This is a genomic window from Comamonas testosteroni (genome assembly GCF_030505195.1).
GTDB lineage: Bacteria > Pseudomonadota > Gammaproteobacteria > Burkholderiales > Burkholderiaceae_C > Comamonas > Comamonas testosteroni_G.
In genome coordinates this window covers 286,558-515,108 of record NZ_CP129672.1, presented here as the reverse complement: position 1 = coordinate 515,108, position 228,551 = coordinate 286,558, and the positions used below count along the sequence as shown (strand labels likewise).

The window sequence follows — 228,551 nt, the reverse complement described above, 5'->3', positions numbered from 1 at the left end:
GGCATGTTCATCGCCTTTGTCATCAGCACGCTGGGCACTTTTGATCCCTCCGGTCCCTTCGGTCAGGAAGTCTTCTTCGACTCGCTGACCATGTTTGTCTTCTTCCTGCTCACAGGGCGCTGGCTGGAGCTGCGCCTGCGCGACCGCACGGCCGGTGCATTGGAAGCCGTGATGAACCGGCTGCCGGATTCGGTGCTGCGTCAGCAGCCTGACACAGGCGAGTTCGAGCGCGTGGCCACACGCCGGTTGCGCGTGGGCGATGTGGTGCGCGTGCTCACGGGCGAGGCTTTTCCCGCAGACGGCCGGATTCTGCGCGGTACCACCCATGCCGATGAGGCACTTCTGACAGGCGAATCCACGCCTGTTTTGCGTGCGCAGGGCGATGCAGTCACCGCCGGCAGCTACAACCTGGACAGTGTTGTCGATGTGAGAGTGGACAGCGTGGGTGAGGGCACCCGCTTTGCGCAGATCGTGAATCTGATGGAAAGCGCTTCGCTGCAAAAGCCAACACTGGCCCAGCTGGCCGACAGGGTGGCCCGTCCTTTCCTTGTCGTGGTGCTGCTGGCGGCGCTGGCTGCGGCCATCTGGTGGTGGCCTGCCGATCCGGGCAAAGCCATGATGGTGGCCGTGGCCGTGCTCATCGTCACCTGCCCCTGTGCGCTTTCTCTGGCAACGCCCGTGGCCATGCTGACGGCGGCCGGCACCCTGGCGCGCAGCGGCGTGCTGGTGCGCAATCTGCAGGGGCTGGAGGCGCTGGCTGCGGTGGATACGTTGGTGTTCGACAAGACCGGGACGCTGACGCGCGACGGCCTGGTGCTGCGCGCGCTGACACCTGCCGAAGGTCAAAACACTGATGACCTGCTGGCGCTGGCCGCCTTGCTGGCGCGTCAGTCCATGCATCCCGCTTCCAGGTCCCTGGCGCAGGCGGCCGAGGTGGCCGAGGTGCCTGCCAGCGGGTGGCTGCTGGACTCTGTTCAGGAAGTTGCCGGCAGCGGCCTCGATGTCTGGGTGCAGGCGCGCAGCAATACCGCTTTGCGCCGTCATCTTCGTCTGGGCTCGGCCGCGCATTGCGGCGTGCCCGAGTTGGCACCGGATGAGCCAGGGCAGAGCGTGATGCTGGCCGAACAATTGCAAAGTGGCTGGCTGCCCCTGGCGCAGTTCCATCTGAGCGAGGACGTGCGTCCCGAAGCGGCCCGGGTCATTGCCGACCTCAGGCAGCAAGGTGTGGCGGTGCAACTGCTCTCGGGAGACCGTTCTGCGGCAGTGCGTACGGTCGCCGCCAGACTGGGCATAGAGCGGGCGCAGGGTGATTGCAAACCGCAGGACAAGCTGGCAGCCATGCAGGCGGCACAGGCTGCAGGGCATAAGGTGGCCATGGTGGGCGACGGCCTGAATGACGGCCCAGTTTTAGCCGGAGCGCATGTCTCTTTTGCTTTTGGTAAAGCAGTGCCGCTGGCACAATCGCGAGCAGACTTCGTGGTACTGGGAGACAGCCTGGAGTTAGTGTTGCAAAGCCTGTTGCTGGCCCGACGGACCCTGTCCGTGGTGCGTCAGAACCTGGGCTGGGCAGCAGCCTATAACGCGATCTCTATTCCTCTGGCCCTTGTGGGCTGGATGCCTGCCTGGCTGGCAGGGCTCGGCATGGCGCTGAGCTCCTTGCTGGTCGTCGCCAACGCAGCCCGTCTTGCACGTGCGTTGCCGCTGCAGGCTGCAGATAGCAACGCGTCCGCCCCCGCGCACCTTGCGCCGCGGGGCACCGTCATGCCACTGACTCAAGGAGGCCATTGATGGACATTTTGTATGTATTGATTCCGCTGTCGGTTGTTCTGGTCATGGCCATTGTGGCTGCCCTGTGGTGGGCCGTGTACCGGGGCCAGTTCGAGAGCGTGGAACAAGAAGGCGAGCGCATTCTTCGCGACGATTGATGTGGCTCAACGAGCCCGACCAGAAACCAATGAACACTTTGCAAGATATCTAAGAGGTGCCCGATGGAAGCAACAAATAACAATGCTGTCTATTACGACGACACCGTCGTAAGACAGTTCTCTATCATGGCCGTGGTATGGGGGGTGGTAGGTATGGCGGTGGGCGTGTTTATCGCGTCCCAGCTGGCCTGGCCGGAACTCAACTTCGGCATTCCCTGGCTGAGCTACGGACGTCTGCGTCCGCTGCATACCAATGCCGTGATCTTCGCTTTTGGTGGCTCGGCGCTGTTCGCGACCAGCTACTACGTGGTGCAACGCACCTGCCAGACCAAGCTGTTCATGCCCAAGCTGGCCAGCCTGACCTTCTGGGCCTGGCAACTGGTTATCGTCGGCGCTGCCATCAGCCTGCCTCTGGGTTACACCCAGGGCAAGGAATACGCTGAGCTGGAATGGCCCCTTGACTTGCTGATCGCCGTGACATGGGTGTCCTACGCCATTGTGTTCTTCGGCACTATCGGCATCCGCAAGGTCAAGCACATCTATGTGGCCAACTGGTTCTTCGGCGCCTTTATCCTGGCCGTGGCCCTGCTGCATATCGTCAACAATATTTCCATCCCTGCGGGCTGGATGAAGAGCTACTCGGCTTACGCTGGCGTGCAGGATGCAATGGTTCAGTGGTGGTACGGGCACAACGCCGTGGGCTTCTTCCTGACCGCCGGCTTCCTGGGCATGATGTATTACTTCATCCCCAAGCAGGCGGGTCGTCCCGTGTACTCGTATCGCCTGTCGATCGTGCACTTCTGGGCGCTGATCTTCACGTACATGTGGGCGGGTCCTCACCACCTGCACTACACCGCTTTGCCTGACTGGGCCCAGTCCGTGGGCATGGTGTTCTCGCTGATCCTGCTGGCTCCCAGCTGGGGCGGCATGATCAACGGCATCATGACGCTGTCGGGTGCCTGGCACAAGCTGCGCGACGACCCTATCTTGCGTTTCCTGATCGTGTCCCTGTCGTTCTACGGCATGTCCACCTTCGAAGGCCCGATGATGGCCATCAAGACCGTGAACGCGCTGAGCCACTACACCGACTGGACCGTGGGCCACGTGCACTCCGGCGCTCTGGGCTGGGTGGGTCTGATCACCATGGGCTCTCTGTACTACCTGATCCCCCGTCTGTTCGGTCGCGAGAAGATGCACTCCCTGGCCGCGATCGAGCTGCACTTCTGGATGGCGACCATCGGCATCGTGCTGTACATCGCCGCAATGTGGATTGCCGGTGTGATGCAGGGCCTGATGTGGCGCGCTGTCAACCCCGACGGCACGCTGACCTACACCTTCGTGGAAAGCGTGAAGGCGACCTATCCCTTCTATGTGATTCGCGTGACTGGCGGTCTGCTGTACCTGGGCGGCATGCTGGTGATGGCATGGAACACATGGAAGACCGCAATGGCCGGCCGTTCCGTCAAGGTGGCAGTGCCTGCCGTGGTGGCTCACGCTTGAGCATTGAGGAGCAAAAGCAATGTCTGATCAAAATAACGCAGCTCCCAAGAGCTTTTCGCACGAGAAGATCGAGACCAGCAACTTTTTGCTGATCGCGCTGACGCTGTTCGTGCTGACCATTGGTGGCCTGGTGGAAATCGTGCCGCTGTTCTTCCAGAAGTCCACGACCGAAGCAGTGGCGGGTCTCAAGCCCTACACCCCGTTGCAGCTGATGGGGCGCGACGTCTATCTGCGCGAGGGTTGCTACAACTGTCACTCGCAGATGATCCGCCCCTTCCGCGCCGAGACCATGCGCTATGGCCACTACTCGGTGGCTGGCGAGTTCGTGTACGACCACCCCTTCCAGTGGGGCTCCAAGCGTACCGGCCCCGACCTGCATCGTGTGGGCGGCAAGTACAGCGACGAATGGCATCGCATCCACCTGAACAACCCGCGTGACGTGGTGCCCGAGTCCAATATGCCTGCTTACTCCTGGCTGGAAGCCAACAAGGTGGATGACACGGCCGTGGCAACGCGCATGAGCGCGCTGCGCAAGGTGGGCGTGCCGTACACCGATGCGGAAATCGCCGGTGCTCAGGCCGAGGTCAAGGACAAGACAGAGATGGAGGCAGTGATTGCCTATCTGCAGGTCCTTGGTCGCGCCGTCAAGTAAGAGAGAAGGGGCTGGAAATGGATATCACCATCATGCGTATCGTGGCCACGCTGGCATCGCTGGCGTGTTTCGTGGGCATCTGGTGGTGGGCGTATGCCCGCCGCAACCAGGCCCGTTTTGACGAGGCAGCTCAGGTTCCATTCCTGGAAGACTGAGTCTGATCACCACAACGAGAACATCCCATGAGCGATTTCATTAACAATTTCTGGTCAGTGTATGTCGCGGCGATTACGCTGATTGGCATCTTTGGCTGCTTGCTGCTGCTGATTCTGGTGGCCAGCAAGAAGGTCGTTCCCTCGAGCGACAACACCACAGGCCATGTCTGGGACGAAGACCTGCGTGAACTCAACAACCCCATGCCCAAGTGGTGGATGGGTCTGTTCGTGATCACCGTGGTTTTCAGCTTGGGCTATCTTGTGGTCTACCCAGGTCTGGGCGGCTTCGGCGGCAAGCTGGACTGGAGCCAGACCGGCGCCTACGACAAGGAAATGGCCAAGGCCAAGGCGGACCTGGAGCCTCTGTACGCCAAGTTCACCAGCATGCCTACCGAAGAAATGGCCAAGGACCCTCAGGCCATGGCCATTGGCGAGCGTCTGTTCATGAACAACTGTGCGCAATGCCATGGCTCTGACGCTCGCGGCAGCAAGTCCTTCCCGAATCTGGCGGACGGCGACTGGTTGCATGGTGGATCTCCCGAGAAGATCAGGGAGACCATCACCAACGGCCGTATCGGCATCATGCCGCCCATGGCGGCAGCCGTGGGCTCGGCGGAAGATGTGCGCAATGTGGCGCACTATGTGCTGAGCCTGTCGGGCAGTCCTCACGATGCCGTCAAGGCTTCGCAAGGCAAGTCCAAGTTCGTGGCCTGTGCGGCTTGTCACGGCATGGACGGCAAGGGCAACCCTGCGCTGGGAGCGCCTAACCTGACCGATGACATCTGGCTGCATGGCTGGGGTGAGGCGGCAATCGTCAACATCGTCAACAACGGCAAGCACAATGAAATGCCTGCCCAGAAAGAGAAGTTGACGGAGGCGCAAATTGCCGTGTTGGCTTCCTATGTCTGGAGTCTTTCGAATACGCAAAACCAGAAGTAATGCGTTGTTAAGAGGCGGTGCCCTGGCACCGCCTTTTTCGCATTTCAATTTTCAGTAATTACAAAAACATTAAGGAACTGCGATGCCGTGCGATCAGGGGAAGCCCCGAAAAGTCATACCGATCACGCCTGAGCCTCATGCGGGCGGGCCTGAGTTGGTGCCTATGTTCGCTTCCGAGCAAAAAGTGTACTCACGCTCTATTAGTGGCGTGTTCTCACGGTGGCGCTGGGCCATGGTGTTTCTGACCCAGCTCGTCTTCTACGGCCTGCCCTGGCTGCAGTGGGGCGAGCGCCAGATGGTGCTGTTCGATTTGGAAGCCCGACGCTTCTATCTGTTCGGACTGGTGCTGTATCCGCAGGACTTCATCTATCTGACGGGGCTGCTGATCATCAGCGCGCTGGGGCTGTTTCTGTTTACCGCCGTGGCCGGGCGCCTGTGGTGTGGCTTCTCCTGTCCGCAGACGGTCTACACCGAGATCTTCATGTGGATCGAAAGCAAGGTCGAAGGCGATCGCAGTGCCCGCATGCGTATCGACAAGAACGGCTGGACGTTGGAGAAGATCTGGAAAAAGTCGTTCAAGCAGTTTCTCTGGATCGTTCTGTCTCTTTGGACAGGCTTCACCTTTGTCGGCTACTTCGTGCCCATCCGTGAGCTGGGTGTGCAGTTGATGGCCTTCCAGGGCAACTGGCAGATTTTCTGGGTGGCGTTCTACGGGTTCGCCACCTACGGCAACGCCGGCTACATGCGCGAGCAGGTCTGCAAGTACATGTGTCCCTATGCACGCTTTCAGAGTGCCATGTTCGACAAGGACACCATGATCGTCAGCTATGACGCTGAACGTGGTGAAGCTCGTGGCCCGCGCAAGAAAGACGTTGACTACAAGGCACAGGGCCTGGGGGACTGCATAGATTGCAAGCTTTGCGTTCAGGTCTGCCCCGTGGGCATCGATATCCGCAAGGGGCTGCAGTACGAGTGCATTGGCTGCGGTCTGTGCATCGATGCCTGCAACTCCGTGATGGACAAGATGGAGTATCCGCGCGGCCTGATCCGGCTGACCACTCAGAATGCCGTGTCCAAGGCCTGGAAGCAGGTACAGGTGATCCGCCGTATTTTCCGCCCCCGTGTGTTGATCTACGCGGCCGTGCTGGTGGCCCTCAGCGCCGCCATGATCGCCAGTCTGGTGCTGCGCGAGCCGCTCAAGGTCGACGTGATTCGAGACCGTGCTGCGCTTTCGCGCATCGTAGCGGGCGGCAAGCTGGAGAACGTCTACCGTCTGCAGATCATGAACGCCACGGAGTCCGAGCAGCGCTACCGTATCAGCGCCGTGGGCCTGGAGAATCTGGAAGTTGCATCCGAGCAGGAAGTGACCGTTGGCCCTGCCGAGACGCGCGGCATTGCCGTGCGGCTGCAAATTCCGTATGGCTCAGCAGCTCCCGGCTCGCACCCCGTACACTTCAATGTGGATGCAGTGACTGCCGGAGCAGGGCGTATTTCCGAGAAGACGGTGTTCCTGGTGCCGCGTTAATGCCATGTATTGCCGGTCTTCGTGAGCCATCACGGAGGCTGGACAAGGACACCGCCAATCGGCAACAATCCATGCCACCTTGCCCTATGTGCCTGGGTGGCCAGAATTTTGGAAAGAGGTTTCATCATGTCGGCAGCACAAGCCAAGGTCTCGCAAACGGCCAGGATCACCCACCCCGAGGACGGCAAGTCCTGGTGGAAGTTTGCCCATGTCTGGCTCATCATCGCCGGCCCGGTGATCGTGGTGATTGCCGGCTTTGTCACCGCATACATCGCACTGAGCAGGCCCGATCCCGTGATTGACCCTGACTACTACCGTCATGGCATTGAAATCAACCAACGCCTGAGCGAAAGTGAAAAAAGCATGGCCCCTGCAGTCACCGGTCGCAATCATGCGGCCACTCCAGTCAAGGACCATCCTCTGGATCGCTGAGCGCTCCGGTGCTTGCTCCGCCAAGGTCGCTTTTGCGGCCTTTTTTGTTGCCAATATCAAAATCAGAGCATGTTGCGCATGCTCCGTCTAAAGTTGATGCAGAAGTAAATGGTTTTTCATTATCCGGATGGCGCAAGGTGCTACTGAAAAGAGAGTGATTCAGGGTTTCCCGCCATGGTGCATGCCCGCAGTCCTGCGTGAGCGGTCATCACCTTTGTGCAAAATATGGTCAAGCCCACAGCCCAAGGAGAATCAGGATGGATGCTCGACGCTGGATGTGGATTGTCTGGCCGGCCTTTCTGGCGGCGGCAATCATGGAGATGGTGGTTTTTGCCTTTGTGGACCCGCTGGATCTGCACTGGCTTGGCTCCCCCCTGGGCTGGTCGCGCCAGGCCATCTATACGGTCGCCTTTTTTGCTTTCTGGGTCGTGACCCTGATGGGAGGAGCGATGACGGTGATGCTGGGGCGCTCCGTCAGCGATCTCAATGGAGGCATCGTTTCCGAGCCTCTGCCCGAGTAATTCGCCCAGATAAAAAAGCCCGCTGTCCGCGGGCTTTGTCTTGAGAGCGTCTGCTGACTCGGCTCAGCTCTGGCATTGCTGGCTGTTGACGATGCGTTTGAGCGCCTCGGTATCCAGAATGCGCAGGTGGCGCTGCCTGACTTCCACAATGCCTTCCTCTGCAAATTTGGAGAAAGTGCGGCTCACGGTCTCGAGCTTGAGGCCCAGATAACTGCCGATTTCTTCGCGCGTCATGCGCAGCACCAGCTCCGACTTGGAAAAGCCGCGTGCCGACAGACGCTGGACCAGATTCAACACAAAAGCCGCCAGGCGCTCTTCGGCACGCATGCTGCCCAGCAGCAGCATCACGCCATGCTCGCGCACGATTTCGCGGCTCATGACCTTGTGCACATGGTTCTGCAGCGCCGTGACCTCGCGCGAGAGCTGCTCCAGTTTGTCAAACGGCATGACACAGACCTCGGCGTCTTCCAGGGCCACGGCATCACAAGTGTGGTGGTCGTTGACGATACCGTCCAGACCAATGATTTCGCCCGCCATCTGAAAGCCTGTGACCTGATCGCGACCGTCTTCGGTCGCCACGCTGGTCTTGAAGAAGCCGGTTCGAATGGCATACAGAGAGGTGAACTCTTCGCCATTGCGAAACAGCAGCCCGCCGCGCTTGATCTTGCGGCGCGTGGCCACAACCTCTTCAATGCGCTCCATTTGTTCATCGTCCAGGCCCATGGGCATGCACAGTTCACGCAGATTGCAGTTGGAGCAGGATGCTTTGATGGTCTGAAGATTCATGGGCTTTTGCTACCGCGCAGACAGACACACAGTGGAGAGTCGCGCTGGTCATTGACCTCGTGGTTGAAGATGAGATGGATCAAATTGTCGCAGCACTTGCCTTGAGGTCTCTTGATTTTCATCAAGGACAGGATGATTGCCTTGGGGCACATTGCCAGTATTCGTTCCAAAACATGCGCTTTTGCCTATTTGGGGCATGATTTTCAGGATCTGATTTCCATTGAAATATGCTCTATACAGAGTGTGGGCGCACCCTAACTCCCAGTTATGACCGCAGTCACGCCTGAGTTGCTGAGCCGCTTTGATATCCCCGGCCCACGCTACACATCGTTCCCAACAGCCGACCGTTTTGTTGAGGCTTTTGGTGCAGACGACTACATACTGGCACTCAAGCAGCGCAGGACGCATTCTGGCTCGCGCGCTTTGCCCCTGTCCGTTTATGTGCATGTGCCTTTCTGTGAGTCGCTTTGCTATTACTGCGCCTGCAACAAGATCGTGACCAAGCATCATGAAAAGGCTGCCGAGTATCTGGACTACTTGGGCCGCGAGCTGGCCATGCATACCGAGCACTGCGGCAAAGGCCAGCTCGTAAGCCAGCTGCATCTGGGCGGAGGTACACCGACCTTCTTCAGCGATGCCGAGTTGCAGCAGCTGATGGTCTTGATGCGTGAGCATTTCAAACTGGATCCAGCGGGCGAGTACTCCATCGAGGTCGATCCGCGCACCGTCAGCAACGAGCGGCTCAGAGCTCTCAAAAACATGGGGTTCAATCGTCTGAGCTTTGGCGTGCAGGACTTTGACCCCGCGGTACAGAAAGCGGTGCACCGCGAGCAGCCCGCCGAGCAAGTCTTTGCGTTGGTGGTTGAGGCGCGCCGTCTGGGATTTGTCTCCATCAATGTGGACCTGATCTACGGGCTGCCCAGGCAGACGCCAGAGTCTTTTGCGCGCACGCTGGCACAGGTCAATGAGCTGCGCCCTGATCGCATTGCACTGTATGCCTATGCGCATTTGCCCGAGCGCTTCAAGCCGCAAAGGCGTATCGAATCGGCGGACCTGCCCATGGGACAGGACAAGCTGAACATGCTCTCCGGCGCCATCGATGCGTTCATGAATGGCGGCTATGTCTATGTGGGCATGGACCACTTTGCACTGCCTGACGACTCTCTGGCCATTGCCAAGCGCCAGGGGCGCTTGCATCGAAACTTTCAGGGCTATAGCACCCAGCCTGATTGCGATCTGATTGCACTGGGTGTATCGGCTATCGGCAAGGTGGGCGCGACCTACAGTCAGAACGTCAAGACTCTTGAAGAGTATTACGATGCCGTCGATGGCGGCATACTGCCCGTGCAGCGTGGACTGGCGCTTTCGCGTGACGATCTGGTGCGCAGAGCCGTCATCATGTCCATCATGTGTCAGGGCTCCGTCCTGTATGAGCCGATGGACCAGGCCTGGCTGATCAATTTCCGCGAGTACTTTGCTTCGGAGCTCGCCGCACTGGCGGAAATGCAGCGCAATGGCCTGGTTCAGCTATCCGACGAGGGCTTCAAGGTCACGGGCCTGGGCTGGTTTTTTGTGCGCGGAGTAGCCATGCTGTTTGATCGATATTTGCAGGCCGACCGAAACCGCGCGCGCTTTTCGCGCATCATCTAGCGCATGCTGTTTTCGCTGGTCTGGACCGCTTTGATCATGGGGCTCGTGGGTGGGCCCCATTGTCTTGTAATGTGCGCTGCTCCCTGCAGTGTGGTCACTGCAGCGAAGCCTGTCGGTGGCGGGCAGCCCGTTGCCGTGCACGGCCTGCAAAAACGCCAATGGCTGCGCACCAGCCTGTTTCATCTGGGTCGCATCGCTGCCTATGCCCTGCTGGGAGGGATCGCGGCCATGGCCATGGAAAGTCTGGCCTGGGTGACCAGTCAGACAACGGCATTGCAGAGACTTTGGATGCTGATGCATGTAGCGGTGATGGCCTGGGGGCTGGCCATGGTGGTGCAGGCGCGGCAACCAGCCTGGCTGGAGCGGGCGGGGCGTTCCGTCTGGGCCAGGGTTCAGCCCTGGGTCACAGCGCCGGGCGGCAGTCTGGCAGCTGGCTTTGCCTGGGCACTGATGCCTTGTGGTTTGCTGTATTCGGCGGTGTTGGTGGCGGCCTTGAGTGGCGGCGCTTGGCAAGGTGCTTTGTCCATGGCAGCCTTTGCCGTTGGTGGTGCACTGTGGCTGCTGGCGGGACCTTGGCTGTGGCAATTGGGACAGTCGCATGTCAATGCATTGCGGGCCAGGTGGGGCACCAGAGTCGCAGGTCTGATGCTGATAGGTGTTGCAAGTTGGGCTTTGTGGATGGATCTGGTCTACAAACCTGGCCTTTGGTGCCGATAAGTCACACAAGAGGGGATTGTTGACGCAGTTTGCATCCCAACAGACCCTAGTCATGGTTGAGCAGTCATGGAACTGCGGAATAATGTCTTATCTTGTGTGTAGCGCTCAAAGTGAATCGTTTCGTTGCTATTGATATCGGACAACTGTGTATTGGCATGTATGTCCATCTGGAGACTGGCTGGCTGCGCCATCCGTTTCCCGTCAGCAGCTTCAAGATTGTCAATGACGAGCAGTTGCAGACACTCAGGACCCTGAAGCTCAAGGCAGTTCAGGTCGATCTATCGAGAAGCGATCTGGAAGAGGCTGCAGCGTCTGCGGCTGCAGACCCTCAACTCGCTCCTGCCCCTCCCGAGAATGATGCGCATGCATGGCGTAACAGTATTTTGGGCGTGCAATCCAGGTTTCTGGGCGCAGTTTCCGTATTTGATGACGTGCAGGCCTTGTTGCCAGTCAACCCCGAGAAGGCGCGGACAACGACGGATATGCTGGTTGCGCAGCAAGTCGTCAAACTGGCGCAGGCTCGTGATCTGAGTTTGCATCTGCTCGCGGATACGGGGGGAGCCACCTTTGGCGTTCATGGTGTCAATGTCTCCGTACTGAGCCTGTTGTTGGGCAAGACGCTGGGCCTGTGCAATGACGTATTGCAGGATCTGGGCACGGCGGCCCTGTTGCATGACATCGGCAAGCCGGGGCTGGAGATTTCCGCATCGGCCAATGCACTGAATCAAGGCTCGGGCCGCACGCCTGTGCGAGAGACCGTGTATGCACGCCATGTCGGAGAGTCGGTGGCGTTGGCTCTGTCCATGGGCTATCCTCCTGCCGTCACGACGGCCATCGCCCAGCATCACGAATGGGCCGATGGGTCAGGCTTTCCACTGGGCTTGCTGGCCGCAGATATGGATATTGCCGGACAGATCCTGGCGCTGGTCAATAATTTTGAGCGCTTGTGCAATCTGCCACTGCAAGGCAACGAAATGACGCCTCATGAAGCCATGGCTGCACTGTATGGGCAGTATCGCCAGCGATATGCGCCCGATGTGCTCAAGGCATTCGTGCAGACCTTGGGGGTCTATCCGCCGGGCTCTTTGGTGGAGCTAAGCGATGGGCGGATGGGAGTGGTGGTGTCCGTCAACACCAGCCAGTCGCTCAAGCCGCAGGTGCTGACCTATGACATGCAGGCACCGCAGAAACTGCGGCTCGTAGATTTGCGTGAATATGTGGGTTTGGGTATTCGCCGAGGTTTGACGCGAAATCAGCTTTCTCGAAATGCGTTAGAAGCTTTACAGCCGCAGAGGCGTCTTTGCTACTTTTTTGACAGTTCTGCAGCACCTGCTGCCGAGAAAGATCTCGCGTGACGTTGCAGCAGAGTTTTCTGATCGACCCTCTGCTTGCCTCCATGCTCGATGGCTTGCAGGAGGCGGTCTGGCTGCTGGATGCGCAGACATTGCGTGTCGTGCATGCCAATGCAGCTAGCATGCAGCTCACGGGCTACACGCCCGAGCAGGCGCAGGAGCAGTATGTCGATGTGCTGTGTGCCTCCCTGGTGCAAAAAGCGTTCTGGCAGGATGCCTCAAACTGGGTGGGCGGGGCGAAATTTCTCACAGAAATTTGTACCGCCAATGGTTCACTGACGGCTGTGGAGATGGGGGTGGGCTCTATCGCCCTGAACCCGCGCTGGTTGATGCTCACGATGCTCGATCGCAGCGAGCAGTTGCGGCACGAGAGCGAACTGGACATGCTGCTTGCAGAGTTGCGGGCGACGCTTGAGTCCGCTGCAGATGGCATGCTGGTCTGTGATCTACGCGGCGGCATTCGTGCATTCAACCACCGTTTCGCGGAGCTGTGGCAACTACCCGAACCACTGCTCGTGCAGCGAGATGATGGGGCCATCTTTACCCACCTGGATGCACAGACCATCAGCAGCGAGAGTCAGTTCACTCTTTTGCAGGATGCGCAGGACCTGTCGGCTCCTGAAACCTCGGAGGTGCTGCAACTGCTCAGCGGCAGGGTTTTGGAGCGCCGCTCCGTGCCTCAGCTCAGTCGCGGTGTGGCGATAGGACGTATCTACTCCTATCGGGACATTACGGTGGAGTCCAGCTCGGCGACCGAACTGCGTCTGGCTGCAAGAGTGTTCGAGTCCAGCCTGGATGGCATCTTCATTGCAGATGCAAATGGAGTCATCGTTCAGGTCAACCCGGCTGGCGTGCAGTTGCTGCATGGCAAGGCGGTGCTGGGGCTCGCCGCCTGGACTTTGTTCGAGTCTGAGGGGGGGGCTGTGTCCGACCTGATGGAGCTGGCCGCTGCGCGCTGGGATGTGGGCAGCTTCTGGGAGGGCAATCTTTGGCTCAAGCAAAGTGAAGGTCAGCGCTGCGCGGTCTGGCTGTCCTGGGTGGCATTGCGTGACGGCTATGGGCGTCTGGTACAAAGCATTGGCTTTATGCGCGACATGACCATGCAGCGCAGTGCGCAAAAGCAGATTGAGCAGCTGGCTTACAGTGATGCGTTGACAGGGCTTCCCAATCGCCTGAGTTTGAGTCGTCACGTGCAAGCGGCCATCACTGCTGCGCGCTTCACACAGCAGCCGTTCAGCATTCTGTTTCTTGATCTGGACCGTTTCAAGATCATCAACGATTCACTGGGCCATGACTTCGGCGACCGGGTGCTCAAGCTGGTTGCTCAGCGGCTGAGCGGACTGCTGCGCCCTGCCGATGTGTTGTGCCGTCAGGGCGGGGACGAATTTGTTCTCTATCTGCATGATTGCACGGGGGAAGGGGCTTCGGCCGTGGCTGCCCGTATTCTGGACGAAATGCGCCAGCCCTTCATGCTTGACGGTCTGGGCTTTTCCGTTCAGTGCAGCATTGGGGCTGCGCAATTTCCGGCAGATGGTTTGACGCTGGACGAGCTGATTCGTCAGGCCGATATCGCCATGTATCGCGTCAAGGAGCGCGGACGCGGCAATTTCAGCTTCTATCAGCCGCAAATGAGTGCGGGTCTGCTCTCGCGCATGAAGCTGGAACATGCCATGCGCCAGGCCCTGGACAAAGGGCATATGGCCGTGCACTTTCAGCCACAGGTACATATCCGTTCGGGTCGCATCGTGGCGGCAGAGGCTTTGCTTCGATGGACGGACCCCGAACTGGGGGTGATCTCTCCTGCAGCCTTCATTCCCTTGGCGGAGGAGTCCGGCTATGTGGTTGCTCTGGATGCCTGGGTGCTGGAGCAATCAGTACAGGAGGCTGCGCGCTGGCTGGCTATGGACATGCCCGTCAAGGTATCGGTGAATGTCTCCGCGCTGGAGTTCAGGCAGCCGGACTTTGTGGATCGCCTCAAATATGTGCTGGACGCCAGCGGCTTGCCGGCACAGTGGCTGGAGCTGGAGCTGACCGAGAGCATTTTGCTGCAGGAGGCGCAGGAAATGGCTTTGCGCGTCCACCAGATCGCAGAGCTGGGTGTGGGTCTGGTCATTGACGATTTCGGTACCGGCTATTCGAGCTTGGCTTATTTGAAAAAACTGCCGATCTCCAAGATCAAGATCGACCAGAGTTTTGTGCGCGGCCTGCCGCATGATGCGGGAGACAAGGCCATTGTGGGCGCCATCATCAGCATGGGGCAGGCATTGGGCGTGGAACTTGTGGCGGAAGGTGTGGAAACGCAGGAACAATGCCAGGCAATTGAGCAGTTACAAGGCGACTACTTTCAGGGCTATCTGTGCTCGCCAGCCCTGCCTGCGGAGCAATTCCGCAAGCGTCTGGAGCAGAGCGCATCCGAGCAGGAGCCGAGAGTTCAGCCGTATTCGCCGGATGACGATGTCAGCGGTATTCATATTGCAGGTCTGCAATAGTCTGAGGGCATGCTTTTTTGCTAGGTTTCCTATCGTCTGATTTGACGATGCGCAGTTTCTGAGGACTCAGCAAAATCAAGGCATTTCTTGGGCCGACTTCCGGGTGCGTGCATGAATGAAGAACGCGCGCAGAGTTGAGTATCTGTGCGGTATTTGATGGGCCGGATTTTTTGAGACAGCAAATGCCCAAAGGCGATTACGCAACTTTTGATTTCTACAACTATCGCTCGGATGCTCTTGAGGCCGTCGCCAGCTTCCCCGTTCCGTATGCTGTGGAGCCTGAGGCAGCTTCTTCGCTACAGCCGGCATCGGTCATCAGTACTGAAGCCTTGAGTCAACTGATTACTGTGCTGTACGAGTCAGCCATGGACCCGCAGAACTGGAAGGTATTTCTGGAGCTGCTGCGCTCAAGCGCCAATGGCAACTACGCCTCGCTCGTGGTGCGGGACCCTCATGGTGAGAATGTGGGCTGGGTAATTTCAGCAACGGGCGGTCGCTCCGAAGTCATTCCTTACGACCCTTATGCGCAATGGAGTCCGTTTCTCGGTATCGTCAAGGACAAGGTGCTCACCCTGTTGGATGTGATGACAGAGGCCGAATGGCATTCCTGCCGCTACTACACCGACTGGTGCAAGGGGGTGGACATCGAACACATTCTGGCCGTGGATGTCATGACCGATAACGGCTGCTCCTATGGTTGGCGCATCACGCGGCCAGCGGCGGCGGGAGTATTCGAGTCAACACATCAGGACGTGGTGCGCATGTTGGTGCCGCACCTCAAGCGGGTGTTGAACATGCAGCTGAATCTGCATCGTGACCGGCAGGTCATATCGCTATACGGGCGTGCCACCGCGCAGCTGATGATGGGCGTGGTCATTCTCGATCAGACGGGGAAAATGATAGAGGCCAACCCAGCAGCCACTACCATTTTGAATGTGGGTGATGGAATACGGGTCAACAACGGTGCGCTCGAGGCCGTCTATGCCAATGACAATCGCCGGCTGCAGCGTCTGATCCGCGATGCCTTGCTTTCTCCCACGCTGGAGAGCGTCGCCATGACCGAGGGCATGTCCATCACTCGCCAGTCCGGTCAACTCAACTGGGGAGTGGTGGTGCAAAGCATCTCTCCCGACGAATGGACCGAAGGCAAGCAGCGTCCCAGCGTAGCGGTTTTTCTGCGCGATACGACGGGCAAGGCAGAGCCGCCCGTCAAGCTCACACAACAGCTTTTCCATCTGACTCCTGCGGAGACAGCAGTAGCCACACATCTGAGCAACGGCATGTCTTTGGAGGAGGCGGCTGAGGCGCTGGGTATCAAACCCAATACTGCCCGCGCCCATTTGCGCTCCATCTTCTCCAAGACCGGGGTCCGTCGTCAGACCGAACTGGTAAGACTCTTTCTCAACAGCGTGGCCTGGTTGGGCAATCATTGATTCTAGCCTGGGAAACAGGCAAAAAAGCCCGCCTTGCGGGCTGTTTCTTGTGCCTGGTTGGAAGCTGTTGCAAGCATTGTGCTTGCAGCTGTCGTGGCCTCGTGGTTATTGGGGTCGCAGTCATGACGTTTGAAGTGCCCATTCACTGACTAGGCTCATGCATTAAAGGTCGGCACTATCACTGCGGAGACGCAGTCTGCAAGGTTGAAACCCGCTTTGAATGCGAAGGCAAGCGCGCCACCGGCGCCTGGAGCTGTCGACTGTTGATCGCAGTCTTTCAGTTGGTCGCTTAGTACGCTTGCTGCAGAGGCGAGAGCATCGAGCACTGTCGGCCCAGTTGCCTGCGAAGGCTACATGCAGGGGAACAGGGGGCAGTTGTTTGCAATGCATTGCGGCATGGTCAAGGGCCTTGCTTTCCATTTCGGCTCCTTGCATGAAACAAGCGCCCGACGGGCCGGGGTACTTGTGGACAGTGGCTTCAGGGCGGGACTCGTCTCTGGTCTTCTGGAAAGCTGGAAGGGATGGATGCATGGCAGCTGCTGCGGCGCCTGCCAGATTGAGTGGTGATCACAGGGCTCCAGAAAGCAAAAGGAAAATAGCGGATGGCTATTGGTAAACTGTCACTGATTAATCCAGTGAGGCATGTATGGATCGAATGGATGCCAGTGCAACGTATGAAATGAGCCCACGCAGGGTTGTGTTTGAGTACAGGACCAACGGTGAGGCTCGATCGGCTGCTATCAGTGGCGATGCGCTTGAGCGCCTGACGAGAGCCAAGGAACTTGCTGGAGCGGGACAGAACCTGGCGGCGTACAGAACCCATTGGCAAGCAATTCATGGGCTGGCTGCGACAAAGCATGATCAAGGCCAGGGCCCTGTCGTCATTCGCGTCGGTGATATTCAAGCTCGATAGAGTGATGTGGGTCCTGTGCCAGGCTCCCTGTGCTCGTGATGGAGCCGGACGGCGACCTTTCTGATTTCCTGAATCTGAACGTCAAGCCATTCGGCCTTGGCGGCCCGCTCTGTACGTTACGAAGGGGCTGTAAAGGGTATGGGGTTTGCTCAATGGTGCAGTGCGCATGGCGTTCTTGGAAGCCAAAAGCTCGCTCGATGGCGAGCCTGTTTGTTGCTTGAAGTGGCTTGTCAGAGCCCACTCTGGTGGCTCACGGCTGCAGTGCAGTTAATTCATGTTGGGCGTCGTGGCGTTGGCAGGTGGCCGCCGTCGACGTAGATGTGCTGACCGGTGATCCATTCGCCTTGGTCGCTGCACAGGAATGCGACCAAGTGGGCGATATCTTCGCCGGTACCTGCTCGACCCAGGGAGATGTAGCCGGCGATCATGTCGTCCCACACTTTGCCGCGAGGCACATCATCCAGGCGACTTGTTTCCACAATGCCTGGAGCCACGACATTCACGCGAATCTTCTTGGGGCCAAGCTCTCGCGCCATGATGGTGCTCAGGCCATTGATGGCCACCTTGGTGGTGGCATAGGCGCCAGTGTCCGGTGCCAGCAGCTGCGCTGCCAGCGATGAAATATTGATGATGGCGCCGCCTTCTCCCTGTGCCCCCATTTGTTTTGCGAACGCGCGAGACATATAGAAGGTTCCGTTCAGGTTGACATTCATCACCCTATGCCATGTATCGATGGGTAGCTCCGTCACCGGGGTGCGGTCGTCGCCGCGGGTTGCCCCCGCGTTGTTGATCAGAAAATCCACGCGCCCCAATTTTGCAATCGTGCGTGCAAGCAGTGCGTCGATGGACTCTGGGTTGCTGACGTCGGAAACTACAGGCAGTGCGCGGCGCCCGAGCTGGCGGATTTCATCTGCCACCGATTCGATATCGCGCCAATGCGCCTCGCGCTCATCTTCCGGATAGGTTTTGGGGGCGCGGCCTGTGCCCGTCAAGACAACATCACAACCCGCCTGCGCCAATGCCAGTGCAATGGGCCGACCGATGCTGCGCATCCGGCCAGCACCGGTGACCACGGCCACTTTGCCTTCAAAACCAGTCAACGTATACGACATGCCACTTCCTTAAGATAGGTTCCCGGAACATTCAGACGCATCAAGATTCTTCGGTCTGACTTGAGGCTCATGCACTCCAATCTGTGCATCTAGGACGATGCAGCCGTTGAAGATCGAACAACTCATTAGCCGAATTCTTGGAGTGGCGCCGCTGAGGAAAATCGTCTGATGAGACTAGGGATACGCGCCCATTGAAGGGTTCCTGCTTGCTTGTCAGTCAGCGGACTTTTGGCGTGCTGGGTGCAATTGGATGATCCCGATACGCCTTTTGTGTCAGAGCAGTGGCAGCACAGACGCAGGGTGGATCGACTGCCAGCATGGGCTGGAGCAGCGCTCTCCAGAAAGAAAAAAACCCGCTCAGTGCGGGTTTGGATCGGAGCCAGTCAAGCGCGGCGAAGTGCTCAGATGCCTTGAAATTTGAAAGGCGGCGACACTTTGAATTGTTGGGTTGCATCTCCTGAGTAAGTGTGATTTTGGTCCGGTCCCAGGTCGATCTTCATTACCTTGCCTTTTTCCTTGCTGAAGTCCAGTGCCTTCAGATCCACCCAGAATGTGTTGGGCGTCAGCGCCGACTCAAAGAAATACAGCTTGCGCTCGTGGTCAAACACGGTGCGCCAGCGGGTGGAGGAGATATTGGGCTCTTCCGGGGTATTAAGGCCGTATGGCACGGAGGCATTGCGGATCACGCTGAAGACGCTGGCCAGTGCCTTGTTCGGGCTTTGATCCTTGGGTATGGCGTTGACGTAGAACGAAGCGCGGGCGAAGCGGTCTGCAGCACGGTTGGTACCGGGCAGCATGGTGGTGCCCCCAATCTGCTTCCAGTAGGTATTGAGCGCCAGTTGCTGGTCGTAGGTCGGCGAGTTTGTCATGACCTGATATTGGCGACCATGATGAATGACTTGCTTGCCACCGATGTACTCCACAATCGCGCTATCACCGCTGGCATCGGAGATGGAGAGGTGCACGGTGGTCAGCCGATTCTCGCCAGGCATGGCGTCGGATACCAGGGTGAATGGTTCTTTGCTCAGGGCAGCCACAGCTTGCTGCACAGTCGCAAAGTTGTCCAGCACATATTGGGCCCAGGCAGCGATCGACAGACCCGGCTTGCTATCGGCACCAAATGCAGGATATTGCGACTCGACGAGCCACAGAAGGTTGGCATTCAGGCCGGCTTCGTTGACGCCGTCGGTGGTGGAAATGTCATAGCCCGAGGTGATGACGCTGCCGTACTTTGACGTCCAGCGCACGGTGTTGGGGCCGGTTTCGCCGGTGCGCTGCATGCCTCGCGGCAGGACCCAGAGGTTGCTGACGATGTCACTCTTCCAGTCCATGGATCGTGCAGTGATCACGTGGCCGTTGGCGCCTTGAAATACCAGCCGTGTGCATGCCCAGGAACTGGACACCGCAGCAAGACCTGAAACTCCCAGCACAAAAGCAGCCACATGAGGGCGGATACATGGCATGTTCATCTTCATTAGTGCCTCCACGGTTAAAAAATGTGAATGGCGCCAAGCATGCCACATGCATCGGTAGTGAGATATTGATCAAGCTCCAGCGGCATGGATGCTAGGCTATAAACATTCAAACTGCCTCAGTACCCGCTCTTGCAAGAAATCAGACGCGGAAGCTTGCCTTTGGCAATGGCACCACCGGTATGAAGCTGCGATCGTCCAGGCTCTCCGCGTCCATGGCCGTGTCGACAAGCCCAATGTTCTTGATCGCAGTCGGTAGATGGCGGGAATGACCATCCCCAAGGACGTGATCTGACGGTTCAGCCCCTTGGCTAGCTAAAAATTTGAACTAGGCGAGAACTACGCGATTGCGTCCAGCGGCCTTGCCTTGATACATGGCAGCATCAGCGCGCGAGATGAGGGCTTCTGCGGTTTCTCCCTGTCGATACTGAGTCGCACCCAGCGTACATGTCACTCGCAGATCTTTGTGCACTAACTGTGCCCACGGGAGTGCTTCTGTGCTTTCGCGAATTCTTTCGAGCAGCACTCCTGCCTGGGACAGTTGCGTGTCACAGAGCACCAGAAGAAATTCTTCTCCACCGTAACGACTAGCGCAATCGGTTGCACGAATCTCCGAAGACAGAAGTTGTCCAAAGGCCCGAAGCACTTGATCTCCTCCTTCGTGACCGTAACGGTCATTGACCTGTTTGAAGAAGTCAATGTCAAGCATTGCGATGCAAAACGGGGTGTCTCTGCGTTGAGCTGCATGAATACATTGCTGCAGTCGATCCATGACCCCTCGGCGGTTTGCCAGTCCCGTCAAGTCATCGTTGCGCACCAAGTTTTCAATCTGCTTCAGCGCGACGGCCAGCTTTTCATTACTCGCACTGAGTCGATATTGCATGCTGCGAAAGTAGGTGACCAGGACGCTGCATCGGACGACCGCTCCGAGCATGACACCGACAGTGAGGAACTGCCCGATGAGGGTATCGGTGGTCATGCGCATCTGTGGCCCTACCCAATAAATGGCCAGCGCAATTGCAATGAGCGTGCAACTCCAGGTCATCCAAAAACTTGTACGCCGCGGCGCAAGAAAGCCGTCGGTACTGAAGACCAGAAGCATAACCAGTGCCTGGAACGCAACCTGAGGAGCAGCGACAAGCAGGCCCAGTACCCCTGTAACCGCGACCAGTTGGTGCCAGAAGAACAAGCCGGGGTCACTCTGAGTCTGACTCCAGCCGCTGGCGTAGGCCCAGGTGATGAAGGCCATACCTGCGCCTATCCAGAGTCCATATAGCAGCACTGCATGCAACGGCACGTAGCCTGCCCAGTGGTGGCCGAGGAATAGCAGGAAGGCATATAGATGGCTCAATAGGACCGAAGCGTGCAACTGCCATGTGCGCTTACGCCAGCGTTCGAAATGCCGAGTTTCATCGGCAAGAGGCGATGAAGACTTTGGGCCCCACAAAGGTGGTCCGCGTGTTTTTTCAGGGGAGTAAGCCATTGCGGGTTAATGGTCGCTAAAGTGCAAAGTGCGATCGGTTGTTGCAAATAACAGTTTGCCCGAATTCTGGCTCTGGAAGATTACGGCGAGTGAGCTGACAAAGCTCGGATTGAACTGACAGCTATCGGGGTATCAGGCAATGCGACTCAGAGCCATTGGAAGGCTATATCGGTAGAAGTGTTTCCTGGCGCTTTTAACCCGATATGACGACCTACGACACTGCGGTAAATGTTAATTCTCTTGAACATTGCGCTCCAGAAACAAAAAAAGCCTGGTTGATCCGGGCTGGTGTACTAATTGGGTAGGCAAAACGGAAGTTCAACAAGAACTTATATGAGGCACGCGCGGAAAAACTAGCCTGCAAGGCTCCACATTCTTAAGGAGTTACTATGAAGGCGCTACTTTTGATCGCGGCACTTGCCGGTACCCTGGCAGGATGCATCAATGATGCCGGGACGTAGTTGCGGGCCTATGCCTGCCGAGGGTTTCAGTCAGACAATGGGTGGCATGAATATGAGCGGAGACCGGGATCGCTGGATGTATGACGACAATGGACGTACTTGGACCTGAAGTGATGGTGCCTTCTATGGCGCTCAGAACAGGTAGGTGAATAGCTGGTTCAAGGTTTTGCTTTGAGGCACTGCACGGTCCTTTCGTCCAGCCGCTCGGCTTACATGTCTGGGCACACGAATTTGTCGCGCAGTGCCTTCACTGGAACAAAGGACTCATCAGTCTGCGCAAAAGAGCCGATCAGCCTCGACATCTGGTAGGCCGCCAAGTTTTATGGCTTCAAAGCTCCAAAAAACAGAGCGCATGGATACTGACTGTTGTACGAATTAGGTAAGCAAAGTAGCCGTTCAACAAGAATTTACAGCGGGCATCCTCCTCAGGAATAGTCTTGAAGACTCCTTCTTCTCTAGGAGTTGTCATGAAAGCGCTACTTTTAATTGCAGCAGTAGCCAGTACGCTGGCGGGTTGCTCAATGATGCCGGGCCGTGATGCCGGACGTATGCAAGAGCAAGGTGCCCAACGGACGATGGGAAGCAGTGATATGCGCTATGAATGGGGGCGTGGAGCGTATCAAGGTCCAGGCAGCGTGCCACTGTGGGCAGGCGGCGATGACACTTCTGGAGGCCTTGGCTGGCGCCGTGATTAAGCAGGAAGAACCATATCTTGCGCGAATGCCTCTATTTCTTACCTGGCACCCCAAGGATCTTCCTTTAGACACTGCACGGTTTTGTCGCCCTGCCACTCAAGGAGGTTCCGATCACCTGGTATTGACTGGGCAAGTCCAGTTGGAGCAATCCAGACAGAGCACACCTGTCGCTCGTACCGATCTGTCTTGGTGCACCGCAACTCAGCCTCTTTTTGAAATGTCAGCTCGGCTAGTGCTTACCGAACACCTTGTCCAAATGGCTGCTTGCGTTCTGGGGGGGCCTGACTTTGACTTGCTCATAAGCGCCAGGTTAGCCGCAGGGAACTGTCAGAGTGCATCGTCCGAGATGCTGGCAATGAGGCAAAGGAGGGCAGCTGCCGAGCATGACTTCAGTCTATTAGGTAAGAAAAAAGCCCGCAATGCGGGCTAATCATCAATTCAAAATAGATGCGCAAGTTGCTGATTTCAATTGCGTGCAACTGGTTGGTTTTGTTTGACTTTCTAGGTCAGTCTTATGAAAAACCAATTAAATCAACGGCTTGTGGCGTGTAAAGGTGTCTGCAAATGCCACCGGTTCGTCATCCTGAACCGGGGGTTCAGGTGGGCAAGAGCAACCTATCGTTGGGTTCATCTGACGCGAGACGATCACGCTCAATAGGTAATTTATCAAGCCCATGCTCGTTGAGCATTGGTTCAAGGAAATATAAAAACCGGCAGATTTGCAGACGGTTTTATTCTAACGGGTATTGGCAGTTGCGCGGAGGTCATGACTGCTTTGCTGCTGAGGTTACCTGATCAGAGCAGCCTGGAGTCAGCATCCAGTGCCTGATCGAGCTTGAGCACCAGTTTCTCGGCAAGCTCCTGCTGGCGCTGCAGCTCAGCCTGGGCGGCCTCATTGACCTCGGGGGGAGCGAGCTGCTCCTGAGCAAGTGCCTGCATTTCTGCCTGGGCGTTGGCCATAAGGGTTTGCTGGGCATCGCGGTCAAGCACGTCGAAAGCCATATTGAGGGCTGCCAGCACCGCCACACGCTCGCGCGAGCGGACCTTGCCGCTGTCGCGGATGCGGGTCATGGCGTCGTCCACGCGGCGAACGGCTTCCTGCACACGTTCTTCTTGACCATCGGGGCAGGTCAGCACATAGCTTTGCTGCATGATTTGCACATCAATCTGCTTCATGGGCGTCAGTGGCGGGTCTGGTGATGGAGGGTGACGGCTGTCACTCTCCCTGGTTGGCGGGCAGGCGTTCGATCAATGCATCGACGCGCGCACGTGCAGCCTGCAGGCGCAGACGCAGCAAATCGCGCTCTTGCGTCAGAGCGATGACCTGATCGGTGAGCAGGGTGTTGGTGCGCTGCAGTTCCTCGTGGCGCACCAGCAGACGCTCTACGCGCTCGGCAATGAGATCAAGAGAGGGCTGGGTGGTCATAGACTCTGCCATTGTAGGTCTTGCAGTCCGTGGGTGAGTATAAATGTGCAGGCAAATTCGCAGTTTGCGCCAGAGCACAGTCTGCTTGACTGCCGCAGTCGGGAGACTGGAATATTTCTCTCAAAATCGTAGCGTGCTGCGCAAGTTCTGTGTGCCTCAAACGCATGTTTAAGGTAAAAAATCGTCACCTGATCCACGCAAGGCTACTTCTAATGAGGGATTTGCGCCGCGTAGTGCTCATTACAATGGGTGCCTGTTGGTGCTCGAGGCTGCTTTTCTGTGGCCTCAGTTCAACGGGAAGCAGGGAGGTGCTGGCCAGATGCACTGGCACTCCGAACCTGCGCTGCCCCCGCAACGGTCGGCGAATAGAATGCTGCGGCATTCCGCCTTTTTCCCCATGGTCACTGGCGCTGCGCGCTGGGAAGGCCGGCAAGAGGATGATTCGCCTAGCCCGGATACCGGCCAACATGGGTTGCCTGCATTTTGTGCAGGTATGTTTGCTCAATGTCGGCGGGTAGGCTGGCGTGGGCGTATTCAAGTGTGCTTTCCATGAGTTCGCAATCTTCGTCCCTGCACTTGGTGCAGGTGGCTTCGCGCGCACGCGCCTCTTTTGCTCTCCGTCCCACTTTGCTGGCATCTGCACTGGCCGTGGCGTTTGCCGCACAGGCTCAGTCAGCTGCACAGGCCGATGCGGTGCCAATGAAAGAAACTGTGGTCACCGCCAATCGCATCGAGCAGCCTTTGTCCGATCTGGTGGTCGATATGTCGGTGGTGGGCCGTGAAACGATTGAAGCTGCGGGTGCCGTGGGCGTGGCCGATGTGCTCTCGCGTCTGCCGGGTGTGCAAATAGTGCGCAACGGCGGCGCCGGCTCCAACACCAGCGTTTATTTGCGCGGTGCCGACACGCGTTTCACTGCCGTTTATATCGATGGCGTGCGAGTGGACTCGCAGTCCACGGGTGGTGCCTCCTGGCAGGACATCCCGCTAGAAGCGGTCGACCGCATTGAAGTGTTGCGTGGTCCAGCGGCGGCTGTTTACGGCTCTGACGCCATTGGCGGCGTGGTGCAGATCTTCACCAAAAAGGGTGAGGGCAAAGCCAAGCCCTATGTGGGCCTGGGCTGGGGCAGTCGTGGCACGGTGAAGGCTCTGGCGGGCGTCAGCGGCGGTGCCGGCGGCTGGGATTACAGCCTGGGTGTTTCGCATGCCAGCAGCAACGGCTTCAATGCCAAGACCTCTGCGGGCTTCAATCCCGATGCCGATGGTTATCGCAACAATGCCTTTAACGGACGTGTGGGCTACCAGATCAACAGCAATCAACGTGTTGAAGCCACGGCTCTGACTAGCTACATGAATGCGGGTTATGACGCCACTGTCTCCAAGATCAGCCCCATGGCGGACGACCGCAGCATCTACAAGATGAATGCGGTAGGCTTGAACTGGCTGGCCAAATGGAGCGATGTCTACAGCACGCGCCTTCAGTACACGCAGTCACGCGATTTCTACCAGACCAAGCCCAGCGTCTATGAAACCGACACACGTTTGCACAGTTATCTGTTTCAGAACGAGTGGCGGCTGGGAGCGCAGACCGTGACGGCCGCGCTGGAGCGCCGTGAGGACAAGCTGGTCAACAACGGCCTGGATATCGGCAGCCGCAATCGCTCCCAGAACGCACTGGCACTGGGTTATGGCCTGTATGCTGGCAAGCACACGTTGCAGCTCAACGCCCGTCATGACCGCGACAGCGAGTTCGGCGGCCACACCACGGGCAGTGCTGCGTATGGTTATGAGTTCATGCCCAACTGGCGCGCAACCGCATCGGCCGGCACTGCCTTTCGCGCACCTACGCTCTATCAGCGCTTCAGCCAATATGGCGATGCCAGCCTGTCGCCCGAAAAAGGCCGCAATGTGGAACTGGGCCTGAAATGGGGCAAGGGCAGCGACAGCTTCTCGGCCACGCTTTATCGCAACAATGTCTCCAATCTCATCAACTATGTGGGTGGTACGGGCACCTGTACGGGCAATACCGGCCTTTACGGCGGCTGCTATGCCAACGTGGCCAAGGCCCGTTACGAAGGCCTCACCCTGGCCGCCACCACCCGCTTGGGCATGGTGAATCTGCAAGGTTCGGTGGACTTCCAGGATCCGCGCGACACCGATAAGGATCTGCAACTGGCTCGCCGCTCCAAGCGTTACGCCAATCTGTCTGCCGACACCACACTGGCCGGCTGGAGGCTGGGCGCCGAAATGCAGGCCGCCGGAAAGCGCTTTGACGATGCTGCCAACAAGACCGTGCTGGGCGGCTACACGCTCTGGAATCTGAGTGCACAAAAGCAGCTGACACGTGAATGGAGCCTGGTGGCGCGCATCAACAATCTGGCTGACAAGCGCTATGAGCTGGCCCGTACCTATGCCACCGAAGGCCGCAGCGGCTATATCGGTGTGAAGTGGGAAGCTAACTGAACAGGGTCGCCATGACATCCATCGCAATGCCGGAAAAAACTACTCGCTGCCCCGCGCTACTGATCAGTGCCCCGGCCTCCGGTCAGGGCAAGACCACCGTGACGGCGGCGCTGGCGCGGCTGCACGCGCGCCAGGGGCGCAAGGTGCGCGTATTCAAGTGCGGGCCGGATTTTCTGGACCCCTACTGGCACGAGCTGGCCAGTGGTTCGCCCGTGCATTCGGTGGATTTGTGGATGACGGGCGAGGCCGATGTGCGCCAGCGCCTGCATGAGGCGGCCCAGGAGGCCGATCTGATTCTTGTTGAAGGCGTGATGGGCCTGTTCGACGGCAACTTCAGCGCAGGCGATCTGGCGCAGCTGCTGGGTCTGCCTGTGCTGGCCGTGGTCGATGCCTCGGCCATGGCGGGCACTTTCGGGGCGCTGGCCTACGGCTTGCAGCATTACCAGGCCGGCCTGCGCTGGGCCGGCATGCTGGCCAACCGGGTGGCCACGGCGCACCATGCGGATCTGCTCAGGCAAGGCCTGCGCGACCAGGCGCTGTGGCTTGGTGCCATGCCCGGAGTGCAACTGGGCGATGCGGCAGTCAAGGCCAGGTCTGCGGCGCTGCTGCCGGAGCGTCACCTGGGCCTGATCGCCGCCCACGAACTCGACGATGCCCTGCAGCGTCTGGATGCCGCGGCCGATGCCCTGGCCCAGACGCCGCTGGGGCAAAGGGCCTGGGTTTCGGACGACGGTCAGCCCAACTGGCAGGATTGGTGTGTGGACTTTGCCGCACCGGACATTGGCGCAGCTCAGCCTCGCTTGGAGCCGTGGCTCAGCGGCCGCCGCATTGCCATTGCGCGCGATGCAGCGTTTTCCTTTATTTATCCCGCCAATCTGGACTGTCTGCTTGCCATGGGGGCAGAGCTGTGCTTTTTCTCTCCACTGGCTGGTGATGCGCTGCCGCCCTGCGATGCGATCTGGCTGCCCGGCGGCTATCCGGAGCTGCATGCTCGGGCCCTGCATGAGAACCGGCAGTTGCGCGACGGCATTGCCCAGCATATGGCGCAGGGCAAGCCTGTCTGGGCCGAGTGCGGCGGCATGCTGGCGCTGTGTGATGGTGTGACCGCCCTGGACGGCAGCACCCAGTCCATGTGGGGGCTGTTGCCCGGTCAGGTCGTCATGCAGAGTCGGCTCGGCGGTCTGGGCATGCAGCAGCTGGCACTCGATGCGGGCCTGTTGCGCGGTCATACCTTTCACTACACACGGCTGGAGACAGCCATGCCGGTGCTCACGCGCAGCAGCCGCCCCGGCGCGGCCGTTCAGGCCGATCGTGGCGAGGCGCTCTATCAGCATGGCAGTGTACGGGCCAGTTACTTTCATGCCTGGTTTCCGTCCTGTCCATCGGCTGTGGCGGCGCTTTTTGGCGCAACAATCGAAGGCTGAGCCTTTAGTCCATCACCATGAGCCCTGCAAGCACAGTCTCCTTCGTCATGCCGCGTACCCAGCTCATATTGGGCGGGCAGAAAAGCGGCAAATCCCGTCGCGCTGAGTTGCTGGCGCGCCAGTGGCTGCAGGCGGATGCCGGGCATCAGGCTGCGCTGGTGGCAACCGGCCAGGCTTGGGATGCGGAAATGAGCGAGCGCATTGCGCGCCACCAGCGCGACCGCGCCGAGCGCGTGCCCGGCATGTTGACCATAGAGGAGCCTCGCGAGCTGGCCCAGGTGCTGGCCCGGCACAGCAGCCCGCAGAGGCTGCTAGTGATTGATTGCCTGACCTTGTGGCTGACGAACTGGCTGATGCCGGTGCAGGCTGAGGATTTGGAGGGAAATCAGTCTCTCTCTCATGACTGGCAAGCTCAGCTGGCGTTCTTTCTGAAAGCGCTTGATGAGGCGGCCGGCCCGGTAATTCTGGTTGGCAACGAAATCGGTCTGGGCGTAATTCCCCTGGGGCGCGAAGTGCGCGCCTTTGTCGATGCCCTGGGTTTGCTCAATCAGCAGGCCGCAGCGCATTGCGAAAGCGTCACGCTGATGTGCGCCGGCTTGCCGCTGGCGCTGAAAGGGCCGCAGGCATGAGGGCCACCGTAAAACATTTTGCCGCTGCTGCGCTGCTTGTTTGCGGCCTGGCTGGGGCTTTGTCGGTGGCGGCGCAGTCCGTGCAGATCACCGATGCACGTGGCGCACAGGTGCAATTGGCCACGCCGCCGCAGCGCATCGTCAGCCTGCTGCCTTCGCTGACCGAGAGCCTGTGCGCGCTGGGCGGTTGCGAGCGCCTGGTGGGGGTGGATCGCTATTCCAACTGGCCCGCCCATGTGAAGACCTTGCCCGTGGTGGGCGGCGGGCTGGATCCGAATATCGAGAGCATTGTGGCGCTAAAGCCCGATCTGGTGCTGGTCTCCATGGCTTCACGCGCCATTGCGCGAATGAAGGCGCTGGGCCTCAAGGTGGTGGCGCTGGAGCCGCGCACCCACGAGGAAGCGCGCACCGTGATGCAGAAGCTGGGCCAGCTACTGGCCTTGCCGCCAGCCCAGGGCGCAGACCGCGTCTGGGCCGGAATCGAAGGCGACCTGAACAAGGCCGCAGCCAGCGTGCCCGATGCCATGCGCGGTCAGCGTGTGTACTTTGAAGCCAGCCGTGGCCCCTATGCCGCGGGCGAAAGATCCTTTATCGGCCAGACCCTGACGCGGCTGCATCTGCGCAATGTGGTCGATGCGGGGCAAGGGCCGTTTCCGCGCCTGAACCCCGAATATGTGGTCAAGCTGGACCCGGACATTCTGATGGCCGGCGAGCGGTCCTGGAAAACCGGTGTGCCCGAATACCCGGGCTGGGCCCAGATGCGGGCGGTGAAGCAGGGAGCGATCTGTGCCTTCACGCCCGAGCAATCCGACATTCTGGTGCGCCCCGGCCCGCGCATGGCGGAGGGGGCGCAGATCATCGTCCAGTGTCTGCAGCGTCTGGCGGCGAGGCAGGGCAAGAGCCGATGAAGGCCTGCATCTCCAGTCATCACCGCAGGGGGCAGCGCGGGCTTGCAACTGCCTGGCTGCTGCTGTGGCTGACGCTGGCTGCTACTTTGCTGGCGCTGTTGGGCGCGGGTATTGGCAGCACCGGGTTCGAGAGCGTGCTGCATGCCCGCCATGACCCGCTGGCCTGGCAGATCGTGATGGACATTCGCCTGCCGCGCACGGCGGCGGCCTTGCTGGCCGGAGGGTTGCTCGGGCTGGCCGGGGCGGTGGCGCAGGGCGTGTTTCGCAACCCGCTGGCCGATCCTTACTTGCTGGGCAGTGCCTCGGGGGCATCGCTGGGGGTGGCGCTGGCCATGGCCGCCCTGGGTGTCTCGCCCTTCGCTCTGGCCGGTCTGGCCCGCTGGGGCGTGACGGGCGCGGCTTTTGCCGGTGCGGTGCTGGCCGTGGTGCTGACCCTGGTGCTGGCCAAGGGCGTGCAGAACACCATGCGCCTGCTGCTGGCCGGTGTGGTGGTGGGCGTGGTGCTAGGCGCCGCCGCATCGCTGGTGCTGTTGATGAACCCCGACATCATGCAGGCCATGCAATCCTTCATGCTGGGCAGCACGGCCTTTGCGGGCTGGAATGCCTGCGCGCTCATGCTGTGGGTGCTGCTGCCAGCACTGGTGCTGGCCTGCTGCCTGAGCCGCGTACTCGACGGGCTGGCACTCGGCGAGGCCACGGCCCATAGCCTCGGTCTGCCGCTGGCGCCGCTGCGCCTGTTGCTGATCGTGCTGCTGGCTCTGGCCACGGGCACGGCTGTGGCGCAGACCGGTCTGATCGCTTTTGTAGGCCTGGCTGCACCTCATCTGGTGCGTTCCATGGTGCGTGCGCTGTACCGCTGGCTGCTGGTGCTCAGCAGCCTGATGGGGGCGGTGCTGCTGCTGGCCGCCGATCTGTTGGCGCGCTGGCTGATCGCACCTCAGGAGCTGCCTGTGGGGGTGCTCACCGCCGTGCTGGGCGGCAGCTATCTGCTCTGGTTGATGCACAAGCGTGGCGCCATGCCATCTGGAGAGGGTGCATGAGCAGCCATATCCAGACCGGTATTGCTTTGGCGACCGAGGCCCTGAGCGTGCAGCTGGGCGAGCGCGAGGTGCTGCGTCAGCTCAGTCTGCAGATCCCCAAAGGCCGCTGGACGGCCATCGTCGGCCCCAATGGCGCGGGCAAATCCACGCTGCTGCGCGCCATGGCAGGCATGCGTGCCGCCCACCAGCGGCAAAGCGGTGCCGTGTTTTTGCAGGGCCGCGAGCTGAGCGACTGGAATGGCCGAGAGCGTGCCAAGGCACTGGCCTGGCTGGGCCAGAATCAGCCGGTTGCGGCCGATATGGCCGTATATGACCTGGTCATGCTGGGGCGCTTGCCCCACCAGGGCTGGCTGGCTCCGGCCTCAAGCGCCGACCGCCAGGCCGTGGAGCAGGCGCTGCGCCAGACCCATGCCTGGGACTGGCGCCATCGCAGCATAGGCCAGCTATCGGGCGGTGAACGCCAGCGCGTGTTGCTGGCGCGGGCCCTGGCAGTGCAGGCCCGGACCCTGCTGATGGATGAGCCACTGGCCAATCTTGACCCGCCGCACCAGACCGACTGGATGCTGACGGCCCGCAGTCTGGTGCGGCAAGGCGTAACCCTGGTCAGCGTGCTGCACGAGCTGTCCTTTGCCCTGCTGGCCGATGAAATGGTCGTCATGCAGGCCGGTCGTATCACCCACCAGGGCGCTTGCGGCGATCCCGCTACCCACGCCGCGCTGGAGGCCGTGTTTGACCGGCGCATACAGGTACGCGAACTCGATGGCCTGTGGCTGGCCCTGCCGCGCTTGAGTTGAGCTCGGCCGAAATTCTTGATTTTTTTGCCATTTGGCCCTTGATAGACAAGCGAGAGTAGCTATGAATATTGAAACTCCTCCCACCGAAAAGCCTTACGAAAAGCCCGAGGGCGAGCGCCGCGGCCTGATCATCGTCAACACCGGCAATGGCAAGGGCAAGAGCACGGCCGCCTTTGGTCTGGCCTTTCGCGCCACGGGCCGGGGCAAGGCCGTCAAGGTCTATCAGTTCATGAAAGTGCCAACGGCCCGCTTTGGCGAGCACCGCCTGGCCGAGCAGGTCGGTCTGCCCATCGAAGGGCTGGGCGATGGCTTCAGCTGGAAGAGCAAGGATCTCGATCACTCAGCCCAGCTGGCGCGTGACGGCTGGGAAAAGGCCAAGGCCGATATTCTCTCGGGTGAGCTGTTTCTGGTCGTGCTCGACGAGATCACCTATCCCCTGATCTATGGCTGGCTGCCGCTGCAGGAGGTGCTGGACACGCTCAAGGCGCGCCCCAGGGATGTGCATGTCTGCCTGACAGGCCGCCGCTGCCCGCAGGAGATCATTGACATTGCCGACACCGTGACCGAGATGACGCTGATCAAACATGCTTTCCAGGCGGGTATTCCCGCTCAAAGAGGCATCGAAGACTGATGGCTTTTGCCACGTCTGTGGCGCGACAATAGTTCCATGACCGAATCCAAGACCAGCTCCTTCGCGACGATTGCCGCAACGCCTTTCACCGAGGCCGAGCGGGCTGCCGTCTACCGTGCCATCTATGAGCGCCGCGATATGCGCCATTTTGCAGGCGGGAAGGTGGCCGACGAGGTCTTGCTGCGCCTGCTGCGTGCTGCGCACCACGCGCCCAGCGTGGGGTTCATGCAGCCCTGGCGCTTTATTAGGGTCAGGAGCGCCGAGCTGCGCCGGCAGATCCACGGCCTGATCGAGGAGGAGCGTGTGCGCACCGCCCATGCCCTGGGCGAACGTGAGGAAGACTTCATGAAGCTCAAGGTTCAGGGCGTGCTCGATGCGGCCGAGGTGCTGGTCGTGGCCATGCCGCCGGGACGCGAGGCGCATATCTTCGGCCGTCGCACCCTGCCTGAGATGGATATCGCCAGCAGCGCCTGCGCCATCCAGAACCTCTGGCTGGCCGCGCGTGCCGAAGGTCTGGGCATGGGCTGGGTCTCGATTTTCGATCCGCTGGCGCTGGCAAGATTGCTGCAGATGCCTGAGGGTGCTCACCCGCTGGGCGTGCTCTGCCTGGGCCCTGTTGATGCCTACTATGCCGAGCCCATGCTGCAGCAGGAAAAGTGGGCCTGCCGGGCGCCTCTGGAAGACATGCTGATGGACGATGTCTGGGACGACTCGCGTGTGGTGGCTGCGGCCACCAAGGGCAAGCCGGGCAGCGGGCCATGCGCCGCGAAGGGCAAGCCAGACGCATGACGAGTTTTGGCTGGACTGAGCTGATCGGTCTTTCTCTCAGTCCACTGGCATGGCTCTACCAGACATTCACCGCCAGTGATCTGGCGGCGCTCAACTGGGCTGCCAATGCACAGGCCGGCCTGCTGGCCGTGTTGGTGGCCCTGTTGCTGGACCGGCTTTGGGGCGAGCCGCCGGTGTGGCTGCACCCGGTGGTGCTGATGGGCAAATTGCTGGGCTGGTCGGGGCAGGCGCTTGCGCCGCGTGCCGAAGTGCGGAGTGACTATCTGCGTTTTTGCCTGGCAGCGCTTGTCTGGTGCGCACTGGCAGCTCTGTTTTTCATGGTTTATGGACTGGCTCAGTTCATGCTGGGTTTTGCCCCCTGGTGGTTCTGGGGGCTGGCGATGGGGGTGTTGCTCAAGCCGCTGCTGTCCTGGCGCATGCTCAGGGATGAGGTGCTGGCGGTGGAGGCCGCACTGCAGCAATCGCTGCCCGCCGGGCGGGAGCGTCTGAGCTGGCTGGTGAGCCGCGACACGACACAGCTGGACGCGGCCACCGTGCGAGAAAGCGCCATCGAGACTCTGGCCGAGAACCTCAGTGACTCCGTGATTGCTCCGCTGTTCTGGTTTGCCGTGGCCGGCTTGCCCGGGGCGGCCGTCTATCGTCTTGCCAATACGGCCGATGCCATGTGGGGCTATCCGGGCTGGCGCGGCCAGGGCGACCGCCGCCGTCACTGGCAATGGGCGGGCAAATGGGCGGCACGCGCCGACGATGTGCTCAACTGGATTCCGGCACGCATCACCGCAATGTGGCTGGCGCTGCTGGCCGGCGGGCTGTCCTGGACCAGTTTGAGGCGCGATGCAGCAGTGACACCATCGCCCAATGGTGGCTGGCCCATGGGAGCCATGGCGCAGGCATTGGGGGTTCAGCTTTCCAAGCCTGGCGTCTATCGACTCAACCCGCAGGGGAGGGCACCGCAGGCGGCCGATCTGGAGATGTCTGTAAAATTTGCATCAAAAGTGATCGTATCGAATGTCCTGCTTGTGTTGGTAGCTATGATTTTGATTGTTCTGTGGAGAGGAAGGCTGCTTGCCAATGTTTGATGTGAATGCGGCAGCCGTGCATGGCGGTAGCGATGCGCTGGGCGTTCCGGCGCATGATTTCTCGACCAATCGCAATGCCTGCGGGCCTTGTCCCATGGCCGTGAAGGCGCTGCAGGCCGCCCATGTCGCGCAATACCCTGATCCGCAATACAGGGCATTGCGCGCACAGCTGGCGGCTTTTCATGGTGTGGCGGTAGAACGCATCCTGATCGGTGGCAGCAGCAGCGAGCTGATTCATCGCCTCACGCTGCACGCGGTGCGCAGCGGTGCCAAAAGCGTGCAGTTTCCCCAGCATCACTATGGAGACTATCTGCAGGCCGCGCGGGTTTGGCGGCTGGCGCTGTGCCGCCGCACAGAAGCGGCCGTGGCACCGTTGCTCAGTTGGGCTTGCGAGCCATCAAGCCCGCTGGGGGTGATGGAAGACATATGGCCTGCCTGGCAGCAGCCGCCGGCGCAGAAGGAATGGCGCGTGCTGGACTGCGCCTACCTTCCGCTATTGCTGGAGGGCGAATCGCCGGAGCGCAATCTTGATGCTGTCTGGCAGCTGTGGACGCCGAACAAGGCTCTGGGCATGACGGGTGTGCGCGCTGCCTATGCTATTGCCCCCCTGCATGCCACAGCTACAGAGCTGCAGGCGCTGAACGCGCTGGCGCCATCCTGGGTGGTGGGCTCGCATGGCGTGGCCATGCTGCAGGCCTGGGTGACGGACGAGGTGCAGCAATGGCTGGCCCACAGCCTTATGACCTTGCGCCGCTGGAAGGCGCAGCAGTTGGCGCTGTGCGAGAGACTGGGCTGGCAGGTCGTTCCCGGTCATCGGGCCAATTACTTTGTCGCAGGTCTGCCGCAGACGGAGCTTGCCGAGCCTCTGGCCGGCCTGCGTGCCCAGGGTATCAAGCTTCGCGACTGTGCAAGCTTTGGCCTGAGCGGCCATGCGCGGCTGGGTGTGCTGCCGCCTGTGTCACAGGCCGCGCTGGAGCAGTCCTGGAAAAGCATCCAATGACCTTGCCGATCAGACCCGATGGTCGCAAGGCGCTACCATTTCCCATGGACACTGAAACCTTGAAGCTGCGCTCGGTGCTGGTGGAGCGCTATGTCACGCCGTTGCGAGAAGGCGGCTCCATGCCGGCAATTGTCGAGACCGACGATCTGGGCACCTATGTGCTCAAGTTCAGGGGCGCCGGGCAGGGCGTGCGCGCGTTGATGGCCGAGATCATCTCGGGCGGCATGGCGCGTGCGCTGGGCCTGCCGGTGCCCGAAATTGTGCTGCTGCACTTGAACGGCGATCTGTCCCGCACTGAGTCCGACCCCGAGATTCAGGACCTGATTCGCGCCAGCGACGGGCTGAATGTAGGGCTGGACTATCTGCCGGGCTCCATCAACTTTGATCCGGCAGTGGACACGGTGGACGACGACTTTGCCTCGCGCCTGGTGTGGTTCGACACCCTGGTCAGCAATGTGGACCGCACGGCGCGCAACACCAATATGCTGATGTACCAGAGGCAGCCCTGGCTGATCGATCATGGCGCGAGTCTGACGTTTCACCATGCCTGGAACGGAATGGTTGCCGATCCGGCCAGGCCTTTTGCGCCCAGTGCCGAACATGTGCTGCTGCCGCAGGCCAGCCAGTTGGCGCAGCTGGATGCGCAGCTGGCTGCCAAGCTTGGGCCCGAGGTGCTGAAGAGCATTCTGGACGAGGTGCCCGACTGCTTTCTGGAGCAGGCCGCCGCCGACAAAGAGGGCGATGTGCTCAAGAATGTGCAGGCCCATCGTGCGGCCTACGTGAATTATTTCGTGGCCCGACTTGCCGAGCGTGGCCGCTGGTTGCAAGGAGTTATCGATGCACGCGCATGAGGTCTACGACTACGCCATCGTGCGGGTAGTGCCGCGCGTGGAGCGTGAAGAATTTGTGAATGCGGGTGTCATCCTCTCCTGCCAGCGCACCGGCCACCTGCAGGCGGCCGTGGCCCTTGACGAACAGCGTCTGCTGGCGCTGGACCCGAATGTGGATCTGGAGGCCGTGCACCGTCATCTGGGCTCCATCGTGGCCATCTGCGAAGGGCGGGCCGATGGCGGGCCGATTGCGCAGTTGCCCATGCGCGCGCGCTATCACTGGCTCACCGCCAAGCGCAGCAGCATCATCCAAACCTCTCCCTCGCATATGGGCATGTGCACCCATCCCGGCGAGGCGCTGGCCCGAATCCTGCAGCGTGTGGTGCTGCCGATCCCAACCGAGATTTAAGCTATGACAGCACGTTGCATCATGGTGCTGGGCACCAGCAGTGGCGCGGGAAAAAGCTGGGTGGCCACGGCGCTGTGCGCCTACTACCGCAGCCAGGGCCTGAAGGTCGCACCGTTCAAGGCACAGAACATGAGCAACAACGCGCGCGTTGTTGCCACGCCCGAGGGCCGCTGGGGCGAGATCGGCACGGCACAGTATCTCCAGGCCCTGGCTGCGGGGGCCGTGCCCGATGTGCGCATGAATCCGCTGCTGCTCAAGCCCGAGGCCGACACGCGCAGCCAGGTCGTGCTGTTCGGCCAAGTCAATGACGAGCTGAGCGCCATGCCCTGGCGAGGTCGCAGCCTCAAGGTCTGGCCGCAGATCGCGCAGGCGCTGGACGAACTGCGTGCCGAAAATGATGTGGTGGTGATCGAAGGCGCAGGCTCGCCGGCCGAAATCAATCTGCATGCCAGCGATGTGGTCAATATGCGCGTAGCCAAACATTGCAACGCACATTGCCTGCTGGTCTCGGACATAGACCGCGGCGGCGCCTTTGCCCATCTCTACGGCACCTGGGCATTGCTGCCCGAGGATGAGCAAATGCTCATCAAGGGCTTTGTGCTCAACAAGTTCCGGGGCGATGCGGCACTGCTGGCGCCGGCGCCCCAGATGCTGGAACAGAAGACGGGTGTGCCCACGGTGGCCTGCATTCCCATGCAGTTCCAGCACGGTCTTCCCGAAGAGGATGGCGTGTTTGATGATCGCGGCAGCACGGGAGCCGGGTTGGCCGTTCACACCACGATTGCCATCATCGCCTATCCGCGCATCAGCAATCTCGATGAATTTCAGCCCCTGCTGCAAGTGCCGGGCGTGCGCGTGGTCTGGGCGCGCTCTCCCGCGCAACTCGCCGAGTCGGACTGGGTCATTCTGCCGGGCAGCAAGGCCACGGCTGCTGACCTGGCCTGGATGCGTGCGCAAGGGCTGGATGCAGCCGTCGTCGCTCATGCCGAACTTGGCAAGCGCGTGCTGGGCATTTGCGGCGGTTTGCAGATGCTGGGCGAGGCGCTGATTGACCTGCATGGCGTGGACGGCAATGCTGCAGGCCTGGGCTTGCTGCCGTTGGCGACATTGTTTGCGCAGGACAAGACCGTGCAGCCAACGACTCTGCAACTGCCTGATCTGCAGGCCCCATGGAGTGCTCTGAGTAACGTGACGGCACGTGGCTACGAGATCCACCACGGTCAGACCCAGCTGCGTGCCGACATGCAGATGGCCAGCGTGCGACCGGCTCAGGAGCTGTTGCCCGGCATGCTATGGCAGGGAGGCAACAGCGCTGTCATCGGTACCTATCTGCACGGCCTGTTTGAAAACGCCGAGGTAATTCATGCGCTGTTCGGCCATGATGCACCCAGTCTGGAGCAGGTGTTTGCGCGGCTGGCGCAGGGCGTGGGGCAATGGTTTGAGCCGGGCGCGCTCTGAGCGCCTGCAGCAGTTGTAGGACTGATCCTGCGGGCTCATCGCCGCTGAACCGATAAGCCCTGCCTGAGAGTGCGTGCAAGCTGACAGAGCTATTCACTTTTTGGAATGGAGTTGCGTATGGCTTTTTTCAAGGTTCAGACTCTTCAACTTGCTTTGGGTGCAGCGGTTCTGTCGCTGGCAGGCATGGCCAGCGCTCAGGTGGATGCAGCCAAGCCAGCGGCTGAGGTAGCTGCAATGGATGCGGCCAAGCCTGCGATGAAAAAGCACCACCACCGCCATCATCACAAGGGCCAGCGTCCCATGCGTGAGAGCAACTCGTCCTCTCGCGAGGCGATGGCGGCCAGTGCCGAAGCCAAGAAGGGCAAGCTCGATGACGGCCAGGGCCTCAGCCAGTACGAGCGCAATGCCTACGCCCGCTGCGGCGTGTTCAAGACCGAAATCGACCAGCAGGCCTGTATGGCGCGTGTCAAGGATGGCGCTGTCAGCGGCTCGGTCAAGGATGGCGGCATCCTGCGCGAAATTACGGTTGAGGAAATCATTCGCTGATGCTTTTGCAGCGTCTTCAGTCAAGGCCCTTCGGGGCCTTTTTCATGCAGGCCTTGCGCAATCGGCGAACTTGGCGTTTCGGTGGCGATGAAAGCGCGATACTTGCTAGGTCGCAAAAGCGTGCCTTCTGCATCCCGGTGGTGGATGGCACTCAGACCTGTTGCACCGGGAATGACTGCACGCATGAGTTCCGCTTCTTTTTCCGAAATCCTACCGTCCACCATCTGGTCCTGCCCGCAGGTGCAGGACATCCATGACGCGGCGCTGCAAGCCCGTGTGCAGCATCGCCTGGATTTCAAGACCAAGCCGCAGGGATCGCTGGGCGTGCTGGAGCAACTGGCCTTTCGCATTGCAGGCATCGTGGGTTGCGAGACTCCCAATCTGTATGCCCCGCAGATGGTGGTGTTTGCTGCGGACCACGGACTGGCCGCTCAGAGTGTGTCGGCCTATCCGGTCGACGTGACCTGGCAGATGGTGGAGAACTTCCTCGCTGGCGGCGCCGCCGTGAGCGTGCTGTCTCTGCAGAACGGGATTGATCTGAATGTGGTTGACTGCGGCGTGGCCCGCGACTTTGAGGTGCGCGAGCAGGATCCTGCGCACAAGCTTCCCAAGGTCCATGAGCCACGCCTGTGGCGGCGCAAGGTGGCTTATGGTACGGCGGACTGCAGCCAGGGCCCGGCCATGAGCGAAGCCCAATGCGCGATGGCGCTGCGCAATGGCTCAGAACTGGTCAAGAAACTGCCGGGCAATGCACTGTTGCTCGGCGAGATGGGCATAGGCAATACATCCAGCGCTTCATTGCTGCTGGCGCGTCTGTGCGGCGAGCCGGTCGAGGAAGTGACCGGAGTGGGCACGGGCCTGAGCAGCGAAGGCCTGGCACGCAAGATCGCCGTGCTCAGGCGGGTGCTGGATTTTCATGCCAGCGTGCAAGAGCCACTGGCCGTGCTGGCTGCCATGGGCGGTCTGGAGATCGCCACCATGACGGGAGCTGTGCTGCAGGCTGCGGCCGAACGCCGCCTGATCGTTGTGGACGGCTTTATCACCACGGCCGCCGTGCTGGTGGCCAGCCGCCTGCAGCCCCATGTGCTGCAGCGCTGCGTGTATGCGCACCGATCGGGTGAGCCGGGTCATGCTCGCCTGCTGACCCACCTCCAGGCCCAGCCCATGCTGGACTGGCAGTTGCGCCTGGGCGAGGGTTCTGGCGCGGCACTGGTCTGGCCGCTGCTGCGCTCGGCCTGCACCATGCTCAACGAGATGGCCAGCTTTGAATCGGCCGGCGTCAGCACCAAGAGCTGAGGAACTAGCAAAAATATAGCTGCAAGCGCTTGGTGGGTATGCGTTTGAGACGGTTTTAGCTCTTTTTCCCTGATACCGGTGCCGGAGTTTTGGGCGTGAAATCGCAGTACTGCGAGACCGCGCATTCCCAGCAGCGCGGCTTGCGCGCCTGGCAGACATAGCGGCCCAGCAGGATTAGCCAGTGATGGGAGTCCACTGCGTATTCGCCGGGTACGCGCTTGAGCAGCTGCTTCTCGACTTCCAGCGGATTCTTGCCGGGTGCCAGCCCCGTGCGGTTGCCGACGCGGAAGATGTGCGTGTCCACGGCCATGGTGGGCTGACCGAAAGCCACGTTGAGTACCACATTGGCGGTTTTGCGGCCCACACCGGGAAGGGCTTTCAGCTCTTCGCGGGTTCTGGGGACGTTGCCGCCATGCAACTGCACCAGCATGCGGCAGGTTTCCATCAGATGCTTGGCCTTGCTGCGGTACAGGCCTATGGTCTTGATATAGCTCTCCAGCCCCTCAAGCCCGAGATCCAGAATGGCCTGTGGTGTGTTGGCGACTGGAAAAAGCCTGCGCGTGGCCTTGTTCACTCCCACGTCGGTGGCCTGGGCAGACAGCAGAACAGCGGTCAGCAGCTCGAACACCGTGGTGTATTCCAGTTCGGTTTGTGGCGTGGGGTTGGCGGCCTTGAGCGCAGCAAAAAACGGCGCGATATCGTTTTTCTTCATGGGCGATATTGTGGCTTGTGGTTCAGGGGGTGCAACAAAGAAAAAGCCGCTGCGGCATGCAGCGGCTCGGGGGCGGAGCGGCGGGGGATCAGGGATCCAGGTTGTAGCTCAACACAAGGCTGTAGCGCAGTTCCCGATCGGGATTGTTGACAGAGCGATCGCCCAGGGGTTTGCTCATGGCAAGGTCCAGGGCGTAGTGACGGCTGTCGGACAGGCGTAGCCCCAGGCTGGCAGAGCGCAGTGTATTGCCGCTGACGCCGCTGGTTTGCTGATGCGTGCGTGCCCATTCGTAGAGCAGATAGGGCTCGGCCGACTTGATCCAGGTCTGGTTGATGAGGAACTGGTAGTTGAGCTCGGCACTGGCGCCCATGCCGGAATCGCCAGAAAACTCGCCAGCCTGATAGCCACGGCCGAAGCGGGTGGAGCCAAAGGAGATTTTCTCCGGGACGGGAAGAATGTCGGCACTGTATTGCCCGCCCACGGCAAAAGCGGCGCCCATCTTGTTGACGAAGCGATGGCGCTGTGCATAGTCGGCGGTGATGCGCGTGAAGTCCAGCTTGGCCGGGTTTTCAAACTTTTGCAGCAAGCCCTGCCGATAGTAGAGGTCCAGGTTTTTGTAGGCCCCCAGGCTGTCCAGGCCGTGGGCCAGCAGGACCGAAGCCGAGCGGGTGGTGGTCTTGCCAAAGGACGCCCAGGCCATTTGCGCATAGAGCGTGCGAACCTTTTCCTCACGCAGCAGGGAGGCCTGGCTATCGGCCAGCTCACGGCTGTAGTTGATGGCATACAGGCCTGCCGTGGTGCTGAGCTGGGTGGTATTGCTCAAGATCCATGGGTGGCTGATATTGAAGTCCAGCTTGCGCTGCTGTGTCAGGTCATCAATGCCTGGAATGCGCGTTGCCGGCGGGTTGAAGCTGCGGTAGTCGGAATAGCTGACACGTGCTTGCGTGCCTTCGGGCGTCAGCTGTTGCGTGAAGCCGATGCTGCCGAAACGCTCCTTGTCGGGGTTCTGCAACATCGCCGAAGCCTGAAGCTGGCTGCCTGCCCACAAGGGGTCGTTCAGGGTGAGGGACGCAATGATGCGCGGCGTGGGCTTGCGTGCTTCGCCCCCCACGGTGACGGCAATGGGTTTGTGCTTGGATTTGATGACCAGGGGCACCGCACCATCGGTGGTGGTCGGCAGATTGGCAGACGCCGTGATCTGCACTCCGGGAAGGCGTGCCATGAGCTGGGTCTGGTGCTGAAAAGTCTTGGTGGTCAAAGGCCTTTCGTTGAGCAGTGGCTGGGCAATCTCGCGTATCTGGTCTTCGGAGCGGCCAAAATTGCCCTCGAGACTCAAGCTCTGTACATAGCCCTCGACCACGATGACCTGCACGGCGCCATTGGCAAAGTCTTGCGGCGGAAGGTAGGCAAAAGAAAGGGTTCATCGAGGAATTTCGTGGAGATAAGCCCGTTCGTTTTGTAATCTGATGGCAACGACACTGACATCGGAGAACAAATCAAATGCTGGACTCGAAGTTATTGCAGGCTCTTGGCGGCTGGGAGGGCTACGTGGTTGAACGTGTGCAGTGGCCCCAGGGCGATAGCCGCACCGTGTCGATTTATCTGAAGCCGCAGGCCAGCGTCATGCATTGCGAGCGCTGCGGTGCGCAGTGCAGCCAAGTCCATGAGACCACGACACGGCGCGTGCGCGATCTGGCATTGTTCGAGTACAGAGTGGTGCTACATGTGCCGCGTCGGCGTCTGTGGTGCGATAGCTGTGGTGGCCCGCACCTGGAGAAACTCAGCTGGCTCGGTCGCTACCAGCGCGTCACAGACCGTCTGGCGCAGGCGTGCAGCCAGTTGCTTCGCAGCAGCAGCATCAAGGCGGTAGCGGCCTTCTTCGATCTGGGCTGGCACACCGTCAAGTCCATCGACAAAGCCTTGCTGCTGGCCAACACTGCGCAGCCGCAATGGGATCAGATCGAGTACCTGGCGATGGACGAGTTTGCGCTGCACAAGGGCCATCGCTACGCCACAGTCGTCGTCGACCCCATCAGCCGGCAGGTGCTGTGGGTGGGGCAAGGGCGCTCACGCGAGACGGCCCGCCAGTTCTTCGAGCAGTTGCCCGCTGGCGTTGCCCAGCGCATTCGCGCAGTTGCTATCGACATGACTACGGCTTACGAGCTGGAGATTAAGGCCCACTGCCCTAACGCCGAGATCGTCTATGACCTGTTCCATGTCGTGGCCAAGTACGGCCGGGAGGTCATCGACCGAGTGCGTGTCGATCAGGCCAACTTGCTGCGCCAACAGCCCTCAGCACGTAAGGTGCTCAAATCCAGCCGCTGGTTGCTGCTGCGCAATCGCAACAAGCTGCAGCCTCAACAAGCAGTGCAACTCAAGGAACTGCTGGCGGCCAATCAACCATTGATGACGGTATACGTCTTGCGCGACGAGCTCAAACAGTTGTGGTTCTACCGTCGTGCGACTTGGGCGCATCGCGCCTGGCGGCACTGGTGTGATCAAGCCCATCAAAGCGGCATTGCCGCACTGAGCACCTTCGCTCAGCGCTTGCAAAGCTACCTGCACGGGATCATCGCCCGATGCAGGCATCCGTTGAACACAAGTGTTGTGGAGGGCATCAACAACACCATCAAGGTCATCAAGCGCCGGGCCTATGGCTACCGCGATCAGGACTACTTCTTTCTGAAGATTCGGGCAGCATTCCCCGGTAATGCGCGATGAACCAAAGAAAGGGCGTAGCCATGGCGTTGATACAGCTCGCTGACCTTCTGGGTCGCAGCGTTGAGCTCGCCCACCGTATGCGTGCCGTTGATAAATGGCGTGAAAAGCGCGCTGACCTCTTCGAAAGGAATCGCCGTGCTCCCCTGCACGTTGACGCCACGTACTGCGACCCGGAGGTTGATGAGATCCTGAACACTTGGTTGAGGCTTGTCTATCTGCACCGGTACCTGCTTGGGCTGCTGCTGCAGATTCCTTGCAGATTCGGGAGTCTGGGGCAGGCTGTTGAGCGGGTTGCCTGCCTGCTGTGACCAGGCCAGCGGAGCCCAGGCCGCAAGTGCCAAGGCCTGAATCCTGGAGCCGATGCGGCCTTGTGGTTTTGCTTTTGACTGCAAAAGTCCCTCCTGTTCTATTTTTATGACTCTCATTGTTCCTTACATCCCCAGAACTGGGTATGGGGCTGTCGTAAAAAAGCCCGCCTGAAGGCGGGCCAGGCTCAAGCGGTGCACGCAGGCCACCGCCGTTTCCCTTATTTGCTGGTGGCTACCGCTCCACCGCCCAGGCCGAGCGCCAGATTGCCGCCCAGCAGTCCACCCAGCAGGCCGCCCGAGGTGCTTGCACCACCTGCTGCTCCTGCGCCCGCAGCGACATTGGTCACGCCGCCAAGTACACCGCCCACGAGGCCTGTGACTGCGCCAACGGTGTTGCCGACCAGGCCCGTCACCGCAGTGCCTGCACTGCCGGTGCCTCCTGCTGGAGCGCCTGCCGATCCCGTGACACCACCGACAAGCCCTGTGACGCCGCCCAGCACGCCTCCGACCAGATTGCCTGCTCCTGCGACAGGGCCACCGGCATTGCCGCCACCGCTTGCTCCACCGGTCACGCCACCGACCAGGCCCGTGACGCCACCCAGCACGCCGCCGACAATATTGCCTGCTCCACCAGCGGAGCCGCCTGCACCGCCCGTGACATTGCCAAGTACGCCACCTAGCAGGCCGCCGCTAGGTGTGCCGGGACCAGTCGCCACACCACCCAGGCCGGCCACGGTCTGGCCGACACCCGAGACCACGCCGCCCAGCGGAGCCACAACCGGAACTCCGGTGCTGGTGACGGAAGCCCCCACATGATTGACTACGCCGCCCACGGTGCCCAGCAAGCTGTTAACCGGCTGGCCCAGGCCCGTGGTCTGAACCAGATTCTGGGTGTTGCCCAGGACGGTGCTCAACACCGGCGTGGCGACCTGGCTGACCTGAGTCGTCAGACCCGAGGCCAGCGGGTTGTTGGTCAGCTTTGCCACAGTGCCTTCGACGCCGGAAACGGTGGTGCCAAGGATTTGCACCGTGCCGCCTGCCAAGCCTGCCACATCACCGACCACGCCAAGCTGAGGTGTGTCCAGCGCACTGACCGTCTTGCCTGCCGAAGTGACTGCAGCGCCCAGATAGCCGACGGCGGGTGCCACGCCTTGCAAGGTGGTGCCGATGGGGTCGGCCGTCTTACCGATCTGGCCCAGACCTGCACTGACGCCGCTACCCACGCTGTTGACGGCATTGTTCACATTGCCAAGAATGCCGCCGGCCGGCTGGGCCACACCGCTCAGAGGCGTGCCGCTGGTAGCCGTGCCCAGGGTGGAGGTCACGATGTTGTTGACGTCGCTGATGACGCCGCTTGTTCCGGAAAGCGTTCCAGTGACATCCGCCACGGTGTCGCGCACCGGAGTGAGCGGAGTGCTTGCCACAGGCGGATTGCCCGTGCCGCCATCACCGCCGCCGGTGTTGCCACCACCGGTACCGCCGCCTGTGCCACCGCCAGTTCCGCCACCAGTGCCACCAGTGCCACCAGTGCCACCAGTGCCACCAGTGCCACCGCCGGCAACAACATCTCCGCCGCCGGTGCCGTCGGGTCCGAGGTCGCTGCGCAGAGAACCGCTCGAGCCACAGGCAGCCAGACTGGCAACCAAGGCTACGGCACATAGGCTGCGCAGGCTCAACGGGGTCTTGCCGTCAATGGCAACAGACAGGGCCTTGCCGGTAAAAGTAGTAGTACGCATAAATCCTCCATCCCAAAAACAAGTGAAAAAATCCGTCAAATACGCGGTCCGTTGATCGGTAGGCGTATGTTCTTGTCAGAGGCTTGGCGCTGTCCAATTCAAAGTTTGAGACACGAAGTTATGCGCAATTAACAATTGCTATCAACTTTTATATTTCGGTAGGAGTTTGATTACTTGCGGCATGGAATAGCGCCTACATAAAAGCCACTTCCTGCCTCTGGGGCGATTCGCGCGCCACAATGGGAATCTGCCGCTCAAGCAGCGACGAGATTCCGTAGCGCTTTAACCAAGAAAACGTATGCAATTTGCCAAACGACTCGATAACGTAGAAACCTCTGCGATCCGCGAACTCTTCAAGCTGCTGGGCAAGCCAGGCATCATCAGCTTTGCGGGCGGCTTTCCAGACAGCGCAATGTTTGACGTAACCGGCATCAGTGCTGCCTCTGCGGCGGCCCTGCAGCAGGAGGCTGGAGCTGCATTGCAGTATGGTGCTACAGAGGGCTACCAGCCGCTGCGCGAGCAACTGTCGTCCTTTATGGCCGGCAAGGGCGTGCCCGATGTGGCGCCTGATCAACTCATCGTCACCACCGGCAGCCAGCAGGCACTGGACCTGCTGGGCAAGACCATGGTGGGCGAGGGTGACAAGGTCATTGTCGAAGGCCCGACTTTCCTGGCCACGATTCAGTGTTTCCGTCTCTATGGCGCAGAGGTGATTTCCGCCCCTGTGGATGAGCATGGTGTGAAGACCGACGAACTGGAAAAGCTGATTGCCGAGCACAAGCCCAAGCTGGTATATCTGATCCCGACCTTTGGCAACCCCAGTGGTGCCATGCTGAGTCTGGAGCGCCGCAAAAAGGTGCTGGAGCTGGCTGTCAAGTACCAGACTCTGTTGGTGGAAGACGACCCCTACGGCGATCTGTACTTCAATGAAGCGCCTCCTGCCAGCCTGCTGTCGCTGACACGCGAAGTTCCCGGCAGCCGCGAGTGGCTGGCTCACTGCGGCTCCTTGTCCAAGGTGCTCAGCCCCGGTCTGCGTATCGGCTGGCTGATTGCTCATCCCGAATTGCTTGCTCGCGCCGTGATGTGCAAGCAGTTCAGCGATGCCCATACCAGCACCTTTGCCCAGGCCACTGCAGCCCAGTATCTGAAGTCCGGCGCTATGCCCAAGACCCTGGCCCATGTGCGCGAGGTCTATGCCAAGCGCGCCGAGACCATGGGCGATGCGCTGCGCGAGCAACTGGGCGATACCGTCGAGTTTGTACAGCCTGCCGGCGGCCTGTTCATGTGGGTGCGCCTGACAGGCGCGCGTGGTCAATTGGCGGATGCGGCGGTGCTGGCCAAGAAGGCCATTGAAGAGGGCGTGGCCTTTGTGCCGGGCGCTCCGTTCTATGCACAGAACCCGGATACGGCGACCTTCCGCCTCTCGTTTGCCACGGCTGACGAGGACAAGATTCGCGCAGGCATTGCTCGTCTTGCCAAGGCGCTGAAGTCATGAGCGACAGTCACGAAGCGCTGCAAGAGCGAATCATGGAGCTGGAGATCAAGGCCAGCTACACCGAGGATTTGCTCGAGCAACTCAATATGACGATCTACCGCCAACAGCAGCAGATCGATCTGTTGATCAACGAGGTAAGGGAACTCAAGCGCCAAGCGCCAGAAGGCGGGGGCGCGGTGGTGCGCAATCTGCGCGACGAATTGCCGCCGCATTACTGACTGCGGCTGCGCCTGGAATTTCCGCTTGAGCTGAGGCAGATTCAAGATGCCTGCGGAGGCTCGAGCCAGCGATTGCCGGCCCGGCAAGGGCGGCACAGCCTTATTTCAGCGCCGCAAACTCTTTTCGGAGCGCCTGGTTTTTTGCGCTAGTCGGCGCGTGGTGGCAGGCCGCACCAGCGCTTGAAGGCGCGGGCAAAGACGCGCTCCGATTCGTAGCCGCAATTCTCGGCGACCTGTACCAGGGGCAGGCCCGATTCCAGCAGCTTGTCCAGTAAGGCTGAATGGGTTAGCCAAATGCTCGCACCAAGCATGGAATGCCAAGCCCGGTATAGCGGCAGGCATCGAACGTCCACACAAGGGTGGCGATGACGATACCGCCTAGAACAGGGTGCAGGGGAACGGAAGTGACGTGGCGCTGATTCCAGTCACAAGCAGGATGCTTCGATGCAGCGTTCAAGGCTGGAATCTCTTTTGATTACGTGTGCACTCAACCTGCGCTGTAAAGCGTCTTTGCTGAAACTCCACAGAGGCTGCAGGAGGCCGTTTCGTTCCTGTGAACTGTTGAATGTGTCAGTGAAATGGCTTCACTATTGCTTTGTCATGAAATTGCCATATAGCTTGCGTAACATTTACTCACAATGATTCCTATGGCGATGCTGCATGCCTGAAATCCCCGAGTATTTGAGCGACTTCCGGCCACGCTTTCGCCCACCGAGTGCTGCCGATCTCTGCACCGAGGCTCCGTGCATGACGACTGATGACACGAATGAGAAAGTCATGGAGGTTTTCAACCGCTACCGTGACCTTGTCAGCCTGCCTGTCGTTGAGGGAAAACAGCCCATCGGACTCATCAATCGCAACATCTTCCTGTCGCAGATGAGCAAGCAGTTCCGCATGGAGCTTTATGGTCGCAAGAGCTGTATCGCGTTCATGGACAAAGAACCGCTGATCGTGGATGCAGCTTTGGACATCGAGGCGCTGACTTTCAAAACAGTGGAGTACGGCGAAAAAGCGCTGTCCGACGGCTTTATCGTTACCCGAGATGGTGTGTTTGCCGGAACAGGCAACGGGCTCCAGCTCATGCGGGTAGTGGCGGATATGCAGGCTTCGCGCAATCGCCAAATCATGCACAGCATCGAATATGCCAGCGTGATTCAGCAGTCGACACTTCGCAGCTCCCTGGATGCGCTCGCAAGAGCCTGTCCCGAAGCACATCTGGTGTGGGAGCCACGTGACATTGTCGGTGGCGATTTCTACCAGTTCAGCACCGACACCGATGGCTGGTTTGCGACCGTGGCTGATTGCACGGGGCATGGCGTGCCAGGTGCTTTCATGACCTTGATTGCGTCGACCAGCCTCAACCAGGCGATAGAGCAGAACGGGTCCCGCGATCCGGCCAGTCTGCTGGGTCATGTCAATCGCAGCATCAAGCAGATGCTGGGTCAAGTCGACGGTCAGGACGCAACACCGGGCTCGGACGACGGCATGGATGCGGCCTGCTTCTGGTTTGAGCCCGTGAACGGGCGCTTGACTTTCGCGGGCGCACGGCTGTCCATGTTCCTGCTGCGCCCTGATGCGGACACTGTTGAGATGCTGGAGGGACAGCGCAAGGGAGTCGGCTATGTCGACAGCGAGATCGATTTTGCCTGGCTCAACCAGGAGGTAAGTCTTCCCCGCGGCACGCTTGTCTTTGTGAGCACCGATGGACTGATTGACCAGATCGGCGGGCCACGCGGTATCGCTCTTGGCAAGCGCCGGGTGCGGGAATCACTGCTTGAGCATCGACAGAAGTCTCCTTCAGAGATCAATATGGCCTTGCTCGAATCTCTGCGCGTCTGGCAAGGTGAACACCACCGCCGCGACGATCTGACTTTTTTCTGTTTTCGTACCTAGTCTCCAGGCCCATATATGCCTTCCCCCATGATTGCCGAGAAGTACGGATCCTTCTTCAATTTGGCGCGTCAGCACCAAGTCATTTTCTACTACGTCGGGTATTTCTCGCAGCACATCGTTGCGGCCATGGCCGATGCAGTGAAGTTGCAGCTTGAAGTTGCCGGGGTTGCCGCTCCAACCCGACGCAAGCTGTTTTCCTCGTTCGTGGAGATGGCGCAGAACATCATTCACTACTCAGCTGATTCGCTGACTCCCTCCAGTCTGAACAACGGGGAGCTACGTCATGGCTCGGTCTGCATTCGTCGAGAGGAGGACGGCAGCTTTTTGCTGCTTTGCGCCAATCCTATCGAGCCACTGATGGCCGAAGCGCTGCGGGTGAAACTGAATGCACTGCGGAGCATGACGCTTGAAGAGATCAAGCAAGCATATCGACAGACACTTCGCGAGGAGACGCCTGAGGGAAGCAAGGGTGCGGGCATGGGGTTCTTGACCGTTGCCCGGGATGCCAGGGAGCCGTTGGAGTTCGACTTCGACGCGGAGTCTGGCGACTCGCCTGTCTTCTACCTGAAGGCAGCCATATAGGCACAGCGAGACCGTCAACGAATAAAGAAAACTGATGGAAAACCTCTACATTGCCCCAACCCCCAGCTCTCCCGAGGTGGATTTCATTTTTGATACGCATACCTTGAGCATGCGCGGCGAGTCCTATCCGGAAAATGCTGCAGCTTTCTACAGCGACATCATTTCTCGGCTCAAGGACTACCTGTCCGCACAGATAGAGACAAAGATCGAAGTGAATATTGCGCTGGCGTATTTCAACAGCTCCAGCACCAAAATGCTCTTCAATTTGATAGAGGCTTTGAGCAACTGCGCAGAGGCCGGTAATCACGTGGTGCTCAACTGGTATCACGATGAAGAAGACGACACGATTCTTGAGTTCGGGCAGGAGCTGAGCGAGGATTTTCCCGCTCTCGAGTTTGTCGCCCATCCAGTTGGAGCAACCTGAATGGACAGCCCTGGCACTTCAGCGGCGCCAGATCTGTTTGAAGCAGAGAACCAGGCGCTGTTGACTGCGCGAGCGGCACATACCGGCTGCGCCTGCACAGCGCCATCTCAATGCAGACAGGCTTTGAGTGACCTGCTTCTTGCATACGAACGGCTGTTGCGAGAAACACGCCGACTGGTGCGCCGCAGCGATCGCGCGGAACTGGAGATGAATCAGTTGAATTCCCGGCTTCAGGATCTGGCGGCAGAGCTTGAACATCGGGCTACTCACGACACGCTGACGGGTGTCCTGAACCGGGCTGCCGTCATTGAACTGGTGAACCGGTACTTTGTGCATGATGATCTTTCACTGATCGTGCTGGATATCGATCACTTCAAGAGAATCAACGACAGTTTTGGTCATCCGACGGGTGACAAGGTCATCCTCGGCGTTGTTGCCTGTCTTCAGGCAGTGGTGCCTTCCTCAGCGCAGATCGGCCGGGTCGGTGGTGAGGAGTTCACTGTTGTGCTACCTCGTCAGAGTGCGGACGTTTCCGAAAGACTTGCACAGGATCTCCGGCGTGCGATTGAGATCTGCGATTTCGATCTGCCCGATGGAAGTGCTGTCACTGCCAGCTTTGGCGTGAGTTGGGCACCCCCGGGCGGCGATTTCGACAGCGCGTATGGCTTCGCTGACGAAGCGCTTTATGTCGCAAAGCGTGGCGGACGCAACCAGGTCTGCCTCTCGTCGTGTTTTTTGCAGTCTCTCGAGCATGAGACCTGAGCCAGCTCCAAGGGGGGATCAGTCGCGCCTGGTCTCCGCCGATGCAATGCCAAGCGCAGACTCGGCCTTTGGACCAAGGTGGCGCATCCTCATTGTGAGCGCAGATCCAGAGGTTCACGCGGCAAGCTGTTCCTCTTTGGATGCGCAGATGCTGTTCGAGCGCCCGCTGCTGTTTTTGAATGCGTTTTCTGGCGACGAGGCAAGACAGCTGCTTCTGAGCGAAACCGACCTGGCCGTGGTCATACTCGACCTTGCGATGGAGCGGGCGGGCGTGAGAATCGATCTGGTGCATTCCATACGCCATGCTGCGGCCCTGCACAATACCCGCATCATTCTTCTGTCCGGCCAACCGGGGCAGGAGCCCGGGCTCGATGCACTGATTGAAAATGACATCAGTGATTACAGAACTAGAGCGGAACTGACTGCGGATCGGTTGCACGTCATCGTTGCCACGGCAGTTCGCTCCTATAAACAGCTGTGCGCGGCGGACACAAGCCGAGGCGGCCTGGAGCATGTTCTGCGATCCAGTGCATCTCTGCTGGAGATCAAGGATTGCTACGAATTCGCATCCGGCGTACTGACACAGCTGGCAACTTTGCTGAAGGTTGCGCAAGTAGGTGTGGTGTGTGCTCAGGAGGTGGCCAATCCCGACGGCTGCTACTTCGTGCAGGCGGCAACGGGCCGATTCTCCGAGCTGATTGGGCGTCCTCTGGAGTTGTTGCCGCAGACATCGGAACTAGGCTTGCTAAGAAAGGCCGTTGAAGGCAGCTGCAATGTCTACGGCGAGACTGGCGGGCTGGCACTGCATATCGGCCACGATGATGGACAGAACTTCGTGGTGTTTATCGATGTGCCCAGGCACCATGCCGTGCTGCATCCGCAACTGCTGGATGTCTTCTGTGCCAACCTGAGCACATTGCTGCATAACCGCGGTTTGCTCGGGCGCCTGAAAGAGAGTGCCTATCATGATCCTCTGGTGAATCTTCCCAATCGCGCCCATTTCGTCGAGGCAGTCGATGAATGTGCAAGACAGGGCTTGCACGACTACATTCTGGCGCTGATCGACATTGACGATTTCAGTGCCACGAACGACCTGATGGGGCATCTGTTCGGGGACCGTCTTCTGAAGCGCGTTGCTCGCTGTCTTGAAGATGTGCTGCCAGGCGATGTGCTGTTGGCCAGGCTGGGTGCGGACACCTTCGGGGTATTGGGGGATATTGGACAGGTGCAGCCCAGGCGTCTGCTGGAGTGCGTGCGCCAACCGCTGAGTATTGATGGGGCTCCTTACAAGGTCTCGCTCACCTGTGGCTATGTGCTTTTGCCTCAAGAGTTTCGAGCAGGGGCGGACTTGGTCAAGGATGCCACGATTGCACTCAAGCGTGCGAAGCGAGATCACCGCGGTCAGGTGCTGCGGTACTCCGATCAGATGGGAGTCGAGGCGCGATCCAGGGCATTGTTGCTGTCCGAACTCAGAGAGGCGATCGAGAACCGGGAACTGTTTCTGGTATATCAGCCTCAGCTCAACCTGGTGACGCGTAGCGTCGTTGGAATTGAGGCGCTTCTGCGATGGCGTACGGAGGATGGCCGATTCGTGCCTCCGGACAAGTTCATCCCTGTTGCCGAGCATTCGGGTCTGATTGTGGCCCTTGGCCAATGGGTGCTCATGGCCGCATGTGCAGCGATGCGCGAATTGCTGGATGCAGGAGTCGCGCCTCAGCGCATCGCCGTCAATGTCTCGACGGTGCAGCTTCAGGACCCTGGATTCCTTGAGATCGTCTGCGCAGCGCTCGCCAGCAGTGGTTTGCGAGGGGATCTCCTTGAGCTGGAGATCACCGAATCAGTGGCGGCGCTTCCCACGGATTTGCTGAAATCAACGCTGTCGGCGCTGAGGGCAGAGGGCGTCTCCATCGCCATCGATGATTTCGGTACCGGGTACTCTTCGCTGAGCTATCTGGAGCAGCTTCCTCTGGATCGGATCAAGATTGACCGTTCCTTTGTGTGTCAGCTTAGCGAACCGGACGGCGCACGGATAGCGGAAATGGTCGTTCAACTGGGTCGCAAGCTCGGGCTGAGCGTGCTCGCCGAAGGAATCGAGGACGCCACTGTGTGCCAGGCATTGCTCGCCATGGATTGTTATGAAGGACAGGGCTATCACATAGCGAGGCCCATGAACAAGAGCGCTCTCCTGGAATGGCTTCAGGCGCATTGCCTCGATACAGACGCAGAAAGTCGCACCCAGTTGATGGCGCCATCGGTCGAACTCTCTTTTGATTCACGGGGTGCTGCCGCGTTCGGTGCGGAACAATCAGTAGCGGCTGTCCTCCCTGCAGTAAGCAGCTCCTCAAGACATGGTGTGCGAGACAGGGACCGGCATACATGCGCTTGACCTTGGCGCTTTCTTCCTGCTTGTGCCCTGGCGTACAGGTATTCCTGGCTGTCGGTCTCTATGTGGCCAACGTGGTGTTTGCCGCTGGCAAGGCGGATTGTGGCGCTGAACCCGAAGTGTTGGGGTGGACCTGTGGCGCGCGCTTCACTGCAGCTGGATTTTCTTCGGCAAGTAAATGCCCCGAGCACTCTTGGTCGACTCTTGCTTCCTGACGTTTAAAGATTCAAGAATGCCTTGAAACACAATAGTCAAGTCTTCGACATCTATCCGCAGAAAATCCTGGCAAGAAAAAAGCCCCTGCAAGAGGGGCTGAGAGAGCTTGCACTGACTCATTCGTCCTGGATATATAAATTGCCGGGGAGTAGCGAACTCATCGGCTTTTTGCGTTCAATCCAAGTTATCCCGCCAGCAACTCACGGCAGTACCTACGCAGCATGCAGCGAAGCTCGGGACTATTCGAGCGGGGTGTTTGCAACGTTCTTCATCTTGCCAAGGAAGAGGCGGGTAAAGAAAGCGGCCATGACGATGATCAGCAAAATCACGGCCAGGCTCATCAGTCCGTAGTCGGTGGAAAAGAGATCGATCATCAGCTTCATGGTTCCTCCCTGTTTAGTTTCCGCAGTCTTGCGGTATGTCTCACTATGGCCGCTGGGCCTGGCTGGAGGCTTGTGCTGCATCAAGCTTTGACTGCTGTCGCTTTGAGGCAGAGCAAGCTGGCGCGCATTGCGAACCCTTAATCGTGGCGGGCGTTTTCAGGGACTTTTACTTTGAAGTTGCCGAAATTCCTTTTAGCGGAGGGAGCCGTTGCCAACTTACTTTCGCAAAAAGGGCAGTGCTACCTCTGCAGGAATGGGGCATACATAGGGCTTGCCCTCGCGGCGTTGCAGTAGTTCTTCCTTGGCTCGTTCCAGCAACTCGGGCTGGGCGAACAACTCCACGGCGGTGGCAGTCAGAATTTTTGCGGCGTGCACCATGCCGGTGTGAGCCAGGCCGGACTGCCCTTGCGACACCATCTGCCAGGAGTGCAGCGGCGTGCCGAAAGCATAGCAGGCCACCCAGGCCTGAACCGTGGGCGTAATCCAGCTCACATCGGCCACGTCGGTGGAGCCGAACATGATGTCTCTGGCGTTCGGGTCGTAGGGCGTCAAACCTTCAAAAATGGCCGGCACCTTGCCGCGCAGCACGCTCGCCAAAGGGCGGCTGACGGCATCGACATCGTTTTGGTCCAGCGTGGCCTGGAACTGGCCGGCAACAGCATGCGCCTGTGCATCGGCTTGCAACTGTCCCAGTGCCTGCATCTGCGCATGCATCACGCTGTTCAGAGTGCTGTTTTGCAGCAGATTGGAGCAGGCCTTGTCGAAGATGATTTCGAGTTTGCAGTCCGTCATCAGCGCGGCGCCACGCGCCACGTTCTGAACGCGTTCATAGAGTTCGGTGGCTTCGTGGTTGCGTGCTGCCCGCACCAGATACAGCACTTCGGCGCGCGCCTGCACGACATTGGGCGACAGACCACCGCTATCGGTGATGGCGTAGTGCACGCGGGCGTCCGAGGGCATGTGCTCGCGCAAATAGTTCACCCCTACGTTCATCAGCTCCACTGCATCCAAGGCGCTGCGGCCCAGGTGGGGAGAGTGCGCGGCATGCGATGCCTTGCCATGGAAGACAAACTTCGCCTGAATATTGGCCAGCGTGCTCTGGCTGAACAGGCCGGTGTAGCTGGCTGGGTGCCAGGTCAGTGCTGCATCCACATCATCGAACACACCGGCGCGAGCCATGAATGTCTTGCCGGAGCCGCCTTCCTCGGCCGGACAGCCGTAATAGCGCACGCGTCCATTCGTTCCGGTGCTTTTCAGGTGCTGTTGCAGAGCAGTAGCGGCAAAGTGCGCCGAAGTGCCCAGCAGATGATGGCCGCAGCCGTGGCCGGCCAGACCAGGGCTGTCGGTGGACGGGGTGCACACCAGTGCACCGCTTTGCTGGTTCAGGCCTGATAGGGCGTCGTATTCACCCAGCAAGGCAATGACCGGGCCGGTATCACCCCATTCGGCCATGAAGGCGGTGGGGATGCCAGCCACATCGCGCGTGATGCGGAATCCAGCCTGCTGCAGTGCATTAATGTGGAGCTGGACCGAAGCGTTCTCGGCATAGCGCAGCTCGGCCAGAGACCAGATCTGGTCGGCCAGTGCCGTCATGCGCGGTGTCTCACGTTGAAAGAAATTCTGCAGGGCGCTCATCGCTTGCATGGCAAAAGGGTCCTTGAGCTGTGGTGAAGAAGATAGGGCATGAGGAAGCAACCGGCCGATTACAGCGAGCGCAGGTTGCAGGGCAGGCTCTTATTCGGGCTTGACGCCGGCCTTGTCGAGCAGGGCCTTGTTGCGCTTGAGTTCGGCGGCGATCTGGGCCGGGAACTGGGAGGGCGCCGTCTCGGTCGCCGTAGCACCCAGATTCTTCAGATGCTTTTGCACCTCGGGCAGATGGACGGCTTTGACCGCTGCATCCTGCAACTGCTTCACGATGGGGGCCGGTGTGTTGCTGGGGACGACCAGACCGAACCAACTGATGCCCAGTTCGTTGAGTTCGTCGTAGCCCAGCTCCTTGAATGTCGGCACATTGGGCAGCTCGGGCGAGCGGCCATGTGAGGCGATCACCAAAGGCAGCAGCTTGCCACCCTTGATCTGTGGCATTGCCGAGGGCAACTGGTCGGTCATGATCTGGACCATGCCGGCAAGGGCGTCATTGAGTGCAGGGCCGTTACCGCGATAGGGCACGATCTGGATCTGGGTCTTCATGGTTTCGTTGAACGAGGCAACCATCAGATGTCCCAGCGTTCCCAGTCCCGGTACTCCGGCACTGTAGGTGCCGGGCTGTGCCTTGATCTTGGCGAGGAAGTCGTTGAAGTTGTTCACGCCCATCTTGGGGTGGGCCATATAGACCGAAGGCATGGTCACCAGATTGGCCACCGGCAGCAGCTTGCCTTCAATCTTGCTGGCGCGTTTGTAGAGCAAGGGGTTGATGGTGGCCGTGCTCACGGTAGCCATGCCAATGCTGTAGCCGTCTGGAGTTGCATGGGCGATGGCCTCGCTGCCGATCAGCCCCCCAGCGCCGCCCTTGTTGTCCACGATCACCGGTTGCCCCAGTGTGGTGCGCATGCCTTCGGCAATCACGCGCGCCACGATGTCGGTGGAGCCACCGGCGGCAAAAGGCACGATGAGCTTGACAGGTTTGCTTGGATAGACGCCAGCGGCCAGCGCCTGCGACGCGGCCAGGGTCCACAAGGAGCTGGCAACCGCCAGCGAGAGCAGGCCGACGTGGCTAGTGAGGCCATTTTTGCAGCCGCGAGTGCGTGAAGATATGGGCATGGAGGGCTCCTGAAAGATATCGGCCAATGCGTGCCTACACCATCAGTGCTGTTCACGAATTTCTGCCGTCATGAAAATGAAATATAGAAATTTCGTAGCCTTGGCAGTACATGGTATTTGCGGTTAGCTATAAGCTTTATCGATACCTCTGGTGCACCTCTCTCTATGGAGAGTGATGTTGTGTTTTTCTCATTAAGGTTCGTCGCACATCGCAAAGTTCGTCGAAGCTTTTTCAAAGTAAAGTTCGTCGTGAGAGTTAATTCTTGTTTTCGCTCTGTTGCGTTGTGTGAGTAAATCCGTTCGAGTCGGTATGACCTGCTCCCTTCTAGCCATACCAACGTAAAGTTAGTGAAGTCCATCAACCAGGAGAATGATGGATATGAAGAAGAGCAGATTCACCGAAGAGCAGATCATTGGCTTCCTCAAGCAAGCAGAGGCGGGGATGCCTATCAAGGAACTGTGCCGCCAAGGCGGTTTCAGCGATGCAACGTTCTACAAGTGGCGCGCCAAGTTCGGTGGCATGCAGGCCACGGATGCCAAGAAGCTGCGGGAACTTGAATCCGAGAACTCCAAGCTCAAGCGCTTGCTGGCCGAGGCCCACCTTGACATTCACGCGCTCAAGGACATCTTCGGCGTAAAGCCTTAGCCCCGCAGGCCAAACGCGCAGCAGCCGCCAAGATGATTTCTGAGCATCATCTGTCCGAACGCCGCGCATGTCTCCTGGTGGGGCTCTCCAGAGATTGCTACCGCAATCCGCCCTTGGTGGATGAGCGTACACAGTTGCTCAGCTCCAAGATCGTTGAGATCGCGCAGGTGCGTCGTCGTTTCGGCTATCGCCGCATCCACGACCTGCTGCGCCCGGAGTTCCCAGGCGTCAATCACAAGCGGGTGTATCGGCTGTACAACCAAGCACAACTGGCGGTTCGCAAGCGCAAGAAGGTATGGCGCGCTTCCAGCGAACGCGTGCCCCTCACGGTGGCAACACATGTCAATGAAGTCTGGAGCATGGACTTCGTCTCCGACAGCTTGGCCAACGGGCGGCGCATCAAGTGTTTGACGGTGGCCGATGACTTCTCGCATGAATGCGTGGATATCTCGGTGGACTACGGACTCTCAGGGCAATACGTCACTAGGCTGCTCGAGCGTGCGGCCACCTTCAGAGGTTACCCAACTGCAGTGAGAACCGACAACGTACTAAATGCAATAGGTCTTTTGCCAAACGGCAACAGCATCGTGCACCGGTCTGGTGGCGCAGATCGGGAAACCTTAAAGAACGGTGAGCAAAGTCGGCGACGCGCTTCCGCCGCACAAGGGTGCCTCGGTTAACCATAGTGGAAACAAGATTCACGGCGTCGTCATCGTCGTGATCTTTACCGTACCTAAAACAGCATAGGCAGCCCAGCGGAAGGTCCGAGCATTATCTAGGGGGTCACCAACCTAGGTTGGCGCCCCGACGGCCCTATTGAGAGGGATCGATCCGCTGGGCAAACTCTGCTCGAAGAACCGCCGATAGGGCTGGTTCTTCTTGATCATTCCGTACGCTACGCGTGCCATCTTGGCCGCCACGGCCGTCAGCGCCTTGCGCTTGAGGTCCGGATCCTTGGGGTTGCTGCTGACGTATCGGTCGTACTTCTCTCGAAATGAGTTCTCACGTGCTCGAACGGCCACAACAGCGGCCAGCCAAAATGCCAGCCGCAGACGGGCATTGCCTCGCTTGGACAACTGTTCTCGACCGCGATGGACGCCGGATTGACTCTTGGCCAGATCAAAGCCGCAAAACTTCAGGAACTGACGGTGATGCCCAAATCGACGCAAATTCCCTGCCTCGGCAAGGATGGTCAGTGCATTGATGGGCCCAACGCCTGGCAAGGACATCAGATGGTTGTAGTCGGCCTCGTTCGCGAGAAGGTCCTGCACCTGTTGTTCGAGCTGACGGCGTAGCGCATTGAGCTGCTGGTAGTGACGCAGCGTGAATCGGAACATCTGTACGGCAACGCTTTGTGGATCATGCGGTAGTGCTCCCGAGTCTGCACATGCCTCCCAGATCTCAGTGAGCTTAGCCACGCGATGCACGCGGCGCCCCACCAAGGCAGAGGCCAGCTCGATGAATTCCTGGCACGTGTGCTGCCGCACATGCACTGGAGTGGGGAACTCGATCATGAACTTCACCCACCACTCGTTGCGGGTGCTGCTCCAGTATTTATGCATCTCAGGGAAGTACAGAGGAACGTGGTGATTGATGATTGCGTGCTGTACCTTGGTTCTAGCGCGGCTGATCTGGTAGTAGGTCTTCGATAGCTCCTGGATGTTGTGATGACCGGCCAGCATGGGGTCGACATACTGCTGAACCCGTCCCTGCTTGAGCATCTCCAGAATGACGGCGGCATCCTTCGGATCATTCTTGTCCCAGGAGTTGAACATGGCTTCGCGGAACCGGGACTGGGCCACGGAAGAGATCGAGACAACGTCGAAGCCCGCTGTGAGCAACCGATGTGCGATCGGGCGGTGATAGTCCCCCGTGGGCTCCAGGGCCACGCGACAGCGACCGCCAAGGCTATGCAGGAAGTCAACCAGGCGCTGCATGTCTGCGGCACTGTTGGTCATGCGAAAACGGTACCGCTGAGCCGATGAAGTCTCGATAAGAACGGCATTGCAGTAGCGGGCTACATCGATTGCAACCCAGTGCATTGGGGAGATAAGTAGGTTCGTGTCAGCCATGGCATGGGGCTCCTTCGGCAGTTAGCAGTCCAAAGGATGCTTGCTGCCGAAAGTGGCTGACAACTACTATGCATTTACTACGGCAAGGAGTTCACCAGCCGGGCCTTCATCGCCTGGACGCAATCACATGGCGTGCGCCACCTACTGATCCAGCCAGGACGGCCCATGCAAAACGGCTACATCGAGAGTTTCAATGGCAAGTTCCGTGACGAGTGCTTGAACGAGCACTGGTTTGAGACGCTGGTACAGGCGCGATCAACGATTGCAAGCTGGCGTCAGGACTACAACCAGGTGCGACCGCACAGCAGTCTCGGGCGAATACCGCCGGCCGAGTTTGCTCAACGGCATCGCATCATCAATCAGAGACCGCCGGCTTCCAGCAAAGAGATCAAGTAAGCTTTAACCCGGACTTCCGAATGATTGGTATGACGGAAGGGGGCAGGTCAGTTCTTCGCCGCTCAAAGGCCGCTATCACGGCTTGCGAACTGGCGGAGCCGACCCGTTGCTGTCGTTCGTGCTTCGTCAGCAGGTGTCTGTTGTGCAGCGATAGTCGCCATTGACTGGAAATGCCTCAAATCACGCTATCAGGCATATAGCAGTCGTTCAACTTGAGCACCAACTGGGCGACTGCTGTTAGCTTGACCAGATGTCGCGGAATTACGATTCCAGCGGAAATCTAAATCGATTCAGGAGTTTGCCCTCTGTGACCTGCTTGAAGAAAACGCAATCCAGTCGGCCAAGGCCATCACCAGTAACGACAGCCCAACGAGCGGAAATAGAACTCCTCCTAGAAAGAGCATAGCCAGAACGCCACGCAGGACACGGCGATCACTGGGTAAAGGTGGTGCCCCCAAGCCGGCGCTCGGCCTACGCTTCCACCACATAACTGCGGCACTTACACACAACAAGATGATGCCCAGGCAAGCTACGGTTAGAAGCGCCTGGTTTAAAACACCGAACTCTTGTCCGAGGTGCACATTGATTCCCCATTCGAGAGATTTGCCGACCGGTCCATAGTCTGCAAACGACATGTCTAGCAATGGGCGCCCGCTGTATTGGTCGAGGTGAATCACTCTCTGCTGGCTTATGTCCTCAGGGTATACCGAGGCTGTATAGACGCCTTGGCTGCCTTTGGGCCACTGAACGGCGTAACCGGCTGAGATTGCCGAATTTTTGAAAATTGCAATAGCTTGATCAAGCGTCAATGCAGGCGGCAAACCTGTAGCGAGGGGTTCAGCTATTGTTGAAGACTGATCCTGCCCTTCATGCCCTTCATGCCCTTCATGGCCGGATCGAGGAACCTTGGCCTGAAGCAGTGACCAAGCCGCGTTGCCTCCTTCGGACAGCTTGACCTCGGACATTGGGATCTGCACTCGAACACCCGATGGGTATCCGTAGTTCTGTCCGTTCGCCCATTGATTGACCTTTGCTCCCCAGAATACCGACCATGGCATCCCTGTGACGGCAAGAAATAGCAATATGCCACCTACGAACAGACCGGTCACTGCATGCAAATCACGCCAGAAGATCCGCTTGACGGGTTTGCCACGCACAGATATGACACCGCCACTGCGGCCCCGTGGCCACCATAGATAGATTCCAGTGAGGACCAACAAGATGGACCATCCCGCGGCGATTTCAATCACACCGCGAGCGACGGAGCCAAAGTATTTCAGGCTATGAAGTTTTCGCACCGTCCACGCGACGCTGCCTCCGTCAGGTAAGGCACCCAAGACACGAGCGCTGTAGGGGTCGATAAATACCGAGAGTCGTTCGCCAGTATTGGTAGCAATGAGAGCTTCTGCACTGCGCGTTGAGCTTGGGGGCGGCGTGTACCTCACCAGGGTGCCAGGATGTGCCGCCAGCGCGGCAGCTGCTAGCTGACCGTCTGGAAGCGCCTGATTCGATGCTTGTGTGACTGACTTTAGCTCATGATGAAAAAAATCATCAACCTGGTTCTTGAAGACATAGATTCCTCCGGTAATGGCGAGCCAGATGAGGAATGGCAGCACCAGCAATCCGGCATAGAAATGCCACCGCCATACGGCTCTGTAAAGATCGGTCGCAAGGCGCTGCTCACTTGGCTTTTGCTCGACATTGAGATGGACGCTAGACACTTAGAACCTCACATTCAAACTAGCGTAAATCCCGCGGCCATCAGCAGGTGAGTAGCCTGATGAACCACTGTCATACCACGCATAGACATACTTGCGGTTGGTGACGTTTTTGAGCTGTAACCCAAGATCTGTCTTGTCATCCAAGCGGTACGAAGCGCCTAGATTCAGTACCGCAAATTTTCCCGCTCGGCCTTGAGTATTGGTGCGCTCGAGATAGTAATCCCCTTGCGCATTTCCCCAGGCGGACAGTTTCACGCGATCTGTCGCTTGCCAGTCAACACCAGCTGAGAGTAAGTAGTGCGGCACATTTTCGATTTCTTTGCCCAAAGTGTTGGGTGCACTAGGGTCAGGCGCAGTGATACGTGCCGATTGATGCGAGTAGGCAACCCAGGCCATGGTTCGCGCACTCGGCTTCATGTTGAACTGGACGTCAAACCCCTTGCGCAGGGTCTTACCCACGTTCCCTAGACCTCCTGGGTCGGGCAGCCCATCGACACCCAGCACTCGTGCCACTTCGCCGGAAGCACGTTGCTCCCAGTAAGCCACTCGGCCGTTGAGCCAGGGTAGGGGCGAAAACTTCACTCCTGTCTCCCAACCGTCATTGATCGACGGTTTGAGGTTGCGCTGCTGCGTACGATAAGCGTCGATTCCAGAGCCGATCTGGAAAGTGCGCCCCCAGTTGGCATAGACACTCGCTTGGGAGCTGAGCGTGTAGGCCACGCTGATTTTTGGCTGCTTGATCAGTCCATAGTTATGAACTGGATAGCGAGCCCCTGTGAGGCGATCGGTGAAGTTTCCGTCGACGTTATCTACTCGCAGTGCCGGAATGATCTTTAGCGCCTCAATCGGGCGAATCACCGCTTGAGCATACGCACCCTGGGTATTCAGGTCGAAGTCCCAGTCGCGAAACTGTGATGTTCTGATGCGTTCTGTTGTGCGAAAGCGCTGGCCAACATTGCTTTGCCATTGCGCGTCGAGTCCACCTTCGAGTGTGAACTCATGCGCCCATTGGACTTTAGGGCGCCAGGTCAAGGTGGTTATCGCCCCTTGCTGTTGCTCGTCGTTGTAGCGCTCTTGCTGTGAGCCAGCGGTAGAAAAGCGAACCCAGCGTTGGTTCTGGTACTGATTCACATAGACCTTGGCAGCCAGTGAGAGCTCTGGCGTCAGCTCTCCATCCAGATGTGCGCTCAGTTGACCCGTTTCGCGCTCTCCGCGGTCTGCCGCTGCATAGGCTGGCGAGCTGCGCGGTGCCTTCATGGCTTCGTCATAGCTGAGGTAGCCAGACTCCAGCGCTTTGTTGCGGTAGTAGCGTGCAATAACGCCAGTTCTCCAGCGTCCATCGTCAGAGGTATAGAACCACTTGCCGGACATCGAGATCTTTCGGGCATCGGCATGGTCTCTGTAGCCGTCGGAGTCGCGCCAAGCCAGAAAATAGTTCTGGCTCCAGTTGCCACTTTCAATGCCCTTGGAAAGCTGAAACTCCTTGGTCCCGAAGCTGCCAACGGTCATGCTGGCTCGTCCTTCATTGCCGCCGGTACGTGTGATCACGTTGGCGTTTCCGGCAATATTGTTCAAGCCGTACCGGGCGTCGTTGGTTCCGCGAACAATTTCTATGGACTCGATGTCCAGAGGAAAGACAGCATCCAAAAACGGCATACCCCCGGCGTTGTCGTTGCTCGGGATGCCATCAATGAGGAGCTTCACGGCATTGACACGGCCTTCGCCGTTAAAGCCTCGAAAGGAAAAGCGGCCCGCGTCGGTGCCTTGTTTGAACTGCGTGACCTGGACGCCTGGAGCTTTGGACATCAGCTCCCAGCTGTAGTCGACATGCTCATTGGCCAATACATCCGCGCCCAGGATGTCCACTGAGCTAAATACATTGCGCGCGGACAGAGGGCCTGAGGCGCTGGCACTGACGTTGACTGTGCCAAGGGTTAAAGAGGAATCACCTGTCGTTCCTGGGATCAGCCCCTGGGCGCCAGCAGCGGAAGTGAGAGATATCGCAACGGCAAAAGCAATTGGATGACGTTGAAAAAGTGGGAATCGAGCGAGAGTCACGTTAAGCCAAACATGGTGAGGGAAGCTGCAAATACCAATGGATGAGGCAGTTGGTCAGTTGCAGCTCCAGTTCATTTCAATGAGAGTTGCCAGTCGAGTGCGCAGGGTGAGCACCATGCGGGTCCATCTGTACCATCCCATCAAAAGAGGAGAACAGCGCACGTTGCTTGGGTGTCATGGCAGCCTCGGCTTGTGCCACGTTCCACGCCAGCTGGCTTGCGGAAGTTGCTGACAAGCCAGCCATCTCAAGCATCTTGGGGTCTTTGAGACCGTCGCCTCCGCACACGGCAACCGTCCACTGGCCATGAGCGTTGCGCTTGAGCAAAGCACGTCCACCACGGCTGCCCTGGATCCATCCTGCAACAGCATGCGACCCTAAGATGGAGACTGGGGCCACTTCAAGTCTCGAATCAGGCTTGTCCCAGATATCCTTCATCGCACGTTGAATCGCTGTTGACTCGGTGGACGACGCAACTGGCGTCACGGCAAACGCCTGAGTTGCTACCAACCCTGAAGTGGTGGCGAAGCAAAGGGCCAAGGCCAAGCCCTGCCATCTGAATCTATTCATGAGTTTGTTCCTTAGCAATGGGTCGGAATCAGAAGCTGGCAGCAAGGCCGATTTGGGCAGCCCGGCCCGGCATGGGATAGCCTGGGCGGTATGCGTACTTTCGATCGAACAGGTTTTCTAATGCCATGAAGACTTCACCCTTTGAGCCAAGCGCCGGCAAGGGATAAGCCATGCGCAAATTCGCCACGGCAAAAGAGCCTACTTTCTCGGTGTTGAGAGCATCCGCTGCGCGTGCGCGGCTGAGTGCCCAAACCTGGGATTGGTGCTGCGCGTCAAAGGCGATACGTATCGGACCCGCTTTGCCGTTCACGCCAATCGTCAGTGCACGACGAGGGCTGTAAGGCAAGTTGTCGATACTGGGATCCAGCAGCGTTACTGCGGCAAAGCCAGACCAGTTTTTGCCCAGCGCCTGTCGCATTGACAATTCCATGCCACGCATCCGATAGCTACCAAGATTGATGAACTGGGGAGGCGGCGGCAGGCTGGGTGGGAAACCGAAGACATACCGATTCTTCACCTTGTCCTGGAACACACTGGCATCGAATTGCGTGGAATCCGACGCAGTCCATTTGAATCCCACTTCGGCATGATCCATTTCTTCGGCCGATAGCTGCTTCCAGGTGGAGCCGAGTGCCGGGATGAGAGATGCCAGAAGTGGCGTTTCCAGGCCCGGGTAGTTGATGCCACGCGAGACATTGGCATAGATCGTGAGCCTCTCCGAGGCGAGAGACAAACCGGCATGTGGTGCGGTCTTGTTGCCGAACTGACTATGCTCGTAAAGTCTCAACCCGGCAGAAGGCACAAGGCTCCACGTACTTGACAGCGGAATGTCTTGACTGAGCCCGATATATGGCGAGGTGATCCTGAATGTCGGCGCATCGAAGTAGCCGCTGGGAGCAGGGGATATGCGCCTGAACGTGGCATCGCCCGAGATCTGGTCGTGGTCGATGCCGGCAATGACGCTCCCGCCTTTCCATGGGGAAAACTGCTCCTTCCAGCGCAGGCCACTCATCCGGAATTTGTTGATGCTGTCGCCGTCCGGTGCAGGCTGGTTGAGCCAATCGCCCCGTCCCTGGCTGCTGTAGAACTTGAGCTCGCCGCGCCAATCACCATGTTCATGGGAAACCGAAGTGCTTAGCATGCTGGCCTTGGTGTTGTACTGAGGCGCTACAGCCGGAGCGGCAAGACGCGCATCACCAGGGTCTCGGGCTTTGTTGTCCACCTGTAGGAAGCTGGCTGCAATGGACCAGTTGCTATCCAAGCGATAGCCGATGCGTCCCATGAGGTTGCTCAGCTGGCCGTCTGCATTCGTGCGGTGGCCATCAGAACGCGCAAATCCTTGGGCCAGACTCCAATCCAGGTTCCCGCTCTTGCCCAGCAGCGTCGCCTGCTCGGTGACAGTGCCATAGGAGCCGGCGGAAACTCGTGCATCACCATGCACCCCATCTTCTGTGGCGCGGCGAGTCTCCAGATTGATGGAGGAAAAGTTGTTGCCGTTAATCTGAGGCTGAGGACTCTTGTAAACGGTGATGGACTGCATGCCATTGACTGGCAGCAAATCCAGCAACGGATGGCTCCACAGCCCCATATAGAAAGGCACGCCATCGATATAGGTCTTGATTTCACTGCCTGGGCGGCTGACGCCCATGCCTCGAATGTAGACCGCGCCACCTTGGTCGCCGCCGAAAGCGCCGACCGGGTTGTAACGCGAGATCTGAACGCCGGGCGTGCGCCGCAGCGCAGAGGCCAAGTCCACGGCATTTTGATCGCGCAGTTGCTCTTGGCTGATGACTGCGGAGCTGGCGGAGAACGGGTCGAGGTCCAATTCCTCAACCACGGGGCGTGCATTCACGGTCACAGTGGGGAGCTGGGCCTGTGATGACTCATCACTACCGGTAGCAATTGAATTGGCTTGCTTCGAAGACGGTGTACTTGCAGGCTGTGCATCAGCAATAGGCGCAGAGCAAGCAAAAACGCAAGCGATGCCCAACGGAAGGGGCGAAGAAAGAGAAGAATCCATAGTGATTTCTGTTGAGGCTCCTTGGGGAGCACACGAAAAGCGGCGCCGGCACAAGCAAGCTTGAGTCGGTTGGTCTAAGCAGAAATCGTGGGTGGAGGTCCGCGCGGCAATGCGGGTTGCCAGGGCGGATCGGGAAGCTCAATCGTCGCTACGGGTGCCAGTGCAAGCACATGGGTAGGACGCAAAACCTCCGGCATCTGGACGACAACCGGTAGTAGCGCGAGGCTGGCGTGCAAACGGCAATAAGGACATTCAGCGGACGGTGAGGCAGAGGGGGCGGGTTTGCCGTCCTCTGAAGCTAGACTGCCATCGTCGTGATCAAGCTGTACAAACCGAGTGCCGAGACTGGTGCATACCTGGACCCAGCTTCCCCCGGAGGAGCCCATGGCCTGAGCAAGCGGTGCCGCGAGCCATCCCCAAATCAGCGCGAGCATGACCAGCCTGACGCACCGAGTGCGCCAGGAAGCATGGCTGATAAGCGGAAGTGGCAAGAGCACGGCTATTGAGTTACCGATAAGGGACGGCGTGGGATGAAACCCCTAGCACTTGGCAGAGGCCAGCCTCAATCAGTGTGTATGGCCGCCGTGTCCGGCAGGAGCTGCGTTGCTATTGAGCGGCCGCACGGGGGCCTGAACTTCGACTGTCTCGCGCTTTCCATCCTTGCTTTCAAAGCTCAAAGTGAGGGAGACGGTGTCCCCCACGCTGACAGGCTTTTGCAGGTTCATCAACATGACGTGATAGCTACCAGGCTTGAGCTCTACAACCTTGCCCGCAGGCAGCTCGATTGCAGGCACTTGGCGCATCTTCATCACGTTGTCCTGCATTGCCATCTCATGCACCTCAACGTTGGGCGTGAGGGGTGAGCTCGCAGAGACCAGCTTGGTATCTTTCGTTGATTGCAGTTGCATAAAGGCACCGGTAGCCTTTTGCTGAGGAACCGTGGCCCTTACCCAGGCGTCTTTGACAGTGACTTGGGCCTGGGCAGCGGCTGCTGCGATCAGCGTGGCTGCGGCGACAAGAGAGCGAATTGCGAGTTTCATAGTGATCTCCTTGGAGGGGGTTAAGAGGAATGGATCTCAGACTGGATGAAGAAGCTGGCGTATGTCCTCAGCAAACTCCTGAGCAGTCTGCTGATGGCGCATAGCAAGACGTAGCTTTCCAGCCGGGTCGTAGATGTAGGTCAGTGCCGAGTGGTCCATGGTGTAGGACGATCCGGTGGGCACTTTTTTGTAGAAGACTTGGAAGTCTTTGGCTGTAGCGGCAGTGCGTTCCAAGTCCCCATACAGGCCGAGGAAGCTGGGGTCGAAAGCCGCTGTGTATTCCTTCAAGACTTGCGGTGTGTCGCGCTCGGGATCGATCGTGACAAAAATCACCTGAAGATGGTCCGCGTCCTGGCCGAGAAGCTGCTTGACTTCTATCGCCCGCGACAGGGCAGTAGGGCAAACGTCAGGACACTGTGTGAAGCCAAAAAAGATCATCACCGCCTGACCCTTGAAGTCAGCAAGCGTGCGTTCTCGTCCCTCTGGGTCCTTCAAGCGGAAGTCTTGTCCGTAAGTCGACCCGGTGACATTGAGGCCGTGGAAACTCGTCACTTTTTGATCAGAGCAACCGGCGAGCGCCGCAGTAACAGACAGAGCTCCCCATACGAGGACGCTGCGCCGACGACAGGCGTTTTTATGCATAACAGACTCTTTTTGAATCAGCTACCTCATCGCTCGCTGCATGGCACATGCATAAAAAGCGTCGCGTAGAGGTAGCGGTACTCGCAAAAATGCAAGCACCGAAGCTATGGGAACTGAATATGGAGACTAAGTGCGCTCACTCATGCAAGCACAAAAGGCGTGCGGAGAGTCGATGCGATGGCACTGCACGATAGGCAGGCGCAGGCCAGTACCAAGCGCGTAGCTTGGTTGTTTGCGGATTCACGCCAACGTCGGAGATGGCGGGCCTCGTGGAGGAAGTGGTGCGCCTACTCGGGCTGCAAGACTGGCAGCGGCCAAGAACAGAGGTTCATGTGCTGGTAACAGGTTAGTACCAGGCAACGCATGCGCAATGGGCAATGGCAGGGCTGCCGGAAGGCAAAGCGAGCACTCTAGAGTGTGCTGTCCGGCTTGCAATGGCCGACCATCGTCATCAACAGCAACCATCGTGATGTTGCCTCCCGCAGAGCACACCAACTGCATGGAGACTGGATGGACAAGAGGCGATGCCACCGCGACACCCAATACCACAACAAACCACGCCAGAACGAGGCGTAGAAGTAGTGGAGAGGTGCGCAGCAGATGCATGGGCGCATTATGTATGTAATTCCAGAAATCTCTGAACTGAACGGATAGGCATTCCTTGCAGGCTTACCGTCCTGAGCGTTACTCGATCGGTTCGCCTGTGTCGGGAATGTCGTCAGTTGTGCTTTGTCAAAACTGGTACTGAACACCAGCACTCAATGTGCGCGGTGCACCGGGAGCATAAAGACGCGTGCCGCCAATTACGGAGGCGGTGGTCGCATAGGCCTTGTCTGCCAGATTGGCCACCTGGACATAGACACGGTAGTTCTGGCTGCCTCTTGCTGTATAGCTCAGGCCCAGATCCCAGGTGTTGTAGCCGCCATAGGTCACGGTATTGGCGGCATCAACGGCATAGCTGCCAACCTTGCGATAGGTCACCGTGGCAGCCCATTGCGCCAGAGGTTTCCAGGTCGCACTGACTGTGCTGGTGTATTTGGGTACGCCTGCAACGCGATTGCCGACAAGGCTGGCGGTACCGTTCTCTGTGACTTTGGAGTTCGCGCTTCCATAGGTCATCGCCAGATCCAGAGTCCGGTGCACGGACCAGAGTGCACTGGCCTCAATGCCTGTACGCCTTGTGGCTCCGTAGTTCTCGTACACGCCTGGGGCAACAGCGCGGATCTCGTCACTGGAATTGAGTCGGTAGGCTGCGACGTCCAGAGAGACGCCTTGCCAAGGGGTCAGCTGGGCACCGATTTCTGTCTGCTTGAAAACGTTGGGGCTCACCGCAGACGCGCCCAGGGCATATTTGGCAAAGGTGCTCGGCAATGCAAACCCCTCAGCCCAACTGGCGCGCAGTTGCAAAATGCCCGGCAGTACCTCTGACTTCACCCCGACCTTTGGGCTGGCGTGACTCATCTTGGCCAACGGGCCGCAAGGATCAGAGCCGGTTTCCGGGCCCAGCAGCTTGCAGCCGCCACTAAAGCGATCCCAGCGCATGCCCAGGGTTGGGGTGAACAGTCGGTGCAGTGGCACCTCTAGCTCGCCAAAGGCAGATAGGCTGTTGAGTTTGCTCTGTCTGTCGTTGATGGCGGGGCTTGTGCGAATTCGGTTATTGGTGCCGTCGTAATACTCGTAATCGGTGCTTTCACGGAAGGTCTCAAGCCCCAGAACCCAGTTGACATGCTGGCCGGCCACATCGCTGTGCCCGTTCAAGCTGGTGCCAGCTCCAAATACCGTCCGATCATAGGATTCCTCACGTTGCTTCCAGCCGCCGCTGGTGGGTCTTGTGAACCAGCGTGTGAAATCTTGGCGCGTTAAATACGCAAAGCTCAGCAGCTTGACTTGCGGCGAGAGCGTGTAGTTCACATCGGCGCGAAGCGTCCCGAAATTCTTCTTGGAGCCATCGTTCTGAGTTCTGAGGTCGATCCCATAGGGATCGGACTTCAGCTGCGGCTCGGTGATGTAGCTTGCCGAGTTGCCGTTGGCGTGGTGCAGCCGTCCTGACAGGACCACCTCCAGATCATTGGTGATGCTATGGCGCCAGCGACCGGACACCGTGCTGCGCTCGGCATCCGACTGCGGGCGGAAACCATTGCCGCGTGCATGCTGTGCAGCAAAATTGATGTCATCGCCATTGTCCAGTTGTCGTCCCAATGCCCATTGCCCGTCAAAGGTAGAGTGGGAGCCGAGCCGCAGGTCCAGGTCGTTGTACACCCCGCCTTTGCGCGTGTTGATGGCAACCAGTCCTGCGCGGTTGAAGTTGCCGTACAACGGCGATACAGGGCCTTTGTAGACCGTGAGTCGGTCAATTTCCAGCGGAATGACAACGTTGAAATCAACATAGCCATCCGCATGAGACATGGCCTCATTGAGAGGAATGCCATCCAGCACGGCACCAATGTCTCCACCATGGCCACCGCCACCAAAGCCGCGCATCACTATGCCATCTGCGACACCAGGCAACTGATAGTTCTGGACATTCATCCCCGGAACATGGCGAAACAGCTCCTTGGTTTCGCTGATATGCAGGTCCTTGATCTGGGCGTTTTCAATGGTGGTCGTGGAGTATGCCGCTGACGCATCCTCCATCGCCTGGCCTTTGACCTCGATCGTGGCCAGCTCGGGATGCTCCGTACCTTGTGCTGTTGATTCGTGGGGAACGGATTGGGTCCATCCGAGAGCGGGGAATGCGGCGACTAGTGCAAGTGCCAGTACGCTGCGGGGCTTTTGAAGCATTGTTTGCATGATCCTTCCTCTATGTAAGAAGAATCTAGCAATCTTCATACCAGCCCTTATGAGTAGCCACAGCCGGCACTAAGCTTGGACGACAGCCCTAACTTAGGTCAGTGTGGGTGATGATGTGCACTGTGATGGTGCGATTGCTCGGGGAGTGCCACGATGTTGATGCTGCCATGGTGCACGCCACGCTCGGCCATGATGCTTTCCGCGAAACGGCGTACTGCTTGAGCAGAGCCTTTTAAAAGCACGGTCTCTAGACAGTTGTCGTGATCGAGATGGGCGTGGGTGGTGGAGATCGTCAACTCGTGGTGCTGATGTTGAACCCGCGCCAGCCGGTCCGAGAGATCTCGCTCGTGATGGTTGTATACATAGGACAGGCAGGCAATGCAGGGCCCCTCCACATTTTGGGTTTCACGCGCATTTGCGAGATGCACGTGAAGGATGTCCCGGACAGCCTCAGAGCGGTTGCCATAGCCTTTTGCGGCAATGTGCTCGTCGAATTCTTGGGCTAGCCGATCATCAAGGGAGATAGTGAAACGTTCCATACATCAAATGGCGGATTACAGACTTGTGTAGCAGTGCAAGTGTAGGTTGCAAGGCTTGATCCAGCAGAACAGCTTGCTTGAAAACAGTATCTGGCACTGCTTGATGCATTCTGAAAAACTGCTGTGGATCGGAATGAGCTCGTCGCGGGGTAGACCGTTTGCCGACGTCCCCCAGAAATTGAGTAGCAGGCGAGCTTTGAGTCCAATCCCGTGCAACAGGAGATTGGACTTGAAGTAAAGATTTACGGGAGAACAGATCATTGGCTTCCTGCGGGAAGCCCAATCGGGCTTGTCGGTGGCTGAACTGTGCCGAGGGCACGGTTTCTCCGAAGCCAGCTATTACCTTTGGCGCAGCAAGTTTGGCTGTATGTGCTCGTCCGATGCCAAACGTCTGAAGGAGCTGGAAACCGAAAACGGATGACTCAAACGGCTACTGGCCGACGCCCTGCTTGAGCATCACCAGAAAGACGGCGGCATCCTTCGGATCAATCTTGTCCCAGGAGTTGAACATGGCTTCGCGGAACCGGGACTGGGCTACGGAAGAGATCGAGACAACGTCAAAGCCCGCTGTGAGCAACCGATGGGCGATCGAGCGGTGATAGTCCCCGATGGGCTCTAAGGCCACACGACAGCGACCGCCGAGGCTATACAGGAAGTCAATCAGGCGCTGCATGTCTGCTGCACTGTTGGACATGCGAAAGCGCTACCGCTGAGCCGATGAAGTCTCGATAAGAACGGCATTGCAGTAGCGGGCTACATCGATTGAAACCCAGTGCAGCGGGAAGATTAGTAGGTTCGTATCAGGCATGGCATGGGTCTCTTTCTGCAGTTAGCAATCCAAAGGATGCTTGCTGCCGAAAGTGGCTGACAACTACTATGCATTTACTACGGCAAGGAGTTCTGCGGTCGAGCCATGCTTAACTGGGCCCATGCCAGGGGTGTTCAGTTGTTCCTTATCGAGCCTGGCAAGCCCAACCAGGACGCCTACATCGAATCGTTCAACGGCCGCTTCAGAGAGGAATGCCTGAACGAACATTGGTTCACCAGCCTGACACATGCCCGTGTGATCGTCGAGGCTTGGCGCCGGGAGTACAACGAGGAGCGGACGAAGAAGGCACTCGGCGGACTGAGTCCGGCGGCTTATGCCCAAAGGCTTATGCAAAACAAGTTAACCCGTTAAATTAATCCCAAGACTCCAAAGCCCAGTGCTACTGGAAACGGGGGGGCGTCGGAGATACCGCTCAACATCGCTGGATCTACTAGCGGGGGGCGTGTGTACTTGTTCATGCTGCGACGGCAGTGGAGGTTTCGACCTCTCAAGTTGATGACTTGAAACCTGCCGTCGGGGTGCTCCTAGCAGGTTGCCTTGGCGGTGTGATCGAGCGGCGGCAATATTGCCTTGTCTGCGGCCGGCGCTGCTTGGCCGGCTTGGGCGCCAGAAATCGCACCAAGCTTGAGTTCAGACTGTTCGCTAGTTGCCACAGCCGGACGCCGGCCGGGGCAGACTCTCGAATGAGTGCTAGGCAAGGCCTGTTGGCGGCGTCGTGCCGTGTTGGGGCACAAGGGCTGTATTGTGTGCACAATGGTGGCTACGCTCGGACGAGCGGCTCGCGCATTCCAAATGCTGCTTTATATTGATTCGCGTCGCAGACCATCCAAGAAGACCGCATGTCGATCAAATCCATTCTGAAATCCACCGTGGTGGCACTGACGATCGCGACCGGTGGGTCGCTTTTCGCACAGGGCACTCCCATCAATGCAGCGGCCTATGACGCGCTGGTTGCGCAGGGGCCTGTGGCCGATGCGGCGACCATCGCATCGAGCACCTGGGCCAGCAAGATCAAACAGGCTGGCACGCTGCGCCTCGGCAGCACGCAAACTTCGAATCTTTTCTCGCTGCTCAATGAGAAAGACGGCAAGATCCGCGGCTTTGACCTGGGCCTGGCCCAGCTCATCACTCGCTACATTCTGGGCGATGCCGCCAAGTACCAGTTCACGCAGGTGACCTCGTCCACGCGTGAGCAGGTGCTTATCAATAATCAGGTGGACATGGTCTTCGCCACCTACTCCATCACTCCTGCTCGCGCCGAAAAGATCTCGTTTGCTGGCCCTTACTACGCATCGCAGTCCGGCGTGCTGGTCAAGTCGAACAACAAGACGGTTCAGTCTTACAACGACCTGGGCGGCAAGAAGGTGGCCACGCAAGCGGGCTCCACGGGGCCTGCGATATTGGCCCAATATGCCCCCAAGGCTGTCGTGCAAGAGTTTCAGACACATCAGGAAGCCCTCGATGCGCTGCGTCAGGGGCGCGTAGATGCCTACGTGACCGATTACACGCTGCTGCTCAACGCCCTGAGCCTTGGCACCAGCAACGCGCGGCTGGCGGGTGCGCCATTCGGCGCGCAGGACCCCTATGGAGTTGGACTGCCCAAGGGCTCGGACGGCGTAGCATTCATCAATGCCTTCCTGAAGAAGCTGGAGGCCGACGGTACCTGGGCCAAACTTTGGACTATCTCCATAGGGCAGCGTACCGGTAGCACGACTGTTCCGACGCCGCCCGCCCTGCCTTGAACGATGGGTGATGTTTCCAGGCTCCTGGCCGACTATGGGCCTGCCTTCTGGCAGGCCCTCTTGCTGACATGGAAGCTCACGGTGGTGTCCTTTGTGCCCGGGGTCATGCTGGGCACGGTCGTCGCGGTGCTTAGGCTTATGCCATTGCCGCCGCTGCGCTTGGCGCTGACCGTCTACGTTGAGATCTTCCGCAATATTCCCAGCGTAGCGCTGCTGATCTTCATCGTTTTCGCGCTACCCGATCTCAACATCGTGATCGACTATGAGCCCAGCGTGATCCTGACGCTGACGCTGGTCTGCTCTGCATTCACGGCGGACTACCTGCGCTCGGGTATCAACACCATTCCCGGTAGCCAGATCGAGGCTGCGCTCAGCCTGGGCATGCGGCCGCTGCAGATTGTTTCTGCCGTGGTCTTGCCGCAGGCGCTGCGTTCGGTGGTGCAGCCGATGACTTCGCTGCTAATTGCATTGATGCTGTCGACCTCTCTGGCCTCGCAGTTGCCGTTTCCAGGCCGAGAGCTCACCGCGCTCGTATCCAAGATCGCCAACGACTCGGCGCTGGGCATTGCTGCGTTCGCCGTGGCTGCCACGATGTATGTTGCGACAGGCCTGCTCATCGCCTGGGCCGGCGCGGCTCTGGAAAAGAAAGTGCGGATACTGCGATGAGCCGTTCTCTGGAGGACATTCTGTTTGCTGCGCCAGGCCGCCAGGCCCGGGCCGTCACCAATGCGGTGAGCGCGATCGCCGCAGCCGTGCTGCTTTTGCTGGCGGTGGCAATCGTGTTCCGCTTTCATTCGGCAGGGCAGCTCGATGCCCCGTATTGGGAATTCTTTGCCTGGCCGACGACCTGGAGCTTTCTTGCCAAAGGTCTGCTCGGCACGTTGGCATCGTCGGCGATGGCCGCCGTCATTGCTCTGGGCCTCGGGTTGGTGCTGCTGCTGGGGCGGCTGTCGCGGCTGAGGCTGATGCGTTGGCCCAGCATTGCTGTCATCGAGTTCCTGCGCGGCACGCCGACGCTGCTGCTCATCTATGTTTGCTTTCTGGTGCTGCCATCGGTCGGGATCAAGCTGAGCACCTACTGGATGCTGACCTTGCCTATAGGCCTGAGTACCGCAGCCGTGGTTGCCGAGGTCTACCGTGCGGGCGTGCTCGCCGTTTCGCGCGGCCAGACCGATGCCGCGCGAAGTCTGGGGTTGACCGAAATCCAGGTCTTTTTCTTCGTCGTCTTTCCTCAGGCCCTTCGCTACATTGTTCCTGCATTGGTTGCGCAACTGGTTATCGTGGTCAAGGACACCACCTTCGGCTATGTCGTCACCTATGGTGAACTCATGCAGAACGCCAAGGTGCTCATAGCGAACTACCACTCGCTGGTGCCGGTGTACCTGGTTGTAGCGGCGCTTTACTGCCTTGTGAACTATGCGATTTCAAAGGCGAGCCAGCGACTAGGTAGGCCCATGCATTGATTGCTCTCAGGAGGTTCGCGGGCGGCTACTACGGCGCTCTGTCATCAGCAGAGGGGGCAATTGCCACGACAATGCGGTGCTGCGGCGTTTCTTGCGAACGTTCAAGCGGGTGTGAATGCATAGTCGGATGCGTGCACATTATCCGAATCACGGTCACTTCGATGCTCGATGCGAGCGGCTCGCTCTCGAACACCGGCTGTGTTCGGTGTCGGCGAGAGGCTGCAACGAACTTTGTGGAAGCGATCGACACCCGTTGAAATCATGGCTGCTGACTCTTCTTTTTCTCAGATACAGGCTGGAGCAAGGGCTGCAAGCCCCGAGGGGCGCTTGCTCTTTTCCCGTATGGTCAGGCAGGTACGGCTGCGTCAGTTGCAGCTTTTGCTGGCTTTACAGCAATGTGGCTCGGTCATGCAGGCGGCAGTGGAGCTGAGCATGAGCCAGTCAGCGGCTACCCAGGCCCTGGCCGAGCTGGAGCGGGTGCTGGACATCAAGTTGTTCGAGCGCCATGCGCGCGGCATGCGGCCCACAGTGGCAGGCCAGGCTTTGATCGATGCGGCACGCAGCATGCTGGTAGGGTTGCAGGAAGTGTCCGAATCGCTGGCCTCCATCCGTCGCGGGGCTTCGGCAGCGTTACGTCTCGGGGCCATTCCGGCAGCAGCGCTTTCGGTGCTGTCCCAGTTGCTGCCACGCTTTTACGAAGCACACCCGCAGGTCTATGTGGATGTGCATGAGGACGCCAGCGCCCCTTTGCTGTCGCAGCTCATGGCCTCGGGCCTCGATGTGGTGTTCTGTCGCCAACCCCAGCTTTTGCCGGTGGATTTTTCCTTTGAGCCGCTGTTGCTGGATGCGGCCGTGGTGATTGCGGATGCTGATCATCCGCTGGTCGGGCGGCGCGATGTGCCGCTGCCTGCCTTGAGGGGCGCGCGCTGGGTGCTGCCAAGCTTTGGCATCGCGGTGCGCAATATCGTAGAGACCGAGGTGCTGCCCGTACTGGAGGATGCCTCCTGGTTTCCTGCCTCCACTGTGTCCCTGCCAGTGCTTGAGGGCCTGCTCACCCAGCCTGGGGCCGTATCGCTGGTACCCCGCAGCATTCTTCCGGGGCTGCGTTCCCAGGGGCGTGTGCGTGCGCTGGATGTGCGTATCGAGGGTGGCTTGCCGCCGCTGGGTGCGGTGTATCGTACAGACCATGCACCAGCGCTGCTGCAGGAGATGCTCAGGCTCTGGCATCGGCTCGAGCTGCCTCATGCGGCGATACCGGCGTCCGCTTAGATGGACACTGGCAAGCAAGCTGAACGCCCGGGCGATCAGGTCCTGGATGAGGTGAAGCACGCCGTACGGTGATCGGGTGGGCCTGCCAGGCGACGGATGCGCCTTGGCAACCCAGGGTCAGGGTGCCGCGACCCTGCGCAGCAGGTAGATATCCATGATCCAGCCATTTTGCTCGCGGGCCTGGGCGCGTGTGCTGGTGATGTCTGGCGCGATGTTGCAAAGCCGGCCATGCATGAGCAATTGCTGGGGCATCCCCAGATAGGCACCCCAGTAGATGTCGATATCGGTGTCTTTCAGCTGTTCATAGCTGCGTTGGCCATCCAGCATCACGATCAGGGTGTTCACCCCGGATGGCCAGCCGTTTTCGCGCAGTTGGCGGCCAGTGGTGATCAGAAAGGGCTCGCCGATTTCATTGAGGGCAATGCCGTGGGCACTGCACAGCACCTGCATGGATGTGATGCCAGGCACGACGCGTACCTGCTCGTGGGCCAGGCCCAGACGCGAGGCAATGCGCAGCGTGCTGTCGTAGAGGGCAGGGTCGCCCCAGACTAGCAGGGCCACGCGCCCCGAGCGGGAAGGTAGATGGCCCTGAAGACTGGCTTGCCAGCGCCGGGCAATGGCGTCATGCCACTCATCCACCTGCTGGTCGTAGTCCGATCCCTGCTGGCGGCGTTGCGGCATGTCGAAGTGAGCAATTCGGCTTTCGTCCACGGCCAGGCTTTGCAGCAGCGACAGGCGAATCTGGGCCAGCTCGGCCTTGCTGTCCTCCTTGTGCGGCAGCAGAACCAGGTCGGCGCTGCGAATCGCTTTCTCGGCTTCCCGGGTGAGGTGATCGGGGTTGCCGGTGCCGATGCCGATCAGGAACAGCTCCAACATCAGGCGCCCTCGGTTCCGCAAGGAAAACGCGGTTCTTCACCGCGCGGCCGGTAGCGACGGTCGTAGTCATTGGCGTAGAGCCGGCTGCTGCCGAAATCCTGCTGGCTCAGCGTGGCCCCGACCAGAATCAGTGCGCTGCGCTGCAGCGGATTGGATTGGGCTGTGCTGGCGATATCTCCCACGCGGGTGCGCAGCAGTTGCTCGTCCGGCCATGAGGCGCGCCAGACAATGGCTGCAGGGCAATCCGGGCCGTAATGGCTGGTGAGTTCCTGCTGCACCTGCTCGGCCACATGGACCGACAGATGAATGGCCAGTACGGCGCCGGTCGCCGCGAAGGCGGCCAGGGTTTCGCCGTCGGGCATGCTCGATGCACGGCCCGAGGTACGTGTCAGCACCACCGATTGGCAGGAGCCAGGCAAAGTCAGCTCGGCCTCCAGAGCGGCGGCGGCGGCACTGAAAGCGGGGACGCCGGGTGTGACGGTGTAGGGGATGTCCAGTTCGCGCAGGGCGCGCAGCTGCTCACCCATGGCAGACCAGATGCTCAGGTCACCGGAATGCAGACGGGCAACATCCAGCCCTTGCTCATGTGCGCTCTGGATTTCTGCCACGATGTCTTGCAGCGACATGGGGGCGGTGTTGACGAGACGGGCACCTGCAGGGCAGTGCGCCAGCAACTCGCTGGGTACCAGCGAGCCTGCGTACAGACACACAGGCGAGGCAGCCAGCAGATCACGCCCGCGAACGGTGATGAGGTCGGCCGCACCGGGGCCGGCTCCGATGAAATGAACGGTCAAGGCAAAACTCCAGGGATAAAGGGTGTGGGCAGCGGCAAGCCGGCAATCGCCAGCGTCGCACGTCGGTCTGCCGAAACGGTGCGCAGCACCAGCAGCCGGCTATGGGTCAGACCGGCACCGGCTTGCAAGGCGAGAGCTTCTGAAACGCTGCCCGTGGCAAAGCGCTGCTGCAATCTTGCGGAATGGGATGGTGTGGCGATATGCGCAATCGCGCTTTCGGCACAGGTCTTCCAGTCGATATGACCCGGAATCCGGCTTGCCCAATCCTGTAAGGCGCGCGCCGCTGAGGTCTGGCTTCTGGTGCTCAGCAGGGCAAAGGTCCAGTGACAGGGCGTGGAATCCCCGCTCTCGAGTCTCTGGCAGGCCTGGGTCCAGCAGCTTTCAAATGATTGAGGCAAGGCACCGGCTTGAAAGCCCCAGCCTGCGAACAAATATCTCATTGGCTGCTCCAAACCCACTGCACCAGAGGGCGGGCCGGGGACCAGGAATGCATGCTGCCCAGGCTCTGTGCTTCGCTCCATTGCAGCTGATACAGCTGGCCGCCATGCGTGCGGTGCAACTCCAGCAGCAGTGCCTGGGTGTGCAGCGCCACAGCATTCACCACCAGCCGCCAAGGCTCGGAAAGACGCATGCGCAGGGCATTGAACAGCTCGGCGCTAAAGCCGCCGCCGACAAAGACGGCCTGCGGCTCTGGCTGCAGACGGGGCAGGGCTGCCAGGGCGTGGTCATGAACCACTTCAAGCGCTGCCGCATAGTGCTGTGCGTTCTGCGCAATATTGGCCGCACGCGCGGCGTGCTGCTCCACGCAGATGGCCTGGCCGCCAGCCAGACACCACTCGACGGCGACCGAGCCCGAGCCCGCACCCAGGTCCCAGAGCCACTCGCCTTGGCGCGGTGCCAGCGCGGCCAGCGTCATGGCCCGCACCGGGCTTTTGGTGATCTGCCCGTCATGTGCAAACTCACTGACGGGCCTGCCTGGTACCCTGGACAAACCTTTTTCGCCGCGCGCTTCGAAAGCCGCAGTCACAGGGGCCTTGGCCGGCTGGGTTGCCAACAGGGCGGCCAGCTCGCGCGCCGTGCCGCTGCGTACGTTCTGCTGGTTGCTGCCTGCCTGCTCCACCAGCCACAGCGGGCTGTCGCCCCAGCCCTGTTGCTGCAGCCATTGAGCCAGAGTGTGAGCGGCCGGGCCATCACGCAACAGGCAGATAAAGCGCTCTTGAGGCGCCAGCAGAGGCGTCAGGCTGCTCAGGCTGCGGGCATGCAGGCCCAGGCAATGGGTACGCTCCTGTGACCAGCCCAGCTCGCCTGCAACCCAGGAAAATGTCGAGGGTTGAGGGTAATTGCGCCATTCGCCCGGCTCCAGGTGCCTGGCCAGCGATGCACCGGCACCGAAGTGAAACGGATCGCCGGACACCAGCACGGCCACGCCTTGCTGTCCGCGCAGTTGCAGCACGGGCTCGACGCTGAAGGGGATCGGCCAGGCTCTGCCACGCGCTCCTGCTTGCGCCAGCGCCAGATGACGCGGACTGCCGAACACAACACTGGCATCATCTAGGGCTCGTCGCGCTGCGGGGCTCAGGCCTTCCAGCCCTGACGGATGGATTCCGATAATTGAAAGCCACGGATTGGCCATGACCCAAGTTCTCCTGTTAGGCGGCACTTTCGATGCCTATATGTTGTCCACGCTGCTGCATGAGGCCGGGGTGCAAGCCATCTATTCCTATGCCGGTGCCACCCAGACGCGCCGTACTCCGGCCTTGCCGATGCGTGTGGGCGGCTTTGGCGGCGTGCAGGGGCTGGTCGATTACCTGAGTGCGCATCACATTACCCATGTCATCGACGCCACCCACCCGTTCGCGGCACAGATGAGTGCCAATGCCATCGCGGCCTGCGCCCGACTGGATCTGCCCTTGCTGTCCATGGAGCGGCCAGCGTGGCAGTCCCGGCCCGGCGATCAATGGCAGCATGTGCCGGATATGGCGGCGGCCGCCAAGCTCCTCAGTCCTATGCTCAAGCGAGTGTTTCTGGCCATTGGACGCAAGCAACTGGCGGCGTTCGCGGGCCTTGCCGACGAGCACCAGTTTGTGCTGCGCGTCGTCGACCAGGACGGCGGCGCCTTGCCCCTGCCGGCATACAGCTATGAGCTGATCGTTGCGCGCGGTCCGTTTCAACTTGCCGATGAACTGGCGCTGCTGCGGCAGTACCGTATCGACTGCATCGTCAGCAAGAACGCCGGTGGCGCGGATACCTATGCCAAGATCGAGGCCGCGCGCCAACTGGGCATCGCCGTCATCATGGTCGACAGACCGGTGCTGACGCAGCGTGTCCAGTGCCAGAGCCCTCAGCAGGCTATGGAGTGGCTGCGACAGCAGTGCCGTTGAACGCTTGGTCCCGGCAAGGCCTTGCGCGCGCTCAGGCATGGTCTGTCATAGCGGAGGGTGCGCTGCTGCAGGCCTCATAGCTGCGCGGGGTATAGACATGCCTGCCCACCTGCCGGGTCTGGCTGTTGCCCACAATCACCACTGTGCGCATATCGGCCATGTCGGCGCGTGCTTCCAGCAGCCGCACGACCAGCAGCGTCTCGTCGGGCCGGCTGACGTTGCGGGCAAAGCAGATCAGGCGCTCGGGCTCGCATTCCTGCTGAAGCACTTGCAGTGCTCGGGAAAAGCCATGCGGGCGTGATCGGGAGCAGGGGTTGTAGAACGCCATGGCGAAATCGGCCTGGGCGGCCAGACGGATGCGGCGCTCGATGATGCTGGCGGGTTTGAGGTTGTCGGACAGATTGATGGTGCAGAAGTCATGCCCCAAGGGGGCGCCCAGGCGGGCTGCCGCTGCCAGCATGGCGGTGATACCCGGCTGCACCTGCACGTCCACACCCTGCCAGCGGGCTTGCTCCTCGGGGCTGGCCTGCTCCAGCGTCTCGAACACGGCACTGGCCATGGCGAACACGCCTGGGTCGCCCGACGAGAGCATCAGCACCTTGCGGCCTTGGGCTGCAAGATTCAAGGCGGTGCGTGCGCGATCGAGTTCCTCGCGGTTGTCGCTGGCGTGCAGCTGCAGATGCCCCAGGCCTTGCAGCCGCGCCACATAGGGAAAGTAGCCGAATGCATCGCTGGCGCTGGCAATGCTGTCGCGCACCTGCTGGGTCAGCAAGGCATCATCGCCCGGGCCCAGACCCAGCACCAAAAGTTGTGGAGGCATTGTGGTCGTGCTCATGGCAGCGCATTCACATGTCGTTTGCCGGGCGGCGACCTTGGCCGTGCACGACGATGATGGCGAAATAGGGGCAGCGCTCGGGCGCTTCGCTCAGCGGCATGACCTGCTGGTCGCTCATGGTGCCGTTGATGACGAGCCAGGCACGGTCCAGCTTTCCTTGCTCGATCAGCAGCGCACGGATGCGGCCCAGATGCCGTCCCACCTTCATGATGACCAGCGCGTCCGAGCGCGCCATATGCTCACGCAGCGGCGTATCGGGCAGGGTTGCGGGCAGCACGCTCATCACATCGTCACCCCAGGTCATGGGAATGCCGGTGGCATGCCAGCAGCCCACCATGCCGGGTATGCCGGGCAGCACCTCCACCGTCACCTGTCCCGCCTGGCGCAGACGCACATAGAGGTGCATGAAGGAGCCGTAGAAGAATGGATCGCCTTCGCAGAGCACGATCACATCCTCGCTGCGCGTGAGCTGCGTCAACCGGGCCTGCCAGTCCTGATAGAAACTGGACAGTTGGGCGATGTAGCGCGGATCGTCGTGCGGAATTTCCGTGGTCAGCGGGTACTCCATCGGGTACTCCGTGACCTCGGCATGCAGCAGGCCGTTGACCAGTTGCCGTGCCTTGCCCGGGTGACCGCGCTTGCGGAAGTAGGCTACATGACGGGCGTTTCTCAGCAGGCGGTCGGCCTTCACGCTCATCATGTCGGGATCGCCGGGACCCAGTCCCACGCAGAAGATTTTTCCGTGATTCATGGTGACTCTTCCTACTCCACCGTGGTTGCCAGCGCGTTGATGGCGGCAACCGTGATGGCGGAGCCGCCGAGGCGACCTTGCACGATGGCAAACGGAATCTGTCCCCATTCGCGCAGTGCGTCCTTGGACTCCGCTGCTCCCACAAAGCCGACCGGGCAGCCGACGATGGCGGCCGGGCGCGGACAGCCCGGATCCTGCAGCATATGGAGCAGATGAAACAGGGCCGTCGGCGCATTGCCGATGGCGACCACGGCGCCGTCCAGATGCTCGCGCCACAGCTCCAGTGCTGCGGCGCTGCGGGTGTTGCCCATGTCGGCGGCCAGCGCCGGTACACGAGGGTCCTGCAGGGTGCAGATGATGGGGTTCTGAGCCGACAGGCGCTTGCGCGTGATGCCCTCGCTGACCATGCGTGCATCGCAGAGCACGGGTGCTCCGCGCTGCAGCGCGGCTTCCGCTGCTTCGGCAAAGGTCGGGGAAAAATGGATATGTGAGGCCAGCTCCACCATGCCGGCTGCGTGAATCATGCGGCAGGCGACCCGCTCTTCCACGGGGTTGAAGCGCTTGAGATCGGCCTCACGGCGGATGATGCTGAACGATTGCCGGTAAATCTCTTCACCGCACTTTTCATAGTTGTAGGTCATTGAGTTGTTGCTGTATCTCGTGAGGATCGGAGTTCAGAGGCCGATAGGGAATGGATGCCCGGACCGACGGTTGCGCCTCCGCGGGGCTGGCGTGCAGCCATATCTGGCCCGCTGTGTCCTGGCTGGCAAACACCACATTTGTTGCACCGGCAGGCAGGGCACAGAGCTTGGCGCAGCCGCTGATGTGAAGATGCCGGTCCGCCGCCTGTGAGCTGGCGAATTGCAAGGCCATGGGCTGGGCCGGGATATGGGCCTGAGGGCAGTTGGGAGCGCCGGTGCAGGCCGAGACCCGCAGGCGCACATCTGTGGGCTGGCTGATCCAGTCCTTGGCATCCAGCCGGGCAGGCAGTGAATCCAGGTGCTTTTTCGGCAGAAGCAAAGATTTCCAGGGCGTGACCCGGATCTCCGCCTGTTCGGGTATGAGAGCCGCCAGCTTCTGTATGGCCCATGCGTCCAGGCGCCCCAGCGGGGCACCCAGCAGCAGGCCGTGAGGGTTGAGTGCCCCGGGCCGCAACGGCCTGGAAGCGGTATTGTCCGGAGCGCGGGGCTCAAGGTGGTGACTGGCCCTGGCGAGCCCGCATGCCTGAAGGTCGATCGACGTTGCAAGGGCGCGCAATCGGCCTGCCGCCTGCGCGCTGCGCTCTCGGGCAAACCACAGGGCAATCCGTATGGCGGCCTGGACAGCCGCCGGTGCGCTCTCAAAACCGTACCAGTCTGCTGACTGGCCTAGCGCAAGCCCATAGCGGCCATCGACGCAGGCCCAGAGCTGAAGGTCGGAGCTCAGGCTTTGGAGGTGGCACTGCGGATCGTCGACCAGCATGTCGAATTTTCCGGGCAGGGCCGGCATGTCCTGCTGCTGCAGGGTCAGGGGACTCAGGTCACGCGCCGCTGCCAGGGAAAGCGCCAGAGCCAGCGCATGGGTGCGATCTCCTCTGGCGTAGAAAGGCGTGCAATGCACGGCAGGAGCCAGATCTGTCTGTTTGTCGGCAGGGGCCAGTCTGGATGCAACGAGCGCTGCGCGCAGGGCAGGCAGGGCCGATTCGCGCACGCCGCGCAATTGCAGATTGCCAAGGCGGGTCAGCTCGATCTGCCCCGAGGCATGAGCGCGTGAGAGCTCGGCCAGTACCAGCCACTGAGCGGCGCTGAGAGACGCGCAGCGAGGGCGCACGCGAACGATCCAGCCGTCCTGCGCCTGCATGGGCTTCCAGGTGCTGGGGCACCAGCCGCGAATCTGGATGGGCTCAGGGCTGTACAAGCGCTGCTCCAGGCGACGAGGCCAGGGTACGGCCGGCCCGCTGAGACAAATCTGACTGGCAAATTCCATGCAACATAGGTCATCCACGGTCGGTTTGGCCGATACCCGGGCCAGACAAACGAAATGTGCAGAGGGAAATGAAGAGGTGATGAGCCGCACGCAGGTGCCGGCATATCACAAGCCACATGCAATCCCGCTGCGCCTTGTACACATCAGGCCGGTCTCCGGACTTACAGAGCCCACCTGAGGGTGGCATGTCGATGCGCCTTCCCGCTTTCGCAGTGGCAGCCATGGCCGTGGGCCAGAGCATGCATCGCCATATCTCTGATTACCGTTGCGGGTGCAGTGCAGGATTGATGGGGATTCCATCCACCTGCTTCTCGTTTCACCTCCGCGCGCAGAGCACGCCATGAGGCACCTGTGGTGGCGCGATCTTACGCGATAACCTGGTGCACTCGGCTCAATTCATCGGCCTGGCAGCTGCATTCCTACCGCCTGTGCCGCGACCGGATATCGATTAGGTGGACCTGCGAGCCGGCGTGATGCCCTGTCAGGTGACTATCAAAATAGATAGCTATTAACGCTTTCCTGTTAAGTGATGGAGGTCCTCTATTAGGGAAATTTCAGCGGCAGTCGAATAGTATCCGGCCAGGCCTTTGCCAGCCGCTCGGCACCGCCAAACAGACGTTTGTTCTGGCCCGCAGCGGTTTCACAGTCCACCAGAATCTGTGCCACCGTAGGAATGGGGCCGCGCTCCAGCTGCAGCACATCGGGGCTGCGGACGTCGCTGAGCAGCCACAGGCAGGATGGTTGCCGGGAGTATCTGGCTGCCATCTGCCAGCCTGACTCCAGGGCTAGGGCCAGCGGCGTGCTGCCACCACCGCGCAGCGGCTCGATCAGATTGGCATTCCAGCGTGGTGCCCGCGTGGGCTCCAGCAGCCAGTGCAGCCGGCCTGCGCCGAAGCACAGCAGGGCCACGGATTCGCGCTGCAGATAGGCCTGGCGCAGCCACTGAAGCAACAGGCCCTTTGCCTGGGCGAACGCGCCGCTCTCCACCATCGAGGCCGAGCAGTCCAGCAGGAACAGGTGTTGCCTGCGCACCGCTCCCTCGGGCTGGCGCCAGCGCAGATGTGCGGGGGCCAGCGGCAGCCCCTGGCGCTGGCGAAGGGTGGCAGCCCAGTCAATGCTCGCCCCTGGCATTCTGTGGATGCTGGGTGCAGCATGGCTGGCCAGGGCGAGGCCATGGTTTTCGGAGCCGACTTGCCCCCGGCCAGCGCTCAGCGCAGCGGACCGGAGGCTCGGGCTTTTTTTGCGGCCAGGGCCTCCAGGGCTGCCTGTGCCATGGCGTCGGCCTGTTGAGCCTCAAATGCGACGCTGTTCACGGCTTGAGCTTGACCCCAGCCGGCAGGCGGCTGCTCGAGGCCCGTGGCAGCATCTTGAGGCAAAGATCTCGTGGCAGCGGGCTCGCGGGTGGCCGGTGAATGAGAGGCTGGCGCCTGGGTATCAGGCTCTGTGCGGCCTGCGCTGCCCGTCCCCGACGGTGTGGCAGGCGTTGCTGGCGGCTGGGCGGAAGGCGTGGCTGGGGGAGGCTGTCGCAGCTGGCTGGCGCTGTCCGGGTGTGACTGGCTGGTGCGATGCTGCAGCACCAGTGGCGCGACTTCGGCCACATGGGCTGGCGTGATGCTGTGACTGCCTTGCCAGGCTGCCAGGGCGCGTGCAGCACGCAGCATGACCAGGTCGGCGCGCAGCCCGTCGACCTGGGCGGCAATGCACTGCAGGGCCACGGCCTCGTGGACGGCATCGCTCCATGCCAGCTCCGAGGGATTGCGGCAACGGCTGCGGGCCTGCGCCAGTTGTTGATGAATCTCCTGCTGTAGGGCCGCATGGGACTGCACAAAGCCCTGGGGGTCCAGGTCAAAGCGCAGTCTGGCCTTGACGATGCTGCTGCGCAGCTGCGGGTCCTGGGCATTGTCCAATTGCACACACAGGCCCAGACGGTCCAGCAACTGCGGGCGCAGCATGCCTTCCTCGGGGTTCATGGTGCCGACCAGCACAAAGCGTGCGGCATGGCTGTGCGATATACCGTCGCGCTCTATGCGATTGATGCCGGACGCAGCCACATCAAGCAGCACATCGACGATGGCATCGGGCAGCAGATTGATCTCATCGACATAGAGAACCCCTTTGTGTGCCTTGGCGATCAGGCCTGGCGCGAAAGCCACTTCATGGCCCGCCAGAGCTTTGGACAGGTCCAGGCTGCCGGTCACATGCTCGATGGCTGCGCCCAGCGGCAGGGTGACGAAGGGCGCAGGCGCCAGCAGGTCCGCGAGCGCGCGTGCGGCCGTGGACTTGGCGGTGCCGCGCGGCCCCCGGATCAGCACGCCGCCCAGTTGCGGCTCGATCGCGGCCAGCAGCAGGGCCTGTATGAGAGCGGGCTGTCCCTGTATGGCCGAGAGCGGAAATACCGGGGGCGTGTCGTGCTTGGGGCTCATTGGGAAACCTGTCCTTCCATGAATTCTTCGTGCTCCAGCATCTGGGCTAGCAGGCTCTGGTGATGTTCGCCAGGCTGCTCCCACATGCCGCGGTCTATGGCTTCCAGCAGGCGCGAGACGATATCGCCCAGCGCTTGTGGATTGTGCTGGCGCAGAAACTGGCGCACGTTCTCGTCTTCGACATAGGCCTGGGTGACCATGGCGTAATGCTGGTCCGAGACCAACGCGGTGGTGGCATCGAAGCCGAACAGATAGTCCACCGTGGCCGCCATCTCGAATGCGCCCTTGTAGCCGTGGCGCATGGCGCCCGCAATCCACTTGGGGTTGGTGACACGGGCGCGCACCACGCGGCCGATCTCCTCGGCCAGGGAGCGAATCTTGGCAGACTGAGGATTGCCATGGTCGCCATGATAGATGGCAGGCTCACCGCCGCCCAGATGGCGCACGGCCGCCACCATGCCGCCCTGATGCTGGTAGTACTCGCTGGAGTCCAGCAGGTCATGCTCTCGGCTGTCCTGGTTCTGCAGCACCACATCGAGTGCCTGCAGACGCCGCTCCAGCGCGGCGCGGGCCGGCACACCATTGGCCTGCTGGCCGTAGGCATAGGCACCCCAGTGCAGATAGTGGCGTGCAAAGTCGCCCGCATCGGTCCACTGGCCGGTGCGCAGCATCTCATGCATGCTGGCGCCGTAGCTGCCGGTCGGCGCGCCGAAAACGCGCCACAGCGCCTGTTCGCGGGCCGCGTCAGCGCTCAGGCCCTGATCCATGGCAGCCTGTGTATCACGCAGCACGCGGGCGCGGATGGGGTTGTCCTCGGCGTCCTCATCGAGCTCGGCTACTGCACGCACTGCGGCATCGAACATCTGCACGACATTGGGGAAGGCATCGCGGAAAAAGCCGCTGATGCGCAGCGTCACGTCGACGCGCGGGCGACGCAGCCCCACGGCGGGAATGACTTCAAAGTCGGTCACGCGCTGGCTGCCGGCCGCCCATTTGGGCCGAACTCCTATCAGGGCAAAGGCCTGGGCGATATCGTCACCGCCGGTACGCATGGTGGCCGTTCCCCAGACGGAAAGACCGATGGCCTGCGGATATTCGCCATGCTCCTGCAGATAGCGCTCCAGAAGGCGCTGCGCGGACTGCTGCCCCAGCGCCCAGGCGGTCTGGGTGGGGATGGCGCGGGTGTCCACGGTATAGAAGTTGCGCCCCGTAGGCAGGGTGTCGCAGCGCCCGCGCGAGGGCGAGCCGCTGGGCCCGGGTGGTACGAAGCGTCCTTGCAGCGCGCGCGAGAACTGCAGCAGCTCCTGGGGGCCGCAGGCATCCAGTGACGGAGCAATCTGCTGCTCTATGCGCGTCAGCACTCGTAGTGTGTGCGGCCAGTCGCGGGCCAGATCGGGCCGGGCAATGACCTGCAGGCCCAGCAGCTCTAGTCGCTCGCGCGTGTCGCCGCCATGGCGCCAGGCACCGGCATCCTGCTGCTGCAGCGCGGCCGGGCGTGGGCCGTTCCAGGGGGCGGCGGCATCCATATCCAGCGGGTTCCAGTCCATCTCCGGCAGCAGGTCGGCGGTCAGCGCGTTGAGCAGGCCCTGCTCGTCGTCGCCACTGCCCGGATAGCGCGCCAGCGAGAGCAGGGTGGACTCGCGCAGTTGGCCCTGTGGCGAGCGGCCGAAGATATGCAGACCGTCGCGGATCTGGGTTTCCTTGAGTTCGCACAGATAGGCATCGATGCGTTCCAGCAACTGCTCGTCGGCATCGGGTTGCGCGCCCGCAGCTTCAAGGCCTAGCTCGCGCAGCAGATCCTGCTGTCTGGCGCAGTCCAGAATCTGTTTGCGCAGCAGGCTTGAGCGGCGCAGGTCGACCAGCAGGGCTTCGTAGTATTCGTCCACCAGGCGTTCCAGCTCCTGCATGGGGCCGTGGTTTTCGGCGCGCGTGAGCGGCGGCATCAGATGGTCGATGATGACGGCCTGGCTGCGGCGCTTTGCCTGCGCCCCTTCGCCGGGGTCGTTGACGATGAAGGGATAGACATGCGGCAGCGGGCCGAGAATGGCATCGGGCCAGCATTGCTGCGACAGCGCAAGGCTCTTGCCTGGCAGCCATTCCAGATTGCCATGCTTGCCCACATGGACCATGGCGTCCACGCCGAACACATCGCGCAGCCAGAAGTAGAACGCCAGATAGTGATGGGGCGGCACCAGCTCGGCGTCGTGATAGCTCGCGTAGTCATTGCGCCCGTCGAGCGCGCGCGCGGGCTGTATGCCCACGAAGACATGGCCCAGCTGCAGGCCGGCAATCATGAACCAGCCATCGCGCAGCATGGGGTCTTGCTCGGGCGCACCCCAGCGCTCGGCTATGGTCTGGGCCATATCGCTGGGCAACTGTGCCAAGCGCTGTTGATAGGCCTGCAGCGAATAGCCCTGGCTTGCAGGGCGCAGCGGCCATTTTTTTGGGTCATTGGCAATGCCTTGCTGCAGCCGTTCCATCAGTGCCAGGCCGCAGTCGGGCCGCGCGGCAGCGTCCCCCAACTGCCAGCCGTCACGTGCCAACTGATCCAGCAGGGCGATGACGGATTCCGGCGTATCTAGGCCCACGCCGCTGCCCATGCGTGCCTCGCTGCCCGGGTAGTTGGCCAGTATCAGCGCGGCTTTCTTCTGAGCCGCAGGCTTGCTGCGTAGCCGGCACCAGCGCCAGGCCAGCTCGGCAATCCAGGCGACGCGGTCGGGCTCGGCCTGGTAGCTGATCACATCGGTCTGCGTCAGCTCGCAGCGATGGGCCAGGCCCTTGAAGCTCATGGCGCGCGTCATGATGCGGCCGTCCATCTCGGGCAGTACCACCTGCATGGCAATGTCGCGTGGGCGCAGGCCCTGGCTGTCGGCCAGCCAGTCTTCGCGGTTGCTGCCGCTGGCAATCACCTGCAACACCGGGATGTCGCCCGCCAGCGCATCTGCCGCCTCGCCGGTGCGCGCATGTTCTCCGAGGGCCGCAAACGCCGTGGTGTTGAGAATGATCTGCACTTGGTGGGTGATGCACAGGGAGCGCAGCGTCTGCAGGCACAGCCCGTCCTTGAGCGACTCCAGGGCCAGCGGCAGCGGGTTCAGGCCGCGCGCGAGCAGGGCCTCGGCCATGGCATCGAAGGCCTCGGTATTGGCCGCCAGCAGGTGCGAGCGGTAGAACACCAGCATGGCCACGGGTGCTCCGGGGGTCCAGCGTGCCTGCAGGTCGTCGAGGCCCGCAAGATGCCCAGCATTGTCAGCCAGCCAGCTTTGAGGCACATGCACTGCCACGGGAGGGAGCACCCGCACTGGCGCTCCCTCGCTGCCCTGGTTGAGGCCCCAGGCAGCAGCCATGCGCAGGAACTCGCGGGCATTGCCCAGGCCGCCGGCGCGCAGATATTGCCACAGCGCCCGGCTTTGCTCGGGTGCCAGCGTTCCTTTGGCCAGCAGCTCCAGGTCTTCCTGGTTGTCGCCCGAGAACATGACCAGTTTCTGGCCCTTGCGGCGCGCCAGCTTTTGCAGCTGCTCGATGCCATAGGGCCAGGTGGATTCTGCCCCCAGATGGTCGACGATGACCAGCCTGGCATGCTGCAGCACCTCGTCGATATACAGATCGAGCGAGGCGCTCTGGCGCAGATGCAGCAGGTTGGCCAGCCGCAGCGTGGGCACGGGACCAGTGGTCTGGGGCTCGGACTGCAGCCACATCCGGTAGGCATCGGCCAGCAGCGACAGCGTGGTGTCGGCAGAGCTGAGCACCACCATGTCGGCAGGCGTCTGGTCCAGACGGGTGATGATGCTGTCGTCTTCGACAAAGCCGCCAGGGCGGGTGCTGAGCAGGTGCATGATTCAAAAAGATAGCTTTATCCGCTTGCCAGTAAAGCGATTGGGGCTGATTTTGCTTGTTCTTTATGCCTGTGCGCCCAGCAAGGCCTGACGCAGCACGGCGGCGTCCAGTTGCTTGCCGATGAACACCAGGCGCGTGGCCGCAGCTTCGCCGTCGGCCCAGGCACGGTCGAAATAGGCATCAAAACGGCGGCCCACGCCCTGCACCAGCAGACGCATCTTCTTGCCCGGCAGAGCGGCAAAGCCCTTGACGCGCAGCACGCCATGTTGCTCCACGATGGACTGCAAGGCCTGCATCAGGCGCTCGCGGTCCACGGCACCCAGGTCGAGGTGCAGTGAGTCGAAGGCATCGTGGTCATGGTCTTCGTCATGGTCGTGGTGGCTGTGCTTGTCGTCGATCGACTGCTCCGCGGCGCGATGCTGGCCCAGCAGCACGTTCAGGGGCACCTGGCCCTGAACGGCTTCGATCATCTTCACACTGGCAGGTATTTCTTCTGCCACCAGGGCACGCACCTGGCCGAGTTGTTCGGCCGTGACCAGATCGGCCTTGGACAGCACCACCAGATCGGCGGCCGAGAGCTGATCCTCGAACAGCTCATGCAGGCTGGCGTCGTGGTCCAGATTGGGGTCGGCCTGACGCTGTTCATCGACTGCATGCGGGTCGTGGGCGAACTGGCCGGCGGCCGCAGCGGGCGTGTCGACCACGGTGACTACGGAATCGACGGTGAAGACATTGGCAATATCGGGCCACTGGAAGGCCTGGACCAGGGGCTTGGGCAAGGCCAGGCCACTGGTTTCGATCAGCAGCACATCGATGTCGGCGCGGCGCTCGGCCAGGGCCTTCATGACGGGGAAGAACTCTTCCTGCACGGTGCAGCACATGCAGCCGTTGGCCAGCTCGTAGATCTGGCCCGACTGCGCATCCGCGCCGCCTTCTTCCTTGCAACCTATGGCACAGGTCTTGAGGATTTCGCCGTCAATGCCCAGTTCGCCGAACTCGTTGACGATGACCGCCACTCGCAGACCCTTGGCCTGCTCGAGGATATGGCGCATCAGCGTGGTCTTGCCGCTGCCGAGAAAGCCGGTGACGATGGTGGCGGGGATCTTGGTGGTTTGCATGGATCTATCTCCGGTAGATGAAAGCAAGAGAAATCAGGGGCGCTTCAAGGTGACTGGTCCGTGGACATGGCGCTCCGCGTTGACGCGGTCATGCAGCACATGGCCCTTGAGGGTGGTCACTATGCTGTCGGCATCCATGGGGCCGTACCAGACGCCGTCGGGGTAGACGATCATCAACGGGCCATGGTTGCAGGGGTACTGGCAGCCGGTCTGCAGCGGCTGCAGCCGGTTTTTCAGCCCCGGGGTTTCACGTATCGTTCGCGTCAGCGTGGGCCATAGCTGCAGCGCTCCCTTGGCCGCGCAGCGCGGGCCCACGCACCACAGCACATGCTGGCGGTGCTCTGGCACCAGCGACCAGCCCTTGGGATCATGCTCCCATGGATCGTCGCCCAGCACCTCGGGCACATCGGGCTGGCGCAGTGCATCTTCCACGGACCGGGCCAGCAACTCGGTCAGTCCGGGTAGCTGCAGCAGCGGTTGACCAAATACCAGACGCGGAGAGGGCTGTGAGGAATCACGTGCTGCACGCCAGCGCATGATGAGCTTGTGCAGCCAGCGGCGCAGCGAGGCTTCGTCAGGCACCATCACGGGCAGGATCAGAATGCTGCGGGCCTCGGCACACAGGTCCAGTGCCTCGCTCAGCGTGGGCTGGGCGCGGTCCACATAGGCCGTGGTCACCTGCTGCACAGGCTGGCCTGAGGCCCTCATGGCTGCCGCCAGCCGCGCGGCCAGATCGCTGAGCTCCGTCAGGCCTGCGGTATAGGCGCCGCCCCGGCTGAGCAGGATGATGGCCAGCGAAGGCGCTGCGGCCTGCTTTAGATCGGCCGCTTGGGAGGTGGGGAGATGCTTGTTCACGGCAGCTCTCCTGCAGAGAACTCCACGCGTTGGACGCTGATCTTGCGCTCGGGGTGCAAGGCGGCTGCCAGGCGCTGTGCGGCTTCGATATTTCGCGGGCCGGGTGTGGCTTCGGCATAGCTCATCACGAAGAACCGGCGGTTGCGAATGGCGGAAACCACCTCAAGTTCCTTTTTTTGCAGCAAAAAGTCGATCTTGCCCTGAGCATCGGGCTGGCCGTAGTCAATGATCACGATCCACTCGGGGTCGCGCTCGATCACGTCTTCCCAGTTGCCGCGTTGCCAGTTCTGGCTCAGGTCTGCAAAGATGTTGCTGGCACCGGCTTCGTCCAGCATGGCCTGCGGCATGCCGAAGTGACCAACGGTGACGGGAATCTCCTGGCCGCTGTCGTATACAAAGACGCGCGGCAGTGTGCGATTGCCTTGCATCTGCTGGCGCAGCTGTGCCTGGGAGGCCCGCAGTTTGTCTATGCGTGGCAGGGTCTGCGGGAGGACGCCAAAGATGCGGCTGATGTTCTCCATGTCCAGCAATGCATCGTCCAGTGCGATGCGCTCGCGCTTTTGCACGCGAATGCAGGATTCGGACAGCACATAGGAGGCGATCCCGTGGCTGGCCAGGCGCTCCGGGGTCACGCCACCTTGGCGAAAGCCATAGCTCCAGCCGCCAAAGACAAAGTCGGCTTCGGCGCCCAGCAATACCTCCAGGTTCATGCCCTGGGATGAAAGATCGGGCAGGCGCTGCAGCCAGGGCTTGAGCTGGGGGCTGATCTCCTTGCTGGAGGGAATGCCCGAGTAGCCGACCAGGCGCGGGCCCAGACCCAGATAGAGAAAGCTCTCGGTGATGTTGACGTCATGGGTGACGGCGCGCTGGGGAACCTTGTCGTAGCGCACGGTCTGCCCGCACACCGGCAACTCCAGCGCTGGCTGATGCTGGCGCATCGGTACCGCAACCGCCTGCGGCTCGGGTGCTTTGCCGCAACCGGCCAGCAGCAGCGATGCCACCAGCAGCGCCGAGGCGCGGGGTCGATTCAAGCCAAGAGCTTGCATGGCAGCAGGCCTGGGCAGCATCAGAAACGCATCAGCGCGGACAGTTCCACGCTGCGCCCGCGTCCCAGCAGCCACTGGTTGCCGCTGTAGGCATAGGTGGCATAGAGACGGTTGGTCAGGTTGCGGCCCACCAGGCGCAGCGTTGTGTGCGGGTTCATATCCCAGCTCAGCACGGCGTCGGTCACCACATAGGAAGGCATGCGAACGGTGTTGGCGTTGTCACCAAAGCGGTCGCCCACATAGCGCATGCCCAGCGATGCCTGCCACGGGCCGGTGCGGTAGTGGCCCCAGAGGTTGGCTGTCACGCGCGGCACGTTGCTGGGACGGTTGCCTGCACGGTCCACGCCCTTGTTGCCTTCGAGCAAACGGTCGAACTTTGCATCCACATAGGCAATATTGCCTTCGAAGCGCAGCGCCTTGCTGGCATGGATGAGGCCGGTCAGTTCAATCCCCTTGGACGACTGCTTGCCGCCCTGGACCGACAGTGCCGGACGATCGGGGTCGCGGGTGATGATGTCGTCCTTGACGATGCGATAGGCCGCCACGGTCCATTCGCCACGTCCATCGGCCAGTTGCTGCTTGTAGCCGACTTCGACCTGGCGGCCCTGGCTGAGGCTGAAGCCGGTTTGCGACTGCGCAATCGCCAGAAGGCTGGTGACGGGGTCATGGCCGGTGCTGGTCTGCACATAGGCGCTGCTGAGCGCATCGAACTTGTGAGTCAGGCCCAGGCGCCAGGAGGTGCCGTTCAGGGGCTTGTCAAAGCCCGATCCGTCCTGAATATTGGTGCGCGAGAAGGCATACCAGTCGCGGCGCATGCCGGCCATCAACAGCCATTGCTCGCTGATCTTCCAGGCATCTTCAAGATACAGCGCATTTTGGCGGAGACTGGAGTTCGTGCGCGGCAGATAGGCAGCGGGGCTGTCCCAATAGCCATGCTGCGGGTTGAAGGCCGAAACCGTGGACTGACCGGTGTAGGGAGAGTTGCTGGTGCTGGTGAACTGGGCGTTGGAGAGGTCCCAGCCCATGGCGATTTGGTGGTTGGCGGCCTTGAGGTCCAGCCCCATGCGATTGCCCGTCTGCTGCACATCGTGGCCGATTTCCAGATAGTCGGATCGCCCCACCTGGCCGGTGGCAGGCTGGTAGTCGTAGGCCTCGATATTCTTCCAGTGGCGATCGGACTTGAAGTGATAGAGCTCGTTGCGCACCGTCAGCGCGTCGCTGGCACGCCACTGGGCCTTGGCACGGAAGCGCTGATCCTTGAACTGGTCGATGGCATCGAGCACGTTGTAGTTCTTGTTGCGCAGCTCCTTGACGATCTGTCCGCCGATCACGGGCGAACCGAAATAGCGCTCGGGCTTTTGCTGGCTGATGTCGGCGCTCAGGTCCACGGTCAGATCGCTGCGTGGAGTCCAGCGCAGTGCGCTCATCAGCTTGCCGCTGCTGGCCTTGCCCAGCTCGCGCTCGCCGTCGGTGCGGTCGCCATAGGCATCGAGTCGGTAACTCAGGGTCTCGCCCAGTGCGCCACTGGCGCCGATGCCGGCATAGGCCTTGCCGTGGCTGCCTGCTCCCAGCAGCACTTCGGTGGAGCGCTCGCGGCTGGGCTGCTTGCGGATGGCATTCATGGTGGCACCTGTGGTGCCGCTGCCATACATCAGCGATGCGGGGCCGCGCAGCACTTCGATGCGCTCATAGCCCCAGCTGTCGCCCGGATAGTTGACGGTGCCCGAGGCCACGCCCAGCATGATGCCGTCCTCGGCAATGCCGATGGAGTTCACGCCATTGAAACCGCGGCTTGAAAAAGACAGTCCGCCATTGCCGGGGGTGCCCGAGGTGCTCAGGCCCACGGTGCGCGTGACTGCGTCGGAGACCCGATAGTCCGCACGCTCGTCGATCTGCAGCGAAGACACGCCGCTGACGCTGGCCGGAAGATCCAGCACGGGGACGTTCACATGGGAGGCCGTGACTGACGGCTGGCTGGTCTGCAGCTCATGCAAGGGCAGGCGGTTTTCCCGCACTGTGACTTCGGGCAGCGACTGCTGGGCCATGCCGACGGCGGGGCAGAGCAAGAGCAGCTTGAGTGCAGTGCTACCTAGATGGCGCAGCGGAGGCTTGGAGTTGAGGACGGAATGAAGAGCAGCAGAGGTTTGTGGATGAGAGCACATATCACGAGGCCGAAACTGCCTGAAGGGATAGCTGTGCCGCAGACAGGTCCGCCTTTCCCAGGCATGACGCAATCCACTTTCTGGCCGCTATCCGCACCCCGCAGACAGTTTTCGTAAATACCGCCCCGAGGGGCGGAGTTGAGTCATCGGCGGGCCGGTCTCCGGGCTCACAGGCAATTCATTGCTGAATTCACGACTCGCCTTCCCGAAGGATGCGGACCGTCGCGATGCGAGGGGCCGGATCATGTCCAGTGGCTGCAAGCGCTGATGCGCTCGCATGAGTGTGTTGACCTGCTTACCGTTGCGGGGGCAGCCAAGGCTTCCTGAGCTTGCGATCAGACCTTGTTCCCGTTTCACTCGCAGTCAAGCGAGCACCTTCCGAAACGAAGCGCCATCAAGGCGCCGCGAGAGTTTATCAGTCCCCGGGCGAATCGCAGAGGGATTTAGAGCAACTCGTCCGGCATGAACTCGATCAGCGGTCTGCCGCTGCGCTCGCTCAGGCGTACCTGGGCACGCACGCCGTAGACTTCGGCAATGGTCTGCGCGGTCAGCACCTGGGCCGGTGTGCCCTGTGCCACCAGCTCTCCTGCCTTGAGCAGGTACAGGCGGTCGCAGTAGTGGGCAGCCAGTGGCAGCTCGTGCAGCGCGGCCAGCGTGGTCAGGCCCAGGCTGCGGATCAGGTTCATCAGCTCGAACTGGTGGCGTACGTCCAGATGGTTGGTGGGCTCGTCCAGCACCAGCAGCCTGGTCTGCTGGGCCAGTGCCCTGGCCATGAGCACGCGCTGCTTCTCGCCCCCTGACAGGGTTGAGAACATGCGCTGTGCCAGCGACTGGGCCCGGACCTGAGCCAGGGACTGGGCGACGATGCGGAAGTCCTGCTCGCTGTCCCGGGCGAAAGAGCTTTGGTGCGGCGTGCGGCCCATGAGCACCACATCGCAGACGCGCAGATCGAACTCGCTGGCGTTCTCCTGGGTCAGCACCGCCATGGCGCGGGCATTGTCCCGGGCGCTGCGCAGCCAGACGTCGTGTCCGTCTATGCAGACCGCGCCGCTGGCAGGCCTGAGCATGCGGTAGATCATGCGCAGCAGCGTGGACTTGCCGCTGCCATTGGGGCCGAGCAAGCCGACCAGTTCGCCATGCCGGATATGCAGGCTGATGTCCTTGACTATGGCCGTGGCCGCCGTCTGCCAATGCAGGCGGCTGGCTTCCAGCAGGCAGGAAGAGCTGGGTGCGGAACTCACGGATTGCCCTTTTCCCGCACGCTCTTGCGGCATAGCATCCAGACAAAGAAGGGGCCGCCCAGCAGCGAGGTGATGACACCCACAGGTACTTCGGCGGGGGCAAAGCTGATGCGCGAGAACACATCGACCCAGATCAGAAAAATGGCGCCTGTGAGCGCGGCCACAGGCAGCACGCGCCGGTGCTCGGAGCCGACCAGCATGCGGGCGACATGGGGCACGATGAGGCCGACAAAGCCGATCGGACCCGTCAGCGCCACCAGCACGCCCGTCACCATCGAGACCAGAACGAATAGCCAGCGCCTGGTGCGAGTGGTGTCCACCCCCAGCGTGGCGGCGGTCTCTTCGCCTGCCAGCAGCGCATTGAGCGAGCGGGCCTGTGCCAGCAGCAGGGCCACGCCCGCCGCCAGCAGGGCGGCCGGCAGGCCCAGCTCCTGCCAGCGGGTTCCGGCCAGGCTGCCCAGGGTCCAGGTGAGCACGGAATTGGCCAGCTCGCGCTGATCGGCCGTCAGCACAATCAGACTGGTGACGCCGCCCAGGCAGTAGGCAATGGCCACGCCGCCCAGAATGAGCCGCGATGCCTGCAGTCGTCCATTGGCATGAGCCAGTAAGTACACGGCCGCACAGGCCAGCAGCGCACCGCTGAAAGCTCCCAGCGGCAAGGCCAGCTCGCCGGCAAATGCCAGTGCGCCGAAGGCCAGCACGCTCACGGCCCCGACCGACGCACCGGATGAAACGCCCAGCAGATAGGGGTCGGCCAGCGGATTGCGCACCATGGCCTGCATGGCCACGCCCACCAGCGCAAGGCCTGCGCCGGTCAGGGCAGCCAGCAATACGCGCGGCAGGCGCACGCGCCAGACAATCTGGTATTGGGCGCTGCTCCAATTGCCGGAAGGCCAGTCCAGACCCAGGCGCTGACCCAGCTCATAAGCCGTGATCTGCCAGGCTTGCCCAGGAGCGATCCTGACCGGCCCCAAGGTGATGGCCAGAGTCAGAGAGAGCAGCAGCACTGCCGTCAACATGGCCAGCCATAGCTTCAGCTGATGGCGTTGCTGGACGAACATCTGTGTTAACGGCTGGGTCATGGCTGCAGCCGGGTGTGGCTCCAGGCGGGGCGGGGCAGGGTGCCGTCGGAATCGGCAAAAGATCTGGTGCCAGCAGGCCCAAGGCGCAAGGCGCAAGCCTGTGCAAGGTGTCTCATTGTCATCAGCCAAGGCAGACGGTCTGCATGCTGGTGACGAGATCGGGCGGAGGGCGAGCCTCGCAGCCTGTTGCCGTCACGCTGCTCCCCGCAGACGCTCGTTGCACATGCCGACCGCCGGAGCTGGGCCCGGGCGGTCAGCGCTCAACAGGCCGGTATCCGGGCTGGCAGATTGCGCAAGGCATGTCACTTCGCCTTCCCGGCGTTGTCGCGCGCCTCGTCGAAGAGGCCACGTAGAACACCAGTGACGGACTCCTGCAAGCGCAAAAGCCATGAAGTGGTTTGATCTGCTTACCGTTGCGGGGGCAGCCAAGGTTTTGAACCTTGTTCCCGTTTAACCCAATGAAGCACCGGGCACCTGTCGCATGGAGAAAAAGCCTGCGGCACCGCAGTGCCGAGACTTGTTTCAGCGAAAAATTATATAGCAGCGCATCCAGACATCGTTTCGGTGATCTGGGCGATTCCTTTGAGGCGGCGAGGCGCAAAGACGGGGCGGCCGTCGCGTTCGGCGCGGTGCCGGTGCTGCAAGGCGCGAAGTTCATGCCCTGTGTCGACACTGTCTGCTATCGATATCCGATGCTCAAACAGGCCGTAGCGGCCTGAAAACTCGGCGTCGGCTGTTTTTTGAGTGGCCGCAGTCAAAACTGAGCTGACATTTGTGCATAAAAATAGAGGCTGAGACAGCCCTTGATTTTGAGGTCACTATGAGCATCTGGTCCATCGACGCACAGACCGTCACCCACAGCATTCAGCTCGCTGTTGCGCCGGTTTTTTTTCTGACTGCCGTGGCCGGCATGATTGGCTCCGTAGCGGGGCGGCTGGCCCGCATCATTGACCGCGCTCGCAAGCTGGAGGAAAGCCTGCGCACCCTGGATGATCACGATCTGATCGCCCGCCATCTCAAGGAGCTGCATTTTCTGCGCGAGCGCGGGCGGCTGGCAAACGTCTCCATCGCGCTGCTGACGCTGTGCGGCATGTGCATAGGGCTGACCATCGTGCTGCTGTTCGTGGGCCAGGCCTACGGCGTCAGCGGCCACGGCTATGCCGTTTTCAGCTTCCTGCTGGGGGTGCTGGCCTTTGTGCTGGCGCTGTGCTGCTTCCTCTGGGAGACCATCATGGCGACACGCATTCTGGATTTTCATATGCTCACCCAGGCCAGGGCGGCCGTGCGCCATATGGAATCCGAGCATCGCCCCTGATTGCGCTGCGAGACATGTTTGTCCTGCCTCTGATCCTGGTGCCCATCGTCTTCCTGATGGCACTCGCTCGCCTCTATCAGATTCCCGCGCAGCTGTGTTCGGGCCGGTTGCAGCTGGTCGGTCGTGGCAGGGCGGGCTTGTGCATGGCCACCTTGCTGGCCTATGCCGGCCTGCTGGCAGGTAGCGGGGCATTGCTTGCGGCCTTGGTGTATGCGAGCTTTTTCGCGGCCGACCGGTGGTCGGCCTATCTGCACCTGGCCCCTTATCTGGCGCTTTATCCCTTGCTGTACCTGGCAGCCGCATGGGTGTTCTATTACGGCCTGAAAAAGCCCGCTGCAGACTGAGCTAGTCCTGCATGGGCTCCAGCCAGGCAGTTGCGGCATGAATGATGCAGTCGGTCAGTCGCTGCAGGCTGGTCTGGGCATTGCGGGTGTGGGCCCAGTACATGGGGATGTGGAGATCTCTGCCCGGAAGCAGTTCCATCAGATCGCCGCTGTCCAGCTGTGGGGTTATCAGCTGGGCCGGGTGCATGCCCCAGCCCATGCCCAGTTCCACCGCACGGGTGTAGCCCTGGTTGGAGGGCAGAAAGTGACGTGCATTGTTACGCCGTCCGTCCAGCCCCAGGCCGTGCAGCCATTGGTCCTGCAGGCTGTCCTTGCGGCCGTAGTACATCATGGGCGCTTTGGCCAGCATCTGGGCCAGCTCCCGGTCTGACTCGGCTTGGGCCAGGTGACGCTGCACAAACTCCGGGCTGGCCACGGCGATATAGCGCATGCGGCCCAGCGGCCATGTGTTGCAGCCTGCAATTGCCGAACCCGTGGCCGTGACGGCGGCCATGACTTCGCCTTCCTTGATGCGTTTGGCCGTGTGGTCCTGGTCGTCAATGCTGATGTCCAGCAACTCGTTGCCGTCCTGCGTGAAGGCCGCCATGGCATCCATGAACCAGGTCGACAGGGAGTCGGCATTGACTGCCAGCTTCAGCGTGGACAAGGCGCTCTGCCCTTCGGGGACCAGCTCGGGGTTCTTGCGGCGCAGATCGTTTTCCAGCAGCGCAACCTGCTCCACATGCAGGCACAGGCGTCGACCAGCGTCCGTGCCGGTGCAAGGCGTGCCGCGTAGCACCAGCACCTGCCCCACACGTTCCTCGAGCAGCTTGATGCGCTGGGAGATGGCGGAGGGGGTGACATGCAGTTTGCGCGCCGCGCGCTCGAAGCTTCCCTCGCGCAATACGGCTGCAAGCGCTTCCAGCCCTGCGTAGTCAAGCATTAGAAATTCTTCATTGAGTTGAGTAAATGTAATTTTACTTAATCCCTGTGCAGGGCAAGAATCCGGGCCGGTTTGGAGGAGTCAGCGGCTCATGGACATGACAACTAATTTTTATTCCGCCTGGATTGCAGGCTTTACAGTGTGCGCTTCGCTCATCGTTTCCATAGGTGCCCAGAACCTGTATGTGCTGCGTCAGGCAGTGCAGGGCGAACATGTGAAGGCCTGCGTGGCTCTGTGTGTGCTCAGCGACGGGCTGCTGGTGGCGCTGGGGGTGGCCGGCATGGCGCAGATGCTGGCCAGCTATCCGGCTTTGGCCCAGTATCTGACGCTGGGCGGAGCCGCATTCTTGCTGGCCTATGGCCTTTTTGCCTTGCGACGCATGTGGCTGGCCCCGGATGCGGCCATGGAAGCCGGCGAGCGTAGGGCGGCACCACGCAAAATGATGAGCGTGCTGGCCGCGCTGGCAGCCATCACTTTGCTCAATCCCCATGTGTACCTGGATACGGTGTTGCTGATGGGCTCGATTGGCGCCCAGCAGGAGGGTGCCGGCCGCTGGTCCTACGTGATGGGAGCGGTTTCGGCCAGCTGCCTCTGGTTTGTGCTGCTGGCGATGGCGGGGCACCGTCTCAAGCACTTGTTTGCCAACCCCGGAGCCTGGCGCGTCATGGACGGCATCACCGGTGTGATGATGCTGTGTCTGGCATGGTGGGTGGCGAACAGCGCTTTGGGAATGGAAATTTGAGTCTCAAGTCGCGTCAGCGCCATTCATTGCACACTCCCGCATTGGGTTTCAAGCCTCTGCGGCTTGTTCCCACAGGCCTACGGCTTCGATGAGGTTCCAGCTATTGCATTCAATGCGGTAGTGGCCTGTGGCTCCGGTCTTCTGGCTCTGGCCCTCGATCACCACAATATGCTTGCCGTGACGCTGGGCTTCGGAGAGCGGGCGGATCTTGTCGTAGTTGTGCCTCTCGGCAATATCGCCACGAAAGGCAATCGTCACCTGCTCTCGTCGGGGGAAGTAGTCCTTGGCATATTTGTCCAGAGTGCGATCGGCAACCAGCGTGGCCATATCGGGCGAGGTAGCGGAAGAAGTGTTCATCGTGTTTCCTCAAGAGTGGACTCTTGTTTGTGTGCAGAATCTGAGTCGGTTTATGACGTAATTGTTGCATTTTGTTTCCGGTGGCGCCAGTGCCAGTCTCCATGGCAGATGGCTGCCCTCGTGCGGGATCAGCTCCAGCCGTACAGCCGGACTGCCTTATGGCACTGACAGCGGCAGTTGCAGACCCGTCTTGATGCGCTCCAACGCGATCGAGGTGCTGTAGCGGCGAATGTTCTCGTCACCTTCAAACAGGCGTCTGCAGATGGCCTGGTAATCATTCATGTCGGTTGCTGTGACGACCAGGATGTAGTCGGTTTCTCCCGTCACATAGAAGCACTGCTGCACAGCCGCTTCGTCGGCTATCCGTGCTCTGAAGCCGCGCGACAGATCCGGTCTGTCGTTGACCAGTTGCACGGTGATGACCGCCGTCAGCGTGCGGCCCACTTTGATGGGCTCCAGCACGGCCACATTGGAGGCAATCACCCCGGTTTCCTGCAATCGTTTGATGCGCCGCTGCACGGCTGGGGCCGAGAGGCTGATGTGTTCCGCAATCAGACGCTGCGGCATGAGGTTGTCACGCTGGAGCAGGGCAAGAATCGCGTGGTCAAAGGAGTCCAGGTCGGCAGCAGGCATGGTTTTGAATGTGTTGAGAGCGAAACTTGCAGATTCAGGGCTGAAAACGAGCAAATTTCGCGGATGGCATGCAATATCGTACCCACCTATGTCAAAAAACAGCTGGAATCATTGGTGGCCCGTGTTGGCCGTATTGGGCTCGGTCACTGCACTCGGGCTGGGGACTTCGCTGGCCAAGCAACTGTTTCCTTTGATTGGTGCCCAGGGTACATCGGCACTGCGAGTGGGCTTTGCCGCGTTGATTCTGGTGTGCGTCTGGCGGCCCTGGCGCTGGTCGCTCAACCGTCAGCAGGCACTGGCTCTGCTGGTTTTCGGTATGGCACTAGGCAGTATGAATCTGATGTTCTACATGGCGCTGCGCGATATTCCGTTTGGCCTGGCCGTGGCCATCGAGTTTTCAGGACCACTGGCCGTGGCCATCTACTACTCACGCCGCGCGCTGGACTTTATCTGGCTGGCGCTGGCGGTTGTCGGCCTGGCCTTGATTCTTCCGCTGGGCGGCAGTGCTTCGGGCCTTAACCTGTCACCGGTGGGTATTGCCTGCGCGCTCGGAGCCGCCATCTGCTGGGCCTCCTACATCGTGTTGGGGCGCAGGCTGGGCCATATCCCCAGCGGTCAGGCCGTCTCTCTGGGCTTGCTGTGCGCGGCGTTGGTGGTGGTGCCGTTTGGTGTGGCCGAGGCTGGAGTCAAGTTGCTGACGCCATCGATTCTGCTGTTCGGGCTGATGGTGGCGGCCATCTCCAGTGCCTTGCCTTACTCACTGGAAATGCTGGCTCTGCGCCGTCTGCCGCCTGCCACCTTCGGCATCGCGCTGGCGACCGAGCCGGCCATTGCAGCACTGATGGGCATGTTGCTGCTCAGCGAGAACCTGACGGCCACGCAGTGGACCGCCATTGCCTGCATCATGGCTGCGGCCATGGGCAGTGCCGTGACGCGCCCAGGTACCAAATCGCCTGCGGCGGATGCTTCGGCAGCCACTTCCGGATGAATACCCATGCTATGAAAACAGATGCTGCTAGCGCTTACTTATCAATGCTTTGCTGAAATATTTCTAGTGAATAACCCTTGAAATTTAAGCAGCAAGCTCTGTTTTCTGTAGCTGCAATAGTTCGAAACGCTGTTTGTTCAGCGTTTTTTGTGGTCAACCAGACTGCCTGTAAAGCGACGCTCCGATCCGTTTTCCGAGTCGACGAAATCTTGAATGATGGCAGATAGATAGGGGACTTTATTGCTTCTATGAGGACAGACTTCTATGCTCATTTCGAGTCATATTTTTTGACCGATTTTTGCGCTATCCGGTTTGCGGTTTTGGCTGTCGTGGCTACTGCGTATTTGTAGGAATCTCGGTCTATTCAAATTAGGAGCGAGGTGCTACAACGGACGCACACGGTAACGAATGCCTTGCAACTTAGCGGCACTGATTCGAGCCCTGGTGCCGCCACGGGAGGTCATATGGATGTCATCAGCAATTCTGCAGCACGCTACGTTCGTCTGCGTGAAGAAGAAATGTCGCTGGACGAGTACCTTAGCCTTTGCCAGCGTGATCCCATGGCCTACGCCGGAGCCTCGCAGCGCATGCTGTCCGTCATCGGTGAACCCGAAATGGTGGATACCCGCAACGATCCTGTGCTGTCGCGCCTGTTTGCCAACAAGGTCATCCGCCGCTACCCCGCGTTTTCTGAGTTCTACGGCATGGAAGATGCCATCGAGCAGGTGGTGAGCTTCTTTCGCCATGCGGCCCAGGGTCTGGAGGAGCGCAAACAGATTCTCTATTTGCTGGGACCTGTTGGCGGCGGTAAAAGCTCGATTGCAGAGCGTCTCAAATACCTGATGCAAAAGGCCCCGTTCTACGCGCTCAAGGGATCGCCGGTGAACGAGTCGCCACTAGGTTTGTTCGACCCTGTGGAAGACGGTCCGGTGCTGGAAGATGAGTTCGGCATTCCGCGTCGCAGTCTGCAGCATGTACTCTCGCCCTGGGCCGTGAAGCGGCTGGAGGAGTTCGGCGGAGACATTCGCCAGTTCCGAGTGGTCAAACGCTACCCCAGCATTCTCAAGCAGATAGGCATTGCCAAGACCGAGCCCGGCGATGAGAACAACCAGGATATTTCCAGCCTGGTGGGCAAGGTTGATATTCGCAAGCTGGAAAACTTTTCGCAAGACGACACCGACGCTTACAGCTACTCCGGTGGCCTGTGCCTGGCCAATCAGGGCCTGCTGGAGTTCGTGGAAATGTTCAAGGCTCCGATCAAGGTGCTGCACCCCTTGCTGACGGCTACGCAGGAAGGCAATTACAAGGGTACGGAAGGCTTTGGCGCGATTCCGTTTGACGGCGTGGTGCTGGCACACAGCAATGAAAGCGAATGGAAGGCCTTCCGCAACAACCGCAACAACGAGGCGTTTCTCGATCGTATCAACATTGTCAAGGTGCCTTACTGCCTGCGCGTGAGCGAGGAAGTCCGCATCTACGAGAAGCTGATCCGGGAGTCTTCGCTGGCCAATGCCATCTGCGCGCCTGGCACGCTCAAGATGATGGCGCAGTTCTCCGTGCTCACGCGCCTCAAGGAGCCAGAGAACTCCAGCATCTTCAGCAAGATGCAGGTCTATGACGGCGAAAGCCTCAAGGACACTGATCCGCGTGCCAAGAGCTATCAGGAATACCGTGACTACGCGGGCGTGGACGAGGGCATGGAGGGCATCTCCACCCGCTTTGCCTTCAAAATACTGGCCAAGGTCTTCAATTACGACAGCACCGAAGTGGCGGCCAACCCCGTGCACCTGATGTATGTGCTGGAGCGGCAGATCGAGCGCGAGCAATTTCCCGCCGAGCTGGAGACCAAGTACATAGGTTTCATCAAGGAATATCTGTCCCAGCGTTATGCCGAGTTCATCGGCAAGGAAATCCAGACTGCCTATCTGGAGAGCTACAGCGAGTACGGCCAGAACATCTTTGACCGATACGTCACCTACGCTGATTACTGGATTCAGGACAGCGAATACCGCGACACCGATACCGGCGAGGTGTTTGATCGCAATGCGCTCAATGCCGAGTTGGAGAAGGTTGAAAAGCCGGCCGGCATTGCGAACCCCAAGGACTTCCGCAACGAGATCGTCAACTTTGTGCTGCGGGCCAGGGCCAACAACCAGGGCAAGAACCCTAGCTGGACCAGTTACGAGAAGCTGCGCGTGGTGATCGAGAAGAAGATGTTCTCCAACACCGAGGAGTTGCTGCCGGTCATCAGCTTCAACGCCAAGGCCAGTGCCGAAGATGCGCGCAAGCACGAGGACTTCGTCACTCGCATGGAAGCCAAGGGCTATACGCCCAAGCAGGTGCGTCTGCTTTGCGAGTGGTATCTGCGCGTGCGCAAGAGCAGCTGACCGACGGACCGGTGGTCGTCCTGGGCGGCCACCGGCGCGATGATTGAGAACAGTCCCTGGAGATGGGAGCACAGATGGCACTGCATATCATCGACCGCAGGCTCGCAGGCAAGAATAAATCGGTGGGCAACCGCGAGCGGTTTGTGCGGCGTTTCAAAGAGCAGATCGCGGAGGCGGTGCGCAAAGCCGTGTCTGCGCGCGACATCCGCCACATCGATCAGGCGGAAAGCATCACCATTCCGAAAAAAGACATTCAGGAGCCGGTCTTCAGGCATGGTCAGGGTGGTATCCGCGATATGGTGCTGCCCGGCAATCGTGAGCATGTGCGTGGTGATCGCATTGCCCGGCCGCCTGGTGGCGGCGGCGGTTCGGGGTCACAGGCCAGCGATAGCGGCGAGGGGCAGGATGACTTCACTTTCACCTTGACCAAGGAAGAGTTCATGGAGCTTTTCTTTGAAGATCTGGCCCTGCCGCGCCTGCTGCGCAATCACATCGGCAATACCTTGCAATACAAGACAAGGCGCGCCGGCTACAGCCATGACGGCACGCCCAGCAATCTGGCGCTGGTGCGTACCATGCGCGGCGCCCTGGGGCGGCGCATTGCACTGACCAAAGCTCCGCACCGTGAGCTCAAGGTACTGGAAGAACAGCTTGAAACTCTGCTGGCGCAGGATGACGGCACCAGTGAGTCCATAGCAGAGTTGCAACGCCGTATCGATACCTTGCGTGAGCGTATCGGCGCAGTGCCGTTCCTGGAGCAACTGGATCTGCGCTTTCGCAATCGCAGCAAGGTGCCTGTGCCCAGCAGCCAGGCCGTGATGTTCTGCGTGATGGACGTGTCCGGTTCCATGGATCAGGAGCGCAAGGAGCTGGCCAAGCGCTTTTTCATCCTGCTGTATCTGTTTCTCACAAGGCATTACGACAAGATCGAGATTGTTTTCATCCGCCACCACACCCAGGCCGCAGAGGTCAGCGAAGACGAGTTCTTTCACTCCACGGAAAGCGGCGGCACGGTAGTCAGCAGCGCGCTGGTCCTGCTCGAACAGATCATCAGGGCCCGCTACCCGGTCAACGACTGGAATATCTATGTCGCCCAGGCCAGCGATGGCGACAACTTCAGCGACGACGGCGGCAAATGCCACAGCCTTCTGGCCGAAAGGATATTGCCACTGGTGCGCTATTACGCTTACCTGCAAGTGGTGCTCGAGGAGCAGAGTCTCTGGGAAGAGTACAGCCGCCTGCTGCCGCTGTTCCCCCATTTCGCCATGCGCAAGGTATCGGCAGCCAACGAGATCTATCCGGTGTTCCGCGATCTCTTCAAGAAGGATGGGGTATCGATATGAACCTCAATCTCTATCCCGTGCTGGATCTCAGCGCCAGCAGAAAGGCCGGAAATTCGCATGTCCAGGGGGAGCCGCGCTTTCGCGATGTGCCGCAGGCACCTTTGATGGCGTCCCAGCGACCGGCGTCTCCTTTGCCCGATCCCAGCGACTGGACTTTCGAACTGATCGAACAGTATCACGCGGCGATTGCGGCCACGGCTGAACGCTACGGCCTGGATACCTATCCGAATCAGCTGGAGATCATCACTGCTGAGCAGATGATGGATGCCTATTCCAGCGTGGGCATGCCGGTCAATTACCGGCACTGGAGCTATGGCAAGGAGTTTCTGGCCACGGAGCGCCGCTACCGACGAGGTCACATGGGACTGGCCTATGAGATCGTCATCAATGCCAACCCTTGCATCAGCTATCTGATGGAGGAGAACAGCACGGCCATGCAGGCCCTGGTGATTGCTCACGCGGCCTATGGGCACAACAGCTTTTTCAAGAACAACTATCTGTTTCGCATGTGGTCTGACGCGGGCAGCATCATCGACTATCTCGTCTATGCGCGCGACTATGTGGCGCAATGCGAAGAACGCTATGGCTTCGACACCGTGGAGCAGTTGCTGGACTCCTGCCATGCGTTGTCGAACTTTGGTGTGGACCGCTATTGCCGTCCCTCGCATAAAAGTCTGTCGCGCGAGCGCGCCGAGAGAGAGGCGCGTGAAACCTATGTGCAGCAACAGGTCAATGTGCTGTGGCGCACCCTTCCAGCACGAAGGGACAAAGACAAGGACAGTACGACGCAAGGCAGCGAGCGCTTTCCCCGAGAGCCCGAAGAGAACATCCTCTATTTCATCGAGAAGAACGCTCCGTTGCTCGAACCCTGGCAACGAGAGATCGTGCGCATCGTGCGCAAGATCGCGCAGTATTTCTATCCGCAGCGCCAGACTCAGGTGATGAATGAGGGCTGGGCCACCTTCTGGCATTACACATTGCTCAACACGCTGTATGACGAGGGCTGGCTGACCGATGGCGTGATGCTGGAGTGGCTGTCATCGCATACCAATGTGATCTACCAGCCTCCCGCTGGTCACCGGGCCTTCAGCGGCATCAATCCTTATGCGCTGGGCTTTGCCATGTACCGCGATATTCGGCGGATCTGCGAAAAGCCGACCGAGGAAGATCGCCGCTGGTTTCCCGACATGGCAGGTACGCCCTGGCTGCCGGCGCTGCACCATGCCATGCGCAATTACAAGGACGAGAGCTTTGTCGGCCAGTTTCTGAGCCCGCACCTGATGCGCGACATGCGTTTGTTCTCTTTGCACGATGACCCTGACGAACGTGATGTTCTGGTCAGCGCCATTCATGACGAAGATGGCTACCGCACGCTGCGCCAGTTGCTGTCTCAGCAATATGATCTTGGGACGCGCGAGCCCAATATTCAGGCCTGGAGCGTGAATCTGCGCGGCGACCGCAGTCTTACTCTGCGGCATACCCAGTACAAGGGTAGGCCGCTGGCAGACGATGCACAGGAGGTTCTCAAGCATGTGGCTCGCCTGTGGGGATTTGGCGTGCATCTGGAAAGCGTCAACGGCGATGGCGAGACACCGGTTTTGCTGCACTCGGTGCCTGCACCCTCACATTGAAAAATCTCCAGTGAAAATTGCGTTAAACCATTGCCTGTAAAGCGCTAAAAGCTATCAAATAAAAAGAAAAAGCGCTGCAGAAGCAGCGCTTTTTTCTGGGTCAGGTCGTCAAGTGTAGTCGGCGGCCGGTTCTGTCCGGCCCCGGGACCACAGCAGGAGCCTGTGCCCGTCTCATCCTTCGCAGCGCGGTCGTCACCCCCTGTCGAGGAGGGGTGCGCCAACGCTTATAAGGCTTTTGCGAATCAGAACGCAGGAACCACGGCGCCCTTGTACTTTTCCTGGATGAACTTCTTGGTGTCTGCAGAGTGCAGAGCGCTCATCAGCTTGGCAATGTCGGCGCCGTTGGCGCGATCCTTGCGAGCCACCACGATATTGGTGTAGGGCGAATCGGCACCTTCGATGAACAGGGCATCTTTAGTGGGGTTGAGCTTGGCTTCGATTGCGTAGTTGGTGTTGATCAGAGCCAGGTCGACATCAGCCAAGGCGCGGGGCAGCAAAGGCGCTTCCAGTTCCTTGAACTTCAGCTTCTTGGGGTTCTTGACGATGTCCAGAGCAGTAGGGGTCAGGCTCTTGGGATCCTTGAGCTCGATCAGGCCATGCTTGACCAGCAGAATCAGTGCTCGGCCGCCGTTGGAGGGGTCGTTGGGAATGGCCACGGTAGCGCCATTCTTCAGATCCTTGATGTTCTTGATCTTGCTGGAGTAGGCACCGAAGGGCTCCACATGAACCTTGCCGTTGGGGACGGCCACCAGCGAGGTCTTGCGGTCCTTGTTGTAGCTGTCCAGATAGGGCTGGTGCTGGAAGAAGTTGGCATCCAGTTGCTTGTCTTCCACGGCGGCGTTGGGCTGCACGTAGTCGCTGAACTCCTTGATTTCCAGATCAATGCCCTGAGCCTTCAGTGCTGGCTTGATGTGATTGAGGATTTCGGCGTGAGGAACGGCCGTGGCACCTACCTTGAGCACGTCAGCAGCTTGGGCCGACAGCGCCAGAGTGGCAATAGCGATAGCAGAGAGAGCTTTCTTCAACATTGGTTCTGACCTTCTTCAGCAAGTTGCAATAAATTCCGGGCCTCGTCTGGACCGCAGTGAACTAAGGTGCATAGTCTAGTGCGGTGTACCAACGTCTGCAGGACATTTTTCTTATTTGGTTATAAGAGCGTCGTTTTTTATACAAAATTTCCTTCCGATTGACTGCCATGAATCCCGAAATGCTGGAGCGCCTGGTGCGCGTGCCTATGCCTTATGGCAAGTACAAAGGCCGTTTGATTGCCGATCTGCCCGGTAACTACCTCAACTGGTTTGCCCGCGAGGGCTTTCCCAAAGGCGAGATCGGTCAGTTGCTGGCTTTGATGCAGGAGCTTGATCACAACGGACTCAGCGGTTTGCTGGAGCCCATTCGCAAGGCTGCAGGGCTGCCGCCAAGAGCACAGGAATAGGCCGCAGAGAGGCGGCTCGATGAATATGCGGAAGGCGGGCCTGCACAAGCCCTGGCCGTTCGCCCTGGGTCGGACGCAGGTAGCTGGCCTTTGGGCTCGGCTGACTGCGGCCGGGCCGTGGGTCTCCAAAATGCCCTGCTTTGGCTCCTAAGGCGTTGTCAATTCCCGGCTCTGGACATATATGGATGGAGCTGGTCGCGGGGGGCGCTCTCACGCCTCGGAGTCTTGCGACAGGTCCGAATGCTGAACAATGCGTCCCTTGCCTGCATGCTTGGCTGAGTACATGGCTTCGTCCGCGCTCTGCATCAGGTTGGCCGAGGAACTACCTGCGGTGCTGATGGAGATACCGATGCTGCTGCCGACTTGCACCATCACTCCACCATTTAGCGCAATGGGCTGACGCACGGCTTCCATGCAGCGCTTCATGACAGACATGGCCTCACCGGAAGTTCGCAAGCCGGATAGCAGCACCACGAATTCATCGCCGCCCAGGCGGGCAACGCAGTCGCCGGCACGAGCCTGGGCCGTCAGTCGTGCAGCTACCACACGTAAGACCTCGTCGCCTGCGTCGTGACCCTGGGTGTCGTTGACCTGTTTGAAACCATCCAGATCCATGAAGCACACGGCAAGCATCTGGCCATCGGCCAGCTCCTGGTTCAGCGTTTCCTCAAGTGCGCGGCGGTTCGCCAGACCCGTCAGAGCGTCGTGGTTGGCAAGGTGGTTGGCGGCTTGTTCACCTCGCTTGAGGGCGTCGATGTCCACCAGAATCCATAGCGACTCTTCGGCATTCAGCAGTGTGCCGGATGCATCCACCCACAAGAGCTTGCCCTCGGCATTTTGCACCTGGAACTGCGCGTGAAATTTGCCCCGAGCCAGCAAGGAGGCATAGGCTTTTTCGCCGATACGCCTGTAGGAGGCTTCGTCCGGGTAAAGCATGCGCGTGGATGCGCCCTGCAGTGCAGCTGCTGGCTGCTTGAGCAGACGGCGCATGGCGGGGTTGGTCCAGACGATCTTGCGCTCACGCAGGCGAGCCATGCCGATCAGGTCATTGTCGATGACCAGCTCCTGCTCTTTGCGGATGCGGCGCTCACGCTGCTGCAGCCGGTACAGTGCCACCGAACCCAGAGCGATCAGGGCGATGCACAAGCCGGCGAGACCCCATGCACGCCAAGCTGAGGCACGCCACATGGCCATATAGGCTTCCGTACCCAGCCCGGTAAACACCGTCAGAGGATATCCAGGCAACCGATGGTAGGCCGTGATGCGCTCCACGCCATCGATCAGGGTCGGTGTGATGTACCAGCCTTCCTCGCTGTTGCGGGTGATGGCCTGGTGATATTCAGACGAGACGGCGGCCTTGCCGATACCTGCGTCGGCGTCCTGGCTTGCAGCCGGATAGCGCGCTACCAGCAGTGCCTGATCGGTGCGCAATGCCATGGCGCTGCTCGTGCCGAACGACTGGCGCTGGAATAGCTGGTGAAAATGCTCGGCCGCGACAATGGCATAGATGATGCCCTGGAATTGGCCGCCCTCGGCCTGAAGCCGCCTTGCCAGCACGATAGACCATTTTCCGAAGGAGTGGCTGATCAACGGCTCAGACACCACCATTCGGTCTGTTTCGCGGGCTTGAGCGAAATAGGCGCGTTCCGCCACTGAAAACGGCACATCAATTTCGCTGGGAGTGATGAGTACCTCGCCTGCACTGTCTGTGATGCGCAGGGCGGTGACAAAAGGAATCAGGGCACGCTGCTCCTGGAGCATTTCGTACAAGGCAAAGTCGGCAGCGGCAAGGCCGTCAAGGCTGCGCGCGCGGTAACGACTGGCAATCGATGACAGAGCGTTGTCAACGAGTCGCACCTCAGCAGCCAGTTCCAAACTCAGGCTGCGCGCCTGATGCCTGGTGACGGCTACTCCCAGGTCCATGTCCGCGCGGTAATTGGCATGCACGCCCAGCCACGTGGCAAAGCACAGCAAGGCCGCTACCAGCAGGTTGCCAAGCACGATGCGATGCAAAAGCTTGTGAGAGCGAAAGCTTGTCATCTTGATTCTTGAGGTCCTTGAATACCAACCTGGATCGGAAACGGCTCGGCTCTGGACATTTATATCAATTACCTGCTGAGTAGAGCATCGCAGAGCTCAACAGCGCAATAGTCTTGCAATCATCCAACAGGTGTTGGGCGGTTGCTGCGAGCAGGCGCCCGAGAGGGCATGCCGCGTGCGCGAATGGTCAGAAGTGGAGCTCCAGGCATGGACGTATTGCTTGTGAGTGATTGTGCAGGGCCGAGCCCTTCCTCCACGCTTGTCGCAGGCGCAAGGTGATGCGGCCCGGCAGAGGATGGAGCTGAAACATATACGGAAATAGTGACGGCATTGAACAAAACTGAAATGAGAATTGATATCATTTGATGTCTGTTTGAGATTTATTCCCCGTTGCACCATGCCCGTTGTCGAAACAGCCTCCCATCGTGAAGTCGCCGCGCTTTACACAGATCATCACGGCTGGTTGCAGGGCTGGTTGCGCCGAAAGGTCGGCAATGCCTTTGATGCAGCAGATCTGACGCAAGACACTTTTGTCCGTATCCTGGGCGTGCGTGAGCCGCCGCGCATAGAGTCGCCGCGCGCTTATCTGACCACGGTGGCCAAAGGAGTACTGGTCAACTGGTGCCGGCGGCAGGCGCTGGAGCGTGCCTATCTGGAGGCTCTGGCCCTGTTGCCCGAACTTGAAGCGCCGTCGCCTGAGCACCGGGCCCTGGTGCTGGAGGCTCTGCATGAGATAGATGCCATGCTTGATGCCTTGCCGCAGCTGGTACGGCGCACTTTTTTGCTTTCACAGCTGGAGGACATGAAGTACGACGATATCGCCTTGCAGCTGGGCGTGTCGCTGACCAGCGTCAAGCGCTACATGGCCCAGGCTTTCAGGCAGTGTCTGGCGCTGATGGAATGACTGCAATGGATGCACGTTTGCTGGACGAAGCTGCGGACTGGCTGGTCCGTCTGAACGATGAAGGCCTGACGGCTGCCGAACGAGTCGCCCTAGAGCGTTGGCGCCAGGCCAGTCCCGCCCATGAAGGCGCCTGGATGCGGGCCGAGCGGCTGATGGACAAGCTGGGAGGGTTGCCGCCGGCGCTGGCCATGCCGGCGCTGGGCCGATCGCAGCGCCGCAGCCGACGGGCCGCAGTGGCCAAGTTGGCTGTTTTGCTGGCCGCCGTGCCCGGTGGCTGGATGAGCTGGCGTGTGGCACAGCAGCAGGGATGGGCAGCCGATCTGCGTACTGTCACGGGCGAGCAGCGCCTCGTGACATTGGCCGATGGCAGCCGTTTGCTGCTGGATACAGGAACGGCCGTCGACATCCGGTTTGATGCTCATCAGCGCCTGATACATCTGCACCGGGGCTCGATCCTGCTGGAAACTGCCGCCGATCCCAGTGGCGTGGACCGGCCGTTGCTGGTGGCGACGGCCATGGGGCGTCTGAGGGCGCTGGGCACACGCTTTTCGGTGCAGCAGAACAACGAAGGAAAATTCGTGGATCTGGCCGTGACCCAGGGCGCGGTCGAAGTCACATTGAGCGTAGCCTCCCGGCCCGCGCTGGTGGTGCCCGCGGGCAAATGGGCGAGGTTGACTGCACTGGGAGCAGGGGGGCTGCAGACGGCAGGGCCGCAGCAACTGGCCTGGGTGCACGGCATGTTGGTGGCGGATGCCATGCCCATGGCAGAAGTCTGCGCCCAGTTGTCGCGTTACCGGCCTGGTCTGCTGCAGTGTGCCCCGGAGGCGGTGTCCATCAAAGTGTCGGGCGCGTATCCCTTGGCCGATACCGATCGTGCCTTGGCCATGCTGGTCGAAACCTATGCCGTGACGGTGCATCGGCGCTGGCAGGGTTACTGGGTCACGGTGGCGGCCCGCTGAGCTCACTAACAAGGCATCCTCTAAAAATTGCACGAAGGTGAGACTTTCTGGAAAGTTGTTTGGCAAGCAAGGTGAACCACTCATTTTTGCTTCCAAAGGACTGTCTTTCATGCCTGCTTTCATGGCCTCCCGTTCCCTATCGAATCCTGTATTCAGCCCCGTTGCGCGCGCCGCGCAGCTTGCCTTGCTGGGCTGGGCGCTGGCGGCGACCTCCGTGCAGGCTGCCGAGCCGCCTGCAGCCGGGAAAGCTCAGGCCTACCGGATAGAAGCAGGCCCGCTGGGCCGGGTGCTGTCCGAGGTTGCGGCTACGGCCGGCATGGCACTGTCGTTCGATCCTGCGCTCACACAAGGTCGGCAAAGCCCGGTGCTTTCCGGCAGCTATACGCCGCGCGAGGCACTGCAGCGCCTGCTGGCTGGCAGCGGGCTGGAGCTGGTGTCACGCTCCGGCGGCAGCTATACCCTGCAAAGGCAGGCCGTGGCGCCCGTCTCGAGTGAAGAGGGCAGCACACTGTCTGAGGTGCGTGTCACGGCCCAGGCCGAGCGCAGCGGCACCACGGAAGGCACGGGCAGCTATACCCAGACGGGACCCAGCCGCACAGCCACGGGCCTGGGCCTGACTCTACGCGAGACGCCGCAGTCGGTGAGCGTGATGACACGCCAGCGCATGGATGACTTCAAGCTGGAGACGCTGGTCGATGTGCTGGAGCAGACACCGGGCATTGCCGTCTATCGGCAGAACAACGCGACGGACTTCCAGGCCCGCGGCTCGGAGGTGAATTTGCAGGTCGACGGCATGTCCCAGCTCAGCAATGGCTGGTACTTTGTCACCAGCACCATGTATGCGTTGGACGATATGGCGGAGATGGACCGTGTCGAAGTGCTCAAAGGCTCGTCGGGACTGGTTGTCGGCAAGGGCGGCTATGGCGCCACCGTCAATCTGATCCGCAAGCGTCCCATGCGCGAGTTCCAGGCCAGCGTGCGAGCCAATGCCGGCAGCTGGGATACCTACCGTGCGCAGGCCGATATAAGCGGCTCGCTCAACGAGGCGGGGACGCTGCGTGGCCGCGTGGTGGCTTCCATGACGGATGCTGGCAGCTTTCGCGACAACGAAAAGAGCAACAGCAAAATGCTGTTCGGCACGCTGGAGGCCGACCTCACCCCCGATACCTTGCTGAACCTGGGCATCACGCTGCGTCAGCGCGAGGCACGTGGCTTCGGCACGACCCGACCCATCCAGCGCTACACCGCAGCGGGTGCCGAAGTGGGGCTGATGCCGCGCTCGTTCAACAACGGTGCGCCCTGGTCGGGCTATGAACAGGAAAGCACCGAGCTGTTCGGCAGCGTGGAGCAGCGTCTGGCCCATGACTGGACGGCAAGCCTGAAGTTCTTCCATCAGAGGGTGAAGATGGACGACATGACACTGGGCTATCTCTGGAACAGCACCACCGCTGCCTATCTGCCGTGGCAGGACGTGGAAAACCGCAACTGGTCGGTCAATCTCGATGTCAAAGGCCCTTTCACACTGCTGGGCCGCACGCACGAGTTGTTGGCCGGCGTGGGCATGTCGCGCTACCACAGTGGCCTGCTCTACGGCAGCTCGAAGAGTGCTTCCCTGGCCAATTTGGGCCTGAGCTATGCCCAGGGCGGTAGCGCGCTGGCGCAGCCCGATTTCCGCAACTGGAACTATGACCGCCATGTTTTCAACCAGCGCCAGCGCTATGCCTACACTGCAGGGCGCTTTCGCCTGGCAGATCCGCTGCAGCTGATAGCCGGCATGCGTGTGACGCAGTACCGCCAGAATGATGTGACGCCCACCTGGTGGAATTACGATATGCGCGAAACCGTCACCACGCCCTATGCCGGCCTGGTCTACGAGGTGCATCCCCAGGTCTCCCTGTACGGTAGCTACGCCACCATCTTCAAGCCGCAAAGCGCCCAGGATGAGCAGGGACGTACCCTGGATCCCGAGCAAGGCAAGACCTTTGAAGTCGGTGCCAAGGGCGAGTTCCTGGACAAGCGGCTCAACGCCAGCATCGCTCACTTCTGGATGAAGACCGACAACTCGGCCCAGGAATCCGGTGGTTTCACCCCCGGCGGCGATATGGCCTACCGTGCCGTCAGCGGCGCCACGCGGCGCGGCTGGGAGCTGGAGCTGTCGGGTGAGCTGGCGCGCGGCTGGCAGGTGCAGGGCAGTCTGGTGCAGCAAAACAGCTCGCTGACCAGCTCCAGCCTGTATCCCAGGTACCAGCTCAAGCTCGGCAGCACGTACCGCTTCGAGGGTGGATCGCTGCGAGGCCTGACATTGGGAGCGGCCACTCGCTGGCAAAGCAAGACCTCGACCAGCGACAGCCACAACACCCTGGCGCAGCAGTCCTATGCCGTGCTGGATCTGATGGCCCGCTATCAAGTCGACAAGCATCTGTCGCTGAGCCTGAATGTGAACAATCTGCTGGACAAGAAATACTTTGCCGGTGTCAGCAACCTGGGTGGCCTGTACTACACCTGGGGGGCGCCGCGCAGCGTGAACGTGGGCATGCGCTACGACTTCTGAGTGCAGGCAGCACACCTGCCCTGGAGGCCACCGGTGCAGTCGGCCTGAGTGCAGCGGCGCTCCAGGCTGGCGATCTCTGCTGGCACTGCCATGGTTCAGCCAAGGCTCTGTGCTGGCCTGGCGCCGGCAAGCCTGCGCCGCTGCAGGCCCTGCCGCTGGAGCCGGCCTGTGCCATGGCGCAGGGCGGATGACTCTTTTTGGGTTTTCGTTTGTCATACATAGGGGCAGGGCCGTGCGGCCTCCTTCGCCCCGGGTTGTCCAGGGCATCTATCTCTCTGTCCTTATGTCATGACCCCCTTCTTTCTGAGCTTCGCGGGCAGCAGCGTCCTATCCCGGCTGCTGGCCGCTGTTCTGGGCGGCTATCTGCTGGCCAGCGCCCTGGCCGTATTCCTGGCGACGGTCCTGTTCGCACCGCGTGCCGAGTCGGTGCTGGCGGGCATGCTGTGGAGTTTCGCCGTGTATGTGCTGGCCGTGATCTGGGCCTTCTCGCCGGTGTCGCCCAGCCGCGTCTGGCTGGGTCTGCTGCTGCCCACCGTCATGCTGGCGGGCGCCTCGGCCTGGCTGGCTGGAGGAGCTTGAGCATGGCCGAGCGTAAAAATGCGGGCGGAGCAGGCCAGGGCGGTGATGGGCAGTCTGCACCAGGTGGAGTTCGGCGGGCAGCCGCTCAAGTGGCTGTATTTCCTCTGCGGGCTGGCCGGCAGCGCCATGATGGCAACCGGGGCCATCCTGTTCATGGTCAAGCGTCGCGGCAAGCATCTGGGCAGGCAGGCTGGCGAGCTCGGTAGCGCCACGGCGCGCGTGTACCGGCTCGTCGAAGGACTCAATGTCGCGGCCATCGTCGGTCTGAGCCTGGGCTGCATCGGCTATCTGTGGGCCAACCGCCTGGTTCCCGTCGGGCTGTCCCATAGAGCGAGTTGGGAGCTGACGGTGTTCTTCGGGCTTTGGAGCCTGGCGCTGCTGCATGCCCTGGTGCGTGCGCCCGTCGTTGCATGGCAGGAGCAACTGGGCCTGCTGGCCGTTCTGTGCCTGCTGCTGCCGCTGCTGAACTGGATCACGGTCGGTGACAGCCTGCCGGTCCAGATCGCTCGCGGCGATTGGGAGCGCGCGGGAGTGGAGCTGTGCGCCATGGCGCTGGGATTGCCTGCCGCCTGGGCCTGGCGCTACCTGAGGTGCCGCGGCTGCGATGCAGCACGGCGTGCTCCTGCAGTCAAGATGGAGATGGGAGCATGAATGCCCTGCAAGCTTCAATGCTGGCTTTTGCGCCGGCCTTTGCCGACATGGTGACACTGGCTTTTGCCATGGAGCGTCATCATGAACAGCTGACGGGAGCCATGGAGATTTCCCGGGCTCGATCGCGGCTGTTGCGCTGCGCGGGAGCATTGCTGTTGGCGGTGGCCATCATGCCCTGTCTGCGTGCCTGGGGCTTGTCCGTGGGAGTCGTGGCCTGGCTGGGCTGGCTGTCGATAGGAGCGCTACTCGCCGTCGCCCTGATCAGTGCCGCAGCCCGTTGGGCCGCGGCCGCTTGCTGCATTCTTGCTGCGACGGCTCTGGCCTGGGTCTGGAGCGTGTGACAAGGATCTGGCGGCGCATCATTGCCAGGTGCCAAGCGGTTGGCGCTTGATGCGTGCTTGTCTTTCGGTGTCTTGTTGAGCTTCGCGTAATCGGCAGGGGTCGCGGCTCCAGCCTCATTGGTTCACAGGCCTGGGCATGTCTTATATGGTTTGCGTTCGGACATTGTCTGTTGCCAGGAATGTGCCGGACCAGGCAACCGGCGGTGGCTGGAAACACCCGAAGGAATGCACAAATGGGTGAAAAAAAGGGATGCGAATCGCATCCCTTTTTTGAAGCAGCCGGAAGATCTGAATTCCTGCACAGCCTGTTTTGACGCCCGGTTACGGGCCGATGATTACTTGGCAGCTGCGCGTGCGGCTTCCGCCTTGGCCTTGGCTTCGTCCAGCTTCTTTTGCAGAGCGGCGGCTTCCGCTTCAGCCTTCTTGGCCTCTTCTTCCTTGGCCTTCTTGGCTTCGGCTTCCTTGTCGCCGCCACCCATGGCGCCGGCAATGGCGCTGCCAGCCATGGTGCCGGCCACGGCGCCGACAGCTGCGCCGGCCATGGTGCCCATCATGCCGGAGCCACGAGCGGCAGGAGCCGCTGCAGCTGCGGGAGCGGCCGCAGGAGCTGCCGCAGTGGCGGGGGCTGCGGGTGTGGCAGGTGCCGCAGCCTTGGGCGCGGCGGCGGCAGGAGCCACGGGTGCGGGCTGAGCGGGCGCCTTGCTGCCGATGCTGGCAGGGCGAACGGACTTGCTGCTGCCCATGCGCTTGGCCTGAGCCAGGGAAGGCACAGTCAGCGATGCGATGGCGATAGCGATCACGGAGGCAGCAGCACGGTACGAAGTCTTCACGAAATGGTTTCCAGTCATGGTTGTCATAGATGGCCGCCTGCTTTTCAAGGGTGCAGACAACCAGCATGCCTTGTGACGCTTGTCGCATCAGGCTTGCTTGCTATGGTATTTAAAGTCAATGGGTGGATTTTCAAGGTGCTGAGCTGAAACTGTCCGTAAAAGAACAGGGCTCAGACCCTGAGCGGCCGGATGTTGTGTGATGTATGAGGCCGCACGCTATTGTAGGAACAGTCTGCATGCGCAAAAGTTCCACTAGTCTTCAATGCAGGGAAATAGCACTTGAAGTGCCCTGCAGCGCTTGGAGCGTGAGCGGGGCATGCTATCGAGCCAGAGGAAGATTGGTTTAGCGCTTCTGGTGCAGTTGCACCCAGTCGAGAAAGCGTGTCATGTACTTGACGAGGAAGTCATGGCTGCCCTGGCCGATCTTGCCGTCGGCGTCCAGCAGCGTGTCGGACCAGCGCACAAAGCCTTCGGGCTGGGGCAGGGTGGGCATGTCCAGCGACACCAGCACATTGCGCAGGTGCTGCTGGGCCATGGCCGTGGCGGCCGCGCCAGGCTAGCTGCCGATCACGGCGGCCGGCAGTCCTGCCCAGACGGATTGGCCATAGGGACGGCTCAGGCCATCGAGCACGTTCTTGAGCGATGCGGGGATGGAGCGGTTGTATTCGGGCGTCACGAACAGAACGCCGTTGCAGCCGCGAATCAGGGGCTTGAGGTCGTCGAAGGGCTTGAAATCGGGGGTGTTGTCGAAGTCGCGGTTGTAGACCGGCAGGCGGCTGATATCGATGAATTCGAAATCGGCCTTGTCCTGCATGAGTGCGGCCAGGCCCTGGCCGAGCTGGCGGTTGATGGACTGCTTGCTGAGGCTGCCCACGATGACGGCGATTCTGAGTTGGCTCATGCGCTGACCTTTCGACTGGGTTGAGGGAGATGCATGGCATCTGTAGCAAAGCTGCCGGGATTTGCCGCGCCGCAACGGGCACAAAAAAGCCGCTGACCCTGGATGACAGGGCCGCGGCTGATGGGGCGGGTGCTTGTCGCCGCCTATTTGAGCACTTCCAGCAGGCGATCCAGGCCGCCTTCGTTGATGGCGACCTTGGCCTCGTTGCGCACGCGCGGCTTGGCGTGGAAGGCCACAGACAGACCGGCCGCCTGCATCATGGGAATGTCGTTGCTGCCATCGCCCACGGCAATGCACTGGCTGGCATCGATGCCGATCAGCGAAGCCACTTCCAGCAAGGTGCGGCGCTTTTCCGCGCCGTCGCAGATATCGCCCCAGGCCTGCTCGACCAGACCGCCGGTTAGTGCACCGTCCTTGATCTCCAGCACATTGGCACGCACAAAGTCGATATTCAACAGGCCGCGCACATGCTCGGCAAAGTAGGTAAAGCCGCCGGAGACCAGCAGCACCTTCAGGCCGGCGGCCTTGGCGGCCTTGACCAGGGTTTCAGCGCCCGGCGAGAGTTTCAGGCGTTCGGCCAGAACGCGGGCCATGTCGGCCTCGGTCACTCCGACCAGCTTGCCTACGCGCTGGCGCAGGCTGTCTTTGAAGTCGGTGATCTCGCCGCGCATGGTGGCTTCGGTGATCGCCGCCACTTCGGCTTTCTTACCCGTGGCGTCGGCGATCTCGTCGATGCACTCGATGGTGATCAGCGTCGAGTCCATATCAAAGGCGATGAGCTTGTAGTCCGCCAGCTTCTGGGGGGCGGTAAAGCCGCGGATCATCAGGCCGGGAGCAAATTCGGTGGCGTCGGTCATTGCGAGTCGTGCGAATGAGGGGGTAGCAGAAAGGGGAATGGCGGAGATCGGGCCCGCGCCATTCCTCAAGGTGGCCGCCATTATCCGCTGTTGTGGCGGGCTTCGGCTGGCCATTCACCCGGGAGTCTGCATCCCTGGTGCTGCACGAGGCGGCACCTACTGCGGCTGAATGCCTGCTGCCTTGACCAGTTCTGCATGCAGCCTGATGTCCTGGGCCACTGTCTGCCTGAGCTGCTCTGGCGTCGATGGCGCGACTTCCATGCCGTTTTCACCCAGTTTGGTCTTGATCTCGCTGTCCAGTGCAACGCGCACGGCGCGGTTGAGCTTGTCGATCACGGGCTGCGGCGTCTTGGCAGGGGCGAACAGGCCGACCCAGGCCGAGAGGTTGAGGTCGGCAAAACCGCCTTCGGCCATGGTCGGGGTGTTGGGCAGCATGGCTGCGCGCCTGGGCGCCATCAGAGCCAGGGCATGCAGCTTGCCGGCCTGGATATGGGGCAGGGCTTCGGGCAGCACGGCAAACAGCATGTCCACATTGCCAGCCAGCGTATCGTTGACGGCTGGCGCGCCGCCTTTGTAGGGCACGTGCAGCATCTTGGCCTGGGTGCGCGTCTCAAACATCAGCGCTGCCAGATGCTGTGGGCTGCCGTCGCCGGATGAGGCAAAGGTCAGCTTGCCTGGGGCGGCCTTGGCAGCCGCCACCACGGCAGCCACGCTGGGGAATTTCTGTCTGTCCTTGACCACCAGCACCATGGGCTGGTTCACCAGCTTGCTGATCGGCGCGAAGTCGGCTTCGGGGTCATAGGGCAGGGATTTGAAGATGCTCTTGTTGGTGGTCAGGAATGAGGCCGGCGAGACCATCAGCGTATAGCCGTCCGGGGCGGAACGTGCCACGGCCGGCGTGCCGATCTGGCCCGAGGCACCGGCGCGGTTGTCCACCACAAAAGGCTGCTTGAGTTCACCAGCCAGCTTTTGACCCACGACTCGGGCAATCATGTCGGCGCTGCCTCCTGCGGGCAGTGCGACTATGACCTTGACCGCGCGCTCGGGATAGACGTCCTGTGCCTGGGCCGTGACGGCAAAGCCAGCTGCCAGCGCGCAGGCCAGGCCTGTGCGGGCAGTGGTATGTACGGCTTGGCGAATATTGAAGCCAATGCTGGCGCGAACGGGGTGGAACAGCATGCGATCCCTCTCTTTCTCAAGATATGCACCAGCTTGGTGATTGCTTCGGTGCGATAGTCCGATGATGAGCAAGCCTTGTGCCAAATGCCTTGGCGTTTTGCCGGATGGGAAAGATGCGGTTTGCGCAGTGGCCGGGAAAGTGGCAGAGCTGATGCGCCACGACGGCATCAGCTTTCAGGATTGCCAGGGGGCTGCAGGTATAGGGCATCGGACCAGGTGGCCACCCAGTGCGGGCGAAACACCACGAATACCGCAGTCAGCATGCCGGTGGTCACGCCATCGCTCCAGGCCATGAGCCAGCGCGCCATGTGCGAGAGCTCGTCGTTGACATTGGGCAGCACATGCCCGGCCCATTGGCCGAGCAGGGACGCGATGAACACGCACACAACCGTGCCCAGGAAACCGCGCAAGAAAATAAAGACAAAGATGTTGTGCCAGCACCAGCGGCGCACCGCTGCCCCCCAGAGCATGGCCAGCGTGGCCGGCACCAGCCCCTGCCAGACCGCCATGCCCAGAGCGTCCTGCAGTCCGAGTGCGGGAGCCAGTGCAAAGGCAATAGCGCTTGTCGCAATCAGTACCGGCACTGCAAGCGGCCAGCCGATCAGAAGCAGCACCAGCGGTGCACCAGACCAGTGCAGTTGCATCGGCATTTTGTGCAGCTCAGGCAGCGCCCAGACCCAGGGCAGCAGCACCAGAATGGCCAGCAGCGGTGTGATCAACGGTGACGGCACCGGGTCAAGCATGCCGCCGGGGCCGGCCCGGCTACCCAGCATGCGCCAGGGGCGGCAGAGCAGGGCCAGCAACAAGGCCAGCAGGGCAATGGCAGCTTCAAGAAACATGGCGGCTCGGAAAATCAGGGTCCGCCGCCATCTTGCACCGTCTGCATCGGGCTGGGCTCAATAGCCCTGCTGGCTTTGTCAGCAGTCTTTTCAGGCACGAACAGCTGTTTCGCTCTGGAGCGGCTGGCCCAGGCTGCGCAGCACATCGCGCACCATCTGGGCACGGTCCTTGGGGTTCTCCAGCTCTTTTTCGATGCGCAGCTTCTCGTTGCCCGCCAGCTTGATGTGCTTGTTCTTCTGGATCAGGTGAATGATGTTCATGGGATCGATTGGCGGCTGAGGCTTGAAGCTGATGTTGATCACGCCGGGGGCGGCATCGACCTTCACAACGCCGTAGGGCTGGCTCAGCACGCGCAGACGGTGCACGTCGATCAGGGTCTGCGCCTGGGGCGGCAGCTTGCCGAAGCGGTCCACGATTTCCTCGAGCAGGGTATCGATCTGATCGGCGGTCTTGGCTGTGGCCAGCTTCTTGTAGAACGACAGGCGCAGATGCACATCGCCGCAGTAGTCATTGGGCAACAGGGCCGGGGCGTGCAGATTGATATCGGTGGAGGCCGACAGCGGCGAGAGCAGATCGGGCTCCTTGCCGGCCTTGAGGCTGCGCACGGCTTCGGACAGCATTTCGTTATAGAGCTGAAAGCCCACTTCCATCATATTGCCGCTCTGGTTTTCGCCCAGCACCTCGCCGGCGCCACGGATTTCCAGGTCATGCATGGCCAGATAGAAGCCCGAGCCCAGCTCCTCCATCTGCTGGATGGCCTCCAGCCGCTGCTGGGCCTGCCTGGTCAGGCCGTCCAGGTCCGGCACCATCAGATAGGCATAGGCCTGATGGTGGCTGCGTCCCACGCGACCGCGCAGCTGGTGCAACTGCGCCAGACCGAACTTGTCGGCGCGGCTGATGAGAATGGTGTTGGCTGATGGCACGTCGATACCGGTCTCGATGATGGTCGAGCACAGCAATATGTTGTAGCGCTGGGCCACGAAATCGCGCATCACACGCTCGAGCTCGCGCTCGGGCATCTGGCCGTGGGCCACGGCAATGCGTGCCTCGGGCAGGATTTCCTCCAGCTTTTGCTTGCGGTTCTCTATGGTCTCGACCTCGTTGTGCAGGAAGTAGATCTGTCCGCCGCGCTTGAGCTCGCGCAGCACCGCTTCGCGAATCACGCCCGTGCCCTCGTTGCGCACAAAGGTCTTGATGGCCAGGCGCCGCTGCGGCGCCGTGGCAATCACCGACAGATCGCGCAGCCCCTCCAGCGCCATGCCCATGGTGCGCGGAATCGGGGTGGCCGTCAGCGTCAACACATCAACCTCGGCACGCATGGCCTTCATGGCCTCCTTGTGGCGCACGCCAAAGCGGTGTTCCTCGTCGATGATGAGCAGGCCCAGATTCTTGAACTGGGTGGACTCGGAGAGCAGCTTGTGCGTGCCGACCACGATGTCGACCGTGCCGTCCGAGATGCCCTTGATGGCAGCGGTGATCTCCTTGCCCGAGCGGAAACGCGACACCTCGGCCACCTTGATCGGCCATTTGGAGAAGCGGTCCACCAGGGTCTGGTAATGCTGCTCGGCCAGCAGCGTGGTGGGGGCCAGAAAGGCGACCTGCTTGCCGCCCATGGCCGCCACAAAGGCCGCGCGCAGCGCGACCTCGGTCTTGCCGAAGCCGACATCGCCACAGACCAGGCGGTCCATGGGCTGGGGGCTGATCATGTCTTGCACCACCGCGTGGATGGCCGCGCGCTGGTCGGCCGTTTCCTCGAAGCCGAAGTCGGCCACAAACTGCTCGTAGTCGGCTGCTGGGAAGCGGAAGGCATGGCCCTGGCGCGCGGCGCGGCGGGCATAGATATTGAGCAGCTCGGCGGCCGAGTCGCGCACCTGTTCGGCTGCCTTGCGCTTGGCTTTTTCCCATTGCGTGCCACCCAGCTTGTGCAGCGGCGCATCGTCGGGCGAGACGCCGGTGTAGCGGCTGATCAGGTGCAACTGGCTGACGGGCACATAGAGCACGGCGTCGGCCGCATATTCCAGGTGCAGAAATTCCTGCAGTGCGGGCGTGCCGTCCGGGTTCTTCTGGCCCATGTCCATATTGATGAGCCCGCGATAGCGGCCAATGCCGTGGTCGGAATGGACGATGGGGTCTCCCACCTTGAGCTCGGACAGGTCCTTGATCAGGGCCTCCACATCGCTGACCTGCTCCTGGCGGCGGCGACGGCGGCCCGTGGGGCTGCTGGCAAACAGCTCGGTTTCGGTGACAAAGTCCAGGCCTTCCTCGACCCAGGCAAAGCCCGTCATCAGGCTGGAGGTGGCGATACCGACCTTTTCCGTGGCATCGGCCTGGAACTCGGCCAGAGAGTCGAACACGGGCGGGTTGACGCCCGAGGCGCGGAAAAAGTCGAGCAGACTCTCGCGCCTGCCATCGGATTCGGCCAGAAGCAAGACCCGACTTGCTCCAGCTGCTATATGTTTTTGCAGCTTGGCCAGCGGGTCATCGGCCCCGCGCAGCACGGAAAGGTCTTCGAGCTTCTGGAAGATGGCGCTGTCGGCCACATCTTCGGTGCCCGGGCGCAAGGCCAGCTGGGCGTGTTCCTTGCTGCGGGCATAGAACTGGTCGGCGCTGAGAAACAGCGTCTCGGGCGGCAGCGCCGGGTGGTCGGGGTCGCCCTGCACCAGGCGGTAGCGGTCCTTGGTGTCCTGCCAGAAGCGCTGGAAGGCCGGCTCCAGATCGCCATGCAACACCACGGTGGCCTCATCGCCCAGATAGTCAAAGACCGTGGCAGTCTCGTCGAAGAACAGCGGCAGGTAGTACTCGATGCCGGCCGTGGCAATGCCGGCACCCATGTCCTTGTAGATGCGGCTGCGCGTGGGGTCGCCCTCAAGCAGCTCGCGCCAGCGGCTGCGGAACTTGGCGCGCGCCTCCTCATCCATCGGGAATTCGCGGCCTGGCAGCAGGCGTACCTCGGGCACGGGATAGAGGCTGCGTTGCGTGTCGGGGTCGAAGGTGCGGATGGAGTCGATCTCGTCGTCGAACAGGTCCACACGGTAGGGCTGGAGCGAGCCCATGGGGAACAGATCGATCAGGCCGCCGCGCACCGCATATTCGCCATGGCTCACCACCTGGGACACGTGCTGGTAGCCCGCCAGCGTGAGCTGGGCCTTGAGCTTGGCCTCGTCCAGCTTCTGGCCCTGCTTGAATTCAAAGGTATAGCCGGCCAGAAACGAGGGCGGGGCCAGGCGATAAAGGGCCGTGGTGGCGGGCACGATGACCACATCGGCGCCATGCTGCTTGTCGCGCTGGTTGATGCGCCACAGCGTGGCCAGGCGCTCGCTGATCAGATCCTGGTGCGGCGAGAAGCTGTCGTAGGGCAGGGTTTCCCAGTCGGGGAACAATGCGCAGCGCAGCTCGGGGGCGAAGAAGGCCATCTCCTCAATGAGGCGGTGGGCATCGGCGGCATCGGCCGTGACGATGGCAGTGACCCGGCCGTCGTGCTTTTCACGCTCGCCCAGCCTGGCCAGCAGCAGCGCGTCGGCGCTGCCGACAGGGCGGGGCAGGTGAAAGCGTTTACCAGGGGTGAGCTTGGGCAGTTGCATGGTTTTTCACAGACAAGCGCAGGCAGCGGCGCACAGGTGCGGGCTGGATGCAAAAAAACGGGGACAGATTGAATGCGGGCAAGCCCCGCCATCTAAGGCAGGGCTCACAGCCCAATCAGCGCGGAGCTGACGGTTGGCGGCGCATTCACTCAAAATGGGGACACCTCAAGGCGATGCAAGTCGAAAGCAGGTCTTCGATGGATCTCAGGGGCTTTCGGACGAAATGGTGATTTTAAAATACTGTGCATGACAGATCGGTTTTTCTCGCCTGAGTCCATCGCGGACGACAAGGCAAACGCTGCGGCGTCGTCGTCGCCGGCATCTGCGCCCCGGTGCTGGGGGCTGATTCCCTGTGCGGGCGTCGGTCTGCGCGCCATTGCTGCAGATTCCCCGGCCCCCGAGCTACCCAAGCAATACCAGAGCGTTGCGGGCCAGCCCATGGTCATGCACACGCTGGCCGCCATGTTGGCGGTGCAGCGCATGCACCGGGTGCTGCTGGTGGTCTCTGCTTCCGATGGCTTCTGGCAGGGGCGCGCCACGGACGCCCGGCTCGGCATTGCTGCCTGTGGCGGAGCCACCCGTGCCGAGACCGTGAGCAACGGCCTGCAGGAGTTGCTGCGCATGGGGGCCAGCGGCGAGGACTGGGTGCTGGTGCATGACGCGGCGCGCTGTCTGGTCACGTCGACGCAGGTCAATGCCTTGATCGATGCCTGCCTGCCGGATGCGGTGGGGGGGCTGCTGGCGCTGAAACTGCCCGACACTCTCAAGCAGCAGGCCACCGGCGCGGGCCCGGCACGTGTGGCGCAGACGGTGGAGCGTGGCGACAAATGGCTGGCTCAGACCCCGCAGATGTTCCGTATCGCAGCCTTGCTGTCTGCGCTGCAGGCGGCTGGCGCTGCCGTGACCGACGAAGCCAGCGCCATGGAACTGGCAGGTCACTCACCCAGACTGGTGCCGGGCGGTGCGCAGAACTTCAAGGTGACTTACCCCGACGACTTCGCGCTGGCCGAGGCCGTGCTGCTGCAGCGAAAGGCGCGTGGCTAGAGGGATTTGGCATCGACAGGGCTTGACGCACGCAAGAGCGCACAGTGGGCATTGCCATCGGCAGAATGCCGTGCCCGACCCGGGTCGGCGCAGATAGTATTTGATTTGATAGCTGCTTGCGCTTTATGGGCAACGGTTTGACAAGGATTTTTATGAATTTTCGTATTGGTGAAGGCTGGGATGTACATGCCCTGGTTCCTGGGCGCAAGCTGATTCTCGGCGGTGTCGAAGTGCCTCACAGCCTGGGCTTGCTCGGGCATTCGGATGCCGACGTGCTGCTGCATGCAATCACCGATGCCTTGTTCGGTGCTGCGGCCCTGGGCGATATCGGCCGCCATTTCTCGGATACCGACGCGCAGTTCAAGGGGGCGGACTCCGCCGTGCTGCTGGCCGAGGCTGCCAGGCGCGTGCGCGCCAAGGGCTTCGAGATCGGCAATATCGACAGCACCATCGTGGCCCAGGCACCCAAGCTGGCACCCCATATCGAGAAGATGCGTGAGCGCATTGCCCAGGTGCTGGAGCTGGATGTTGAGCAGGTCAACGTCAAGGCCAAGACGGCCGAGAAGCTGGGGCCTGTGGGTCAGCAGCAGGCCATGGAGGCCCGTGCCGTGGCCTTGCTGGTGCGGACTGCTTAGCTTCGTTCGGCGCAATGGCTGCGGCGAAAGCCGGTCACGAATCGCCGTAGAGGGCTTGCACTTCCGCCCCGGTCAGGGCCGGGGTGTCATTGGCCAGCGCGTAATAGTCGGGCTTCTCGTCGATATAGATCTGCTGCGCCAGTGTCAGTCCCTGGGCATCCTGAAACAGCCCGGCAGACAGAAAATGCTCATTGTTTGCCAGCAGACGGTAGAAGAGGTGGGTGCCGCAGCTGCTGCAGAAGGCGCGCTCCGCCCATGGCGAGGAGGCAAAGCGCGTGACGGGGCCGCTGGTCTGCACCGCTGTGCCGCCATGCAGCGTGAAGGCGGGCCCCTCTCCCCAGCGCCGGCACATGCTGCAGTGGCAGACATGAACTTCGTGGGTATCGGGGGCGGTGACGAGAACGGCTTTGCACAGGCATCGGGCTTGCATGGTGAACTCTCCGGCAGATGGCTGAAAGGCGATGCCGATTGTGCAATGAGGTTGAGGTGGGCAGATTCAGTCTTGCCCGACCTCATCGTCTTTCCTGTCGCGCGGCAGATTGCGCTTGACCTGGGGGCGCTGCAGGCGCTGCTCGGGCGCTGCACCGGCTGTCACACCCATGGCGCGCTGCAGCTGCAGATGGGCGACCAGGCCGCCCGTCGATGAATTGGACAGGGCAAACATGCCACCCATGCGCTGAACCGTCTTGTCCACGATGGACAGACCCAGGCCTGCGCCAGCAGCTGCCGTGCGTGCAGTGTCGCCGCGGAAGAAGGGCTGGGTCAGATTGGCCAGCTGCTCGGCCGGCACGCCCTTGCCATGGTCGCGGATGCGGATGACCACCCATTTCTCGCTCTCCTTGGCGACCACATCCACCTCGGTCGTGTCGGTCGACGGGGTCTTTCCATAGCGGCGTGCATTCTCGAAGAGGTTGGAGATCACGCGCGCCAGCTCCACCTCATCGGCCATGACGTAGAGGTCTTCGGGCACGTTCATGGTGATTTGCAGCTCACGGTGGTCCTGCACGGCATAGACGCAGGAGGCAACCACGGCGTGCAGATCCACGGGGCTGAGCATGACGCGATGATCGGGGCGGGCGTAATCCAGGAATTTGTCGATGGTGGCGTCCAGTTGAACGATGTCGGCCACCATATGCTCGCGCGCCACATCGTCATAGACGCTCATCTCGGTCTCCAGGCGCAGCCGCGCCAGCGGAGTACGCAGGTCGTGGGAAATGCCGGCCAGCATCACGGCGCGGTCCTGCTCCAGTTTGGCCAGCTTCTGCGCCATGCGGTTGAAGCCGATATTGACTTCGCGGATTTCGCTGGTCACGGCCTCCTCGTCAAGCTGGCTGGCGTCGAAGTCGCCCTCCCGCACTCGATTGGCCGCGTAAGACAGCTGTTTGAGCGGCCGGTTGATCAGGCGGGCGATGGCGGCCGCGCCGATGAGCGACAGCAGCGCGGCCGTGATCAGCCAGATCAGCCAGGTCTGGCCGCTGGCAGGAGTGAAGCGCGACTGATCCATCAGCATCCAGTTGCGGTCGCCGTTGATGGTGAAGCCCACCCACAGGCCGGGCTCTCCGTTGACGCTGCGTGCCACCACGGTACCGTAGCCCAGGCGAGTGGTCAGCTCCTCGGTCAGCTTCTGACCAAGGGCGTTTTGCTCCAGAAGCTCGAAGGAGTCGCCGGGCTCGCGGGGCAGAATGCGCACGCCTTCCTGGTCGGCCATGGTCTTGATCAGGGAGACGCGGTTGATTGCGTCCGAATGCTCGAGGGCAGCGCGGCTCAGGTTGACCAAAGAGGCCACTTGCTTGGCTGTTTGCAGCGTGCGCGGCTCGAAATCCAGTGCCCGCAGTGTCTGCAGCCAGGCCAGAATGCTGCCCACCAGCAGCAGGGCCAGCAGGCAGAAGGTACGCCAGAACAGGTTCAGCCCCACAGGGGAGCGAGCTGTGCTGCGCCGCTCGTACTCCAGAGGTACGGGGCTGGTGGCGTCGGGCGGCGGATGGTGAAAAGCGCTCATGAACAGCAATGCGGAAATAACTGGACCCGAGGGTACGCCCAATATGGGCGACACGGGTTACGGTTTGTCCAAAAAGTGTCTATCTACTGGTGGTTGTTGAAAGAGCTTGACTTATGGGTCTTATGGGCCCGCACCCAAGCGCAACAAGCCGCGCAGCGGGCGGCTTGTTGCAATAGAGGCGGGCAGAATCAGTTCATGCCATCGGGCACGAACACATAGCCTACGCCCCAGACGGTCTGGATATAGCGTGGTGCGGCAGCGTCTTCCTCGATCAGCTTGCGCAGGCGGGAAACCTGCACGTCCAGGCTGCGGTCGAACGGCTCGAATTCGCGGCCACGGGCCAGCAGGGCCAGCTTTTCGCGCGACAGAGGCTGGCGAGGGTGGCGCACCAAGGCCTTGAGCATGGCGAATTCGCCGGTGGTGAGTGGCAACTCCTCGCCATTCTTTTGCAGCACACGGGTGCCCAGGTCGAAGGTGAAGGGGCCAAAGGTCACCACCTCGTTGTCGCCCGAAGGAGCACCCGGTGCTTCCTGAGGAGGGCGGCGGCGCAGCACGGCGTGAATGCGTGCCAGCAGCTCGCGGGGGTTGAAGGGCTTGCCCAGATAGTCGTCGGCGCCCACTTCCAGGCCCACGATGCGGTCCACATCCTCGCCCTTGGCGGTCAGCATGATGATGGGGGTGCGGTCGTTGGCAGAGCGCAGGCGGCGGCAGATGGACAGACCATCCTCGCCGGGCATCATCAGATCCAGCACGATCAAGTCGACAGTCTCGCGAAGCAGAATGCGGTTGAGCGCCTTGCCGTCCTCGGCAATCATGATTTCGAAGCCTTCCTGCGTCAGATAGCGGCGCAGCAGGTCGCGGATGCGTGCATCGTCATCCACCACGAGGATCTTGTCAGTACGGTTGTTCGTCGTTGCCATGATCGTCCTTATCGATTTATTTGTAACTGGCCCATTGTTATCGCTTGATCAAAAAAATCCAGCAAAACAAGGTCAAGTCTTGCCACTTGTTACGATTGTTGCGTTTATTAATGGAACAATAAATGTTTCACAAGGAACTTTGCAGCGGTATTTTGCACTATTGTTTCAGTGTTTGTTCTGTTGGTGTGTCGAATGTGGAGTATTCGTACATAAAGTCACACTCTGGGCTGACATGCTGCGCTGCAGCGACTTTGCGCAATGGTGAAATGCATGTGTATCTGCATGGCCTGATTTACTTACAAGGGTGAACCGCATGAATCAATTTTCCAAGTCTTCCTCTTCCTCTCGCACCGCGGCTGCCGCACTTGCGCTGGCGGCGGCCTGCGCTGGCGGCAATGTATGGGCCCAGGGCGCCGCGCGTGACATGCAAAGACCTGCCAATGTGGTGCAGCTGTCGGCTCAGGGAACCGTGGAGGTCAAGCAGGACTGGATGACGGCAACCCTGTCTGCCAGCAAGGATGGTCGCGATGCTGCGTCCGTTCAGTCCCAGTTGCAAAAGATCGTGGAGTCCGCCATGACCACGCTGCGTAACGATGCACAAGGTCGGCAGATGGAGTTGAGCACAGGTAATTTCTCCATCTCGCCGCGTTATGGCAACAACGGCAAGATCGAAGGCTGGCAGGGCCAGGCCGAGATCGTGCTGCAGGGGCGCGACTTTGCGCGCATCACCCAGGCAGCGGCCAAGGTGCAGGAGATGACATTGGGCAGCATGAGCTTCGGCCTCTCGCGCGAAGCACGGGAAAAGGTGGAGGGCGAAGCCCAGGCCAAGGCCATCGAGAACTTCCGTCAGCGTGCTGCGGCCATCTCCAAGAGCTTCGGTTTTGCGGGCTACAGCCTGCGCGAGGTCAATGTGAACAGCAGCGGCGGTGGTGGGCATCCCATGCCGCGCCCGCGCATGATGAGCATGGCCAAGGCCAGCTATGCCGATGCCGCGCCTGTGCCGGTGGAGGCGGATCGAGCCGAGGTGACGGTCAGCGTCGCTGGCTCGATTCAGATGCAGTGATAGGAACAGCGCTGCGTATATAAAAAAGGAGCAGCTTGCGCTGCTCCTTGTTGGTTTTCATCATGATTTGATGCTGAATATGGCTACTGGCAAGCGCTAAATGCTATCTAATTGATAGATGCATTTGCGCAAGCCCTGCGGCGTCTACTGTGCCGCCCAGCCGCCGTCCATATTCCATGCCACGCCGCGCACATTATTGGCCGCGGTCGAGCAGAAGAAGACTGCCAGCTCTCCGAGCTCTTCGGGCGTGGTGAACTGCATTGAAGGCTCTTTTTCTCCCAGCAACTGTCTGGTGGCGTCTTCATTGCTGATGCCTTGGGCGGCAGCCTTCGCATCCACCTGCTTTTGTACCAGCGGCGTCAGCACCCAGCCGGGGCAGATGGCGTTGCAGGTCACGCCGGTGGTGGCGTTTTCCAGTGCCGTCACCTTGGTCAGGCCGACGATGCCGTGCTTGGCGGCGACATAGGCCGATTTTTCGGCCGAGCCGACCAGCCCGTGTACCGAGGCCACATTGATGATGCGGCCCCAGTTGGCCTGCTGCATGGCGGGCAGGGCCAGGCGCGTGGTGTGGAAGGCGCTGCTCAGGTTGATGGCGAGGATGGCATCCCATTTCTCCACGGGGAAGTCCTGCACCTTGGCCACATGCTGAATGCCGGCGTTGTTGACCAGGATGTCGACGCGGCCGAACTCGGCAGCGGCGTATTTCATCATGGCCTCGATGTCGGCGGTCTTGCTCATATCCGCACCGTGGTAGCCGACCTGGATGCCGGCTGCCTTGCCGGCATCCAGTACCTGGGCGCGTGGTGCTTCGACATCGCCAAAGCCGTTGAGCACGATATTGGCACCCTGGCGTGCCAGAGCGATTGCGATACCTAGGCCGATTCCGCTGGTCGATCCCGTCACGAGAGCGGTTTTGCCTTTCAACATGGACATACAAGGTCTCCGAATGAATTACGATGCGACACAGCCATTATCGGCTCCGGTCCTGAAAACGCGTTCTCCATGAATCAACCTACGCTGAATTACGTATCGTGTCCCGGAGCCTCTGCCATGGCTCCGAGCTGGGCCAGTTCCCAGCGTCGCCAGCAGGTCGAGGTTCAGCCCGAGGGCACGCACCGCATGGCGTACTGGGAATGGAACCGTACCGGAAATCCAAGACATCCTCATGTCATCGTCTGCGTGCATGGCCTCTCGCGCCAGGGGCGAGACTTTGATGTGCTGGCCACCGAGCTCAGCCGCTTTGCCCGCGTGATCTGTCCCGATGTGGTCGGGCGCGGCGAAAGCGACTGGCTGGTCGAGCCCATGGGCTACCAGGTGCCGCTGTATGCGGCAGATATGCTTGCGCTGCTGGCCCAGTTGCATGCGCAGGCACCGATTGAAACCCTGGACTGGGTGGGCACCAGCATGGGCGGCCTGATCGGTATGGCGGTGCTGGGCCAACCCGGCCTGCCGCTGCCGGTGCCGGCGCGGCGGCTGGTGCTCAACGATGTCGGCCCGGCCATTGAGTGGGAGTCGCTGGAGCGCATCGGCTCCTATGTCGGCAAAAGCTTGCAGTTTCCCAACTTTGAGAGCGCTGCCGCCGCCATGCGCTTGATTTCCGAGGGATTCGGCCCACATACCGATGAGCAGTGGTGCCGGCTCTCGCAAGCCATGATCAAGCCAGATCCCCAAGGGGGGGTGGTGCTGCATTACGACCCCCGTATTGCGGCGCCGATGGCCCAGATGACGCGCGAGACCGCCCAGGCTGGTGAGGCCTTGCTCTGGCAGCTTTACGACCAGATCAAGGCACAGGTCTTGCTTATCAGAGGGGCCGAGTCCGATCTGCTTTCCAGCCCTACCGCCAAGGCCATGACCGAGCGTGGCCCCAGAGCGCATTGCACGGAACTGGAAGGCGTGGGGCATGCTCCGACGCTGGTAGTGCCGGGGCAAGTGGCGTTGATACAAAAGTTTTTACAAGGGGATAAGGGTCTGCCTGCGAGCATCAGTCTTGCGCAGCAGGCCCAAGAGGAAGCTGCATGAAGACCAGCGATACCGTAACCACAGTCTCTGACGCCGCACCCAAGCTCACGGAGCCTACGCCGCATCTGATTACCGCCACATCCGAGGTTTTGCCCGATCAAGTCAATGCGCTGGCGCGCGCGCGTGCCTTTGCAGAGCCGCTGATTGCAGGCGAAGTCATGGAGACCGGTGAAAACACCCTGACTCACGCCGACGCCGTGGCCGCCATCCTCAAGAAGATCGGGGGCTCGGAAACCATGCAGGCGGCCATTTATCTGGTGCACGCCAGCGTGCACCTGAACAAGCCGCAGGAAGTGATTGCCAAGGCGTTTGGCGATAATTTTGCGACCCTGGCGGTCGAGACCATCAAGCTCATTCGCGTGCAGCAGCAGGCGCGAGAGGCCGAGTTGAGCAGCCAGCATGTCGATGGCGTGGCCACGCAGACCGAGAACGTGCGCAAGATGCTGTTGGGCTTCTCGCGCGATCTGCGGGTGGTGCTGCTGCGCCTGGCGTCGCGCCTGCAGACGCTGCGCTACTACGCGGCCGAGAAGAGCCCGGTTTCGCCCAGCATCGCGCGCGAAGCACTCTATGTCTTTGCGCCCCTGGCCAACCGTCTGGGCATCTGGCAGATCAAATGGGAGCTGGAAGATCTGGCTTTCCGTTTTCTGGAGCCCGATACCTATCGCCAGATTGCGCGTCTGCTCGATGAAAAGCGGGTCGAACGCGAAGCCTATATGGAGCAGATGCGCGCGCGCCTCGAAGCCGACTTGCGCGCCCACAGCATCAGCGCCTCGGTTCAGGGGCGACCCAAGCATATCTACAGCATCGTCAAGAAGATGCGCGGCAAGTCGCTGAGCTTTGACCAACTGTTCGATATTCGTGCCATGCGCGTCATCGTGCCTACGGTCAAGGACTGCTATGCAGCCCTTTCCTGGGTGCATGAGCAATTCACGCCGCTGGAAAAAGAGTTCGACGACTACATCGCCAAACCCAAGCCCAACGGCTATCAGTCGCTGCACACGGTGGTGCGCGATGAAACCGGCCGCACCATAGAGATCCAGATCCGTACCCAGGCCATGCACGACCATGCCGAACATGGCGTGGCCGCACACTGGGCCTACAAGGAAGCCGGCACCAAGGGCTATGCGGGCGTGTCTGCGTCCAGCGAGTATGACGCCAAGATTGCCGTGCTGCGCCAGTTGCTGGCCTGGGGCAGCGACCTGACGGGCTCGGCCCAGCGTGGTCTGTTTGAAGATCGCATCTATGTGCTGACTCCCGATGCGGCCGTGATCGAGCTGCCACAAGGGGCCACACCGGTGGACTTTGCCTACTCGGTGCACACCAGCCTGGGCCATCGTTGCCGTGGCGCGCGTGTGGACGGAGCCATGGTGCCGCTGAACACCGCTCTGGAAAGCGGTCAGACGGTGGAGATCAACACGGCCAAGGAAGACCGGCCCTCGCGCGACTGGCTCAATGCCGAGCTGGGGTACCTGGTCAGCAACCGTGCCAAGGCCAAGGTGCGCGCCTGGTTCAATGCCCAGGCCACGCACGAAACCGTCTCGCGTGGGCGCGAGGCCGTTGAAAAGCTGCTGCAGCGCGAGGGCAAGACGGCGATCAAGCTTGAAGAGCTGGCTGCACAGCTGGGCTTCAAGTCTGCCGATGCGCTGTTTGAAGTCGTGGGCAAGGACGAGTATTCACTGCGCAACATCGAAGTCGTGCTGCGTCCCAGTGAAGAAACGCCAGAGGAAGACGCATTCACTCCGGTGCGCAAGGCGCGTGGGCATGACTCGTCGCGAGGTGGAGTGCTGGTGGTGGGCGTCGATTCGCTCATGACCCAGCTCGCCAAATGCTGCAAGCCGGCTCCTCCGGACGAGATCGGAGGCTTTGTGACTCGAGGCAAGGGCGTCAGCGTGCACCGCCACGATTGCTCCAATTTCCGCGAGATGATGGCCAAAAGCCCCGAGCGCGTCATTGAGGTCGACTGGGGCACTCCCAAGCATGTGGACAAGGGCGGACCGGTTTACCCTGTGGACGTTGCGGTGGAGGCGGCCGACCGTCAAGGTTTGCTGCGCGATATCTCTGACGTGTTTGCACGTGAGAAGACCAATGTCATCGGGGTGCAGACCCAGTCCGTCAAGGGAACGGCGTGGATGACGTTCACGGTGGAAGTGGCGGATTCAGGTCGCCTCAACAAGGTACTTGGCATCGTCGCCAGTGTCTCCGGCGTTCGCTCGGCAAGAAGGCGCTGATGTAAATCCCGATTGCGCCTAGCTGTGCTCGATGACAAGAAAATGTTAGCTCTCAAAAAATGAGTGAAAAACCCGTGCTACAATTGCTTCATCGAACATAACAACAGGCGCGTAGCTCAGCTGGTTAGAGCACCACCTTGACATGGTGGGGGTCGTTGGTTCGAGTCCAATCGCGCCTACCAAACGTGCAAACGAAACCAGAGTTTGCAGCAAAAATGCCCGCTAACAAGCGGGCATTTTTGTTTTTGCAGCCGCTGAGATTTGGCAAGCCTGTGACCGCTGCCGCCGATACCAGGCGTTGACCTGCTATCTGGCCGGATGTCCGCAGCGCGCCTCCAATCGGAAACTGGCTGGATCACAGTGCACCGACAACCTGAACGGCCGCTCTCGTAAGCTGTGAACTGGTGCTGCCGACCCGTTGTTGTCGTTCGCGCCTCGGTGCCCAATGTCTGCTGCCGACGTAAGCGGTCGTTCCCTGACGCCCGATGCTGCGCGTCAACGCTACAAGGCTGAGTGATCCGTCAGCGCTCGTTCGCGTCGACCAGTAAACGCCCCTCATCCGACATTCGAGCGACCCCACAGTGGTTATTGAAATGCTCGGCTGTAGCAGGACAGTGGATATGACTTGTTAGCGATCTGGCGAGGTCGCGATCGCCTTGAGGGACTTCGAAGCCTCTGAAGGCCCGGAAAACTCAATCCATTGAAGATGCGCAAACTCTCTATGCTCGCGTAGAGCGGCGAACTTCGACTGGTTATTTGCATAGGTGGATAGAGACCAGAGAAGCACCGAGTCTTTCGAGAAAAAGGCCATCCGCAATGACTCCCGATTTCCGTGGGACAGACGCTTGCGAGTAAGGCCATGGCTGAGTGTGCGACGGAGCAGGCGAGAAAATACGGTGAAGCGACCGTAGTTGAGCCAAATGACATGTGTCGCTCGTGACCAGAGCACATCACGAACAGCGCTGTAATTTCCATCTGCTACCCAGCATGCTCCTTGGGTAGCTTCAACAACTGAATGCTTGAACTGCTCGGGTGGCACTGCTTGCCAGCCTGGCCCCCAGTAGCGCGAATCAAGTTCGATATATGAGGCATGGATCTTATGCGCCAGCCTTTTGGCAAAAGTAGATTTGCCCGCGCCACTTGTGCCGATGACTAAATAGCGCATTTCAATCCTGTGCTACTAAATGACTGTCAGCCATGTTGACTCTAGGAGAGGGAAACGAGGAATTTTAATGCGCGAAGCCGCGCACAGACTAGCTGCAGGCGCATCTGTGACGGCTGCCATCGCTCGCTGTTCCCGATTGGATCTTCGTTCAAATGACTGCTTCTGGCCGAAGCCAGGCCTAGCTACTTGTGAGCGCAGCACCGCAAAGCTGACCTTTGGGGCTGCGCCTTGAGCGTCCGGTTCAGGACAGGCAGTCAACGGGTGCGGGGCGTCATCAGTCAGCCAAGAGCGGCCGTCCGGCTCGCTGGCCTTACGTCTCCAGGAAGTTGCCTTTCGCATCATCGCTTCGTCGAGCTGTCCACCAAGCGACCTGTTCTTCAACAGTGTTACGCAGGCCCCCGCATCCACAAGGCCATGCGCGTTACCTGCGCCATGCTGCTGACGCCGAGCTTGCCTTCAATAGCCTTGATTTGCGTGCGCACGGTATTCAACGACACCATCCAAACCCTCATGGTGAATGGCTGTAAACGGTGGGTCATAGAGTTGACCTGCCGTTACTTCGCCATGTACTCCCTCTTAGATGTTCAGTCTCATGGTGAGATGGTGCAGATGAGTCTGAAGCGGCTTGGATCTTTTTCCCATGCCTTACACATCGCACGGATGCTAAGGGAAAGTCCAATCGCAATCCTCGTGTCACCTATGAGCTGCTCGCAATAGGTTGCGATGTGATGCGGCAACCACTGCTCAGAGGCTCGATCATCTCCAGCAGCCGCTTGTAGCCCGTGCGCTGCACCCGCCACTGATCGGCGACCCTGATATAGCAGTCCTCGTACAGCGCACTGCCGGTGAGTATGGTCTGCTCATCCAGATTGATGAACAGATCATTGAGGTACCAGATGCCGGTAGCCGCATCACCGTCGACCTTGATTTCCGGTGTATGCCCGTTGTGCATGCCAAAGCGCCTATGGGTGAAGGCATTGCGGTAGAAGGTCATGGCTTCATCGATGCCATTGATCTCATATTGGTAAGTCGGGCTGTCGAAGCGGATATGGACATCATCGGCCAGAACGGTTTTCAGAAGTTCCAGATTGCAGGTGTCGATGCCGCGAAAGTAGCGCGCCTTGAGCTGTTTGATTTCTTCAATATCCAGAAGAGTTTGCATGCTGTTTTCCTCTGGAATTTAGTGAGGCAGGTAATGGCCGCCACTGACGTCCAGTTGGGCGCCGGTCACCACGCGCGCATAGTCGCTGGCCAGATACAGTGCGGCAGAGGCGCAATCGGCATCGTCGGGAATCTCGTTGCGTAAGGGAATCTGCTGGGCAATTACATTGACCAGCGATTCCATCGGCACGCCCTGGCGCTTGGCTTCCGCCTGGAAATAGCCTTTGACCGGTGCGCCCCACATCCAGCCGTTGTAGGTGCTGTTGACGCGTATGCCGAAGGGGCCAAGGTCTTCTGCCAGATATTGCACAGCGGTCTTGAGCGCGCCTTTGGATACGGCGTAGCCGGCTTCGAGCTGATTGGGGCGGCGCGTTGCCATGGTGTTGATCATCACAATGCTGCCGTCTTTTTGCTTTTTCATCTGCGGCACCACGGCCTGGGTCATGTTCATGGAGCCGTAGAGATTGACTTCCATGACTTTGCGCCAGTCATCCATGGAGGAGTTGCTCGAAGAGCCCCAGCTCCCGTGGGCATAGGCCGAGTTGATCAGCGCATCGATTCGACCGAACTTGGCGATGGTTAGCTCTGCAAGCCGCTGGCATTGCTCGGGCCGGGAGATATCGGTGGCGACTTTGAGGACTTCGCAGGAGTAGCCTGCATCACGAATGGCTTGCTCCGTCTCGTCCAGCATGGACTGCGTGCGGGCAGCCAGCACCACGGCTTTGGCCTGATATTCCGCCGCGCGCAGGGCCAGCTTGATGCCCATGCCGGGGCCGATGCCAGAGATGATGATGACTTTGTTCTTCAAGAGCATGATGGTCTCCTTGGATCTATAGGCTTGGAAATTGGCTGTCTTTCAGATTGCAGCCTTGGTGCGGGCGAAATGCAGTTCCTCTGAGCGGTTCTTGACATCGACCGCCACCTGATCAAAGGCAATCTTTACCCAGGCACCATGCTCGCGCATGATCGTATCGGCGTTCAGACCCAGGAACTGGTCGGTGGTGAAGTAGGTGCAGCGGTTGGCGTCAATTGCCTCTATGTATTGATCACGGCGTGCGGCGTCCTTGTTCTCGGGCACTGGGCGCTGCTCCCAGGACAGCAACTGCTCGGGCTCAAACGCGACCAGATACTCGTTGACGGGCCAGACTTCGCCTGTCAGCGGGTGGCGGGTCTTCATCTCGACGAGGTCATTGAGCTTGAGCCCACAGCGGATGTCGGGGCAGAAGCGATTCCAGAGGTGATAGTTTTCCAGGTCCGCAAGCACTTCCCAGACCACGCTGGCAGGTGCATTGATTTCCACTTTGATGGAGGTGACGAGATTGGCAGCTTTGGTCATCTTGGATGTCGCTTCAGTTGATGGGCTTGGAGGTGATCTGCAACTGCTCACTCAGCGGCTCAACGGTTTCGAGCAGGGTCTTGTATCCAGTCTCCGCAATCCACCAGCGGCCATCGCGCTTGAAATAGCGGTCTTCATAGATGGCACCGCCGTGCATATGCGTTTTCTCTTCAAGATTGATAAAGACGTAGTTCAAATACCAAAGCCCGGTGGCGTCGTCTCCCTTGACCTCTATCTCCGGCGTGTGGCCGTTGTGCATGGCCAGGCGGGTCTTGGTAAAGGAGGTTTTGTAGAAGGCCAGCGCCTTGTCTATGCCTTCCAGATGGAATTCGTAAGTCGGGCTTCTGAAAGCCAGCTTGATGTCTGGCGTCAGCATGCCCTGCAGCAATTCCAGATTGCAGGTGTCGATGGCGCGAAAGTAGCGCGCCTTGAGCTGTTTGATCAGCTCAATGGCTTCTAAGTCCAACATATGTTTTGTCTCCTTTTGCGATGAGCCAGTCTTGGGTGCCGACTTGATAAAAGTTGCTGAGGATGCAGTCCGAGCTGCTGAGGTGCGTGATGAGATCCTCGGATCCGGACATGTGTTACTGCTGCCGGCGCAGCAGTTCTTCATCCCCTTGGGCGTCATGGAAGCCATCGGCACTGCCAATGAGGAGCTGGCGCCGGCAGTCAGCCGAATGTCGCTCGGGGCGCCGCGGACTGAACATGATTTTTTCCCTGGAGCCACCTCTTAGCTTTGGCTTTGCAGATGCCTGGCTCGATATAGCGCGTAGTCGCGTTGCATCTGTTGCTCGCTCAGACCAAAGGTCTCCAGGCTGTAGTCATGGCCAGCACGTTTTTCACGGCCATTGCTGGAAAGCCATTGCTTCGCGTCTGCACGGGCTTTTTCTGTGAATTGCATATTGGCGAACTGATACACAGCCTCCAGCACCTCCATGGGCTTGGCCACGGTGTCCAAGAAGTGGATATCCAGAAAGCGCCGGCTGTCCTGTTGCTCGCGCACTTGCATGGTGTGATGAATGCCACGCGCCATGCGGCTGTTCCACTGGCGGCCTGCTGAACTCGGATCTGGCTGGTCGCTGTAGATCTGCCACAGCGTATGCGCCATGCTGGCCATGGACGGGATGGTCTGAGCGGGCTCGCGATGGGTCAGGATGACCTGAGCCTTGGGGAAGACGGACAGCAGGATTTCCAATGTATGCAGATGCTGGGGCGCTTTGAGCAGCCAGCGCTGGCCCTGCGCCTCGCCGCGCTGGTCCTTTTGCCATTGCAGAAACTGCAGCATCTTCTTGAGCTGCGTATAGACGGGGCGCTGATCCTGCTGATCAAGCCAGGCGGTGTAGCTGGGCACATCGGCGTAAGCGTCCATGGCGCATAGAAAGGAGTGCTCCATGAGCATGAATTCCTCGTCGCACAGCATGGCGCTCATGGGGTGGATGGACAGAATCTGGGGAATCGCCTCAATCGTTTGGGCGACCTCTGCCTTGGCCATGGTGATGCGTTTTTCGCAGTCCTGCGGGTCTTCACCGTTCAGTGGTGCAGGGTAGCGGGTCTCCCACCAGGCAGCAGAGTAAAAGCGAGGGTCTACGGCCAGTGTTCGCTGCAGCATGGTGGTGCCTGTGCGCGGCAGGCCCACGATAACCAAGGGGTCTTCGATCCCGATCTTCGTGATTTCTGGGAAGCGCTGGAGATAGTCCTCCATGAGCAGGCGATTGACCAACTGACCCACGAGCCGCTCGCGCATCATGGCAATGCCGGCTGCCGACAGCTTGGCTTCGGTGTTCAAGGCTCGCGTCAGAACTTCCAGCGCTTGCTGGTAGTTGTCGTTGCCAAAATCTCTCAGGCCTGGTGCACGCTCACGTGCAGCTTGCAGCAGTTCTTCGACGTGCAGAGTTTGGGGTGTCACAGGGGCATTCATACAGTCTCCAACAACTGGCCTATCGAGATAACTTTGGTGGTGGGGTGGCACTGCTCCGTGGCGCCAACCCAGCGCAGGCACATGGTTCCCTGGCGTAGACCGGCTGTCTGCAGCCAGTTGGCAATGCCAGGGTCTTTTTCGCTCAGCACCAGAGTGACGCCGCCGCTCTCGTCGTACTGCGCCTGATGCTTGTTGATGCAGATCTGGTGGTAGCGGTAGTCCAAAGACTCCAGCCAGTAGTTATTGATCTGCAGATTCCAGAACGAGCATTGCGGCACCTTGTCGATATGAATGACCAGGGCCTGGTCCTCGCTCAGTTCCCAATGCGAGTGGTAGTAGAAAATATTGGGATCACCGCCCACGGACTGGCAGTAGGCCTGATCGGCTGGCGGCAACTGATTGCTATGGGGTTGATAGCTTTGTGCCCAATCAGCAAAAAGCTTCGCGGTGTTTTCAACAAAGGATGTCACGCGCTGCAGCGACTGCGCCAGCACCAAGGGGTCCAGCGGGCCAGGGGGGGCCGTGATGCCAATGCGTTCGATTGCTAGCTTTGCGGGTACTTCGCTCTTGCGATCCATGAAAGTCTGGCGCACCAGCAAGGACACCGAGGCATCTTCCATGGGCAGCCAGTTACCGGGCTGCGGATCAGGGCTGACAATGATTTCGAAATTTCCGTCCTGATCGGTCTTGAGCTGCGGCGCATCGAGAAAGCCTGTGACAACCATGCGGCCATCGGTTTCATAGCCGCCTTTTTGCGTGCAAAAGCTCAGGTACGAAACCGTGCCTCGGTTGCCATGAATACGGTATTTCATGGAGCCGTTGAGGCGCGAGTATTCGTAGATGTTGTCCGGGTTATCTGCGCCAATCTTGGCGGTTTCGTGCGAGGTCTTGAAGAAGCTGGGAAACGCCGGGTCGGCGAACTCCACATGCATCTCCAGCGCGATGCGCAGCAGTCGGGTCAGATAGCGATAGCCTTCTGCCCGCGTTGCGGGGTCGGCAGGGGTTTCGGGACGCAGAATCTGCTGGCCACAGCGTTTGAGGTGATCGCAGAACTGCGACCAGGTTTCGCCGCTGAGCAGTTGTTCATTAATGGTTTGGGTGTCCATGATCTGGCTTTCTTTGTGTGCCGCGCATTGCCAGGTGGTGGCTGTGTGCGGTAGGTGAAAGAAGAAGGAGGGGCGTTGCAACGGCTGGCAACGCCACAGTTCATCCAGTTGCTTTAGTCTTCTGCGGGGATGATTTCGCGAGCCACCAGTTCGGCGATGATCTTGTCCACCGCCTCTTGCGCAGTCATCGCGGGGGTGGATATATGAATGTCCGGAGACTGCGGTACTTCGAACGGTGAGTCGATCCCCGTGAAGTTCTTCAGCTCGCCACGGCGCACTTTTTTGTACAGGCCCTTGGGGTCACGCTCTTCGGCAACGCACAGCGGTGTGTCGATGAATACTTCGAGGAACTCACCATCTCTCACCAGCTTGCGCGCCATTTCGCGTTCTGCCTGGAAGGGCGAGATGAAGGCGGTGATGGCAATCAGCCCGGCGTCCAAAAACAGCTTGCCCACTTCAGCGACGCGACGAATGTTTTCCACGCGGTCTGCATCGGTGAAGCCAAGGTCGCGATTGAGGCCGTGGCGCACGTTGTCGCCGTCGAGCAGATAGGTATGCCGGCCACGCGCATGCAGACGGGTTTCTAGCAGATTGGCAATGGTGGATTTGCCAGCGCCCGACAGACCGGTAAACCATAGCAGGGCCGGTTTTTGATGCAGGCGTTCGGAACGCGCTTGTTGGTTCACATTCACATGCTGCATATGAATGTTCTGCGAGCGACGCAGCGAAAAGTCGATCAGACCCGCGCCCACCGTGGCGTTGCCCAGGCGATCGATCAGGATGAAGCTGCCTGTTTCGCGATTGTCCTTATAGGCATCGAAAGCGATAGGCTGGCTGCTGGACAGATTGCAGACGCCGATTTCATTGAGCGCCAGCTCCTTGGCGGCCAGATGCTCCAGCGTGTTGACATTGATCTTGTATTTGGGGGCGGCGAAGGTGACGGGAATCGTCTTGCCTCCGATCTTCATCAGATAGGGACGACCGCCGAGCATGGGCTGCTCATGCATCCAGATGAGCGTGACCTGGAACTGATCGGCCACACCAGAAGGTGCATCCGCAACCGCAATCACATCGCCCCGGCTGCAGTCCACCTCGTCGGCCAGAGTCAGGGTAACGGACTGGCCAGCAACCGCCTGCTGCAGATCGCCATCCTGGGTAACGATGCGCGCAACCTTGGTCACGCGCCCGCTGGGCAGGATGCGGACGCTGTCTCCGGGGTGAATCTGGCCGCTGGCAATGCAGCCCGCAAAGCCGCGGAAGTCGAGGTTGGGGCGATTGACCCATTGCACAGGCATGCGAAACGGCAGCTTTTGCTGGCGCGCTTCGTCGATTTCCACCGTCTCCAGATAGCCCATGAGCGTGGTGCCGCGGTACCAGGGCATGTGCTCGCTCTGCTCGGTGATATTGTCACCACGCAGGGCAGACATGGGGATGGCCGTGATGTCTTCCAGATTGATCTTTTTGGCGAACTCGCGGTAGTCGGCCACGATGTCGTTGAAGATTTTTTCGGAGTAAGCCATCAAGTCCATCTTGTTGACGGCCAGCACGATTTTGCGGATGCCGATCAGCGATGCCAGATAGCTATGGCGCTTGGATTGAGTCAGCACACCGCGGCGCGCATCGATCATCACCACGGCCACATCGGCGGTGGAGGCACCAGTGACCATGTTGCGGGTGTACTGCTCGTGGCCGGGCGTGTCGGCCACGATGAACTTGCGCTGGTCGGTAGAGAAGAAGCGGTAGGCCACATCGATGGTGATGCCTTGCTCGCGCTCTGCGGCCAGACCATCGACGAGCAGCGCGAAGTCCAGCTCGCCGCCCTGCGTGCCGACTTTCTTGGAGTCCGCGACCAGTGCTTCCATCTGGTCCTCAAACAGCATCTTGGATTCGTACAGCAAGCGTCCGATCAGTGTGCTCTTGCCATCATCCACACTGCCGCAGGTGATGAAGCGCAGCAGGCTTTTTTGCTCGTGTGCCTTCAGGTATTTCTCGATATCTTCAGAGATGAGTGCAGATACATGTGACATCAGAAATACCCCTCTTGCTTCTTCTTTTCCATGGATGCGGCCGAGTCGTGGTCGATCATCCGGCCCTGTCGTTCCGAAGTACGTGTCAGCAGCATTTCCTGAATGATCTTGGGCAAGCTATTGGCGTCGGATTCGACGGCACCCGTCAGGGGGTAGCAGCCCAGGGTGCGAAAGCGAACATTGCGCATCATGGGAACTTCGCCACTCTTGAGCGGCATGCGCTCGTCATCGACCATCAGCAGCGTGCCGTCTCGCTCCACCACTGGGCGAGGTGCTGAGAAATAGAGTGGAACTATGGGGATGTTTTCGAGATAGATGTATTGCCAGATATCCAGCTCGGTCCAGTTGGACAGAGGGAACACTCGGATTGATTCGCCTTTGTTCTTGCGTGTGTTGTACAGATGCCAGAGTTCCGGGCGCTGATTTTTGGGATCCCAGCGGTGCTGGTCCGAGCGGAAGGAAAAGATGCGTTCCTTGGCGCGAGACTTCTCTTCATCGCGGCGCGCGCCACCAAAGGCGGCGTCGAAGCCATACTTGTCGAGAGCTTGCTTCAGCCCTTCGGTTTTCATGACGTCGGTATGAATTTGCGAGCCATGCTTGAACGGACTGATGCCCATTTCAAGACCTTCGGGGTTGATGTGAACCAGCAGGTCCATGCCCAGTTTGGCTGCCATCTGATCACGAAAGCGATACATGTCCTGAAACTTCCAGGTCGTGTCCACATGCAGCAAAGGGAAGGGTGGTTTGGCCGGATAGAAGGCCTTCATCGCCAGGTGCAGCATGACCGCACTGTCCTTGCCGATGGAGTAGAGCAGGACGGGGTTTTCTGCCTCGGCAACAACCTCGCGCATGGCCTGAATGCTTTCGGCTTCCAGCCTTTGCAAATGAGTCAGCACCACAGATTTCTCCTTGGTTTTTTGTTTTGGGTGCTGCCAACTGTAGGAGTCCGTTAAATCAAATCTTTGCGCGAATTGATGTTTTAGAAGTTGCTGTGTCATGCTCGCCATAGCGTCCAGCCTCGGTGACGTTGGGCTTCTGGAATAGGTGCTCTTCGGTACTAGCGATATGTCTTGCGCAGTCTTCAAGATGCTGCAGGCCAATTCGTTCGACTGGCTGAGCATCTCTGTGGCAGCAGGCAGATGAAACAGGCGAAGCCGGTCGTGGCTGTCGCTGGCAAGCGATGAAAAAGTGGCCGCGCGCTGCCACTGCATGGCGGCAAGCAGGGCAAAGATCTTGCCCTCGCTGGAGCACCTGAGGCGATCAAAAAAATCTTCCAGATGCGCGGCGCACAGGCTGCCTTCATACGGTTGCCAATACACCTTGCCGCGGTTGTTGACGGCACGCAAGATGCCATGCCTCAGGCGTCCGGGGCAGTTGTTATGGGCACCAAAATCATCGATCCAGACAATGCTGGCGCTCTCTTTTCGGGCCTGTTCGCAAATATCCAGATAGGTTGTGGCATACCAGCGCTGCACATTGCTGGATGCCTGCTTCATGCGCTTGGCAGGGCGGTCGGCATTCAGGTTCCAGCGCTGCAGGTACTGGGCGTTGGTACGCTCGGGCAAGTCAAGCTGCTGGCGCTGCAAGATCAGCTGCTGCATGGCTTCTAACTGCCACAGCAAAAAAGGCAGGCCATGGTCGGCGGGCTGGGTGCTGACCAGTTGCACATAGATGTCCTGCTCCTGTATGGCCGACAAGGAGCGGCCTTCGCCAGGTTTGCGGCCTCGCTCGCGCACAGGGACGGCGTTCCATCCCCCTTCCTGCCAGGCTTTGTGGGCGGCAATGATGGTTGGTGCGGACAGGCCCGTCGCCTTACCGACTTCTTTGAGCGTTTGGCCTGCAAGCCGCAGCTTCACGGCTTGAATTCGCAGTGGATTGATTTCCTGGACACTGAGCTTCTTACCAACAGCCATGTGCATTCCTGTTAAACATTCACTCGCTTATTTGCGAAGATCCGGATGCATTTACTGTCGGCCTGTCCTCTGATCGGCGCATAGGCCAAACGGACCACATGAATAACAACACAGGAGATTTTTGTGATTCAGACCCGAAGCGCACTGCTTGAAGACGTAATGGCCATCACCCGCGAAGCGGGTGCTTTAATCATGAAGATCTATCGCCGCGACTTTGAGGTGCGCGGCAAGCAGGATGCATCGCCCGTGACTGAAGCCGACGAAAAGGCCGAGCGCCTGATTCTTGAGCGCCTGGGCGCCTTGCCGTCGCTGTTTCCCGTCGTTTCCGAGGAAGCCGCTGCGGCGGGATATGTACCTGAGATGGGGCAATGCTTCTGGCTGGTTGATCCTCTGGACGGAACCAAGGAATTCATCAACCGCAATGGCGAGTTCACAGTCAATATCGCGCTGATCGAAGATGGAGTCCCTGTGCTGGGCGTCGTTTTCGCTCCGGCGCTGGATCGCATGTACGCTGGCGCCATAGGACTCGGCGCATGGCTGGAGGTGCAGGGAAAGCGCCAAGCCATTGAATGCAGAAGCATCCCGGAGGATGGCCTTGATGTGGTGGCCAGTCGTTCGCACGGCGATGCTGATGCGCTTGATCATTTTCTCAATGGGCGCTCGGTGCGGTCACTCAAAAGTGCAGGCTCATCGCTCAAGATTTGTCTGATTGCCGAGGGAGAGGCTGACCTCTATCCACGCTTGGGTCGAACCATGGAGTGGGATATCGCTGCGGGTCATGCGGTGCTGGCCGCTGCAGGCGGTCAGATTCATGCGCTCAACGGAGATGTTCTGAGCTACGGCAAGCGAGATTTGAGTAATCCTCATTTCTATGCATGCTCGAGAGATTACCGCTGATTTAAAGCTTTCGCACAGCATTGCCTCCCGCCATGAATGCCCAGAGTGCGGGCACTCACTACCTCTGTGTTTGACGATAGATGAACTTTGCCGTGACGCTAATTCGAGCTTGTCTGCTTTGCGGGCTGCTGATGAGTGCAGCCTGTGCCGACAAGGCTGCGTCTCGCCAACCCGTCAAAATTGTTGTCGGATTCGAAGCCGGCGGTGCCATGGATACCTTGGCGCGCGCGTTTGCAACCCAGCTCTCAGTGCGATTGCAGCGCTCCGTCTATGTGGAAAACAGAGTAGGGGCAGGTGGAGCCATTGCCGCGAACTATGTTGCGAAATCCAGGCCCGATGGGAATACGTTGCTCTTGGCGTCGCCTGCCGAAATTTTCATCAATCCGATCTACACCAGAAGTAGGGACTCGGGCGAGGTCGCTGATATGGTGCCGGTCGCCAAAATTTCCTCTGCTCCTATTGTTCTTGCCACGCGTGGCGACTCCGCAATACATCAACTGGGTGATATCGCAGCTGCGGCACAAAATAATGCCCATGGCTTGAGTTTCGCGTCCTCAGGAATTGGCAGCTTGCAGCATTTGGTGGGCGAGAGCTTGGGCAAAGCCTTGGGCGTGGAGCTATTGCATGTTCCTTACGGAGGAGCCGCTTCTGCAACTGCAAGCCTGATGGGAAAGCAAGTGGATTTACTCTTTGCGGGGCTTGCTCCCATAGCCTCCCATCTTCAAAGCCAAAAGATACACGCATTGGGGATTGCCTCGGCTCAGAGGTCGAAACGTTTTTCCGATATCCCCACGTTTCAGGAGATGGGACTCCAAGGCGTCAGCTTCGAATACTGGCAAGGAGTCTTCCTTCCCAAGGGAGCAACATCCGAACTGGCTCTGTATCTATCCACCGAGATCAACAAGGTGATCAAAGACACAGACTTTGTGGATCAACTGGAAAATTCAGGTTTTGAAGTTGCGTACAAGGACTACAAGCAGTTCGAGCCATTTTTGCAAGCGGAGGATCAGCGCTACCGGAGTTTTTTTAGGAAAAGCGGCTTTTTATATTGATCTCATGAATCTGTTTGGAGCTCAGGTTTAGCTAGATCATTTGATGTGGAAATCGTCGCGCGGGCGCTGGTCCTCAATGACCATCATTCCGCTACGAGATGACTGGCCTGCTTGTACTGACCAGCGGTTGAATCCGCCACCCATTGCTGTCACCTGTCCAACTTCAACAGATGACGGCTCTGCAGCGGTTGTTGCTGTTCAGGGCTGGCTCACGACCTATCGGTCACCGCTATATAACGATCATCCCAGCAACAAGGCTGGCACCTGCCCAACGACGGGTTTTAGGGGAACAGCCGACAGTGGCCAATAGTTGCCGCCCTATGGGTTGTTGGAAGTCTGCTATCACGCTTCATGAACAAGTCTTGCCGCCTCTCTGCAGTCTTTTTTTAGGTTCATCGAGGAATTCCGTGGAGATAAGCCCGTTCGTTTTGTAATCTGATGGCAACGACACTGACATCGGAGAACAAATCAAATGCTGGACTCGAAGTTATTGCAGGCTCTTGGCGGCTGGGAGGGCTACGTGGTTGAACGTGTGCAGTGGCCCCAGGGCGATAGCCGCACTGTGTCGATTTATCTGAAGCCGCAGGCCCGCGTCATGCATTGCGAGCGCTGCGGTGCGCAGTGCAGCCAAGTCCATGAGACCACGACACGGCGCGTGCGCGATCTGGCATTGTTCGAGTACAGAGTGGTGCTACATGTGCCGCGTCGGCGTCTGTGGTGCGATAGCTGTGGTGGCCCGCACCTGGAGAAACTCAGCTGGCTCGGTCGCTACCAGCGCGTCACAGACCGTCTGGCGCAGGCGTGCAGCCAGTTGCTTCGCAGCAGCAGCATCAAGGCGGTAGCGGCCTTCTTCGATCTGGGCTGGCACACCGTCAAGTCCATCGACAAAGCCTTGCTGCTGGCCACCACTGCGCAGCCGCAATGGGATCAGATCGAGTACCTGGCGATGGACGAGTTTGCGCTGCACAAGGGCCATCGCTACGCCACAGTCGTCGTCGACCCCATCAGCCGGCGGGTGCTGTGGGTGGGGCAAGGGCGCTCACGCGAGACGGCCCGCCAGTTCTTCGAGCAGTTGCCCGCTGGCGTTGCCCAGCGCATTCGCGCAGTTGCTATCGACATGACTACGGCTTACGAGCTGGAGATCAAGGCCCACTGCCCTAACGCCGAGATCGTCTATGACCTGTTCCATGTCGTGGCCAAGTATGGCCGGGAGGTTATCGACCGAGTGCGTGTCGATCAGGCCAACTTGCTGCGCCAACAGCCCTCAGCACGTAAGGTGCTCAAATCCAGCCGCAGGTTGCTGCTGCGCAATCGCAACAAGCTGCAGCCTCAACAAGCAGTGCAACTCAAGGAACTGCTGGCGGCCAATCAACCATTGATGACGGTATACGTCTTGCGCGACGAGCTCAAACAGTTGTGGTTCTACCGTCGTGCGACTTGGGCGCATCGCGCCTGGCGGCACTGGTGTGATCAAGCCCATCAAAGCGGCATTGCCGCACTGAGCACCTTCGCTCAGCGCTTGCAAAGCTACCTGCACGGGATCATCGCCCGATGCAGGCATCCGTTGAACACAAGTGTTGTGGAGGGCATCAACAACACCATCAAGGTCATCAAGCGCCGGGCCTATGGCTACCGCGATCAGGACTACTTCTTTCTGAAGATTCGCGCAGCATTCCCCGGTAATGCGCGATGAACCTTTTTAATGCATTGATACGGAATAGCTCTTATCAATCACATTTCAGCCGTCAGATTAAGTAGTCGAGGCATAGCAGTGCCGGAGCTCTAGTCAATGTACATTTCAGCCCATCAGCACAGAGACGCGAGCGACGCCTGTTTAGATGGCCTTGGATTGGCCAACCCAATATGTGGCTCTGAGATCCCGTTTGAGCACTTTGCCATTGGGGCTTCGAGGTAATTGCTCAATGAAGTCAACAGACTTGGGCGTCTTGAGAGACCCCAGTCGATCTTTGCAAAGGGCCATGAGTTCAGCTTCCGTGACCTGTGCGTGCGTTTTGAGTTCGACGACAGCTTTCACTGCTTCACCCCAATCGTCATCTGGAACACCGATGACCGCACAATCTTCAACGCTGGGGTGCGACCAGAGCACTTGCTCGATCTCCTGAGGGTAGATGTTGAAGCCACCTGAGATGACCATGTCCTTCTTGCGGTCGCAGATATGAACTCTGCCCTGTTTGTCGATGAAGCCTATGTCACCGGTGTGGAGCCAGCCATCTACGATGGTCTTAGCAGTTACGTCAGGTTGCTTGTAGTAGCCCGGGGTCACAAGGTCACCTCGCACGCAGATTTCGCCGCGAGCCCCAACTGGCAAGCGCTGATTGTCTTCGTCCTGAATGCAGATCTGCACGAGGGGTGTCGGATGACCGCAACTCGAGAGCACGTCATCAGGTGCTACGGCTCCATCCAGTAGATGCTCGTCGGGTGCGAGGTAGGTGCACATCATGGGGGCTTCAGCCTGACCGAACACCTGGGTCATGCACGGTCCAAAAACCTGGATGGCCTGTTTGAGCTTTTCCACGGCCATGGGCGCTGCCGCGTAGATGAAGTACCGCAGGCTGGAATAGTCTCGCGTCTCCACGCCGGGAGTGGCAAGCAGCCGGTAGATGACGGTCGGAGGCAGAAACAGCTCTGTGACTCGGTGTTCCTCGATGGTGTCGAGCAGAGACGCTGAATCGGGCGATTCCAACACCACGACCTTGCCACCCCGCGCCACGGTCGGTAGCGCCGCGAAGCCTGCAGCGTGTGTGAGCGGTGCGGCAGCCAGATTCACAGGGCGCTCGGAATGCGGATAGTGCAGGCTCATCAGATGAGACGCCATGAAGACGTTCACATTGCGCTGGGAGAGCTGCACGCCCTTAGAGCGCCCCGTTGTGCCGCCTGTCGGTGCGATGATCGCGACGGCGTCGGGGTCATGAAAGGCTTCGATTGGCTCCGCGCTGACGTCGCCAAGCCAGCTCTCCAGGGAAGCAAAATCCGGTAGCTGTCGATCCAAACAGAGCCACAGTGCCAGCTTAGGCAATTGCCTTTGCAGTGAACGAACCATACCCGCTAGATCGCTGTGAAAGATCAGCAGCTCGCAATCCATGAAGTTCAGGAGGTATGCGTTGTCTTCCTCGTTGAGCTTGGGATTGGCTGGCACCCAAGTCAGCCCCGCCCGTGCAATGCCAAAAACGCACATGAACGCTGCGGCGCTGTTGCGACTGAGAATGGATGCCTTGGTGCCTGGCTCATAACCGGACTCCTTAAGCTTCCGTGCGAGCCGGTAGCTATGGCGTGCCACGTCTGCATAGGTCCACTGTTGTTTGCCTTGCACCAGACAGGCTGCATCTTTGTCGATGAGCAGCCCACGATCGAGGGAGTGCGCGTGTGTCATCGTTGCACCTCAGTCATGACGGCCATAGAGGGTCACCACGATGGCGCCGCCAATGCCGGCGTTGTGCTGCAGCGCCAGACGTGCGCCCTCCACCTGCCGGTCCTCGGCATTACCTCGCAATTGCTGAGTCAGTTCAAAGCACTGGGCAAGTCCCGTGGCCCCCAAGGGATGCCCCTTGGACAGCAGGCCGCCGGAAGGATTGGTGACAACCATGCCGCCATAGGTGTTCTGGCCGTCATCCACGAATCGCTGCACCTCGCCTTCTTCGCAGAACCCGAGCGCCTCGTAGCTGATCACCTCGTTCTGAGCAAAGCAGTCGTGCAGCTCGCAGACATTGATGTCGCGCGGTCCGATGCCGGCGTCCTCATAGACCTTGCGGGCCGCCTCACGCGTCATGGAAAAACCGACAACCTCGAGCATGGAGCCAGATTCGAACGTTGTGGGGCGATCCGTGGTCAGCGCCTGCGAGAGGATGCGCACGCGCGTATCAATGCCGTGGCGCTTGGCAAATGCCGCGCTCACCAGCACCGCTGCTGCTGCCCCGCAGGTTGGAGGGCAGGCCATCAGGCGCGTCATGACGCCTTCGACGATTGCAGGGCTGTCGAGCACGTCCTGGACACTTACCTCCTTGCGAAAAAGCGCAAGTGGATTGCGCGCCGCATGGCGGCTGGCCTTGGAGCGGACCTTGGCAAACGTATCCAGCGGTGTTCCGTAGCGCTGCATGTGCTCGGCTCCCGCACTGGCAAAATAGCGGATGGCCATTGGCAACTCGCTCTCGCCCGCGAGCCGGGTTGTGGCATCGTCGAATTTGATGAGCGGAGAGGCTCGGTCACTCCAGTGGGATCCAAGTGCGCCTGGTGCCATTTGCTCGAAGCCCACGGCCAGTGCGCAGTCTGCCGCCCCTGACATGATCGCCCTGCGTGCCAAGTAGAGAGCGGTCGATCCAGTAGAACAGTTGTTGTTCACGTTAACGATGGGAATGCCGGTCATGCCCACTTCGTACAGCGCTGCCTGCCCGCTTGTGGAGTCTCCATAGACGTGGCCAGCAAACGTCTCCTGAATCTGACCGTAGTCCAGGCCTGCATCCGCCAAGGCATCGCGCACGGCCTTTGCCGCCATCTGCGTGTAGGAGGGGTGGTCACCCGGCTTGCGAAACGGTGTCATGCCGACTCCGGCGACGATTACGTTGCTCATTGTTCTCTCCTTGTGTTGGGGTCAATCACGTAAGCACTCAGGACTGCATGGCCTGGGCCACAACTTGTTCGAACTTGCTCACAAGCGGTGCGTTGATCTGCTGCTTCCAGCGCCGGTAAACCTCGCGGGTGGCGCCATTCCAGAGCGCCTGTTCCTGAGCGGTCGGCTTGTAAATGGCAACGCCTTGCTTGGCGACCATTTGCTCATTGGTCGCCACTGTTTCGCGTACGCGACGAGTCAGCTCCTTGCCTGTCTCTTGAGCCGCCTCGCGCACGAGCTTTTGGTCCTGCTCGCTCCATGTTTTCCAAACTGGGTTGGCCACGAGAAAGTGAAGGAGCTCGTTAGATTGATTCCAGTAGGAAATGTGTTTTTGGCCCAGGGAGCTGAGCTTGTAAGCAACAAACTGCTCGAGGGTCAGAGTGAGTCCATCGATTGCTCCTGAGGCAAGTGCGGGCTGCGCATCAGCAAAAGTCATCGTGGTCGGATTGGCGTGCATGGCGCTCATAATTTGCTGCTGCATGGGCGTTGACACGACACGGATCTTGAGGCCCTTGATGTCATTAGGTACAGCTACGCGGCGCTTGGCGTTGATGATCTGAATGGGACCATACTCGCCGCTTGCCAGAGGCTCCATACCCGAGCGGCGGATCACCTCATAGAAGTCTTTGTTGAGCGCATCTGACGCAAGCACAGCATCTACGGCACGGTCGTTGGGCATCAGACCGGGAAGATTGAACAAGGCAAAATCCTTGACCGTTCCCGACCAATTCACCGTTGTTCCGACGAGTATGTCGATCACTCCTTGGCGCAATGCCGTCAGTTCGCGATCCTGCTGGCCTTGCACCAGCGAGGAGCCAGGGTAGAGCTTGAAGTTCAGACGCCCCTGAGTTTTTTCGCGAACCAGATTTGCAAATCGCTCGGCCGCAAAATGCCAGTTTGTTCCTGCCCCCACAACGAGCGAGAGTCGGTACTCGGCACGGTATTTGCTCTGTGCGAACGCCAGCGCAGGCATTCCAATGACGGCGGTGCAGGCACCAGCCTGTAGCAGCTGTCGACGTTGAATCATGGCTTGTCTCCTTTATGGGTTTGAAGAAAATGTCTGTCAGCGGGCTCAATAGCCGATGGCCCTGGGCAACCAAAGCGCCAATCCAGGCCAGCACACAACTGCAGCAATCGCTATCACGAAGCTCAGAAAGAACCATCCCACCCAGGGCAAAGTTTCTTCCACGGCGACTTGTGACAATCGGCAAGCCACGAGCAGATTGACAGCGAGCGGGGGGGTGAACTGACCCAGCGCGATCACCATCGTGACCAGCACACCGAACCAGATCGGGTCCCAGCCGAACAGCTTGATCAGAGGAACCAGTAAGGGCAGGAACACCATGAACACGGACACACCGTCCAGAAACATGCCCACGAGCTTGAGCACGACGAGCACCACAATCAGCGTGAGCAAGCTGCTCCACCCGCTTGCGGAGAACCAAGCCACGATGGGGTCAACAATGCCCAGCGTCTGAATGCAGTAGGCGAAAATGCCTGCCAATCCGAGGATCACCAGAATGACGGCAGACACCACGGCCGCCTCGCAAAAGATGTCGTATAGGTCGGCCCAGTTGATAGTCCGGTGAATAAATAGCCCAATGCCAAGAACATAGACGGCTGCAACCACAGCGGCTTCTGTAGGAGTGAACCAGCCAGCACGCATTCCACCCAGAATCAGCACGGGTGTGACCAACCCCCAGCTGGCTTCGCGCAGGCTCTTCCAAAACGGGGGACGCGGCTCCTTCGCTTCGGTCTTGCCGAATCCTTGCCGCCGGGAGATCCACCATGCAGGAACGATCAATGCCAGACCTGCCAAGACGCCTGGCACTAGGCCTGCAGCGAACAATTCGGGCAATGAAACGCCTGGCACCAGAATGCTGTAGATAACGAATGCCAGTGACGGCGGAATCAGGATGTCAGTGGCGGTGGCCGAGCCGATCACGGTTGCAGAGAACGCACGTGGATAGCCGGCTTTGGTCATAGCACCGACCATCACGCTTCCAATGGCTGCCGCCAGCGCCGCGCCCGAGCCAGAGATGCCGCCCAGAATCATGGCCACCACGATGACTACGATCGGCAACATTCCCGGGCCTCTGCCCAGTACAGCGGTTGCGAAATTGACCATTCGCTGGGCCACACCGGACCTGTCGAAGGCAGCACCCACTAGTACAAACATAGGCAATGCCAGGAGTGGATATTTGCCAATGCCTGCGTCAAAGTTCTGCTGCACGGTGAACAGCCCGAACCAAGGCATTTCAATGCCGGTCATGACAACGGCGATTGCGCCACTCAAGCCCATCGCGACGCCGATGGGAACGCCCGCCAGCATTAGAAAGACAAAGCCGAGGATCAAAATGGTGCCGATCATCAGAGCACCTCCTCATGCGACGGAGAATGTGGAGCGCGTGAACTCTTGAGCTGCCGGATGCCTGCCAACCAAGTTCGCACCACCACAAAGAGGGCCAATGGCGGGAGCCAAACCGTATACCACCATCGCGGGACTCCAAGTCCCGTCGTAGTTTCACCAAAGCTGAACTCCTGCCAACCGGCTCGTACCATGAGCACCGTAAGCAGCAGAAACATTGCCAGAGTGCAGAGCATGCTCAACCAGATCAGCAGTCGTCGAACCCGTGGTGTCGCGCGTTCATAAAAAAACTCGATGCGGATGTGGCCATCCCGTGCAGACGCTACTGCGGAGCCCGCAAGCGTCAGTGCCAGCAGTAGGAACACCGAGATTTCCTCGGTCCAAGCGAAGGACTGGTCCGTGAAATATCGGACTACAACGTTGACCAGCGTGATCAGTACGAGTGCAATCAGCACAATCGCGCCGATGTGGGTTTCAATACTGCGACCTGATAATTTACCGCCCGCAGGAGCCTCTGGTGCGGCATGAATTGGAGGCGAAATGTCTCTCTGTCGGTGATCAGTCATTTGGTACCAATCCTGTTTGATTGGTACCATTTGAGTGAATTAAAAGTACCAAGTCAATTGCTTTGGTACTGTTTTAAGAAAAACTAGGGAATCCACTTATGTCCTCAAGACGCTCGCAGGAAGCGTTTCTATCTGATCTTTTTGATCTGTTTCGTGTAGAAGGCGTTTCGGAACTGACGGTGGGCGAGATCGCTCGACGCCTCAGTTGTTCACGCAGCCGGCTCTATTCGGTGGCAGAGACGAAGGAGGAGCTATTTCTGGTCGTGGCCAAGCAGTATCTGAACTCGCTGCAGCTCGAGAGTGACGCGCTCATATCCAAAGACGGCGACGTTGTAGAGATCATCACGCAGTACCTCGATATCGGTGTACGAGGGTCTGCATTGCTTGGTGTTCCTTTCCTGAAAGACCTGGACGCGTCGCGTCAAGGGCGCAGGTTGTTCGATAGCCATCAGGAAAAGCGCGCCCAAGGACTAGCCCACCTGGTGCAGCGGGGCGTTGAAAAAGGTGTGTTTCACCCTCGCCATGCGATTTTGGTCGCAGAAATTCTGATGGGTGGCGCATTGCGTATCCGGCGCACGCGATTTCTGGCGCGCACCGGGCTGACGCTGGAAGAAGCATTTTCGGAGTTCTACGAACTGCTGCTTCACGGGCTAATGAAGCAGGGGCACGGTAGGGAAGTAGGTGTTTCGAAGGACTGGAAACTTCCAACCTGGCCTGACGCCGCCTTGAAAATTCCAGAGTCCTCCTCGGACGACACTGAGCCAGATGGAATCACCGAGCTGCTAATCAAGGCATCTGTGCGTCACTGATAACCGAAGGCGAATTTAACGAGACAAATGTCTGCAAAAAGTCGACGAAGCGGTCTCAGCACAGGCAAGCGGCGAGCCGTACGGTCGAACGACCATTTCCGCAGTGAAAGCGGCTGTTCAGAACGAGTGGCACTCAAGGACTGGTTTGCTCGGTTGCTGCTGTTCTGGTGCCAACCTACGAATGACTCAGATCAGCCTGAGCCTGCCCTTCGTTTCCTCACTCAGTCGGTCACGACCAGCAGACTGGTCAGCCTCAACCGGCACAGGCGGTCAATCCAACCGGAATACGCACGTCGCGCAGGATCTGCTCTTGCTTGGTTTGAACGGCAGCATGGGGTCTTCAGTGCTTGTTCCTGAGCTGTGATAGCGGACTACAAACAGATATAGTGGGGCGGTAACTGACATTCATTGTCGCCTGCTTGCCGCAAACCTGACGTTGACCGTTAGCTCGCGATGCGGACATGAGCAGCAACTATCGTTGCCACGCTACCGCAGGGGGATTTCCGTCCTTTGAAGAATATCCGGCGACGGGACATCAGACTTAAACGTATAAATGACGAGAAGTCACTGATTAAGAAATACACCAGAAGAAGCCATGGTCAGGGTCTCATCTGCCCGCGGGCTGTTTCGGACAAGCCATTGCACTGCACATGCTGGACCAGAAAATCAAGAAATATCCGGGTCTTGAGAGGCAGGTGTGTGCGGTGTGGGTAATAGGCATAAAAGCCCGGGAAGCTTGCCCAATAGGGTTTCAGCACTTCAATCAACTGGCCTGTGTTGAATGCGTCGGTCATGGATTCGCGCCAGCCGGTAATCACGCCGATGCCATCCAGGGCCGCGCGCATGGCCGTGTCGCTATGGTTGACTGTCAGTGGCCCGCTCACGGAGCGCTCGCTCAGTTTGCCGTCGATATTGAATTCCCATTTGTAGACTGCACCGCTGCTGCTCATGCGGTAGTTGATGCATAGATGCTGCTCCAGCTCATCGGGGTGCTCGGGTGTGCCGTGCGTTCTGAGGTAAGCAGGAGATGCACCGAAACACATGGTCAGATCCTGTGTGAGTGGCACGGCAACCATATCGCCCTCCAGTGACTCTCCATTGCGTATGCCGACGTCAAATCCTTCTCGCACGATGTCCACAAAGCCGTCGTCATAGACCAGCTCGACGTGAATGTGCGGATGCAGTGCAAAGAACTCGGCGAGCATGGGCTCAACGAGCACCTGGCCTGCAGGATGAGAGATGGTGAGGCGCAGCGTGCCGCCTTCGACGCCCGCTTGGAGTTGAAGATCTTCGGTCGCTTCACGCAGGTTGGTGAGAGCCGGGGAAATGCGCTCCAGATAAATTCTTCCGGCTTCTGTCAGGTTGAGGCTGCGCGTTGTTCGATCGAACAGGCGTACATCAAGACGGGTTTCCAGTTTCTTGATCGTCTGGGACAGTGCGGCCGGTGTGACCCCGATGGCGTGGGCGGCATAGGTCAGACTGCGATGCTGAGCTACCTGTTCAAAGGCAGCCAGATAGGCGAGTATTTCGGGCTTCATGGCTTCTATTTTTAAGTAAAACTTAATAACTTAAATAGATTGCTTGGCTTTTTCTTTTGCATTGCCTGGCGCACACTGCCTCTGCTTCGCGCGACGCATGTGCCCGTGCGGCAGCTCCTGTGTTGAAAAGCAAATAAGAAAGCACTCCCCATGCCTGTCAAATTCACTCTCAACGGCAAGCCCGCATCGGCCGATGTGGATCCTTCAACACCCATTCTCTGGACCTTGCGTGACACGCTGGGTATGACAGGGACCAAATTTGGTTGCGGCATGGCCATGTGTGGAGCATGCACTGTGCATCTGAATGGCCAGGCCATCCGTTCTTGCATTACGCCTATATCGGCGGCGCAAGGGCAAAAAATCGACACCATCGAAGCGCAGGCTGCCGACAAGGTGGGAAAGGCTGTCGAGAATGCGTGGGTTCGCAACGATGTGGCGCAATGCGGCTACTGCCAAAGTGGGCAAATCATGAGTGCGACCGCGTTGCTCAAAAACAATCGCCAGCCCAGCGATGCAGATATCGATGCAGCCATGGCGGGCAATATCTGCCGCTGCGGAACTTATGCACGCATCCGTGCTGCCATCCACGATGCTGCCAAAAACCTGTCGGCCTAAGAGAGAAGGAGCACATCCCATGCCTATACCCAACCATTTTCTTGCAGACATGCCCAAAGGTCTGCGTGCGCTGGCGGCTGACACGATAGATGCAGGCGCCAAGCTCGAGCGACGCGATTTCCTCAAGCTGGCGACGGCCTCCGGTTTTGCATTGGGCGTATTTCCCCCCGCCGCACTGGCACAGGCGAAGGGTAACGAGCAGGTCTCAGCAAACGTACTCAAGCCCACCCAGCAGCCGTCGGCTTTTGTGAAGATTGATCGTGATGGCACGGTGACGGTAACGATCAACCGTCTGGAGTTCGGTCAAGGTGTGCAAACCGGCCTGCCCATGGTTCTGGCCGAAGAGCTGGACGCCGATTGGTCCAAGATGAATAGCGTGCACGGCAATGCCGATCCCGCTTATATGGATCCGGTCATGGGAATGCATCTCACGGGCGGCTCCACTGCCATCAAGAACTCGTATGTCCAGTATCGTGAACTGGGGGCGCGTACCCGCTCCATGCTGCTGGCCACGGCTGCCAAACGCTGGGGTGTGGACCCTCAGTCCTTGCGCACTCAGGCAGGGCAGGTGATCGGGCCTCGAGGCAAGAAGCTGGGCTACGGCGAGTTGGCGGATGAGGCCATGAAGATGCCTGTTCCGCAGCAGGTGAAGCTAAAGGACGCCAAAGACTTTCGCATCATTGGTCATGCCACGGGGCGGCTTGATGCACGCCCCAAGTCCAGCGGCAGACAGTCCTATGGCATTGACATGCATCTGCCGGGAATGTTGACCGCACTTGTGGCGCATCCGCCGGTGTATGGAAGCAAGATTCAATTGGTGGACGATTCGGCAGCCAAAGCCATCAAGGGCGTGCGTGCGGTGCTTCGTGTGCCCAGCGTGTGGGGTGGCGAGCTGGTTGCTGTGCTGGCCGATGGTTACTGGCCAGCCAAGCAGGGACGCGATGCCCTGAAAATCCAGTGGGACAGCAGCGCGGTTGGCAAAGTCGATTCTGCTCGGCAACTGGCGCAGTATCGTGAACTGGCCAAAAAGCCGGGCGTGCTCAAGTTTGATGCCGATGTTTCGGCACTCAACGGTGCTGTTCACAAAATCAGTGCCGAGTATGTATTCCCCTACCTTGCCCATACGCCGATGGAGCCGCTGAATTGCACAGTGCGTGTGACAGGTGCAGGCAAGGATGCCAAGGTTGAGCTTTGGTTGGGCACACAGGCTCCGGGCTGGGAAGTTGCAACTGCGGCGCGCGTGCTTGGCGTGGCTCCTCAGAATGTTCGAGTCAATGTTCAGATGGCAGGGGGCGGTTTCGGTCGCCGTGCCAACCCGCGCAGTGACTACGTGGCCGAAGCCTGCGAGATTGCCAAGGCCGCTAGAACATCTGGTATTGATGCCCCGGTGCGCATGGTCTGGAGTCGCGAGGACGATGTCAAAGGAGGCTATTACCGACCTATGCATGTGCATCGCGCCGAGATAGGTTTTGACGGTAGCGGAAAGGTGATCGCCTGGGACCATGTGATCGTCGGCCAGTCGCTTGCCAAAGGCACGGCGTTTGAAGGCTTTATGGTCAAGAACGGAGTGGACACCACGACGGTTGAGGGAATGAAAGAGCCGTACGACTTACCGATGCGACTGTCGGTGCATCACCCCGAACTCAATGCGCCGGTTCTCTGGTGGCGCAGCGTGGGCTCCACACATACCGCTTATGTGATGGAGACCTTGATGGACGAAATCGCCCGAGCTGTAAAGCAAGATCCTGTCGCATACAGGCTGCAACAGTTCGGCGACAGGCATCCGCGTCACAAGGCCGCGTTGCAACTGGCAGTCGAAAAGTCGGGCTACGGAAAGCGCCAACTGGCCGAAGGCAGAGCCTGGGGCGTGGCCGTGCATCAGTCTTTTGACTCGGTGGTTGCCTATGTGGTCGAGGCATCGATGAAGGACGGCGCTCCCAAGCTGCATGCGGTTACAGCTGGCGTGCATTGCAATCTGGCGGTGAACCCTCGAAGTGTCGAGGCTCAGGTGCAGGGTGGTGCCTTGATGGGGCTCGGCATGTGCTTGCCTGGAGCGGCCATCACATTCAAGGATGGGCAAGTGGAGCAGGGTAACTTCAATGACTACACTGTGGCCCGCTTGACCGATATGCCCGCGATCAGCGTGCATATCGTGCCGAGTGCTGATGCACCCACGGGTATGGGTGAGCCGGGTGTGCCGCCATTGGCCCCCGCTTTTGCCAACGCCATCGCCAAGCTGAGCGGCCATACGCCACGCGAGCTGCCTTTCCTGAAGGCCTGAGAGCATGAGCCTGGATCGCTAGAAAAGCTCCTGCTGAGAAGACGTCAGAGTGACGAAATCTGCTCCGAGGGGGATCAAGATCGAGTCGGCAATCGGTTTGATCTGTTTCGCCAGATAGTGCTCGTAATCGATGCGTGAACGGCGGCTTTCCAAAGGCTCAGGGCCATTCCTGGTCATGACGTATTGGATCCAGCCGCCGTTCTGGTACTGCCTGGGTCGCTCCATGCGATCGTTGTACTCATCGGCAATGCGAGCGGCTCGGACCTGTGGCGGCACATTGGCCACGTAGGCATCCAGGCGATGTCGCAGGCGCTTGCGGTAGATGAGCAGATCATCCTTCTTGCCCGCCAACGTCGAATGGGCGTACTCGATAACGAACTCGCGGTAGGGGGCGCCTTGGAAGACGCGCGAGAGCAAGCCCTCCTGGAACTGCCGAGCCAGCGGTGTCCAGTCGCTTCGCGCCATTTCAAGGCCACGGTAGATCATCGATTCGTTTCCGGCGGCATCTACACTCAAGCCGGCATAGCGCTTCTTGCTGCCGACGTCCGAGCCGCGGATGGTGGGCATGAAGAACTTCTTGTAGTACGTGTCGAACTCGATCTCAAGAAAGCTCTGCAGGCCTTGCTCTTGGTGCAGGGTTTGAGTCCACCACGCGTTGATGTCCTGGGCCAGCTTGGCAGCCACGGCATATGCCTCTGCGGTGGTATGGGTCCTCTTGAGCCAAATAAAGATGGAGTCCGTGTCTCCATAAATAACTTCGTATCCGCGCTCTTCGACCAGATCCCTTGTGAGCTTCACCATTTCGTGGCCACGTAAGGTAATGGCTGAGATCAAATCCGGATTGAAGAATCTGCATTCCGACGCGCCCAGCACCCCAGCGAACGAGTTCATCACCAGCTTGAGCGCTTGCGACAGTGGTTCGTTCCTGGCGCGTTTGGCCTCATCCCGAGCCTGCCAGAGGGTGGTCACGATTTCCGGAAGACAGTGTTTCTCGCGAGAAAATAGCGTGCCCCTCGGGCCTTTGATCAAAAGCTCGGAAGAGCCCGCATGTCGACCTTCGACCAAACCCACGGGGTCAACGAGGAAGGTGCGGATGATTGATGGATAGAGACTCTTGTAGTCCAGAACCACGACGGAGTCGTAGAAGCCAGGCTTGGAGTCCATGACGTAGCCGCCGGGGGAGGACTTTCCTTGCACATCGCCCACGTTGGGCGCGACATACCCCATGCGGTGCATGCGTGGCAAATAGTGATGGCTGAATGCCGCAATGGAGCCACCGAACTGATCGAGCTGCAGGCCCGTGGTGTGGGCGCGCTCCATCGCAAACTGCAGCAGCTTCGCCTTTTCGAAGATTCGTAGAACCAGCTCGCAGTCGCGTATGTTGTAGGCTGCAAGAGCGGGTTTGTCTAGCTGGTAGCGCCGCTCGATTTCCGCCATCTTGTCGTACTCGTCCCTGATGTCTTTGCCTTCGCCCAGAAGCTCTTGCGCGACGTTCTCGAGGCTGAACGACGGGAAGCTCCAGGCGGCGGCCCTGAGCGCTTCGATCCCGTCAACGACAACTCGTCCTGGCATGGGGGCAAACAGGTAGCCTTGTTTGCCGGGATGAGTTCGCCATGCAATGGGCTTGCGCTCGCGTCCCAGGAGTAGCGGTGTTGCACATTCGTCTGCAGTTTTTTGCAGCACACGAAGGTCGAACTGAATGACATTCCATCCAATGATGACGTCCGGATCGTTGCGTGCAAACCAGTCGTTGAGCTTGTCAATCATGGCTTTGCGTGTTGTGCAATGAATCAGCTCGAAACCAGGCGTTTTTTCGGGTTTGGCAGGAGGTTCACCCAGCATGAAAACGACGCGCTCCACCATGCCATCCAATGCGATCGAATAAAGATCTTGGTGCTGACTGGTCTCGATGTCCAATGACACGACCTTCAGAATCGGCCGGAAATCGGGGGCAGGGACAAGCTTGCAGTTCACCAGCGCCGCATGGTCTGTCCGGCCGCCTTGCAGAGTGACGCCCGCCGTGATGAAGCGCTCCATCAAGTAGCGCTCATGTGGACGAACATCGGCTTCCAGCAGGGGGATGCCTAGTTGCTGGAGAGTGCGTGCAAGTCGCCGTAATTGACGGAAGCTTTTGACATAGACACCCAGGACAGGCTCTTGCTGAAAACTCTTCAGGCCCAGTTCCCGCAATTGCACTCCAGTCAGGGACGAGAGCTGCGCTTCTAGCGCTTTTCTGTGCCGGGCCTCTACGAAAGCCACAGATTTCTGAGCAGCCAGGAGGACCTTCAGGGGGCCGCTATCCGTTGCCAACCAGTACTCGAGCTCGACGCCCGCAGGCGTGTCTCGCCAATTGCGGGTAAGGATGAAGCCCTGGCGTTCTGGAGATAGCACGAAAGATGAAGTCAAGCGAATGTGAGCGTCTCGAACCGGAGTTCAAGGCCCTGGCGGTGTGTGATGACATGAGCTTGCAGAGCAAGCCACGGGCTTCGAAAGAGGCGCCCATGAAATGATACCCAGCAATCATGAGCACGTTTTTCCAACAGAGCCACGTCAACCGCAATCCAGGTGTTGTGCGGATCCAAAGCGGATGGAGCAAATAGATGGAGTGACGCCAATGCTTCGTGAGGGCTGAAAGCCGTCATCAAGTGATTGCCAAGCGATGGCTGCTCATATCGATAGCAGGTATTGTGAGAGGCGTGGTCTGCAAGAGGCGTGGCCTGGAATTCTGCTCTACAGCCGAAAACCATCACTTGCTCACTAAGTCGGTTCGCCAAGAGCTCAATGCACGGTTCAGCAACGGGCGTCGACAGTGTATTTAGCGGGCCATTGCAGCACAATGAGCGCGCTCTAGTGCAAATTGCACATGGGCATCGATGCCCAGACCTTCCAGGTGCCGGCCCTTTCCGTCACCTCCAACAATGTCAGCGGTGCTGAAGTAGTTGTTGGCGCAGATCCTGGTAAGGGAGTCATCTGCTTAGCAGAACGGGCGATGGAGCCGATGACGCCGCTGATGCCGATGACGCTCATCGTCATGAGGGAGAGCAGCATCACATCCATCATTCCCACGGAAAAGAATGCCTGGATGTTCAGATGCCTTTGCACATCGCAAGGCGACGATTGCCGCATGTCGTAGCGTCGGATGCAAGCCAAGGAGAAGCCGAAGAGGGTATCTCCGGTGCAGCTTGGTCGGGACCAAGCTGCATTTCATCAGCTAATCGGCTGAGAGGTTGATGTCGCGTGATTAGAGCGACGGTTCGGCAAGGCCCTCAATAGTGCCTGGCCGGACCGGGCAGGGTTCAGGCAATCAGCGCACGGGTCAGCAGATCGACTCCTGCCAGGAAGTCGCCGATGTCCATGGCCTCATGCGGATTGTGAGAGCCATTTTCGTTGCGAATGAAGACCATGGCCGACGGCACGCCTGCATTGGCAAACACTGCTGCATCATGGCCGGCACCGCTTGCCATGCGCTCCAGCTTCATGTCTTGCTCAGCGGCTGCTTCCAGACGGTTCAGCCAGCTTGCATCCATGGTGGCAGGCTCCGTGAACAGGCGCTCGTCGAACTCGAAACGCACGCCGCGGGCGCGCTCTATGGCCTGGCACTCTTCGCGCATCAGGGTATAAAAGCGCTCCAGCGTCTGGGTGTCCTGGCTGCGTACCTCGAAGCTGAAGGCCACTTCGCCGGGAATGACGGAAACTGCATGCGATTGAGCCGAGGTGGAGCAGATGCCCGTGGTCATCACCATGTCCATGCCCATCTGCAGCAGCACGCGCCAGTGTTCGTCCATGCGCGACAGCAGCTCTGCAACCGCCAGCAATGCATCCTTGCGCAGCCAGCGCGGCACGGCACCCGAGTGGCCGGTTTCGCCGATGCAGCGGATCAGGTTGTGGCGGATGTTGCCGCGGATGCCTGTAACCAGGGCCACCGGCCAGCCCCGATTGACCATGACCGGACCCTGCTCTATGTGCAGCTCCAGATAGGCCGATACATTCGCGAGATCGAGCAGCGGCTCGGCGCGTTGAATGGCGTCGATATCGGCGCCGCAGCGCGACATGGCCTCGCCGAGCACGCCTGCGCCATCGCGGTGCGGGCGTTTCAAGGTGGCGGCGGGCAGCTTGCCCAGCAGGGACAGAGAGCCAAGGTAGGCCTTGCCGTACCAGGCGCTTTCCTCGCCGCGCAGGGCCAGAACGCGCAGTGGCGGAGCCTGTTCGTGGCGGCCGCGCAGCTGAAGCAGCATCAGCATGCCGGCGACAATGCCTGCCAGTCCGTCGAAGTTGCCGCCCTGTGGCACGGAATCGGCATGCGAGCCGACCACGACGTAGGGCTCCGTCCGGGTCTCCTCTGGCAGGCTCAGCCACAGGTTGCCGGCTCGATCCCATTCATGACCCAGGCCCAGATCTGCGGCCCGGTCCTCAAGTATGCGCAGCGCGGCTGTCTCGCCTTCGCCATAGCTTTCACGGGTGACGCCAAGGCCGTCACGGGTGGCATCGCGAATTTCAGACAGCAGGGCTTGCGCCAGTGCGCTGGTATCCGTCATGGTGTTGCAGGCCATCATGCTCCGCTACCTCCATGTCGGATGGACCAGTCCACAGGCGAGGCCGAGAAGTCCGCCAGCGTGGCCTTTTGCTCGGCACTGAGCTGTCCGCTCGCCAGCAGCGCTTCATGCAGCTGATTCCAGGTCGCCAGTGCATGCAGGGACAAGGCGTGATCGGCCAGCGTGCCAGCCTGGGGGGCATACAGCGCATAGTCGAGCAGAACCAGCACGTCCTCGACCACGGGGCCGGCGCGGCGCAGGGCGGCAACCGTCCCGGCCTTGGAGCGACCATCGGTGGTGACGTCATCCACCAGCAGGACCTTGGCATCGGCAGGTAGGCGGCCTTCGAGCTGGGCTGTGATGTCCCAGCCGACAGGGCGCTTGCGCAAATAGAGCATGGGCAGCTCCAGTCGCTCGGCCAGCCATGCCGAAAAGGCAATGCCCGAGCTTTCTGTTCCCACGATGGCATTGATGCCGCGGGCGGCAATCAGTGGCCGCATGCAGCGGGCTGCGATGTCCATGATTTCGCTGCGCAGAGCGACATCGGACATCAGGACCTGGGCATCCACATAGACGGGGCTGGCCCAGCCCGAGGTGTAGATGAACGGTTGATGCGAAGCAATACGTACAGCGCCGAGGCCGACCAGGGCCTGGGCAACGCGTGGCGCGTCGGAAGCGGAAAGAAGCATGAGCGTGTGTGTTTGCAAAGTGGGCATGTTAAGTAGGCAGGCCTGCGGCAAGAAGTGGCTAAAATTCCTCAAGCCGTTCCAAAACGTGATGGCTTGAGCTGCGCGTCTGGGTGTTGAGCGCTGCGTCCTGTCTGAAATTCCTGGCTGCGCTTCCGAGCGCCTGCTTGTCATCGCCCCATGTCCGACTTCACTTCGCCGCGTAGCTTTCTGCGCCAGATAGACCTTTCATCGCTGGATCTGTTCGTGCTGATCTGCGAGCACGGCAGTATTGCGCGGGCGGCCGAGCAGGGCGGCATGGTCGCCTCGGCGGTCAGCAAGCGTGTCGCCGAACTGGAATCCCTGGCCCGCACTCCCTTGCTGCTGCGCCATGCCCGCGGGGTGCGCCCGACCCCTGCTGGAGAGTTGCTGCTCGAGCATGCGCGCACGATTCTTCTGGGTGTCGAACACCTGCGCGACGACCTTGGCGAATATGCGCGGGGCGTACGTGGGCTGGTGCGCCTCAGTGCCAATGCTTCGGCCGTGGAGCAGTTCTTGCCCGAGGATATTGCTGCCTTCGTGAAGCATCATCCCGACATCCGCATCGATCTGCGTCAGGCAACCAGTCGCTCGGTAGCGCGCGCCGTGCGCGATCACATGGCCGATCTGGGGGTCTGCAGTCCCAGTGATGAAGTCGAGGGGCTGGAGTCCATGCCGTACCGGCATGAACGTATGGTGCTGATCATGCCCAACGACCACGCTCTGGCCCGGCATCAGGAGCTGGCCTATGAAGAAGCCCTGGACTACGCCCAGATCGGTTTGCGCGACAGCAGCATCGTTCAGGAGGTGCTCAATCAGCAAGCCCGCGCCGGCCGACGCATGCTGCGCCAGCGCATCGAGGTCGACAGCCTCAGTGCCATGTGCCGAATGATCGAATGCGGGCTGGGTGTCGGCGTCATGCCCGAAGGCGCATACCAGAGACTGGGCGAGGCTCGCGCTTTGCATGCGGTGCCGCTGACCGATGCCTGGGCGGAGCGCAGCCTCAAGCTGTATGCCAATAGCTTTGCCGATCTGCCTGCACCGGCCAGACATTTTGCACAGGCACTGATGCCGAAGGAGTGAGGCAGAGCGGATTGAATGAAGCAATATGGGCGCTGCTTGCCTGTCTTGGCTGGGGCCACTTCAGCCGGTCAAGGCCGATGTCTGCTATTGCGTGCCTGCAAAACTATGGGCAAGTGATGCAGATAGCTTGCACGGCCCCAGCACGTCGATTTGTGGATGACTTCTGAGCGAATCGCCGCCAGGTCTCAGCTTTTCTTTGCAGCCCACAGATGCTGCGCCCACATGCCGGCCAGCATGGCGGCGACAAACAGCCAGACTTGCGGTGTGAGGGTCGCCAGATTCATCAGCGCCGGGCCGGGGCAAAAACCTGCCAGCCCCCAGCCTATGCCAAACAGGGCTGAGCCTGTCAGCAGCTTGCGATCAATGACGGTGCTGGTGGGCAGTTGCATGGGCTCGCCCAACAAAGCGGTCTTGCGGCGCTTGGCCCAGGTGAAGGCAATCAAGCCAACGGCGATGGCTCCGCCCATGACGAAACCCAGCGAAGGATCCCATCGACCGAAAAAATCCAGAAAGTTCTGCACCTTGGCGGGGTTGCCCATACCCGAAAGAATCAGACCCAGGCCAAATACCAATCCGCAGAGCAAGGCAGCAATATTGATGATCATGATGTTCTCCTTGCAGGCTCAAGCAATGACATGGCGCATCACGAACACGGTGATGGCGCCCGTGGCGATAAACGTCACCGTAGCGGCCAGAGAGCGCGGTGACAGGCGCGACAGGCCGCACACGCCGTGGCCGCTGGTGCAGCCCGAGCTCATGCGCGTGCCAAAGCCCACCAGCAGGCCGGCGGCAATGATGACTGCCGGGCTGGAAGGCAGCTGCATGGCTGGCAGCGGGGCAAACAGCGACCAGACCAACGGCGCGGCAACCATGCCCACGATGAATGCCAGGCGCCAGCCCCACTGCTTGATGGCGGACCAGGTCGGCAATTGCAGCAAGGCCCCGACAATGCCGCTGATGCCGGCCACGCGACCCAGCAAGACAATGAGCAGGGCTGCGGACAGGCCGATCAGCAGGCCACCGGCCAGCGATGTCCAGGGCGTGAATTCACTCCATAAGATATTCATGTTGTCTCTCCTGTTTGGCAGAACAATTGATACAAGGTTTGCATCAGCTCAAGGGCGCGGACATCGGCCAGCTGATACCAGATGAATTTGCCTTCGCGGCGGGTGGTGGCCAGACCCTCACGCCGCAGAATGCCCAGTTGCTGGGACAGGGTCGGCTGGGACACGCCTGTCAGTTGCTCCAGCTCGCCCACGGTGCGCTCTTGCAGGGAGAGCTGGCACAGCAGCAGCAGTCGGTCTTCATTGCCCAGCAGCTTGAGCATGGCCACAGCTTCACCCGCATGGGTTCGCATGGCATGCAAATCCAGCGTGGACTGTGCTTGGTCAAAGGTTGATGAGTTCACGGTTTCGCTTTTCAAAATATTTTCATATATTATATAAAAAAGTAAACTAGTTGGTGTACTTCAGTGTTTCGGGTACATCGTTTTAGGAGTCGCCATGTCAACCAATGTGATGCATATCGAGCCGTTTTTTGATACAGTAACCGGCACTGTGAGCTATGTTCTGGCCGATACGATCAGTGGCCAGGTCGCAGTGATCGACCCGGTGCTGGATTTCGAGCCTAAATCCGGCACCCTGAGCAGCCGTTCCGCGGACAAGCTGATCGACTATGTGCGAGGCAATGGCTGGCAGCTGCAGTGGATTGTGGAAACCCACGCCCATGCGGATCATCTCTCCGCAGCCCAGCATATTCGCCATCATCTGGGCGGCAAGGTGGCGATCGGAGCCCATATCTGCGATGTGCAGGCCGTGTTTCGCAAGATCTATCACTTCGAGCGCAGCTTCTTGCCCGACGGCAGCCAGTTCGACCATCTGGTGCAGGATGGCGAACGTCTGCCGCTGGGGCAGCTGGAGTTGCTGGCCATGCATGTGCCCGGCCATACTCCTGCCGATATGGCCTACCGTGTGGAGGATGCCGTGTTTGTAGGCGATACCCTGTTCATGCCCGATGTGGGCACGGCACGTGCCGACTTTCCCGGCGGCGATGCGGCGACGCTCTATCGTTCGATTCGGCGCATTCTTGAACTACCTGAGCAGACCCGCATCTTTGTCTGCCACGATTACCCGCCGGCGGGGCGCAAGCCGTGTTGGCAGACCACGGTGCAGGCCCAGCGCAGCGGCAACATCCATGTGCATGATGGCATCAGCGAAGCTGAGTTCGTGCAGATGCGCACTGCCCGCGACGCCACGCTGGAGATGCCCACGCTGATTCTGCCCTCAGTGCAGGTCAATGTGCGTGCCGGCAAGCTGCCGCCTGCACAGGACGATGGCCGCACCTATATTCAGCTGCCCATCAATGCCTTTGCCAAGAATGGGCAGCTTCCGCAGGGCCTGCAGCAGTGATTAATGCACTGTGCTGCTCTGACTGACGCTGGGCTCGCGTGCGCTGTTCAGCTCATTGAGCTTGAGCTGCAGGCGCACCATGTGCTCGGCATAGACCAGCACTTCCTGCGTGGGCAGAGGCTTGGCGACACGGCGGGCATAGACGTTCAGCGCCCCCTGGGCCACCTCGGGGTCGTCGCTGTCTGCGTACCAGGCCCAGTCGGCCAGATGCGAGGCCAGCTCCGGGTTGCGGTCGGCCAAGGCTGTGGCACGCCGAATCACCTGCCTGGCACCGCCGGCCAGCTGCACGATTTCTTTGGCCTCATGGGCCAGGGGCGCTGGGCGCCAGTGCGATGGAATATCGTCCCACCAGCCGCTGTACTCGCTGACCACCATGCGGCCGATGTCCTTGGCAGACACATATAGCTCGCGTGCATCGCTTCGCCCGGCCAGCTCCGGCGGCAGTGCGACCTTGTCAATCACCAGATCACGGCGCTCGCCGCTGTTCAGGCCTGCCACCACCTGCCTGGAGATGCTGTCCAGCATCTGGGCCTGGGCGGGCAGTCGGTCCTGAATTTCCTCGTGCTTGGTGATGGCCGGGCCATGCGCCGGCAGCAGCAGCTCGGGCTTGAGTGCAGCCATGTCGCGCAGGGCCTGGGCCCACTCCTCGGGGTAGCGCTGGCGTCGCTTGCCGTTGCCTGCATTGGGCAGAAAACCCTGGAAATAATCCGCGCTGGCCACGATTTTCCGGCCTGGAACGGCAACCCATATCTGGTCTTCGGTCTCGCCGCGCGCATGGGTCAGCACAAAGTCTTCGCCGCCAATTTTGAGTGTGGTCTTGTCCCTGAAAGTCTGGGTGGGCCGAACTGCATCTGCCCAGGTGCGCGGCACGTCGGCTACGCTTTGCTGGTTGTTGCGCGCGATCAGACCGTTGCTGCGCATGTCCAGCTCCATCTGGGAGATGAAGCGCTGCTCGGTCACTACACGCGGCTTCTGATCCATCAGCGCCCAGGCGCCAAAGGCGTGGTCGGCATGAAAGTGCGTGAGGATGACGGTGTGCAGCGGCTTGTCGCTGAGCTTGCTCAGCGCCTCGGCCAAGGCCGGGCCTGCAGGTGCGTAGCCGCTATCGACCAAGACCAGGCCTTCGTCGGTCTCGAAGACCACCACATTGACGATGGGAAAACGCAGCAGCCAGGTGCGTGGAGCCACAGCCTCGACTTTGAGCCTGGCTCGGGCATCTGCAATGGCGTTCTGATCGGTTCGGCTGTACATGCTGTTGGCCACTGCATACGACAGCTCGGTGCCAAAGCCACCGCCTTCCATGATGGAGCTGACCATCTGCGGATTGGCCTTGAACACCTGGGCGCGGGCAGCAAGCACGGCGGGGCTTTTCGCTCCTGAACCTCCGCGATCATCCTGATCGTGGGCGCTGGCCGTGCCCGGACCGAGCGGGCTCAGTGCCAGGGCCGTGACAAAGGCGTATCGGGAGAGCCGAGATATTTTTTTCATGTTTGCCATCACTGCATTCATTGGGGGCTGATTCGTTGAACCGGCTCCAGGATCCACGAAGGGTCTTGCACCTCGGGCCAGGGCTGGTAGGCGCGGGCCATCAGATAGAACAGGTTCTTCTCGGGCGTGGGCAGCCAGTTGGCACGCTTTTCAGGGCCCGGGTCTGTGGGCTGCAACCAGATGTCCAGGCTGCCGTCGGCGTTGAACTTCATGCCCTTGGTGCGGTCGCCAATGGAGTAGCGGTTGATGGGGTTGTCCACCATGTACTGGCCTCCGGTCACAAACTCATAGAGGGAGATGGACCAGAAGGCATCGGAGGGCAGGCGACCTTGGGGCAGATGTAGGCGGTAAGCCTGTCCCTTGCCGAGCGCCTGATTGTTGCCGTCCACACTGGCAGCGAAATAGGTGGCTTCTGCTGCGGTCAGCCCAAGAATGCCGCCCGACATGGCTGCCGATTGGGCACGCATGGCGTAGTTTGTGCCAAAGCCGTCCGGCAGGCGATAAGGAGTCCAGCCGTTTCTGCGTCCAGGCTCAGCCGTCTTGCGGTCGGCATTCAGGCGATTTTTGAGTTCGTTTTTCTCGATCTCGGGTGCCAAAGCCCGCCAGCGCTGCTGCACGGCCTCGGGCAGCTTGTCCCAGCTGCAGGCCTTGCCGCAGATGCCCACGCTGGCAAAGCGCTGCAGCAGTGCTTGCTCTGCGGCGGGCGGTGGGTTGCGCACCAGGGCCTCATTGCTCACATCGACAAAGAGGCTCCAGTCCTGGGCTTGCGGCTTGATCTTCGGGCTCTCTTCGTGGGACTTGAGCACAGGCTCCATGCGAAACCCATCCTGTACTGCATGGGCGGTCTTGAGGTCATCTTCACCGGTGACCAGCACGCGCAGATTCAGATAGACGTCCCGCGTGGGCGCGCGCACGATCTGGTCGACCTGCGGGATCTTGCCGCTCCAGCGCGGGCCGACCAGGGCCACCTTGCGTGCCTTGGTGCCGCCAATACGCCGGCCCACGTAGGAGAAGGTGTTGAGGTCTGCCCCGATCATGGCGATCACGTAGTAGCGGCCATGGGTTTCGGGCAGGGACAGCACCAGGGGAGACTTTTCGAGATCCAGCCAGGCGGTGGAGTAGAAGGTGTCGCGAATCGGGCCGTTGGCCCAGCGGTCCTTGGGCGTGGCCAGGTGGCGCGAGTGGCGGAAGTGGTTGAGCGTGGTGGCGGTGGGCGAGTCCTTGACCTCCAGGGCTTCATGTCGCATTTTCATGAATTCCTGATAGGGGTAGGCATAGAGCATGGCCTCACGGATCAGGCTGTCCAGAGCCTGCTCTTCGGTGGCAGCGGGCGTCTGGGCATGGGCCATGCCCAGGCAAAGGCCCAATGCAGCAGCCGCCATGGCGCGCAGCCCGGCGCGGTTCAACTTTGACATGTGATGGAAATGGTGTGTTGGTGGTGATGGCCGGGGCCGGTGGCTTCTTCCAGCCCGGTCCGGTTCTTTCTGCGGCGAGCACCGCATGCAGCGCGTGCTGGCCGCTCCTGGGGGAACAGGCCGCTCAGGTGCCGGCGTTGCGCGTGGCTTCAGGGGTGAACATGGAGGGATTCATGTCCCCCTTGTTGAGCACGGGGCCCTTGGGGCGCTCCTGGAACAGGTTGTAGGCCACATAGCCGCCGCCAATCAGGTCGTGGTAGAAGGCCGTGCCTGCATGCCAGGCGTTGGAGTCGAACGCGTAGTAGTAATTGATGAGGCCTTGCTGCCACAGATTGCCGCGTGCATCGTAGAAGTCGCTCATCACGGCGTGGCCGGTGTCTTCATCAAGGAAAAGCACGCGCTTGCCATAGAGATGGCGATAGCCTTCCTTGAGCGTGGCTTCCAGCACCCAGACGCGGCGCAGTTCGTAGCGCATGTAGTCGGGGTTGGCATGGCCGGGCTTGAGCAGGTCGGCGTACTTCACGGTATTGGCGTGAATCTTGTACGCGTTGGCGGGAATGTAGATTTCCTTCTTGCCCAGATTCTTCCAGTTGTAGCGCTCGGGCGAACCATTGAAGAGACGGTCGGAGTCAATCGTCATCTTGGCGCCCACGCCGCCCCCCATGGGCTGGTCAAAACCGTACTCGGGAATCTGGCGCACCCGGCGTGTGCCCGGGTCATAGCTCCAGCCCAGGCGCTTGTCCTTGCCGAAGTTGACCGGCTCCCGGCTGACGCTGACCCCGCCTTTCTCGCGCTCGGGCAGCTTGACCGCATTCATGCCCTGGGCCATGGTGCCTTCCAGCGGCTTGCCTGCCTGCTCGGGGGAGTTCAGCAGGCTCATGCTGCGGTTGTCGGCGCGGCCGAAGACGGTGGAGCCATCCTGCATCACATAGGCGTTGTCACGCAGTGTGTGTTCGGTGAATGAGCGCAGCGGAAACAGGTTGTTGAAGGCCAGCTCCATGCCGGTCTTGGGGAAGGGGAAGGGGATTGCCCCTTTGACCGCGTTGTCGGCACCCATTCCGTCGGCGCTGATCACGGCGTTCTGCGCATTGACTTTGGCCGAGGCACAGGCAAAGTCCGGATAGCGGAAGTCGCGGTGGCCCGGATACACGGGAATGCTGAAGGTCTTGGGGTAGCGCGCAAACATGGCCTTCTGGCCCTCGGTCAGGTTGGCGGCGTACTGGGCCGCATTCTCGGCCGTGATGGAGAACAAGGGCTTTTCACTGGCATAGGGGTCCACCGGGTGCTGACCCGTATGCGGCGTGTACTGAATTCCAGGCGGCGTTCCCAGCCATTTGCCGGTGTATTCGGGCACGCCGCTGGCAGTGCCGGCCTTTTCGGCTCCGATACAGGTCAAGGACTTGCCCAGCTTTTCAATGTCTTCGGGGCTGCCTTTGGCGGCGGCTGTACCAGCCATGACGCTGGTCACGGTCAGTGCGATCAGGGCGCGGTAGCTCACGTTGCTTTCCATCACGATTCCTCAAAGATGTATGTGTGCAGCATTTGCACTATCGATCTGCCCGCGAATCGGGCCAAGGTCTAGTCCAAGACAGCTAGTCACTGGCTTGGCGCCTGTCGATGAATTCAATGTTCAAGCGAGCTTTGCGGCTCACCATCACGCGTTTGGACTAGCCCTTAAGGCCTAGCGAAGTCGCCTCAGAGACAGACTGCTGCTCCAGCCCCGCGCCGAATCGATCAGGCAAGGGAAAACCTGTGGTGTCCGACCTCGGGAAAACCAAGATGAAAATGCGCTTGAGGGAGGGCCGGCGTGGTGCTTTTGAAAGCGAAAGGCCGCCATGGGCCGGGCGACCTAGGCCGCAAGGACTAGCCCTGTCTGAAGACCCAGGTGGCGAAGTGCCTGCTTTGTTGTCAGGCCTTGCCGGTGCTTGGCTCAGCTGCCGGGCATGCCAAACAGGTCATGCGCATCCAGCAGGGCCCAGGCAATCTCGGGCCTGCGCTCCAGCCCCTTGCGGATCGCGGCGGGAATGCTCTGGCGCGTTTTGCGGCATAGACCGGGCATGTCGCCGAGGTCGATCTGGATGCCGCGCATGGTGCGCACCTCGTTGTTGCCGGGGGTGATGCGTATCTCCAGACCCAGGAGCGTGTGAATGCGCTGCTGCATATGCTCAAGATCGACCAGGCTGCTGATGCTCTCCAGGCGTTGCAGCAGCTTTTTCTCTTCCTCGCGCGTGAGCTGCAGAATGCGCAGATCCGAACCCGGCGTGCCAAGCAGCAGTTCGCGCCGGCAGTCGCAGGCACCGGGCGGGCATTCAACACGGATGGGCAGGGGGGGCGGCTGCATAGGGCGGCAGAGAAAACCAGGGGCAGATGCCAGCATGCTAAGGCCTGCAAGGCCGTGCCGCCAGTGGGGACAGGCCCGGGCAAGGCCTGCGTTGGATGGCGTGCTGGCGGCGCCATAAGTGAATTCACTTGTCCCAGTTGCTCTCAGGTTTGCCTAGACTCAGGCATTATTGAGGGTTACTACTAAAAGTAGGCTGGCTTGATCTGCCGGCCTCTACCAGAACGAAGGCCTGCATTGCCCGCTGCCCAGCAGCGCTGCAGCTGGGATGGGATCAATCACTTTTTATAGCGTCAAGCGCATTATTCATGCGTGATTCGCAGTATTTTTCATGATAGAAATTCGGGATTTATCCCTGACATACCAAGGCCCCAAGGGCCCGGTGCACGCCTTGCGTGGCATCAATCTGGAAATCGCTTCGGGCGAGGTGTTCGGCATCATCGGCCGCTCCGGCGCGGGCAAAAGCTCTCTGGTGCGCTGCCTGAATCTGCTCAACCGCCCCTCGGACGGCAAGGTCATCGTCAACGGACGCGACCTCATGCAGCTGTCCGACGCCGAGCTGCGCGCAGCGCGCCGCGACATCGGCATGGTGTTTCAGCACTTCAACCTGCTGTCGTCCCGCACCGTGTATGACAACGTGGCCCTGCCGCTGGAGCTGGCCGGTATTTCCAAGGACGAGATCTACCAGCGCGTGACGCCGCTGCTGGAGCTGGTGGGTCTGGATCATCTGGCCGACCGCTATCCGGCACAGATTTCCGGCGGCCAGAAACAGCGCGTGGGCATTGCCCGGGCGCTGGCCAGCAACCCCAAGGTGCTGCTCAGCGACGAGGCCACTTCGGCGCTGGACCCCGAAACCACGCGCTCCATTCTGGATCTGCTGCGCAAGGTCAACCGCGAGCTGGGCGTGACCGTGGTGCTGATCACCCACCAGATGCTGGTGATCAAGCAGATTGCCGACCGCGTGGCCGTGATCGACGGTGGCGAGATTGCCGAGCTGGGGCCCGTGATCGATGTCTTCACCCGCCCTCAGCAGACGATCACCAAGAGCCTGATTGACGAAATCGTGCCCCAGCAACTGCCCGAGTCGGTGATGAAGCGCGTGAACCAGCTGGCCGCCCAGCTGCAGCCCGGCCAGCAAGGCCAGCTGCTGCGCCTGTCCTATGCGGGCGAGAGCGCCTATCAGCCGATTCTCTCGCACCTGATTCGCGAGCTGGGTCTGGATCTGTCGATTCTGCACGGGCAGATCGACGAGATCCAGGAGCAGACCTTTGGCTCGCTGGCGGTGTACGCCAGCGGCGAGGCCGCCAAGATTGATGCTGCCGTGGAGCACCTGCGTGCCAGCGGTGTGCAAGTGCAGATCGTGTCCAGCAAGGATTGAGAGCGATGTTTGAGAATTTTTCGGAAATGATGCTCCAGCTGTTGCTGGATTCCTTCTGGGAGACGCTGATCATGGTCGGCATCTCGGGCCTGATCGGCGGTCTGATCGGTATTCCGCTGGGCGTCTTCCTGCGCCTGACCGACCATGGCGGCATCTTGCAGAACGGCCCGGCCAACAAGGTCGTGGGCTGGATCGTGAATGCGCTGCGCTCCACCCCCTTCATCATCTTGCTGGTGGCCATCATTCCGCTGACGCGTCTGATCACGGGCTCCTCCATCGGCACCTGGGCGGCCGTGGTGCCGCTGACGATTGCGGCGGCGCCGTTTGTGGCTCGGCTGGTGGAGACCGCCTTGCGCGAGGTCGATGGCGGGCTGATCGAAGCGGCCCAGTCCATGGGTGCGACCACCGGCCAGATCGTCTGGAAGGTGCTGCTGCCCGAGGCGCTGCCCGGCATCGTCGCGGGCCTGACCATCAGCTTCGTCAGCCTGACCGGCTACTCGGCCATGGCAGGTGCCATTGGCGGCGGCGGCCTGGGCGACCTGGGTATCCGCTACGGCTACCAGCGCTTTCTGCCCGACGTGATGCTGGTTGTGGTGATCATCCTGATCTTCTTTGTGCAGGCCATTCAAAGCCTGGGTGACTGGGCCGTGCGACGCCTGAGCCATCGCTGAGCAGCAGTGAACATTACCAAAAATTAAGAAAAGGGTTGCTGCCCGGAAACAGGCTGCCCCCTCTAAAATACAAGTTCAAAATTTTTTGAAAGGCCGCTCGTGCTCAAAAGCGGCCATGATTTTTTCTGGGTAGATAACAGCAAATGATGGATGGTTTGATTACCGGCCGACTGACCGGCGTCCCCGAGAGTCGCGTAGACCGCAACCGCCGCCCCTATATGGTGGCCCGCATGCGAGCCAATGCCGGCGATGGCTCCTCGATTCCCGTGAATATCGTCGCTTTTGACAATGCACCCTGCGCCGTGCTGCGCAGTCTCTCCGAAGGCGATGCGATTGCCCTGCGCGGCAGCTTCACGCCCAAGGTCTGGATCGACAGGCAGGACGAGTCCCACGCCGTGCTCGACGTGGTGGCCCAGCAGGTGCTGGCAGCGCCCACGATGTCCGATCTTTGACAGCCTGCGCATGCAGACAAGCCCGCCACCGTGAAGGAGCGGGCTTTTTTGTGGGCGTCTGGGTTGTCGCATGCAACCCGGTGGGGCTTGCATTGCCAATCTGTAGTTTGCATCTGAGCAATCTGTCTAAGAAACAGCGCTCTGGCACATGAAACTGACGCTACAGTCTTAGCCACTCTCAATCTTTGGCACAAGGAATCTGCATGTTGAACAAGCGCTCGCTTTTGCGCACCACATTGGCTGTGGCTGCTACGGCCACTCTGGGCTTTGCCGCCCAGGCCCAGGACAAGACCATCAAGATCGGCGTGACCGCCGGCCCTCACGCGCAGATCATGGAAGTGGTCAAAAAGGTTGCTGCCAAGAACGGTCTGAACCTCAAGGTCATCGAGTTCGGCGACTATGTCCAGCCCAATGCGGCGCTGGCCGCCGGCGACCTGGATGCCAACAGCTACCAGCACCGCCCCTATCTGGATGCCCAGATCAAGGATCGTGGCTACAAGATCAGCTGGGTGGCCGACACGGTGAATTTCCCGATCGGCATCTACTCCAAGAAGATCAAGGCTTTGTCCGAGCTTCCCACCGGCGCCAAGTTCGGCCTCCCCAACGACCCCACCAATGGCGGCCGCGCGCTGCTGCTACTGCAGTCGCAGGGTCTGATCAAGCTCAAGGAGGGCGCGGGCCTGAAGGCGACGCCGCTGGATGTGGTGTCCAACCCCAAGAAGCTCAAGTTCGTCGAGCTGGATGCGGCCCAATTGCCGCGTTCGCTGGACGACCTGGAGGCTTCCACCGTCAACACCAATTTCGCGATCTCTGCCGGTCTGAATCCCAAGAAGGATGCGATTGCGCTGGAGTCGGCCAAGAACCCCTATGTGAACATCATGGTGGTGCGCGATGCCGACAAGAATCAGCCCTGGGTCGCCCAGCTGATCAAGTCCTATCACTCCGACGAGGTGCGCCAGTTCATCGACAAGGAGTTCAAGGGCTCGGTCTTCCCGGCGTTCTGATGGCTACCCCCTGAGGCGCTTCGCGCCTTCCCCTGGCCAGGCGTCCCCAGCGGGGACGACAGCCTCGCTGTGCGGCGGCGCTTGCTTGCTGTCGCCTTGCCGGGGTAAGCTTGCTCTTGAGGCATTGAACGAAGCGCTGCACTTGCAGCGCTTTTTTATTGCTCTTTATTGTTCTTTATTGCGCTTTGTTGCTATTTATTAAATAGCTGCTATCGCTTTATGCTATTCGATTTCAGATAGAAAACACCTTGAAATCTATTGCTGGATGGCGCTAGCAGCTCATTTATTTGAGGCGTTTAACTTGGCTTAACCCAAGGGGGAAGACAGCCTCGCTGCGAGGCGGCGCTTGCTTGCTGTCGCCTTGCCGGGGTATGACTGTCCTTGAGGCATTGAACGAAGCGCTGCACTTGCAGCGCTTTTTGATTGCTCTTTATTGTTCTTTATTGCGCTTTATTGCTATTTATTAAATAGCTGCTATCGCTTTATGCTATTGGATTTAAGATAGAAAACACATTGAAATCTATTGCTGTATTGCGCTGACAGCTATTATTTTTTTGCTATTCCATGGCCTGAAACCACTCGCCCAGCGGCGCACGCGTGGTCTGGGTCTGGTTGACGGGAGCGGTCTCGTCGGCCCAGCCCAGGGCCAGGCCGCAGACGATGTGCTTGTTCTCGGCCAGGCCCAGCACGCGGCGCACGGTGGCCGGGTACGAGGCCAGGGCTCCGATGGCGCAGCTGCCCAGGCCCATGGCGGCGGCTGCCAGTTGCAGGCCGTAGAGCGTCATGCCCAGATCCATGTAGCCGCCGGGGCCGTAATGGGCGTCGATGGTGACGACCAGCGCCACGGGCGCATCGAAGAAGCGGTAGTTGCGCGCAAACTGCGCTTCGCGTCCGGCGCGGTCGTCGCGTGTCACGCCCAGGGCGCCGTAAAGCGCCTGGGCCGAAGCCACCTGGCGCTTGCGCAGCTGCATGGGCATGGGGCGCGGAAAGTAGGCGTAATCCTCGCATTCGGGCACCTGGCTTTCAACGTCCTGCAGCAGGGCGGCAGTCAGTTGCTCGCGCAGCTTGCCGCCCACGGCGATCAACTGGCCCGGCTGCAGATTGCCGCCGCTGGGCGCCTGGCGCGCCGTCAGCAGCAACTGATGCAGCAGCGCATCAGGCACGGCATCGGGCAGGAAAGCACGTGTGGAGCGGCGCTGCTGCATCAGCGCCATGCCTGCCGGCAAGTCGATGCTTTCAAGTGTTGTAGCAGCTGAGCCTTTGCTTGACATGGGGTAGTAGCTATCAAAAATGAGTTCAAGGAGTGGCTTGCAGCCATTGCACCAGGGTTGCCGCGCCAATGCCGCCGGCTCCGGCAATGGCCGCCAGGCCGAGTGCGGCCTTGGGTGTCGATGACTGGGCCTGATACGCAAGCTGAGCCAGGCAGCGCACCAGCGCAATCGCGCCTGAGGCGCCTATCGGGTGGCCGCGCGCCAGGCCGCCGCCCGCGCTGTTGATCTGCTCTGGCGCAAGGCCCATGGCGGCGCAAAAGGCCAGGCCTTGCACGGCAAAGGCGTCATGCAGTTCGATGGCCGAAAGATCCTGGGCCAGCAAGGGCGACTTGTGCGACCCGGCCAGCGCATCGCTGCCTCGGGCCAGCGCCATGCGCGCCGCCGCGATGGCGGCCAGCAGCGGTGTTTCTGGCGCAGCGCCCACGCTGGCGCTGGCCAGCCATTGTGCGCGTGGCTGCAGATTCCAGCGGGCGCAGGCCTCGGGCGTAGCCAGCAACAGCAGGGCCGCGCCATCGGCCTTGGCCGAAATGGTCAGGGGGCTGAGCGCATGGGCGGCGATATCGCCGGGACTGGCGGCTTGGCTGCAGCCCCGTGCCACCGCCGGCATGCGCGCGGCACGCCCGGCTTGGAGGGCACGCGGATAGGCGTCTGCCGCAAGCCCGGCCACGGGCACGATTTCCGGGGCGAGATGCGCCTGGGCGGCCAGGGCCCGGCCGTGGCTGAGCAGCGCATACTGCTCCTGCTGGCTGCGGCTGAAGCCATGCGTGAGCGCATAGTCGGCAGCCGACTGCAGCATATCGGGGTCGCGCGCGGGATCGGGGGCAAATGGCGGACGCTCGTAGCCCTGGGGTTGCTCGCCGGGGTGCTGCGGGCGGGTCTGGCGAATGGGGGCGCGGCTCCAGGCCTCGATGCCGCCTGCAATCACCACCTCGGCCTGACCCGATTGCAGCAGACCCACGGCCATGGCCACGGCATCCAGGCCGGAGCAGCACTGGGTATCGATGGTGTGCGCGGCGCAGCCATCGGGCAGGCCTGCGGCCAGTGCCAGCATGCGCGCCGGGTTGCCGCCAGCGCCCAGGGCGTTGCCGACGACGACCGCATCCACAGCGTGGGCCGGCAAGCCGCTTTGCTGCAGCAGTGACAGCAGCAGCGGCTGGCCCAGCTCATGGGGGCTGAGCCGGGCCAGGGCCGAGCCGATCGGCGCCACCGGGCTGCGCGCCCAGGCAATGATGGGGGTCTTGCTTGGCATGGGCCTTAACTCTGCCACGGCCGCAATGCGGGGAGCAGGGCAGGGGATATGGCCGCGTCCGCAGGCGCTGTCATCCGGGCGCGCAGGGCCTGGGCCAGTTGGCCGTGATCGGTCTTGCCGCTGGCTGTGTACGGCCAGTGCTCGCAGATCCACCACTGGCGCGGCACCTTGAAGGCTTCGGTGCGCTCGCGCAGCCACTGGTTGATCTCCAGGGCCGTTGGCACCTCGGTCTGCGGCCTCCATTGCAGCACCGCGTGTACCTGCAGGCCGCGCAGCGCATCGGCCTGGCCGTGCAGCGAGACCTGGGCAATCGCCGGGTGGCTGGCCAGCAGGTTTTCCACTTCTTCGGGAAACAGGTTCTTGCCCTGGGTGACGATCATGCGGCTTTGGCGGCCCGCCAGACACAGCATGCCGCGTTCGTCGATATGTCCCATGTCGCGCACGGACAGCCAATCGCCGTCGCGCAGCACGGCCGTCGCGTCATGGGCATCGCCCACGTAGTCCATGAACAGCATGGGACTGCGGATATAGATCAGGCCGTCGCTGGCGTGGCGGGTGCCATGCTCGGCCAGCGCATTCTCGGCGGCATCGCTGCCAGTGGGGCGAATGGATAGCTCCACATTGCTGAACGGCCTGCCCACGGCCAGCGGGCCGCTGGCTTCGTCGGCATCCATCCAGGCGACAAAACTGGCCTCGGAGGCTCCGTAGAACTCGATGATGCGGGCCTTGGGGAACAGGGCGCGCAGCGTCGGCGTGTGGGAGCGCATCCAGCGCGCACCGCTGATGGTGATCAGCTCGACCTCGGGAATCGGTGCGAGCTGCCTATGCTCGGCCCATTGCAGCATCAGCAGCAACTGGCTGGGTACGGCGATGAGGCAGTGGGTATCGCCACGCGCCAAGGTTGCGAGGCAACGCGAGGCCGAGAACTTCTCCTGCATGACGGCGCCGCAGCCATACCAGATGCCTTGCATGGCCCCGAACAGAAACAGCGAGTGCGAGATGCGCCCCGGTGCCAGCGTGCGCTGGGCCACGACGGGGCCGAAATCCTGCAGCCCGACGCGAAAGCTCTCCGTCCACGACAGATGGTGGCGCTTGAAGCCCTTGGGCAGGCCGGTGCTGCCCGAGGTAAAGCCGGTGTAGAAGGCTGCCGTCGGCGCTGCCGATTCCAGCTCGCAGGGCTGCTTGGGCAGCCAGCTTTCAATGCGCTGGCGCACGGCCGGTTGCCAGTCGGGGTCGGCGACCGCTGCGCAGCGGCCGCTGTGGATCACGGCCAGGAAGTCCACCAGTCGCTCCAGCGTGGAGCGGCCGGCGTCCAGCATCAGCATCTGCGGCGCGCGTTGGGCCACCAGGCGTGCCGAGCGCTGCTCGACCTCGGCATGCAGCCGGCCAAAGGTCCAGGAATCGGCCTCGCTTTGCAGGGCCACCACATCGGGCCGGTGCTGCGCCCAATGGGCCAGCGGGCCATGAACCAGCTGCCACAAGCCCTGCAGCGGCGCTGCAGCGGACAGCGCGTTCACTGGCGACCGCCAAAGCGCCAGTCAGGCATTCCGCGCGCGACGGTGTGGACGATGATGGCGCAGAGAATGCATTTGATGAAGTCGCCGGGCACAAAGGCCAGCGTCACGGCAAAGGCCTGACTCAGGCTCATCTTGGCGACCAGCATCAGGCCCAGCACGCCAAAGGCATGCAGGCACAGCAGGCCGCCGATCAAGGAGGCGATGAAGGCGCTCAGCGCCGTGCGACGCGGCGTGCTTTGCGGTAGAGCGGCCATGATGGCGCCGGTCACGGCGGCGGCCAGCATATAGCCGATCAGATAGCCGGCAGAAGGTGCCATGAAGACGCCGATGCCGCCGCGGCCGCCAGACAGCAGGGGCAGGCCCACGGCCACGGCTGCGAGAAACAGCGCCATGGACTGCAGGCCGCGCCAGGGACCGAGCATGACGCCTGCCAGCATCACTCCCAGCGACTGGATGGTGATGGGCACGCCGAACGGCAGGTCGATCTTGGGAATCAGGCCCATCACGGCCATCAGGGCGGCGAACAGAGATACCTGAGCCATGGAGCGTGCGCCGCCGCGCGATACGGTGTGAGAGGGGGTGGTAGTCATCAATGCTCTCCTAGAAACCCAGTCTTGCCCAGAGGGCGTCGGCTACACGGCGCGTGGCCTGCAGCATATGAATCGTCAGCGGTGCAATCAGGCGCAGGCCGCCGCTTTTGCCGGTGCGCAGGCGGTATGCCTCATCCAGCTTTGTCCATTGCACAAAGAAATGTTCGGTAAAGCGCAGCATGAGTGCAAGCTGCATGGCCACGCGCTCGGTGGGGATGCCCAGGCGGGCCAGCGGGGCCAGCAGCCATTCCAGCACCTCGACCAGATCGCTGGGGCGCGTGGTGATGGTCAGCACAATGCCCAGAGTCGAGGCGCAGACCAGCCGCAGACTGCTGAGGGCTGCCAGCACAGGGTTGCCCATGAAGACATGAAAGCCCGCCACCAGCAGCGCCGCGACGATCACCGAGCGCATCAGCCGGCGCGCCACCTGCGTGGCCTGACCCAGCGATATCCAGAGAACCAGGCACGCCACGCCGCAGCCCGCCAGCACCCAGGGGTCGGCTATCAAGAACAAGAGCGTGCCGAACGCTGCCAGCAGCAAGAGCTTGAGGCCGGCCGAGCAGCGATGCAGCCAGGTCGCAACTTCGCTGTAGAGACTACCCATGCAGGTCTCCGTGCGCGCTTTTCTTCAGCAACTGCTCCCGCACGGAGGTCTCGTAGGCGCTGCAGATGTCGCGGCCCGCTCCGTCGCCGCGCAGCCGGCCTTGCTCCAGCCAGATCACGCGTTCAAAGTCGCGCACATGATCGAGCACATGGGTGGAGACCAGCACCTGTTGCGGCGCGGCAGCGATATCCTGGGCCAGGCGGGCCTGACCGGGCAGGTCCAGGCTGGCGAAGGGCTCGTCCAGCAGCAGCAACTGGGGCGCGGCAATCAGCAGCGAGAGCCAGCACACCTGCTGGCGCTGGCCCTGGCTCAAGCTGCTGACGGCCCGCTCGGCCCAGTGGGCCAGGCCGCGTGCGGCCAGCAACTCGCGCGCCCTGGCTCTGGCCTGCTGCTTGTTCAGGCCCTGGGGGCGCAGGCCCAGGGCCAGCTCTTCCTCCACCGTGGGGAAGATGATCTGGTCGTCCGGGTTCTGGAACATCAGGCCGATCAGACCGGGCTTGTGCTGGCGCGCCTGCAGCAAGGGCATGCCATCCACCAGTACCTGTCCGGCCTGGGGCAGCTCAAGTCCGCAAAGCAGGCGGAACAGGCTCGATTTGCCTGCGCCGTTGTTGCCGATCACGCCGATGCGCTTTTGCGTCAGGGCCAGGCTCAGGCCGTCAAACACCTGGGTCTGGCCACGCTGCAGCCGTATGTCGACCAGCTGCACGCCCTGTTGGGTGGGGCTTTGCAAACCGTCGCTCATGCGCAAGCTCCTGCGGCGGCAAGGGCTGGGCTGCAAGACGCCGGGCTGGAATGTGGATGGCAAGAAACGAAAAGGGCTGACATACGGGGAGAGTCTGAAACTGTGCCCCGGCTTCAAACATACGAGGCAGCGTTGGTGGCGGATTCTAGCGCTGTGAATTTGCTTTCAAAAGACGGCCATCTGAGCTCTTTTTATGTGAATTTCCTATAAGAAATGATTTCTTTACCTGTGGCGGCTGTCTGTTGCCATTGGGCCCGCATTTCGTCGCAGTTGTGCGCCTGATGACAGCGTGTTGCAGAGTGAAGAGTTTCTGTGTGTCGTTCTTGCCTGCTTCAGGGGCTAACTTCGCTCAAACTGCACGAGCGCTGGCGTGAAGATTCGTGAGGTTGGCCGTGGATAGCCATGTTTTGACGCAGCTTGCACGGCCGATGAGCGCAAGCTGCGGCGGGCCGCTGCCGTGAGGCAGTCAAGCCGGCGCGAGATTGGCGGTTTTCGGGCTCAGACAGGCAGTTTGCAAGCACCAAAATTTTTCTGAAAAAAATCACTTTTGAGCCGTCCGGATATAGAAAAAGCGGGCTCTGGGCCCGCTTTTTGCTGTCCGGCAATGCGGATGACCTGCCTAGAACTGGTAGCTGAGGCTGGCACCCGTCATCCATTGACGTCCCGGGGCCGGTTCGTAGTAGCGTCCGTTGCCTTCGTTGACGATGACCGAGCCCACATAGTTCTTGTCCGCCAGATTGTCGATGCGGGCAAAAGCACTGAGCTTCCAGGCACCCAGGCGCCGGGTGTAGCCCACGCTCAGGCTGGCCACGTTGTAGCTGGGGGCGTAGACCTGGTTTTTGTCGTCGGCGGCGATACGGCCCACATGACGCCAGTCCAGGCCCACACGCCAGTCGGTGGCGGGAAGCCACTCCAGCCCCAGGTAGCCCAGATGTCTGGCAGTGCCGGCAATGCGGTTGCCGGCGGGAATGCAGTCCTGGCCTTTGCTGTCGCAATAGCCGCTGCGCAGGCTGGCGTCGAGCATGGTCAGCGCGCCGTTCAGGCGCAATTGGGGCATCAGCCAGGCGCTGGTGCTCAGCTCCATGCCGCGGCGGCGGGTTTTGCCTGCGTTCTGATAGGAGGTGCGGCCATTGTCGTTGCTGGCCACCACGATTTCATTGTCGGTGCTGGTCTGGAACAGCGCGGCAGACCAGTCGCCGCGCAGTCCGGCCATATTGAAGCGCTGCTTGATGCCCAGCTCGGCACTGGTCGATATCGCAGGCTTGAGGCCGAAGTTCAGGCCACCCACCAGATCGGGGCGGTACGAGATCTCGTTGAAGGTCGGTGTCTCCATGCCGCGACCCAGCGAGGCATAGATATTGGTGTCCTGATTGAGCTCGTGCTGCAGCGAAACAACCGGCAGCAGCTTGTGAAATCCGGCATTGCCGCTATCGTCCTTGTCGGCCAGGAAATGGTCGCGCGACTGGAACTGCACATTGCTCCAGCGCAGACCGGCATCGAGCTTCCAGCGTGGTGCAAAGGCCCAGGAAGCCTGCAGGTAGGGGTCAACGCTGGTGAGGGTATTGCGCTCGTCGCGCACCAGCGCGCCGACCACGCCCAGCTGGTTGCCCACAAAGTTCTTGTAGCCCTGGCGATCTTCCCTGACGGTGTTGGCGGACAGGCCGGCAATCAGGCCCAGGCTGCCGCTGCCCAGCTCGTACTTGCCGCTCCAGCGCGCATCGATGCCGCCATAGTCGCGCTTGAGACCGATCACCCCGCCTCTGTAGCCGGTCTGCGATGCCTTGGGTGTGGACTGAAACTGCATCATTTCGCGCTGACCGGCATAGGCCATGAGGCGTAGCGCCTGGCCTGCGCCAAGCTCGCGCTCGTAGGTCAGGCCGGCCTGGGTCTGCTTCACGCTTTTGCGCGAGTCGTAGAGCAAGGGGTTGGACGCCACAGCCTTCGGATCTGCCGCCCAGTCCTTGGGCGTGATGCCGCCGGGGTCCTTGGCATCGATGTCCACATGGTTGGCCACCAGGGTCAGCTGGCTGTATTCGTCGGGCTTGACGTCGATACGGGCGTTGAACAGGTTTTTGTCCGCTGCGCTCTGGGCCCGGTAGCCGTCGGTGAGAAAACGGCTGGCGCTGAGCACATAGCCAATCCCGTTGGCTTCGCCCTTGGCCTTGAGGCCCAGGCGCTTCTGGCCGTCGCTGCCCAGCGCAAAGCTGCTTTCCACCGAGGGCGCGCCCTCGCCGCGTTCGGTATAGGCGTTGATCACGCCGCCCGAGGCGTTGCCATAGAGCGCGGAGTAGGGGCCGCGCAGCACTTCCACGCGCTCCAGCGAGGCGATATCGATATTGTTGGTCTGGCCCTGGCCATCGGGCATGGTGGAGGGGATGCCGTCCACATAGATCTGTATGCCGCGCACGCCGAAGGTGGAGCGAGCGCCAAAGCCGCGAATGGATAGCTGCAGGTCTTGCGCGTAGTTCTGGCGGTTTTGCAACTGCAGACCCGGAGCTGCGCTCAGGGACTCCGAGAGATTGACCTGCAGATTGCGCTCGCGCATGCGCTCGCCGTCGAGCACGGTGACGGAGGCCGGGGTCTGCTCAAGCGCGGACTCCTGCAAGGTGCTGCGCACGGTTACTTCGGACAACTGGGGCAGGTTTGGCTGGGCGGTGGCTTGCTGGGCCATTGCGGACTGTGCCGTCAGCAGCAGTCCGGCGGCGGCCACAGGCCAGCCTGCCAGATGACAAAGGCGCGAAAAATGCATGTGAATATCTCTGGGGCTTGGGGTGGGCATTCAGTGCCCTGGATGGCTTGCAAGCGTCTGCTGACGCAGTCCATCGCCGCGACATGCCGCGCTTTCAGGCATGGCGTACCTGCGCCATTGTCGGCGCAGTGGCAGGTTGCGTCTCAGGCAGCTTGCGGTGCTGGGGCGATTGTATTTGGGCAGCCGTATTTTGATGTTTTTGCCCTGGATGTCCTTCTTGCCCGTGCTGGAGCCTTACCCCAGGTTACAAGTGACGCGACTTTCATGCGCCGGCTCCGGCCCCTTGCAGCGATGCCGTTGGGGTAAGATGGCGCCGCGCTCCGGGGTGCACACCAGTGCTGAGATCTACACCCGCGAACTTGACCCGGTTCATACCGGCGGAAGAAGAGCTTGCAAGCTGACCTCAGGGCAGTGCGTTCTCGCATGGTCAGCAAGCCCTCGGAGCATGATGTCCCCGCTCTCGAAGGAATTTCATGGACAAGGCCGCTTCGCTGGTCGCCGATCTGCTTGCTTTCATCGCAATGGATGACTGCACCGACGACCAGTTCAATCAACTCGCCCTGCGCCTTTTCGCCTACCAGTACGAATGCAATGCGCCGTTTCGCAGCTTTTGCCAGCGACGCGGTGCCACGCTGCGCAATGTCAGGAGCTGGCGCGATGTTCCGGCCGTGCCCATCGATGCCTTCAAGGCCATGGAGCTGCGCAGCGAGCCGCCATCGCCCGGCGAGCGCGTATTCATGACCAGCGGCACCACGGGGCGCGCCGCACGTGGACGTCATTTCCATCCGCAGCTCGATGTCTACGACCTGTCCATGAAGCGCTATTTCTCCAGGCGTTTCATGCAGGGGCTGGAGCGCATGCCCATGGGCATTCTGTTTCCCGACGAGCAGGCCATGCCCAATTCCTCGCTGGCCCACTATCTGGCACTTGCCCGCTCCGAATTCGGCTCGGCAGCCAGCCGCTACTATCTGAACTCGGAAGGGCTGGACATGCCGGCCCTGTGCGCCGCATTGGAAGAGTCCGAGCGCAGCGGCCAGCCCTTTGCCCTGCTGGGCGCGAGCTTCAGCCTGGTCCATGTGATGGATGCCCTGCGTGCGCAGGGCCGCAGCTTTCGCCTGCCCGCAGGCAGCCGCGTGCTGGATACGGGCGGCTACAAGGGGCAGTCGCGCGAGCTGCCGCTTGAGCAGTTCTATGCCGAGCTTTCCCAGTTGCTGGGCGTGCCGCGCAGCCTGTGCATCAATATGTATGGCATGACCGAGCTGAGCACCCAGTTCTATGACGATGGCAATGCGGTGCTGCCTTCGGTCAAGTCCGGCCCGCACTGGATTCGCTCGCGCCTGGTCGAGCCGATCACAGGGCGGGATGTGGCCGCTGGTGAGCGCGGCATTCTGGTGCATTGCGATCTGGCCAACTACAACGCGGTGACCACCATCCTGACCGAGGATGTGGGCCTGTGGGCCGGCCCGCAGGAGAAAGACGGCTTTTTGCTGCTGGGGCGCGCCGAGGGTGCCGCAGCCAAGGGTTGCTCGCTGGCGGTTGAAGAGTTTGTGAAAGCTGCCGGCGCATGAGCGAGCAGCGCAAGGTGCAGCGTATCAGGGCTGGCTATCTGCCGGGCCTCGGTGACGATGAAGTGCAGTGGCAGACGCTGGACTTCAAGTCTCGGGACGGCGAAGGGCTGCAAGTCAGCGTTCCGCTGCTGACGGCGCCGCAGATGCAGGCTCTGGCCTGTCGTGTGCGCAAGGCGGCGGCCATTCATCTGCGTGCCATGCCGGTGGCCGAGATCATCGATGCCGTCGATCGTGCGATGGCTCGCCTGCTGGACCGTAACGACATCTACCGCCAGCAGGCCGAAGCCTGGCTGCCCGTGGTCAGCGGCTATGACGCCGATATGGTGCGGTTGGGGCTGACAGGATTTTTCAAGACCTTTCGTGCAGCGCAGCTCAAGCGCTTTGTGGCCGAGGATTTTGCCAACCCGGCAGTGCTCGATGGCTTTCAACCGGCAGCCAAGGGCGGGGCCGTACGTGCTTTCGGCCCGGATCTGCTGGTGCATAGCTGGGCTGGCAACGTGCCTGCGCTGTCACTGTGGAGTCTGGTCTGTGGCTTGCTGGTCAAGGCCCCTGCGATCGGCAAGCTGGCCAGTGCCGAGCCCTTGTTTGCGGGATGGTTTGCTCGCCTGCTGGCTGAAGTCCACCCTCCGCTGGCCGATTGCCTGGCCGTGGTGTGGTGGCGCGGTGCTGGTGGCGAGGAGGCCGACGCGCTCTATGCCCAGGCCGATACGGTGCTGGCCTATGGTGGCAACCAGACGCTGGATGCGCTGCGCCGTCGCCTGCCCGTGACGACCCGCTTTTTGCCCCATGGCCACAAGCTGGGCTTTGGCCTGATTGATGCGCAGGCGCTGGATACGCTCAAGGCTCCGGCCATGGCAAGGCTGGCGGCCTGGGACGTGATGCGCTATGACCAGCAGGGCTGCTATTCGCCCCATGTGTTCTATGTGCAGCGTGGGGCGCCGGTCTCGGCGCGTGCTTTTGCCGACTACCTGGCGGCCGAGCTAGCCAATCTGCAGCGACGTTTCGCACGCCGCGAGCTGGATCTGGAAGAAGGGGCGGCGCTTGCCCGCTGGCAGCAGAACATGGAGTGGGGCGGTGAAGCACACCAACTGCTGGGGCCTGTGGATGCGCCCTGGAGCGTTGCCTACAGCGAGAATCTTCAGCCCCTGGCGCCGACCGCGCTGTACCGTACGATTGCCGTGGTGGCCGTGGACCGGCTCGATGCCGTGCTGCCCGTGGTGGCCGCTCAGCGCGACTATCTGCAGACCGCCGGCATAGCGGCCGGCCCCGAAGAGCTGTACCGCCTGGCCGGGCTGCTGGGCGCGGCTGGCGTCACGCGCATCAGCGCCATCGGCTCCATGAGCATGCCCGAGGCCGGCTGGCACCATGACGGGCGCTTCAACCTGCTGGATCTGGTGCGCATGACGGAGATCGAGCAGTCGGCAGAACTCGCGGCCCAGCCGCTGGCCGCTTATGCGGACTGAGGGAGTGGAGACAGCCGTGGCATTCATGGAGTTCAAGCAGGCCCGATTCAGCTACCCGGGACGAGCGCCCGTGGTGGATGGCGTGGACTGGCAGGTCGGGGCCGGAGAGTTTCACTGCCTGCTGGGGCGCAGCGGCTGCGGCAAGACCACGCTGCTCAAGCTGGCGGCAGGCCTGCTCAGGCCCCAGTCGGGGCATGTCTTGCTGCGCGGCAGCGAACTGTCAGCGCCGGGGCCGCAACTGGGCTTCATGTTCCAGGCACCGACACTGCTGGACTGGCACACGGTGATCGACAACGTGCTGCTGCCCGTGTCGCTGCAGCGCAAACCCGTGCAGCGGGATCAACAGGCGGCCATGCAACTGCTGGAGCAACTGGGTCTTGCCGCCCATGCACGGCTTTACCCGGGCCAGCTCTCGGGCGGGCAGCAAAGTCGCGTGGCTCTGGCGCGAGCCCTGATTCTGGAGCCGCCGCTGTTGCTGCTCGACGAGCCTTTTGCGGCACTGGATGCCATCACGCGCTCCGAGCTGCAGGATGATTTGCTGCGCACCTGCCATAGGCATGGCACGACGGTGCTGTTTGTCACCCACGACATCAACGAGGCCGTCTATCTGGGCGACCGCATTGCACTCATGCATGGCGGCCGCATCGTGGACGACTGGTCGATAGCGCTGCCACAGCCGCGCCAGCAAAGCATGCGCCATGGTGCGGCGTTCAACGACTATTGCGCGCGCATTCGAGCATCCATGGACCGGGGTGGCGCATGAGCGGCTTGCTGAACAGAACACATTGGCTGTCTGCCTCGCTTTTGATAGCCGTTCTTGCCATCTGGGAGCTGGCTGCGAGGCAATTGGGCTTGTCGGCGCTGGTGTTGCCTGCGCCCTCGGCAGTGGCGCTGTCGCTGTGGTCGGGTCTGGCATCCGGCTATTTCTGGCCGCATCTCTGGGCGACCTTGCAGGCCTTGTTGCTGGGGCTGCTCGTCGGCAGTGCCGTGGGCCTGCTGGCCGGCATGGCTCTGGCCGAGTCCGAGTTGCTGGAGCGCGTGCTCAAGCCCTATGTGGTGGTCAGCCAGGTCGTGCCCAAGCTGGCCCTGGCGCCATTGTTTGTGCTGTGGTTCGGTTTCGGCATGCTGCCGACGGTGCTGATCACGGCGCTGATCTGCTTTTTCCCATTGATGGAAAACACATTGACGGGCCTGCGGCAGGTGGATGCGCAGCGCCTGCAGCTGTTTCGCATGCTGGGCGCTACACGTGTGCAGACCTTGCTGCGCCTGAAACTGCCGACCGGGCTGCCCGCGATTCTGGCCGGGCTGCGCGTGGCCGTGGTGCTGGCGCTGGTCGGAGCCGTGGTGGCCGAGTTCATGGGCGCCAGCCAGGGCCTGGGGGCGGTGGTCATTGCCGCCCAGGGAATGATGGACACCACGCTGATGTTTGCGGCGCTGGTGCTGATTGCCGCCATGGGCCTGCTGCTGTATCAGGCCTGCCTTGTTCTGGAGCGCCGCTTGCTGCGCTCCCATCACTTTTCAACCTCGCAGTCGGGCGATCGGGCCTGACTGCATCTTCAAACCATTTGTCATGCACTCCAGCAACCAGACTTCGTTCATCTCTCGCCGCAGCCTGCTCGGCGCCTGTGCAGGCCTGAGCGGCCTTGCCATGACCGGCACCAGCATGGCGGTTCCTTTGCAGGGCAAGATTCGCCTGGCCGGCTGGAGCAAGCCCATCAGCGAGATCACCAATATTCTGGTCGAGCCCGAAAAAGGCTTCTTCAAGGCGAACGGCGTGGAGCTGGCCTATCTGCCCGGTGCGGGTGGCGGCGATGCGATCCGCAATATCCTCAGCGGCCAGGCCGACGTGGCGTTTACCGACCCCGGCTCCTTCTTCATGGCTCTGGACAAGGGCGAGAAGCTGGTGGCGATCTACGACATCTATCCGCAGAACGTGTTCAACGTGGTCTCGCTCAAGTCCTCGGGCATTCGCAAGCCCGCAGACCTCAAGGGCAAGAAGATCGGTGTCTACAGTCTTGCCAGCGGCACGCGCCAGAACCTGCTGGTGATGCTGCATCAAGCCGGCCTCAAGGAGTCGGATGTGAGCATTGTCGTGACCGGTCTGCTGAACTTTGCTCCCTTGATGCAGGGGCAGGTTGATGCGACTGCCGCCACGGATACAGGCCTGGCGGTGGGGCTGCGCAAGGGCATAGGCGAAGTCAATGTGATGCAGGTCAGCGACCACCTCAATATGTCCAGCGACATGTTTGTGGTGCGTGAGGAGGTGTTCCAGCAGAAGAAGGACCTGCTCAAGGCATTCGTCAAGGGCTACCGCGAAAGCGCCGCCTGGATGATGGCGAATCCCGAGGAAGCCTCGGTGCTGGCCAGCAAATATGCCATCGACGGCACGCGTCGCGATATCAACCTGGATGTGATACGCCTGCGTAACGCCTCTTCCATGCCGACCGTCCAGGGCCAGCCGCTGGGCAGCTTCGATATGGCCGCGCTGCAAAAAGGCGCCGATACCTATCGTGCGCTGGGCATGGTGCAGCGTCAGATCAAGGTGGCGGATGTGGTTGTGCCGCTGTAAATCTCTCCCTGAGGCGTGTTGCCTAGGCGGCCCCGGGCCTTTCCCCTCTCTCTCTCTCTCTCTCTCTCTCTCTCTCTCTCTCTCTGGGGGAGGGGACGACAGCATTGCTGCGGGGCTGTGGGGCAGCCAGGGCCCTTGCTTGCTGCCTCTTGCTTGGGGCTTGCTAGTGTTTGAGCGGAAAGCGTGAATATGAGTCAGTCTTCTTCAATGGGCTTGAGCGGCAAGGTGGTGCTGGTGACGGGGGGCAGCCGCGGCATTGGCGCTGCGATTGCCCTGGCGTTTGCGCGCGAGGGGGCGATGGTGGCCATCAACTACCTGTCCAACGACGAGGCTGCAGCCCGCACGGTGGATGCCTGCCTGGCCGCGGGCAAAGACTCGGGCGGCGATGCCTGGGCGGTCAAGGCCGATGTGGGTTCGCCCGATGCGGTGCAGAGCATGGTGGACGGCATCGTGCGCGAAGCGGGGGGCATCGACATCGTGGTCAACAACGCCTTCAGGCCCTACGCGTTCGATCCGGAACGCCGCAGCCGGTTTGACGATCTGCAATGGGCGGACTATCAGGCCCAGTTCGACGGAGCCGTAGGCGCAAGCTTCAATGTCTGCCGTGCGGTGCTGCCGCTGATGCGCCAGCGCGGGCGCGGCAGCATTGTCAACATCGTCAGCAATCTGGTGGAGCAGCCTGTCGTCGCCTACCACGACTACACCACCTCCAAGGGGGCCTTGCTGGCCTTCAGCCGCAATCTGGCCAGCGAGCTGGGGCCAGTGGGCATCCGCGTCAACTGTGTGGCGCCCGGGCTGGTCTATCCCACGCAGGGCACACAGGGCAGCAAGGAGTCTTTCCGTGAATCGCTGATGGCGACCACGCCGCTGAGGCGGCTGGCGAGGCCCGAAGATGTGGCGGGGCCGGTGCTGTTTCTGGCCTCGGAACTCAGCGGTTTCATGACCGGGCAGCTGCTGCTGGTAGACGGCGGCCTGGTGATGCGCTGAGCTGGCGTGGGGCAAGCAGTGCTTTTCTGCTGGCCTTGGCTTACTGTTTGGCGGTTGCCTGGGCGTGGTCCATCGCATCGATGATGGCCACACCGGTCTGCTGTACGCCCGGAGCGTTGAAGCCCGGGCCTGGTGTGACGGCCGGGTGGCTGAGCAGCTTCTCGGCCATGCTGGGCGCTGCGGCAGGCGCGCTGGCCTGTACGGGTGAGGGCGGGCTGGCGGCAGGCTTGGCAGTTGCTTGTTCGGTGGAGTCCAGATAGTCGTTATAGCGCTTGTAGGCCTGACGCTCGCTACGAGTCTGCTCCTGCTGCTGCTGTGAATGTTTGAAGTACCGATAGGCGACCGCTCCCAGAATCAGTGCTGCCACCAAAAACGCGGCAATAGCGGTGACGACGAGGTTTTCGTCGGAGCGCTGAGGCGATTGACGGACGGCGGTGGGCATGGGGCGGGAAGCTGGCATTTGGGAAAGCACGTCCGGGTCAACCGGGACTCGGACCTGATAGGTATCAAACTGTTTTCAGAGTATCAAAAACAGCGGGTTCAGGCCTTCAGATCGGCATTTTCTTCGAGAACTTCAGTCGGAAATGTCTGAAACCTTGGTCGTGAGCAAGTTTGTTGCGCAAAAAAGCCGGCACGCCATGGGCGGTACCGGCTTTTGCAACTCTGTCAGCGATCAGGCAGCAACGGCCTGTGCCTGCTCGATCTGGGCCTTGGCAGCTTCCATGGCCGCAGCCTTGGCGTCGGGACCCATGGCCACGCCTTCAGCACGAACAATGGTCACGTCGGTCACGCCCATGAAGCCGAAGATCACCTTCAGATAGCTTTCCTGGTGCTCCATGGCCTGGCCCGCTTCGCTGGTGGAGTAGGCGCCGCCGCGAGCGGAAGCGACGATGACCTTCTTGTCGCCGGCCAGACCCACGGGGCCGGTAGCGGTGTACTTGAACGTACGGCCGGCCTGGGCGATGCGGTCCAGCCAGGACTTCAGCTGCGAGGGGATGGTGAAGTTGTAGAAGGGGGCGCCCACGACGATCACGTCAGCGGCCAGGAACTGGCTGACCAGCGCTTCGGAGACAGCGTTTTCCTGACGTTCGACTTCGGTGGCAGCAGCCTGGCCGGTGCGAAAGCCCATAGACTGCGCGCTCAGGTGGCTGGGGGCGCTCACGGCCAGATCCAGGTAGTCCACCTTGGCTTCGGGGTTGGCCTGCTTGAGGCTGGCAACGATATCGGCAGTCAGTGCGCGGGTAACGGAATTGGAGCCAGTGATGGAAGAGTCGATGTGCAGGATTTGCATATTGGTACCTATACCTCTAAAAGTGAGTAAGAGAGCACTTCTTGCCCCGCCCGGATGCTGCGTTGCGGCAAAACAGTGATTCGTTTTGAATTGCAATGGGATAGATTGTAGATTTGTTTAGATTCGGCAATAAGTCTGCAAAAATGCGATAGATCGTTCCAAATATCAATTCAATCGAGTCCAAGGATATATGCATGGTGGATCTCAACGACATGCTGTACTTCGTCGAGGTGGTCGAGCGCGGCGGCTTTGCTGCTGCGGGGCGGGCGCTGGGTATTCCCAAGTCGCGCCTCTCGCGCCGTGTTGCCGAGTTGGAGGCCCATCTTGGGGTGCGCTTGCTGCAACGCACCACCCGCAAGCTGTCTCTGACGCAAGTGGGGGAGACCTTTTTGCGCCATGGCCAGGCCATGCGCGATGCGGCCCTGGCCGCCTCGGATGCCGTGGCCGAAGTCCAGACCGAGCCGCGCGGCACCATTCGTGTGACCTGTCCGGTGACACTCGCGCAGACGGTGCTGGGTGAGCTGATGCCCGAATTCCTCAAGCGCTGCCCGCTGGTGCAGGTGGAGATGCAAGTCACCAACCGCCCTGTCAATCTGGTCGAGGAGGGGGTGGATGTCGCATTGCGCGTGCGCGCCACTTTGGAGGACAGCGGCTCCATGGTCGTCAAGCGACTCGACAGCTCACGCCAGATCCTGGTGGCCAGCCCCGATCTGCTGCAGCGCCAGGGCACGCCCCGGTCGCTGGAGGACTTGCAGTTGCTCGACAGCATGGCGATGGCGGCAGTCGACGGCCATTCCAGCCTGCTGCTTGTCGGGCCCGAAGGCAAGGAGCACCGGCTGCAGTTGCAGCCGCGCTATGTGGTCGACGATTTGCTGACGCTGAAGTTTGCCGCCCTGGCCGGCAGCGGCATGTGCTGGCTGCCTGACTATATGTGTCAGGACGAATTGAACCGGGGCACTCTGGTGCAGTTGCTGCCGCAATGGGCGCCTCCGCGCGGCATTGTGCATGCGGTGTTTCCCTCGCGGCGCGGACTGGCACCGGCAGTCCGGCATTTTCTGGACTTTCTCGGTGAGCGCATGCCGGGCAGCAGCATCTCTGCCGCGCAGAAGGCTGCATCTGCCTCGGCGCTGCATTAGCTTCTGCCCATAAGGTAACAACAAAACATTCGTTGGGATTTGTGCAGGCCCTGCCCACAATGACTGCCTTGTTATCAGATCAGGAGCGCGCCGGGCTTTTTCCCCTGGCTTGGCTGTCGCTCCGAGATTACAGGAGGCAGCATGACATCCCCATTTCGCATCGTGATCGTGCCAGGCTGGCGCAACTCCGGCCCCGGTCATTGGCAAAGCCTGTGGGCAGAGCAGCTGGAAGGCGCCATACGTGTACAGCAGCAGGACTGGCTGGTGCCGCACCGCGATGCCTGGGTTGGGGAGCTGGAAAAAGTCCTGCTCGCCGATGAGCGTCCTGCCGTCATCGTGGCTCACAGCCTGGGTTGCATCACGACCGCACATCTGGGCGAGGCCGCTGCAGCGCGTGTGCATGGTGCCTTGCTGGTGGCTCCGGCCGATCCCGAGCGCCGCGCCCAGCTGGCCGACTTCGCTCCCGTGCCCTATGCGCCGCTGCCCTATCGCAGCGTGCTGGTGGCCAGCAGCAATGATCCGTTCTGCCCCATTCGCCGTGCGGGCGCTTATGCCAGGGCCTGGGGCAGCGAGCTGGTGCGCTTGCAGAACGCCGGGCATATCAATATCGAGTCGGGCTTCGGTGCCTGGCCGCTGGGGCTGGCACTGCTGCAGTCGCTGACCGAGCAGGGCGGCTGGAATGCCCGGACCTCCGACCGGCTCTTGCAGACAGCTGCATTGGCGGCTTGAAATCCTTGCTCAGGTGTCCGGTCGCGCTTTACTTTTGATAGCTGAAAGTGCTTTCTGATAAAGCGCTTTCAGCTTTTTTCGCGTTGGCTTTGCGTGCTGTTTTATTCTTTATATCGAATTTCAGAAAAACAAAGAAAAATATATTCTTTTGAGTTTTAAGGGGTCGTTCGCACAATGTCTACATCTATACACATTGCTCAAGAAAAGGCTGCGAACCATGCATTCCGTGAAGCTCAAGACATTGTTGGCATCCATCGCACTGGCAGCAGCAGGCGCTGCCTCTGCGCAAACTCAGCTGCTCAATGTCTCCTATGACGTGGCGCGCGAGTTCTACAAGGATTACAACGCTGCCTTTATCGCCCATTACAAGAAGACCAAGGGCGTGGACATCAAGGTGGACCAGTCCCATGGCGGCTCCAGCGCCCAGGCCCGCGCTGTCAATGACGGTCTGGCTGCCGATGTGGTGACCTTCAACACGACCACCGATGTGGATTTCCTGGCCCAGAACGGTGTGGTCGCCAAGGACTGGAACAAGAAGTTCCCGCATGATGCATCGCCCACTACATCGACCATGCTGTTTCTGGTGCGCAACGGCAACCCCAAGAACATCAAGGACTGGTCCGATCTGGTGCGTCCCGACGTGAAGGTCGTGGTGGTCAACCCCAAGACCGGCGGCAATGGTCGCTACGCCTATCTGGCCGCCTGGGGCTCGGTACGTGAGAAGGGCGGCACCGATGCGCAAGCGGCCGAATTCGTGCAAAAGCTCTACAAGAACGTGCCCGTGCTGGGCAAGGGCGGCCGCGATGCGACCAGCATCTTCTTGCAGCGCAACATCGGCGATGTGCTGATCACCTTCGAATCCGAAGTCGTGTCCGTGGACCGTGAATTCGGCCAGGGCAAGGTCGATGCCGTCTACCCCTCGGTGAGCATCGTGGCCGAGAACCCCGTGGCCGTGGTCGAGCGCACCGTGGCCAAGAAGGGAACCACCCAGCTGGCCACCGACTATCTGCAGTGGCTGTACTCTGACGAAGCCCAGGAAATCGCTGCCAAGCATGCGATTCGTCCGCGCTCCGAAGCGGTGCTCAAGAAGCACGCCGACCAGTTCAAGCCCATCAAGCAGTTCACCGTGGCCAAGTACTTCGGCTCGCTGAGCGAAGCGCAGAAGGTGCACTTCAATGATGGCGGCCAGTTCGACAAGCTGTATACCCCCGGTAAGTAACCGGCTCCCCCGGGCCGCTTTGCGGCTTCCTCCTCTCTCGCTGCGCGGGAGAGGACAACATCCTCGCTGCGGGACGGCCCTTGCTCGATGTTTTTGAGCTGGGCCGTGCTTGATTGACCTTCAGTGAAATCCACACCCCCCGTTTCGTCTTTGAATATGTCCTCTGCTGCTCTAGCCCCCCGCAAGGCGCGTAGTGCCAAGCGAGTGTTGCCCGGTTTCGGGTTGACGCTGGGCTACACCATTTTTTATCTGAGCATCATCGTGCTCATCCCGCTGGTGGCCTTGCTGTCCGCCAGTTTTACTCTGACCTGGGGGCAGTTCTGGGCGGCAGTCTCGGCTCCGGCCGTGGTGGCGTCTTACGAGCTGTCCTTCACCATGTCCTTTATCGCGGCCTGCGTGAACGTGGTGTTCGGCATGCTGATTGCCTGGGTGCTGGTGCGCTACCAGTTCCCCGGCAAGAAGGTGGTGGACGCGCTGGTCGATCTGCCGTTTGCGCTGCCCACCGCCGTGGCCGGCATCTCGCTGTCGGCGCTGTATGCGGGTAACGGCTGGATCGGGCAGTACTTCGAGTCGCTGGGCATCCAGATGGCCTACAACCCCAAGGGCATCGCGATTGCGCTGATTTTCATCGGCCTGCCGTTTGTGGTGCGTACCGTACAGCCGGTGCTCGAAGACTTCGAGAAGGAGCTGGAGGAGGCTGCGACCAGCCTGGGTGCATCGCGCTGGCAGATCTTCTACAAGGTCATCCTGCCGCATATCGGCCCGGCGCTGCTGACCGGCTTTGCCATGGCTTTTGCGCGTGCCGTGGGTGAATATGGCTCGGTGATCTTCATTGCCGGCAATATTCCCATGGTCTCGGAAATCACTCCGCTGATCATCATGGCCAAGCTCGATCAACATGATGTGGCCGGTGCCACGGCCGTGGCCGTGGTCATGCTGCTGATCTCTTTTGTATTGCTGCTGCTGATCAACGCACTGCAGGCATGGCAGCGCAAGGCGCAGGGAGGCCGCTGAGATGTCTTCGATTCATGCAGCCATTCAAGCGCTGTTCCCCAATCTGCTGCCCATCTGGGCACACCTCATCACCATCGTCGCGATTGCCCTGGTCGTGCTGGTCGCGCTGTACAAGATCACGGCCCCGCCCAAGAGCGCCAAGCTGGAGAAGATGACCACGACCGAGCCGCGCTGGGTGCGCTGGGTTCTGACCACGGTGGCCCTGCTTTTCATGCTGGTGTTCCTGATCCTGCCGCTGTTGTCCGTCTTCGGCGAGGCATTGCGCAAGGGCTGGGATGTCTACGTCACGGCGCTGGGCGAGCCCGATGCGATCTCTTCCATCAAGCTCACGCTGATCACGGCGCTGATTGCCGTGCCCTTGAATCTGGTCTTCGGTGTGGCGGCAGCGTGGTGTATTGCCAAGTACGAGTTCAAGGGCAAGGCATTTTTGACGACCTTGATCGACCTGCCGTTCTCCATCTCGCCCGTGGTCGCGGGTCTGATGTATGTGCTGGTTTTCGGCGCCAATGGCTGGCTGGGCCCTTGGCTGGCCGAGCACGAGATCCAGATCATCTTTGCCGTGCCCGGCATCGTGCTGGCCACCGTGTTCGTGACCTTCCCCTTCATCGCCCGTGAACTGATTCCGCTGATGCAGGCCCAGGGCAGTGACGAGGAGCAGGCCGCCATCGTGCTCGGAGCCTCGGGCTGGCAGACCTTCTGGAATGTCACCCTGCCCAATATCAAATGGGGTCTGGTCTATGGCGTGATTCTGTGCAATGCGCGCGCCATGGGCGAATTCGGCGCCGTGTCCGTGGTTTCCGGCCATATCCGGGGCCAGACCAACACCATGCCTTTGCATGTGGAAGTGCTGTATGCCGACTATCAGGCGGCTGCCGCCTTTGCCGTGGCATCGCTGCTGGCGCTGCTGGCGCTGGTGACGCTGGTCATCAAGTCCCTCGCCGAATGGCGTGCCGAGCAGCAGGCCAAGGCCGCAGCCGAAGCACCGCCCGAGCGTCCAGGCCCGATCAGCCTCGCAACGAACCAAACCGCCAAGGCAGCCTGAGCTGCCGGGATCAGAACAAGAGATTCATCATGAGTATCGAAATTCGTAATGTCAGCAAGCAGTTCGGCGATTTTCAGGCCCTGCGCGATGTGAGTCTGGATATCAAATCTGGCGAGCTGATCGCCTTGCTCGGCCCCTCGGGCTGCGGCAAGACCACGCTGCTGCGCATCATCGCGGGTCTGGAGACGGCCGATGTGGGCAGCATCCACTTCAGCGGCGAAGACACGACCGATGTGCATGTGCGCGACCGCAACGTGGGCTTTGTGTTTCAGCACTATGCGCTGTTCCGCCACATGACCGTGTTCGAGAACGTGGCCTTCGGCCTGCGTGTCAAGCCGCGCAAGGAACGCCCCAGCGAGGCGGTGATCAAGGAAAAGGTCATGAAGCTGCTCAAACTGGTGCAGCTGGACTGGATTGCCGAGCGCTACCCCTCGCAGCTCTCGGGCGGCCAGCGTCAGCGTATTGCGCTGGCCCGTGCCCTGGCCGTCGAGCCCAAGGTGCTGCTGCTTGACGAGCCCTTTGGTGCGCTGGACGCCAAGGTGCGCAAAGAGCTGCGCCGCTGGCTGCGTCAGCTGCACGACGAGTTGCATGTGACCTCCATCTTCGTGACCCACGACCAGGAGGAGGCCCTGGAGGTGGCGGATCGTGTGGTGGTCATCAACCAGGGCAAGATCGAGCAGGAAGGCACGCCCCAGCAAGTCTGGGACAACCCGGCCACGCCGTTTGTCTATGGCTTCCTGGGCGATGTCAACCTGTTCAAGGGGCGCGCCAGCGACGGCCGGGTCTATCTGGACGAAGGCATGCAGCTCGACAGCAGCGATGCGCGCGGTGCCAAGGACAGCCAGGCTTTTGCCTATGTGCGACCCCATGACCTGGAGGTGGAGCGCTATTCCCCGGGCCAGAATCTCGATGCCCAGGGTCGCCCCACAGGCATCGTGGCCCAGCTTTCGCGGGCCATTGTGGTCGGCCCCATCGCCAGGCTGGAACTTATTCCCTCCGAGACCACACCAAATGCCAGCCATGCCGGGGAAGATGGGTTGATTGAAGCCCAGATTCCCGCACAGCAGTTCAAGGACATGGGCTTGCGCGAAGGTGAAACCCTGGTGGTGACGCCGCGCCGTGCCAAGGTGTTCCTGGATGAGGCGGCTGGAATTTGATACCCCCTGAGGCGCTGTGCGCCTTCACCCTCTCGCGCTTTGTGGGAGGGTGACGATACCCCCGGTGCGCGGCAGCGCGCGTCCTGGGTGTCTCCTGCGAAAGGAGTCGTGCAGGTGCAGGGGGGCGTTATCCTTGCCTCAGGCATGATCCGTTAATTTCGCAGAAAGAGAATGATGCTTCAATGGTTTGAAACCGCGCCGCGGCGCGTCCTGGCGCTCATCAGCGTGGCCTGTGTGGCCATGCTGGCGTTTGGCCTTTACCTGCAGCATGTGGTGGGCCTGGAGCCTTGTCCCATGTGCATCGTGCAGCGCTATGCACTGATTTTGGTAGCTATCTTCACGGGCCTGGCAAGCCTTAGAGGTCAAAAAAGCTGGTGGATGAGCTTCGGCGTTCTGGCGCTGCTGTCCAGCGGTTTCGGCGCATTTGTGGCTGCACGCCAGAGCTGGTTGCAGTGGTATCCCCCCGAGTTTGCGACCTGCGGCCGTGACTTCTATGGAATGATCGAGCACTACTCCTTCAGCCGCTCCATTCCCATGATCTTCCAGGGCTCGGGCGACTGTGCGGCGATTGACTGGACCTTGCTGGGCGGCTCCATTGCCAACTGGTCGTTTGTCTGCTTTGTGGCGTTTTTCGTGATTTTGGCGGTGCTGCTGTTCAAGGGCGCGAAGCGCTAATTCCCGTTGACGGCAATGCCATCAAAAAACCCGGCAAGCGGAAGCTGCCGGGTTTTTTGATGGTTCTGACACGCTTGCCATAGCTGTCAATCAAGCGTTCGCAGCTCTGGTTGCGCCATCAGAGGCTTTCCACACTCTCGCCAACAAAGGTCGGCCCCTTGCTGCCCGGCACCCAGCCCGGATAGGTTTCCATGACTTCGGCAAACAGGGCCGAGTCAATCCAGCGCTGCAGCCAATGCTGCAGATGAGGCCAGGGCTGCTCGTTCCACTGTGCTTCGTCAATGCGCGCGTACTGGCGCACAAAGGGGCGTAGTGCCATATCGGCCAGGCTGGGGTTCAGTCCGAACAGATAGCCGGTCTCCTCGAGCTGATCGTTCAGGGCCGACAGCCAGGTCAGCGCATCGGCCTGGGCCTGGTTCACGGCCTCGGCGTCATGGCGCTCGGGGTATTTGCAGCGGTCGAGAGCCTGTTTGAAGAAGCCGTCATTGCGCTCGATCAGAGCCAGCATGTCCTCCAGGCTGCCATGCGTGGGCTGCAGCCAGCCATCGGGGTCGTTGTCGCGCAGCGCATGCAGCATCACCTCCAGGCTCTGGTCAATCACTTTGCCGTCCTGCAGCACCAGCACGGGCACCGTGCCCTTGGGCGATGCGTCGAGCAGTGCCTGCGGCTTGTTGCGCAGATTGATTTCACGCAGTTCACAAGCCAGGCCCGCATGGGCCAGCGCCAGACGGGCGCGAATGGCATAGGGGCAGCGGCGGAAGGAGTACAGGACGGGCAGGGTGGCAGCGGCAGTCAAGGCAGGTGTCTGATGAGATGAATAAAACCAAAGCGCCATGGCGCTTGCTGGGCGTGTACTGTACCTGTTGCTCTGAAGCCATGCAGACCTGTGCGGCTTAGATGCGGTGGAGTGCTCACGGATTGATAGCTTGAAACTCTTGATGCGAAAAGGTTTATTCGCTGCAGGGCGCTTGTTTCAGTCGGTTTGCAGCTGGGTCATCAGCCACTGTCTGAAGGTCTGCAAGGCGGAGCTGGCCTGACGTGACTTGAGATAGGTCAGCCAGTAGGCGCCGGTGTCGACCTCATGGGCAAAAGGGCGCACCAGCCGACCCTGTTGCAGCATGTGCTCGAACATGCGCGCCGGCAGCAAGGCAACGCCTGCGCCCTGGGCGGCGGCCTCAGCCAGCGTCAGCGAAGAGTCGAACATGGCTCCACGCGCCAGCGGGGCAGTCTGGTCCAGGCCGGCAAACCAGCCTTCCCATTCCTGCGTGCGATAGGAACGCAGCAGGGTTTGCCGGGCCAGGTCGGCAGGCTCGCGCAGCTGTTGTGCCAGCACGGGGGTGCACATGGGAGACAGCGGCGCGCGCAGCAGCATCTGCGCGTGCGTGCCATGCCAGGCTCCGTCGCCAAAGCGCACGGCGGCGTCCAGTCCTTCGCCGGCCAGATCCACGCGATTGTTATTGGTCAGCAGCCTGAGGTCTATATAGGGATGCAACTGCTGGAACTGGCTCAGTCTGGGGATCAGCCAGCCGATGGCAAAAGTGCCGACCACGCCCACGGTCAGAATTTCACGCGGTCGTGGCTCAGCCACCTGCTGCAGCGATTGCTCTATGCGCTCGAAGCTCTGTGCCACCACTGGCCACAAAGCCTGGCCTTCGTCGGTCAGGGCCAGGCCGCGCGGCAGGCGGCGAAACAAAGGTTTGCCCAGGCGCTCTTCGAGATTGCGGATGTGCTGGCTGACGGCGGCCTGCGTCACATGCAGCTCCTGTGCTGCGCGGGTCAGGCTCAGGTGACGTGCGGCCGCATCAAACATGCGCAAGGCGTTCAGTGGTAGCTGCATATCTCAATCAAGATAAAAGTTTTTCTAATGGATCGTGTCAATTATTACTGCTGGTTCGTAGGGATCTACCGATTTATGCTTCAAACCATGGCAGTTAACCAAAAGAGGATCTTATGCAACGACGCAGCATGCTGACAACAGGACTGGCCTTGGGTCTGGGGGCCTGGGGACTGAGCGGCTGTGCTTTTATCTCCAAGCAGCAAGCCGCAGCAGCGAGAACATTGAGCGACGAGTTGGCGGTGCTGGAAAATCAGGCCCAGGGCCGGTTCGGCCTGTATGTGCTGGATACCGTCAGCGGTGCCGAGGCAGGCTGGCGTGGCGACGAGCGCTTTCCCATGTGCAGCACCTTCAAGACCTTGTTGGCCGCACGCATGCTGTATCTGGCACAGCGAGATGAAACGCGTCTGTGGCGCAAGCTCTATTACTCTCCTTCCGAAGTCGTGGCCTGGTCGCCGATCTCCGAAAAGCGCGCGGGTGCCAATGGCGGCATGACGGTGCAGGAGTTGTGTGAAGCGATGGTGCTTGTCAGCGACAACACGGCGGCCAATGTGCTGCTGGAGGCCAGCGGCGGGCCGGCGGCGCTGACGCAATGGCTGCGCGAACTGGGTGACGGCACCACCAGGCTGGACCGCAACGAACCTTCGCTGAACACGGCGCTGGCCGGCGATGAACGCGACACCACGACGCCGCAGGCCATGTTGCAAAGCTTGCAGAAGTTGCTGCTGGGCGATGTGCTGGAGGGCTATGGCCGCGCCCTGCTGCAGCAGTGGCTGGTGGACAGCCGAACCGGTGACAAGCGCCTGCGCGCCGGCATGCCCGGCGACTGGAAGGTGGGTGGCAAGACAGGCACCGGCGAGAGGGGCACGGCCTGCGACACCCTTATCGTCTGGCCTACCGAGCAATCTGCGCCGCTGCTGGTGACGGCCTATCTGACCGGCAGCCAGCTCGATGGTGCAGGGCGTGAGGCCGTGCTGGCCAGGGCTGGCGAGGCGGTCAAGCGCTGGTATTACGCGATTTGATCAGTGATGGAGCCGCAGGCGCAAAGCCTGTCGCGACGCGGGCTCTGTATCGATGCGAAGAGGCTTTGAGATTTTCTCATCAATGAGATTGATTCTCATTTTCTGATAAAGTCTGCACTTTCCCGCTCCGTAGCTGCATGCTTTGCGGCCGATTCCGGAGCCTGGGCGGCATGCCTCGCAAGAGGTCGAGGTGTATCCGTGGTTGCGCACTATTACGCAGAACTCGTCAGTTTCTTTGCTCGCTCGCTCAATAGCCGGGATGCGGCTGCAGATGTGGTGCAGGAAAGCTATGCCCGGGTATTTGCCATGCAGTCGCGAGAGCTTGCGGTACGGGACTTGCGGGCACTGCTGTTTCGTACCGGCAAGAACATCGTGATCGACGATGCACGCCGCCGCACTGCCGAAGCCCGCATGCTGCAGACCTTGGCCGTGGTGGCTGCGGACGAAGCTCCCTCGCCCGAGCGGCAGGCGCAAGGGAGACAGCAGCTGGTCCTGCTGTCTCGCCGTTTGCAGGCCATGCCGCGCAAGCGCCGCGAGGTGTTTGTGCTGGTGCGCATCTATGGCTTAAGCCATGCCGAGGCTGCAGCGCATATGAATATCAGCGAAGCTGCCATCGAAAAGCATGTGGTGCGTGCCGTGTGTGATTGCATGGGGCTGACCTCATGAGTGTCGACGTTTCCTTCGGCATGCCGGATCGCAAGCGCCTGGAGCATGCCTTGTTGCTGATTGCGCGCCAGCATGGCGCAAGTCCTGAAGCGGCGCAGGCTGCGACCGAGGCGCTGGCGCGCTGGCGTGCCAGGGAGCCGGCGAACGAACAGGCGGCGCAGGCTGCCATGGCAGCTTGGGAAGCGACGCAATGCAGCGCTTTGCAGGGCGAGATGCCCTTGCCCGCCACTCATTCGGCGCGTGTGCAGCAGACCCGGCGTCGTGCGCTGTCCGTGCTGGGGGTGGCCGGCCTTGCCGGCATGCTCGGCCGCTGGCATTGGCTGCAGCCTCTGGATCAGATGGCGCTGCATACGGGCCATGGCCAGCAACTGAGTCGCCATCTTCCCGACGGTAGCCAGCTTGATCTGGCACCAGGCACCGATGCATCGGTGCTGCTGTACCGCCAGCGTCGCGAGGTTCATTTGCAGCAGGGCGAAATCCGGCTCAACGTAGCCCATGACGCAGAGCGTCCCCTCGAGGTGCACACGGCCCTGGCCCGCATACGTGTGATGGGCACTGTTTTCTCTGTGGCGCTGCGGCCCGCCGGCCTGCAGGTCAGCGTCGCTCAGGGGCGTGTGGCAGTGTGGAAGCAGGACAGCATGGTCGATCAGTCCCCCGACGCACTCCTGACTGCAGGCCAGGGCTTGCGCCTGGATGCAGACGGCCAACTCGCCCCTTACTCCCTGAACACGGCGGATGTGGGCGCCTGGCGCGAAGGCTGGCTGGTGTTTGACCACACGCCACTGCCTGAGGTCGTGGCGCGCTGGAATGACTACCTGGCCCAGCCAATGGTGTTGGACGATGCAGCCTCTGTGCAAGCACTGCGATTGACCGGCAGTTTCAAGCTGCGCGAGCCCGCCATCTTCATCGCCAGCCTGCCGCGCTCCCTGCCGGTGCGAGCGCAGTCGCTGCCCGATGGCAGAACAGTCATCCACCGGCGCTGATGGCTGGACTTGCCGGTTGAAAATTTTTGTCCGGTACAAGCCGTTTCATGCGTCTTCACTGTGAAAGCACTTTGACAAGCAATTCACAGGATGCATTTTATGAAAAGAAATCACTCTCATTTTCCTTCCGGTCAACAGGAGGGAATGGCTGCAGGTTCGCATTGCGGCGGTTTGCGCGCAGTGGCTCTGGCCAGTGCCATGGCCTGTCTGGCATGGTCAGCTCTGGCGGTGTTACCGACGGCTCATGCCCAGACCGCCAGCAGCCAGATGGTCATGTCCACTTCGCGCAGCCTGAGCGTGCCTGCGCAGCCCCTGGGACAGGCATTGAATGCACTGGCCCGCACCTGGGGGGTGTCGGTTTCGGTCGACGCAGCCTTGGTGGAAGGCCGCACGGCGCCGGCGCTGCAAGGCGTTCAGACCTTGAACGAGGCGCTGGCCAAGGCGCTGGCGGGTAGCGGGCTGGAGGCTGTCCCTGCCGGGGCGGCCATCACCGTGCGCCGCCACAGCAGCCAGACCGGCATGCTGGGAGAAGTGACGGTGACGGCCCAGGCTCAGCGCGAAGCCACAGAGGGCAGCGGCTCGTATGCCGCCTCGCATGTGTCCCTGGGCAAAGGGCAGGACATCCGCGAGACACCGCAGTCGATCTCGGTGGTGACGCGCCAGCGCATTGAAGATCAGGCTATGAGCAATGTGGGGGAGGTGATGCAGCAGACCACCGGCGTGACGGTGGACTATGGCGGTGCTGGAGGGCTGGGCGGTGCGGCCACCAAGTTTCTATCGCGCGGCTTCGAGATCAGCAATGTGCAGATCGATGGAGCCAGCGTGGACGCTTTCAGCCAGCAACTGTTCGACCCCAATCTGGCCATGTATGACAGCGTGCAGGTTGTGCGCGGCGCCAACGGCCTGTTCAGCGGCAACGGGGAGCCTGGCGGTGCCATCAATTTGGTGCGCAAGCGTCCCACGGCGCAAAAGCAGATTCTGGGCTCGGTGGGCGTCGGCAGCTGGAGTCGCAAGCAGGCCGAGCTGGATGTTGCGGGTCCATTGAATGAAGCAGGGAGCCTGCATGGTCGTGCCGTGCTCGCGCATTCGGACAAGAACTTCTTCTATAGCGGAGCGGATTCGCAAAACAGCTTGCTCTACGGCATTCTGGAGGCCGATGTGACAAGCTCCACGCGTGTGAGCCTGGGAGCCAGTTACGACAAGCTCAAGGCCACCCCCTGGCGTGAAGGCCTGCCGCGTGCCGCCAATGGCGACGATCTGAAGCTGTCCCGAAAAACCGCGCTGATGGCGGGCTGGAGCCACTACGACAAGAGCGCCAAGGAGGTTTTCGCGCAGCTCGACCAGCAACTGGCGGGGGACTGGAAGCTCAAGGCTCAAGTCAATTATCAGAAGGTGGACAGCGATGCACGGCTTGCAAGCCTTAGCGGAGCCGTTGATCCTGCAACAGGTCTGGGTGCCAACTGGACCGGCTTTTCCAACGACTTTCGTTCGGAGAAAAAAAGCCTGGATGTGCATGCCAGCGGCCCGTTTTCGTTGTTCGGGCGCAAGCACCGCTTGCTGCTCGGCGCGGACTGGAGCAAGGTCCGTGACGATCAGGACACCTATTACTCCGAGATGGATACGCCGCTGTCTCTGACCAATGTCTATGAGTTCGATCCCGGCGCAATACCCCCTGCGGTACGCGAACGCATGACGCGCAGCTATCCCGGCTATGGTGCCACGCAAAAAGGCTTTTATGGTCGTGCCAACCTGAGCCTGACGGATCAGCTCACCGCCATTGTCGGGGGACGTTATGCCAGCTACTCCTACGACACGCCATACATCAACTACAACGCCGATGGCAGTGTTCGGGCCAGCGGTCGCGAGTACTACAGCGAAAGCGGCATCTTCACCCCCTATGCGGGCCTAGTGTATGACCTGGGAAACCAGTGGACGGCCTATGGCAGCGTGACCGAGATCCACAAGTCGCAGGCCAATATGCTGGCCGGGCCGGCACCGGGGGCTGCGCTGGACCCGATCAAGGGCCGCAGCTTCGAGCTGGGCATGAAGGGGGAGCTCGCCGATGGCAAGCTCAACACTGCGCTGGCCTTGTACCGTATCGAGCGCAAGGGGCAGGCGGTGCGTGATCCGCGTTATCCGGAAACGGATGTAGGGAATCTGGGTCTGAGCTGTTGCTATGTCGCGCAGGGCAAGATCATCAGCCAGGGTGTGGACATGGAAGTGACCGGTCAGCTGGCGCAAGGCTGGCAGCTGTTTGCCGGCTATACCTATAACCACAATCGCAACAAGACCGACCCGTCGCAGCTGGTCTATAGCTCCATCACACCCAAGCACCTGTTCAAGCTGTGGAGCACGTATCAGTTGCAGGGCCAGCTCTCGCCATGGACGTTGGGCGGTGGCGTGACGCGGCAAAGCGCCACCTATGTCAGCGGCACGGCCAACAGCTATAACCCGGCATCGGGTCAATACGATGGCAATGCCGTTCCTTTCCGCTTCACTCAGGCCGGCTACGCCGTCTGGGGCGCCAGCGTGCAATACCGCATCAATCGCAACTGGTCGGCAGCACTCAATGTGCACAATCTGTTTGACAAGACTTACTACAAGACGGTTGGGACCTCGGGCAGCGGCAACTGGTATGGCGAGCCGCGCAGCGTCCTGCTGACCTTGCGTGGCGCATTCTGAGTTGGCTGACATGAGCGGCAAGCCAGCATCTCAGCCCGGACTTCGCCAGACCATGTCATGGCTGCACACCTGGTGCGGCCTGGTGTGCGGCTGGCTGCTTTGCGCCATTTTTCTGACGGGCTCGATCAGCGTGTTCCGTGAGCCCATCACGCTATGGATGCAGGGAGGGCCACTGGAAGGCAGCGGTCAGCAGCCGCTTTCTCTGGACGAGCGTCTGCAGGCCTTGCGGCTGGCCGAACAGCACCTGAGCAAGACGGCGCCGGATGCCGGTATCTGGCGCATCGGCCTGCCGCTGCAGAGCGGCGAGGGCGTCCAGGTATTTGCGCGTTCCCAGGGCGGTAAAGTGCAGGCCAGCCTGCATGCACGGACGGGCGAAGCCTTGCCCGAACCCGCTACGCGCGATACTGAAGGCGGCCGGCATTTCATGTCCTTTCACTATTCTCTGCAGGGCGGCATCGCGGGCTTCTGGGTGGTGGGACTGGTATCGATGTGCATGATGGTGGCGCTGGTCTCGGGCGTGATCGTTCATCGGCGCATCTTTCAGGACTTCTTCACCTTCCGGCCGGGCAAGGGGCAACGCTCCTGGCTGGATGCACACAATGCATCGGCCGTGCTCACGCTGCCGTTTCTGTTCATGATCGTCTACACGGGACTCGCGCATTTCTACACCAGCTATATGCCCTGGCCGCTGCATTCGCTGTACGGGCAGGACCGTTCGGCCTACAGCCGCTATGAGTCCGAGTTGAGCGCCAGACCCAAGGCGAATACGCCTTCAAATGCGCCTGCCATTGCAGCTGTGGGCCTTGTCAGCCTTGTGCAGCAGGCCCAGTCCCTGCTGACGGAGCCTGTTGTGGGTGTGGTGGTGCAGCGACCTGAGGGTGCGCCGGCCACGATACGCTTCACGGAAGGCAAACCGGAGACCGCGGCGACGCGCCGCCTGGTCAACGCCGCGCGTGCTGTGACCTTCGATGCCGTCAGCGGCCAGGTGCTGCAGCCACCTGCAAATCCCCTGTCACGCAATCTGGCGAGCGATACCTATCCCGTCATCAGTGCACTGCATCTGGTCACCTTTGGTGGCTGGACGATGAAGTGGCTGTATTTCGTTCTGGGCCTGATCGGCACCGCAATGATTGCTACCGGATCGATATTGTTTGCAGTCAAGCGTCGTGCAAAAAGCGGTAATGAATGGGGTGTGGCCACGCATTCCATGTACCTCTGTATCGATGCGCTCAATGTGGCAGCGCTGGCGGGATCGGCACTGGCGTCGCTTGCCTATCTGTATGGCAATCGTCTGCTGCCCCTGGTACTGGATGCTCGTTCCAGCTGGGAAATCCGCGTGTTCTTTGCCGTCTGGACCCTGAGCCTGCTGCATGCGCTGCTACGCACAACGTACAAGGCATGGCGCGAGCAGCTATGCGCTCTGGCCTTGCTGTGCCTGGGTTTGCCGCTGCTCAATGTCATGACTACAGGCCAGCATGTGGGCATGTATCTGGCGCAGGGCGATGGTCAGCGGGGCGGGCTGGAGCTGACCTGCATGGCGCTGGGGCTGCTGGTGGCCTGGGGGGCATGGCAGCATGAAAAGTCGCGGCGTAGCAAGAGCGTGAAACAGCAGCGTGCGGGCCGTGGCGCGGTCACGTGAGGTCTCACATGAAAGCGGCGGCAATGACCAAGGCACAGACCAGGCGCTATCGCTGGGCCGTGCTGCTGCGCGTGCTGATGGCCACGCTGGGCGGCTATGCGCTCACGGCGCTGGCCTGCGCCGTGATGGCCCATGCGCTTGTGGTCGTGGGTGCCATGCAAAGTGCACCTGCGGTGCTGCTGTCCACCTTGCTCAGCTTTGTGCTCTACACCGCAGTGGCGCTCTGGGTCTTCCATGTGCGCAGCCTGCTGCGCGTGATGGCATGGATGACGGGCTCGGCTGCCTTGCTGACGGCTGCGCTGCAGGCGCTGAAAGGTGTGGCATGAGTCTGTGGCCGGTGATGATCTGCGCCCTGGCGCTGTGCCTGGCAGGCATGCTGGTGCTGAGCCAGGCTATGGACAGGCATTGCGATCAGCTTGTATCGCGCGGCGAGCCCGGGCCGGCGGTGCGGGTCGTGCTGCGTCTGGCGGGGACGGCGCTGATGCTGCTGGCACTGTGGCACTGCACAGGATTCTGGGGTGGTGCGGTGGGGGCCATGGTCTGGCTGGGCTGCCTGAGTGTGGCCGCGCTGGCCCTCACATGGCTGCTCGCCTATATGCCTCGGTACGCTGCAGCTCTTGTGGGGACGGGCGGCCTGGCTGCCTTGGCCTGGAGGGTTCTGGCCGCATCAACGACATGACCGCTGCTGCAAGATTGCAGTTGATATTTCAGGCGGGGGCAGAGGCTTGGTCTTGAGCATAGTCCGGAGTTCACAGGTCGAGACTGCGGACTCTAGAGCGTTATGTCGAAAAGGGCGGTCCGGTTATCGATGGGCTCAATCGGCAGTCCAAAGATGGACCGGGGCTGTCTGCTCGGCCATGAACTATCAACCGGATTCTGGCTGGGATTTTTGACGTTTTTTGAACCTCGGGCGGCTGCTCTGGAAACCCTCCGTGTGGATTGTTGTGGCTATTGCCGATGTGTGAAGCCGTGTAGCAGGCGCAAAATACATGCATTCACCGATTTTCTCCGCTCCGAAACGATTGCCCGCCCATGCAGCAAGAGCCAGATTTCTTTCACAACCTCAATGAAGAGATGCGCGACGGAAAGCGCTGGCTGGAGCGGACGGTGGTGCTGGCATATGCCGCAGCGGCGGGCCTGAGCGTGGTGGCTTTCACGCTGCTGGCCGAAGCTGCGTTCGGGTTTTTCGAGAGCATCTACCACGGTGTCCATGGCTGGCTGGTACTGATCTGGATGCCCGCCATCACGGCGGCAGCGGTTTGGGCCACGCGCAAATGGGCTCCCGGTGCCAGCGGCTCGGGCATCCCGCAGGTGATTGCCACGCTGGAGCCATCGGTCGATGCCGGTTTGCGCAAGCGCTTTGTGTCGCTGTGGCTGTCGTTTGCCAAGATCGTGCTGTCCAGCGCGGGCTTTCTTGCGGGCCTGTCGATAGGACGGGAAGGACCGTCTGTGCAGGTGGCTGCAGGTGTCATGCATTCGGCGCGACGCTGGCTGGGCCCCAAGTCCGTCATCAATACCCATGCCTTGTTGGTGGCTGGTGGAGCGGCGGGTATTGCCGCAGCCTTCAACGCCCCGCTGGCGGGCGTGGTGTTTGCCATCGAGGAGCTCTCGCGCAAGCTGGAGTCGCGCTCCAGCGGGCTCATCATTGCGGCCATTGTGCTGGCCGGTCTGATGGGGGTCTCGGTCTTCGGCAACCTGAGCTACTTTGGCCGCATTCGTGTGGCAGAGCTTGGCTGGCGTGACCTGCTGCCTTGTCTTGCCGTGGCGCTGACCTGCGGCGTGCTGGGCGGCTTGTTTGCCAAGCTCATGACCCACTCGCTGACTTCGTCCACCGAGCGTCTCAACAAGCTCAGGTCACGCTTTCCCATCCGCTTTGCGGCAGCACTGGCCCTGCTGATTGCCGTCATCGGCGTGGTGACCGGCGGCGCGACCTTTGGTGCTGGCTCCGAAGCCGTCAAGCATATGCTGCAGGGCGAGGCCGATGTGCCCGAGTTCTATGTCACGCTCAAATTCATCGCTACCTGGCTATCGGCCTGGGTGGGCGTGCCCGGCGGTATCTTTGCGCCCTCGCTGTCGATTGGTGCAGGCGTGGGCAATAACGTTGCATCGATTGTTGGAACCACGGATATAGCTCCTGCATTGATAGCGATGGGCATGGCGGCCTTTCTGGCGGCGGTCACCCAGGCGCCGCTGACGGCCTTCATCATCGTGATGGAGATGGTGGACGGCCACTCACTGGTGCTGAGCCTCATGGCATCGGCCATGATCGCCAGCATGATCTCGCGCATGATTGCGCGGCCGCTGTATGAGTCGCTGGCCTTGCACATGCTCCAGGTGGCAAGGGCCTCTTTGCCCAAGGAGCCGGAGCCTGAAGCCGCTGCGGCTCCAGCGGAGTCCACACAGCCAGTGGCGCTGAATGAGTCTTCCGAGACTGATGCACTGCAAAAGTCGCGTCAAGGCTAGGCGGTCGCTTGAATCCATGAGCAGCGTCTGCGCGGAATTGAACTGGCTTGGGTCAACGGTGATTGTGGTTGTGGTTGTGGTTGTGGTTGTGCTGGTGCTCGGGTGAGGTCAGGAGTGCAAGTGATCCTGGGCGCGAGGCGCAGTCGGTGGGTCAGGCCTACAGGCTCTGTGAGTGCACTTTAAGTCCTCTTTGAGCGTGTTGCTGTGCATGGCCCGCGAGGCCCTACCCTGAGCGAAGAGTCGCACGCAGTCTATTGACGTTGGATGCCGGACGGCAGTGGGAATATTTCTGCCAACCCTATAGCCCCAAAGCCACCCTCGGGTGGCTTTTGTTTTGTGCGCTTGATGGCAGGCGATAGCTATTAAATAGTGAGCATTTGGCGCATGATATAAAAGGATATCAGATAGATTTCAATCTGATATCCTTAATGGACGAGCGTAGATAGCTCCTTTAAAAGTAGCGCCATCGGGCAGCAGCGGCTTTGCTCGCGCACATGCTCGGCCAGGGCATCCAGATCCAGCATGCCCCCCACCACATCGATGCCTTGCGCGAAGATCCGAGTGGATGCTTACCGTGAGTACCTGATGCTTGAGTCTGAGAGGCAAGAGCTGGAGTGTGAGATGCAAAGAGCGAGAAGTTGGGCGGCCTCGCCATTGGTGATGTATGCGACATCCACGGCGTCTACAACATTTACGACGTCTACAGCATTTACGACGTCTACGACGGAGGTCACTGGCAGCACCGATCTGGCCTATCGTTGCAGCCAGTCATCTTTTTCGACCTCCGAAGCCAAGCGTTAAGCAGGCGTCCTGGATACGACTGCAGCTGGCCGTCGCTGGCTGTCGCAGGCCGTTGCGGTTGGCCCATGACCGACACACGCGTCAGGCCAATGGGCTTGGACAGTCCGTACTACCAGAAGTACGCCAGAAGTACGCCAGGAGTACGCCAGAAGTACGCCAGGAGTACGCCAGGAGTACGCCAGCTGTATCCAGTGCGACCCAATTTGCAGGCGTTACGCTTGTTTGCGCACTATCACATGCATGGCCCGTTCGCCCTGTCTCACCTCGGCGACCTCATAGCCCAGAGCACGCATGTCCAAGCCTTGCCAGAGGTTTTCACCGGAGCCCATCAACACAGGACGTACAGCGAGGTGAATCTCATCGACCAGTCGCGCCTGCAGGAACTGTCGCACGGTGGCTACGCCGCCGCCAATGCGAATATCGCGATCACCTGCGGCTGCCTTGGCTTGCGCCAGCGCCGATGCAATGCCATCCGTGACGAAGTGAAAATCAGTGCCGCCCTGCATGCGCAGTGTGGGCCGCGCGTGGTGGGTCAGGACAAATGCGGGTACGTGATAAGGCGGCTCATCGCCCCACCAGCCCTTCCAGCTTTCGTCGGGCCAATGGCCGCGCACCGGCCCGAACATATTGCGCCCCAGAATCCACGCACCGATGTTCTCGAAGGAGCGCTCGGCCATCTGATTGTCGACACCTGTTTCGCCGATCTGAGACCCCCCATGCATACGCTGAAAGACCTGGGTGGGGAAGAACCACTCAAGGATCTCAGGCCCACCGACGCCGAGCGGGTTCTGCAGATCCTGGTTGGGGCCGGCGGAGTAACTGTCCAGCGAGATGCCGAAGCAGAGGACTTTGACTTTCATGACGGAACACCTTTCAGTTTAGACAGCGATGATCGAAGGCCTCGATATCAACGTCTGTACTGACCGTTTCCACCTGCCTCGGTCACCCGTGGCATTGCTGAGCACAGGGTGTGGGGTCCGAAGCCGCGTCGCACCGCTGCTTTGGGTATCCACCTGAATGGACGCGGCTGCTGCGGACTCCGCCCTCCATCTCGCTGCTCGGCTTGATCGCTACTCAAAGCATCCATTTTTCAACCGCACGACCCCACAAAGCCGCAGGCGGTACAGAACTGACAGCCATCTTTTCTGATCATGGCATGTGCTCCGCAGTCGGGACACTTTTGACCGCTGACGGAGGCACTGCTCTCGGGCGGGGATGTCGGCGTGGCCGCCGTGCTGGGCGCCGGCTGGGGCAGGCCGCGGTTGGCGATGATGCTTTGAATCGCATAGGCCAGCAGCGCCACTTCGCTGTCGTGCCAAAGCGGGATGCGGCTGCCGTCGTCACGCGTCCTGCTGCCGTAGCGCACCGGGCCGCGATCCCAGGCCACCTTGCGCAGATCGGCCAGGGCCTTGTCGAGAAAGCCGCCGCGCGCGGCCAGACTCAGGCTGCGCATGGTGGCCGTGATCCATTGCTGGCTCTCGCCGGTCTGGCCCACGGGCATGAAGAACTCGATGGGACGCTCCACACCGTCGACCACCATGAAGCTGACGACCAGGTAGAGACGCCGTATGCCGTCATGCGTGAAATATTCGATCTTGTCCACCACGGCATTGAGCGGGCCCTCGGGGCGGCGCTCGATCACGGCCGTAAGGCCGCCGGTGCCTGAGCAATTGATGGCAGCCTGCGATTGATCGATAAGCACTTGAGAGGGATTGGGTGCCGAATCTGTGGAGAGGACCGCACCCAGCGTGTCGTTGGGGCGGTAGGTGGCACAGCCTTTGAGGCCGGCCTCCCAGCACTCCATGTAGAGATGCTTGAAGTCCTCGAACGGATAGTCGGCCGGGATGTTGACGGTCTTGGAAATCGAAGTGTCGATAAAGGGCTGTACGCAGCGCATCATGGCCACATGCTCGCTGGCGCTCAGTTCCAGCGCACTGACAAAGCACTCGGGCAGCGATGCCTCGTCACCGTGCAAGGCCTTGTAGAGGCGGTAGGCGTGATCTTGCACAGTGTAGAACTGCTCGCCGCCGTCGGCCGTGCGCTTTTTGCGCGTATAGGTCCAGGAAAAGGCGGGCTCGATGCCGTTGGACGCATTGTCAGCAAAGGCCAGCGACACCGTGCCCGTGGGGGCGATGGACAGCAGATGGCTGTTGCGAAGGCCATGTTTCTTGATGGCGGCGCGCAGCTCCTTGGGCAGGCGTTTGGCAAAACCGCTTTTCAGATACTGCTTGGCGTTGAACAGCGGGAAGACCCCTTTTTCCTGTGCCAGCTGCACGGATGCGGCATAAGCCGCATCGCGCATGGCGCGGGCTATGGATTCGGCTTGCTGCAGGCCTTCATCGCTGGCGTAACGCAGGCCCAGCAGAATCAACGCGTCGCCCAGTCCTGTGAAGCCCACGCCGATGCGGCGCTTTTGCTGTGCCTCGCGCTGCTGCTCTGGCAGCGGCCAGACGGTGGCGTCCAGCACGTTGTCCAGCATGCGCACCTGAACCGTGACGGCGGCGCGAAAGGCTTCCATGTCGAAGAAAGCCTGGGGTGTGAAGGGTTCGCGCACAAAGCGCGTGAGTATGACGGGGCCCAGATCGCAGCAGCCATAGGGGGGCAGGGGTTGCTCGCCACAGGGATTGGTGGCGGCAATCTGCTCGGCATACCAGAGGTTGTTATCGGCGTTGATGTTGTCGAGAAACAGGATGCCGGGCTCGGCGAAGTCATAGGCCGAGCGCATGATGGCATCCCACAACGTGCGCGCAGGCTGACTGCGATAGACCCAGAGACCATCGTCGCGGCGATGGGCGCCGGCCTGTATCTGTGCCTGGCTGGGACTGGCGACATGCACCAGATCCCATTCGGCATCGTCCCTGACCGCCTGCATGAAGGCGCTGCTCACGCCCACGGAGACATTGAAATTGTTCCAGCGGCCCTTTTGCCGCTTGGCGGTGATGAACTCCAGCACATCGGGGTGGTCAATGCGCAGCACGCCCATCTGGGCTCCGCGGCGCGCACCGGCCGATTCCACCGTGGTGCAGGACGCATCGAAGACATCGATGAAGGAGCAGGGGCCCGATGCAAAGGAGTTGGTGCCGCGCACCAGCGCACCGCGCGGTCGCAGGTTGGAGAAGTCATAACCCACGCCGCCACCGCGGCGCATGGTCTCGGCCGCCTGAGAAAGCGCCGTGTAGATGCCGGGGTTGCCCTGGGTGTCGAAACCATTGGTGGCGTCGGCGACGGGCTGCACAAAGCAGTTGATCAAGGTGGCCTTGGTGTCCAGCCCCGCCGCAGCCATGATGCGGCCAGCACCGATGGCGCCGCGCTGCAGATTGGTCAGGAATTGCTGCTCCCAATGTGTCTGGAGCTCAGGCTTTTCAACTGCTGCCAGGGCGCGTGCCACGCGGGCAAACAGGTCTTGCTCGGACTGCTCGCCGTCGGCCAGATATTTTTCGGCCAGCACATCCTGGCTGATGGCCTGAGGAGGGAGTGTGTTCATGGCATGCCTTATGCAAATCGGATGTCGACTTTGTAGCTCAGACTGTTGGGTGGTGCAGTGACGCAGCGCAACATCGCCGATGCACCAAGTGGCCAGAGGCCTCCATCGGCAGAGCGGGCCCACCGCAAAATTGTGACAGACCCGCCCAAAATAGACGCAAAAGACCGGGTCGGCGTATGAGAGAGGGCACCGCTCAGGCCGAGCTTCAAATCGTATCGGCCGACGATAGGGCAAAGCAGCGATCTATCGAAGGCTAGGCGCGGGCCTGAATCATGTCCCCCTCAAAGCGCGCAGCGGCATTCATGAGCGCCATCACCGATGCAGTGACGATGTTCTCGTGCATGCCTACGCCAAACCGTGAGCCGGGCACCCCAGGCAATGCGGCTTCGATGATGGCAACGGCGCAGGCGTCGGCGCCGTTGCCCAGGCTGCGCTCTTCATAGCTGTCTATGCGCAGCGGCCAATCCAGTGCAGCGACGGTGGCTGCAACAGGGCCGTTGCCGATGCCGCTGCGCAGCCTGGGTTGCCCGTCGGCATCGTGCCAGTGCAGTTCGATACCCTGGCCTTGCGGGTTGTCGAACAGGCGGTGGCTTTCATAACGCAGTGACCGAGATCCGGCTTGGGCATGCAGGTAGGTGGCTTCAAACAGCTCCCAGATTTGTGCGCTGCCGAGTTCGGTCTCGCTGCTGTCGGCCCAGGCCTGGACGATGGCGCTGAACTCGATCTGCATGCGCCGCGGCATGGTGATGCCCCTGTCCTTTTGCAGCAGAAAGGCAATGCCGCCCTTGCCGGACTGACTGTTGACACGCACGATGCTGTCATAGGTACGTCCCAGGTCCTGAGGGTCTATGGGCAAATAGGGTACGCGCCATGGAGCATCGGCTTTCTGCGCCGCAAAGCCTTTGGCAATCGCATCCTGGTGCGAGCCGGAAAATGCCGTGAACACCAGATCGCCCACATAGGGGTGGCGCGGATGGATGGGCAGGCCCGTCGAGGCTTCGGCAATGCGTGCCACGGCAGCGATGTCTGAGAAATCCAGGCCTGGAGCAATGCCCTGGGTGTAGAGGTTCAGGGCCAGCGTCACCAGATCCACATTGCCGCTGCGCTCGCCGTTGCCGAACAGGCAGCCCTCGACACGCTGGGCACCGGCCAGCAGGGCCTGTTCGGCGCAGGCGACTCCCGTGCCTCTGTCGTTATGGGGGTGTACCGAAAGCGTGATGTGCTCGCGCCGCGCCAGACGCCGGTCCATCCATTCGATCTGGTCGGCAAACACATTGGCGGTAGAAACCTCCACGGTGGTTGGCAGGTTGATGATCATGGGGCGCTTGGGGCCGGCATCCCAGGCGGCAATCGCGGCATTGCACACGGCCAGGGAAACTTCCAGCTCGGCCATGCAAAAGGTCTCCGGGGAGTACTGCAGCACCCACTCGGTTTCGGGGTGCTGCTCGGTCAGTTGCCTGAGGTGGCGCACATGGTGCTCCACCATGGCAATGATCTGCGGCACTTCCATGCCAAAGACGATTTCGCGGAAGGCCGGGGCCACGGCGTTGTACAGGTGCACGATCACGCGGCGCGCGCCGGCCACGCTGCGCACCGTGGTGGCAATCAGGTCCTCGCGCAGCTGGGTGATGACCATGGGCGTGACGTCGTGCGCAATCAGCTGGGCATCGATGAGGTGACGCACGATATCGAAGTCGGTCTGCGAAGCGGAGGGGAAGCCGATTTCAATTTCCTTGAAACCAATGGCGACCAGCTCCTGGAACAGTCGCAGCTTGCGCTCTTGGTTCATGGGCTCGAACAGCGCCTGGTTGCCGTCGCGCAAATCGGTCGAAAGCCACACGGGCGCTTGCGTCAATGTTCGGGCAGGCCATTGGCGTGTGGGCAAGTCCACAACGGGAAATGCGCGGTATTTGGTAGAGGGATCAGCCAGCATAGAGACCTTGGAGTTGAAGAAACAATCACCTGGTCTCCCTGCCCGGATGGGGCTGGCTAAGGTCGGGGTCTGGGAAGACCAGGATGGGACCATGCGCGAACGCGTGCATGCAGACCCCGACCAGATGTCAGAGCCAGTAGGCGTAGCGGAAGCGGGTGGCAGTGTTTCACGGCAAAAATGCTTGTTGATGCAGACAGTGGGGCTACTTTATGTCGTCAACGGTATAGACTTCTATCGATAGATATTCATTTGTTGTAGAGATTTGGACAGATTGAATGGGTTTTGCATCTCCCGAACATGGCGCACATGCCCTGGATCTGCAGCATGCTCAGATCTCGTCACTGCCTGTCACCGGCGTTGAGCAGCGTTATCCGCCCGGACATGTGGTGCCGCAGCACAGCCACGCGCGCGGCCATCTCATCTACGCCTCGGAAGGCGTGTTGCTGGTCGAGTCCCCCTGCGGCCAATGGCTGGTTCCTCCGACCACGGCAGTGTGGCTGCGCCCGGGCATGCTGCACCGGATCACGGCGACCACGGCGGTGCGGGCCTTTGGTCTGTTCGTTGATGAGGCGTGCTCGGCAGGCTTGCCAGCACAGGACTGCGTGCTCCATGTCTCGCCGCTGGTCAGGGAGTTGATGGCGGCGCTCGCCGACTTGCCCCATCAGGCAGCGCATCGCCCGCGCGATGCGCTGCTGGGCGCTCTTCTTCTGGAGGAGTTGAGGGCCCTGGCCCCGCTACCGTATTACTTGCCTTGGCCTGAAGATGTGCTGATGCGACGCATTTGCGAGAGCATGCTGCGTGCACCGGCGCAGCGCACCACGGCGCAGGCCCTGGCTCGGCAACACGCTCTCACGCCCAAGACACTGCACCGTCGATTCCTGAAAAGCACCGGGATGAGCTGGGGCCGGTGGTATCAGCAGATGCGCTTGATGGCCTCCATCCCCCAGTTGCTGCAGGGCATGGCCATCACGACCGTGGCACTGGAAAGCGGCTATGAAAGCCATAGTGCATATACGGCGGCTTTCCGCAAACAGTTCGGCCGCCCACCGTCGGAATTTGCGGCTGCGGCAGACAGAGCGACGCCACGTTAGCCGGTGCCTGTTGCACGCATCTCTTGCTCCCTCCAAAAAAATAGCTTCCAACGCTTGTTCATCAAGCACTGAAAGCTATTTTTGATAATGAAGGCGGCTCAGAGCTTCTTCACCAGCACCTGGCTCCTGCGGCCCCAGTTGTACTTGGCCTTGCGGGCCTCCGGCAGCCATTCGGGCTCCACGGGCTGAAAGCCGCGCTTGATGAACCAGTGCATGGTTCGCGTGGTCAGCACAAACATGGTTTCACAGCCCAGGGCGCGTGCGCGCTGCTCGATGCGTTTGAGCAGCTTTTCGCCATCGCCCGTGCCCTGGCTCTTGGGCGAGACGGTGACGGCGGCCATTTCGGCGGTCTTGGCCTCGAGGTAGGGGTGCAGGGCCGCGCAACCGAAGATCACGCCGTCATGCTCGATGACGGTGTAGCTGGCGATATCGCGTTCAATCTCGGTGCGGTCGCGCTTGACCAGCGTGCCGTCGCGCTCGAAGGGCTCGATCAGCTGAATGATGCCGCCCACATCGTCGATCGTGGCCTCGCGCAGTTCTTCGAGCTTTTCGTCAATGACCATGGTGCCTATGCCGTCGTGCACATAGATCTCCAGCAGCAGCGCTCCGTCGGTCGAGAAGGGCAGGATATGGCTGCGCTCCACGCCATGCTCGCAGGCACGCACGCAGTGCTGCAGATAAAAGCCTACGTCGGTAGGCTGCTGTGCGGGCGGGAGCTGGGCCAGCAGGCGGCGCGCGGCGTCCAGCGGCAGCTCGGTATCGATGGGGTTGTTCTCGTCGGCCGGGCCGCTGGGGTCCATGCGCACGCCAGGCACTTCGGTCAGGAACAGCAGCTTGTCGGCCTTGAGCTCGATCGCCACGCGGGTGGCCACTTCTTCCATGCTGAGGTTGAAGGCCTCGCCCGTGGGGGAGAAGCCGAAGGGCGAGACCAGCACCATGGCTTCGGAGTCCAGTGCGCTGCGAATGCCTTCCACGTCGACCTTGCGCACCAGGCCCGAGTGCATGAAGTCCACGCCGTCGACGATGCCCACGGGACGTGCCGTGAGGAAGTTGCCCGAAATCACGCGCACGCGCGCACCGGCCATGGGCGTGTTGGGCAGTCCCTGGCTGAAGGCTGCTTCGATTTCGTAACGCAGCTGGCCGGCCGCTTCCTGGGCACAGTCCAGTGCAATGGAGTCGGTGACTCGCATGCCGTTGTAGTAACGCGGCTCCTGGCCCTTGAGGCGCAATTGCTCGTTGACCTGGGGGCGGAAGCCGTGCACCAGCACGATCTTGACGCCCATGGCCTGGATCATTGCAAGATCCTGGACGATGGAGCTGAGCTTGCCCGCATCAATGGCTTCACCAGTCAGGCCCACCACAAAGGTCTGGTGTCGGAACTTGTGGATATAGGGGGCCACAGACCGAAACCAGGGAACAAAGGTGAAATTGAAGACGGTGGACATGGCAGCGCGCGAAAACCTCGAAAAGCGGTAAAAAAGGCCTGCGTCGGGGTTTACGCAGGCCTGAGGCGCAAAGTGTAGCGTTTACTCGCGTGCCTTCGCTGGGTGCCGCAGGGTTTTGTGCGCGCTGATCGCACAGTTTGTGGTTTTTGTGGCGTGAAGTTTTCAAAAAATGACGGCTTGTATTTGAGCAGAGCTCCGAGTAGCAGTCAGCGTCTAAACCATGCGAAGCAAAGATAGACACTCGGTCAATCGTCCGGTTGCCGTTTGCGCAGAACTTTCTGTACGGCTCATTTCATGGCGCATCTTTCGACCACGTCTAGAGGGGGCCAGCTCAATTGGTCAATCTAAGCGTCATGGAGAGAGCACATGCCCTCTGCAGGTCATGGCTGTCCCTGTGGATTAGGTCAAAGATGTCGAGACTACTTTCAGGATATCTAGTCCGAGAGGCGAATCCGCCCCCCTGTTGAAGCCCTCACATGCTGCCGCCCATCATGGGCAGGATCATGCGCACGATTCGTATGATGGCCGGACCCAGAACCACCATGATGATGGCCGGGAAGATGCAGGTCACCAGCGGCAGCAGCATCTTGGTGGGGATCTTGGCAGCGAGCTCTTCGGCGCGCATCTGCCGTTTGTGGCGTAGATCATCCGAGAAAACCCGGAGCGATTCGCCTATGCTGGTACCAAATCGGTCTGCCTGCGTCAGCATGGCCGTAAAAGTGTGAATTTCATCTACACCGGTGCGGGCCGCCAGATTTCGCAAGGATTTTTCGCGAGTGCTGCCAGCACGCATTTCCAGGTTAGTCCAGTGGAGCTCCTCTGCCAGGGCTTCACTTTTAATGCGAATTTCATCGGTTACCTTGCCCAGCGCGGCATCCAGGCCCATGCCTGCTTCTACGCAGACCAGCATCAAGTCAGCGGCATCGGGAAAGTTTTCAAAGATCTCGCGCTTGCGGCGCGAGGCCATCCAGCGCAGAACCAGATTCGGCAGGTAGCAGGCCACAAGAGCGGTCACCAAGGGGAAGAACAATAGCTGGGTGCTGTCTGCCTTGCTGGCTGCCCGCATGAGCGAGTACACCGTCAGCCCCAAAGCAAGAGGCAGCAGCGTTTTGACTCCAAAGTACAGCAGTGGTGCACTCTCGTGGCGGATGCCGGCATTCAGAAAGCGCAGCCGCAATGGCGTTGCATCACTGTCTTTGGTGGGTGACGACAGGTGTGCAAATGGGCCGACCAGCTTGACGACTGTTTCTGTCCACCCCTTGTCTTGAGAGGTGGGTGTAAGTGACTGTAAGCGTCGCTCGGCGACTGTTGGCGTTGCCCAGAAGAACAAGGCTCCAGCAGCCAGCATGAGGGCGGTGAAAGTGAGCAGGGCGACGATCAACATGGAGGACTCCTTGCGTTTCAGATGGACTCATACCCTGATACGGGCGATGCTGCGCAGCAGCAACAGACCTATGACCATCAGTGCGGCCAACCATTTCAGAATGGTGATGCCAATAGGGTCAGTCCAGAGCGGATGCATGAATTCCGGATTCATTAGATTGAGCAGAGCGGCCAGTCCAAATGGCATCAAGCCCAGGAACCAAGCCGACATTCGCCCGTCAGCGGAGAGTACGCGGACCTTGGCATGGAGCTTGAGGCGCTCGCGGATCAGGCGACTCAGGTTGCTGAGCATCTCGGTGAGGTTGCCGCCAGATTCGCGCTGTATCAGTACGGCGACGATGAAGTAGCGCAAATCTGTGATCGGTACCCGCTCGCCCAGATTGGTCAAGGCCTGCTGTAGCGATGTGCCATAGTTGATCTCGTCATGCACCAGGCGGAACTCGTCGGCGATAGGTTCGGTCAGTTCTTCTCCAGCCATCTGCAGGCTTGCGGAAAATGCATGGCCTGCGCGCAATGCGCGCGCTATGAGGTCCAGCGCTTCTGGGAGTTGGTGCTCCATACGTTTCAGGCGCTGCAGTCTTTTGCGTTGCAGAAACAGCCATGGAAGGGAGCCCAGCACCAAACTTGAAAGCACGCCAAACTCCATAGGCTGGCGAAGCATGATGGTTGTCAGCATACCTAGCGCAAACAGTATTGCACTGCCTAGCAGCAAGCCCGAAACCGTCCAGTCCAGGCCTGATTGAACAATGAAGCGGTCTAGCTGGTGCGCGCGCGGCATGGTTTGCAGCACACGCTGCATCCTGGGCATATCGCTAAGTACGCGCTCCTTGACCAGCTTGGTCGGATTGCTGTTGTCATCGGCTGCTGACAAGGCTCTGAGCCGGCGCTCAAGCCGCTTTGCCTCAGGACTCTTGTACTGCTTCCAGATCGTGTGCAGTGCTTCCAGTAGCAGGAGCACTGCTACAAACACCAGACCGATGATTACCAGGATCGAGTGGGAAGAGAAAAAGGACAGCATGGCGGCACCTTTTTGCGGAATTCATTGATAGTGGCGTTCTGGAGCGAAGATGCTGTCGGGCAACGCAATGCCGAAGCCTTTTAGCCGATCGGCGAACTTGGGTCTGACACCCGTGGCGTGGAAATATCCCTGGACTTCACCATTGGCGCCGATCCCGGTCTGGGTGAAGGCAAAGATCTCCTGCATGGTCACCACATCCCCCTCCATGCCCGTGATCTCCTGGATGCTGGTGATCTTGCGTTTGCCATCCGTGAGCCGGAGTGCCTGCACGATCACCGTAATGGCCGATGCAATCTGCTGGCGTGCGGCCTGGTGCGGCAGATTGAGGCCTGCCATGCCGACCATGTTCTCCAGACGTGCCAGCGAGTCGCGCGCAGTGTTGGCGTGGATGGTCGTCAGCGAGCCTTCGTGGCCGGTGTTCATGGCCTGCAGCATGTCTACCGCTTCGGCGCCCCGGACTTCGCCGATGATGATGCGGTCAGGGCGCATGCGCAGTGCGTTACGCACAAGGGATCGCTGCGTGATTTCGCCACGGCCCTCTATATTGGGCGGGCGCGTTTCCATGCGCACCACATGCGGCTGCTGCAGTTGCAGCTCGGCCGCATCCTCGATGGTGACCACGCGTTCCGTTGTTGGAATATAGCTAGAGAGAATGTTGAGCAGCGTTGTCTTGCCGGCGCCGGTGCCGCCAGAGATGATCATGTTCACCTTGGCCTTGGCCAGAGCCTCAAGAACCAGGGCCATGCCAGGTGTCAGGCTTTTGAGGTCGTTGATCAGATTCTCCATGCGCAAAGGGATGCGTGCAAAGCGCCGGATCGACATCATGGGGCCATCAAGGGCAACGGGCGGGATGACCGCATTCACGCGCGAACCATCTGGCAGGCGGGCATCGACCATGGGGCTGGATTCGTCGATGCGTCGGCCTATGCGTGAAACGATCTTGTCAATGATGCGCAGTAAATGCTTTTCATCGGTAAAGACAACGGGCGTCAACTCCAACCGGCCCTGGCGTTCCACATAGATCTGATCGTAGCGATTGACGAGGATGTCCGATACCGAAGGGTCGGCCATCAACAGCTCGAGTGGACCGAAACCCAGCATCTCGTGCTGGATATCTCGGATCAGCATTTTTCTCTCGAGATCGTTGATGGCTGCGGAGTCCTCAGTCAGTAGTCGCTCGGTCATGGTCGCAATTTCTTGCTGCAGTGTCTGCACGGATACTGCATCCAGGGCAGCAAGATCAAACCGCTCCAGTAGCTTGGCATGAATGCGGCTTCTGAGTGCCAGATAGGCCGCAGAGTGACTATAGATGGGGGTGGATGGCGCATGAGGCTCTGCTGCGGGCATAGCCGACATATCTGCGGACTCAGACACGACCTGCAGCAGAGGCTTGGGCGTGCGTGTCGATGGCGCGGTCAAGAAATCTCGTAGTGACATGACAGTCTCCTTCTGCAATACGGATGCCTACGCCCGGCGAAAGAGCCGGTTCAAAAAATTACCGTTTTCTTCATGAGTTCGAGGTGACAGTGCATCGGCCCAGGCCGCCAGCTCGCGCACCACGCTGCTACTGCGAGCGGATTCGGCCAGCGGTGCTCCAGCATTGATGGCTGCTTGTACTTCCTGGGCTGAGTCGGGAATGCTGCGCCATTGCTGTTCCAGGCCCAGGGTCTTGCGCACTTCCGACAGACCGATTTCGCTGCGCCTGTCCACCCTGTTCAGCACCGGATGCAGGCGGCTTTGCGGGTAGCCCAGATCGTGGAACATGCGCAGCAGCTTTTGCGCATTGCGCACGGCGGGTACGTTGGGCAGCAGCACAGGAATAATGCACTGCGCTTTGTCGAGCACGCGTAGAGCCAATGGGTCCAGCACGCGCCCCATGTCCAGCAGCACGAAGTCGTAGTGTGTGGCAGCCAGTTGCACGATGGCCTCAATATGCCCGGGCTCCACTTCCATGGCATGCATGGCATCTTCGGGGGCCGCCAGCACATGCAGGCGCGGTGTGATCTTTACCGTACTGGCCGTGAGAAAAGATGCGTCAATGCGGTGAAGGTCACGTGCCACATCCGCCAATGTCGAGCTTGGCTTGCCTTCATGCAGATAGGGCAGCGCATCGCCAAACTGCAGATTCAGGTCGATAAGCAGCACGGAGTGCTTTTGCGCCAGCGCCCAGCCCAGGTTGGTGGCCAGGAAAGTGGCGCCGGCACCGCCCTTGCAGGGCAGAAAGGCCATGACTTGCCCTTGTGCACGGTTGGTGGTGCTGTCCTGCAATTTGCTGGCAAGGCGCTGAACGGCATCGGCCAGCGCCTGCGGCGGCGGCGGCGATGGCAGAACCTCGCGCACGCCCGCCCGCATGGATTGCAGCAAAAACTCTGGTGTCTGCTGGGCGCACAGCAGGACCACGGCCATGCGTGGGTGATGGGTGGTTACCTGTTCCACCGGAGCCAGGTCTGCGGGGTCGCAGCACATACCATCGACGATGATCAGATCCGGCAGCTCCTGCTCGGCAATCGTGGGCATGCGGGTCTTGCCACCCTCGAAGGTCTGCACCTGATGGGATTGCTCTTGCAGCACATGGGCCATCTCGCGGAGATGGGCGGTGTTGGGGGAGATGATGGCGATTTTCATACGAATTCTCCCTGATTAAGGAGTGCAGTCCGAGCGGACGTTTAGATCCTGGTACATGATTTCACGCGGCAGGGTGGTGCTAAATCCCGGCATGTCGATGACGGTCTGCGCCGCCGAACCCACGATGGGCGCGATCCATTGGAACTTCAGACCGTCTTGAGGGATGCTTACCGTGACGCTCTGGCAGGTGGCAGTCGTGCAGCTGTCGGGTTTCCATTTCACGTCCACAGCGGTGATCTGCGGCAGCCGATTTTTCATATATTGCAGCACGCTAGCTTTCTGATTCAGGTCATCGCACACCACCGCATAGCGAGCACCGGCACGTGTGGCCTCGTTGGCCGCGGTCCAGGTGTAGAGAAGGCGGCTGAAGTCCACCACGCCCAGCAGGAACATCAGAAAGATCAGTAGCCCCAGTGCAAATTCAATGAGCGTGGAGCCGCGTTGAGTGAGGTGTTTCATGTCAGCGTCCTCATCGTGGCGGTGATATTGCCGAAGTTGATACCGCCGTTGGTGAACAGCTGCAGGCCGAACACGCCGGACACCGGTGACGTGAAGTGGTACCCGGTAACCGTGACGGTGACGGTATTGATCAGCGGAAGTGCACCTGTGGTCTGCCAGCTGCAGCTCACGGCGCTGGTCTTGAGTCCGGGGGCCAGTGGTTGGGTGCCCGTAGTAGTTGTGCCGTACACCACAAGGTTCTGCGCATTGGCACACAGGGTGTTTGGCATCTGCACGGAAAGATACCTCACAGCATCGCGTACCGACTTGGTCACCGTGTTGTATTCGTAAAGCGCCCGGCCGAACTCGATGACGATCATGCTCAGCATGATCATGAAAGGAATGCTTAGCGCCAGCTCAATCAGCGCTGCCCCTTGTTGTTGATGCTGATATTTGCGCATGAGGTTCACCTTACAAGGACGGGTACCAAAGGGCCGTTTGTTCCGCCTGCCAGACCGGTGGTGGTGCAGGGACTGTCGAGATCGCTGGCATTGCCTCGGAACTCGAGGTAAATGTCCTCTTTGATCGGATTGGAAATTGGCTGAAGCATCAGCATGCAGGCGAAATTGACCACATTGCCTGCGGTATTCACGACAGGTGTCAGTACAAGGCGGCGGTCTGCGCCATAGCTTTGGAGTTGTGCGGAGCTAACAGCAGTTTCATTGCTCCCATTAATGGGGCAGCTGGGGCTGCAAGGAGTAAACGACTGGCGCTGCGTTATGAAGTTGGGGATGCCGCCTTGAGCTGGGCCGTTGTAGGCGTTGAACTTGCTGGGCCAGTTTGTGGCGGTGTAGATATAGCCCGTGTAATCAGGGCGACTTACGGTTGGGCCATTGGTCGCATTTAGAGCACCCTTGTAAATACCAAAGCGGTGATTCCAATATTCAAAAACAGAGGTTTTCACGCCGCTGGTGCCGATAGGAAGAGGAGGATACTCGGAGCTACAGTATTTCCCCTCCATTTCTGCCCATGTTTCGGTAGCGCTCGTCGATCCGTCCAGATTGGCCCAGCCGAAGTCGCTACCACTGCTTCCTGACTTGCTGAGCGCGATGATCCAGTCGCCCTTGTTGAGGGTCGTAAATTTGGACTGCTTCAACTGCACCGGGATTGGGCAGGAACTTTGGGCAACACTTCGTGTGGCCACGGCCCTCGCACCTACGGTGCCTGTATTGGGCCAGGTGGCGCTATCGCCGGTAAAGGCACCCATGGCTTGCAGCAGCCAGAGCTTGATGCTGTTCATGGTGTATTTGCACTCGACATACCGTGCATCTTTGGCGAGGGTAGTCTGTGCATATGTCTTGTCGCGAAAGATCCCTACATCGCTGGCGGTGATCTTGCCAACGCCGTTCCAGCTTGCGGATTGCAGATTAGCGTTGTTGCTGTTGCCCGCCGCCATGCCTGCGCTCTGGGCGCGCGTGATGGCGTCAGATTGACCATTGAGTTCTCGTGCCGCTGCCAGCGCGCAGCTGTCCATGGCCGTCTGCAGTTCGGTCTTGACGATAAACAGCCGGCCCAAATCCAATGCAATGCCCATAAAGCCCAGCAGGAACAGCATGAACAGGGCAAAGGTAATCAGAAAGGCACCATGCTGCCGCCGCTGTGCGGCAGAACCACGCATGGGCCGGGCTTTGGACCTGAGGTGTGGGTGGTTTCTCATGATGTG

Annotated in this window: 200 protein-coding genes, 1 tRNA gene, 6 pseudogenes and 4 riboswitches (1 of these 211 running past the window's edge); of the genes and pseudogenes, 102 read left to right on the top strand and 105 right to left on the bottom strand. The window is 60.6% G+C overall.

The window, feature by feature from the left end; all coding sequences use genetic code 11:
- From QYQ99_RS02260 to QYQ99_RS02220, 9 genes are all read left to right on the top strand, one after another.
- Positions 1-1,788 carry the 3' portion of a heavy metal translocating P-type ATPase gene (locus tag QYQ99_RS02260; RefSeq protein WP_302093093.1) on the top strand. Its footprint begins 594 nt before the window's first position, so 1,788 of the gene's 2,382 nt are visible here — the last part of the coding sequence; the start codon falls outside the window, past its left edge; its stop codon occupies positions 1,786-1,788.
- Positions 1,788-1,925: a cbb3-type cytochrome oxidase assembly protein CcoS gene (gene ccoS, locus QYQ99_RS02255; protein ID WP_003056328.1), complete on the top strand. Its 138-nt coding sequence runs from the start codon at positions 1,788-1,790 to the stop codon at positions 1,923-1,925. The genes QYQ99_RS02260 and ccoS overlap by 1 nt, the downstream gene beginning before the upstream one ends.
- A gap of 63 nt (positions 1,926-1,988) precedes the next feature.
- Entirely contained in the window at positions 1,989-3,425 is a 1,437-nt protein-coding gene (ccoN, locus tag QYQ99_RS02250; RefSeq protein WP_302091238.1) for a cytochrome-c oxidase, cbb3-type subunit I, read from the top strand.
- Between the two features lie 19 nt (positions 3,426-3,444).
- Positions 3,445-4,077 (top strand): cytochrome-c oxidase, cbb3-type subunit II, encoded by a 633-nt coding sequence (gene ccoO / locus QYQ99_RS02245; RefSeq protein ID WP_182286652.1) that lies wholly within the window; start codon positions 3,445-3,447, stop codon positions 4,075-4,077.
- 17 nt (positions 4,078-4,094) lie between these two features.
- Complete coding sequence (locus tag QYQ99_RS02240) at positions 4,095-4,232, top strand: cbb3-type cytochrome oxidase subunit 3 (RefSeq protein WP_302091237.1); 138 nt, start codon at positions 4,095-4,097, stop codon at positions 4,230-4,232.
- Positions 4,233-4,259: 27 nt separating this feature from the next.
- Complete coding sequence (gene ccoP / locus QYQ99_RS02235) at positions 4,260-5,171, top strand: cytochrome-c oxidase, cbb3-type subunit III (RefSeq protein WP_302091236.1); 912 nt, start codon at positions 4,260-4,262, stop codon at positions 5,169-5,171.
- Positions 5,172-5,253: 82 nt separating this feature from the next.
- On the top strand, positions 5,254-6,696 hold the full coding sequence (gene ccoG / locus QYQ99_RS02230) for a cytochrome c oxidase accessory protein CcoG (RefSeq protein WP_302091235.1): 1,443 nt from the start codon (positions 5,254-5,256) through the stop codon (positions 6,694-6,696).
- A 126-nt stretch (positions 6,697-6,822) separates the two neighbouring features.
- Positions 6,823-7,128: a FixH family protein gene (locus QYQ99_RS02225; RefSeq protein WP_302091234.1), complete on the top strand. Its 306-nt coding sequence runs from the start codon at positions 6,823-6,825 to the stop codon at positions 7,126-7,128.
- Between the two features lie 257 nt (positions 7,129-7,385).
- Complete coding sequence (locus QYQ99_RS02220) at positions 7,386-7,649, top strand: hypothetical protein (protein ID WP_302091233.1); 264 nt, start codon at positions 7,386-7,388, stop codon at positions 7,647-7,649.
- A gap of 63 nt (positions 7,650-7,712) precedes the next feature.
- On the opposite strand, the gene fnr is transcribed toward QYQ99_RS02220, so the two are convergent.
- The gene (fnr, locus tag QYQ99_RS02215) at positions 7,713-8,435 is read right to left on the bottom strand and encodes a fumarate/nitrate reduction transcriptional regulator Fnr (protein WP_302091232.1); all 723 of its coding nucleotides are present in this window, start codon (positions 8,433-8,435) and stop codon (positions 7,713-7,715) included.
- Positions 8,436-8,702: 267 nt separating this feature from the next.
- On the opposite strand from fnr, the gene hemN reads away from it, so the two are divergent.
- The 5 genes from hemN to QYQ99_RS02190 all read left to right on the top strand — a co-directional run bounded on the left by hemN (position 8,703) and on the right by QYQ99_RS02190 (position 16,076).
- Positions 8,703-10,085 carry an oxygen-independent coproporphyrinogen III oxidase gene (hemN, locus tag QYQ99_RS02210; protein ID WP_302091231.1) on the top strand — a complete coding sequence of 461 codons (1,383 nt, stop codon included), beginning with the start codon at positions 8,703-8,705 and terminating at the stop codon, positions 10,083-10,085.
- Between the two features lie 3 nt (positions 10,086-10,088).
- A complete protein-coding gene (locus QYQ99_RS02205; RefSeq protein WP_302091230.1) occupies positions 10,089-10,802 on the top strand; it encodes a sulfite exporter TauE/SafE family protein in 714 nt (237 codons plus the stop codon).
- A gap of 110 nt (positions 10,803-10,912) precedes the next feature.
- Positions 10,913-12,157, top strand: coding sequence for an HD-GYP domain-containing protein (locus QYQ99_RS02200; RefSeq protein ID WP_302091229.1), 1,245 nt, complete (start codon positions 10,913-10,915; stop codon positions 12,155-12,157).
- Positions 12,154-14,643 carry a sensor domain-containing protein gene (locus tag QYQ99_RS02195; RefSeq protein WP_302091228.1) on the top strand — a complete coding sequence of 830 codons (2,490 nt, stop codon included), beginning with the start codon at positions 12,154-12,156 and terminating at the stop codon, positions 14,641-14,643. Before QYQ99_RS02200 ends, QYQ99_RS02195 begins: the two co-directional genes overlap by 4 nt.
- 182 nt (positions 14,644-14,825) lie before the next feature.
- Positions 14,826-16,076, top strand: coding sequence for a helix-turn-helix transcriptional regulator (locus QYQ99_RS02190; RefSeq protein WP_302091227.1), 1,251 nt, complete (start codon positions 14,826-14,828; stop codon positions 16,074-16,076).
- Between the two features lie 1,185 nt (positions 16,077-17,261).
- On the opposite strand, the gene QYQ99_RS02180 is transcribed toward QYQ99_RS02190, so the two are convergent.
- The 5 genes from QYQ99_RS02180 to QYQ99_RS02160 all read right to left on the bottom strand — a co-directional run bounded on the left by QYQ99_RS02180 (position 17,262) and on the right by QYQ99_RS02160 (position 23,638).
- Positions 17,262-18,101 (bottom strand): SDR family NAD(P)-dependent oxidoreductase, encoded by an 840-nt coding sequence (locus QYQ99_RS02180; RefSeq protein WP_302091226.1) that lies wholly within the window; start codon positions 18,099-18,101, stop codon positions 17,262-17,264.
- A gap of 401 nt (positions 18,102-18,502) precedes the next feature.
- Positions 18,503-19,576, bottom strand: a complete 1,074-nt coding sequence (locus QYQ99_RS02175; protein WP_302091225.1) for a linear amide C-N hydrolase — start codon at positions 19,574-19,576, stop codon at positions 18,503-18,505.
- Between the two features lie 325 nt (positions 19,577-19,901).
- On the bottom strand, positions 19,902-20,822 hold the full coding sequence (locus tag QYQ99_RS02170; RefSeq protein WP_302091224.1) for a GGDEF domain-containing protein: 921 nt from the start codon (positions 20,820-20,822) through the stop codon (positions 19,902-19,904).
- Positions 20,823-23,007: 2,185 nt separating this feature from the next.
- Positions 23,008-23,388, bottom strand: a complete 381-nt coding sequence (locus QYQ99_RS02165; protein WP_302091223.1) for a cell division protein ZapA — start codon at positions 23,386-23,388, stop codon at positions 23,008-23,010.
- A 40-nt stretch (positions 23,389-23,428) separates the two neighbouring features.
- The gene (locus QYQ99_RS02160; RefSeq protein WP_003063053.1) at positions 23,429-23,638 is read right to left on the bottom strand and encodes a hypothetical protein; all 210 of its coding nucleotides are present in this window, start codon (positions 23,636-23,638) and stop codon (positions 23,429-23,431) included.
- A gap of 240 nt (positions 23,639-23,878) precedes the next feature.
- Positions 23,879-24,119, top strand: a riboswitch (cobalamin riboswitch).
- Between the two features lie 68 nt (positions 24,120-24,187).
- Here QYQ99_RS02160 and QYQ99_RS02155 point away from each other — a divergent pair.
- The 14 genes from QYQ99_RS02155 to QYQ99_RS02090 all read left to right on the top strand — a co-directional run bounded on the left by QYQ99_RS02155 (position 24,188) and on the right by QYQ99_RS02090 (position 37,635).
- Complete coding sequence (locus QYQ99_RS02155) at positions 24,188-26,098, top strand: TonB-dependent receptor domain-containing protein (RefSeq protein ID WP_302091222.1); 1,911 nt, start codon at positions 24,188-24,190, stop codon at positions 26,096-26,098.
- A gap of 11 nt (positions 26,099-26,109) precedes the next feature.
- On the top strand, positions 26,110-27,522 hold the full coding sequence (locus QYQ99_RS02150) for a cobyrinate a,c-diamide synthase (RefSeq protein ID WP_302091221.1): 1,413 nt from the start codon (positions 26,110-26,112) through the stop codon (positions 27,520-27,522).
- Between the two features lie 47 nt (positions 27,523-27,569).
- Positions 27,570-28,151, top strand: a complete 582-nt coding sequence (locus QYQ99_RS02145) for a bifunctional adenosylcobinamide kinase/adenosylcobinamide-phosphate guanylyltransferase (protein ID WP_302093091.1) — start codon at positions 27,570-27,572, stop codon at positions 28,149-28,151.
- Positions 28,148-29,059, top strand: a complete 912-nt coding sequence (locus QYQ99_RS02140) for an ABC transporter substrate-binding protein (RefSeq protein ID WP_302091220.1) — start codon at positions 28,148-28,150, stop codon at positions 29,057-29,059. Before QYQ99_RS02145 ends, QYQ99_RS02140 begins: the two co-directional genes overlap by 4 nt.
- Positions 29,056-30,099, top strand: coding sequence for a FecCD family ABC transporter permease (locus tag QYQ99_RS02135; RefSeq protein WP_302093090.1), 1,044 nt, complete (start codon positions 29,056-29,058; stop codon positions 30,097-30,099). The genes QYQ99_RS02140 and QYQ99_RS02135 overlap by 4 nt, the downstream gene beginning before the upstream one ends.
- Positions 30,096-30,893: an ABC transporter ATP-binding protein gene (locus tag QYQ99_RS02130; RefSeq protein WP_302091219.1), complete on the top strand. Its 798-nt coding sequence runs from the start codon at positions 30,096-30,098 to the stop codon at positions 30,891-30,893. The genes QYQ99_RS02135 and QYQ99_RS02130 overlap by 4 nt, the downstream gene beginning before the upstream one ends.
- A gap of 61 nt (positions 30,894-30,954) precedes the next feature.
- On the top strand, positions 30,955-31,524 hold the full coding sequence (gene cobO, locus QYQ99_RS02125; protein ID WP_302091218.1) for a cob(I)yrinic acid a,c-diamide adenosyltransferase: 570 nt from the start codon (positions 30,955-30,957) through the stop codon (positions 31,522-31,524).
- Positions 31,525-31,560: 36 nt separating this feature from the next.
- Positions 31,561-32,313, top strand: a complete 753-nt coding sequence (bluB, locus tag QYQ99_RS02120) for a 5,6-dimethylbenzimidazole synthase (protein WP_302091217.1) — start codon at positions 31,561-31,563, stop codon at positions 32,311-32,313.
- Complete coding sequence (cbiB, locus tag QYQ99_RS02115; RefSeq protein ID WP_302091216.1) at positions 32,310-33,392, top strand: adenosylcobinamide-phosphate synthase CbiB; 1,083 nt, start codon at positions 32,310-32,312, stop codon at positions 33,390-33,392. The genes bluB and cbiB overlap by 4 nt, the downstream gene beginning before the upstream one ends.
- On the top strand, positions 33,385-34,392 hold the full coding sequence (locus QYQ99_RS02110) for an aminotransferase class I/II-fold pyridoxal phosphate-dependent enzyme (RefSeq protein ID WP_302093089.1): 1,008 nt from the start codon (positions 33,385-33,387) through the stop codon (positions 34,390-34,392). Before cbiB ends, QYQ99_RS02110 begins: the two co-directional genes overlap by 8 nt.
- Positions 34,393-34,457: 65 nt before the next feature.
- On the top strand, positions 34,458-35,243 hold the full coding sequence (locus QYQ99_RS02105) for a HipA family kinase (protein ID WP_367882850.1): 786 nt from the start codon (positions 34,458-34,460) through the stop codon (positions 35,241-35,243).
- A complete protein-coding gene (locus QYQ99_RS02100) occupies positions 35,230-35,631 on the top strand; it encodes a DUF3037 domain-containing protein (RefSeq protein WP_302091214.1) in 402 nt (133 codons plus the stop codon). The genes QYQ99_RS02105 and QYQ99_RS02100 overlap by 14 nt, the downstream gene beginning before the upstream one ends.
- A gap of 3 nt (positions 35,632-35,634) precedes the next feature.
- Positions 35,635-37,089 (top strand): cobyric acid synthase, encoded by a 1,455-nt coding sequence (locus QYQ99_RS02095; RefSeq protein WP_302091213.1) that lies wholly within the window; start codon positions 35,635-35,637, stop codon positions 37,087-37,089.
- A gap of 117 nt (positions 37,090-37,206) precedes the next feature.
- On the top strand, positions 37,207-37,635 hold the full coding sequence (locus QYQ99_RS02090) for a hypothetical protein (RefSeq protein WP_302091212.1): 429 nt from the start codon (positions 37,207-37,209) through the stop codon (positions 37,633-37,635).
- A gap of 20 nt (positions 37,636-37,655) precedes the next feature.
- Here QYQ99_RS02090 and QYQ99_RS02085 read toward each other — a convergent pair whose 3' ends face one another.
- Entirely contained in the window at positions 37,656-37,820 is a 165-nt protein-coding gene (locus QYQ99_RS02085) for a hypothetical protein (protein ID WP_302091211.1), read from the bottom strand.
- On the opposite strand from QYQ99_RS02085, the gene cobT reads away from it, so the two are divergent.
- Positions 37,819-38,931: a nicotinate-nucleotide--dimethylbenzimidazole phosphoribosyltransferase gene (cobT, locus tag QYQ99_RS02080; RefSeq protein ID WP_302091210.1), complete on the top strand. Its 1,113-nt coding sequence runs from the start codon at positions 37,819-37,821 to the stop codon at positions 38,929-38,931. The two genes, QYQ99_RS02085 and cobT, sit on opposite strands and share 2 nt — an antisense overlap.
- Positions 38,932-38,986: 55 nt before the next feature.
- Here the strand turns inward: cobT and nth are convergent, their stop codons facing one another.
- Together nth and QYQ99_RS02070 are read right to left on the bottom strand one after the other, a co-directional pair.
- Positions 38,987-39,643, bottom strand: coding sequence for an endonuclease III (gene nth / locus QYQ99_RS02075; RefSeq protein WP_302091209.1), 657 nt, complete (start codon positions 39,641-39,643; stop codon positions 38,987-38,989).
- 88 nt (positions 39,644-39,731) lie between these two features.
- A complete protein-coding gene (locus QYQ99_RS02070; protein WP_302091208.1) occupies positions 39,732-41,015 on the bottom strand; it encodes a ShlB/FhaC/HecB family hemolysin secretion/activation protein in 1,284 nt (427 codons plus the stop codon).
- Positions 41,016-41,143: 128 nt separating this feature from the next.
- Here QYQ99_RS02070 and QYQ99_RS02065 point away from each other — a divergent pair, with 128 nt between their 5' ends.
- Positions 41,144-42,364, top strand: coding sequence for an ISL3 family transposase (locus QYQ99_RS02065; RefSeq protein ID WP_302089465.1), 1,221 nt, complete (start codon positions 41,144-41,146; stop codon positions 42,362-42,364).
- Here QYQ99_RS02065 and QYQ99_RS02060 read toward each other — a convergent pair.
- Positions 42,316-42,756, bottom strand: coding sequence for a POTRA domain-containing protein (locus QYQ99_RS02060; protein ID WP_302091207.1), 441 nt, complete (start codon positions 42,754-42,756; stop codon positions 42,316-42,318). The genes QYQ99_RS02065 and QYQ99_RS02060 overlap by 49 nt on opposite strands.
- Positions 42,757-42,890: 134 nt before the next feature.
- On the bottom strand, positions 42,891-44,408 hold the full coding sequence (locus QYQ99_RS02055; protein WP_302091206.1) for a collagen-like triple helix repeat-containing protein: 1,518 nt from the start codon (positions 44,406-44,408) through the stop codon (positions 42,891-42,893).
- A gap of 298 nt (positions 44,409-44,706) precedes the next feature.
- Between QYQ99_RS02055 and QYQ99_RS02050 the strand changes: the two genes are divergently transcribed.
- Complete coding sequence (locus QYQ99_RS02050; RefSeq protein WP_302091205.1) at positions 44,707-45,903, top strand: PLP-dependent aminotransferase family protein; 1,197 nt, start codon at positions 44,707-44,709, stop codon at positions 45,901-45,903.
- The gene (locus tag QYQ99_RS02045; protein WP_302091204.1) at positions 45,900-46,121 is read left to right on the top strand and encodes a SlyX family protein; all 222 of its coding nucleotides are present in this window, start codon (positions 45,900-45,902) and stop codon (positions 46,119-46,121) included. Before QYQ99_RS02050 ends, QYQ99_RS02045 begins: the two co-directional genes overlap by 4 nt.
- Positions 46,122-46,267: 146 nt before the next feature.
- On the opposite strand, the gene QYQ99_RS02040 is transcribed toward QYQ99_RS02045, so the two are convergent.
- Positions 46,268-46,432 (bottom strand): helix-turn-helix domain-containing protein, encoded by a 165-nt coding sequence (locus QYQ99_RS02040; RefSeq protein WP_302091203.1) that lies wholly within the window; start codon positions 46,430-46,432, stop codon positions 46,268-46,270.
- A gap of 349 nt (positions 46,433-46,781) precedes the next feature.
- Here QYQ99_RS02040 and QYQ99_RS02035 point away from each other — a divergent pair, with 349 nt between their 5' ends.
- From QYQ99_RS02035 to QYQ99_RS02015, 5 genes are all read left to right on the top strand, one after another.
- Positions 46,782-48,014 (top strand): SpoIIE family protein phosphatase, encoded by a 1,233-nt coding sequence (locus QYQ99_RS02035; protein ID WP_302091202.1) that lies wholly within the window; start codon positions 46,782-46,784, stop codon positions 48,012-48,014.
- Positions 48,015-48,029: 15 nt separating this feature from the next.
- Complete coding sequence (locus tag QYQ99_RS02030; RefSeq protein WP_003056041.1) at positions 48,030-48,596, top strand: SiaB family protein kinase; 567 nt, start codon at positions 48,030-48,032, stop codon at positions 48,594-48,596.
- 34 nt (positions 48,597-48,630) lie between these two features.
- Complete coding sequence (locus QYQ99_RS02025; RefSeq protein WP_302091201.1) at positions 48,631-49,020, top strand: DUF1987 domain-containing protein; 390 nt, start codon at positions 48,631-48,633, stop codon at positions 49,018-49,020.
- Positions 49,021-49,782, top strand: coding sequence for a GGDEF domain-containing protein (locus QYQ99_RS02020; RefSeq protein ID WP_302091200.1), 762 nt, complete (start codon positions 49,021-49,023; stop codon positions 49,780-49,782).
- Between the two features lie 148 nt (positions 49,783-49,930).
- Positions 49,931-52,168 carry a putative bifunctional diguanylate cyclase/phosphodiesterase gene (locus QYQ99_RS02015; RefSeq protein ID WP_302091199.1) on the top strand — a complete coding sequence of 746 codons (2,238 nt, stop codon included), beginning with the start codon at positions 49,931-49,933 and terminating at the stop codon, positions 52,166-52,168.
- Positions 52,169-52,620: 452 nt separating this feature from the next.
- On the opposite strand, the gene QYQ99_RS02010 is transcribed toward QYQ99_RS02015, so the two are convergent.
- From QYQ99_RS02010 to QYQ99_RS02000, 3 genes are all read right to left on the bottom strand, one after another.
- Positions 52,621-52,764: a DUF3149 domain-containing protein gene (locus QYQ99_RS02010; RefSeq protein WP_302091198.1), complete on the bottom strand. Its 144-nt coding sequence runs from the start codon at positions 52,762-52,764 to the stop codon at positions 52,621-52,623.
- A 216-nt stretch (positions 52,765-52,980) separates the two neighbouring features.
- Complete coding sequence (locus tag QYQ99_RS02005) at positions 52,981-54,408, bottom strand: M20 family metallopeptidase (protein WP_302091197.1); 1,428 nt, start codon at positions 54,406-54,408, stop codon at positions 52,981-52,983.
- Between the two features lie 90 nt (positions 54,409-54,498).
- Entirely contained in the window at positions 54,499-55,524 is a 1,026-nt protein-coding gene (locus tag QYQ99_RS02000) for a tripartite tricarboxylate transporter substrate binding protein BugE (RefSeq protein WP_302091196.1), read from the bottom strand.
- A gap of 379 nt (positions 55,525-55,903) precedes the next feature.
- Between QYQ99_RS02000 and QYQ99_RS01995 the strand changes: the two are divergent.
- Positions 55,904-56,715: pseudogene (locus QYQ99_RS01995) on the top strand (IS3 family transposase); the annotation flags it as partial.
- A gap of 246 nt (positions 56,716-56,961) precedes the next feature.
- Here the strand turns inward: QYQ99_RS01995 and QYQ99_RS01990 are convergent.
- The gene (locus tag QYQ99_RS01990) at positions 56,962-58,242 is read right to left on the bottom strand and encodes an IS110 family transposase (RefSeq protein ID WP_302091195.1); all 1,281 of its coding nucleotides are present in this window, start codon (positions 58,240-58,242) and stop codon (positions 56,962-56,964) included.
- An 81-nt stretch (positions 58,243-58,323) separates the two neighbouring features.
- Here QYQ99_RS01990 and QYQ99_RS01985 point away from each other — a divergent pair.
- A pseudogene (locus QYQ99_RS01985) lies at positions 58,324-58,638 on the top strand (integrase core domain-containing protein); the annotation flags it as partial.
- A 290-nt stretch (positions 58,639-58,928) separates the two neighbouring features.
- Here QYQ99_RS01985 and QYQ99_RS01980 read toward each other — a convergent pair.
- The 9 genes from QYQ99_RS01980 to nikR form a co-directional block, all read right to left on the bottom strand.
- Positions 58,929-60,359, bottom strand: a complete 1,431-nt coding sequence (locus QYQ99_RS01980) for a PepSY-associated TM helix domain-containing protein (RefSeq protein ID WP_302091194.1) — start codon at positions 60,357-60,359, stop codon at positions 58,929-58,931.
- On the bottom strand, positions 60,360-62,417 hold the full coding sequence (locus tag QYQ99_RS01975) for a TonB-dependent receptor (RefSeq protein WP_302091193.1): 2,058 nt from the start codon (positions 62,415-62,417) through the stop codon (positions 60,360-60,362). It lies immediately after the preceding gene.
- Positions 62,418-62,493: 76 nt separating this feature from the next.
- A complete protein-coding gene (locus QYQ99_RS01970; RefSeq protein WP_302091192.1) occupies positions 62,494-62,985 on the bottom strand; it encodes a copper uptake system-associated protein in 492 nt (163 codons plus the stop codon).
- 28 nt (positions 62,986-63,013) lie between these two features.
- A complete protein-coding gene (locus tag QYQ99_RS01965; RefSeq protein WP_302091191.1) occupies positions 63,014-65,005 on the bottom strand; it encodes a TonB-dependent receptor in 1,992 nt (663 codons plus the stop codon).
- Positions 65,006-65,079: 74 nt separating this feature from the next.
- On the bottom strand, positions 65,080-65,391 hold the full coding sequence (locus tag QYQ99_RS28340; protein WP_367882849.1) for a DUF2946 family protein: 312 nt from the start codon (positions 65,389-65,391) through the stop codon (positions 65,080-65,082).
- Between the two features lie 180 nt (positions 65,392-65,571).
- Positions 65,572-66,045, bottom strand: a complete 474-nt coding sequence (locus tag QYQ99_RS01960) for a copper chaperone PCu(A)C (protein WP_302091190.1) — start codon at positions 66,043-66,045, stop codon at positions 65,572-65,574.
- Between the two features lie 36 nt (positions 66,046-66,081).
- On the bottom strand, positions 66,082-66,687 hold the full coding sequence (locus tag QYQ99_RS01955) for an SCO family protein (RefSeq protein WP_302091189.1): 606 nt from the start codon (positions 66,685-66,687) through the stop codon (positions 66,082-66,084).
- Between the two features lie 732 nt (positions 66,688-67,419).
- Positions 67,420-69,477 carry a TonB-dependent receptor gene (locus QYQ99_RS01945; RefSeq protein WP_302091187.1) on the bottom strand — a complete coding sequence of 686 codons (2,058 nt, stop codon included), beginning with the start codon at positions 69,475-69,477 and terminating at the stop codon, positions 67,420-67,422.
- 98 nt (positions 69,478-69,575) lie between these two features.
- The gene (gene nikR, locus QYQ99_RS01940; protein WP_302091186.1) at positions 69,576-70,016 is read right to left on the bottom strand and encodes a nickel-responsive transcriptional regulator NikR; all 441 of its coding nucleotides are present in this window, start codon (positions 70,014-70,016) and stop codon (positions 69,576-69,578) included.
- Between the two features lie 256 nt (positions 70,017-70,272).
- On the opposite strand from nikR, the pseudogene QYQ99_RS01935 reads away from it, so the two are divergent.
- Positions 70,273-70,434 (top strand): annotated as a pseudogene (locus QYQ99_RS01935) (transposase); the annotation flags it as partial.
- 12 nt (positions 70,435-70,446) lie between these two features.
- Here QYQ99_RS01935 and QYQ99_RS01930 read toward each other — a convergent pair.
- Positions 70,447-70,710, bottom strand: coding sequence for an IS110 family transposase (locus tag QYQ99_RS01930; RefSeq protein ID WP_302091185.1), 264 nt, complete (start codon positions 70,708-70,710; stop codon positions 70,447-70,449).
- A gap of 195 nt (positions 70,711-70,905) precedes the next feature.
- Here QYQ99_RS01930 and QYQ99_RS01925 point away from each other — a divergent pair.
- The 5 genes and pseudogenes from QYQ99_RS01925 to QYQ99_RS01905 all read left to right on the top strand — a co-directional run.
- A pseudogene (locus tag QYQ99_RS01925) lies at positions 70,906-71,196 on the top strand (integrase core domain-containing protein); the annotation flags it as partial.
- A gap of 488 nt (positions 71,197-71,684) precedes the next feature.
- Entirely contained in the window at positions 71,685-72,587 is a 903-nt protein-coding gene (locus QYQ99_RS01920; RefSeq protein WP_302091184.1) for a glutamate ABC transporter substrate-binding protein, read from the top strand.
- 3 nt (positions 72,588-72,590) lie between these two features.
- A complete protein-coding gene (locus QYQ99_RS01915; RefSeq protein ID WP_302091183.1) occupies positions 72,591-73,253 on the top strand; it encodes an amino acid ABC transporter permease in 663 nt (220 codons plus the stop codon).
- On the top strand, positions 73,250-74,050 hold the full coding sequence (locus tag QYQ99_RS01910; RefSeq protein ID WP_302091182.1) for an amino acid ABC transporter permease: 801 nt from the start codon (positions 73,250-73,252) through the stop codon (positions 74,048-74,050). Before QYQ99_RS01915 ends, QYQ99_RS01910 begins: the two co-directional genes overlap by 4 nt.
- Positions 74,051-74,311: 261 nt before the next feature.
- On the top strand, positions 74,312-75,319 hold the full coding sequence (locus QYQ99_RS01905) for a LysR family transcriptional regulator (RefSeq protein WP_302091181.1): 1,008 nt from the start codon (positions 74,312-74,314) through the stop codon (positions 75,317-75,319).
- A gap of 117 nt (positions 75,320-75,436) precedes the next feature.
- Here the strand turns inward: QYQ99_RS01905 and cobF are convergent, their stop codons facing one another.
- Genes cobF through cbiE form a run of 4 tightly spaced genes read right to left on the bottom strand, consistent with a single transcriptional unit; the run spans position 75,437 to position 78,622 of the window.
- Positions 75,437-76,195 carry a precorrin-6A synthase (deacetylating) gene (gene cobF, locus QYQ99_RS01900; RefSeq protein ID WP_302091180.1) on the bottom strand — a complete coding sequence of 253 codons (759 nt, stop codon included), beginning with the start codon at positions 76,193-76,195 and terminating at the stop codon, positions 75,437-75,439.
- Positions 76,195-76,989, bottom strand: a complete 795-nt coding sequence (cobM, locus tag QYQ99_RS01895; RefSeq protein ID WP_302091179.1) for a precorrin-4 C(11)-methyltransferase — start codon at positions 76,987-76,989, stop codon at positions 76,195-76,197. Before cobM ends, cobF begins: the two co-directional genes overlap by 1 nt.
- Positions 76,986-77,429 (bottom strand): cobalamin biosynthesis protein, encoded by a 444-nt coding sequence (locus QYQ99_RS01890; protein ID WP_302091178.1) that lies wholly within the window; start codon positions 77,427-77,429, stop codon positions 76,986-76,988. Before QYQ99_RS01890 ends, cobM begins: the two co-directional genes overlap by 4 nt.
- Entirely contained in the window at positions 77,426-78,622 is a 1,197-nt protein-coding gene (cbiE, locus tag QYQ99_RS01885) for a precorrin-6y C5,15-methyltransferase (decarboxylating) subunit CbiE (protein WP_302091177.1), read from the bottom strand. Before cbiE ends, QYQ99_RS01890 begins: the two co-directional genes overlap by 4 nt.
- On the opposite strand from cbiE, the gene QYQ99_RS01880 reads away from it, so the two are divergent.
- On the top strand, positions 78,615-79,370 hold the full coding sequence (locus tag QYQ99_RS01880) for a cobalt-precorrin-6A reductase (protein WP_437439059.1): 756 nt from the start codon (positions 78,615-78,617) through the stop codon (positions 79,368-79,370). The two genes, cbiE and QYQ99_RS01880, sit on opposite strands and share 8 nt — an antisense overlap.
- Before the next feature lie 31 nt (positions 79,371-79,401).
- Here QYQ99_RS01880 and cobJ read toward each other — a convergent pair whose 3' ends face one another.
- The 13 genes from cobJ to QYQ99_RS01815 all read right to left on the bottom strand — a co-directional run bounded on the left by cobJ (position 79,402) and on the right by QYQ99_RS01815 (position 96,661).
- Positions 79,402-80,190 (bottom strand): precorrin-3B C(17)-methyltransferase, encoded by a 789-nt coding sequence (gene cobJ / locus QYQ99_RS01875; protein ID WP_302093088.1) that lies wholly within the window; start codon positions 80,188-80,190, stop codon positions 79,402-79,404.
- Between the two features lie 25 nt (positions 80,191-80,215).
- Positions 80,216-80,956: a precorrin-2 C(20)-methyltransferase gene (gene cobI / locus QYQ99_RS01870; RefSeq protein WP_302091175.1), complete on the bottom strand. Its 741-nt coding sequence runs from the start codon at positions 80,954-80,956 to the stop codon at positions 80,216-80,218.
- A gap of 11 nt (positions 80,957-80,967) precedes the next feature.
- Complete coding sequence (locus QYQ99_RS01865; RefSeq protein WP_302091174.1) at positions 80,968-81,597, bottom strand: precorrin-8X methylmutase; 630 nt, start codon at positions 81,595-81,597, stop codon at positions 80,968-80,970.
- Positions 81,581-82,852 (bottom strand): nitrite reductase, encoded by a 1,272-nt coding sequence (locus QYQ99_RS01860; protein ID WP_302091173.1) that lies wholly within the window; start codon positions 82,850-82,852, stop codon positions 81,581-81,583. The genes QYQ99_RS01865 and QYQ99_RS01860 overlap by 17 nt, the downstream gene beginning before the upstream one ends.
- A 198-nt stretch (positions 82,853-83,050) precedes the next feature.
- Positions 83,051-83,289, bottom strand: a riboswitch (cobalamin riboswitch).
- Between the two features lie 175 nt (positions 83,290-83,464).
- On the bottom strand, positions 83,465-84,052 hold the full coding sequence (locus tag QYQ99_RS01855; RefSeq protein WP_302091172.1) for a vWA domain-containing protein: 588 nt from the start codon (positions 84,050-84,052) through the stop codon (positions 83,465-83,467).
- Between the two features lie 77 nt (positions 84,053-84,129).
- Positions 84,130-85,344 carry an ATP-binding protein gene (locus QYQ99_RS01850; protein ID WP_302091171.1) on the bottom strand — a complete coding sequence of 405 codons (1,215 nt, stop codon included), beginning with the start codon at positions 85,342-85,344 and terminating at the stop codon, positions 84,130-84,132.
- Positions 85,341-89,177 (bottom strand): cobaltochelatase subunit CobN, encoded by a 3,837-nt coding sequence (gene cobN / locus QYQ99_RS01845; RefSeq protein ID WP_302091170.1) that lies wholly within the window; start codon positions 89,175-89,177, stop codon positions 85,341-85,343. Before cobN ends, QYQ99_RS01850 begins: the two co-directional genes overlap by 4 nt.
- A gap of 63 nt (positions 89,178-89,240) precedes the next feature.
- Positions 89,241-90,296, bottom strand: a complete 1,056-nt coding sequence (gene cobW, locus QYQ99_RS01840; protein ID WP_302091169.1) for a cobalamin biosynthesis protein CobW — start codon at positions 90,294-90,296, stop codon at positions 89,241-89,243.
- A 33-nt stretch (positions 90,297-90,329) separates the two neighbouring features.
- Positions 90,330-91,151 (bottom strand): (2Fe-2S) ferredoxin domain-containing protein, encoded by an 822-nt coding sequence (locus tag QYQ99_RS01835; protein ID WP_302091168.1) that lies wholly within the window; start codon positions 91,149-91,151, stop codon positions 90,330-90,332.
- Complete coding sequence (locus QYQ99_RS01830) at positions 91,148-92,218, bottom strand: ABC transporter substrate-binding protein (RefSeq protein WP_367882839.1); 1,071 nt, start codon at positions 92,216-92,218, stop codon at positions 91,148-91,150. Before QYQ99_RS01830 ends, QYQ99_RS01835 begins: the two co-directional genes overlap by 4 nt.
- Positions 92,218-94,263, bottom strand: coding sequence for a TonB-dependent receptor (locus QYQ99_RS01825; RefSeq protein ID WP_302091166.1), 2,046 nt, complete (start codon positions 94,261-94,263; stop codon positions 92,218-92,220). Before QYQ99_RS01825 ends, QYQ99_RS01830 begins: the two co-directional genes overlap by 1 nt.
- A 231-nt stretch (positions 94,264-94,494) precedes the next feature.
- Positions 94,495-94,753: riboswitch (cobalamin riboswitch) on the bottom strand.
- Positions 94,754-94,802: 49 nt separating this feature from the next.
- Positions 94,803-95,633 carry an ABC transporter ATP-binding protein gene (locus tag QYQ99_RS01820; protein WP_437439058.1) on the bottom strand — a complete coding sequence of 277 codons (831 nt, stop codon included), beginning with the start codon at positions 95,631-95,633 and terminating at the stop codon, positions 94,803-94,805.
- Positions 95,597-96,661, bottom strand: a complete 1,065-nt coding sequence (locus tag QYQ99_RS01815; RefSeq protein WP_367882848.1) for a FecCD family ABC transporter permease — start codon at positions 96,659-96,661, stop codon at positions 95,597-95,599. The genes QYQ99_RS01820 and QYQ99_RS01815 overlap by 37 nt, the downstream gene beginning before the upstream one ends.
- A gap of 270 nt (positions 96,662-96,931) precedes the next feature.
- Positions 96,932-97,175: riboswitch (cobalamin riboswitch) on the bottom strand.
- A gap of 327 nt (positions 97,176-97,502) precedes the next feature.
- On the opposite strand from QYQ99_RS01815, the gene QYQ99_RS01810 reads away from it, so the two are divergent.
- Positions 97,503-97,997: a DUF2721 domain-containing protein gene (locus QYQ99_RS01810; RefSeq protein WP_302091163.1), complete on the top strand. Its 495-nt coding sequence runs from the start codon at positions 97,503-97,505 to the stop codon at positions 97,995-97,997.
- Between the two features lie 14 nt (positions 97,998-98,011).
- Positions 98,012-98,341 carry a hypothetical protein gene (locus tag QYQ99_RS01805; protein WP_302091162.1) on the top strand — a complete coding sequence of 110 codons (330 nt, stop codon included), beginning with the start codon at positions 98,012-98,014 and terminating at the stop codon, positions 98,339-98,341.
- A 1-nt stretch (position 98,342) separates the two neighbouring features.
- Here the strand turns inward: QYQ99_RS01805 and QYQ99_RS01800 are convergent, their stop codons facing one another.
- A complete protein-coding gene (locus QYQ99_RS01800; protein WP_302091161.1) occupies positions 98,343-99,263 on the bottom strand; it encodes an HTH-type transcriptional regulator ArgP in 921 nt (306 codons plus the stop codon).
- A 91-nt stretch (positions 99,264-99,354) separates the two neighbouring features.
- On the opposite strand from QYQ99_RS01800, the gene QYQ99_RS01795 reads away from it, so the two are divergent.
- On the top strand, positions 99,355-100,005 hold the full coding sequence (locus tag QYQ99_RS01795) for a LysE/ArgO family amino acid transporter (RefSeq protein WP_302091160.1): 651 nt from the start codon (positions 99,355-99,357) through the stop codon (positions 100,003-100,005).
- A gap of 48 nt (positions 100,006-100,053) precedes the next feature.
- Here the strand turns inward: QYQ99_RS01795 and QYQ99_RS01790 are convergent, their stop codons facing one another.
- Both QYQ99_RS01790 and QYQ99_RS01785 read right to left on the bottom strand, forming a co-directional pair.
- A complete protein-coding gene (locus QYQ99_RS01790; protein ID WP_302091159.1) occupies positions 100,054-100,362 on the bottom strand; it encodes a hypothetical protein in 309 nt (102 codons plus the stop codon).
- Between the two features lie 156 nt (positions 100,363-100,518).
- Complete coding sequence (locus QYQ99_RS01785) at positions 100,519-100,995, bottom strand: Lrp/AsnC family transcriptional regulator (protein WP_302091158.1); 477 nt, start codon at positions 100,993-100,995, stop codon at positions 100,519-100,521.
- A gap of 88 nt (positions 100,996-101,083) precedes the next feature.
- On the opposite strand from QYQ99_RS01785, the gene QYQ99_RS01780 reads away from it, so the two are divergent.
- The 4 genes from QYQ99_RS01780 to QYQ99_RS01765 all read left to right on the top strand — a co-directional run bounded on the left by QYQ99_RS01780 (position 101,084) and on the right by QYQ99_RS01765 (position 107,344).
- Positions 101,084-101,983, top strand: coding sequence for an EamA family transporter (locus tag QYQ99_RS01780; protein WP_302091157.1), 900 nt, complete (start codon positions 101,084-101,086; stop codon positions 101,981-101,983).
- 464 nt (positions 101,984-102,447) lie between these two features.
- Complete coding sequence (locus tag QYQ99_RS01775) at positions 102,448-104,370, top strand: PrkA family serine protein kinase (protein ID WP_302091156.1); 1,923 nt, start codon at positions 102,448-102,450, stop codon at positions 104,368-104,370.
- Between the two features lie 74 nt (positions 104,371-104,444).
- A complete protein-coding gene (locus tag QYQ99_RS01770; protein WP_302091155.1) occupies positions 104,445-105,713 on the top strand; it encodes a YeaH/YhbH family protein in 1,269 nt (422 codons plus the stop codon).
- A complete protein-coding gene (locus QYQ99_RS01765; protein ID WP_302091154.1) occupies positions 105,710-107,344 on the top strand; it encodes a SpoVR family protein in 1,635 nt (544 codons plus the stop codon). The genes QYQ99_RS01770 and QYQ99_RS01765 overlap by 4 nt, the downstream gene beginning before the upstream one ends.
- Before the next feature lie 242 nt (positions 107,345-107,586).
- Here QYQ99_RS01765 and QYQ99_RS01760 read toward each other — a convergent pair whose 3' ends face one another.
- Positions 107,587-108,372 carry a MetQ/NlpA family ABC transporter substrate-binding protein gene (locus tag QYQ99_RS01760; RefSeq protein WP_302091153.1) on the bottom strand — a complete coding sequence of 262 codons (786 nt, stop codon included), beginning with the start codon at positions 108,370-108,372 and terminating at the stop codon, positions 107,587-107,589.
- Between the two features lie 167 nt (positions 108,373-108,539).
- Here QYQ99_RS01760 and QYQ99_RS01755 point away from each other — a divergent pair, with 167 nt between their 5' ends.
- Complete coding sequence (locus QYQ99_RS01755) at positions 108,540-108,779, top strand: DUF3820 family protein (RefSeq protein WP_012838051.1); 240 nt, start codon at positions 108,540-108,542, stop codon at positions 108,777-108,779.
- A gap of 210 nt (positions 108,780-108,989) precedes the next feature.
- Here the strand turns inward: QYQ99_RS01755 and QYQ99_RS01750 are convergent, their stop codons facing one another.
- Positions 108,990-110,819: a sensor domain-containing diguanylate cyclase gene (locus tag QYQ99_RS01750; protein WP_302091152.1), complete on the bottom strand. Its 1,830-nt coding sequence runs from the start codon at positions 110,817-110,819 to the stop codon at positions 108,990-108,992.
- A gap of 397 nt (positions 110,820-111,216) precedes the next feature.
- Here QYQ99_RS01750 and QYQ99_RS01745 point away from each other — a divergent pair, with 397 nt between their 5' ends.
- From QYQ99_RS01745 to QYQ99_RS01720, 6 genes and pseudogenes are all read left to right on the top strand, one after another.
- Positions 111,217-111,723, top strand: a complete 507-nt coding sequence (locus tag QYQ99_RS01745) for a sigma-70 family RNA polymerase sigma factor (protein ID WP_302091151.1) — start codon at positions 111,217-111,219, stop codon at positions 111,721-111,723.
- A 5-nt stretch (positions 111,724-111,728) separates the two neighbouring features.
- Complete coding sequence (locus tag QYQ99_RS01740) at positions 111,729-112,682, top strand: FecR domain-containing protein (RefSeq protein ID WP_302091150.1); 954 nt, start codon at positions 111,729-111,731, stop codon at positions 112,680-112,682.
- 109 nt (positions 112,683-112,791) lie between these two features.
- Positions 112,792-115,233 (top strand): TonB-dependent siderophore receptor, encoded by a 2,442-nt coding sequence (locus QYQ99_RS01735; protein ID WP_302091149.1) that lies wholly within the window; start codon positions 112,792-112,794, stop codon positions 115,231-115,233.
- Positions 115,234-115,521: 288 nt separating this feature from the next.
- Positions 115,522-115,812, top strand: coding sequence for a DUF3649 domain-containing protein (locus QYQ99_RS01730; RefSeq protein WP_302091148.1), 291 nt, complete (start codon positions 115,522-115,524; stop codon positions 115,810-115,812).
- A gap of 33 nt (positions 115,813-115,845) precedes the next feature.
- Positions 115,846-116,463 (top strand): annotated as a pseudogene (locus tag QYQ99_RS01725) (PepSY domain-containing protein); the annotation flags it as partial.
- Positions 116,460-116,804 (top strand): DUF3325 domain-containing protein, encoded by a 345-nt coding sequence (locus QYQ99_RS01720; RefSeq protein WP_302091147.1) that lies wholly within the window; start codon positions 116,460-116,462, stop codon positions 116,802-116,804. The pseudogene QYQ99_RS01725 and the gene QYQ99_RS01720, both read left to right, overlap by 4 nt.
- A 335-nt stretch (positions 116,805-117,139) precedes the next feature.
- Here the strand turns inward: QYQ99_RS01720 and QYQ99_RS01715 are convergent, their stop codons facing one another.
- The 6 genes and pseudogenes from QYQ99_RS01715 to mfd form a co-directional block, all read right to left on the bottom strand.
- The gene (locus QYQ99_RS01715; protein ID WP_302091146.1) at positions 117,140-117,661 is read right to left on the bottom strand and encodes an ABC transporter substrate-binding protein; all 522 of its coding nucleotides are present in this window, start codon (positions 117,659-117,661) and stop codon (positions 117,140-117,142) included.
- 316 nt (positions 117,662-117,977) lie between these two features.
- A pseudogene (locus QYQ99_RS01710) lies at positions 117,978-118,535 on the bottom strand (NADPH-dependent FMN reductase).
- Positions 118,536-118,678: 143 nt separating this feature from the next.
- Positions 118,679-119,392, bottom strand: coding sequence for a phosphoserine phosphatase SerB (gene serB / locus QYQ99_RS01705; RefSeq protein WP_302091145.1), 714 nt, complete (start codon positions 119,390-119,392; stop codon positions 118,679-118,681).
- A 156-nt stretch (positions 119,393-119,548) separates the two neighbouring features.
- Positions 119,549-120,571: a Bug family tripartite tricarboxylate transporter substrate binding protein gene (locus QYQ99_RS01700; protein WP_302091144.1), complete on the bottom strand. Its 1,023-nt coding sequence runs from the start codon at positions 120,569-120,571 to the stop codon at positions 119,549-119,551.
- Positions 120,572-120,738: 167 nt separating this feature from the next.
- Positions 120,739-121,410: a hypothetical protein gene (locus QYQ99_RS01695; protein WP_302091143.1), complete on the bottom strand. Its 672-nt coding sequence runs from the start codon at positions 121,408-121,410 to the stop codon at positions 120,739-120,741.
- A 90-nt stretch (positions 121,411-121,500) separates the two neighbouring features.
- Positions 121,501-124,992, bottom strand: coding sequence for a transcription-repair coupling factor (mfd, locus tag QYQ99_RS01690; protein ID WP_302091142.1), 3,492 nt, complete (start codon positions 124,990-124,992; stop codon positions 121,501-121,503).
- 246 nt (positions 124,993-125,238) lie between these two features.
- On the opposite strand from mfd, the gene ispD reads away from it, so the two are divergent.
- Together ispD and ispF are read left to right on the top strand one after the other, a co-directional pair.
- Positions 125,239-126,036: a 2-C-methyl-D-erythritol 4-phosphate cytidylyltransferase gene (gene ispD / locus QYQ99_RS01685; protein ID WP_302091141.1), complete on the top strand. Its 798-nt coding sequence runs from the start codon at positions 125,239-125,241 to the stop codon at positions 126,034-126,036.
- 152 nt (positions 126,037-126,188) lie between these two features.
- Positions 126,189-126,671 carry a 2-C-methyl-D-erythritol 2,4-cyclodiphosphate synthase gene (gene ispF, locus QYQ99_RS01680; protein ID WP_003070287.1) on the top strand — a complete coding sequence of 161 codons (483 nt, stop codon included), beginning with the start codon at positions 126,189-126,191 and terminating at the stop codon, positions 126,669-126,671.
- A gap of 34 nt (positions 126,672-126,705) precedes the next feature.
- On the opposite strand, the gene QYQ99_RS01675 is transcribed toward ispF, so the two are convergent.
- The 3 genes from QYQ99_RS01675 to ompR all read right to left on the bottom strand — a co-directional run bounded on the left by QYQ99_RS01675 (position 126,706) and on the right by ompR (position 129,590).
- Positions 126,706-127,101, bottom strand: coding sequence for a GFA family protein (locus tag QYQ99_RS01675; protein WP_302091140.1), 396 nt, complete (start codon positions 127,099-127,101; stop codon positions 126,706-126,708).
- A gap of 66 nt (positions 127,102-127,167) precedes the next feature.
- Positions 127,168-128,670: a sensor histidine kinase gene (locus QYQ99_RS01670; protein ID WP_302091139.1), complete on the bottom strand. Its 1,503-nt coding sequence runs from the start codon at positions 128,668-128,670 to the stop codon at positions 127,168-127,170.
- 188 nt (positions 128,671-128,858) lie between these two features.
- A complete protein-coding gene (ompR, locus tag QYQ99_RS01665) occupies positions 128,859-129,590 on the bottom strand; it encodes an osmolarity response regulator transcription factor OmpR (protein WP_003055820.1) in 732 nt (243 codons plus the stop codon).
- Positions 129,591-129,903: 313 nt separating this feature from the next.
- Between ompR and QYQ99_RS01660 the strand changes: the two genes are divergently transcribed.
- Positions 129,904-130,653 carry an SIMPL domain-containing protein gene (locus QYQ99_RS01660; RefSeq protein WP_302091138.1) on the top strand — a complete coding sequence of 250 codons (750 nt, stop codon included), beginning with the start codon at positions 129,904-129,906 and terminating at the stop codon, positions 130,651-130,653.
- Between the two features lie 144 nt (positions 130,654-130,797).
- Here the strand turns inward: QYQ99_RS01660 and QYQ99_RS01655 are convergent, their stop codons facing one another.
- A complete protein-coding gene (locus QYQ99_RS01655; RefSeq protein WP_302093087.1) occupies positions 130,798-131,580 on the bottom strand; it encodes a 3-hydroxybutyrate dehydrogenase in 783 nt (260 codons plus the stop codon).
- 75 nt (positions 131,581-131,655) lie between these two features.
- Between QYQ99_RS01655 and QYQ99_RS01650 the strand changes: the two genes are divergently transcribed.
- From QYQ99_RS01650 to QYQ99_RS01640, 3 genes are all read left to right on the top strand, one after another.
- Entirely contained in the window at positions 131,656-132,672 is a 1,017-nt protein-coding gene (locus QYQ99_RS01650; protein WP_302091137.1) for an alpha/beta fold hydrolase, read from the top strand.
- Positions 132,669-134,900, top strand: coding sequence for a RelA/SpoT family protein (locus QYQ99_RS01645; RefSeq protein WP_302091136.1), 2,232 nt, complete (start codon positions 132,669-132,671; stop codon positions 134,898-134,900). The genes QYQ99_RS01650 and QYQ99_RS01645 overlap by 4 nt, the downstream gene beginning before the upstream one ends.
- A 105-nt stretch (positions 134,901-135,005) precedes the next feature.
- Positions 135,006-135,082: transfer RNA gene (locus tag QYQ99_RS01640), tRNA-Val, on the top strand.
- Between the two features lie 446 nt (positions 135,083-135,528).
- Here the strand turns inward: QYQ99_RS01640 and QYQ99_RS01635 are convergent.
- From QYQ99_RS01635 to QYQ99_RS01615, 5 genes are all read right to left on the bottom strand, one after another.
- Positions 135,529-136,065 carry a toxin gene (locus tag QYQ99_RS01635; RefSeq protein WP_302091135.1) on the bottom strand — a complete coding sequence of 179 codons (537 nt, stop codon included), beginning with the start codon at positions 136,063-136,065 and terminating at the stop codon, positions 135,529-135,531.
- Between the two features lie 697 nt (positions 136,066-136,762).
- Positions 136,763-137,227: a nuclear transport factor 2 family protein gene (locus QYQ99_RS01630; protein ID WP_302091134.1), complete on the bottom strand. Its 465-nt coding sequence runs from the start codon at positions 137,225-137,227 to the stop codon at positions 136,763-136,765.
- 18 nt (positions 137,228-137,245) lie between these two features.
- Positions 137,246-138,040 carry an SDR family oxidoreductase gene (locus QYQ99_RS01625; protein ID WP_302091133.1) on the bottom strand — a complete coding sequence of 265 codons (795 nt, stop codon included), beginning with the start codon at positions 138,038-138,040 and terminating at the stop codon, positions 137,246-137,248.
- A 42-nt stretch (positions 138,041-138,082) separates the two neighbouring features.
- Positions 138,083-138,562, bottom strand: a complete 480-nt coding sequence (locus QYQ99_RS01620; RefSeq protein WP_302091132.1) for an SRPBCC domain-containing protein — start codon at positions 138,560-138,562, stop codon at positions 138,083-138,085.
- A gap of 13 nt (positions 138,563-138,575) precedes the next feature.
- Positions 138,576-139,031, bottom strand: coding sequence for a nuclear transport factor 2 family protein (locus QYQ99_RS01615; protein WP_302091131.1), 456 nt, complete (start codon positions 139,029-139,031; stop codon positions 138,576-138,578).
- A gap of 31 nt (positions 139,032-139,062) precedes the next feature.
- Between QYQ99_RS01615 and QYQ99_RS01610 the strand changes: the two genes are divergently transcribed.
- Complete coding sequence (locus tag QYQ99_RS01610) at positions 139,063-139,296, top strand: hypothetical protein (RefSeq protein ID WP_302091130.1); 234 nt, start codon at positions 139,063-139,065, stop codon at positions 139,294-139,296.
- On the opposite strand, the gene QYQ99_RS01605 is transcribed toward QYQ99_RS01610, so the two are convergent.
- The 4 genes from QYQ99_RS01605 to cysD all read right to left on the bottom strand — a co-directional run bounded on the left by QYQ99_RS01605 (position 139,293) and on the right by cysD (position 144,509).
- Positions 139,293-140,480 (bottom strand): sulfotransferase family protein, encoded by a 1,188-nt coding sequence (locus QYQ99_RS01605; protein WP_302091129.1) that lies wholly within the window; start codon positions 140,478-140,480, stop codon positions 139,293-139,295. The two genes, QYQ99_RS01610 and QYQ99_RS01605, sit on opposite strands and share 4 nt — an antisense overlap.
- Positions 140,477-141,586 (bottom strand): DUF1214 domain-containing protein, encoded by a 1,110-nt coding sequence (locus QYQ99_RS01600; RefSeq protein ID WP_302091128.1) that lies wholly within the window; start codon positions 141,584-141,586, stop codon positions 140,477-140,479. The genes QYQ99_RS01605 and QYQ99_RS01600 overlap by 4 nt, the downstream gene beginning before the upstream one ends.
- Before the next feature lie 113 nt (positions 141,587-141,699).
- Positions 141,700-143,613, bottom strand: a complete 1,914-nt coding sequence (gene cysN, locus QYQ99_RS01595) for a sulfate adenylyltransferase subunit CysN (protein WP_302091127.1) — start codon at positions 143,611-143,613, stop codon at positions 141,700-141,702.
- A complete protein-coding gene (gene cysD / locus QYQ99_RS01590) occupies positions 143,613-144,509 on the bottom strand; it encodes a sulfate adenylyltransferase subunit CysD (RefSeq protein ID WP_302093086.1) in 897 nt (298 codons plus the stop codon). Before cysD ends, cysN begins: the two co-directional genes overlap by 1 nt.
- 1,176 nt (positions 144,510-145,685) lie before the next feature.
- On the opposite strand from cysD, the gene cysQ reads away from it, so the two are divergent.
- From cysQ to QYQ99_RS01575, 3 genes are all read left to right on the top strand, one after another.
- Positions 145,686-146,423: a 3'(2'),5'-bisphosphate nucleotidase CysQ gene (cysQ, locus tag QYQ99_RS01585; protein WP_437439074.1), complete on the top strand. Its 738-nt coding sequence runs from the start codon at positions 145,686-145,688 to the stop codon at positions 146,421-146,423.
- Between the two features lie 80 nt (positions 146,424-146,503).
- Positions 146,504-147,475 carry a Bug family tripartite tricarboxylate transporter substrate binding protein gene (locus tag QYQ99_RS01580; protein ID WP_302091125.1) on the top strand — a complete coding sequence of 324 codons (972 nt, stop codon included), beginning with the start codon at positions 146,504-146,506 and terminating at the stop codon, positions 147,473-147,475.
- A gap of 472 nt (positions 147,476-147,947) precedes the next feature.
- A complete protein-coding gene (locus QYQ99_RS01575; RefSeq protein WP_302091124.1) occupies positions 147,948-149,168 on the top strand; it encodes an ISL3 family transposase in 1,221 nt (406 codons plus the stop codon).
- 141 nt (positions 149,169-149,309) lie between these two features.
- On the opposite strand, the gene QYQ99_RS01570 is transcribed toward QYQ99_RS01575, so the two are convergent.
- From QYQ99_RS01570 to QYQ99_RS01550, 5 genes are read right to left on the bottom strand one after another with little or no spacing between them, the layout of a single operon-like run.
- Positions 149,310-150,866: an AMP-binding protein gene (locus QYQ99_RS01570; protein ID WP_302091123.1), complete on the bottom strand. Its 1,557-nt coding sequence runs from the start codon at positions 150,864-150,866 to the stop codon at positions 149,310-149,312.
- Between the two features lie 9 nt (positions 150,867-150,875).
- Complete coding sequence (locus QYQ99_RS01565) at positions 150,876-152,060, bottom strand: lipid-transfer protein (RefSeq protein WP_302091122.1); 1,185 nt, start codon at positions 152,058-152,060, stop codon at positions 150,876-150,878.
- 37 nt (positions 152,061-152,097) lie between these two features.
- Positions 152,098-153,126, bottom strand: a complete 1,029-nt coding sequence (gene dctP / locus QYQ99_RS01560; RefSeq protein WP_302091121.1) for a TRAP transporter substrate-binding protein DctP — start codon at positions 153,124-153,126, stop codon at positions 152,098-152,100.
- Positions 153,127-153,171: 45 nt separating this feature from the next.
- The gene (locus QYQ99_RS01555; protein WP_302091120.1) at positions 153,172-154,470 is read right to left on the bottom strand and encodes a TRAP transporter large permease; all 1,299 of its coding nucleotides are present in this window, start codon (positions 154,468-154,470) and stop codon (positions 153,172-153,174) included.
- Positions 154,470-155,033 (bottom strand): TRAP transporter small permease, encoded by a 564-nt coding sequence (locus QYQ99_RS01550; RefSeq protein WP_302091119.1) that lies wholly within the window; start codon positions 155,031-155,033, stop codon positions 154,470-154,472. Before QYQ99_RS01550 ends, QYQ99_RS01555 begins: the two co-directional genes overlap by 1 nt.
- Before the next feature lie 98 nt (positions 155,034-155,131).
- Here QYQ99_RS01550 and QYQ99_RS01545 point away from each other — a divergent pair, with 98 nt between their 5' ends.
- Positions 155,132-155,842 (top strand): TetR/AcrR family transcriptional regulator, encoded by a 711-nt coding sequence (locus QYQ99_RS01545; RefSeq protein ID WP_302091118.1) that lies wholly within the window; start codon positions 155,132-155,134, stop codon positions 155,840-155,842.
- A 599-nt stretch (positions 155,843-156,441) separates the two neighbouring features.
- Here QYQ99_RS01545 and QYQ99_RS01540 read toward each other — a convergent pair.
- Positions 156,442-157,380 (bottom strand): LysR family transcriptional regulator, encoded by a 939-nt coding sequence (locus QYQ99_RS01540; protein WP_302091117.1) that lies wholly within the window; start codon positions 157,378-157,380, stop codon positions 156,442-156,444.
- 150 nt (positions 157,381-157,530) lie between these two features.
- Here QYQ99_RS01540 and QYQ99_RS01535 point away from each other — a divergent pair, with 150 nt between their 5' ends.
- Both QYQ99_RS01535 and QYQ99_RS01530 read left to right on the top strand, forming a co-directional pair.
- Complete coding sequence (locus tag QYQ99_RS01535; protein WP_302091116.1) at positions 157,531-157,995, top strand: (2Fe-2S)-binding protein; 465 nt, start codon at positions 157,531-157,533, stop codon at positions 157,993-157,995.
- 19 nt (positions 157,996-158,014) lie between these two features.
- Positions 158,015-160,276 (top strand): xanthine dehydrogenase family protein molybdopterin-binding subunit, encoded by a 2,262-nt coding sequence (locus tag QYQ99_RS01530; protein WP_302091115.1) that lies wholly within the window; start codon positions 158,015-158,017, stop codon positions 160,274-160,276.
- Positions 160,277-160,294: 18 nt separating this feature from the next.
- On the opposite strand, the gene QYQ99_RS01525 is transcribed toward QYQ99_RS01530, so the two are convergent.
- Positions 160,295-162,682, bottom strand: coding sequence for a DNA polymerase II (locus tag QYQ99_RS01525; RefSeq protein ID WP_302091114.1), 2,388 nt, complete (start codon positions 162,680-162,682; stop codon positions 160,295-160,297).
- A gap of 457 nt (positions 162,683-163,139) precedes the next feature.
- Here QYQ99_RS01525 and QYQ99_RS01520 point away from each other — a divergent pair, with 457 nt between their 5' ends.
- Positions 163,140-163,409 carry a hypothetical protein gene (locus QYQ99_RS01520; RefSeq protein ID WP_302091113.1) on the top strand — a complete coding sequence of 90 codons (270 nt, stop codon included), beginning with the start codon at positions 163,140-163,142 and terminating at the stop codon, positions 163,407-163,409.
- A 163-nt stretch (positions 163,410-163,572) separates the two neighbouring features.
- Here the strand turns inward: QYQ99_RS01520 and QYQ99_RS01515 are convergent, their stop codons facing one another.
- Both QYQ99_RS01515 and QYQ99_RS01510 read right to left on the bottom strand, forming a co-directional pair.
- A complete protein-coding gene (locus tag QYQ99_RS01515) occupies positions 163,573-164,829 on the bottom strand; it encodes a hydantoinase/carbamoylase family amidase (RefSeq protein WP_302091112.1) in 1,257 nt (418 codons plus the stop codon).
- A complete protein-coding gene (locus QYQ99_RS01510) occupies positions 164,826-165,497 on the bottom strand; it encodes an orotate phosphoribosyltransferase (RefSeq protein WP_302091111.1) in 672 nt (223 codons plus the stop codon). The genes QYQ99_RS01515 and QYQ99_RS01510 overlap by 4 nt, the downstream gene beginning before the upstream one ends.
- 177 nt (positions 165,498-165,674) lie before the next feature.
- Between QYQ99_RS01510 and QYQ99_RS01505 the strand changes: the two genes are divergently transcribed.
- Positions 165,675-166,595, top strand: a complete 921-nt coding sequence (locus QYQ99_RS01505; RefSeq protein ID WP_302091110.1) for a LysR family transcriptional regulator — start codon at positions 165,675-165,677, stop codon at positions 166,593-166,595.
- A 185-nt stretch (positions 166,596-166,780) separates the two neighbouring features.
- Here QYQ99_RS01505 and QYQ99_RS01500 read toward each other — a convergent pair whose 3' ends face one another.
- The 3 genes from QYQ99_RS01500 to QYQ99_RS01490 are packed head-to-tail and all read right to left on the bottom strand — an operon-like array spanning position 166,781 to position 168,003.
- Positions 166,781-167,200 (bottom strand): YeeE/YedE family protein, encoded by a 420-nt coding sequence (locus QYQ99_RS01500; RefSeq protein WP_302091109.1) that lies wholly within the window; start codon positions 167,198-167,200, stop codon positions 166,781-166,783.
- A gap of 18 nt (positions 167,201-167,218) precedes the next feature.
- On the bottom strand, positions 167,219-167,662 hold the full coding sequence (locus QYQ99_RS01495) for a YeeE/YedE family protein (protein WP_302091108.1): 444 nt from the start codon (positions 167,660-167,662) through the stop codon (positions 167,219-167,221).
- A complete protein-coding gene (locus tag QYQ99_RS01490) occupies positions 167,659-168,003 on the bottom strand; it encodes an ArsR/SmtB family transcription factor (RefSeq protein ID WP_302091107.1) in 345 nt (114 codons plus the stop codon). Before QYQ99_RS01490 ends, QYQ99_RS01495 begins: the two co-directional genes overlap by 4 nt.
- Positions 168,004-168,097: 94 nt before the next feature.
- Between QYQ99_RS01490 and QYQ99_RS01485 the strand changes: the two genes are divergently transcribed.
- Entirely contained in the window at positions 168,098-169,003 is a 906-nt protein-coding gene (locus QYQ99_RS01485) for an MBL fold metallo-hydrolase (RefSeq protein WP_302091106.1), read from the top strand.
- On the opposite strand, the gene QYQ99_RS01480 is transcribed toward QYQ99_RS01485, so the two are convergent.
- The 4 genes from QYQ99_RS01480 to QYQ99_RS01465 form a co-directional block, all read right to left on the bottom strand.
- Positions 169,004-170,491, bottom strand: coding sequence for an MBL fold metallo-hydrolase (locus QYQ99_RS01480; RefSeq protein ID WP_302091105.1), 1,488 nt, complete (start codon positions 170,489-170,491; stop codon positions 169,004-169,006).
- A 17-nt stretch (positions 170,492-170,508) separates the two neighbouring features.
- Complete coding sequence (locus tag QYQ99_RS01475) at positions 170,509-171,906, bottom strand: DUF1254 domain-containing protein (protein WP_302091104.1); 1,398 nt, start codon at positions 171,904-171,906, stop codon at positions 170,509-170,511.
- A 124-nt stretch (positions 171,907-172,030) separates the two neighbouring features.
- Entirely contained in the window at positions 172,031-173,416 is a 1,386-nt protein-coding gene (locus QYQ99_RS01470) for a DUF1329 domain-containing protein (protein WP_302091103.1), read from the bottom strand.
- Positions 173,417-173,836: 420 nt separating this feature from the next.
- The gene (locus QYQ99_RS01465) at positions 173,837-174,247 is read right to left on the bottom strand and encodes a hypothetical protein (protein ID WP_302093085.1); all 411 of its coding nucleotides are present in this window, start codon (positions 174,245-174,247) and stop codon (positions 173,837-173,839) included.
- 328 nt (positions 174,248-174,575) lie between these two features.
- On the opposite strand from QYQ99_RS01465, the gene QYQ99_RS01460 reads away from it, so the two are divergent.
- From QYQ99_RS01460 to QYQ99_RS01445, 4 genes are all read left to right on the top strand, one after another.
- A complete protein-coding gene (locus tag QYQ99_RS01460) occupies positions 174,576-175,622 on the top strand; it encodes a methionine ABC transporter ATP-binding protein (protein ID WP_302091102.1) in 1,047 nt (348 codons plus the stop codon).
- Between the two features lie 5 nt (positions 175,623-175,627).
- Positions 175,628-176,293 carry a methionine ABC transporter permease gene (locus QYQ99_RS01455; RefSeq protein ID WP_003055731.1) on the top strand — a complete coding sequence of 222 codons (666 nt, stop codon included), beginning with the start codon at positions 175,628-175,630 and terminating at the stop codon, positions 176,291-176,293.
- Between the two features lie 143 nt (positions 176,294-176,436).
- The gene (locus QYQ99_RS01450; RefSeq protein ID WP_302091101.1) at positions 176,437-176,745 is read left to right on the top strand and encodes a single-stranded DNA-binding protein; all 309 of its coding nucleotides are present in this window, start codon (positions 176,437-176,439) and stop codon (positions 176,743-176,745) included.
- A 203-nt stretch (positions 176,746-176,948) separates the two neighbouring features.
- Positions 176,949-177,749 (top strand): MetQ/NlpA family ABC transporter substrate-binding protein, encoded by an 801-nt coding sequence (locus QYQ99_RS01445; RefSeq protein WP_302091100.1) that lies wholly within the window; start codon positions 176,949-176,951, stop codon positions 177,747-177,749.
- Positions 177,750-178,306: 557 nt separating this feature from the next.
- On the opposite strand, the gene QYQ99_RS01440 is transcribed toward QYQ99_RS01445, so the two are convergent.
- From QYQ99_RS01440 to QYQ99_RS01410, 7 genes are all read right to left on the bottom strand, one after another.
- Positions 178,307-179,020: a nitroreductase gene (locus tag QYQ99_RS01440; RefSeq protein WP_437439057.1), complete on the bottom strand. Its 714-nt coding sequence runs from the start codon at positions 179,018-179,020 to the stop codon at positions 178,307-178,309.
- A 25-nt stretch (positions 179,021-179,045) separates the two neighbouring features.
- Positions 179,046-180,269, bottom strand: coding sequence for a beta-ketoacyl synthase N-terminal-like domain-containing protein (locus QYQ99_RS01435; protein WP_302091099.1), 1,224 nt, complete (start codon positions 180,267-180,269; stop codon positions 179,046-179,048).
- A 5-nt stretch (positions 180,270-180,274) separates the two neighbouring features.
- The gene (locus tag QYQ99_RS01430) at positions 180,275-181,786 is read right to left on the bottom strand and encodes an AMP-binding protein (protein WP_302091098.1); all 1,512 of its coding nucleotides are present in this window, start codon (positions 181,784-181,786) and stop codon (positions 180,275-180,277) included.
- Entirely contained in the window at positions 181,783-182,376 is a 594-nt protein-coding gene (locus QYQ99_RS01425; protein ID WP_302091097.1) for a biotin transporter BioY, read from the bottom strand. Before QYQ99_RS01425 ends, QYQ99_RS01430 begins: the two co-directional genes overlap by 4 nt.
- A 10-nt stretch (positions 182,377-182,386) precedes the next feature.
- A complete protein-coding gene (locus QYQ99_RS01420; protein ID WP_302091096.1) occupies positions 182,387-182,980 on the bottom strand; it encodes an energy-coupling factor transporter transmembrane component T family protein in 594 nt (197 codons plus the stop codon).
- Positions 182,973-183,722 (bottom strand): energy-coupling factor ABC transporter ATP-binding protein, encoded by a 750-nt coding sequence (locus tag QYQ99_RS01415; RefSeq protein ID WP_302091095.1) that lies wholly within the window; start codon positions 183,720-183,722, stop codon positions 182,973-182,975. Before QYQ99_RS01415 ends, QYQ99_RS01420 begins: the two co-directional genes overlap by 8 nt.
- Before the next feature lie 619 nt (positions 183,723-184,341).
- Positions 184,342-186,471, bottom strand: a complete 2,130-nt coding sequence (locus QYQ99_RS01410; RefSeq protein WP_302091094.1) for a TonB-dependent receptor family protein — start codon at positions 186,469-186,471, stop codon at positions 184,342-184,344.
- Between the two features lie 473 nt (positions 186,472-186,944).
- Here QYQ99_RS01410 and QYQ99_RS01405 point away from each other — a divergent pair, with 473 nt between their 5' ends.
- The 6 genes from QYQ99_RS01405 to QYQ99_RS01380 all read left to right on the top strand — a co-directional run bounded on the left by QYQ99_RS01405 (position 186,945) and on the right by QYQ99_RS01380 (position 193,058).
- A complete protein-coding gene (locus QYQ99_RS01405) occupies positions 186,945-188,039 on the top strand; it encodes a long-chain fatty acid--CoA ligase (protein WP_302091093.1) in 1,095 nt (364 codons plus the stop codon).
- Positions 188,036-189,502, top strand: a complete 1,467-nt coding sequence (locus tag QYQ99_RS01400; protein WP_302091092.1) for an acyl-CoA reductase — start codon at positions 188,036-188,038, stop codon at positions 189,500-189,502. The genes QYQ99_RS01405 and QYQ99_RS01400 overlap by 4 nt, the downstream gene beginning before the upstream one ends.
- Before the next feature lie 25 nt (positions 189,503-189,527).
- A complete protein-coding gene (locus QYQ99_RS01395; protein ID WP_302093083.1) occupies positions 189,528-190,265 on the top strand; it encodes an ABC transporter ATP-binding protein in 738 nt (245 codons plus the stop codon).
- The gene (locus tag QYQ99_RS01390; protein ID WP_302091091.1) at positions 190,262-191,050 is read left to right on the top strand and encodes an ABC transporter permease; all 789 of its coding nucleotides are present in this window, start codon (positions 190,262-190,264) and stop codon (positions 191,048-191,050) included. Before QYQ99_RS01395 ends, QYQ99_RS01390 begins: the two co-directional genes overlap by 4 nt.
- A gap of 22 nt (positions 191,051-191,072) precedes the next feature.
- Positions 191,073-192,071: an ABC transporter substrate-binding protein gene (locus QYQ99_RS01385; RefSeq protein ID WP_302091090.1), complete on the top strand. Its 999-nt coding sequence runs from the start codon at positions 191,073-191,075 to the stop codon at positions 192,069-192,071.
- Between the two features lie 207 nt (positions 192,072-192,278).
- Positions 192,279-193,058: an SDR family oxidoreductase gene (locus QYQ99_RS01380; protein WP_437439073.1), complete on the top strand. Its 780-nt coding sequence runs from the start codon at positions 192,279-192,281 to the stop codon at positions 193,056-193,058.
- 40 nt (positions 193,059-193,098) lie between these two features.
- Here the strand turns inward: QYQ99_RS01380 and QYQ99_RS01375 are convergent, their stop codons facing one another.
- Together QYQ99_RS01375 and QYQ99_RS01370 are read right to left on the bottom strand one after the other, a co-directional pair.
- Positions 193,099-193,500 carry a hypothetical protein gene (locus QYQ99_RS01375; protein ID WP_302091088.1) on the bottom strand — a complete coding sequence of 134 codons (402 nt, stop codon included), beginning with the start codon at positions 193,498-193,500 and terminating at the stop codon, positions 193,099-193,101.
- A 231-nt stretch (positions 193,501-193,731) separates the two neighbouring features.
- Positions 193,732-194,349, bottom strand: coding sequence for an FMN-dependent NADH-azoreductase (locus QYQ99_RS01370; protein WP_302091087.1), 618 nt, complete (start codon positions 194,347-194,349; stop codon positions 193,732-193,734).
- 194 nt (positions 194,350-194,543) lie between these two features.
- Here QYQ99_RS01370 and QYQ99_RS01365 point away from each other — a divergent pair, with 194 nt between their 5' ends.
- The 7 genes from QYQ99_RS01365 to QYQ99_RS01335 all read left to right on the top strand — a co-directional run bounded on the left by QYQ99_RS01365 (position 194,544) and on the right by QYQ99_RS01335 (position 201,321).
- Complete coding sequence (locus tag QYQ99_RS01365) at positions 194,544-195,485, top strand: LysR family transcriptional regulator (RefSeq protein WP_302091086.1); 942 nt, start codon at positions 194,544-194,546, stop codon at positions 195,483-195,485.
- Between the two features lie 141 nt (positions 195,486-195,626).
- Entirely contained in the window at positions 195,627-196,214 is a 588-nt protein-coding gene (locus tag QYQ99_RS01360; protein WP_302091085.1) for an RBBP9/YdeN family alpha/beta hydrolase, read from the top strand.
- 217 nt (positions 196,215-196,431) lie between these two features.
- Positions 196,432-197,433 carry a sulfate ABC transporter substrate-binding protein gene (locus QYQ99_RS01355; protein ID WP_034369780.1) on the top strand — a complete coding sequence of 334 codons (1,002 nt, stop codon included), beginning with the start codon at positions 196,432-196,434 and terminating at the stop codon, positions 197,431-197,433.
- Between the two features lie 156 nt (positions 197,434-197,589).
- Positions 197,590-198,447 carry a sulfate ABC transporter permease subunit CysT gene (cysT, locus tag QYQ99_RS01350; protein WP_034369782.1) on the top strand — a complete coding sequence of 286 codons (858 nt, stop codon included), beginning with the start codon at positions 197,590-197,592 and terminating at the stop codon, positions 198,445-198,447.
- A gap of 1 nt (position 198,448) precedes the next feature.
- Positions 198,449-199,489, top strand: coding sequence for a sulfate ABC transporter permease subunit CysW (gene cysW / locus QYQ99_RS01345; protein WP_302091084.1), 1,041 nt, complete (start codon positions 198,449-198,451; stop codon positions 199,487-199,489).
- A 29-nt stretch (positions 199,490-199,518) separates the two neighbouring features.
- Positions 199,519-200,646 (top strand): sulfate/molybdate ABC transporter ATP-binding protein, encoded by a 1,128-nt coding sequence (locus QYQ99_RS01340; RefSeq protein ID WP_034369785.1) that lies wholly within the window; start codon positions 199,519-199,521, stop codon positions 200,644-200,646.
- A gap of 174 nt (positions 200,647-200,820) precedes the next feature.
- Positions 200,821-201,321: a disulfide bond formation protein B gene (locus tag QYQ99_RS01335; protein ID WP_437439072.1), complete on the top strand. Its 501-nt coding sequence runs from the start codon at positions 200,821-200,823 to the stop codon at positions 201,319-201,321.
- Positions 201,322-201,439: 118 nt separating this feature from the next.
- Here QYQ99_RS01335 and QYQ99_RS01330 read toward each other — a convergent pair whose 3' ends face one another.
- Together QYQ99_RS01330 and QYQ99_RS01325 are read right to left on the bottom strand one after the other, a co-directional pair.
- Positions 201,440-202,156: a glutathione S-transferase gene (locus QYQ99_RS01330; protein WP_302091082.1), complete on the bottom strand. Its 717-nt coding sequence runs from the start codon at positions 202,154-202,156 to the stop codon at positions 201,440-201,442.
- A 138-nt stretch (positions 202,157-202,294) separates the two neighbouring features.
- The gene (locus QYQ99_RS01325; RefSeq protein WP_302091081.1) at positions 202,295-203,158 is read right to left on the bottom strand and encodes a LysR family transcriptional regulator; all 864 of its coding nucleotides are present in this window, start codon (positions 203,156-203,158) and stop codon (positions 202,295-202,297) included.
- 113 nt (positions 203,159-203,271) lie between these two features.
- Between QYQ99_RS01325 and bla the strand changes: the two genes are divergently transcribed.
- The 8 genes from bla to QYQ99_RS01285 all read left to right on the top strand — a co-directional run bounded on the left by bla (position 203,272) and on the right by QYQ99_RS01285 (position 212,610).
- The gene (gene bla / locus QYQ99_RS01320) at positions 203,272-204,177 is read left to right on the top strand and encodes a class A beta-lactamase (protein ID WP_302091080.1); all 906 of its coding nucleotides are present in this window, start codon (positions 203,272-203,274) and stop codon (positions 204,175-204,177) included.
- Positions 204,178-204,375: 198 nt separating this feature from the next.
- Entirely contained in the window at positions 204,376-204,843 is a 468-nt protein-coding gene (locus tag QYQ99_RS01315; RefSeq protein ID WP_302091079.1) for a sigma-70 family RNA polymerase sigma factor, read from the top strand.
- On the top strand, positions 204,840-205,826 hold the full coding sequence (locus QYQ99_RS01310) for a FecR family protein (RefSeq protein ID WP_302091078.1): 987 nt from the start codon (positions 204,840-204,842) through the stop codon (positions 205,824-205,826). Before QYQ99_RS01315 ends, QYQ99_RS01310 begins: the two co-directional genes overlap by 4 nt.
- 144 nt (positions 205,827-205,970) lie before the next feature.
- Positions 205,971-208,508 (top strand): TonB-dependent siderophore receptor, encoded by a 2,538-nt coding sequence (locus tag QYQ99_RS01305; RefSeq protein WP_302091077.1) that lies wholly within the window; start codon positions 205,971-205,973, stop codon positions 208,506-208,508.
- Positions 208,509-208,518: 10 nt separating this feature from the next.
- Entirely contained in the window at positions 208,519-210,147 is a 1,629-nt protein-coding gene (locus tag QYQ99_RS01300; RefSeq protein ID WP_302091076.1) for a PepSY-associated TM helix domain-containing protein, read from the top strand.
- Positions 210,148-210,170: 23 nt separating this feature from the next.
- Entirely contained in the window at positions 210,171-210,473 is a 303-nt protein-coding gene (locus QYQ99_RS01295; protein ID WP_302091075.1) for a hypothetical protein, read from the top strand.
- Entirely contained in the window at positions 210,470-210,826 is a 357-nt protein-coding gene (locus QYQ99_RS01290) for a DUF3325 domain-containing protein (protein WP_302091074.1), read from the top strand. Before QYQ99_RS01295 ends, QYQ99_RS01290 begins: the two co-directional genes overlap by 4 nt.
- Positions 210,827-211,179: 353 nt before the next feature.
- Entirely contained in the window at positions 211,180-212,610 is a 1,431-nt protein-coding gene (locus QYQ99_RS01285) for a chloride channel protein (RefSeq protein ID WP_302091073.1), read from the top strand.
- A 1,013-nt stretch (positions 212,611-213,623) separates the two neighbouring features.
- Here QYQ99_RS01285 and QYQ99_RS01280 read toward each other — a convergent pair.
- The 3 genes from QYQ99_RS01280 to QYQ99_RS01270 all read right to left on the bottom strand — a co-directional run bounded on the left by QYQ99_RS01280 (position 213,624) and on the right by QYQ99_RS01270 (position 218,828).
- Positions 213,624-214,271 carry a dihydrofolate reductase family protein gene (locus tag QYQ99_RS01280; RefSeq protein WP_302091072.1) on the bottom strand — a complete coding sequence of 216 codons (648 nt, stop codon included), beginning with the start codon at positions 214,269-214,271 and terminating at the stop codon, positions 213,624-213,626.
- Between the two features lie 230 nt (positions 214,272-214,501).
- Positions 214,502-216,895, bottom strand: coding sequence for an adenosylcobalamin-dependent ribonucleoside-diphosphate reductase (locus tag QYQ99_RS01275; RefSeq protein ID WP_302091071.1), 2,394 nt, complete (start codon positions 216,893-216,895; stop codon positions 214,502-214,504).
- 253 nt (positions 216,896-217,148) lie between these two features.
- The gene (locus QYQ99_RS01270; RefSeq protein ID WP_302091070.1) at positions 217,149-218,828 is read right to left on the bottom strand and encodes a 2-isopropylmalate synthase; all 1,680 of its coding nucleotides are present in this window, start codon (positions 218,826-218,828) and stop codon (positions 217,149-217,151) included.
- A gap of 275 nt (positions 218,829-219,103) precedes the next feature.
- Between QYQ99_RS01270 and QYQ99_RS01265 the strand changes: the two genes are divergently transcribed.
- On the top strand, positions 219,104-219,919 hold the full coding sequence (locus QYQ99_RS01265) for an AraC family transcriptional regulator (RefSeq protein WP_302091069.1): 816 nt from the start codon (positions 219,104-219,106) through the stop codon (positions 219,917-219,919).
- Positions 219,920-220,017: 98 nt separating this feature from the next.
- Here the strand turns inward: QYQ99_RS01265 and argA are convergent, their stop codons facing one another.
- The 8 genes from argA to QYQ99_RS01225 all read right to left on the bottom strand — a co-directional run bounded on the left by argA (position 220,018) and on the right by QYQ99_RS01225 (position 228,506).
- On the bottom strand, positions 220,018-221,364 hold the full coding sequence (gene argA, locus QYQ99_RS01260) for an amino-acid N-acetyltransferase (protein ID WP_302091068.1): 1,347 nt from the start codon (positions 221,362-221,364) through the stop codon (positions 220,018-220,020).
- 472 nt (positions 221,365-221,836) lie between these two features.
- Positions 221,837-222,748 (bottom strand): type II secretion system F family protein, encoded by a 912-nt coding sequence (locus tag QYQ99_RS01255; protein WP_302091067.1) that lies wholly within the window; start codon positions 222,746-222,748, stop codon positions 221,837-221,839.
- A gap of 27 nt (positions 222,749-222,775) precedes the next feature.
- Positions 222,776-223,765, bottom strand: a complete 990-nt coding sequence (locus tag QYQ99_RS01250; protein WP_302091066.1) for a type II secretion system F family protein — start codon at positions 223,763-223,765, stop codon at positions 222,776-222,778.
- A 21-nt stretch (positions 223,766-223,786) separates the two neighbouring features.
- The gene (locus QYQ99_RS01245; protein WP_437439056.1) at positions 223,787-225,202 is read right to left on the bottom strand and encodes a CpaF family protein; all 1,416 of its coding nucleotides are present in this window, start codon (positions 225,200-225,202) and stop codon (positions 223,787-223,789) included.
- 27 nt (positions 225,203-225,229) lie between these two features.
- Positions 225,230-226,390 carry an AAA family ATPase gene (locus QYQ99_RS01240; protein WP_302091065.1) on the bottom strand — a complete coding sequence of 387 codons (1,161 nt, stop codon included), beginning with the start codon at positions 226,388-226,390 and terminating at the stop codon, positions 225,230-225,232.
- 15 nt (positions 226,391-226,405) lie between these two features.
- Positions 226,406-226,849 carry a TadE family protein gene (locus QYQ99_RS01235; RefSeq protein ID WP_034408038.1) on the bottom strand — a complete coding sequence of 148 codons (444 nt, stop codon included), beginning with the start codon at positions 226,847-226,849 and terminating at the stop codon, positions 226,406-226,408.
- Positions 226,846-227,289, bottom strand: coding sequence for a TadE/TadG family type IV pilus assembly protein (locus QYQ99_RS01230; RefSeq protein WP_034408168.1), 444 nt, complete (start codon positions 227,287-227,289; stop codon positions 226,846-226,848). Before QYQ99_RS01230 ends, QYQ99_RS01235 begins: the two co-directional genes overlap by 4 nt.
- A gap of 5 nt (positions 227,290-227,294) precedes the next feature.
- Positions 227,295-228,506, bottom strand: coding sequence for a pilus assembly protein TadG-related protein (locus tag QYQ99_RS01225; protein ID WP_302091064.1), 1,212 nt, complete (start codon positions 228,504-228,506; stop codon positions 227,295-227,297).
- Between the last annotated feature and the right edge of the window lie 45 nt (positions 228,507-228,551).

Coding starts and splice junctions, on each gene's coding strand:
- QYQ99_RS01240 (WP_302091065.1), bottom strand. CDS start 226,390: ATGAAAATCGCCATCATCTCCCCCAACACCGCCCATCTCCGCGAGATG.
- QYQ99_RS01250 (WP_302091066.1), bottom strand. CDS start 223,765: ATGCTGTCCTTTTTCTCTTCCCACTCGATCCTGGTAATCATCGGTCTG.
- QYQ99_RS02165 (WP_302091223.1), bottom strand. CDS start 23,388: ATGAAGCAGATTGATGTGCAAATCATGCAGCAAAGCTATGTGCTGACC.
- QYQ99_RS01405 (WP_302091093.1), top strand. CDS start 186,945: ATGGACAAGGCCGCTTCGCTGGTCGCCGATCTGCTTGCTTTCATCGCA.
- QYQ99_RS01745 (WP_302091151.1), top strand. CDS start 111,217: ATGCCCGTTGTCGAAACAGCCTCCCATCGTGAAGTCGCCGCGCTTTAC.
- QYQ99_RS01580 (WP_302091125.1), top strand. CDS start 146,504: ATGAACTTTGCCGTGACGCTAATTCGAGCTTGTCTGCTTTGCGGGCTG.
- QYQ99_RS01555 (WP_302091120.1), bottom strand. CDS start 154,470: ATGATCGGCACCATTTTGATCCTCGGCTTTGTCTTTCTAATGCTGGCG.
- QYQ99_RS01520 (WP_302091113.1), top strand. CDS start 163,140: ATGGGCATCGATGCCCAGACCTTCCAGGTGCCGGCCCTTTCCGTCACC.
- QYQ99_RS01255 (WP_302091067.1), bottom strand. CDS start 222,748: ATGTTGATCGTCGCCCTGCTCACTTTCACCGCCCTCATGCTGGCTGCT.
- QYQ99_RS01435 (WP_302091099.1), bottom strand. CDS start 180,269: ATGCCAAGCAAGACCCCCATCATTGCCTGGGCGCGCAGCCCGGTGGCG.
- ispF (WP_003070287.1), top strand. CDS start 126,189: ATGAATTTTCGTATTGGTGAAGGCTGGGATGTACATGCCCTGGTTCCT.
- QYQ99_RS01670 (WP_302091139.1), bottom strand. CDS start 128,670: ATGAGCGCTTTTCACCATCCGCCGCCCGACGCCACCAGCCCCGTACCT.
- QYQ99_RS01600 (WP_302091128.1), bottom strand. CDS start 141,586: ATGGACACCCAAACCATTAATGAACAACTGCTCAGCGGCGAAACCTGG.
- ccoP (WP_302091236.1), top strand. CDS start 4,260: ATGAGCGATTTCATTAACAATTTCTGGTCAGTGTATGTCGCGGCGATT.
- QYQ99_RS01865 (WP_302091174.1), bottom strand. CDS start 81,597: ATGACCTACAACTATGAAAAGTGCGGTGAAGAGATTTACCGGCAATCG.
- QYQ99_RS02225 (WP_302091234.1), top strand. CDS start 6,823: ATGTCGGCAGCACAAGCCAAGGTCTCGCAAACGGCCAGGATCACCCAC.
- QYQ99_RS02100 (WP_302091214.1), top strand. CDS start 35,230: ATGCACGCGCATGAGGTCTACGACTACGCCATCGTGCGGGTAGTGCCG.
- QYQ99_RS01800 (WP_302091161.1), bottom strand. CDS start 99,263: ATGCTTGACTACGCAGGGCTGGAAGCGCTTGCAGCCGTATTGCGCGAG.
- QYQ99_RS01515 (WP_302091112.1), bottom strand. CDS start 164,829: ATGATGGCCTGCAACACCATGACGGATACCAGCGCACTGGCGCAAGCC.
- QYQ99_RS01720 (WP_302091147.1), top strand. CDS start 116,460: ATGAATGCCCTGCAAGCTTCAATGCTGGCTTTTGCGCCGGCCTTTGCC.
- QYQ99_RS01970 (WP_302091192.1), bottom strand. CDS start 62,985: ATGAATAGATTCAGATGGCAGGGCTTGGCCTTGGCCCTTTGCTTCGCC.
- QYQ99_RS01485 (WP_302091106.1), top strand. CDS start 168,098: ATGTCAACCAATGTGATGCATATCGAGCCGTTTTTTGATACAGTAACC.
- QYQ99_RS02155 (WP_302091222.1), top strand. CDS start 24,188: ATGAGTTCGCAATCTTCGTCCCTGCACTTGGTGCAGGTGGCTTCGCGC.
- QYQ99_RS02035 (WP_302091202.1), top strand. CDS start 46,782: ATGCCTGAAATCCCCGAGTATTTGAGCGACTTCCGGCCACGCTTTCGC.
- QYQ99_RS01360 (WP_302091085.1), top strand. CDS start 195,627: ATGACATCCCCATTTCGCATCGTGATCGTGCCAGGCTGGCGCAACTCC.
- QYQ99_RS01565 (WP_302091122.1), bottom strand. CDS start 152,060: ATGAGCAACGTAATCGTCGCCGGAGTCGGCATGACACCGTTTCGCAAG.
- QYQ99_RS01990 (WP_302091195.1), bottom strand. CDS start 58,242: ATGGCTGACACGAACCTACTTATCTCCCCAATGCACTGGGTTGCAATC.
- QYQ99_RS01375 (WP_302091088.1), bottom strand. CDS start 193,500: ATGCCCACCGCCGTCCGTCAATCGCCTCAGCGCTCCGACGAAAACCTC.
- QYQ99_RS01815 (WP_367882848.1), bottom strand. CDS start 96,661: ATGTTCGTCCAGCAACGCCATCAGCTGAAGCTATGGCTGGCCATGTTG.
- QYQ99_RS01330 (WP_302091082.1), bottom strand. CDS start 202,156: ATGGCGCTTTGGTTTTATTCATCTCATCAGACACCTGCCTTGACTGCC.
- QYQ99_RS01635 (WP_302091135.1), bottom strand. CDS start 136,065: ATGCGCTATTTAGTCATCGGCACAAGTGGCGCGGGCAAATCTACTTTT.
- QYQ99_RS01910 (WP_302091182.1), top strand. CDS start 73,250: ATGAGCCGTTCTCTGGAGGACATTCTGTTTGCTGCGCCAGGCCGCCAG.
- nth (WP_302091209.1), bottom strand. CDS start 39,643: ATGAAGAAAAACGATATCGCGCCGTTTTTTGCTGCGCTCAAGGCCGCC.
- QYQ99_RS02010 (WP_302091198.1), bottom strand. CDS start 52,764: ATGAAGCTGATGATCGATCTCTTTTCCACCGACTACGGACTGATGAGC.
- QYQ99_RS01620 (WP_302091132.1), bottom strand. CDS start 138,562: ATGACCAAAGCTGCCAATCTCGTCACCTCCATCAAAGTGGAAATCAAT.
- QYQ99_RS01395 (WP_302093083.1), top strand. CDS start 189,528: ATGGAGTTCAAGCAGGCCCGATTCAGCTACCCGGGACGAGCGCCCGTG.
- QYQ99_RS02090 (WP_302091212.1), top strand. CDS start 37,207: ATGGCTTTTTTCAAGGTTCAGACTCTTCAACTTGCTTTGGGTGCAGCG.
- QYQ99_RS01280 (WP_302091072.1), bottom strand. CDS start 214,271: ATGAAAGTCAAAGTCCTCTGCTTCGGCATCTCGCTGGACAGTTACTCC.
- QYQ99_RS01325 (WP_302091081.1), bottom strand. CDS start 203,158: ATGCAGCTACCACTGAACGCCTTGCGCATGTTTGATGCGGCCGCACGT.
- QYQ99_RS01790 (WP_302091159.1), bottom strand. CDS start 100,362: ATGAACACTTCTTCCGCTACCTCGCCCGATATGGCCACGCTGGTTGCC.
- QYQ99_RS01630 (WP_302091134.1), bottom strand. CDS start 137,227: ATGCAAACTCTTCTGGATATTGAAGAAATCAAACAGCTCAAGGCGCGC.
- QYQ99_RS01890 (WP_302091178.1), bottom strand. CDS start 77,429: ATGAGATATTTGTTCGCAGGCTGGGGCTTTCAAGCCGGTGCCTTGCCT.
- QYQ99_RS01480 (WP_302091105.1), bottom strand. CDS start 170,491: ATGAAAAAAATATCTCGGCTCTCCCGATACGCCTTTGTCACGGCCCTG.
- QYQ99_RS02205 (WP_302091230.1), top strand. CDS start 10,089: ATGCTGTTTTCGCTGGTCTGGACCGCTTTGATCATGGGGCTCGTGGGT.
- QYQ99_RS02020 (WP_302091200.1), top strand. CDS start 49,021: ATGGACAGCCCTGGCACTTCAGCGGCGCCAGATCTGTTTGAAGCAGAG.
- QYQ99_RS02150 (WP_302091221.1), top strand. CDS start 26,110: ATGACATCCATCGCAATGCCGGAAAAAACTACTCGCTGCCCCGCGCTA.
- QYQ99_RS02055 (WP_302091206.1), bottom strand. CDS start 44,408: ATGCGTACTACTACTTTTACCGGCAAGGCCCTGTCTGTTGCCATTGAC.
- QYQ99_RS01795 (WP_302091160.1), top strand. CDS start 99,355: ATGGACATGACAACTAATTTTTATTCCGCCTGGATTGCAGGCTTTACA.
- QYQ99_RS01270 (WP_302091070.1), bottom strand. CDS start 218,828: ATGCTGGCTGATCCCTCTACCAAATACCGCGCATTTCCCGTTGTGGAC.
- QYQ99_RS28340 (WP_367882849.1), bottom strand. CDS start 65,391: ATGGGCTCCTCCGGGGGAAGCTGGGTCCAGGTATGCACCAGTCTCGGC.
- QYQ99_RS01920 (WP_302091184.1), top strand. CDS start 71,685: ATGTCGATCAAATCCATTCTGAAATCCACCGTGGTGGCACTGACGATC.
- QYQ99_RS01425 (WP_302091097.1), bottom strand. CDS start 182,376: ATGACTACCACCCCCTCTCACACCGTATCGCGCGGCGGCGCACGCTCC.
- QYQ99_RS01730 (WP_302091148.1), top strand. CDS start 115,522: ATGACCCCCTTCTTTCTGAGCTTCGCGGGCAGCAGCGTCCTATCCCGG.
- QYQ99_RS01295 (WP_302091075.1), top strand. CDS start 210,171: ATGACCAAGGCACAGACCAGGCGCTATCGCTGGGCCGTGCTGCTGCGC.
- QYQ99_RS01775 (WP_302091156.1), top strand. CDS start 102,448: ATGGATGTCATCAGCAATTCTGCAGCACGCTACGTTCGTCTGCGTGAA.
- cobW (WP_302091169.1), bottom strand. CDS start 90,296: ATGCAAACCACCAAGATCCCCGCCACCATCGTCACCGGCTTTCTCGGC.
- QYQ99_RS01855 (WP_302091172.1), bottom strand. CDS start 84,052: ATGCCAGGGGCGAGCATTGACTGGGCTGCCACCCTTCGCCAGCGCCAG.
- QYQ99_RS01390 (WP_302091091.1), top strand. CDS start 190,262: ATGAGCGGCTTGCTGAACAGAACACATTGGCTGTCTGCCTCGCTTTTG.
- QYQ99_RS01455 (WP_003055731.1), top strand. CDS start 175,628: ATGTTTGAGAATTTTTCGGAAATGATGCTCCAGCTGTTGCTGGATTCC.
- QYQ99_RS01440 (WP_437439057.1), bottom strand. CDS start 179,020: ATGTCAAGCAAAGGCTCAGCTGCTACAACACTTGAAAGCATCGACTTG.
- QYQ99_RS01410 (WP_302091094.1), bottom strand. CDS start 186,471: ATGCATTTTTCGCGCCTTTGTCATCTGGCAGGCTGGCCTGTGGCCGCC.
- dctP (WP_302091121.1), bottom strand. CDS start 153,126: ATGATTCAACGTCGACAGCTGCTACAGGCTGGTGCCTGCACCGCCGTC.
- QYQ99_RS01415 (WP_302091095.1), bottom strand. CDS start 183,722: ATGAGCGACGGTTTGCAAAGCCCCACCCAACAGGGCGTGCAGCTGGTC.
- QYQ99_RS01535 (WP_302091116.1), top strand. CDS start 157,531: ATGCCTGTCAAATTCACTCTCAACGGCAAGCCCGCATCGGCCGATGTG.
- QYQ99_RS01530 (WP_302091115.1), top strand. CDS start 158,015: ATGCCTATACCCAACCATTTTCTTGCAGACATGCCCAAAGGTCTGCGT.
- QYQ99_RS01915 (WP_302091183.1), top strand. CDS start 72,591: ATGGGTGATGTTTCCAGGCTCCTGGCCGACTATGGGCCTGCCTTCTGG.
- cysT (WP_034369782.1), top strand. CDS start 197,590: ATGTCCTCTGCTGCTCTAGCCCCCCGCAAGGCGCGTAGTGCCAAGCGA.
- QYQ99_RS01780 (WP_302091157.1), top strand. CDS start 101,084: ATGTCAAAAAACAGCTGGAATCATTGGTGGCCCGTGTTGGCCGTATTG.
- QYQ99_RS01905 (WP_302091181.1), top strand. CDS start 74,312: ATGGCTGCTGACTCTTCTTTTTCTCAGATACAGGCTGGAGCAAGGGCT.
- QYQ99_RS01960 (WP_302091190.1), bottom strand. CDS start 66,045: ATGAAACTCGCAATTCGCTCTCTTGTCGCCGCAGCCACGCTGATCGCA.
- QYQ99_RS01355 (WP_034369780.1), top strand. CDS start 196,432: ATGCATTCCGTGAAGCTCAAGACATTGTTGGCATCCATCGCACTGGCA.
- mfd (WP_302091142.1), bottom strand. CDS start 124,992: ATGCAACTGCCCAAGCTCACCCCTGGTAAACGCTTTCACCTGCCCCGC.
- QYQ99_RS01810 (WP_302091163.1), top strand. CDS start 97,503: ATGAGCATCTGGTCCATCGACGCACAGACCGTCACCCACAGCATTCAG.
- QYQ99_RS02095 (WP_302091213.1), top strand. CDS start 35,635: ATGACAGCACGTTGCATCATGGTGCTGGGCACCAGCAGTGGCGCGGGA.
- QYQ99_RS02085 (WP_302091211.1), bottom strand. CDS start 37,820: ATGCGTGCAGTCATTCCCGGTGCAACAGGTCTGAGTGCCATCCACCAC.
- hemN (WP_302091231.1), top strand. CDS start 8,703: ATGACCGCAGTCACGCCTGAGTTGCTGAGCCGCTTTGATATCCCCGGC.
- QYQ99_RS01235 (WP_034408038.1), bottom strand. CDS start 226,849: ATGAAACACCTCACTCAACGCGGCTCCACGCTCATTGAATTTGCACTG.
- ispD (WP_302091141.1), top strand. CDS start 125,239: ATGACAGATCGGTTTTTCTCGCCTGAGTCCATCGCGGACGACAAGGCA.
- QYQ99_RS01755 (WP_012838051.1), top strand. CDS start 108,540: ATGAATCCCGAAATGCTGGAGCGCCTGGTGCGCGTGCCTATGCCTTAT.
- QYQ99_RS02160 (WP_003063053.1), bottom strand. CDS start 23,638: ATGACCACCCAGCCCTCTCTTGATCTCATTGCCGAGCGCGTAGAGCGT.
- QYQ99_RS01495 (WP_302091108.1), bottom strand. CDS start 167,662: ATGAATATCTTATGGAGTGAATTCACGCCCTGGACATCGCTGGCCGGT.
- QYQ99_RS01605 (WP_302091129.1), bottom strand. CDS start 140,480: ATGAATGCCCCTGTGACACCCCAAACTCTGCACGTCGAAGAACTGCTG.
- QYQ99_RS01470 (WP_302091103.1), bottom strand. CDS start 173,416: ATGGAAAGCAACGTGAGCTACCGCGCCCTGATCGCACTGACCGTGACC.
- QYQ99_RS01510 (WP_302091111.1), bottom strand. CDS start 165,497: ATGCTTCTTTCCGCTTCCGACGCGCCACGCGTTGCCCAGGCCCTGGTC.
- QYQ99_RS02050 (WP_302091205.1), top strand. CDS start 44,707: ATGCAATTTGCCAAACGACTCGATAACGTAGAAACCTCTGCGATCCGC.
- QYQ99_RS01695 (WP_302091143.1), bottom strand. CDS start 121,410: ATGTTTCTTGAAGCTGCCATTGCCCTGCTGGCCTTGTTGCTGGCCCTG.
- QYQ99_RS01230 (WP_034408168.1), bottom strand. CDS start 227,289: ATGCGCAAATATCAGCATCAACAACAAGGGGCAGCGCTGATTGAGCTG.
- QYQ99_RS02190 (WP_302091227.1), top strand. CDS start 14,826: ATGCCCAAAGGCGATTACGCAACTTTTGATTTCTACAACTATCGCTCG.
- QYQ99_RS01400 (WP_302091092.1), top strand. CDS start 188,036: ATGAGCGAGCAGCGCAAGGTGCAGCGTATCAGGGCTGGCTATCTGCCG.
- QYQ99_RS01655 (WP_302093087.1), bottom strand. CDS start 131,580: ATGTTGAAAGGCAAAACCGCTCTCGTGACGGGATCGACCAGCGGAATC.
- QYQ99_RS01805 (WP_302091162.1), top strand. CDS start 98,012: ATGTTTGTCCTGCCTCTGATCCTGGTGCCCATCGTCTTCCTGATGGCA.
- QYQ99_RS02145 (WP_302093091.1), top strand. CDS start 27,570: ATGCCGCGTACCCAGCTCATATTGGGCGGGCAGAAAAGCGGCAAATCC.
- ccoS (WP_003056328.1), top strand. CDS start 1,788: ATGGACATTTTGTATGTATTGATTCCGCTGTCGGTTGTTCTGGTCATG.
- QYQ99_RS02030 (WP_003056041.1), top strand. CDS start 48,030: ATGCCTTCCCCCATGATTGCCGAGAAGTACGGATCCTTCTTCAATTTG.
- QYQ99_RS01445 (WP_302091100.1), top strand. CDS start 176,949: ATGTTGAACAAGCGCTCGCTTTTGCGCACCACATTGGCTGTGGCTGCT.
- QYQ99_RS01660 (WP_302091138.1), top strand. CDS start 129,904: ATGAATCAATTTTCCAAGTCTTCCTCTTCCTCTCGCACCGCGGCTGCC.
- QYQ99_RS01275 (WP_302091071.1), bottom strand. CDS start 216,895: ATGAACACACTCCCTCCTCAGGCCATCAGCCAGGATGTGCTGGCCGAA.
- QYQ99_RS01465 (WP_302093085.1), bottom strand. CDS start 174,247: ATGCAGCCGCCCCCCCTGCCCATCCGTGTTGAATGCCCGCCCGGTGCC.
- QYQ99_RS01500 (WP_302091109.1), bottom strand. CDS start 167,200: ATGATCATCAATATTGCTGCCTTGCTCTGCGGATTGGTATTTGGCCTG.
- QYQ99_RS01765 (WP_302091154.1), top strand. CDS start 105,710: ATGAACCTCAATCTCTATCCCGTGCTGGATCTCAGCGCCAGCAGAAAG.
- cobT (WP_302091210.1), top strand. CDS start 37,819: ATGAGTTCCGCTTCTTTTTCCGAAATCCTACCGTCCACCATCTGGTCC.
- cbiE (WP_302091177.1), bottom strand. CDS start 78,622: ATGGCCAATCCGTGGCTTTCAATTATCGGAATCCATCCGTCAGGGCTG.
- QYQ99_RS01850 (WP_302091171.1), bottom strand. CDS start 85,344: ATGAGCCCCAAGCACGACACGCCCCCGGTATTTCCGCTCTCGGCCATA.
- QYQ99_RS02140 (WP_302091220.1), top strand. CDS start 28,148: ATGAGGGCCACCGTAAAACATTTTGCCGCTGCTGCGCTGCTTGTTTGC.
- QYQ99_RS01300 (WP_302091076.1), top strand. CDS start 208,519: ATGAGCGGCAAGCCAGCATCTCAGCCCGGACTTCGCCAGACCATGTCA.
- cobI (WP_302091175.1), bottom strand. CDS start 80,956: ATGAATCACGGAAAAATCTTCTGCGTGGGACTGGGTCCCGGCGATCCC.
- QYQ99_RS01740 (WP_302091150.1), top strand. CDS start 111,729: ATGGATGCACGTTTGCTGGACGAAGCTGCGGACTGGCTGGTCCGTCTG.
- QYQ99_RS01645 (WP_302091136.1), top strand. CDS start 132,669: ATGAAGACCAGCGATACCGTAACCACAGTCTCTGACGCCGCACCCAAG.
- QYQ99_RS01285 (WP_302091073.1), top strand. CDS start 211,180: ATGCAGCAAGAGCCAGATTTCTTTCACAACCTCAATGAAGAGATGCGC.
- QYQ99_RS01965 (WP_302091191.1), bottom strand. CDS start 65,005: ATGGATTCTTCTCTTTCTTCGCCCCTTCCGTTGGGCATCGCTTGCGTT.
- QYQ99_RS02170 (WP_302091224.1), bottom strand. CDS start 20,822: ATGGCCTTCATCACCTGGGCCTACGCCAGCGGCTGGAGTCAGACTCAG.
- QYQ99_RS02065 (WP_302089465.1), top strand. CDS start 41,144: ATGCTGGACTCGAAGTTATTGCAGGCTCTTGGCGGCTGGGAGGGCTAC.
- QYQ99_RS01340 (WP_034369785.1), top strand. CDS start 199,519: ATGAGTATCGAAATTCGTAATGTCAGCAAGCAGTTCGGCGATTTTCAG.
- QYQ99_RS01830 (WP_367882839.1), bottom strand. CDS start 92,218: ATGCTGCCCAGGCCTGCTGCCATGCAAGCTCTTGGCTTGAATCGACCC.
- ccoO (WP_182286652.1), top strand. CDS start 3,445: ATGTCTGATCAAAATAACGCAGCTCCCAAGAGCTTTTCGCACGAGAAG.
- ccoG (WP_302091235.1), top strand. CDS start 5,254: ATGCCGTGCGATCAGGGGAAGCCCCGAAAAGTCATACCGATCACGCCT.
- argA (WP_302091068.1), bottom strand. CDS start 221,364: ATGTCCACCGTCTTCAATTTCACCTTTGTTCCCTGGTTTCGGTCTGTG.
- QYQ99_RS01370 (WP_302091087.1), bottom strand. CDS start 194,349: ATGCAAATCCTGCACATCGACTCTTCCATCACTGGCTCCAATTCCGTT.
- cobJ (WP_302093088.1), bottom strand. CDS start 80,190: ATGCCTCCACAACTTTTGGTGCTGGGTCTGGGCCCGGGCGATGATGCC.
- QYQ99_RS01265 (WP_302091069.1), top strand. CDS start 219,104: ATGGGTTTTGCATCTCCCGAACATGGCGCACATGCCCTGGATCTGCAG.
- QYQ99_RS01245 (WP_437439056.1), bottom strand. CDS start 225,202: ATGTCACTACGAGATTTCTTGACCGCGCCATCGACACGCACGCCCAAG.
- serB (WP_302091145.1), bottom strand. CDS start 119,392: ATGACCGACGCCACCGAATTTGCTCCCGGCCTGATGATCCGCGGCTTT.
- cbiB (WP_302091216.1), top strand. CDS start 32,310: ATGACGAGTTTTGGCTGGACTGAGCTGATCGGTCTTTCTCTCAGTCCA.
- QYQ99_RS02130 (WP_302091219.1), top strand. CDS start 30,096: ATGAGCAGCCATATCCAGACCGGTATTGCTTTGGCGACCGAGGCCCTG.
- QYQ99_RS01290 (WP_302091074.1), top strand. CDS start 210,470: ATGAGTCTGTGGCCGGTGATGATCTGCGCCCTGGCGCTGTGCCTGGCA.
- QYQ99_RS02005 (WP_302091197.1), bottom strand. CDS start 54,408: ATGCAAGCGATGAGCGCCCTGCAGAATTTCTTTCAACGTGAGACACCG.
- QYQ99_RS01735 (WP_302091149.1), top strand. CDS start 112,792: ATGCCTGCTTTCATGGCCTCCCGTTCCCTATCGAATCCTGTATTCAGC.
- QYQ99_RS02175 (WP_302091225.1), bottom strand. CDS start 19,576: ATGAAGATGAACATGCCATGTATCCGCCCTCATGTGGCTGCTTTTGTG.
- QYQ99_RS01955 (WP_302091189.1), bottom strand. CDS start 66,687: ATGCATAAAAACGCCTGTCGTCGGCGCAGCGTCCTCGTATGGGGAGCT.
- QYQ99_RS02135 (WP_302093090.1), top strand. CDS start 29,056: ATGAAGGCCTGCATCTCCAGTCATCACCGCAGGGGGCAGCGCGGGCTT.
- fnr (WP_302091232.1), bottom strand. CDS start 8,435: ATGAATCTTCAGACCATCAAAGCATCCTGCTCCAACTGCAATCTGCGT.
- QYQ99_RS01545 (WP_302091118.1), top strand. CDS start 155,132: ATGTCCTCAAGACGCTCGCAGGAAGCGTTTCTATCTGATCTTTTTGAT.
- QYQ99_RS01550 (WP_302091119.1), bottom strand. CDS start 155,033: ATGACTGATCACCGACAGAGAGACATTTCGCCTCCAATTCATGCCGCA.
- QYQ99_RS01475 (WP_302091104.1), bottom strand. CDS start 171,906: ATGTCAAAGTTGAACCGCGCCGGGCTGCGCGCCATGGCGGCTGCTGCA.
- QYQ99_RS01575 (WP_302091124.1), top strand. CDS start 147,948: ATGCTGGACTCGAAGTTATTGCAGGCTCTTGGCGGCTGGGAGGGCTAC.
- QYQ99_RS02000 (WP_302091196.1), bottom strand. CDS start 55,524: ATGCCCATATCTTCACGCACTCGCGGCTGCAAAAATGGCCTCACTAGC.
- ccoN (WP_302091238.1), top strand. CDS start 1,989: ATGGAAGCAACAAATAACAATGCTGTCTATTACGACGACACCGTCGTA.
- QYQ99_RS01750 (WP_302091152.1), bottom strand. CDS start 110,819: ATGACAAGCTTTCGCTCTCACAAGCTTTTGCATCGCATCGTGCTTGGC.
- QYQ99_RS01930 (WP_302091185.1), bottom strand. CDS start 70,710: ATGTCCAACAGTGCAGCAGACATGCAGCGCCTGATTGACTTCCTGTAT.
- QYQ99_RS01540 (WP_302091117.1), bottom strand. CDS start 157,380: ATGAAGCCCGAAATACTCGCCTATCTGGCTGCCTTTGAACAGGTAGCT.
- cysQ (WP_437439074.1), top strand. CDS start 145,686: ATGGCCATCACCCGCGAAGCGGGTGCTTTAATCATGAAGATCTATCGC.
- QYQ99_RS02025 (WP_302091201.1), top strand. CDS start 48,631: ATGGAAAACCTCTACATTGCCCCAACCCCCAGCTCTCCCGAGGTGGAT.
- QYQ99_RS01700 (WP_302091144.1), bottom strand. CDS start 120,571: ATGCTGTTCCACCCCGTTCGCGCCAGCATTGGCTTCAATATTCGCCAA.
- QYQ99_RS02180 (WP_302091226.1), bottom strand. CDS start 18,101: ATGTCGTATACGTTGACTGGTTTTGAAGGCAAAGTGGCCGTGGTCACC.
- ompR (WP_003055820.1), bottom strand. CDS start 129,590: ATGGCAACGACGAACAACCGTACTGACAAGATCCTCGTGGTGGATGAC.
- cysW (WP_302091084.1), top strand. CDS start 198,449: ATGTCTTCGATTCATGCAGCCATTCAAGCGCTGTTCCCCAATCTGCTG.
- QYQ99_RS02040 (WP_302091203.1), bottom strand. CDS start 46,432: ATGCTTGGTGCGAGCATTTGGCTAACCCATTCAGCCTTACTGGACAAG.
- QYQ99_RS01760 (WP_302091153.1), bottom strand. CDS start 108,372: ATGTTGAAGAAAGCTCTCTCTGCTATCGCTATTGCCACTCTGGCGCTG.
- QYQ99_RS01505 (WP_302091110.1), top strand. CDS start 165,675: ATGTCCGACTTCACTTCGCCGCGTAGCTTTCTGCGCCAGATAGACCTT.
- QYQ99_RS02110 (WP_302093089.1), top strand. CDS start 33,385: ATGTTTGATGTGAATGCGGCAGCCGTGCATGGCGGTAGCGATGCGCTG.
- QYQ99_RS02015 (WP_302091199.1), top strand. CDS start 49,931: ATGCTGTTCGAGCGCCCGCTGCTGTTTTTGAATGCGTTTTCTGGCGAC.
- QYQ99_RS01785 (WP_302091158.1), bottom strand. CDS start 100,995: ATGCCTGCTGCCGACCTGGACTCCTTTGACCACGCGATTCTTGCCCTG.
- cobO (WP_302091218.1), top strand. CDS start 30,955: ATGAATATTGAAACTCCTCCCACCGAAAAGCCTTACGAAAAGCCCGAG.
- QYQ99_RS01380 (WP_437439073.1), top strand. CDS start 192,279: ATGGGCTTGAGCGGCAAGGTGGTGCTGGTGACGGGGGGCAGCCGCGGC.
- QYQ99_RS01625 (WP_302091133.1), bottom strand. CDS start 138,040: ATGCTCTTGAAGAACAAAGTCATCATCATCTCTGGCATCGGCCCCGGC.
- QYQ99_RS01675 (WP_302091140.1), bottom strand. CDS start 127,101: ATGCAAGCCCGATGCCTGTGCAAAGCCGTTCTCGTCACCGCCCCCGAT.
- QYQ99_RS01225 (WP_302091064.1), bottom strand. CDS start 228,506: ATGCGTGGTTCTGCCGCACAGCGGCGGCAGCATGGTGCCTTTCTGATT.
- QYQ99_RS01945 (WP_302091187.1), bottom strand. CDS start 69,477: ATGCAAACAATGCTTCAAAAGCCCCGCAGCGTACTGGCACTTGCACTA.
- QYQ99_RS01770 (WP_302091155.1), top strand. CDS start 104,445: ATGGCACTGCATATCATCGACCGCAGGCTCGCAGGCAAGAATAAATCG.
- QYQ99_RS01820 (WP_437439058.1), bottom strand. CDS start 95,633: ATGCCGCAAGAGCGTGCGGGAAAAGGGCAATCCGTGAGTTCCGCACCC.
- QYQ99_RS02045 (WP_302091204.1), top strand. CDS start 45,900: ATGAGCGACAGTCACGAAGCGCTGCAAGAGCGAATCATGGAGCTGGAG.
- QYQ99_RS01615 (WP_302091131.1), bottom strand. CDS start 139,031: ATGTTGGACTTAGAAGCCATTGAGCTGATCAAACAGCTCAAGGCGCGC.
- QYQ99_RS01310 (WP_302091078.1), top strand. CDS start 204,840: ATGAGTGTCGACGTTTCCTTCGGCATGCCGGATCGCAAGCGCCTGGAG.
- QYQ99_RS01715 (WP_302091146.1), bottom strand. CDS start 117,661: ATGACAACCATGACTGGAAACCATTTCGTGAAGACTTCGTACCGTGCT.
- QYQ99_RS01305 (WP_302091077.1), top strand. CDS start 205,971: ATGGCTGCAGGTTCGCATTGCGGCGGTTTGCGCGCAGTGGCTCTGGCC.
- cobF (WP_302091180.1), bottom strand. CDS start 76,195: ATGTTGGAGCTGTTCCTGATCGGCATCGGCACCGGCAACCCCGATCAC.
- QYQ99_RS01450 (WP_302091101.1), top strand. CDS start 176,437: ATGATGGATGGTTTGATTACCGGCCGACTGACCGGCGTCCCCGAGAGT.
- QYQ99_RS01420 (WP_302091096.1), bottom strand. CDS start 182,980: ATGGGTAGTCTCTACAGCGAAGTTGCGACCTGGCTGCATCGCTGCTCG.
- cysN (WP_302091127.1), bottom strand. CDS start 143,613: ATGTCACATGTATCTGCACTCATCTCTGAAGATATCGAGAAATACCTG.
- QYQ99_RS01570 (WP_302091123.1), bottom strand. CDS start 150,866: ATGACACACGCGCACTCCCTCGATCGTGGGCTGCTCATCGACAAAGAT.
- QYQ99_RS01335 (WP_437439072.1), top strand. CDS start 200,821: ATGCTTCAATGGTTTGAAACCGCGCCGCGGCGCGTCCTGGCGCTCATC.
- QYQ99_RS01650 (WP_302091137.1), top strand. CDS start 131,656: ATGAATCAACCTACGCTGAATTACGTATCGTGTCCCGGAGCCTCTGCC.
- cobN (WP_302091170.1), bottom strand. CDS start 89,177: ATGCACCTGCTCAGCACCCGCCCTGGCGGCTTTGTCGAAGACGACAGC.
- QYQ99_RS01385 (WP_302091090.1), top strand. CDS start 191,073: ATGCACTCCAGCAACCAGACTTCGTTCATCTCTCGCCGCAGCCTGCTC.
- QYQ99_RS01365 (WP_302091086.1), top strand. CDS start 194,544: ATGGTGGATCTCAACGACATGCTGTACTTCGTCGAGGTGGTCGAGCGC.
- QYQ99_RS01460 (WP_302091102.1), top strand. CDS start 174,576: ATGATAGAAATTCGGGATTTATCCCTGACATACCAAGGCCCCAAGGGC.
- bluB (WP_302091217.1), top strand. CDS start 31,561: ATGACCGAATCCAAGACCAGCTCCTTCGCGACGATTGCCGCAACGCCT.
- QYQ99_RS02220 (WP_302091233.1), top strand. CDS start 7,386: ATGGATGCTCGACGCTGGATGTGGATTGTCTGGCCGGCCTTTCTGGCG.
- QYQ99_RS02240 (WP_302091237.1), top strand. CDS start 4,095: ATGGATATCACCATCATGCGTATCGTGGCCACGCTGGCATCGCTGGCG.
- bla (WP_302091080.1), top strand. CDS start 203,272: ATGCAACGACGCAGCATGCTGACAACAGGACTGGCCTTGGGTCTGGGG.
- nikR (WP_302091186.1), bottom strand. CDS start 70,016: ATGGAACGTTTCACTATCTCCCTTGATGATCGGCTAGCCCAAGAATTC.